The organism is Sinimarinibacterium flocculans (assembly GCF_003201205.1).
Lineage (GTDB): Bacteria > Pseudomonadota > Gammaproteobacteria > Nevskiales > Nevskiaceae > Solimonas > Solimonas flocculans.
The window spans coordinates 114,646-342,590 of sequence record NZ_QICN01000001.1; the positions used below are offsets into that span (position 1 = coordinate 114,646).

Below are 227,945 nucleotides of genomic sequence, written 5' to 3' on the forward strand. Positions count from 1 at the left end.
ACCCTGGGCATGGCCCTGCGGGCCTTGACCGCAGACGAGCGGCGCGAGGCCCAGGTGGTCAACGGCGGCCTGATGATCACCTCGGTGACCGACGGTCCGGCGGCGCGCGCCGGCATCCGCGCCGGCGACGTGCTGCTGCAGATCGGCGGCCAGCAGGTCGACAGTCTCGATCGTTTCGCCGAGGTGTCGGGACGGCTGACACCCGGGCAGACGGTGGCCGTCCTGGTTCAGCGTCGTGGCGCGCCGCTGTTCCTCGCGCTCGACGTGCCTGCACCGGTTCCGGGCTGAGCCGGATCGCGTGCGCCAGTTGTTGCTGCTCGGGCGGCCGGACTGCCACCTCTGCGAGGTGTTCGAGGCGGCGCTCCACGCCCACCCCGATGCCGGCCGGTACCGCATCGAACACGCCTGCGTGGATGACCGCGGCGAATGGCGGATGCGGTACGGACGGCGCATCCCGGTCCTGCTCGACGAGGCCGGCGAGGTGCTCGGCGAAGGGGTCTTCGACCCCGCGGTGCTGACCCCCGGGAACGGGGGCTGAACCGGTATACTGCGCGGGTTTTGTTCCAGCCCGGCCCCGCGACCCGCGCGTCCGGCGCACCGCCTTTCAGACAGCCCCCATCCGTGCGTCAGGATCACATCCGAAATTTCTGCATCATCGCGCATATCGATCACGGCAAATCGACGCTCGCGGATCGCTTCATCCAGCTCACCGGCGGTCTCGAGCAGCGCGAGATGACCCAGCAGGTGCTGGACAACAACCCGATCGAGCGCGAGCGCGGCATCACCATCAAGGCGCAGTCGGTGCAATTGCACTACCGGGCGCAGGATGGCGAGCTGTACCAGTTCAACCTGATCGACACGCCGGGGCACGTGGACTTCTCCTACGAGGTGTCGCGTTCGCTGGCGGCCTGCGAGGGTGCGCTGCTGGTCGTCGATGCCTCCCAGGGCGTCGAGGCGCAGTCGGTCGCCAACTGCTACACGGCGATCGAGCAGAATCTCGAAGTACTGACGGTGCTCAACAAGATCGACCTGCAGAACGCCGAGCCTGAACGCGTCTGCGACGAGATCGAGCAAATCATCGGCGTGCCGGCCGTCGACGCGCTGCGGGTGTCGGCGAAGACCGGCCTCAACGTGCCGGACGTGCTCGAGGCCGTGGTGCACAAGCTGCCGCCGCCCAAGGGCGATCCCGAAGCGCGCCTGCAGGCACTGATCATCGATTCCTGGTTCGACAACTACCTGGGCGTCGTCTCGCTCGTGCGCATCGTCAACGGCACGGGTCTGGCCAAGGGCGACAAGATCCGGGTGATGTCTACCGGCCGCGACCACGAGATCACGATGCTCGGCGTCAACGCGCCCAAGCGTCTGTTCAAGGATCGTCTCGAGTGCGGCGAGGTGGGTTTCATCGTCGCCGGCATCAAGGACATCTTCGGTGCGCCGGTCGGCGACACGCTGACACTGGCTGCGCGACCCTGCGAAGCGCCGCTCCCCGGTTTCCGTCAGGTCCAGCCGCGGGTCTTCGCCGGCATGTTTCCGGTCGACGCCGACGACTTCGAGGATTTCCGCGAATCGCTGCAGAAGCTGCGGCTCAACGACTCGGCCCTGCAGTTCGAGCCGGAAAGCTCGACCGCGCTCGGGTTCGGTTTTCGCATCGGCTTTCTCGGCATGCTGCACATGGACATCGTCCAGGAGCGGCTGGAGCGTGAATACAACCTCAACCTGATCACGACGGCCCCGTCGGTGGTCTACGAGGTCCTCAAGTCCGACGGCGAGATCATCAAGGTCGACAACCCGGCCGAGCTGCCCGAGCCGGGCTCGATCGACGAGGTGCGCGAGCCGATCATCGACGCGCGCATCCTGATGCCGCCCGACTACGTCGGGCCGGTCATGCAGCTGTGCATGGAAAAGCGTGGTGTCCAGAAGAACCTGCGCTACCTCGGGTCGCAGGTGCAGATGGAGATCGAGATGCCGCTCGCCGAAGTCGTGCTCGACTTCTTCGACCGCCTGAAGAGCGTTTCGCGCGGGTTCGCCTCGTTCGAGTACGAGTTCGTCCGTTTCCAGGCCGGCGACTTGGTCAAGCTCGACGTCCTGGTCAACGGCGACCGCGTGGACGCCCTGGCCACGATCGTGCACCGCGATGCCGCCTATCCGCGCGGGCGCGACCTGTGTGAGCGCATGCAGGACGTGATCCACCGGCAGATGTTCGATATCGCCATCCAGGCGGCGATCGGCTCGAAGATCATCGCCCGTACGACGGTCAAGGCCTTGCGCAAGGACGTGATCGCCAAGTGCTACGGTGGCGACGTCAGCCGCAAGCGCAAGCTGCTCGAGAAGCAGAAGGAAGGCAAGAAGCGCATGAAGGCCGTGGGCAATGTCGAGATTCCGCAGGAAGCCTTCCTGGCGGTGCTCGGCGTCGATCGCAAGAAGTAGGACTCGAAGGGACCGGCATGTCGGATTTTCACATCGATTTCGCAGTGATCCTCACGGCGCTGACGTTCGTGACCGGCGTCGTCTGGGCGATGGACCGGTGGTGGCTCGCGCCACGCCGCGAGCAGCGGGTCGGCGTCGTCAAGCCGGGCGCATTCGTCGACTTCTGCGTCTCGTTCTTCCCGGTGATCTTCGTCGTCCTGGTCGTGCGGTCGTTCGTCGTCGAACCTTTCCGCATTCCCTCCGGCTCGATGATCCCGACGCTGCTGGTCGGGGATTTCATCCTCGTCAACAAGTTCGCCTACGGCCTGCGTGATCCGGTGCTGCACACGAAGTTCACCGGCGGAAGCGAGCCGGAGCGGGGCGACATCGTGGTGTTCCGCTGGCCGGTCGATCCGAGCAAGGACTTCATCAAACGGGTGATCGGCCTACCCGGCGATCGCGTGGCCTATCGCGACAAGCGCCTCTTCGTGAACGGCGAGCCGGCGCCGATCGAAGCCGACGGTGTTTATACTGCGCCGGGCCTGCCGCCGCCCGGAGTGGTCTACCGCATGCGCGAGAATCTCACCGGTATCGAGCACCATGTGCTGGTCAATCCGGGCCGCCCGGCCGACGACTTCGAGATCGTCGTGCCGGAGGGCGAGTACTTCATGATGGGCGACAATCGAGACGGCTCCGACGACAGTCGGCGCTGGGGCACGGTTCCGGCCCGCAACCTCGTCGGCAAGGCCTTCTTCATCTGGATGTCGTGGAACGGTGCCGACACCCGGATCGATTTTTCCCGCATCGGCACCGTCATCAGATAGCCGCGTTACGCAAGGGGATGAGCATGCACATGCGAAGCCGTCAGAGGGGACTCGGTTGGTTCGGGCTGCTGTTCGTGCTGGGCGTGATTGCCTTCACGGCGATCGTCGTCGTCAAGTGCCTGCCGATCTACCTGAACCAGATGAAGATCGCCAGCTCGATCAACAAGGTCGCGTCCGACCCGAGCAACGGTCGCGCCGAGCTTCACGAGTTGCGCCGCGATCTTCAGCGCTTCTGGGACATCGAAGACATCAACTACCTTCAGCCACGCGACATCAAGGTCAAGCGCACCGCCAACGGCCGCTTCCTGAGCTACGAATACGAAGCGCGCGAGCGGCTGTTCTACAACATCTCGATCGTCATCGATTTTCAGGACGACGTGCAGCTCGCCAACGTACAGTCTTGACCGATCCGCTGGACCGACTGCAGCAGCGACTTGCCTACCGGTTTGCCGACGCGGCATTGCTGGAGCGCGCGCTGTCCCATCGCAGCATCGGCAGTCGCAACAACGAGCGACTCGAGTTTCTCGGCGACGCGCTGGTGAACTTCATCGTGGCCGAGGTGCTGCATGCGACCAAGCCGACGGCGGAGGAGGGCGCGTTGTCGCGCCTGCGTGCAAGCTTGGTGCGCGAAGAGTCGCTCGCACGTCTGGCGCGCGAGCTCGATCTGGGTGAGGTCCTGCGGCTCGGCGAGAGCGAGCTCAAGTCCGGCGGGTTCCGGCGCGATTCGATCCTCGCCGATGCCTTCGAGGCCGTGCTCGGCGCGATCCACCTCGATGGCGGCTTCGATGCCGCGCGTGCCGCTACGCTGCGCCTGTTCGCCCCCCTGCTCGAGCAACTCCCGGATGCCGAGTCGCTTAAGGACCCGAAGACGCGCCTGCAGGAGTGGTTGCAGGCGCGATCGCGACCGCTTCCGCGCTACGAAGTGCTCGCCGAGGAGGGACCCGCGCACGCGCGGCGCTTCTCGGTGAGTTGCAGCCTTGCCGATGACGACAGCAGTACCTTCGCGCAGGCCGGCAGCCGCCGTGTCGCCGAGCAGCAGGCCGCGGCGGCGATGCTGGAACGGATGGAGGCCCCGCCGGGCCATGCGTAGCGGCATCGTCACGGTTGCGGGGCGCCCCTGCACCGGCGCTTGCGCCTGTGCCCGTGATGGTCATGTCGACCTCTGCCGACGTTGGGGCGTCATCGCCCTCACCGAGCCTGCCAATGCGTAGCGGCATCGTCACGATCGCGGGGCGCCCCAACGTCGGCAAGTCGTCGCTGCTCAACGCGCTCGTCGGCCGCAAGGTGAGTATCGTCTCGCACAAGCCGCAGACGACTCGCCATCGCGTGCAGGGCGTGCTGCATGCCGGCGACGACCAGATCGTCTTCGTCGACACGCCGGGCCTGCACCTCCTGCAGAAGCGCGCGCTGAACCGCGTGATGAACGAGGCTGCCGCCGGCGCCCTGCACGATGTCGATCTTGTGCTGTTCGTCATCGAGGCGGGTCGCTGGACACCGGAGGATCAGGCGGTGTTCGACAGGCTGGTGTCGCGCAATGTCCCGGTCGCCCTGGTCGTCAACAAGGTCGACCGCATCAATGACCGCAGCGCGCTGCTGCCGGAGCTGCAGCGGCTGGCCGCGATGCGCGACTACCGCTTCATCGTGCCGGTGTCCGCATTCAAGCGCGACAACCTCGTGGCCTTGCGTGACGAGATCCTGAAGGCGCTGCCGGAGGGGCCGCCGCTGTATCCGCAGGGGCAGGTCGTCGCGCACGACGATGCGTTCACCGTTGCCGAGGTGATTCGCGAAAAGCTGATCCGCAGTCTCCACCAGGAGCTGCCCTACGCGCTCACCGTGGAGGTCGAGCACTACGAACGCGAGGCCGGACTCGATCGCATCAGCGCGATCGTCTGGGTCGAGCGGGAGGGGCAGAAGAAGATCGTGATCGGCGAGAACGGCGAGACGCTGAAGAAGGTCGGTACCGCGGCGCGGCGCGAGCTGGAGCGCAGCTTCGGCCGGCGGCTGTTTCTCAAGCTCTGGTGCAAGGTGCGCGAGAACTGGAGCGATGATCCGAAGGCATTGCGCCGTTTCGGCCTGTCCGGGGACGATTGATCCGCCTGCTGCGGGCCCGACATGAGCCGCCACAGTGTCGATCTCGAACCCGCCTTCATCCTGTCGCAGCGACCGTACCGCGACAGCAGCCGGCTGCTGGAGGTCCTGACGCTGCACCATGGGCGGATCGGACTGGTTGCACGCGGCGTGCGTGCGCGAAAGTCCCGCCTCGGCGCGGCCCTGCAGAGCTTTGCTCCGATGCTGCTGTCGTGGCGCGCGGCGGGCGAGCTGGGAACCTTGCGTGCCGCCGAGCCGCGCGGACCGGCGGTGCCGCTGTCCGGCGAGCGCATCTTCTACGGCTGGTATCTCAATGAACTGCTGCTGCGGCTGCTGCCGCGCGACGATCCGCATCCGGTGCTGTACGCGCTGTACGAAACGCTGTTGCCGCAGCTGACGGATGAGGACGTGCAGGCCCAGATCGCGCTGCGCCTGTTCGAGAAGCGCCTGCTGGCCGATCTGGGGTACGCCCTGAACCTGCCACTGTCGCTCGATCCCCGACGCCGCTACCGCTATGAGCCGGACAGTGGCCCGATCGCGGACGGTGACGGCATTTCCGGTGCGAGCCTGATCGCCTTGCGCGACGAGCGCTTCGATTCGATCGAGGTGCTGCGCGACGCGCGTCGGGTCCTGCGTACGGCGTTGCGTGCCCACCTCGGCGATCGCGAACTGACCTCGGCGCGCCTGCTGCGCGAGCTGCGCCGATCGCAGTGAGTGACATCGCGTCGCCCGCGCATCGGCTATCTTCGTCCTCTCAATGCACTGGGAAACCCTCCGGATGCCGTCTTCGCCCACCACCGCCATCCGCCTCGGCGTCAACGTCGACCATGTCGCCACCGTGCGCCAGGCCCGCGGGACCGACTACCCCGATCCGGTCGAGGCCGGGCTGATCGCGGCAGCGGCCGGCGCCGACAGCATCACCATCCATCTGCGCGAGGATCGTCGCCACATCCAGGAGCACGACGTGCGCCGACTCAAGGCGCGCTGCCCGGTGCCGATCAATCTGGAGATGGCGATCACCGAGGAGATGCTCGCCTTCGCCTGCCGCGTCAAGCCGCGCTTCGCCTGCCTCGTGCCCGAGCGGCGGCGGGAGCTGACGACCGAGGGTGGACTCGACGTCGCCGGCCAGCGTCGGGCGGTCGGCGCGGCGTGTGCGCGACTGGCCCGCGCCGGAATCGAGGTGGCCCTGTTCATCGATCCCGATCCGGCGCAGCTCGATGCGGCCATCGCCAGCGGCGCGCCGCATGTCGAGATTCACACCGGGCGCTACGCGGAGGTGCGCGGACGCCGTCAGCAATCGGAACTCGCACGCATTGCGCGCTTCGCCGAGAAGGCGCAACGGGCGGGGCTCGAGGTCCATGCCGGGCACGGCCTGAACCTGGACAACGTCGGCGCGATCACGCGGATCGAGCCGATCGTCGAGCTCAACATCGGACACAGCGTCGTCGCGCGCGCGCTGTTCATCGGTCTGCCCGCAGCGATCGCCGAGATGCGACGCGCCATGAACAGCGCCCGGCTGGGGCTCGAATGAGCGGCATCTACGGCATCGGCGTCGACATCCTGCGCATCGAGCGCGTGGAGAAGGCGCTGGCGCGTCACGGCGACCGCCTGCTGACCCGCATGTTGAGCGAGGCCGAGCTGGCGGAGGTCCGTCAGCGCACCCATACCGCCCGGGCGCTGGCGATGTGCTTCGCCGCAAAGGAGGCCTTCGTCAAGGCGCTGGGCACAGGGTTTTCCGGCATCAAGTGGAGTGATGCGGGTGTCGTGCGCGCCGCCAACGGGCGTCCGCGGATGATTTTCAGCGACACCATGCAGGCACGGCTCGAACGCGATGGCGTCGGCGGCGTCCACGTCTCGCTCAGCGACGACGGCGGCCTGGTCTGCGCCTACGTGGTCATCGAGTCACGCTGACCCGGCATCGCGGTTGCGTTGTCCGGTGCGACCCTGGCGCCCGGCGCTGCCGGGTGCCAGGCATCGGTCAGGACGTTCAGCCTGACGCCGGCACCTGCGGGATGCGCTCACGCACGAGGCGGCGCCGCTCTTCGGCCTCGGCCACTGCGCCGATCTCGTCGACCAGTGCGCGGGTCAGGTGCGGCGCGAAGATCTCGATGAAATCGTGCATGTAGCCGCGCAGGAACAGGCCGCGGCGGAAGCCGATGTGCGTCGTGCTGGCCTCGAACAGGTGGTCGACGGGCAGACGCACGAGGTCGCGATCGCTGCGTTCGTCCCAGGCCATGCCGGCGATGATGCCGATGCCCAATCCCAGGCGCACATAGGTCTTGATCACGTCGGCATCGACGGCGGTCAGCACGACATCCGGCTTGAGTCCGTGCGCCGCGAACGCCTGGTCGAGCTTCGAGCGGCCGGTGAAGCCGAAGGTGTAGGTGACGATCGGATACTTGGCGATATCGGTCAGCTCCAGTCGCTTGATCTGCGCCAGCGGATGATCCGGCTGCACCAGCACGCAGCGGTTCCAGCGGTAGCAGGGCAGCATCACCAGGCTGTCGAAGTGGTGCATCGCCTCGGTGGCGATGGCGAAGTCGGCCTGGCCGTCGGCGGCCAGCTTGGCGATCTGCGGCGGCGACCCCTGATGCAGATGCAGCGTCACCTTCGGGTAGCGCTTGCGGAAGGCATGGATCACCGGCGGCAGGGCGTAGCGTGCCTGGGTATGCGTCGTGGCGATCGACAGGTCGCCGCGATCGCTGTCGTGAAACTCCTCGGCGATGCGCTCGATGTTCTCGACTTCCCCCAGCAGGCGCCTCGTGTACTCCAGAATACGCTGGCCGGCCGGCGTGATCTCGGACAGGTGCTTGCCGCTGCGCACGAAGATGTCGACACCGAGCTCCTCCTCGAGCAGCCGGATCTGCTTGCTGACGCCGGGCTGGGACGTGAACAGGGCCTCGGCGGCAGCCGTGACGTTCAGGCCGCGTTGCGCGACCTCGTGGATATAGCGAAGTTGGCGAAGCTTCATGGCGTTATCAGTCCCTGGAGACCGGCGGTGCGGTGGCAGAATAGCGACTCCGTGGCGACGCCGCCGCATCGCGATCGACTCATGACCGAACCGGCCTGGCCCTACTACCCGGTCTTCCTCAAGCTGCGGGATCAGCGCGTGCTGCTGGTGGGCGGCGGCGAGGTGGCCGGGCGCAAGCTGCGGCTGCTGCTGCGTGCCGGAGCGCGCGTCGAGATCGTCGCCGCCGAACTGGCCGGCGACGTGGCCGAGGCCTGTGCGTCGGGCAGGGCCGTGCATCAGGCCCGGGCGTTTTCCGACGCTCAGCTTCACGGCTGCCGTCTGGTGATCGCCGCAACCGGCGATCGCGACCTCAATGCGCGCGTCGCCGCGGTGGCGGAGTCCGCGGGCGTTGCCGTGAACGTCGTCGACGACGTGGCGCTGAGCCGCTTCATCACGCCGGCCATCGTCGACCGTGCGCCAATGCTGGTCGCGATCTCGAGTGGCGGTGCCGCCCCGGTGCTGGCGCGGCGCCTGCGCGAGCGCATCGAGACCTGGCTGCCGGCGGCCTATGGCCGGCTCGCCGGGTTCATGCAGCGGCACCGCGAGGCGGTGCGCGATGCGACGGTGCAGGGCGAAGCGCGCGGCGTCTGGGAACGGTTCCTCGACAGCCCGGCCGCCGAGCGGGTGCTGGCCGGCGACGAGGCGGGCGCCGAGGCCGGCCTGCAGGCGGCACTGCAGGACCGGCCTGCGGTCGGCGAGGTCTGGCTGGTCGGCGCGGGGCCCGGCGATCCCGACCTGCTGACCTTCAAGGCACTGCGTCTGATGCAGCAGTGTGACGTCGTGCTGCACGACCGGCTCATCTCGCCACAGGTCCTGGACCTGGTACGGCGCGATGCGCGGCGTCTGTTCGTCGGCAAGGCACGCAGCCAGCACGCCGTGCCGCAGGAGCAGATCAACGCCGAACTGGTGCGGCTGGCGCAGCAGGGGCTGCGCGTGCTGCGGCTCAAGGGCGGCGATCCCTTCATCTTCGGTCGCGGCGGCGAGGAGATCGACACGCTGATGGCGCACGGCATTCCGTTCCAGGTGGTGCCGGGCATCACCGCGGCCAGCGGCTGCGCCGCGTATGCCGGAATTCCGCTGACCCATCGCGACCACGCCCAGTCCTGTGTCTTCGTCACCGGTCATGCGCGCAAGGACGGCACGCTGGATTTGCACTGGGACCAGCTGGCACGACGCGGGCAGACCGTCGTCGTCTACATGGGCTTGCACACGCTGCCGGCGTTGTGTGCCGAACTGATCGTGCACGGGCTGCCGCCGCAGTGGCCGGCGGCGATGGTCGAGGAGGGGACGTCGCCGTCGCAGCGGGTGGTCGTCGGCACCCTGGGCGATCTGCCGCAGCGCGTCGAGGCGGCCGGTCTCAAGGGAGCGAGCCTGCTCATCGTCGGCGAGGTCGTGCGCTTGCGCGAACACCTGGCCTGGAATGCCGGTGGTGTAAAGGACGCTTGACATGGCGAGTCGTCGCTCCTAGTCTGTTTGTCAAGTTTGCTTGACACGAGGCGGCGCATGTACGACCGACGTTACTGGCGCGAAAGCGGGATCTGGCTGCTGATCTACCTGGGCGTGGTCCTGTTGACCGCGGCCGTGATGCGCCGGCTGCCTGATGACAGCCTCTGGCGTCTGCCGGCGATGCTGCCGTTCTTCGCCGCCGCAGCCGCAGCGTTCTGGATCGAGTTGCGGCAGCTGCGCCGCTTCGATGAACTGCAGCGTGCCATCTACCTCGAAGCGTCGCTGGCCGCGCTGTGGCTCACGGGTGCCGCCATCATCAGCGTCTGGCTGCTCGAAGAGGTCGGGGGTCTCGGGCGGATCTCGCCGCTGTGGCTGCTCGGTGTGCTCGGCGCCGGCTTTGCGCTCGGCTACTTCAAGGCCCGGCGTCGCTACCGGTGAAGAACCGCGTTCGCGAGTGCCGCCAGCAGACCGGCTGGACGCAGCAGGATCTGGCCGAGCGCCTCGGCGTTTCCAGACAGACCGTCAACGCGATCGAGACCGGCAAGTACGATCCGAGTCTGCCGCTGGCCTTCGCGCTCGCCGCACTGTTCGATTGCCGCATCGAGGATCTATTCGACCCGTCCTGAGGCCCGCAGGCCCGGACAAATGCCAAGGAACACCATGACCGACATCCTCTTCGCTGCCCTGATCGTCGTTGCGATGCTGTGCATGCGTTTCACCGAGCTGTTCTTCGAGAAGGTCTGGCCGCTGATCGAGCTGGCCGTCCGGCAACGCCTGGAACGGCCGGAGCAGCGACCATGATGCGCTTGCTGGTCGCCGCGGCGCTGCTGTGGGCAATGCCGTTGCCCGCCGCCCGCGCGCAGGGGCCGCTGACGTTCGCCGACTGCGACCTGGTCGACGGTCACGGTGTTCCGCGCGTCGAGGCGCAGTGCGCCGACTTTGCCGTGCCGGAAAACCACGACGAGCCGCAGGGACGCCAGATCGAGCTGCGCGTGGTCCGCGTCGAAGCTCGTCAGGCACGTCGACACGACGATCCCGTGGTGCTGCTGGCGGGCGGGCCCGGCCAGTCGGCGGTGGATGCCTACGTGTCGATGCGCGCGGCCTTCGCACCGCTCAACCGCGATCGCGAAGTGTTGCTCGTCGACCAGCGCGGCACCGGATCGTCCAACCGGCTGGCCTGCGATCTCGCCGAATCCGAGCTGCAGCTGACGCCGGAGCCGGCCGAACTGCGGCGCATGGCGAATCGCTGCCTCGACGACCTTGCCGGGCGCGCCAATGTCCGGTACTACACGACGTCGGACTACATCCTCGATCTGGAACAGGTGCGCTCGGCACTGGGCATCGCGCAGCTCAACCTGATCGGCGGGTCCTACGGTACGCGCGTGGCGCTCGAGTACCTGCGCCGCCATCCACAGGCAATCCGCACGGTCGTCGTCGACGGTGTCGTGCCGCCGACGCTCGCGCTGACCCAGGATCATGCGCGCAACCTCGACGACGCGATCGAGCGCCTGTTCGCCACTTGTGCAGCGGATGCCGGCTGCCGTGAGCGCTACGGCCGCCCCGCGCAGTTGCTGCGACAGCTGCGCGAGCGCCTGGCACGCGCGCCGATGGCGACCGGGTATCCCGATCCGGTCGATTTCACCCTGCAGCAGGGCGAGCTGACGCGCGGAACGCTGGCCGGCATCGTGCGCCTTTTTTCCTACCAGCCCGAATCCGCGTCGCTGCTGCCGCTGTTGCTCGCCGAGGCGGGGCAGGGGCGGCCGCAGGCGCTGGTCGCACAGTTCGGCATGCTGCTGCGCACCCTCGGCGACAAGCTGGCGCATGGCATGGAGCTGACGGTGACCTGCACCGAGGATCTACCGTTCCTGGGGCCGCAGGCGGAGGATGACGGGACGCTGCTCGGCTCGATGCTGACCGAGGCCGTGATCGCGCAGTGCGACGTCTGGCCGCGCGGCCGCCTGCCGGAGGATTTCAAGCGGCCGCTGCGATCGGACAAGCCGGTGCTGATCCTCTCCGGCGAGTTCGACCCGGTGACGCCGCCGCGCTACGGCGACGAGATCGCGCAGACGCTCAGCAGCAGCCGGCGCATCGTCGCGCCCGGGCAGGGGCATATCGTCATGCCGCGCGGCTGCCTGCCGCGGCTCGTGTCCGAGTTCATCGACACTGCGGATGCCGCGGGTCTGGACCCCGGCTGTGTCGACAGCCTCGGCACGATGCCCTTCTTCCTCGACTACAACGGATTCGCACCATGATCGAGATCAGGGGTCTGCGCCGCGCCTTCGGTGCCGTGCAGGCCGTCGACGGCGTATCGTTCGCGGCTGCGGACGCCCGGATCACCGGCCTGCTCGGCCCGAACGGGGCCGGCAAGACCACCACGCTGCGCATGCTCTACACGCTGCTCAAGCCGGACGCCGGGAGCATCCGCATCGACGATGTCGATGCCCTGGCCGACCCGGTCGGTGCGCGCCAACGCCTCGGCGTGCTGCCGGATGCGCGGGGTCTGTACAAGCGCTTCACGGCGCGCGAGAACATCGAGTACTTCGGGCGACTGCAGGGACTCGATCGCGAAACACTGCGCCGGCGCGCGGATGCCTTGATCGAGCGCCTGGACATGCGCGACATCGAACATCGTCGTGCCGAGGGCTTCTCGCAGGGCCAGCGCGTCAAGACCGCGATCGCCCGCGCCCTGGTTCACGAGCCGCGCAACATCGTGCTCGATGAGCCCACGAACGGCCTCGATGTCATGGCGACGCGCAGCCTGCGGCACTACCTGCGCGCCCTGCGCGATGAAGGGCGCTGCGTCGTGCTGTCGAGTCACATCATGCAGGAGGTCGCCGCCCTGTGCGACCACATCGTCGTGATCGCGCATGGCCGTGTCGTCGCCAGCGGCTCCGCCGAAGAACTTTTACAGACTACGGGCGCAAGCTCGCTGGAGGATGCGTTCGTGACGGCCATCGGTTCGGGAGAGGGGTTGCTCGCATGACCATTTCGACGGGCAACGTCGCCGCATCGCGCCGCGCGTGGATCACGGTCTTCTCCAAGGAGGTGCGCGAGAATGCGCGCGACCGTCGCACGCTGGCCTCGGCACTGCTGTACGGGCCGCTGGTCGGTCCGGTGCTGTTCGCGGTGCTGATCAGCTTCATCATGGTCCAGCAGCGCGAGAAGCTCGAGAAACCGCTGGAACTGGCGATCGTCGGCGCCGAGCATGCGCCGAACCTCGTGCGCCATCTGGAGCGGCAGGGCGTCATCGTGCGGCCGGCGCCGGGCGACGCGGAAGCGGCCATTCGCGAGCAGCGCGAGGATGTCGTGCTGCGCATCGGCTCCCGCTACGCGGAGCACTGGCAGGCCGGCAAGCCGGCGCCGGTGGACCTGCTCTTCGACGCCAGCCGCACGCACACCGGCGCGACTGTCGAGCGTACGCGCGCGCTGCTGCAGCAGTACGCCAGCACCGTGGCGACGCTGCGCCTGCAGGTGCGCGGCATCGCACCGCAGATCGTCACCCCGGTCGCGGTCGTGGACCGGGACCTGTCCACGCCGCAGAGCCGCACCGGCATGATCATGGCGATGCTGCCGTACTTCCTGATCCTGTCGGCCTTCGTCGGCGGCATGTATCTCGCCATCGACACGACCTCGGGCGAGCGCGAGCGCCAGTCGCTCGAACCGCTGCTGATCACGCCCGTATCGCGTGCCCAGATCATGTTCGGCAAACTGCTGGCCACCAGTGCCTATGCCGCGGCGTCGCTGCTGATCTGCGTGCTGGCGTTCGTCGTCAGCCTGGGCATGATTCCGGCAGACGTCGCCGGTTTCAGTCTGCAGCTGCCGGCGGTGACTGCCGTCTCGATCATGCTGACGGTGCTGCCGATCGCCCTGCTCGCAGCCTCCACCCAGACGGTCGTCGCGGCAATGGCCAAGTCCTTCCGCGAAGCGCAGACCTACCTGCAGTTCCTGATCCTGCTGCCGGCCGTGCCCAGCCTCGTGCTGGTCGTCAACCCGATGAAACCGGCGCTGTGGATGTATCTGACACCGCTGTTCGGCCAGAGCGCGTTGATCGGGGAGCTCGTGCGCGGCGAGGAGGTCCCGGTCGCATACATCGCGGCGTGCAGTGCGACGACAGTCCTGCTCTCCGGACTGTTCGCTGCGCTGGCCGTACGCCTGTATCGCAGCGAGCGGCTGGCGGTGAGCGCCTGAGGAGTCTCAGGCGCTCTGCGCGCTGCTCGGCCGGTCGAGGTCGCGCGAGCGCAGGCGTTTGGCGACGGCGCGCTGGATGCCGGCGGTGTCGAGGCCGCACTGGGCCAGCAGCTCCTCGCGCGTGCCGTGCTCGATGAACTGGTCGGGCAGGCCGAGGTTGAGCACCGGCACGGTGTGATGCTGGGCGACCAGCACTTCGTTGACGGCGGAACCGGCGCCGCCGAGGCGGGCATTGTCTTCCAGCGTGACCAGCAGGTCGTTCTCGTTGGCGAGTTCGAGGATCAGCTCGGTGTCGAGCGGCTTGACGAAGCGCATGTCGGCGACGACCGCGTCGAAGATCTCGGCGGCTTCGAGCGCCGGTTGCACCATCGCGCCGAAGGCGAGAATCGCCACACGCGGGCGGCGGCGGCCGTGCGCCTCGCGCAGGATGCGGCCCTTGCCGACCGCGAGCGGGCGGGCTTCGGTATCGCAGGCGACGCCGCTGCCGTTGCCGCGCGGATAGCGGACGGCGCTGGGCTGTTGCAGCGTCAGGCCGGTTGCGAGCATGCGCCGGCATTCGTTCTCGTCCGACGGCGCCATCACGACCAGGTTCGGAATGCAGCGCAGGTAGGAGAAATCGTAGGCGCCGTGGTGGGTCGCACCGTCGGCGCCGACCAGACCGCCGCGGTCCAGGGCGAACAGCACCGGCAGGTTCTGTATGGCGACGTCGTGGATCAGCTGGTCGTAACCGCGCTGCAGGAAGGTCGAGTAGATCGCGCAGACCGGCTTGAGGCCTTCGCACGCCAGTCCCGCGGCGAGGGTGACGGCATGCTGCTCGGCGATGCCGACATCGAAGTAGCGTTCCGGGAAACGCTGGGCATAGTCGACCAGCCCCGAGCCTTCGCGCATCGCCGGCGTGATCGCCACCACCGCGGGGTCGGCGGCCGCGGCCTCGCACAGCCACTGGCCGAACACCTGGGTGTAGCTGGGGGCGCCCGCGGTCTTCTTCCGCGGGAAGGCGCCAGTGACAGGGTCGAACTGGGTGACGCCGTGGTACTTGATCGGGTCGAGCTCGGCCGGGTCGAAGCCCTTGCCCTTGACAGTGACCACGTGCAGCAGCTGCGGGCCGGAGGCATCCCTGAGCCGCTCCAGCGCGGCGCCGAGCGCGTCGAGGTCGTGACCGTCCACCGGGCCGTGGTAGCCGAAGCCCAGCGTTTCGAAGATCGCGCCGGGATTGTCCAGATGCGCTTCGTTGTGGTCCTCGGACGCCGGACGCTGCTTGTGCGGGGCGTCGATGCCGAGCCGGCGCAGCAGCCGCGCCGAATGATTGCGCAGCGCGCCGACGTTCTCGGAGATCGACATGTCGTTGTCGTTGTAGATCACGAGCATGTCGAGCTTCAGGTGTCCGGCGTGGTTCAGCGCCTCGAAGGCCATGCCCGCGGTCATGCCGCCGTCGCCGATGACGGCAACCACCCTGCGCTTCTCGTTCTTGACGCGCACGGCGGCGGCCATGCCGGCGGCTGCGGAGATCGACGTCGACGAATGACCGACGCCGAAGGTGTCGTACTCGCTTTCCGCGCGATGGCAGAACGGCGCGAGGCCGCCGAGCCGGCGGATCGTCTCCAGGCGTGCGCGGCGTCCGGTCAGCATCTTGTGCGGATAGGCCTGATGGCCCACGTCCCAGACGAGGCGGTCGTGCGGGGTGTCGAAGGCGCGGTGCAGGGCGATCGACAGTTCGACCGTGCCCAGGTTGGCGGCGAAGTGGCCGCCGATGCGCCCCAGCGTCTCGATCAGGTAGCGGCGCACTTCGAGCGCCAGCGCGGGCAGCTCGGTCGCCGGCAGCCGGCGCAGGTCTGCGGGCGCATTGACGCCGCCGAGCAGGGCATATCCGGGGATGTCAGTCATCGTCTGAAAAGTATGCGCCTTGCGCTGTTTTGGTGCGAACCGCGCGGCGATTATCGCCGATGACGGCTGGCTTGTTGCACTGCAGTAGAAACCGGGTCAGTGGGCGCGCTGGCGAATCGCCTCGGTGAAGGCGAGCAGGGCGTCGGCACGGGTACCGAGCAGGCCCAGCGCCTCGCGGGCCTGGGCAAACAGCTCCTCGGCCCGCTGGCGCGCCGCCCCGAGTCCGAGCAGGGCCGGATAGGTCGATTTGCCGCTCGCGTGATCCTTGCCCGCGGTCTTGCCCAGCGTGTCGGCGCTGCCCTCGACGTCGAGCACGTCGTCCTGGATCTGGAAGGCCAGGCCCACGCACTTGCCGTAGCGGTCGAGCGCCTGGGCCGCGTCCGCGGGGCAGTCGTCCGCGGCGGCGCAGGCCATCTGCATGCAGGCGCGGATCAGCGCGCCGGTCTTGTGGATGTGCAGGGCCTCGAGTTCGGCGAGCGTGAGCTGCCGGTGCTCCGATTCGAGATCGACCGCCTGGCCGCCGACCATGCCGCGCGAGCCGGCGGCATGGGCGAGGATCGCGACCATGCGCAGGCGCTGGCTGGCGCTCAGGCCGCCGGCCGCGTCGTCGGCCAGCGTCTGGAAGGCCAGGGTCTGCAGGGCGTCGCCGACCAGGATTGCCGTGGCCTCGTCGAAGGCAATGTGCGTGGTCGGCCGCCCGCGGCGCAGGGCGTCGTCGTCCATCGCCGGCAGATCGTCGTGGACCAGCGAATAGACATGGATCATCTCGACGGCGCAGGCCGCGGCGTCGAGGCGGTGCGCGTCGATGCCGAGGGCGCGACCGCTCAGATAGACCAGCAGCGGCCGCAGCCGCTTGCCGCCGTCGCTGGCATAGCGCATGGCTTCGTGCAGGCGCGCCGGATACTGCCCGGCCGCCGGCAGCCGCTGGGCGAGGGCCTTGGCAAGCCGCTCGCGGTAGCCGGCAATCAGCGCTGCGGCAGGGTCGGCGGGGTCGGGGCTCACGGCGCCTCGTCGCCGGGCGCGTCCGCTTCGAGGAGGTTGCGCACCGTGAGTTCGGCGCCGTCCAGCGCTCCGCGACACTGACGTGCGAGTTCGATGCCGCGCCGGAACAGCTGCAGCGACTCTTCGAGCTTCAGCTCGCCGCGCTCGAGATCCTGGACGATCCCCTCGAGTTCCTTCATCGCGTCTTCGAAGCGGCTCACCGGATCGGCGTCCGGCCCGACTGCGGCTTCGGCTTTCTTGGCCATGACCCCGTCCGGAGTGATGTGATGATTTGTCGAATATCGTAATATCTGCGCCTGAACAGTCACTAGCCTGCGGCGCGGCGTGCGGCAGTGTAGCCGGGTTGCCGCAGGGGCGGGCATCCGCTAGTGTCCGCGCGCCTTTTCACGTCCCGAACATGGCCAATTCGAACTACAGCGCAGAAGCGATCGAGGTGCTGCAGGGGCTCGAGCCCGTGCGCAAGCGCCCCGGCATGTACACCGACACCGCGCGGCCCAACCATCTCGCGCAGGAGGTCATCGACAACGCGGTCGACGAGGCCCTCGCGGGCTACTGCAAGAACCTCTCGGTGACCTTGCACGCCGACGGTTCGCTGGAAGTGTCCGACGACGGTCGCGGCATGCCGGTGGACCTGCATCCGGTGCACAAGGTCACCGGTGTCGAGCTGATCCTGACCAAGCTGCATTCGGGCGCCAAGTTCTCGAACAAGCAGTATCAGTTCTCCGGCGGCCTGCACGGCGTCGGCGTGTCCGTCGTCAACGCGCTGTCCACCCGGCTTGAGGTGCGCGTGTGCCGCGACGGCACCGAGTACCAGATCGGCTTCGCCGGCGGCGAAGTGGTCGACAAGCTCAAGCCGATCGGCAACGTCGCGAAGAACCGGCGCGGCACGACAGTGCACTTCTGGCCGGACGCGAAGTACTTCGATTCGCCGAAGTTCTCGCTGCCGCGGCTCAAGCAGGTGCTGCGCGCCAAGGCGGTGCTGTGTCCGAACCTCAAGGTCACGCTGACCGAGGCCGCGAGCGGCGAGGTCACGATCTGGCAGTACGAGAACGGCCTGCGCGATTACCTGCGCGATGCGCTCGGCGATGCCGAGACGCTGCCCGCCGAGCCCTTCATCGGCAACTTCAAGGGGACGCGCGAGGAGGCCGAGTGGGCGCTGGTGTGGCTCAACACCGAAGGGCAACGTGGTGAGCCGGTTGCCGAGAGCTACGTCAACCTGATCCCGACCGCGCAGGGCGGCACCCACGTCAACGGCCTGCGCACCGGCCTGACCGAGGCGATCCGCGAATTCTGCGAGTTCCGCAACCTGCTGCCGCGCGGTCTCAAGCTGGCGCCCGAGGATGTCTGGCAGGACTGCGCCTACGTGCTGTCGGTGAAGATGCAGGACCCGCAGTTCGCCGGTCAGACCAAGGAGCGCCTGTCGTCGCGCGAGTCGGCGACCTTCGTGTCCGGCGTGGTCCATGACTCGTTCAGCCTGTGGCTCAACCAGCATCCCGAGGCCGGCGAGCAGATCGCGCAGCTGGTCATCGCCAGCGCCAATGCGCGGCTCAAGCTGGCCAAGCAGGTCGTGCGCAAGAAGATCACGACCGGCCCGGCACTGCCGGGCAAGCTCGCCGACTGCGTGCAGAGCGACGTCTCACGCACCGAGCTGTTCCTCGTCGAAGGCGATTCCGCCGGCGGCAGCGCCAAGCAGGCGCGCGACCGCGAGTTCCAGGCAATCATGCCGCTGCGCGGCAAGATCCTGAATACCTGGGAGGCCGACGCCAACGAGGCGTTGGCGTCCGACGAGATCCACAACATCAGCGTCGCCATTGGCGTCGATCCGGGCAGTGCCGACATCTCCGGCCTGCGCTACGGCAAGATCTGCGTCCTCGCGGACGCCGATTCCGACGGCCTGCACATCGCCACGCTGCTGTGCGCGCTGTTCCTCAAGCACTACCGGCCACTGGTCGAGGCCGGGCACATCTACATCGCCATGCCGCCGCTGTTCCGCATCGACGCCGGCAAGCAGGTGTTCTACGCGCTGGATGAATCGGAGAAGCAGGGTGTGCTCGACCGCCTCGCCGCTGAAGGCAACAAGTCGAAGATCAGCGTGACCCGCTTCAAGGGTCTTGGCGAAATGAATCCGCTGCAATTGCGCGAAACGACGATGACGCCCGACACGCGGCGGCTGGTGCAGCTTGCTCTCGACGACACGCCTGCAGAGCAGGTCATGGACATGCTGCTCGCGAAGAAGCGCGCCTCCGACCGCAAGGACTGGCTGGAACGCGAAGGCAACCGCGCCGAGGTCTGAAGAAGATGACCGACATCACCGATACCGAACGCCTGCCGCTGCGCGTCTTCGCCGAGAAGGCCTACCTCGACTACTCGATGTACGTCGTGCTCGACCGCGCGCTGCCGAACATCGCCGACGGTCTCAAGCCGGTGCAGCGACGCATCGTCTACGCGATGTCCGAACTCGGCCTGTCGGCCGGGCAGAAGCACAAGAAGTCGGCGCGCACCGTCGGCGACGTCATCGGCAAGTTTCATCCGCACGGCGACTCGGCCTGCTACGAGGCCATGGTCACCATGGCGCAGCCGTTCAACTACCGCTATCCGCTGGTCGACGGTCAGGGCAACTGGGGCTCGCCGGACGATCCGAAGTCGTTCGCGGCGATGCGCTACACCGAGTCGCGGCTCACGCCGTACGCGGCGGCGCTGCTCGGCGAGCTGGAGCAGGGTACGGTCGACTGGACGCCGAATTTCGACGGCACGCTCGAAGAGCCCAAGCTGCTGCCGGCACGGCTGCCGAACATCCTGGTCAACGGCACGACCGGTATCGCCGTCGGCATGGCCACGGACATTCCACCGCACAACATCCGTGAACTGGTGCAGGCCTGCCTGCATTTGCTCAAGCATCCGAACGCGCACATCGAGAAGCTCTGCGAGTTCGTGCCGGCGCCGGACTTCCCGACGTCTTGCGAAATCGTCTCCGAGCCGCACGACCTGCTGAAGATCTACCAGACCGGCAACGGCCAGGTGCGCGCGCGGGCGCGCTGGGAGCGCGAGGACGACGGCGACATCGTCGTCACCCACCTGCCGTTCCAGGTGTCGCCCGCCAAGGTGCTGGAGCAGATCGCCGAGCAGATGCGCGCGAAGAAGCTGCCGCTGGTCGAGGATCTGCGCGACGAGTCCGACCACGAGAACCCGACGCGGCTGGTCATCGTGCCGCGCTCGAACCGTGTGGATGCCGAGCAGCTGATGGCGCACCTGTTCGCGACCACCGATCTGGAACGCAGCTACCGCGTCAACCTCAACATGATCGGCCTCGACGGCCGGCCGCGGGTCAAGAACCTCAAGGACATCCTCAGCGAGTGGCTGGAGTATCGCTTCGCGACGGTCACGCGCCGCCTCAACCATCGTCTCGGCAAGGTCAACGAGCGCCTGCATCTGCTCGAAGGCCTGCTGATCGCCTATCTGAACATCGACGAGGTGATCCGCATCATCCGCTACGAGGATGATCCCAAGGCGAGCCTGATCCGCACCTTCGCGCTGACCGAGATCCAGGCCGACTACATCCTCGACCTCAAGCTGCGTCACCTGCAGAAGATCGAGGAGATGAAGATCAAGGGCGAGCAGGAAGAGCTCGCCGCCGAGCGCATGCGCCTGGAGGAACTGCTCGGCGACGACGACAAGCTGCGCAAGCTGATCGGCGACGAGCTCAAGGAAGACGCCAAGAAGTACGGCGACGACCGGCGCTGCCCGGTCAACGCAAGGCCGCCGGCACAGGCGCTGGTGGCGGCGGACATCCTGCCGGCCGAGCCGGTCACGGTCGTGCTGTCCAAGGCCGGCTGGATCCGTGCCGGCAAGGGACATGAACTCGACCCCACCGCGCTCAGCTACAAGGCCGGCGACGAATACCAGTGCCATGTGCTGGGCAAGACTAGCCAGCTGCTGGTGCTCATCGACCACAACGGCCGCTGCTACACGCTCAACCCGCGCGAGCTGCCGAGCGCGCGCTCGCAGGGCGAGCCGGTCACCAAGTGGCTGGAGATCCAGGACGGCGGCCGTATCGTCGGCCTGATGATGGGCGAGGCGCACGACCGCTATGTGCTCGGCGGTGACGAGGGCTACGGCTTCGTCGCCCGGCTCGGCGACCTGGAAGCCAACAAGCGCGCCGGCAAGGCCGTGGTCAATGCCGGCAAGGGCAGCACCCTGCTGCCGGCGCGGGCCGGTGACCCGGCCAGCGACCGGCTGGCCATGGCCACCGCCGAAGGCCGCCTGCTGGTGTTCCCGCTGAGCGAGCTGCCGGAACTGGCCAAGGGCAAGGGCAACAAGCTCATCGCACTCAAGGGCGAGGACCGCATCCTCGCGGCGACGGTCGTGCCGCCGGCGGCGAGCCTGGAGCTGGTCTGCGGCAAGCGCACGCTCACGCTCAAGCCCTCGGACCTGGAGCACTACACCGGCTCGCGCGCCAGTCGCGGCAGCCACCTTCCGCGCGGCTTCCAGCGCGTGGACAGCATGAACGCCATCGCGCCGGGCAAGTCCGTATCCTGAACCCGTGTCATCCGCGTGCCGCGAACCCGGTGCTTGAATTCCGGGTCCAAGCCCGCAAGTAGGCATATCGTCATGCCCGCAACGGCGGGCGTGGCGAGGGTTTATCCACCAGCCAGAGTCATCCTCGCGCCATGAAACGCATCGCCCTGTTCCTGCTGACCAACATCGCGGTTCTCGTCGTGCTGTCGGTGGTCGCCAGCATCTTCGGCGTCGATCGTTTCCTGACCCAGGAAGGCCTCAACCTGCAGGCGCTGCTGATCTTCAGCGCGATCTTCGGCATGGGCGGCTCGTTCATCTCGCTGGCGATGTCCAAGTGGATGGCCAAGCGCGCCACCGGCGCCCAGGTCATCACCCAGCCGAAGAGCTCGGCCGAAATGTGGCTGCTGCAGACCGTGGAGCGCCAGGCGCGCGCCGCCGGCATCGGCATGCCCGAGGTCGCCGTCTACGACGCGCCGGAACCCAACGCGTTCGCGACGGGCATGAACAAGAACGCCGCACTGGTCGCCGTGTCCACCGGCCTGCTGCACAACATGAGCCAGGACGAGGTCGAGGCCGTGCTCGGCCATGAAGTCAGCCATGTGGCCAACGGCGACATGGTCACGCTGGCGCTGGTGCAGGGCGTGCTCAACACCTTCGTGATGTTCCTGTCGCGCGTTGCCGGCTACGTCATCGACCGCGCGGTATTCCGCACCGAGCGCGGCATCGGTCCGGGCTACTACATCACCGTGATCGTGCTGCAGATCGTCTTCGGCATCCTCGCGTCGATGGTCGTCGCCTGGTTCTCGCGGCAGCGCGAATTCCGCGCCGACGCCGGCGGCGCCCACCTCGCCGGAAAGCGCAAGATGATCGCGGCGCTGGAGCGCCTGAAGGCTGCACACGGACAGTCGACCCTGCCGGAGAACATGACCGCCTTCGGCATCAGCGGCGGCAAGTTCGCGCAGATGTTCTCCAGCCACCCGCCGCTGGACGTGCGCATCGCCGCGTTGCAGCAGTCGACCTGAGCCCTCTCACAACGAAAGAACCCCGCCTTAGAGCGGGGTTTTTCGTTGCGACATCCTGGTAGCGGAGTGTCCCCGACGAACCCGCTCGCTTTTCCGCCGGAGCACGGCAGATGAACATTTCGGCACATTTCCTGCGCAGGACGGGGACACTTTGACGAGCGCCTGCCCTCTACACTGGCCAGGTCAAAACAGCAGGAAGACCCATGTTCAATCACGTCATGTTGGGGAGTAACGATCTGGAGCGATCCAGACAGTTTTATGACCGAGTCCTCGCCATTCTTGGTTGCACCACTGGCCCATCGCTCAGCACCACCAATTCCGGGCACCACCGGCTGTTCTACCGGCACGAGGGTCAGACCCTGGGCATCAGCCAGCCGATCAACGACCAGCCCGCCACTGCCGGCAACGGCAGCACGGTGGCGTTCCGCTGCGACTCGCCCGAGCAAGTCCGTGCGTTCCACGACACTGCCATCGCGCACGGCGGCCACTCGATCGAGGACCCGCCGGGACCGCGTACCCTGGGGCCACACAGCTACTTTCTGGCGTATGTGCGCGATCCCGACGGGAACAAGTTGTGCGCCATCCATCGCTTGCCGAACGAGCCGACGGCTGAGTGATTGCGTATGAGGCAGGCGTATCGGTCGCTGGCGTCACGCGCCGAAGTGGGGGTGACCGCCAACGTCGTGCAGCACTGTACGTTGCGCTTCAGCGAAGTAGCGGTCGACAGCGCAGCCCTCATCCTGCTGAGAGAAGGCGTCAAGACCTTGAAGCTGGGCTCGCGCCAGTGGACTGCGCGCAGCGGTGATGTGCTGGTGGTTTCCGGCGGACAGACGCTCGACATTCGCAACCAGCTGTCTCCGCAGGGCCTGTACGAAGCCCGCTGGATCGTATGGGACCCGGCCCTGCTGGCGGAGATGCAGCCCGAGCCGCCCAGGCGACCGCTGTCCGGAGTGTTCCACATGCCGTCGGCAAGCCGCATCTTCACCGACGCCGTCGACCGGGCAGTCCGGGCCATCGAATGTCAGGCCGAGGTCTCCGCGGCACTCGCCAGGCACGCGCTCGCGGAACTGCTTCTGTGGCTGCACGAGAGCAACGTCACGCTGGCGTCCAGCCAGCCCCGTTCGATGGTCGCGCGGCTGCGGTTGATGGTGTCGCGCTCTCCTTCGTCCCCCTGGTCCCTCCCGCATGCGGCTGAGCAGCTCGCCGTCAGCCAGACCACGTTGCGCAGGCGCTTGAGCGCGGAGGGTGCGACGTTCGGCGACGTGCTTGCCGATGCCCGCATGTCTCATGCCATGATGATGCTGCAGTCCACGCAGCGCGCGATTTCGTCGATCGCCTCCGATGTCGGTTATGCGTCAGCCTCGCGCTTCTCAGTCCGGTTCCGTTCGCGATCTGGATTCGCACCGTCCGTGGTGCGCGGACATCAGCGTTAGCCGTGTGAACCCAAAGCGTTGTGCGGCGAGATTCTTCCGATGGGGCTCGTCGCCTGGGCTGGCGTCCGAACGGTGCGAGTCGTCGCGATGCAGGCGACCGCTGAAGCGCTCCGGCGGAGCAGTTGGCACAGGTTTCGAGAGAACGGAGGGGGGAAAGAGAGCCGAACTGGGCGGCATCACGACGCCGGGGCGCCACGGCGTGGCACATGCAGAACCGCGCCGGACCCCCTGCGTGGTGTCGCGGAGCCCGGAAATGAAAACGCCCAACCGGAGAGGGTTGGGCGTTGAATGGTGGTGACGGGCGGAATCGAACCGCCGACCTAGGGGTTATGAATCCCTCGCTCTAACCGTCTGAGCTACGTCACCGGGAAAGGGGCGCGAAGTTTAAGGAAATCCGCGGGTTTCGTGAAGGCTTGCGTGCCGGCCGCTCAGACGTTGAAGCGGAAGTGCATGACGTCGCCGTCCTGAACGACGTACTCCTTGCCCTCTAGCCGCCACTTGCCGGCCTCCTTGGCGCCCGCCTCGCCCTGGCCGGCAATGTAGTCGGCATAGGCGATGACTTCGGCGCGGATGAAGCCTTTCTCGAAGTCGGTGTGGATGACGCCGGCCGCCTGCGGGGCGGTGGCACCGACCTTCACCGTCCAGGCACGCACTTCCTGTTCGCCCGCGGTGAAGTAGGTCTGCAGGCCGAGCAGGCTGTAGGCGCCGCGGATCACGCGGTTGAGGCCGGGTTCCTCGAGTCCGAGATCGGTCAGGAACGCGGCCTTGTCGGCGTCGTCGAGCTGGGCAATCTCGGCCTCGATCGCCGCGCAAACGGTCACGACCTGGGCGTTCTCGGCTGCCGCGTAGTCCTGCACTGCCTTGAGGTAGTCGTTGCCCTGGGTCAGGCCGGCCTCGTCGACGTTGGCGATGTACAGCGCCGGCTTGGCGGTGATCAGGTGCAGCTCGCGCAGCTCCAGGCGCTCCTCGGCAGTCAGCTCGAGCGCGCGCACCGGCCGTCCGCCGTCCAGATGGGCCTGCACGCGCTTGAGCAGCTCATGCTTGGCAATCGCCTCCTTGTTACCGGTCTTGGCTGCGCGCGCGGCGCGCTCGGCGGCCTTGGCGACGGTGTCGAGATCGGCCAGCGCCAGCTCGGTGTTGATGATCTCGATGTCACGGATCGGATCTGTCGAGCCGGCGACGTGGATCACGTCCGGGTTGTCGAAGCAGCGCGTCACGTGGGCGATCGCGTCGGTTTCGCGGATGTGCGAGAGGAACTGGTTGCCCAGGCCCTCGCCCTTGCTGGCGCCCGCCACGAGGCCGGCAATGTCGACGAACTCCACCGTGGCCGGCAGCAGGCGCTGCGGCTTGGCGATGGCCGCCAGCGCATCGAGACGCGCGTCCGGCACCGGCACGACGCCGACGTTGGGGTCGATGGTGCAGAACGGATAGTTCTCGGCCGCGATCTGCGCCTTGGTCAGCGCGTTGAACAGGGTGGACTTGCCGACGTTCGGCAGGCCGACGATGCCGCATTGGATGCCCATGGTGTTCTCTTCAGACTGCCTTGCTGTGAAGCTGGTTGATGGCGCGTTCCCAGCCGCGCGACAGCCAGGTCTCGAGCGCGTCGAGCGACAGGTCGATACCGTCGACGATCGCGCTCTCGTCGTCGCGGCTGGGGCGCCCGAGCACGTAGTTCAGCACCAGGGTCTTGTCGCCCGGATGTCCGATGCCCACGCGCAGACGGCGGTAGTCCGGCCCGAGCGCCCGGTGCACGTCGCGCAGCCCGTTGTGCCCGCCGTGACCGCCGCCGAGCTTCAGGCGCACGGTCCCCGCCGGCAGGTCGAGCTCGTCGTGAACGATGAGCACGCGATCCGGCGTGAGCTTGTAGAACTGCGCGAGCGCCTGTACCGCCTGGCCGCTGCGGTTCATGAAGGTCGACGGCTTGAGCAGCAGCACGTCGCTGCCGCCCAGTTCGATGCGACCGAACTCGCCGTGGAACTTGGCCTCGCGCCGCATCGCCGCGCGTGCCCGGTCGGCGAGCCGGTCGATACACCAGAAACCGGCGTTGTGTCGCGTGCGCGCGTACTCGTCGCCGGGATTGCCGAGTCCGACGATTGCGTGCAGTTCAGTCGACGAGGCCATGTCGGTGATGCGAGCGGTCGTGCAAACGAAACGGCCCGCCCGGGCGCTGGGGCACGGACGGGCCGCGGGATCGCCGGGCGATCCTTACTTCTTCTCTTCCTTCTTCGCGTCGGCAGCGGCGCCCTCGGCCGGGGCGTCGGCGGCCGGCGCCTCTTCCTCGATCGCGGCACGCGGCAGGTGGATCGAGACGACCGACTGGTCGTTGTCGTGCTTGAGCTCGAGCAGGGTCACGCCCTGCGGCAGCGTCAGCTCGGACAGATGGATCGACTCGTTGACCTGCATGCTCGACAGATCGACCTCGATGTACTCCGGCAGATCCTTCGGCAGGCACTCGACCTCGACCTGGTTCAGGTGGTGCTCGACGATGCCGCCGCCGGTCTTCACGCCCGGGGCGACGGTCTCGCCCTTGAAGTGCAGCGGCACGTGCATGCGCAGCAGCTTGTCCGCCTGCACGCGCTGGAAGTCGGCGTGTGTGGCGTATCCGCTGACCGGATGGCGCTGCAGATCCTTGAGCACGACCTGCTGTTCGGTGCCGTCCAGCTTGAGGGTGAGCAGATGCGAGTAGAAGGCCTCGACCTTCAGATGCTTGGCCATCTCGTTGGCGGACAGGGACACGGACGTCGGCGTCTCGCCGCCGCCGTAGACGATGGCCGGGATCTTGCCCTCGCGACGCAGGCGGCGGCTCGCACCCTTGCCCTGGTCAGCGCGGCTCTCGGCGATGACGACAAAGTTTTCTTTCATCAGACACTCCAGAAATGGAAAACCACCGCCCGCGACCAGGCGATGGGGGCGCGGATTATACAGAAAAAGGCCGCCCGGTCCGCGCTTGTCCTGTTCGGGGCGCCCGGCCGCTCGTCGGAGAGGGGCTGCGCGCCTGCCGGGCAGGCGTATTCTCGGTGCTGCCGCCCCAAGCAGCGGCCTGATCCGACAGGAGGTCTCGCCATGACACGCGCGAAATTCCTCGCAGCACTTCTCGTCGCCGGCCTTGCCGCCGGTTGCGCCAGCCAGCCCGCTACCGTCGGCGCCTACGGCGATCCGTGGGTCGACCGGGACCGTGTGGCCGCTGTCGAACGCGAGGCCAGGCGCACCGGTGTCGAGGTGCGCTGGGTCAATCCGCCGACTCGACGGGACGCGCGCAGCTAAGGTCTGCAGGGGCTCAGTGCCCGGCGGCGTGCCCGCCGCCGAACAGGTCGAGCAGCCAGGCGCGGCCGCCGCGACGCAGCAGCGCCAGTGCGTAGAGCGCGACAAGCGCAACGAGGCTGGCCCATCGTGTCCAGCCGGCGGCGACCGGCTGCGCCGCGTCGACCTCGCCGGTGAGCAGCAGCGCGCCCAGCGCGAGGCTGGCCAGCACATAGGCCGCGCTGCGGTCGACGGCATCGACGAAGCCGGCGCGAAGGGCGCAGCCCAGGCGCTGCATGCCGCGGCCGGGATCGCGCCCGCGCCAGAAACCGCATCCGGCGATCACGCCCGCAAGCACATGGGCGCCGAGCAACAGCGGCGCCGCCATCAGCGCGAGTTCCAGGCTGGCGCGAACGAAGGGTGACACCGCCGGGTCGTCGCCGTGCGCGAAGGTCAGCAATGCCAGCACCGCCAGCGCGGCGAGGTTGCCGAGCCCCTCGAATGGCGCCACCGAATGATGGTGCGCCGTGTCCTCGTCCAGATGCGGCCGCCCGAAGATCACATGCAGGATCGAGCCCGCGATCAGCGCCTGGAACCACGCCCAGCCGTCCGTGCCCAGCAACGCCGCAACGGTCACGCCGAAGGTGTAGCCGACGACGGTGCCGATGCACATCGCCACCAGCGCCAGGGCGGGTAGCCAGGCGCCGAACACCGGGTACAGCAGCCACCAGACCACCAGGCCCACCGGTACGCTGTGGATGGCGATCGCCAGGCCCAGGGCGCCGTGGGTATGGATGTCCTCGGCGATCAGCGCGGCGCCGTCGCCCAGGCTGTGCAGGACCAGCCCGACGATGGCGAGTGCCAGCGCCGCCAGGTGCGCGCCGCGGCGGACGCGGCTCAGGCCGTGCTCGAGCAGCGTGGGCCCGATCAGGCCGGTGACCAGAAAGCCCAGGCTCCACCAGCCGCCGTCGGCAAAGGCCTCGGGCATCACGTCGAGCAGGACCAGGCCGCTGATGCTCACCAGCACGAAGCCGTCGAGGAACGACAGCAGTGCCAGGCGCCGGCGCGCAAGCAGGTACCACAGCGGTCCGGACGCGAGCGCTGCGAGGGTGGCGATGAGCAGGATGAGGTGCATGATCAGTCCGCCATTATTTCATGCCCGTCAGGCGCGGCAGCGAGGCGCCATACTGCGCGCCCGGCATCCAGACTCATGACGACAAGGGCGTCGCTCCAGGTTCATGAACAAGATCGTTTCGATAGTGGTGTTGCTCGTAGCCCTGTGCGCAGGCGGCGTGTGGATGTGGTCGCAGCGCAGCGGCTATGACTACGAGGCCGCCTTCGAGAACCTGCCGGCGGCCGACTCCGCGGCGGACTGGCCGCTCGCCGACTTCGCCGGCAAGCCGCGCGAGGAAGCCGAACGGGTGCTGGGGCGACCCCTGGGCTGCGAGGCCGCGCTGCACAGCCGGCGTTGCCGCTACGCGGCCGGCGTCGAGGTGGTCTACATCGACGACCACGCCGACTGGATCACGATCGGCTTTCCGTACGGACGCTATCCGCTCGATGCCCAGGCGCTGCAGCGGCTCGGCCTGCCGGTCCAGCCGCCCACCGAGGAGGACGCGCACAGTCTGGTCTGGCGCGAGCTGCCGGGTCTGCAACTGATTCGCCTCGTCGGCGACGAGAACGGCGCGCTCTATGCCCGCATCCAGGTGAGCCATGGCTAGGGTGCTCGCGCTGCTCGCCGGCCTGTTCGCCGTCGCCGCCCACGCTGCGGATCTGCGCGTCACCCGCATCACGCCCGCAGGCGACGACGTGCGCGGCGAGCGTCAGATCGTCATCGCCTTCGACCGGGCGATGGTGCCGCTGGGGCGCATGCAGCGGGGCTCCGACGAGGTGCCCGCGCGCGTGGCGCCCGATCCCGGCTGCCGCTGGCGCTGGCTCGATCCGCAGCTCCTGGCCTGCGACCTGCCCGATGACGGCCTGCAGCCGGCAACGGCCTATCGGGTCGACGTCGAGGCCGGAACGACGGCACTCGACGGCGTGGTGCTGCGCAAGGCCGTCGCACACGCGTTCGTCACCGAGCGGCCGCGGCTGCTGTATGCCGGCGTGGCGTCCTGGCGTGCGCCGACGCAGCCGGAACTGCAACTGCGCTTCAACCTGCCGGTGACGGCTGCATCGGTGGTGCAGGCGCTGCGTTTCGGTGGCGCGGTCGAGGTCGAACCGGACCTGTTCGACTCGACGACGCCGTTCTATACGCCGCAGGGCGAGGCGCGTGAACTGTGGCGGCTGTGGCCGCGCGAGCCCTTGCCGGCCGACCGCACGGTGAACCTGCAGGTCGGTGCCGGTCTGGTCTCCGCCCAGGGCACGCAGCCCGGTCAGGCGCAGGACAACACGACCGCGTTCCACACCTTTCCGGAACCGCGCTGGCTCGGCCTGGCCTGCCAGGTGGGCAAGGCCGAACGCCGCTTCGCACCGGGCGTTGCCGCGACCGGCTGCTCGCCGCTCGACGGCATCGAGCTGGTGTTCAGCGCGCCGGTGGCGGTCGCGGCGCTGCGCGAGCACCTGGCGATCGAACCGTCCCCGCCGCTGCCGCAGGACCCCGACTACGACCCCTGGGCCAATGCCGGCGATGCGCGCCCGGTTGCCTGGCGCCATGCTGCCGGTCAGGTCTACCGGGTGCGGCTGCCGTTCGCGTTCTCCGCCGAGAGCCGCTACCGCCTGCGTCTCGACGCCAACCTGACCGACCGCTTCGAGCGCCCTCTGGCGCGCGGCGGCGAGATCGAGCTCGCCACCGGTGCACGCCGGCCGGCGCTGGTGTTCGAGCATGACAACGCGGTGCTGGAGGCCGGTCTCGATACGGAGGTGCCGGCCATCGTGACCAATCTCGAGGCCATGGTGGCGCGATACACGCGTATCGACGCGCAGGGGCGCAGCGGCGATCTCGAGCACCGCGTCCCCGTCGAGCCGGTGCGCAACCTCGCGTTCGCAATGCCGCTCGATGTGCGCGGGATGGTCGGTCGCCACAGCGGCGCCATCCGCGGCGAGCTGCGAACGGAGCCGGACACCGGTCACCCGCGCCGCTTCTTCGCACAGCTCACGCCGTTCCAGGTTCACGTCAAGCTCGGTCACGCCAACAGCCTGGTCTGGGTGACGCGCCTGGACGACGGGCAGGCGGTGGCCGACGCGCAGGTGACGATCCTCGGTGGCGACGAGGTTCTGGCGCAGGGCACGACCGATGCACAGGGCATCGTGCTGCTCGCGGGCAGCGGGCGTCTCGACCCGCAGCTCGACCGCGCCTGGGAGAGCGGCGAGCAGGCGCTGGCGGTTCACGTGCGGCGCGGCGACGATTTCGCGCTGTTGCCGCTGGAACACGATTTCGCGGTCGACACCTGGCGCGCGTCGCGCGAGCAGGTCTCGGCCTGGCGCCGCGCGCGGTACGGCCATCTGCGCGTCTGGGGCACGACGGCGCAGGGTGTGTACCGGGCCGGGGAGACCATCCAGTACAAGGTCTACGTCCGCGACGATGCCGGTGCGCGACTGGCGGCGGCGCCGGAAGGCGAGTACCGGCTCGTCGTCTACGACCCGACCGGGACGGCGGTCCATGAACGCAGCGGGCAGACCCTCAGTGCCTTCGGCGCACTCGACGGCGAACTGGTGCTGGCGAAGTCGGCGCCCGTGGGCTGGTATCGCTTCGAGCTGCGCCGCGAGGACGACGAGCACGCGGTCTTCGAGGCCCTGCGGGTGCTGGTCGCCGATTTCGTGCCGGCGCCATTTCGCGTCAGCGCCGAGTTGCGCGCCCGGGCCGCAACGCCGGATCAGCCGGTCGAGGCGCATGTGCAGGCGCGCCTGCATGGCGGCGGGCCGTTCAGCGCGGCGCCGCTGCGCGCGCTCGCGCGCCTGGAGGCGGCGCCGTTTTCGTCCGCACACAAGGTGGCCCGCGGCTTCCACTTCGACAGCAGTGCGCCGGACGCGCGCGACGTGCTGCCGCTGCTCGACGAACGCGCACGCCTCGACGGCGAAGGCATGTGGACCACGACGCTGTCCGCTGCCGACGGGCCGGTGCGCTACGGGCGCCTGCTGCTCGAAGGCAGCGTCGAGGACGATCGCGGGCGCAGCATCGCCGCGCGCGCGTCGCTGCCGTATCACGGAAGGGATCGCTACATCGGCCTGCGCTACGACGGCTGGGTGCTGACGGCCGGAGAGCCGGCCGAGCTGCAGACCCTCGTCGTCGACGCCGACGGCGAGCCGCGCAGCGGAGCGCCAACCTACGTCAAGGTCGAACGCAAGCGCACGCACGGCGCCCGCGTGAAGGGCGCCGGCAACGCCTACATCACGCGCTACACGCACGAGTGGGAACGTATCGAGACCTGCCCCGGCCGTTCGACGGACCGCCCGGCGGTCTGCACCTTCACGCCGGATGCGGCGGGCGAGTATCGCGTCACCGCCATGGTGCGCGACTCGCGCGACCGCCTGCACGAAACCCGGCAATGGCTGTATGCGCAGGGCCGGGGGGCGGTGCTGTGGGAGGAACCGGCGGACTACAGCCTCGAACTCGACGCCGAGCGCGAGAGCTGGCGCGTCGGTGACACGGCGCGGTTCTTGGTGCACAACCCGTTTCCCGGCGCGACGGCCCTGATCACGGTCGAGCGCTACGGCGTCATCGACCGGCGCGTCGAGGTCCTGGAAACGGCAACGCCGGTGATCGAGATTCCGGTGACCCCGGAGTTCGTCCCCGGCGCCTATGTGTCGGTGATCGTGATGTCGCCGCGTGTCGACACGCCGCCGGCGCAGGGCGTCGACCTGGGCAAGCCGACGTTCCGCATGGGCTATGCGCCGCTGGCCGTCGACGAGCCATGGCGGCAGATCGACGTCGAGGTGAAGGCCGATCGCGAGCAGTACCGGCCGCGCGAGACCGTGACGCTGGTGCTGCAGGCGCGTCCGCGGCAGCCGACCGGCGAGCCGGTGGAGTTCGCCGTCGCGGTGCTCGACGAGGCAGTGTTCGACCTGATCCGCAGCGGCAGCGACTACTTCGATCCGCTCAAGGGGCTGACTGCGCTCGATCCGCTCGACCTGGCCAACTTCAGCCTGCTGACGCGCCTCGTCGGACGGCAGAAGTTCGAGAAGAAAGGGGCGAACCCCGGCGGCGATGGCGGCGCCGATCTGTCGCTGCGCTCGATCGAGCGCTTCGTCGCCTACTGGAATCCGTCGCTGCCGGCGGATGCCGATGGCGGCGCCCGTGTCTCGTTCGCGCTGCCGGACCAGCTCACCGGCTGGCGCGTGCTCGCGCTCGCGGTCACGCCGACCGACCGCATGGGCCTGGGGCAGCGCGTGGTGCCTGTCTCCAAGCCCACCGAACTGCGGCCGGCGATGCCCAACCAGCTGGCGGTCGGTGACCGCTTCGAGGCCGCGTTCACGGTGCTCAACCGTGCCGACGCGCAGCGGCGCATCGAGGTCGCCATCCGCGTCGATGGGGGCGCCCGTGGCGAGACGACACAGCGCGTGGCGCTGGCGCCGTTCGAGCGCGCCCGCGTCGCGTTGCCGCTCACGGTGGAATCGGACGCGCCGCTGCGCTTCGAGGCACAGGCCGGCGACGACGAGGACCACGACGCGCTCGTGCACGTCGTCCCGGTGCGACAACGGCGCATGACCGCCGCCGCCGCCGATCTCGCGGACCTGACCGTGGACGCGCCCTTGCAACGGACGCTGCAGGTGCCGGCGGACGTGCTCGACGCCAGCTTGCAGCTGCAGTGGTCACCGACGCTGCTGGGTTCGCTCGGCGGTGTCTTCGGGCAGATGCGCGACTATCCGTACACCTGCTGGGAGCAGAAGCTCAGCCGGGCGGTCATGGCCGCACACTTCTCGGCCTTGAGCACCCGTACGGATCTCGCGGCCGAGTGGCCCGAGGCGGCCGCACTGCCGAAACAGGTGCTCGACGAGGCGATCGGCTTCCAGGCACCGGGCGGCGGAATGGCGTACTTCGTCGCCACCGATGCCTACGCGAGCCCCTACCTGTCGGCGTTCACCGGCCTCGCCTTCGGCTGGCTGCAGGCGGCGGGACATGCGCCGCCGGCGGATGTCTGGGACCGGCTGGATGCCTACCTGCTGCGCCTGCTGCGCGAAGACCCGGCGGCCAGCGGCTACGACAGCCGGCCGGCACGGGCGCAGTTGCGCGCCGTCGTGCTCGCGGCGCTGGCGCCGCGCGGCAAGATCGACGCCGCCGAGATCGCGCGCCACGCCTCGCGTCTGCCGGAGATGGGTCTGTTCGGCGAAAGCCTGCTGCTCGTCGCCGCGCAACAGGTGGACGGTGCCGACGCGCCGGCCCGCGCGGCGCGCGAGCGCGTGCTGGCGCGTGCCAACGAGTCCGCCGGTCGGGTGTCGCTGCAGGACGGCGACGGTGATGCCTGGACGTGGTTGCTCGGATCGCCGCTGCGCTCGAACTGCGCGGCGCTGTCGGCCCTGGTCGGCGAGCAGACCCGCGACGGCTGGCAGGCCTTGCCGGTCAAGCTCGTGCGTCACATCGAACAGGCGCGCAGCGTGCGCACGCACTGGGCCAACACCCAGGAGAACCTGTTCTGCACGCGCGCGCTGATCGACTATGTGCAGGCCTACGAGACCGAACCGGCGGCGCTCGACGTTCGCGTGCAACTCGACGGGCAAACCATCGGCGAGGCCAGCGTGCAGGCGCGGTCCGGGGCCTCGCTCCGCCACGCGCTCGACGCGCCGGGTACGCACGATCTGCAGGTCACGGCGAGCGGCCAGGGACGGGCCTACCAGAGCACCGTGCTGCGCTACGCGGAGCCGGCCGACGCGCCGCCGGTCAGCGCCGGACTGACGCTGACACGGCATTACGCCGTGCAGCGCGACGGGCGCTGGCAGCCACTGGAGACGTCTGCCGGTGTGCCGCTGCGGCTGCAGCGCGGCGAGTTGCTGAAGGTCGAGCTGGACCTGCAGGTGCCGGCCTGGATGAGCTACGTCGTCGTCGACGATCCGGTTCCCGGCGGCATCGAGCCGCTGAACCCGGACCTCGCCACGACCGCGGGTCTCGATGTCGAGGCACTGGGTGCCGATGGCGCCTGGCCGTGGCCGTTCTACCACCGCGAGCTGCGCTTCGACGCCGTGCGCCACTACGCCGAAGCGCTGCCCCAGGGGCATCACCGGCTGGTCTGGGTCGGGCAGGCGGTCGCGGCCGGCGAGTTTGCCATCGACCGTCCGCATGCCGAGCAGATGTACGAGCCGGACGTCTACGCCAACGGCACCGCGGCGCGCCTGCTCGTGGAGAACGCCGGGCCGTGAAGGGGCGGGGCGCAAGCGTCAGTGCCGCGCAAGCGGGAATCCGGCGACGCCGGATGCCTGCCTTCCGCACCTGGATGCGCGCCTGCGCGGGCATGACGGCATCGGCGGTCGTCGTGCTCCTGACGGCGACCGTGCTCGCGCAGCGCGCGCTGCCGGAGCGTCTCGTGCCGCCGCAGGATGCGCGTCGTCCGCCGGTGCTCGATCGCCATGGCAGTCCGCTGCAACTCGTGCACGATGGCGGCTGGAACCTGGCGGAACAGGTGAACCTCGCCGACGTGCCGCCGCTGCTGGTGGCCGCCGTGATCGGTGCCGAGGATCGCCGCTTCGATACCCATGCCGGGATCGACTGGCGGGGGCGCGCAGCGGCGCTCTGGCAGAACCTGCGCGCCGGTCGCGTCGTGCGCGGTGCGAGCACGATCAGCGAACAGGTCGTACGCCTGCTGCATCCGCGCGAGCGCACGCTGTGGTCGCGCTGGATCGAGGGCTGGGAGGCGATGCGCCTGGAGCGCCGCTTCTCCAAGCCCGAGATTCTCGAGTTCTATCTGAACCAGGTGCCCTACGGCGCGAACCGCCGCGGCGTACGGCCGGCGGCGCAGTACTACTTTGGCCGCAGCCTCGAGACGCTGGCGCCGCGCGAGATGCTGGCGCTGGCGGTGCTGTTGCGCGCGCCGTCGCGACTGGCCCGCGATACCGAGGCGCTCGACGCCGGCATCGGGCGCCTGGCGCAGCACCTGCGGTCGCATCCGGCGCTGGCGGAGGGGGCGGGCTGGCAGCCGGCGCCGCTGCGTCTTGCACGTCAGTCGACACCACTGGCTGCCGCACACGTCGTCGACCACCTGCGGCAGATGGTGCCGGGCGGTGGCCCCGTGCACAGCAGCCTCGATGCCGCCCTGCAGGCGGATGCCGAGCGCTTCCTGCGCGAGCGCCTGCACGACCTGCAGCGCGAAGGCGCCCGCAACGGTGCCGCGCTCGTCGTCGACTTGGACGGCAACCGCATCCGCGCCTGGGCGGTCGTCGACGCGGCGCACCCGCAGACGGTCGGCATCGATGCCGTCCGCGTGCCGCGGCAGCCGGGTTCGACGCTCAAGCCGCTGCTGTACGCCACCGCGTTCGAGCGCGGCTGGAGTCCGGCGACGCGAATCGACGACGCGCCGCTGGCCGAGCGCGTGAACGGCGGACTGCACGCCTACCGCAACTACAGTCGCGTGCACTACGGTTCGGTCACCGTCGCCGAGGCGCTCGGAAACTCCCTCAACATCCCGGCGGTCAAGGCGCTGCAGTTCGTCGGCGCGGAACATTTCCTCGGTGTCCTGAGACGCCTGGGCATCACCGGTCTCGACCGCCATCCGCGCTTCTACGGCGACGGCCTCGCGCTCGGCAACGGCGAGGTGACGCTCTACGAACTGGTGCAGGCCTACACCGCGCTCGCCCGCGAAGGACGCTTCCGGCCGCTGACCCTGCTCGAGCAACCGCGCGCCGTCGTGCGCGACTCGGTGGTGTTTTCCGCTGCCGCGGCTCGCGCGACCAGCGCCGTGCTGTCCGACCCGGCAATGCGACTGCTCGAATTCGGCGACGGTGGCCTGCTGCGCTTTGCCGCGCGTACCGCGGTCAAGACCGGCACGTCCAGCGACTATCGCGATGCCTGGACGCTGGCCTACGACGGCCGTCATGTCGTCGGGGTGTGGATCGGCAACCTCTCGGGGCGGGAGACCGAGGGCGTGAGCGGTGCGCGCGGTCCGGCGCTGCTGGCGCGCAGTCTGCTGGCCCGCCTCGGCGAAACCGTTCCGGTTCGCGCGGAATCCCCCGGAGCGGGCGCATCGTCCGCCATCGACGTCCCCGCGGCGCCTGAACCCACGCAGCCGACGCTGCGGCAGCCGTACGACGGTCTTCAACTGGCGCTCGATCCGCGCATTCCCGATGAACTGGAGCGCTTCGACTTCGAACTGGCCTGGTCGGGGACTCCCACGCGCGTGCGCTGGTACGTCGACGGCGATCTGGTGGGCGAGGGCATCGAGCCGCGCTGGTCATGGCCGCTGCGGCGGGGGCAGCATCGCCTGCACGCCGTGGTCGAATCCGGGGAGACCGAGCCGCTGCAGACCGCGGCGGTCGGCTTCGTCGTTCACTGATCGCCGGAACGCTGGTCGCGCTGGGGTCGGGGCCAGCTCCGGAGAAGCAGATCGGTCGCCAAGAGAAAAATGGCGCTCCCACCGGGATTCGACGATTTCGCCGGAGCGAAATCGGACGTCCGTGAGGACGGCCCCGAGCATCCGCGAGGGGTGAGGCCCATGGAGGGGCCGAACAACCGCGAAGGTGCGCGCCGCGGTGAACGCGCAAAGAAATGGCGCTCCCACCGGGATTCGAACCCGGGTTTAAGCCTTGAGAGGGCTCCGTCCTAGGCCTCTAGACGATGGGAGCGCGGCGACCACGACCTTCGGCCGGTGCGGCCAAAGGGCGCGTATTATCTGTTGGGCGCCGCGGCGATTCAACCGGTTTTTTCGTGCGGCGAAAACGCCGTTGGCCGGCGCCGCAGAAGCGGCCTCAGTTGATTAGGGCGGGGTGCGCGGTCAATATGCGCGCCCAATGAACTGGCTCAAGACACTGTTTCCGCGCAAAAGAAGGTCCGAACGCATCGAAGTCCGACGCATTCCCCGAGCCGAGCACCCGATCTCGCGCAGCCAGTTCACCCAGGCCACCTTGCGGACCCTGTATGGACTCAAGGACGCGGGCTACCAGGCTTATGTCGTCGGCGGCGGTGTGCGCGATCTGCTCGCGGGGGAGACGCCCAAGGACTTCGACATCGCGACCGATGCGCATCCCGAGGACGTCAAGCGCATCTTCCGCTCCTGCCGCCTGATCGGCCGGCGTTTCGTCATCTGCCACGTGCGCTGGGGCGGCGAGGTGGTCGAAGTCACGACCTTCCGCGGGGTCATCACCGACGAACACGAGCGCGACGAGACCGGGCGCATCCTCGCCGACAACGAATACGGCACGCTGGAGACCGATGCGTTCCGGCGCGACTTCACCGTCAATGCGCTGTACTACGACATCCGCGATTACGCGATCGTCGACTTTGCCGGCGGACTGCACGACATGCAGGCACGCCTGATCCGGCTGATCGGCGACCCCGAGCTGCGCTATCGCGAGGACCCGGTGCGCATGCTGCGCGCGGTGCGCATCGCCAACAAGCTCAGCTTCGAGATCGAGAAGGACACCGCGGCGCCGATTCCGAAACTCGCCGGACTGCTGCGCGAGATTCCGCCGGCGCGGCTGTTCGACGAAGTGATCAAGCTGCTGCAGTCGCGCGAGGCCGTCGCCAATCTCGAGGGACTGCATCGCTACGGATTGCTCAAGCAGATCCTGCCGGTGACCGATTCGGCGATGGGCGATGCGCGCTACGGCGAGTTCCTGCGCCAGGCGCTGGTCAACACCGCCGAACGGCTGGCCAACGACCAGACCGTCAGCCCGGCGTTCCTCTACGCCGCGCTGCTGTGGCCCGGGGTCGTCCGCGAATACCAGCGCCTGCTGCAGGCCGAAGGGCAGCACCCCAACGACGCGATCTCGCAGGCCTCGGAGCGCGTATTGGCGCGCACGCTGTCGACGATCATGATCCCCAAGCGCTTCAGCCTGCCGATGCGGGAAATCTGGGCGCTGCAGCCGCGGCTCGAACAGACGCGCGGCGGGCGCGCGAAGCGGCTGTTGACGCATCCGCGGTTTCGCGCCGCCTACGACTTCCTGCTGCTGCGCGCCGCCTGCGGCGAAGTCCCGCAGGCGCTGGCGGACGGATGGACGCAGGCACAGACGGGTGAGTTGGCGGCCCCGGAACCGGACGACGCTGCCGACGGGGACGAGGGTGTGGCGCCCCCGGCGCGACGCAAACGCCGCCGCCGTGGCGGCCGACGCCGGCGTCCGGGCGCGCCCGCGCCGACACCGGCGCAATGACGCGGGCCTTCATCGGGCTCGGCGCGAATCTCGGTGATCCGCCTGCGCAGTTGCGCACGGCACTCGAGGCCATCGATCCGCTCGGGCGGATGCTCGCCGTCTCGCCGTTCTACCGCAGTGCGCCGATGGGGCCGACGGATCAGCCGGATTTCTGCAATGCCGTCTGCGCCCTCAAAACCGGACTCGCGGCGCCGGCACTGATGGACGCGCTGCTGGCGATCGAGCGCGGCATGGGCCGGCTGCGCACGGTCAAGTGGGGGCCGCGGCTGATCGATCTCGATCTGCTGCATGTCGACGGTGTGCACTGCGCCACCGAGACGCTGACGCTGCCGCATCCGGGCATCGGCCAGCGCAGCTTCGTGCTGGTGCCGTGGGCCGACATCGCCGCCGACACGACGGTACCGGGTGTCGGGCTGATCGACGAGGCGGCGCGGTCGGTCGATCGCACGGGTCTTCGACGCTGGGAGTCCGGTTGAACCGCCGGTCCGATGGGCTACACTGCGCCGTGCTCCGCGCCCCGCGTGCGGATCGTCCGGGTGCATGCCTTGGTGGGCCACCCTTCGTATCAATGCCCCGAATGCCGCGTGTATGTCTTGGTGGGCCACCGGCATTCCCCATCGGACGGCCTCCATTCCCGCATGGCCTCCGGGGAGCACTCAAGACATGGATAACACGAAGCCTGTGAGCATCGCGGAGCTGCGCGACATGCGTGCGCGTGGCGAAAAGATCGCCTGCCTGACCTGCTACGACGCCAGTTTCGCGCTGATCGAGGACCGCGCCGGCGTGGACCTCGTGCTGATCGGCGACTCGCTCGGCATGGTGCTGCACGGCGGTCGCACGACGACGCCGGTCACCGTCGATGACATCGTCTATCACAGCCGCTGCGTCGCGCCGCACCTGTCGCGCGCCTTCCTCGTCGCGGACCTGCCATTCCTGTCCTACGCGACGCTAGAGCGTGCGCTCGATGCCTCGCAGCGGGTGATGCAGGAGGGCGGCGCCAAGATGGTCAAGCTCGAAGGTGGCCGCGAACAGGCCAGCATCGTCGAGTACCTGTCGGTTCGCGGCGTGCCGGTGTGCGCCCATCTGGGCCTGCAGCCGCAGTTCGTGCACAAGATGGGTGCCTTCCGCATCCAGGGGCGCGACGAGGCGGCTGCCGAGGCGATGCTCCACGATGCGCGGGTGCTCGCCGAGGCGGGTGCCGATCTGCTGCTGCTCGAATGCATTCCCACCGAGCTGGGGGCGCGCATCGCCGCCGAGTCGCCGGTGCCGGTGATCGGCATCGGCGCCGGTCACCGGGTCGACGGCCAGATCCTGGTCCTGCACGACATCCTGCACGTCTCGCCCATGGTCACGCTCGGGCGCACGCCGCGGTTCGTGAAGAACTACATGACCTGTGCCGCGGAACAGGGCACGCCGGATATCGAGTCGGCGGTCCGTGCCTACGTCCGCGAAGTGAAGTCCGGGGCGTATCCGGCGCCGGAACACCGCTTCGACGTGCCGGCGCCGGCGGCCATCCGGAACGACAAGGCCGGCAGGACGGCCCGCCCGGCGCTGAAGCGGCCGGCGCCAGCCGGCGTGGTGCGGAAACGGCGCAAGTGATCACGCGTCACGCGATCACCGAGTTGCGCGCGCAGCTCGCTGTCTGGCGCGCGGCCGGCCAGCGCATCGCCCTGGTGCCGACGATGGGCAACCTGCACCGGGGCCATCTGCGGCTCGTGGAGCAGGCGCGGATGCAGGCCGACCGCGTCGTCGCGAGCATCTTCGTAAACCCGCTGCAGTTCGGACCCAACGAGGACTTCGAGCGCTACCCGCGGACACTGGCCGCGGATCAGGCCTCGCTGCAGGACGCCGGGGTCGACCTGCTCTTCGCGCCCTCGGTCGCCGAGATGTATCCCCATGGCCGCGAAACGCTGAGCAGCGTGCACGTGCCCGGCGTGTCCGAGGACCTCGACGGCGCCCACCGCCCCGGACACTTCGACGGCGTGGCGACGGTGGTCAGCATCCTGTTCAACATCGTGCAGCCGGATGTCGCGCTGTTCGGCGAGAAGGACTACCAGCAGCTCGCGGTGATCCGGCAGATGGTGCGAGACCTGCACCTGCCGATCGAGATCGTCGGCGTGCCCACGCAGCGTGATGTCGACGGTCTGGCGTTGTCGTCGCGCAACCAGTACCTGAGCCCCGAGGAGCGCACTCGCGCGCCGGCGCTGCACGCCGCCCTGAAGGCCGTGGCCGCAGCGCTCGACGAGGGCCGCCGCGACTTCGAACCGATCTCGGAAGAGCAGTGCAAGGTTCTGGCGAACAAGGGATTCGATGTGCAGTACCTGGCGATCCGCCGGCCCGATCTGGGGCTGCCGGATGCGACCACGCAGCGCTTCGTCGTGCTGGTGGCGGCGAAGCTCGGCCGGACCCGCCTGATCGACAACATCCAGGCCCCGTCGGGGCAAATATGACAGGCATTTGATGCACTGCGGGAATGCCGCTAGACTCCGGCCTCCGCGTGTGATCGAGATCACGCGAAACGGGCGTATGTCTTAGTGGGCCGCCCGCCGTAGCCAGACCCCCAGGCCGTCGCGTGTATGTCTTAGTGGGCCACCGACGACCCCAAGCTCCCGAAGAGGCATCGCCATGCAACTGCATATGCTCAAGTGCAAGCTGCACCGCGCCTGCGTGACCCACGCTGAACTCGACTACGACGGTTCCTGCGCCATCGACTCCAAGTTGCTGGAGCTCGCGGGCATCCTCGAATTCGAGCAGATCGACATCTACAACGTCACCAACGGCGAGCGGTTCACCACCTACGCCATCAAGGCCGAACCGGGCTCGGGCATCATCTCGGTGAACGGCGCTGCCGCCCACAAGGCCCGCGTCGGCGACCGCGTGATCATCTGCGCCTACGCGACGATGGACCAGGCCGCTGCACGCACGCTCAAGCCGCGTCTGGTCTACCTCGATGCCCAGAACCGCGTCGAACGCACCGCCAACACGATTCCGGTGCAGCTCGCGGTGTGATTGCGGTCCGCGCCTGGTTCCCCACACTCATCTATAGCGAGCGCCTGCAGGCACGCGGCCTGCGGGCGTTCAACGCGGAGCTGCTCGACGAGTGCCGGCGCATCCGTGATTTCGACGAGGCGGGGCGGGCGTGGTCGGCTCGCAGCTATCCGCTGGGCTATACGAGCTACGGCTCGCTCGACCGCCTGCAACGCTTCTCGTCGACCTTTGACGTCCTGCGCCAGCGCATCGACCCGCATGTGGCGTCCTATGCGCGGGCGCTGGACTGGGATCTGCGGGGCGGTCGTCTCGAGATGACGGACTGCTGGCTCAACATCATGCCGCAGGGTTGCAGCCACAGCTTTCACGTCCACCCGCACGCCGTGGTCAGCGGCACCTACTACGTCGACGTGCCACGGGGCAGCCCGGGCCTCAAGTTCGAGGATCCGCGGCTGACGAAGATGATGGCGGCGCCGGCGCGACGCGCGCGCGGACGGCCGGACCAGCGCGCGCACATCGAGTATCGCGCGCGTGCCGGCGACGTGATCCTGTTCGAAAGCTGGCTGCGCCACGAGGTGTCCGCCAATCCGGTCGGTGAGGAGCGCGTCAGCATCAGCTTCAACTACCACTGGCGCTGACCACCGGCATCCGGTTCAGTGAACAGTCGGGGACGGGGCTGCTAGGCTTCGGGGATCGCCTCGATACCCAGACGCATGAACGACCTGACTCGCAGCGGTTCCTGGCAGCAGGTGGCCGCGCAGGCCGCGCGCATGCAGCCGACGCATCTGCGCGAGCTGTTCGCCGACGACCCCGGACGCGCGCAGCGCTATACCGCGCAGGCCTGCGGCCTGCACCTGGACTACTCCAAGCAGCGCATCGACGATGCCGCACGCGCGGCGCTGCTCGCGCTCGCCGATGATCGCGGACTCGCCCAGTGGCGCGAGCGGTTGTTCGCCGGCGAGGCGGTCAACGCCACCGAGCATCGCGCCGCGCTGCACATGGCCCTGCGGGCCTCGCCCGACGATGCGCGCTTTGCAGCGGTGTCCGGCGAAGTCCATGCCGTTCGCCGGGCGATGCGTGCGTTCGCGCAGGCGGTTCGCGATGGCGAGCGGACAGGGGCGACGGGCGAGCGCATCACGGATGTCGTCAACATCGGCATCGGCGGATCGGACTTCGGGCCGCGCATGGTTTGTGCCGCGCTCGCGCCGCAGATCGACGGTCCCCGGCCGCACTTCGTCGCGAACGTCGACGGTGCCGAGCTGCACGCGCTGCTCGCGCGACTCGAGCCGGCGCGCACGCTGTTCATCGTCACCAGCAAGACCTTCACGACCCAGGAGACCCTGGCCAATGCACGGCGCGCCCGCGCGTGGCTGGTGGACGCTCTCGGCGAAGAGGCGGTGGCGCGCCACTTCGTTGCCGTCTCCACCAATGCCGAGGAGGTCGGGCGCTTCGGCATCGACAGCGACGCGATGTTCGGGTTCTGGGACTGGGTGGGCGGACGCTACTCTTTGTGGAGCGCGGTAGGCCTGTCGATCGTGCTCGCGCTCGGACCGGAGCGTTTCGATGCGCTGTGCGCCGGCGCCGCGGCGATGGACCGGCATTTCGTCGATGCGCCCGCCGAGCACAACCTGCCGGTGCTCATGGGATTGCTCGGCGTCTGGAACGTGAACTTCCTCGGCTGCGCCAGCCATGTGGTGGCGCCGTATGCGCAGCGGCTGTCGCTGTTCTGCGGCTGGCTGCAGCAACTGGAGATGGAGTCGAACGGCAAGCGCGTGGATCGCGACGGCCGCACGGTCGACTACGCCACGACACCGGCCCTCTGGGGCAGCGTGGGCACCAACGCCCAGCACGCCTACTTCCAGATGCTGCACCAGGGGCCGGCGGTGCACGCCATCGATTTCATCCTCGCGCAGTCGGCGGATCATCCGTTCGACGAGATGCAGCAGATGCTGGTGGCCAACTGCCTGGCGCAGTCCGCCGCGCTGATGGCGGGCAAGACCGCAGACGAGGTACGTGCCGAACTCGAGGCCGCAGGGTTGTCGGGCGCCGCCCTCAAGGCGGCGGTGCCGCACCGCGTATTCCCGGGAAACCGGCCGAGCAGCACCCTGCTGCTGCCGCGGCTGGACGCCCATCACCTGGGTGCGCTGCTCGCGCTCTACGAGCATCGCACCTTCGTGCAGGCGGTGATCTGGGGCATCAACCCCTTCGATCAGTGGGGCGTCGAGCTGGGCAAGCAGCTCGCGAAACGGATTCTCGATCCGGGCCAGCGGGCCGGGCTCGACGCATCGACGCGGGCGCTGTGGACACGAATCAACCCGCCGGACTGATGCGGCCGGCAGGGATGTCGGCCCGTCGCGCGATGGCGGGTACGATGCGGTGGCGGGACCTGGGTAAACACTGAAAGCAACCAGAAGCGAGGTGGATCATGGACGGATTTCGCGGTGTGATGGTGGTTGTCGTGGCTGTTGCGCTGGGCCTGTCGACGATTGCGGCGCCGGCGTCTGCGGCGATCGTCGGGACCGAGCAGATGCTGTCGCAGAACACCGCGCGGCAGGATGTCGATACCTTCCTGGCACGTGCCGAGGTGCAGGAGCAGCTGCAGGCCTGGGGCGTCGATGCCGCCGATGCGCAGCGGCGCGTGGCGACGCTGACACCGGACGAACTGCAGATGCTCAATGCGCAGATCGACGAGCTGCCGGCCGGGGCGGGCGCCCTCGAAGTGATCGGGGTGGTCTTTCTCGTGCTCCTGATTCTCGAGCTGGTCGGCGTGACCAACGTCTTCAGCGCGATCTGAACACGCGGCGGTCACGGGCCCGGCGGCTGTGGCTGCCGGGCCTTTTCGTATTGCTGCTCGGTGCCTGCGCCGGGCCGGAGACCCGGCACCTGCGCGAACAGACGCAGGCCGTGGAGCTGGCCGCGGTGCCGTTTCATCCGCAGGACGAATACCAGTGCGGCCCCGCGGCGCTGGCGACGCTGCTGGGCGCCGACGGACTCGCGGTATCGCCGGACGAACTGGTGCCGGAGATCTACGTGCCGGCGCGACAGGGCAGCCTGCAGGCGGAGATCGTCGCTGCGGTCCGGCGGCGCGGTCGTGTCCCCTACGTGCTGGCACCGCATATCGAGGCGGCGCTCACCGAGCTGCACGACGGCCGGCCGGTGCTGCTGCTGCAGAACCTGGGTACGCGTGCGTTGCCGGTCTGGCACTACGCCGTGATCGTCGGCTTCGATCCGCAGACGCAGACGTTCGTGCTGCGCTCGGGTCGGGAGCGGCGGCAGGAGCTGTCGGCCCGACGCCTGCTCGAAAGCTGGGACCGGGCGGGGCGCTGGATGCTGGTGACCGCGTCGCCCGGCGAGCCGCCGGCGAGCGCACAAGCCGGGCCGTGGCTGCGCGCCGCCTCCGCGTTCGAGTCGCTCGGAGCGTTCGAGCCGGCCGCTGCTGCGTACCGGGCGGCCACCCGACGCTGGCCCGACACGGCGATGGCCTGGACGGCGCTGGGCAATGTCCTTGCGCAGCAGGCCGACTGGCCGCAGGCCTACGACGCCTATGAACAGGCGCTCGCGAACGGAGACGACGGGCCGCTGCTCCGCAACAACCGCGCCTGGGTGCTTGCGCAGATGGGCTGCCGCGACGCCGCAATGGACGAGATCGATACCGGCCTGTCGGCAGCGACGCCAGCGCAGCGCGCCACGCTCGGCGACACCCGTGCGCAGATCCGGGCGCTTCAGTCGGACGCCGTCTGTTCCCGCTGACGTGCGAGGGCCCAGCCGACGTGTTCGCGCACGACCGGGTCTTCGTGATCGGCCTTCTGCGTCAGCGCCTCGATCACGGCGGCCGAGCGTGGTGCATTGCCCAGTGCGATCGCGATGTTGCGCAGCCAGCCGCCGTAGCCGGCGCGGCGCAAGGCCATGCCTTCGGTACGCTGCAGCCATTGCGCCTCGGTCCACGCGAACAGGTCGATCAGACGGGCGTCGTCGAGGCCGTGACGTGGTGCGAAGTCCGGCTCGGTGGTGAGCTGTGCGTGGCGGTTCCACGGACAGACGAGCTGGCAGTCGTCGCAGCCGAAGATGCGATTGCCGATCAGCGGTCGCAGCGCGACGGGAATCGGCCCCCGGTGCTCGATGGTGAGATAGGAGATGCAGCGCCGGGCGTCGAGCTGGTAGGGTGCAACGATGGCCTGTGTCGGACAGATGCGGATGCAGGCCATGCAGCGCCCGCAGCTGTCGGCGACGGGTGCGCTATCCGGGCGCGGTAGCGGCAGGTCGGTGTAGATCTCGCCGAGGAAGAACCACGAGCCGGCATCGCGGTGGAGCAGCAAGGTGTGCTTGCCGATCCAGCCGAGCCGCGCATCGCGCGCCAGCGCCTTTTCGAGCACCGGCGCACTGTCGGCGAACACGCGGTAGCCGTGGGTGCCGACCGCCTGTTCGATGCGCGCCGCGAGCCTGCGCAGCCGTGCGCGCATCAGCTTGTGATAGTCGCGACCGAGCGCGTAGCGTGAGACATAGGCGCGCTCCTTGTCCTCGAGCACCTGCAGGGCGTCCGCGGCGGCGGGACGGTACGGCATGCGGGCGCTGATCACACTGACGGTTCCCGGATGCAGCCGTGCCGGCGTGTGACGCATCTGCGGGTCTCGGGCCATCCACGCCATCTCTCCGTGATGCGATTGCGCGAGCCAGTCGCGCAAATGTCCGGCGTCCGCATCGATCTCGCAGCTCGAGATGCCGGCGTCGGAGAAGCCGAGCTCACGCGCCCACTGCGGGATCAGCGCCGGGATCTCGGCGAGCGACGGGACGGGCGGCGAAGCCGTGTTCATGCAGGTGGACGGGCGCGGGACGTTGGCGATCCACCAATATACTGTCGGCATGAACGAGCCGATGCGAGCCCTGTACGACGCCGAGCAGGTGCGCGAACTGGATCGCCGCGCGATAGCCGGCGGCATTGGCGGCTACGTGCTGATGCAGCGCGCCGCGCACGCCTGCTGGCAGGCGATGCAGGCGCAGCCGCAGCCGCGTCGCGTCACCGTGTTCTGCGGACCCGGCAACAACGGCGGTGACGGTTACGAGATCGCGCGTCTCGCGCGTGCCGCCGGCGCACAGGTGTCGGTGCACGCCCTGGGCGATCCGCGACCGGGCAGCGACGCGGCAACGGCCAAGCAGGCCTGGCTCGACGACGGCGGCAGAGTCGCTCCGGAAAACGGGGCGTCCACGGACGCGGACTGGATCGTCGATGCGCTGCTCGGTACCGGGCTCGGCCGCGCGCCGCAGGACGCCATGCAGGCGGCCATCGAATCGATCAACGCCGCACGCGAGCGCGGTGGGCGCGTACTCGCCGTCGACGTGCCGTCCGGGCTCGATGCGAGCAGCGGGTACGCGCCCGGCGCCTGCGTCCGCGCCGACGTCACCGTGAGCTTCATCGGCAGCAAGCTGGGTCTGTGGACGGGACGGGGGCCGGAGATGGCCGGTCAGCGGGTCTTCGACGCACTCGGCGTTCCCGAAGAGGTCTATGCCGGCGTCGCACCGCGGGCGCGGCTGCAGTCCGCGGATGCCTTGCGGCAGCTGGCGCGCCGCCCGCGCGACGCGCACAAGAACCTGTCGGGCCATGTCCTGATCGTCGGCGGCAACCTGGGCATGGGCGGCGCCGCGCTGCTCGCCGGGCGCGCGGCCCTGCGCAGCGGTGCCGGGCTCGTTTCCGTGGCCACGCGCCGGGAGCATGCGACGGCGTTGACGGCCGCGCAGCCGGAACTGATGGTGCATGGCATCGACCGGCCCGAGCAGCTCGATCCGCTGTTGGCGCGCGCGACCGTCACCGCACTCGGGCCGGGCCTCGGTCAGGACGAATGGGCCCGCGCGCTGTACGCCCGCACGATCGCGGACGACGGTGCGCTGGTCGTCGACGCCGATGCCCTGAACCTGCTGGCGCGGTTCCCGCGTGCTCGGCCGAACTGGATACTGACGCCGCACCCAGGCGAGGCCGGACGGCTGCTGCAGACGTCCTCGGCACAGGTGCAGGCCCAGCGGCTGCAGACGACGGCGCAGATCGCCGAGCGCTACGGTGGCGTCGCCGTGCTCAAGGGAGCCGGCAGCTGCGTCAGCGGCAGTCCGCCGCAGATCTGTCCGTACGGCAATGCCGGCATGGCCGTCGCCGGCATGGGCGATACGCTCACCGGCATCGTGGCGGCGCTGTGGGCACAGACCGGCGACCCCGCGCTGGCGGCGCAGCTCGGCGTCTTGGCGCACGCCTGCGCCGGCGACCGCGCGGCCCGCGACGGTGAGCGCGGCCTGCTGCCCGGCGATGTGATCGACGCCCTGCGCGCGACCCTCGACGCGAGATGAGCGACTCGTCCGCGACACCTGCGAATGCCGCCGCGCCAGCCATCCCGCTGGCGGACGCGTCGGCGACGGAAGCCGCTGGCGCAGCCTTGGCCGCTGCGCTGGCGTCGCGACCCGGTGCGGTGGTGTTCCTGCACGGCGACCTGGGAGCCGGCAAGACCACGCTGGCGCGCGGCTTTCTGCGGGCGCTCGGGGCCGACGGGCCGGTCCGCAGCCCGACGTATACGCTGATCGAGCCCTACACGCTGGGGGCGCGCACCGTCGTGCACATGGACCTCTACCGTCTGGCCGATCCGCAGGAGTGGTGGACGCTGGGGCTCGACAGCTACGCGCCCTCGCAGACCCTGTGGCTGGTCGAGTGGCCGGAGCGGGCGGCCGGCGTGCTGCCTGCGCCTTCGGTGGCGCTGCGGCTCGAGCGGGTCGGTGACGCACGCAGGCTCACGGTGCACGGCGACCCGGCCGTGGCGGCGGCATTGCGGTCCCGACTAGAGGTCCAGCTTTAAGAAAATGCTCTATCTCGATGTTTGATTGAGATATTCCCTCTTGCAAATGTCTGCGGGAAGGCGTACTTTCCGCCCAAATCGTGCTGGGCAGGGACATGCGCTGGGGTCTACTCGTCGTGGCGGTGGCGTTGAACTCGACGGCTTTTGCCGCCGAGTTGCGTGACCTGCGCGTCTGGGCCGGCCCCGAGTCGACGCGGGTCGTCTTCGATCTCGATGCGCCGGCGAAGCACGAGATGTTCACGTTGAGCGGACCCGAGCGCGTCGTCATCGACATCCAGGGGCTGGGCGCTGCGGCGCGGGCCCGCGTCGAAAGCACGGCCGGACAAGGTGTCGTCCAGCGCCTGCGCAGCGGTCCGCGCAAGAACGGCGTGCGTATCGTGCTCGATGTGAGCGACCGCGTGTTCGCGACCAGCTTCGCGTTGCCGCCGGACGCCGGCACCGGACACCGGCTCGTCGTCGATCTGGCGCATCCGGATGCGCCGCCTGCGGCAGCCGAGGTGGCGACTCCCGCGGTGGTCCAGGCGGCACCGGCCCCCGTTCCCGAGCCGCAGATCAGCCTGCGCAGCCGTCCGGTCGTGATCGCGATCGACGCCGGCCACGGCGGACAGGACCCCGGCGCCAAGGGGCGCAGCGGCCTGCTCGAGAAGAACGTGGCGCTGACGGTATCGCGCAAGCTGGCGAAGCTGATCAACGACACGCCGAACATGCGCGCGGTGCTGACCCGCGACGGCGACTACTTCCTCGGGCTGCGCGAGCGCGTCAACATCGCGCGCAAGCATCAGGCCGACCTGTTCGTCTCGGTGCACTGCAATGCCTTCACGCGCCGTGACATGCGCGGCTCCGCGGTCTATGTACTGTCGAACGGCGGGGCGACGAGCGAGCACGCGCGCTGGCTGGCGCAGAAGGAGAACGCGTCCGACCTGGTCGGCGGCGTCCACCTGCACGACAAGGACAACGAACTCGCCGCGGTGCTGATCGACCTGTCGCAGGGCGCGACGATGGAGGCCAGCTTCGACGTCGGCAGCCGCATCCTCGGCTCGCTGTCCAAGATCAATCGCCTGCAGAAGCGCGAGATCCAGCAGGCCGGTTTCGCGGTGCTCAAGGCGCCGGACATCCCGTCGGTGCTGGTCGAAACCGCATTCATCAGCAACGCCGAAGAAGAGAAGATGCTGGGCTCGGGCGCGTTCCAGGACAAGCTCGCGCGGCAGATCTTCGCCGGCGTGAAGGGTTATTTCGAGAGCTATCGGCCGCAGCAGCAGGTCGTCGAGGCGGAGCCCGAGCTGCAATACGTCAGTCGCAACAGCGCCGCGCAGGGCGAGTTGCACGAGACTTCGTTCACCCAAGGCGTCTCCCGCTAAAGGAGACTGACTGCCCGGGCGGTCGTGCTGCCGCCCGGGATTTTCTTTGTCCGTTTCCCGGGGCTGGCTTCGTCGGCGGCTCGCCCGCAGCAGCTACACTGGCGCGATGATTCGCGTCCTCCCCGATCAGCTCGTCAACCAGATTGCAGCCGGCGAAGTCGTCGAGCGTCCCGCCGCCGTCGTCAAGGAACTGATCGAGAACAGCCTCGATGCCGGCGCACGGCGCATCGATGTCGAACTCGAGCGCGGCGGCCTGGGACTGATCCGCATCCGCGACGACGGCGGCGGCATCGAGCCCTCGCAGATGGCGCTGGCCTTCGAGCGGCACGCGACCAGCAAGATCGCCAGCCTCGACGATCTGGAGCGCGTCGGCAGTCTCGGCTTTCGCGGCGAGGCGCTGCCCAGCATCCTGTCGGTGTCGCGTCTGCGCCTCACCTCGTGCCCGCCCGGCGGCGGGCACGCGTGGACGCTCGGCGGCGAGGGAGGACTCGCGGAGCGGCAGCCCGTGCCCGCGGCGCATCCGCCGGGGACCAGCGTCGAGGTGCGCGACCTGTTCTTCAACACGCCGGCGCGGCGCAAGTTCCTCAAGGCCGAGACGACCGAGTTCCGGCATGCGCAGACGGCGCTCGATCGCATCGCCTTGTCGCGCTTCGACGTCGGTTTCTCGCTGCGACACAACCAGCGCCGCGTGCGCGATCTGGCACCGGCCGACAGCGCTCCCGCGCGCCGCGCGCGGGTGGCGGCGATCTGCGGCGAGGAATTCGTCGCACAGGCGGTGGAAGTCGACGAGTCGCGCATGGGTATGCGCCTGCACGGCTGGGTCGGCCTGCCGAGCTTCGCGCGCAACCAGGCCGACCTGCAGTTCTTCTACGTCAACGGACGGCTGGTGCGCGACCGTCTGCCCGGGTTCGCGCTGCGTCGGGCGTTCGCCGACGTGATGCACTCGGCGCACCATCCGGCCTACGTGCTGTATCTCGAACTCGATCCGGCGGGCGTCGACGTCAACGTCCACCCGCAGAAGACCGAGGTGCGGTTCCGCGAGGGCGCGCGGGTGCACGACATGCTGTTCGGCGCCGTGCACCAGCTGCTGCGCGGCGTGCGGCCGCAGGCCGCCGAACAGCACCGCGTGACCCTGAAGCCGATGGCGGCCGCGGTATCTGCAGCGGCAATGCCTGCGCACCCGCAGGGCATGCCCAGCCTTGCCCTGGTGCCGGAACGGGCGCCGGCGGTCCTGGCCGAGGCGCCGGCGGCATACGGTGCATCCCCTCCGGCGCCGTCGGCGGCGCTGGACGAGCGCGCGGACGAGGCGCCACTGGGGCACGCGCTGGCGCAGCTGCACGGCATCTACATCCTGGCCCAGAACCGCCACGGCCTGGTCGTCGTCGATGCGCACGCGGCGCACGAACGGGTGCTTTACGAGCGCATGAAGCGGCAGCTCGACGGCGGCGGCGTGCCGGCGCAGGGCCTGTTGATGCCGCAGCAGGTCTCGCTGCACGAGGACGAGGCCGATGCGCTGGAGTCCCGGCGCGAGGAGCTGTACCGCTACGGCATCGAACTCGATCGCGCCGGGCCCACCAGCGTGCGGGTGCGCGCCGTGCCCCCGCTACTCGGGGGTGCGCAGGTCGAGACCCTGATCCGCGGGTTGGTGCGCGACGACGAATCCCGCGACAGTCGCAGCCATTTCGGCGAGGCCCTCGAAGCGCAGTACCGTGTGCTCGCCGACGTGGCCTGCAAGGCGGCGATCAAGGCGCATCGCCGCCTGACCTTGCCGGAGATGGAAGCCCTGTTGCGGGACATGGAGCGCACCGAACTGGCAGGGCAATGCAATCACGGCCGGCCGACCTGGGTGCAACTCGGCGTCGACGCGCTCGACCGGCTGTTCCTGCGCGGGCGCTGATATGCTGACCGGCCGCCGGCGAGTCCGGCGGGCGAGCGGGTCGAATAAGGGAGGATCGGGGTATGGACTCAGCCAGCGTGGCGGCCGCTCCGGCCGTCGAGCACCGCGTAGCGTTTCACGGATCGGGCGGTGAGTACTTCGGCATCTGGATCGTCAACCTCGTGCTGACGATCCTCACGCTCGGCATTTATTCGGCCTGGGCGAAGGTTCGCAGGCTCAAGTATTTCTACGGGCAGACCGAGCTGGCGGGTGCGCGTTTCGACTATCACGGCAATCCGCGGGCGATTCTCGTGGGGCGGCTGATCGGGCTGCTCCTGTTCGCCGCCTACACCGTCGCGACCGAACTGGTGTCATGGTGGACGCCGGTGGTGCTCGTGCTGCTCGCCGTCGTGCTGCCCTGGCTGCTGCGCAACGCGATCCGGTTCCAGCTGCACAACAGCAGCTACCGCGGTATCCGTTTCGCATTCGACGGTCGGCGCGCTCCCGCCTACGTTGTCTTCCTGCTGCATCCGCTGCTCATGCTGGTCACGTTCTATCTGACCGCGCCGTTGTTCCACCAGCGGGTCAAGCGCTATCAGCTTGGCAACGCGCGCTTCGGTGCGACCGCCGTGCAGTTCCATGCGGGCGTCGGACAGTTCTATCGCGCCTATGTCCCGGTGATGCTGCTGATGCTCGGCCTGTTCGTCATCGTGATCGGTACCATCGGCGCCGCCGTCAGCGGTGTGGAGCCGGGCGCCGAACCCGATCCGCGGGTCATCGGTGGAGCGGCGCTGACGAGCGTGCTGGTGATCTTCGGCGGCCTTCTGGTGATCGGTCCGATCTGGTTGGTGCGGACACAGAACCTCATCTGGAATCACACGAGTCTGGGCGAGCATCGCTTCGTCAGTACCCTGCGCGTGTGGCCGCTGCTGTGGATCCAGTTGAGCAATCTCGTCGGCATCATGCTCACGTTCGGACTGTTCATGCCGTGGGCTGCCGTGCGTATGGCGCGCTACCGGGCACAGAATGTGCGCCTGATCGCTGCGGGCGAGATCGACGCCTTCGTTGCCGGAACCGGTGCCGAGGTGACCGCGGCTGGCGAGGAGACGGCCGAGATCTTCGACTTCGACATCGGACTGTGACGCTGCAGGGCATTTACTACGACGGACAAAGCGCGCGGGCGCACGCGGTCGCCGTCGAGCTGTGCGACGGCCACTGGCAACTCCACGGACTCATCGAACGTCGCGAGCCTGTCGGCGAGGTGCAGATCAGCGAATGGCTCGGATCGGTGCCGCAACGGCTGCAGTTCCGGGACGGGGCCTATTGCGAAGTGGCGGATCACGCGGGCCTGGCTGCTGTGCTGTCGGCAGCCGGTCGTCGCGACCGCTCCATCGAATGGCTGCAGAACAGCCGGCGTGTGGCGATCGCCGCAGTCCTCTGCCTGATCGTCGCGGCGCTGTCAGCCTATCTCTGGGGGCTGCCGCTGGTGGCCAAGCTCGGTGCGCGGATGATGCCGCAGCGTGTCGTCGAGCAGGTCAGCTCGACGACGCTGCAGCTGCTCGACCGGCAGTTGCTCGCACCCAGCGAACTGCCGGCGGCGCGTCGCGGCCGGATCGAGGTGGCATTCGCGCGGTTGGCGGATGACGACGGCAGCCGCCTGCTGTTCCGGTCCAGCGCTCACATCGGTCCGAACGCCCTGACGCTGCCGGACGGCCGCATCGTGCTGCTCGACGAGCTGGCGGTGCTCGCGGAGGATGATGAGGAGGTTCTCGCGGTCCTGGCACACGAACTCGGACACGCCCACGGCCGGCACGGACTCGAGTTGCTGATCCGCGGCGCACTCCTGGGTTTCGTTTCCGCATGGTGGCTGGGAGACGCCAGCGCCCTGCTGGCGGCCGCGCCGGTGGTGCTGCTGCAGGCGCGCCACTCGCGCGAGCTGGAGCGCCAGGCAGACGCCTACGCCGTCGGACGGCTCGCCGCCGTCGGCGTGGCGCCCGCACGGCTGGCGGACGTGCTCGAGCGGATCGACGCGGTAGAGCGCGAGCGCAACGGCGGGCCACCAGCCGCGGCCTCGACCGGCTACCTCGACTCCCATCCGGCGACGAACGATCGCATCGAGCGTCTGCGCGCCGACGGCAGCCCGTGAGCATGGCCTTGCCGCCGGTGTTGTCGCTGATGGGCCCGACCGCGTCGGGCAAGACGCAATTGTCGCTGGAGCTGGCGTCGCGTCTGCCGGTGGAGATCGTCAGCGTCGATTCCGCACAGGTGTATCGCGGCATGGACATCGGCACGGCGAAGCCCTCGCCCGGGTTGCGGTCCGCAGTGCCGCATCACCTGATCGACATCCTGGATCCCTCGCAGCCCTATTCGGCGGCGCAGTTCGCGGCCGATGCCGCCGCGCTGATCGCGCAGATTCGCGCCCGCGGCCGCGTGCCGTTGCTGGTCGGCGGCACGATGCTGTACTTCCGCGCCCTTTTCGACGGTCTCAGCGAGCTGCCGCCGGCCGCCGCGGATCTGCGCGAGAAACTGGCGGCCGAGGCGCGCATTCACGGTTGGCCGGCGCTGCATGCCCGCCTGGCGGCGGGCGATCCGGACACCGCCGCGCGCCTGCACCCCAACGACCAGCAACGCATCCAGCGCGCGCTCGAAATCCTGGACGGCACCGGGATTCCGCCCAGCCGCTGGTATGCGCAGCCGCGGACCGGTGCCGTCGACGGTGCGAGCGTGCACGTTGCGCTCGTGCCGGACGATCGCGCACACCTGCACCGGCGCATCGATCAGCGCTTCGACCTGATGATGGATGCCGGTTTCCTCGACGAGGTGCGGCGCCTGCACGCGCGCGGCGATCTGCGCGCGGAACTGCCGGCGGTGCGTGCGGTCGGATACCGGCAACTATGGGCACATCTCGATGGCGCCTGTACGCTCGACGAGGCCATCGAGCGCGGCAAGGCCGCGACCCGTCAGTACGCCAAGCGACAACTCACCTGGTTACGCGGCGAAAGTCGCCTGTTGCGGTTCGATCCCGAGGCGTCCGGCGTCGTGGACCGCATCTTGCTTGCCATGAAAGTGGCGGCCACGGCTGCGTGATACACTCGAAGGCCCGTCAGTGGGCACGAAACGGCCTCGCCAAGGCCGACATTACAAACAGGGATACGTCCGATGTCCAAAGGTCACACACTACAAGAACCGTTTCTCAATGCGCTGCGCAAGGAGCGCATTCCCGTCTCGATCTACCTGGTCAACGGCATCAAGTTGCAGGGTCACATCGAGTCCTTCGATTCCTTCGTCGTCCTGTTGCGCAACAGCGTGAGCCAGATGGTCTACAAGCACGCGATCTCGACCGTCGTGCCGGCCCGTGCAGTGCGCCTCTATGATCCGTCCAGCGACAACGCTGACGGTGCCGACGGCGGAGAAGCCGCTGCGGGCTGAATGGGTTCGGACAACCGGCGGCGCAGCGGGGCGATGAGTCCCGCGTACGGCAGGGGCTGATGTTCGAACGCCCCAAGACCGGGCAGAAGGCGCTGCTGGTCCATCTCGATTTTCCCGGTACCGACTTCGAGTCGGACCGCGCCGAGTTCATCGAACTGGCCCGTTCGGCCGGTGCCGATGTGCTCGACGTCATCGGAGGCAGCCGCCGCCAGCCCGACCCCGGCCTGTTCGTCGGCAGCGGCAAGGCCGAGGAGATCGCCGCGGCCGCGGCGGCCTGTTGTGCCGAGCTGGTGATCTTCAACCACACGCTGAGTCCGAGCCAGGAGCGCAATCTCGAGCGCGCGCTCAAGGCGCGCGTCGTCGACCGCACCGGCCTGATCCTCGACATCTTCGCGACGCGGGCGCGTTCTCACGAGGGCAAGCTGCAGGTCGAACTGGCGCAGCTTCAGCACATGGCCACACGCCTGGTGCGCGGCTGGACCCATCTGGAGCGGCAGCGCGGCGGCATCGGCCTGCGCGGTCCGGGCGAAACGCAGCTCGAAACCGACCGGCGCCTGATCCGCGGCCGTATCGGCTCGCTCAAGCGCCAGCTCGAGGCGGTTCGTGGCCGGCGCGCGCGCTCGCGCGTGGCGCGCAGCCGTCGCCAGGTGCCGACGGTCTCGCTCGTCGGCTACACCAACGCCGGCAAGTCGACGCTGTTCAATGCGCTGACCGGCGACGGCGTCTTCGCATCGAGTCAGCTGTTCGCGACGCTCGATACCACGGTGCGACGCATGCCGCTGCAGTCCGGCGAGCCGGTCGTGGTCGCCGACACCGTCGGCTTCATCCGCGAGCTGCCGCACGATCTGGTGGCGGCGTTTCGCGCAACGCTGGAAGAAGCGCGCGACGCCGCGCTGCTGTTGCACGTGATCGATGCATCGGATGCCGAGCGCATGGACCGCATCGCCCAGGTGACGGCGGTGCTCGGCGAGATCGGTGCGGAACGTGCACCGACGCTCGAGGTCTTCAACAAGATCGACCTGAGGCCGGGCGAAACGGCTCGCGTCGATCGCGACGAGGAGGGCGTCGTACGGCGGGTCCATGTGTCCGCCCGCACCGGCGACGGTCTGGAGCTGCTGCGCGCGGCTGTGGCCGAGCGTCTGGCGCTGGCGCCGCAGGAGCGCGAACTCGTGCTGCCGGCCAGCGCCGCCCGGCTGCGCGCACAACTGTTCGCCCAGCGCGCCGTGCTGGAGGAAAGTACCGGCGACGACGGCAGCTACCATCTCAGGGTTTCGCTGCCGCCGGCGCAGTTGCAGCGACTGTGCCGAGACGCGGGGCTGGGCGAACTAGCCGGTGCCGCGGACGTCCCGGCTGTGGCGCGCTGAGGCGCCGCTGGCAAGCGGACTGGTAGAATCCTCTGAAGTCAGGCTTGTCGATGCATCGCGCGCAGCGCCGCGGCAGTCGCACGGCAGAGCCACCTCCCATTCATTCGGACTTTTCGGAGTAGCAAATGGCCTGGAACGAGCCGGGACCCGGTCGCGATCCGTGGAACCAGGGGCCCAAGCGCGGTGACGGTCCACCCGACCTCGACGAGATGCTCAAGCGTCTGAAGTCGCGGCTGGGCGGCGGTCGCGGAGGCAACGGCAGTAGCGGCGGCAAAGCGGGGACCCCCTTGCCCGGCGGCCTGATCGGTCTCGTGGTAGCGGCGTTGGCGCTGCTGTGGGCGGCGTCCGGCTTCTATGTCGTCGACGAGCAAGAGCAGGCGGTCGTGCTGCGCTTCGGCCAGCATGTCGCGACCACCGACGCCGGCCTGCACTGGCGCATGCCCTGGCCGATCGAGGCCGAGGAGATCGTCAACGTCACCGGCGTGCGCGCCACGCGTGACCGCGCGACGATGCTGACGCAGGACGAGAACATCGTCGATCTCGAGCTCACCGTGCAGTACCGCGTGTCGGACGTGAATGCCTTCGTGTTCAACGTCGCCGACCCCGACCTGACCATCCGCCAGGTCACGAAGTCCTCGGTACGCGAGGTGGTCGGTCAGTCGCGGATGGACTTCATCCTGACGGAAGGCCGCGAAGAGATCGCCGACCGCACCAAGCTGCTGCTGCAGGAGCGCATGGAGGAGTACGGGACCGGCCTGTTCGTCACCGAGGTCAACCTCCAGCAGGCGCAGCCGCCGGAGCCGGTGCAGGCCGCGTTTGCGGATGCGATCAAGGCGCGCGAGGACCAGCAGCGCCTGAAGAACGAGGCAGAGGCCTATGCCAACGACCGCCTGCCGCGCGCACGCGGTGCGGCGGCGCGCCAGGTCGAAGAGGCCAATGGCTATCGCGAGCAGGTTGTTGCCAAGGCGCAGGGCGACGCGTCACGTTTCACCCAGCTGCTGGCCGAGTACCGCGAGGCCCCCAAGGTTACGCGCGAGCGCCTGTATCTCGATGCGATGGGGGAGGTCTACGGCAACAACAACAAGATCCTCATCGACGTCGACAAGGGATCGCCGCTGTTGTACCTGCCGCTGGATCAGCTGATGCGTCGCGGCGGCAGCGGCGGCAGCAGTGCCGAAACCCTGGTTTCACCACAAACGATGCCGCGCAGCGGTTCGGGCTCGGAGCTCGACGGCTTGCGCTCGCGCGAAAGGGGTCGCTGATGAGAAACACCAGTCCCATCGTCATAGCCGTGGTTGCGATCGCGGTCCTGCTGCTCGTCTCGAATTCGGTGTTCATCGTCGACCAGCGCGAACGCGCGGTGCTGTTCCAGGTCGGCCAGCTCAAGGGCGCCGGCTACGAGCCCGGTCTGCACACGAAGCTTCCGTTCTTCCAGACCGTCCGCAAGTTCGACGCGCGCATCCTCACGCTCGACAACCAGACCGAGAACTTCCTGACGTCCGAGAAGAAGAACGTCGAGGTCGACTTCTTCGTCAAGTGGCGCATCGCCGATGCGGCGGTGTACTACCGTGCCACCGGCGGGCAGGAACTCGTGGCGCTCGATCGTCTGGCGGCGATCGTCAACCGCGGCCTGCGCGACGAGTTCGGTTCGCGCACGATCCAGCAGGCCGTTTCCGACGAGCGCGACGCGATCATGGAAGAGCTGGAGGCGAAGATCGAGCGCAACGTCGCCGACCTCGGCATCGAGATCATCGATGTGCGCCTGAAGGCGATCAACCTGCCGCAGTCGGTCAGCGAGTCGGTCTACGACCGCATGCGCGCCGAGCGCGCGCGCGTGGCGTCCGATCTGCGCGCACGCGGCGCCGAAGAGGCCGAGAAAATCCGCGCCGAGGCAGACCGTACGGCGCAGGTGACCATTGCCAACGCCTACAAGCAGGCCGAGGAGCTGCGCGGCGAAGGCGACGCCAAGGCGGCGGAGATCTATGCGCAGGCGTACAGCCAGGATGCGGAGTTCTACAACTTCTACCGCTCGCTCAACGTCTACCGCAGCAGCTTCTCGGACGGCCGCGACATACTCGTCCTGGAGCCGGATTCGCCGTTCTTCAAATACTTTCGCGGCAGCGCACCGTGAGCATCGACTGGGCCGAGCTGGTTCGTGCGCTCGGGCTGGTCATGGTGATCGAGGGTCTGATGCCGTTTGCAATGCCGTCACGCTGGCGGGCCATGCTGCTCACGATTGCGCAGTTCGACATTCGCGGTCTGCGCGTGATCGGCGGCTGCAGTATTGCTGTCGGACTGCTGGTGCTTCATCTGGTATAGCTCATGCTCGACGAACAATGGATGCTGCCCGAGGGGGTCGACGAGACGCTCCCGCCACTGGCGTGGCAGATGGAAGCCCTGCGCCGCAAGTTGCTCGATCACTATCGCAGGCGCGGCTACGAGCTGATCCTGCCGCCGCTGATCGAGCATCTCGACACCCTGCTGACCGGCACCGCGCAGGGTCTCGAGCGGCAGACGTTCAAGCTGACCGACCCGGCGAGCGGGCGCCTGCTCGGTCTGCGGGCGGACATGACGCCGCAGGCGGCGCGTATCGCGGCCCGTCGCTACGGTGACCGGCCGACGGTGCGCCTGTGCTATCTCGGCTCGGTGCTGCGCACCGAGCCCGACAATCTGGGCGGTCCGCGCTCGCCGCGACAGGTGGGCTGCGAGCTGTTCGGCGTGCCCGGTATCGCCGGCGATCTCGAGGTGCTCGAGCTGCTGCGCAGCACGCTGCGGCTGGCGGGCGTGCGGCGCCTGCACCTCGACCTTGGACACGTCGGCATCTATCGTGCGCTGACGGCCCGCGTCGGGCTCGATGCGGATGACGAGTCCGCACTCTTCGACATCCTGCAGCGCAAGTCGCATCCGGACCTGGCGGACTTCGCCCGCGCGCGCGGTCTGCGTCCGCGCCAGGCAGCGGCGATCTCGCAGCTGATGGATCTGAACGGCGACGTGTCCATTGTCGCCCGTGCCCGCGAGCTGCTGAAGGCCGGTGGCGAGGCCGTCGCCGAGGCCCTCGACCTGCTGCAGCGGGTCGTCGACGAGTTGCGGCGTGTCGCGCCCCGGCTCGACATCCACGTGGATCTCGCGGAGCTGCGCGGTTATCGCTATCACACCGGCATCGTCTTCGCGGCGTTCGTGCCGGGGCACGGTCGCGAGATCGCGCGCGGCGGCCGCTATGACGGTGTCGGCGCCGCGTTCGGCGCGGCGCGACCGGCAACCGGCTTCTCGGCCGACCTCAACGAGTTGCTGCGCCTGGGCGCGCCCGGCGCGGCATCGTCCCCGCGAACGCGCAAGCGCCGCTAGCTTCCGGCGCACGGGTACGCGGTTCTCAACTTCTGGAGTAGCGAGTCATGGGCAAGTCGGTCGTCATCATCGGCGCACAGTGGGGAGACGAGGGCAAGGGCAAGGTCGTCGACCTGCTCACCGATCGTGTGCAGGCCGTCGCCCGCTTCCAGGGCGGCCACAATGCCGGCCACACCCTGGTCATCAACGGGGTCAAGACCGCACTCAACCTGATCCCGTCCGGCATCATGCGGCCCGGTGTCGCCTGCCTGATCGGCAACGGCGTGGTGCTGTCGCTGCCGCACCTGATCGCGGAGATCGAGAAGGTCGAGGCGACCGGTGCGTCGGTGCGCGACCGCCTGCGCATCTCCGAGGCGGCGCCGCTGGTGCTGCCGGTCCACGCCCAGCTCGATCAGGCGCGTGAACACGCGCGTGGCGAGGCCAAGATCGGGACGACCGGCAAGGGCATCGGACCGGCGTACGAAGACAAGGTCGCGCGCCGTGCGGTACGCGTCGGCGACCTGTTCCATCGCGAACAGCTCGCGGCGAAGCTCGGCGAACTGCTTGCGTACCACAACTTCGTGCTGCAGAACTATTACCGCCAGGAGCCGGTGGACTTCCAGCGCACGCTGGACGATCTGCTGGGCTACGCCGAGATCGTCCGGCCGATGGTGGCGGACGTCACCGAGCTGCTGCGTCAGCATCTGCAGGGCGGCGACAACGTGCTGTTCGAGGGCGCCCAGGGCGCGTTGCTCGACGTGGACCACGGCACGTATCCCTATGTGACCTCCAGCAACACGACGGCCGGTGGCGCCGCGACCGGTACCGGTGTCGGCCCCCGAGAGCTCGGCTACGTGCTCGGCATCGTCAAGGCTTACGCGACGCGCGTCGGTTCCGGCCCGTTTCCGACGGAGCTGGACAACGACGTCGGTCAGCACATCCGCGACAAGGGCGCGGAGTACGGCACGGTGACGCGCCGTCCGCGGCGCTGCGGCTGGTTCGACGCCGTGGCCGCGCGGCGCTCGATCTTCAACAACAGCGTCAGCGGCCTGTGCGTCACCAAGCTCGACGTACTCGACGAGCTCGACGTCATCCGCATCTGCACCGGCTATCGCGTCGACGGGCAGCCGGTCGAGACGCCGCCGATCGGGGCCGAGGGATTCGCGCGCATCGAGGCGATCTACGAGGAGCTGCCAGGCTGGAAGTCGAACACCTACGGCGTCAAGCGCTTCGACGAGCTGCCGGAAAACGCAAGGCGCTACCTGCGTCGTCTCGAGGAGGTCGCCGGCGCGGAGATCGCGATCGTCTCGACCGGACCCGACCGCGAGCACACCATGGTGCTGCGCAATCCGTTCGATTGATCTGCCCGCAGGTCGATGGCTGCGGCTGCACTGGCATCGCGGCCTGCAAAGGCGGAAACTAAAAAAGGCCGACCGCAGGGTCAGCCTTTCATGCTTCGATTGGTGCCGAGAAGAGGACTCGAACCTCCACGGTGTTACCCGCCAGTACCTGAAACTGGTGCGTCTACCAATTCCGCCATCTCGGCTTGAGGGCGCGCATTGTGGCGACGCCCCTGACCTTTGTCAATGAAACCCAAGAACCCCAAAAAACCCAGCAAAAACACCGGCGCCGGCCCTTGGCAGGCGCGTGATCCAGCCTTCGCGGAGCAGTCGGCGCGCTACGCGGAGCCGATTCCCAGCCGCCAGCTGATCCTGCAGGCGCTGACCGCACACGACGGGCCGATGACGCTCGACGACCTGATCGGCGACTTCGGCCTGCGGCGGCTCGGCGAGCAGGAAGGCTTGGCCAAGCGCCTGCAGGCGATGGTGCGCGACGGCGAGCTGATGCAGAACCGCCGCGGCGCCTATGGGCCGGTGACGGAGATGCACCTGATCGCCGGTGTCGTGCAGGCGCACCGCGACGGCTTCGGTTTCCTGATTCCCGAGGCGGGCGGTGACGACGTCTTCCTGCCGCCGCGGCAGATGCGCGAACTGATGAACGGCGATCGCGTGCTGGTGCGCGTGGTCGGCAACGATTACAAGGGGCGACCGGAGGGTGTTGTTGCCGAAGTCATTGAACGGGTGACGCGCAGCGTCGTCGGCAGGCTTCACGTGGAGCAGGGCGTTTCCTACGTGATACCGGACAATCCGCGCGTGCAGCACGACCTGCTGATTCCGCAGGAGCATCTGCAGGGCGCGCGCCACGGGCAGATCGTCGTCGCCGAGATCATCACGCCACCCGGCCGCCGGACGCTGCCGGTCGGGCGCATCCAGGAGGCGCTCGGCGACTACATGGCGCCGGGTATGGAGATCGAGGCGGCGATCCGTGCGCACAGTCTGCCGCGGCACTGGCCGGAGGCGGTCGAACAGCAGCTTGCGGGTATCCCGGATGCGGTGCGGGCGCGGGACGTGGGCGACCGGGTCGACCTGCGCGACCTGCCGCTGGTGACGATCGACGGTGCCGACGCGCGCGACTTCGACGATGCGGTGTACTGCCGGCCCCATCGCAAGGGTGCCTTCACCCGCGGCGGGTGGACGCTGTGGGTTGCCATTGCCGACGTGTCGGCGTACGTGAAGCCGGATTCGCCGCTGGACAAGGAAGCCTTCCAGCGCGGCACCTCGGTCTACTTCCCGCAGCAGGTGATCCCGATGCTGCCGGAGAAGCTGTCGAACGGATTGTGTTCGCTCAACCCGGACGTCGATCGCCTGTGCATGGTGTGCGAGATGCGTGTGCTGCCGGACGGCACGATCGCGAAGTCGCGCTTCTACGAAGCCGTGATGCGCTCGCATGCGCGACTGCTGTACGAGGACGTCGCCGAGATGCTCGACGACCCTCAGGGCGAGCGTGCGCGTGCGCAGGCCTCGCTGCTGCCGCATCTGCAGGCACTGGATGCGGCCTTCGAGGCACTGCTGGCGGCGCGCAGCGAGCGCGGGGCCATCGACTTCGATTCGACCGAGACGCGCATCGTGTTCTCCGACGAGCGCAAGATCGACCGCATCGTCCCGGTGCGCCGCAACCGGGCGCATCGCCTGATCGAGGAATGCATGATCGCCGCCAACGTGCAGGCGGCGGCCTTCGTCGCCAAGCACAAGCTGCCCTGCCTCTACCGCGTCCACGAGTCTCCGGACCCGGTGAAGCTCAAGACCCTCCGTGAGTTCCTCGCGCTCAAGGGACTGCGGCTGGGTGGTGGCGACAAGCCGACGGCGCAGGACTACAGCACGACCATTGCCGCGCTCGAGGGGCGGGACGATGCCGCACTGGTGCAGACGGTGATGCTGCGCTCGATGATGCAGGCGCGCTACAGCCCTGACAACATCGGTCATTTCGGCCTGGCGCTGACGCACTACGCGCACTTCACTTCGCCGATCCGGCGCTACCCCGACCTGCTGCTGCATCGGGCGATCAAGCACGCGCTGGCGCGCGGCAAGGCGCGGGACTTCCTCTACGACGCGGAACGCATGCTGGCGCTGGGCACGCACTGCTCGATGACCGAGCGGCGTGCCGACGAAGCGACGCGCGAGGTCGTGACCTGGCTCAAGTGCGAGTACATGCGCGACCGCATCGGCGAGGTCTTCGACGGCTCCGTGGCCAGCGTCGCGCCGTTCGGCCTGTTCGTGGAACTTGCCGGGCTCTATGTCGACGGCCTGGTTCACGTCTCGTCGCTGCGCAACGACTACTACGAACACGATGCGGCCGCGCAGCGGCTCGTGGGCAGCCGCAGCAAGACGGTCTACGCGCTCGGTGACCGGGTCCGCGTGAAGGTCGTGCGCGTGAACCTGGATGAGCGCAAAATCGACCTAGAGCTGGTCGAGGTGATCCGGCATTCATCACGGATTAAGCCCTCGAACCCAGAATCCGCGAGAACAGCAAAATCACGAAAACGCCAGAGGAAACGCAGATGAAGACCCTGAACATCGCAGTATGCGCGCTGGTCGCGACGACGCTGGCCGGTTGCGCAGCGGACGATCCGAACCGGCGCGCCAAGACCGGTGCGGCGATCGGTGCGGTCGCCGGCGCGGTGCTCGGCAAGCAGGTGAGCGATGCACGCGGTGCGCCGATCGTGGGTGCAGTGGTCGGAGCGCTCGCCGGCGGCGCCGTCGGCAACTACATGGACAAGCAGAAGGCCGAGCTGGAACGCCAGCTCGCCGAGGAAGCGGCACGCAACGAGCTGCGCATCACGCAGATTTCCGGAGACGCGCTGAAGATCGGCATCGCCAGCGACGTCAGCTTCGATGTCGACAGTGCGCAGATCAAGCCGGATGCGTTGGCGACGTACAGCAAGATCGCCAACGTGCTCAAGTCGTACGACAAGACGGTGATCCACATCGTCGGTCACACCGACTCGACCGGCAGCGACCAGTACAACCAGGGGCTGTCGGAGCGGCGCGCGGCTTCGGTGGCCAGCTACATGGGCGGCCAGGGGCTGCCGGGTACCCGCGTGCGCCAGGAAGGGCGCGGCGAGAGCCAGCCGATCGCCAGCAACGACTCGGCGGACGGGCGCAAGCGCAACCGCCGCGTGGACATCGTGATCAAGCCGGTCATCGAGGGGCAGGAACAGCAGGCCTGGACGCCGCCGCCGTATCTCGGCGCCTGATCCCCACCGTCGTTTCATCGACGCCCCCGCATGATGCGGGGGCGTCGTGCTTTGGGCACACTGCCAGGACAGATCTCTTCGGGTGGCGACGTGGCAAGAACAACGCTGATCGGCGGCTTTCACGCCGTGCTTGCGGTGCTGGAGGATGCGCACGACAAGCCGTTCGAGATACTGCTGGCCGACAGTCGCGACGATGCGCGTGCGCGGCAGGTGCGCGCACTGGCGCAGACGCGTGACGTGCGCCTGCGTGTCGTCGCGCGCAGCGAACTGGACATCAAGGCCCCCGGCCTGCGCCACCAGGGCGTCCTCGCCTACGTTGCCGAGAAGGCCTTTGATGCCGAGGATCTGCTGTATCGCGCCGCGGAGCCGCATCACCTGCTGCTGGTGCTCGATGGGGTGCAGGACCCGCACAACCTCGGTGCCTGCCTGCGGACGGCCGAAGCCGCCGGCGTGACGGCCGTCGTGCTGCCCAAGGATCGCAGTACCGGGCTGACCGCGGTCGTCCGAAAGGCGGCGGCCGGCGCCGCGGAGCGCGTGCCGCTGGTGGCCGTGACCAACCTGGCCCGCACGCTGACGCGGCTCAAGGAGCTCGGATACTGGATCACCGGCCTGGACGGCGAGAGCAAGGACACGCTCTACGACGTCGACCTCACCGGTCCCACGGTGCTGGTCATGGGTGCCGAAGGGGAGGGCATGCGTCGTCTGACCCGCGAAGGCTGCGACCGGCTGGTCAGGATTCCGATGCAGGGCAAGATCGAGAGCCTGAACGTCTCGGTGGCTGCCGCGGTGTGCCTGTACGAAGCCGTCCGCCAGCGGCGGCCGACCGGCCGACGCGCCGGCGCGATTGCAACAAGTCGCTGATTCCCCTAATATCCGCGCCCCCGTGCCGACCCGGCGCGGTTGTCAGCCACTTGCTCCACGGCCGGCGCGCGCCGCGTCCGGGAGCCGCACGAAGGACCGCGTCGCAGCGGTGTCGTGCGTCCACAAGGAGATGCAATGCGACACTATGAAATCGTCGTCATGGTGCATCCGGACCAGAGTGAACAGGTTCCGGCCATGATCGAACGCTACAAGGGCATGGTCGAGGCCGGCGGCGGCAAGGTTCACCGCCTCGAGGACTGGGGCCGGCGTCAGCTCGCCTATCCGGTCGGCAAGGCGCACAAGGCGCACTACGTGCTCATGAACTTCGAGATGAACGCCGAGACGCTGGCCGAGCTCGAAGGGGCCTTCAAATTCAACGACGCCGTCATCCGCCGTCTGGTCGTCAAGAAGGACAAGGCGGTGACCGTGCAGTCGCCGCTGTTCAAGGCGCCGGAAGAAGAGCGCAAGGGCGGCAGCGAGTATCGCTCGCGCCGCAATGACGGCGACACCGACGGCGAGTCGGAGTCCGACAGCAAGCAGACCGGGGACGCCAACGCCTCGGAAGCAGGAGCCTGAGCCATGGCACAGTTTTTCCGCCGCAAGAAGTCGTGCAAGTTCAGCGCCGAGGGCGCACCCGAGATCGACTACAAGGATCTCAACGTGCTCAAGCAGTACGTCGGCGAGAACGGCAAGATCGTGCCGGCCCGCATCACGGGCACGCGCTCGCGCTACCAGCGTGAGCTGGCGCTGGCCATCAAGCGGGCGCGCTACCTGGCGCTGCTGCCGTACACCGACCGTCACGGCTGAGGGCTAGGAGCATGGACGTCATTCTGCTGGAAAAGATCAAGAAGCTCGGCGATCTGGGCGACACCGTGAAGGTCAAGTCCGGATTCGGGCGCAACTACCTGCTGCCGCAGGGCAAGGCGCTCCCCGCGACCGACGAGAACCGCAAGGTCTTCGAGACGCGCAAGGCCGAGCTGATGAAGAAGTCGCAGGACAGCCTCAACGCCGCGAAGATGCGCGCCGAGAAGCTGGCCGGCCTGACGGTGACGATCACCGCGCTGGCGAGCGAGGAAGGCAAGCTCTACGGGTCGATCGGCCCCGGCGAGATCGTCGATGCCGCGGCGGCGCAGGGCGTGGACCTGCATCGCAACGAGATCGACATGGTCACCGGACCGATTCGCGCGGTCGGCAGCTATGCGGTCGCCGTGCAGCTGCACTCCGAGGTCGAGTCGAGTCTGACCGTCATCGTCGAGGAACAGCGCGGCAAGGGCTGATACTTTGCCCCCGTGTTCCGGTTCAGCGGCCCGCCTTCGTGCGGGCCGCTGCATTTCAGGCGCCCCCGCGGCATGTGCGCGGGTATGATCCGAGGTTCATGAGCACTCCCGCCGCCAGACTGCAGGCCCAGCCGAAGCTGCCGCCGTACTCGATCGAGGCCGAGCAATCGGTGCTCGGCGGGCTGATGCTGGACAACCGGGCGTGGAACGAGCTCGGCGATCGCCTGTCCGCGGAGGACTTCTACCGGGAGGATCACCAGCTGATCTACCGGGCGATCTGCGAGCTGGTCGGCACCGCACGCCCCTGCGATTTCGTCACGCTCTCCGAGCATCTCAAGGCGCGCGGCCAGCTCGACGAGGCCGGCGGGCTGGCGTATCTGGGCAGCCTCGCCAACGACACGCCGAGCGCCGCCAATGTGCTCGCCTACGCCGACATCGTCCGCGAGCGGGCAGTGTTGCGCGGGCTGGTCGCCGCCGGTGGCGACATCGCGGAGCTGGGTTTTCGCGCCGACGGCCGCAGCTACGCCGAGCTGCTGGACATCGCCGAGCAGAAGGTCTTTGCGCTGCGCTCGCGCGCCGAGCATGCGCGTTCCAGTTACCACGCGATGCCCGAGCTGATGAAGCAGCTCGAGGAAAAGATCGAGTTTCTGCGGAGCAACCCCTCCGGTCTGGCCGGACTGTCGACGGGCTTCGTCGACCTGGATGCGAAGACCACCGGCCTGCACCCGGGCGATCTGGTGATCCTCGCGGGGCGTCCGTCGATGGGCAAGACCAGCTTCGCGCTGAACGTGGCGGAACATGTGGCGCTGTACGAGAAGAAGCCCGCGGCGGTGTTCAGCATGGAAATGCCGGCCGAGCAGCTCGCGTTGCGCATGCTGTCGTCGTTCGCGCGCATCCCCATGGGGCGGCTGCGCAGTGGTGACCTCGACGATCGCGACTGGGACCGGCTGGTGTCGCAGGGAGGTTTGATTCGCGAGGCGCCGCTGTACATCGACGAGACCGGCGCGCTGTCGCCGCTGGACCTGCGCGCACGCGCGCGCCGCATCAAGGCGCGTCACGGTCTGGGCCTGATCGTCGTCGACTACATCCAGCTGATGCAGGTGCCGGGAACCAAGGAAAACCGCACCAACGAGATCTCGGAGATCTCGCGCAGTCTCAAGGCACTGGCGAAGGAACTCGAGGTGCCGGTCATTGCACTGTCGCAGCTCAACCGCGGCGTCGAGCAGCGTGACAACAAGCGGCCGCGCATGGCCGACCTGCGCGAGTCCGGCGGCATCGAGCAGGACGCGGACCTGGTCGTGTTCATCTATCGCGACGAGGTCTACAACAGGGAATCCCCCGACGCCGGGACCGCGGAGATCATCATCGCCAAGCAGCGCAACGGGCCGCTCGGAACGGTCAAGACGGCGTTTCTCGGCGAGTTCACGCGTTTCGACAACCTCGCGCAAGGCTTCGACGACGGTTACGCATGATTCCGCGCGTCACCGCGAGCGTCGATCTGTCGGCGTTGACCCACAATCTGGGTGTCGTCCGTCGCATCGCTCCGCGGTCCAGGGTGATGGCGGCAGTCAAGGCCGATGCCTATGGCCACGGCGCGGTTCCCGTTTCGCGGGCGCTCGAGGCCGCCGGCGTCGATACGCTGGCCGTTGCCTGCCTGGAAGAGGCCATGGCCTTGCGTCAGGCGCGCATCCAGGCGCCGATTGCCTTGCTCGAGGGGGTGATGTCCGGCGAGGAGGCCGCGCAGGCCGTCTACGAGCGTCTGCAGATCGTCGTGCACGATCACTGGCAGATCGACCTGCTCGAACGGCTGCCGACCAGCGCCCGCCTGACGCTGTGGCTCAAGCTCGACAGCGGCATGCACCGGCTCGGGTTTCCGCTCACCGATGTGCCGCGGCTGCGGGACGTGCTGGCGCGTCATCCGGGGTGGACATTCGCCGGCTGGATGACGCATCTGGCCTGCGCCGACGAACCCGACAACGCCTTCACGCGCGAGCAGATCGCGCGCTTCGAGGCTGCCCTGTCCGGCGCGCCGGGGCCGCGGTCGATCGCGAACTCCGCCGGCCTGCTCGCCTGGCCGCAGGCGCGGGTCGACTGGGTGCGGCCCGGGCTGGCGCTCTACGGCTGTTCGCCGCTGCCGGAGATGCCGGCCCTCGGCCTGGGGCTGCGACCGGCGATGCGGCTGGAAAGCCGCCTGATCGCCGTCCGCGAGTACGCGGCAGGCGAGGGGGTCGGCTACGGTCTGCGCTACCGCTGCCCGGAGCGCATGCGCATCGGCGTGGTGTCCGTCGGCTACGCCGACGGGATGCACCGCGCGTTCCGCGACGGCACGCCGGTGCTGGTCCGCGGCCGCCGGGCCTATCTGGCCGGGCGCGTGTCGATGGACATGATCACCGTCGACCTGCGCGAGGTGGCCGATGCTGCCGTCGGCGACCCCGTCCTGTTGTGGGGTGAAGGACTGCCGGCCGAGCAGATCGCGACCTGGGCCGACACGCTGTCGTACGAGCTGTTCTGCGGTCTGACGCAGCGGGTGCGGTTTCGCTACCGGGGCGCACCCGCCTGAAACGAGAAAGGCCACGCCGGGCGTGGCCTTCGGATGCTCGCAGCGGCAATCCTCAGTTGACCGACGCCGAGGAGCGGCGGATCGCGTCGGACAGCGTGACCGCGCCGGTGCGATCGAGTTGCTCGCGGGTGATCACCTGACCGGGGGCACCCGTGCAGGGACGATCCTCCGAGGTCTTGAGACGGCTGCCCGTCTGCTGCAGGCAGCGGTTCGTTTCGGTCTCGTCCGGCTCGCTGGCCTGCGCATTCGTGGTGCCCTCGTCAGGCAGCGCTGCCGGCTCTGCGGCGTACAGGCCCGACGCGCCCAGCAGGGCGAGCCCGGCGGCGAGGGGGGTCAGTTTGTTCATGCGCATGCTCCGGCAGACGGTGGGTCGGCAGTACGCTGCTCGCCGTTACCTGTCCCTTGCCTGAACGACCGCCTCCCGGGCCTCAGGCCTCAAGCAGGAAGGTCATCCGCGTACCGACGAGTTCCACGGTGTCGTTGTGCTGGAGCTTGCGTGCCTGCGTGTCGATCGGCTGCCCATTGAGCAGCGGGCGCTGCGAGCCACTGTCGCCGCCGACGTGGACGATGTAGTAACCGTCCGCACGCCGGGTCACGGCGGCCACCTGAACGCCCGGCTTGCCGATCGTGGTGAGCGCCTTGGACAGCTCCAGTTCCTTGCCTGCGTTCGGACCCGAGGCGACCCGGAGCTTGCCGAGCATCGGCTTGGCGGAGGGGGGCGGCGTCGGGCGTGCCGCGGTCGCCGCCGGTGCGGCGGCCGGCGGCGCATCGGCGGCCTGGCTCACCTGTGCATCGAAGGCCGCGCCGAACTGGCCCGGCTTGAGGATCATGGTGCGCTCGAAGTCGTCGTCGACGCCCGCCTCGCCTTCGTAGCGCAGGGTGTTGCGCCCGATAGAGATGACGTCGCCGTGCGACAGGGGATGCTTCGCGATCGCCTTGCCGTTGACCTGGGTGCCGTTGGTCGAGTCCAGGTCCTCGAGAAAGGAGTCCTGGAGGATGGTGATGACCACGGCGTGATGCCCGGAAACCGCCTTGTCGGCGAGCGGGATGTCGTTGTCCGCATGCCGTCCAATGGTGATCCGCTCCTTGGTCAACTCGACCTCGGAGTTCTTGCCGCTGCTGTCGGTGACGATGAGCTTGCCCATTTTCAGAACCATTCCATCAGACGTTCATACCAGCGCCGGCCGCGTGCGAACGAACTGTCCACCCGTGCAAGCACAACCGAAACATTATCCTTGCCCCCAGCCGCGTTCGCGAGCGTCACCAGTTCCAATGCGGCGTGGTCAAGCGTAGCAGCGTGCCTGTCCAGTGTTAAGCCGATCTGGTTGTCGTCGACCATGTCGGTCAGGCCGTCGGAACACAGGAGGATGACGTCGCCGATCTCGGCGGTTTCCTCGATCAGGTCGACGCCGACGTCCGATTCGACACCGAGCGCGCGCGTCACGATGTTCTTGCGCACCAGCCGCGATGCGTCCTCGCGGCTGTAGTGGCCGCGGGCGATCAGCTCCTCGACCAGCGAGTGATCGCGGGTGATCTGTTCGAGCCTGCCGTTGCGGAAGCGGTACAGCCGCGAGTCGCCGACGTAGGCGATCGAGAGCCGGTCGTCGTGCAGCAGACAGGCCACGATCGTCGTGCCCATGCCGGCGCACTGCGGCTGGCTCTGCGCCACCGAGTGGATCGTCCGGTGCGCCTGCTCGACCGCCTCGCGCAGCGCCAGCGTCTCGACGCTGTGACCGCTGTCGGCATCGATCTCGCCATGGCGCAGCTCCGGCCACTGCCGGCGCATGAGGTCCAGCACGGTGGTCACCGAGATGCCGCTGGCGATCTCGCCGGCGTTGTAGCCGCCCATGCCGTCCGCCAGGACCAGCAAGCCGATGTCCGGGTCCTCGCCGACGGCGTCCTCGTTGTTGCTGCGCACCCGGCCGGTGTCGGTGGCCAGTGCCGTTGCAACCTTGCCCTTGAGTGCCATGCGACGCTCAGGCGCCCGCCGCCGCGCGCAGCTCGCGGGCGACATCGGCACCGCGTGCGTAGCGCGCATCGGCGCTCTTCTGCAGCAGGCGATCGACGATTGGAGCGACGGCCTCGGGAAGATCCGGGCGCAGCCCGTGGATCGGGGTGTGGGGTTCGGTGGCGATCTTCATCATCAGGTTCACCATCGAATTGGCCTGGAACGGCAGCGCGCCGGTGAGCAACTGGAACAGCGTCACGCCGAGCGAGAACAGGTCCGAACGGCCGTCGACGCGCTTGCCCGCGAGCTGCTCGGGCGACATGTAGCTGGGCGAGCCCAGGACCATGCCGGTCTTGGTCTTGTTGGAGTCGGTGAGCCGGGCGATGCCGAAGTCCATCAGCTTCACCGCGCGGCTGGACTCGACCAGCATCATGTTCGCCGGCTTGATGTCGCGATGGATCACGCCGCTGGCGTGGGCGTAGTCCAGGGCGTCGGCGGCATCGGCGATAAGCCGCAGAACATCGGGGACCGGCAGCAGCGCGTCGGCCTTGCAGTGCCGGGTGAGGTCGTGCCCCTTGATGAACTCCATGGCGATGTAGGCCAGGTCGTGCTCTTCGCCGGCGTCGAAGATCGACACGATGTTCGGATGGCTCAGGCGCCCGGCGGTTTCCGCCTCGCGGAAGAAGCGCTCCTTCACGCCGGCGAGTTCGTCTGGCTCGAACTCCTGCGACAGCGCCATCGTCTTGATGGCAACCTGGCGGCCGATCTTAGGGTCACGGCCGACGTAGACGATGCCCATTGCCCCCTTGCCGAGTTCCTTTTCGACCTGGTAGCGCCCGAGCATCGGCTTCTCGAGCTCTGCGGTCGCGTCGAGCACGAGCGTGCCGCCGGGGTGGGCCGATGCGGCGCTGCCGCCGAGGATCACGGTTTCCGACAGCTTCTTCGCCCGGCTCAGCTTCTGCTGCACGTCGCGGAACTCGCGATTGTGCTCGCCGATGTACTGATACACCGACTCGGCCTTATTGAACTGCCGCTTGCGCTCGAAGTCGAGCGCCAGGTTGTAGAGCAGATCCAGTGCCTTGTCGTCGACCGGTCGGACGCGACGGAACTTCTCGAAGGCCATGTCGAGTTGCCCCTGACCCTGGAAGGCGAGGCCGAGCATGCGGTTGGATTCGGCGCCCTCGACTTCGCTGCTGCGCTTGAGCCGTTCGGTGACGTTGAACTTCTTCACGGTCATGAACGCATGCCCCGCGATGAGGAACACGGCGGCCGTCGTCAGCTTGAACCACATCGCCTCCATCGCCATCAGGCCGATCTGTCCGCCGACCAGCATCAGCACGACGAGCGCGCTCAGCACGGCCGCGATCGTCGCCGGCAGGCGCGGCAGCAGCAGCGCGACGTACAGCGCCAGGGAAAGGAACACGCCGAGCTCGGCCCACGGCGCCCAGACGGGTCGGGTGAAGAAATCGCCCTGCAGCAGGCTCGACACGGCATGCGCGAGCGTGACCACGGGAGCCGTTGCCGCCGATACGGGCGTCGCGAAGGTGTCGCCGGTGCCGGCTGCCGTCGTGCCGATGAGGACGATGCGGTCGCGATAACGGTCGACCGGCAGTCGCCCGCTGAGCACGTCGTAGGCGGAGTCGACGGGAAACGCCGGCCGGCCGTCGACGTCACGGTAGAAGTGGGTGTACATGCGCAATGCCGGGCTCGTGCCGATGGCCTGCGGCCCCAGGTCCACGCCCTCTCCCAGCCGCACGGCGATGTCGTTGCCTTCCAGGTTCAGCGCGGTGGCGGCGATCATCAGTGACAGCGACGGATACAGCTCGTCGTAATGCTGCAGCACCAGCGGTTCGAAGCGCACCGCACCGTCCACGTCGGGCGTCACGTTGAGGTGCCCGATCGCGGCAGCCGCGGCGCCGATACCGGGAACCGGCACCTGGGCTTCGGTGGTCGGTAGCGGCGTCGCGCCGGCGGCACGTGCGCCCACGCGATCCTCGATGTTCGCGAGTGCATGGCGGCGAACGTAATCGGGCAGCGGCGCTTCCGGCCGGCCCTGCGGGCGGCCAATGGTGAACACCATCGGCAGGACCGCGCGCGCGTGAGCCTGCAGCGCGCTCGCCAGCGCGGCGTCGCCGGCCCCGGCGCTCGCAGCGGCCAGGTCGAGGCGGGTGCGCAGATCGCCGATGAGGCGTCCGTAGTCACGTGCCAACGCCGAGTCGGCGTAGGCGGCGGCGATGCCGCCGACGGCCGGGTCGCTGCTGGCGGCGTCCGCCAGCATCAGGCCGAAGGTCTCGATCTCGCCGGGGATCTGCCGGGTCAGCGCGGACTCGTCCAGCGTGGTGCGCAGCTCGGCGAGCGCATCGGCTCCGGCCCCCTGTTCCGGTTCCAGGTACAGCGCCGTGCTGCCGATGACGCGTGCGCCGCCGGCGTGCAGCTTCTCGATCAGCTCGCCCTGGCGCTGGCGCGGCCACGGCCAGCGACCGAGGTTGCGGATCGACTCGTCGTCGATGGCCACCACGGCGATCCGCTCCGACGGCGCCCGTTCGCGCGCACGCACGCCCAGATCGTAGGTGTAGCGTTCCAGCGATTCGAAGCCGCTGTCGAAGACCGCGAACGCCAGCACCGCGAAGAATGCGGAGAACAGCACGGCGGCGAACCAGTCGCGTCCCCAGACCTTTGCGCTCACTACGGCGTTCCCCCAAGGCATTGCGCTAACCTGATGGTACCTGTTTTGGGTGATGCCCCGACATGGAGCCTGCAGCGAGCGCCGATGGCAAAAAGCAAGATCGAATACGTCTGCCAGAGTTGCGGTGCGGCGAGCCCCAAGTGGTCGGGGCAGTGTGGCGACTGCGGCGCCTGGAACAGTCTGGTCGAGACCCAGGCGGCGCCGCGCGGCGCGCGCGCCGGCGGCATCAGCGGCACGGCGTCCGGACGCGTGCAGCGGTTGCGCGAGGTCAGCGCCGAGCAGACACCGCGCCTGGCGACCGGGCTGCCCGAAGTCGATCGGGTGTTCGGCGGCGGCGTCGTCCCCGGTGGCGTCTGCCTGCTGGGCGGCGATCCGGGCATCGGCAAGTCCACGCTGCTGCTGCAGGTCCTCTCGGCACTGCAGGACCGCAGCTCGACCCTCTACGTGACCGGCGAGGAGTCGCTCGCGCAGGTGCACCTGCGCGCGCAAAGGCTGGGGCTGCGCAATCTCGATGTGCCGGTGCTGGCCGAGACCTCGGTCGAGCAGATTCTGGCCCAGCTCGCGCAGCTCAAGCCGGCGTTCGTCGTCGTCGACTCGGTGCAGACGCTCTACACCGAGGCCCTGGAGCCGGCGCCCGGCTCGGTCTCGCAACTCCGCGAATCCGCGGCCCAGCTCGTGCGTCATGCCAAGGCGCACCAGACGGCGATCGTGCTCGTCGGGCATGTCACCAAGGATGGCGCCATTGCCGGTCCGCGCGTTCTCGAGCACATGGTGGACACCGTGCTGTACTTCGAGCACGACCCGGGTTCGCGCTACCGCATCGTGCGCGCGATCAAGAACCGCTTCGGCGCCGTGAACGAACTGGGCGTGTTCGCGATGACCGACGCCGGGCTCAAGGAAGTCAGCAATCCATCCGCGCTGTTCCTGTCGCGGCACGGTGATCCGGTGCCGGGCAGCGTCATCACGGTCGCGCGCCAGGGGAGCCGGCCGCTGCTGGTGGAAGTCCAGGCGCTGGTCGACCGCTCGCTCGCCGGTTCGCCGCGGCGCGTGACGCTCGGGCTCGAGAACAACCGGCTGAACATGCTGCTGGCCGTACTGCATCGACACGGCGGCATCGCGCTCTCGGATCAGGACGTCTACGCCAACGTCGTCGGTGGCATGCGCATCCACGAGACCGCCGCCGATTTGCCGCTGCTGATGGCGGCCTTGTCGAGTTTTCGCTCGCGTCCCTGGCCTGGCGATACGGTGGTCTTCGGTGAAGTGGGCCTCGCCGGGGAAGTGCGCCCCGTCGCCGGCGGTGAGGAGCGCCTGGCCGAGGCTGCCAAGCAAGGGTTCCGGCGGGCGATCGTTCCCGAGGGCAACCGCCCGCGGCGTGGGGCAAAGCTCGACCTGGAGATCGAAGCGGTCGGCAGGCTGTCGCAGGCACTCGAGCGCCTGTAGAGATGTAACGCTATGCGGCCTTGCGCGTTGCCGTCGGTGTTGGCGGCGGCCAGATGCGCGTGGACTTCACCGCGTTCGCACGCATCTCCGTGATCTCGAAGCCGTAGCCGGCGATCTCGGCCTTGACGCCTTCCTGCGGGAGGTGTTCGAGCTGTTCGAGCAGCAGTCCGTTGATGGTCTTGGGGCCGCTGGTGGGCAGCTTCCAGCCGAGGTTCTTGTTGAGGCTGCGGATCGTCACCGAGCCGGTGACGCGGTAGCTGCCATCGGCGTCGGCGTAGACGTTCTTGATGCGGGTCGCCGGGTCGGAGGTGAACTCGCCGATCACCTCCTCGAGGATGTCCTCGATGGTGACGAGGCCCTGGATGTCACCGTACTCGTCGACGACGAAACCGATGCGTCGCTTCTGGTTCTGGAAGTTGAGCAACTGCTGGTTGAGTGGCGTGCCTTCGGGAATGAAGTAGGGCTCGCGGGCGAGGGCCAGCAGGCTCTTCACGTCGAGCGCGTCCTCGGCCGCCAGGCGCACGACGCGACGCAGGTGCACCACGCCCTTGAGGTTGTCGATCGAACCGTCGAACAGCGGGATGCGCGTGTGCTGGCTGTTGGTGATGGCGTCGCGGATCGCCGACCAGGGTTCGGAGATGTCGATGCCGACGATCTCGTTGCGCGGCACCATGATGTCCTCGACGGTCGCGTTCTCGAGATCGAGGATCGACAGCAGCATCTTCTGGTGGCGATGCGGGATCATCGCGCCGGCCTCGGCGACGACCGTGCGCAGTTCCTCGGTGGACAGGCTGTGCTGGGCTGCCTCCTCGGGGGATACGCCGATGAGGCGCAGCAGCCCGTTACCGATCAGGGTGACGAGCCACACCAGCGGCCACAGCAGTCGCATCAGCGGCCACAGCACATAGGCCGCCGGGATCGCAAAACGTTCGGGGTGCAGGGCGGCGAGGGTCTTGGGCGTGACCTCACCGAAGATCAGCAGCAGCAGCGTCAGTGCGCCGGTGGCGATCGCGATGCCGCTCTCGCCGGGAAACAGGCGCAGGCCGATCACCGTGGCCAGTGCCGCGGCCAGCGTGTTGAAGAAGTTGTTGCCGAGCAGAATCGTGCCGATCAGCCGATCCGGCCGCTGCAGCATGCCCTGCGCCAGGCGTGCGCCGCGGTCACCCTTCTGCGCACGGGTCTTCAGGCGGTAACGATTCATCGTCATCAGCCCGGTCTCCGAACCGGAGAAGAAGGCTGAGCAGGCCAGCAGGGCAAAGAGCAATCCGAATAGAACGGATAAAGGAATATCGTCCAAGTGCGCGGCACGCGGTGACCGTATCGACCTCGCTAGTTAGCGAACGCAGCGCCCGCCTGTCAACCGGTCATGGATGAAGATTGTCCGCTAACTCCAGTGCGTGCCGAGAATTTGTTCGAGAATCAGCTTGCTGCCGAAGTACGCGAGAACCAGCATCGCGTAGCCGGTGAGGGTCCAGCGGATGGCCGTGCGGCCGCGCCAGCCATGGCGCTGCCGCCCCCACAGCAACACGGCGAAGATCAGCCAGGCGGTAACCGACAGCACGGTCTTGTGGGCAAGGTGCTGCGCCAGCCAGTCGCGGATGAACCACATGCCGGACAGCAGCGTCAGCGACAGCAGCAGAAAGCCGATGGCGATGAGCTGGAACAGCAGCCGTTCCATCGTCTGCAGCGGCGGCAGCGTCCGCGTCATGCGCGTCATGCGGTGGTCGTGCAGCAGCCGCTCCTGCAGGGCGAGTACTCCGGCATGGACCGCCGCGAGCGTCAGCAGGCCGGCGGACAGCAGAGACAGGACGATGTGGGTGCGAGCCTTCCAGTCGCCCACGGTCACGTCGCTGATCGGGGTCGGCAGCAGCGTCGCGAGCAGCATGGCCACGGCGGCAAACGGGTAGACCACGGTTCCGAGTGCGCGCAGGGGTTCGCGGAAGCACAGGGCCCACAGCAGCAGGGCCGACTGCCACGCGAACAGCGACAGGGCCTCGTTGATCCCGATCGTGATCGCGCCGCCGAGGAACACGTGCCCGCTCAGCGCCCAGGCATGCAGCGCCAGCGCAGGCAGTGGCAGCCAGCGCCCAGCCGCAGGAGAGGCCTGGCGGTAGTGCAGCCAGCCGGCCGTCAGATAGGCGGCCAGTGCGATGAGAACGAGGATCATGTCCGTGCAGCTTAGCACCGGCCAAGACGCGCTCGGGCGCGGGCTGCGGTCGGACCGGAACGCTGTGCTAGCATCGCCGGCGTCTCCCGGACGATCGAAGGCATGCGGATCAAGGTCCTCGGCTGTAGCGGTGGCGTCGGTCCCGGGCTGCGGACGACGAGCCTGCTGGTCGACGACGAGTTCCTGATCGACGCAGGCACCGGGGTAGGCGACCTGACGCTGACGCAGCAGCGCCGCATCCGCGGCGTATTCCTCACGCACTGCCATCTGGACCACGTCTGCGGCCTGGCGTTCATGGCCGACAACCTGTTCGACCTGATCGACCGGCCGATCGACGTGCATGCGACGGCGCAGACGCTGGGGCTGATCCGCGAGCACATCTTCAACTGGAAGATCTGGCCGGATTTCTCGGTCCTGCCCAACGAGAACCACCCGCTGCTGCGCTGGTGCGAGATCGGCGTCGGAGAAACCCTGGCCCTCGACGACGCGCGCGACCTGACCGTGTTCCCGGTGCTGCATACCGTGCCGGCCGTGGGTTGTGCGATCGCGGGGCGCCGCGGGACTTTCGCGTTCACCGGTGACACCTATGCCGACGACCACATGTGGAATGCGCTCAACGCGCTTCCGCGGCTCGACAAGCTGATGATCGAGATCGCGTTTCCGGACGAGCAGGCAGCGCTCGGGCACACGTCCAAGCATTTCACGCCGAGCCTGCTGGGCAGTGAGCTGAAGAAGCTGCGCCACCGGCCCAGGCTCTACCTGACGCATCACAAGCCCGGCTGCGAGGGCATGATCGAACGTCAGTGCCGTACGGCATTGCGCGGCTGGGACTACACCCACCTCAAGCGCGGCGACGTCATCGCCTTCGACTGAGCACCGGAACCGTTCGCTGACCCTACAATAGCGGCTGTTCAGACGGTACATCTCCCCGAGCCATGTTCGAAAACCTGACTTCGCGCCTGTCGCGCGTGCTCGACAGCATCCGTGGCCAGGGCCGCCTGACCGAAGAGCAGATCAACACCGCCGCGCGCGAGCTGCGCATGGCCCTGCTCGAAGCCGACGTGGCGCTGCCGGTCGTCAAGGACTTCGTGGAGCAGATCAAGTCGCGGGCGCTGGGCGTGGAGATCACGCAGTCGCTGACGCCGGGCCAGGAATTCCTGCGCGTGGTGCAGCAGGCCCTGACCGAGACGCTGGGCGGCAAGGCCGAGCCGCTGAACCTGCGGCAACAGCCGCCCGCGATCATCCTGATGGCCGGCCTGCAGGGCTCCGGCAAGACCACTACCACCGGCAAACTCGCGCGCCTGCTCAAGGAGCACGAGAAGAAGAAAGTGATGGTGGTGTCCTGCGACGTCTATCGCCCCGCGGCGATCGAGCAGCTGCGCATCGTCGCAGGGCAGGTGGGGGTGGACTGCTTCCCGTCCGCGGTCGGGCAGGACCCGGTCGCGATCGCGAGCGCCGCGCTGGCCGAGGCGAAGAAGCAGTACAGTGACGTGCTGATCGTCGATACCGCCGGCCGTACGACGGTCGACGAGGAGATGATGCGCGAGATCGCCGCGCTGCACGCCGCGATCACGCCGGTCGAGACCCTGTTCGTGGTCGACAGCATGACCGGCCAGGACGCGGCCAAGACCGCACGCGCGTTCGCCGACCGGCTGACACTGACCGGCGTCGTCCTCACCAAGGTCGACGGCGATGCCCGCGGCGGCGCGGCCCTGTCGGTCCGTCAGGTCACCGGCGCGCCGATCAAGTTCCTCGGCATCGGCGAGAAGTCCGACAAGCTCGAGGTCTTCCACCCGGACCGCATCGCCTCGCGCATTCTCGGACAGGGCGACGTCATGAGCCTGATCGAGGAGACCGTCCGCAAGGTCGATCAGGACAAGGCGCAGAAGCTCGCCGACAAGCTCAAGAAGACCAAGCGCTTCGACCTGGAAGATTTCCGCGAACAGATGCTACAGATGCAGAACATGGGCAGCATGGCGTCGCTGCTCGACAAGCTGCCGGGCGGTGCCCAGCTGCAGGCGCAGCTCAAGAATGTGGACGCCGATAAGCAGGTACGGCGCACCGTTGCGATCATCAACTCGATGACCCGCCATGAACGGCGCTTCCCGGACGTGATCAAGGCGTCGCGCAAGCGGCGCATCGCGGCCGGCAGCGGCGTCGAGGTGCAGGAGGTCAACCGCTTGTTGCGGCAGTTCGAGACCACCCGCGACATGATGAAGAAGGTGGCCAGCGGCGGGATGGCCAAGCTGATGCGCGCGATGGGCGGCCGCATGCCACCCGGCATGCTGCCGCGACGCTGATGCGCCGCCGCCCGGGGGCGTTCGCGGTCCGCCTGTTCGGCGCCTGCGCGCTGCTGGGCGCCGCGTGGGGGCCTGCGCCCGTGGCGGCCGGCAGTCTGCCGATGAGCATCGCCGCGCCGCGCGCAGAGGCCATCGGTGCCGGCGTCGAGGCGCCGGAGGCGGCCGGAATTCTCGTCAGCGGGAACCCGCCGGCCAGCGTGAGCCGGCTGCGCGGGCGTGTCCTCGTGGTGGAGTTCTGGGCGTCATGGTGCGGCCCGTGCATCGAGTCGATGCCGCGTCTCGATGCGCTGCGCAAGGAAATGCACGGCGCCGGCTATGCCGAGCGCTTCGAGGTCCTGGCCGTCGGACTCGACAAGCGGGTCGAGGACGCCGAGCGCTTTCTGCGCGTGCGGCCGGTGAGCTATCCGGTGGTCGTCGACACCATCGGCATCGCCTCGCGCAGCTACGGTGTCTGGCGCATGCCGGCCACGTTTCTCGTCGACGTCGACGGCACGATCAAGCAGATCTACCACGGCTACGGGCCGAGCTTCGGGGCCGATCTGAGAGGGCGGGTGATCGGGCTGTTGCGGGCGGATGCCCGGCGGCGCGCGCAACTCGCTCAAAGCACTGGAAATCCGTGACGAAATCGCTACAATACGCGGCCTTTTCGGCGGCCTTGGGGCCGTCCAGTCCTGGATAACGCAAAGATGGTAACGATTCGATTGGCCCGTGCCGGCGCGAAGAAGCGCCCGTTCTACCACGTGGTCGCCACGGAGAAGAGCAGCCCGCGTGACGGCCGCTTCATCGAGCGCCTCGGGCATTACAACCCGAACGCCCGCGGCGCCGAGCAGAAGCTGGTGCTCGACGTGGCCAAGGTCGAGGCTTGGCAGCAGAAGGGCGCGAAGCTGTCCGAGCGCGTCGCCTACCTGGTCAAGACGGCGCCCAAGGCCGCCTGATTCCGATGTCGGTGCGCCGGGTGACGCTGGGCCGCGTCGCCGGTGTCTACGGCGTCAAGGGCTGGTTGCGGATCGATTCGCAGACCCGCCCGGCGGCGAAGATTCTGAAGTACCCGGACTGGTGGGTGCGGCTCGAGGGCCGCAGTTTCCGGATCGAAGTGGTCGAGGGGCGGGCGCATGGCAATGGCGTCGTCGCGAAGATCACCGGAGAAGATGGCCAGGCCATCGATGACCGCGATCAGGCGGCGCGATGGATCGGTGCGACGATCGAGGTCGAGCGCGATGCGCTGCCGGTGCTGCCGAAGGGGCAGTATTACTGGATCGATCTGATCGGGCTGAACGTGGTGAATCCGGCCGGGGCGCATCTGGGCACCGTGCGGGAGATGACGAGCAACGGCAGCCAGGACATCCTGGTGGTCGTCGACGAGGCGGGCACGCAGCGGCTGATTCCGTTCGTGCTCAAGCACATCGTAAAGCGCGTGGAGATGGACGAAGCTCGCATCGTCTGCGCGTGGGAAACGGACTACTGACGATGTCGTTGAAGATCGACGTCGTCACGCTGTTCCCGGAGCTGGTGGAGCAGGTGGTGCGGCACGGCATGCCGCGCATCGCGGTGGAAGCGGGGCAACTCGCGCTGACCACGCGCGATCTGCGCGACTACAGCGAGAATCGCTGGCGCCGGGTCGACGACCGGCCCTACGGCGGCGGTCCGGGGATGGTGATCGAACCGCAGCCGCTGGCGGCGGCGGTGCAGGCGTCGAAGCAGGCCCTCACGGAGGGTACGGGTGCAGCGCAGGTGATCCTGCTGTCGCCCCAGGGTGAACGCTTCGACCAGCACTGGGCGCAGCGGTTGTCGCGGGAGCAGGGCCTGATCCTGCTCTGCGGGCGGTACGAAGGGCTCGACGAGCGTTTCGTGCGTGCGGAAGTGGATGTGGAGCTGTCGCTGGGCGACTTCGTGTTGTCGGGCGGCGAGCTGGCGGCGATGGCGGTGATCGATGCGATCGCGCGCCTGCTGCCCGGAGTGCTCGGTCATGCCGAGTCGGCGCAGAACGATTCGTTCTCGGCCGGCCTGCTGGACCACCCGCACTTCACGCGCCCGGAGGTCTGGCGTGGGGAGTCGGTGCCGGAGGTGCTGCTATCCGGCGACCATGCGCGCATCGCGCGATGGCGCCTCAAGCAGGCCCTGGGAGCGACATGGCTGAAGCGGCCCGATCTGCTGGACGGGGTCGCGATGAGTGACGAGGTACGGACGCTGCTGCGCGAGTTCATCTCCGAAGCGGCACTTTGAAGACGAGGTAAGGACGATGCGCGCGAACAAGATCATTGCCCAGATCGAGGCAGAGCAGATGACCAAGCAGGTCCCGGACTTCCGGGCCGGCGACACGGTCGAGGTGAAGGTGAAGGTGAAGGAAGGCGACCGCGAGCGCCTGCAGGCCTTCGAGGGCGTGGTCATCGCGCGGCGCAACCGCGGCATGCACTCGGCGTTCACCGTGCGCAAGGTGTCGCACGGCGAAGGTGTCGAGCGCGTGTTCCAGACCTACAGCCCGCAGGTGGCCGACATCTCGGTGAAGCGTCGCGGCGACGTGCGTCGCGCCAAGCTCTACTACCTGCGCAACCTGTCGGGCAAGAAGGCGCGCATCGCCGAAAAGCTCGACTGATCCGTCGGTCGCGGGCGCAGGCCCCGGCCGACCGCAGATCGGATCAAGGCGACCCCGCAGCCGCATGGCTGCGGGGTTTTTTCGTGTCCGGAAAACGAGTGCTTGCCGGGGATGACCTGTCGACACTAGAATCAAACATCTGTTTGAAACAAATGTTTGATCATGTCGGACGACACCCGTTCTCCCATCGACCCGGCGGCGACGCATGCGGCACTGCTTGCGGCGGGCGCCGAGCTGTTCGCCGAGCACGGCTACGCGGCGACGCGCGTGCGCGACATCGCCGCGCGGGCAGGCGCCAATCTGGCCGCCATCAGCTACCACTTCGGTGGCAAGCAGGAGCTGTACATGGCGGTGCTCGAACACGAGGCCGCGCGCATGATCGCCCAGCATCCCCTGAGCCAGCCCGATCACGCCGATGACCCGGTTGCGCAGCTGCGTGACGTCATCGGCGGATTGCTCGGTCGCGTGCTCGCCGACGACGAACGAGGCCTGATCCAGCGCCTGTTGCTGCGCGAGATGTTCAGTCCCAGCGAGGCGCTGCCGTTGCTGGTCGAGCGGGTGCAGAAGCCGCAGTTCGCGCTGGTCCTGTCTGCGGTGACCGCCGTCGCCGGGCCGCATGTGCCCCCCGACCGGCTGCGGCTGGCGGGTCTGAGCCTGGTTGCGCAGTGCCTGTTCTACCTGAGCGCGCGGCCGGTCGTGGAGCGGATCGTGCCGGACGTCGTGTCGGCCGGCGGCCGTACCCGGCTGGTCGAGCACCTGACCGACTACAACCTTGCCGCCCTCCAGGCGCTGCGCGCGGCCCATGCGGAGCCCGGCGATGCGTGAAGCCATCCTGCTGATGCTCGGACTGTGCCTGCTCGCCGGGTGCGGCGCGGATGGGCGTCAGACCTATGCCGGATACGTCGAGGCCGAGCCGCTGCGCCTGGCCCCGGGACGGTCCGGATATCTCGACAGCGTGTCGGTCGAGCGCGGCGATGAGGTCGACGCGGGTGCCGCGCTGTTCGCCGTCGACGCGGCGTCCGAGGAAGCCGCCTTGGCGGCGGCCGAAGCCCGACACGCGGCGGCGCAGGCGCGCAACGAGGACTTGCGCAAGGGCAGTCGCGACGAGGAACTCGCCGTGTACCGTGCGCAGCTCGACCAGGCGCGTGCGGCATCGGAGTTGTCCGCTGCGCAGTTGCAGCGCCAGCAGGCCCTGTACGCCCGCGATGCCGTCAGCCGCGAGGCCCTGGACCAGGCACAGAGCGCGGTCGCGCGCGACCGGGCGCGGGTGCGCGAACTGCAGGCGGCGATCGCATCGGCGGAGCTGGCCGCCCGCGACGATGCGCTGCGTGCGGCCGGGGACGAGGCGCGCGCCGCCGCAGCCGTGGTGCGCGAGGCACAGGCGCAGCTCGCGCAGAAGCAGGTGCAGGCGCCGGCGGGCGGGAGGATCGAGGACATCTACTTCCGGCCGGGCGAGTGGGTCGCCGCGGGTCAGCCGGTGCTCGCCTTGCTGCCACCGCAGAACCGGCATCTGCGCTTCTTCGTGCCGGAAACCGCGCTGGGCGGCTTGCAGCTCGGCCAGGCGATCCGCGCGCATTGCGACGGCTGCGCCGAACCGGTGGACGCGCGGATCCGCTTCATCGCCGCCAGCGCGGAATACACGCCGCCGGTGCTGTACTCGCGCGAGCAGCGCGCCCGGCTGGTGTACCGCGTGGAGGCGCAACCCTCTGCGGAGGCGTCGTTGTCATTGCGGCCCGGCCAGCCGGTCGACATCGAGTTGCTGCCGTGACCGAGGCGGTGATCGATGTGCAAGGACTGACGAAGACTTTCGGCACACGCAGGGTCGTCGACCGCCTGGCGCTGCGCGTCGGGCGCGGGGAAATCTTCGGCTTTCTCGGGCCCAACGGCAGTGGCAAGACCACGTCGATCCGCATGCTGTGCGGACTGCTGACACCCGACGAGGGCGAGGGGCGGTGTCTGGGCTACGATATCCGCACGCAATCGGCCTTGATCAAGCGCGAAGTCGGCTACATGACCCAGCGCTTCAGCTTCTACGAGGATTTGTCGATCCGTGAGAATCTCGAGTTCGTCGCCGAGGTTTACGAGCTGCGGAATGCGCGCGCGGCCGTGGACGCGGCGCTGAACGACCTGGGTTTGGCCGATCGCCAGCGTCAGCTCGCGGGGCAGCTCTCCGGCGGCTGGAAGCAGCGCATGGCGCTGGCTGCCTGTCTGCTGCACCGGCCGCAGCTGCTGCTGCTCGACGAGCCGACGGCCGGCGTCGACCCGCAGGCGCGGCGCGAGTTCTGGGCCGAGATCCACCGGCTGGCCGCCGACGGCATGACGGTCCTGGTGTCCACGCACTACATGGACGAGGCGGAACGCTGCCATCGCCTGGCCTACGTCGCCTACGGCACGCTGCTGGCGCAGGGCTCCCCGGCACAACTGGTGCGCGACTGCGGCCTGTCCACTTTCACCGTCGACGGCGAGAATCTGCATGCGCTCCAGGCCGAGCTGCTCCGCTTGCCGGCGGCCGAGCAGGTCGTGCCGTTCGGCACCAGCCTGCACGTCAGCGGCGCCGAGGAGGACGCCCTGGAACGTCAGCTCCAGCCGTACTTCGCCCGCAGCGAGCTGCGCTGGACGCGCGACCGACCCCGGCTCGAGGACGTGTTCATCCACCTGATGCGGGGGCGTTCGTGAACGCCCTGCGCGTGCTGTCGTGGCGGCGCCTGCTGGCCGTGGTGCGCAAGGAGTTCGTCCAGGTCATGCGCGACCGCCTGACCTTCGCGATGATGGTCGGCATCCCGGTCGTGCAGCTTGCGATCTTCGGCTTTGCCATCAACGCCGATCCCAAGCGCCTGCCGACCGCGGTCGTCGTCGAATCGCCGGGCGTCTACACCCGCAGCCTGATCAGTGCCGTCGAGGCCACCGGATACTTCCGCCTGGTCGAATCGCCGGATCCGCGCGATGCGGCGGCGCTGCTGGAGGGGGGCGAGGTGCAGTTCGTGATGGTCGTACCCGCCGATTTCGAGCGTCGGCTGGTGCGCGGCGAGCGACCGGCCGTGCTGCTCGAGGCCGATGCGACCGACCCTGCGGCGACGAGCAATGCGCTCGCCTCCCTGGAGCCCCTGGCCCGAAGCGCGCTGCGCTTCGATCTGGACGGCCCGCTCGCCGGTGGCAGCGGGCCACCGTTCGAGTGGCGCGTGCATCGTCGCTACAACCCGGAGGGCATCACCCAGTACAACATCGTGCCGGGCCTGATGGGCGTGATCCTGACGATGACGATGATCATCATGACCGCGCTCGGCATGACCCGCGAACTGGAGCGCGGCACGATGGAGAACCTGCTGTCGATGCCGGTGCGGCCGCTGGAGGTGATGATCGGCAAGATCCTGCCGTACGTGCTGGTCGGCTACGTGCAGGTGATCGTGATCCTGCTGGCGGCCCGTTTCGTCTTCGAAGTGCCGATGGAAGGCAGCCTGGCGTGGCTCGGGCTGTGCGTGCTGGTCTTCATCGTGGCCAACCTGACGGTCGGCATCACCTTCTCCAGTCTGGCCCGCAACCAGACACAGGCGATGCAGATGAGCTTCTTCTTCTTCCTGCCGTCGATCCTGCTGTCCGGTTTCATGTTTCCGTTCCGTGGCATGCCGGCATGGGCGCAGGTGGTCGGCGAGGTGCTGCCGCTGACGCATTTCCTGCGGCTGGTACGCGGCATCCTGCTCAAGGGCTACGGCGTCGCCGATTCCTGGCCGCATCTGTGGCCGCTGATGCTGTTCATCGTCGTGGTGATGGGGATCGGCCTGAAGCGCTTCCGCCGCACGCTGGACTGAGCGCCGGCCTCTTGAACCCGGCCCGATCGTCCCCAGCTTGCGGACGACATCACGGGAGATCGACAGACCATGTCCGACACTGCGCAGAAGAGCGAGAAACGGGAATTCCAGGCCGAGGTGCGGCAGCTGCTGCACCTGATGATCCACTCGCTGTACTCGAACCGCGAGATCTTCCTGCGCGAGCTGATCTCGAACGCCTCGGACGCCTGCGACAAGCTGCGCTTCCTGGCGATCGACAAGCCCGAGCTGCTCGGCGGCGACGAGCTGGCCATCGAGCTGATTCCCGATGCCGCCGCCGGCACGCTGACGATCAAGGACAACGGTGTCGGCATGTCGCGCGACGAGGTCATCGACAACCTCGGCACGATCGCGCGCTCGGGCACGAAGCGCTTCATGGAAGCGATGTCCGGCGACCAGAAGAAGGACGCGCAGCTCATCGGCCAGTTCGGCGTCGGGTTCTATTCGGCCTTCATCGTTGCCGACAAGGTCAGCGTGCTGACGCTGCGGGCCGGCGAGAGCGAGGCCGTGCGCTGGGAGTCGGACGGGCAGGGCGAGTTCACCATCGAACCCTCGTTCAAGACCGATCGCGGCACCGAGGTGATCCTGCATCTGCGCGAGGACGCGCGCGAGTTCATCGAGGACTACCGGCTGCGCGCCATCGTGCAGCGCTACTCCGACCACATCGGTCTGCCGATCCGCCTGCGCAAGGACAAGGCCGAACCCGAGACGCTCAATCAGGCGCGCGCGTTCTGGACGCGGCCGAAATCCGAACTCAAGGACGAGGACTACCAGCAGTTCTACCAGCACCTCTCGCACGATTTCGAGGCGCCGCTGGCCTGGGGTCATCACAAGGTCGAGGGCACGCTGGAGTACACCTCGCTGCTGTACATCCCGGCGCGGGCGCCGTTCGATCTGTGGGATCGCGAGCAGGCGCGCGGCGTGAAGCTCTACGTCAAGCGCGTCTTCATCATGGACAAGGCCGCCGAGCTGCTGCCGGCCTACCTGCGCTTCGTCCGTGGTCTGGTCGATACCGCGGACCTGCCGCTGAACGTCTCTCGCGAGATCCTGCAGGGCAACCGCACCGTCGACAAGATCCGCAATGCGCTGGTCAAGCGCGTGCTCGACCTGCTCGATGAACTCGCCGAGAAGCGGCCGGAGGACTACACGAAGTTCTGGGCGACCTTCGGCCCGGTGTTCAAGGAAGGCATCGTCGAGGATGCGGCCAACCGCGAACGCATCGCCAAGCTGTGCCGTTTCGCGTCGACCACGCAGGCCGAGCGTCAGGACGTGACGCTCGATGCCTACCTCGGCCGCATGCCCGAAGGGCAGTCGAAGATCTACTACCTGACTGCCGAGACGCTGGCGGCGGCGCGCAGCAGCCCGCACCTCGAGGGCTTCCGCGCGAAGAACTACGAGGTACTCTTGCTGGCCGACCGCATCGACGAATGGGTCGTCGCCCATCTGCACGAGTACCAGGGCAAGCCGCTGGAGTCGGTCGCGCGCGCTTCGAAGGATGTCGAGAGCCAGATCGAGACGCCGGAAAAGGCGCGCCTGGAGGGCGAGTACGCGGACGTGCTCAAGCGCGTGCAGGAAACGCTCGGCGAGCGCGTCGAGGCCGTGCGCCTGTCATCGCGGCTGACGGAGTCGCCGTCCTGCCTGGTTGCGTCCGAGCAGGGCATGTCGCGGCGGCTCGAGGAAATCCTCAAGCGTGCCGGCGAGAACGTGCCGGTTTCGCGGCCGATCCTCGAACTCAACGGCAGCCATCCGTTGGTCGACAAGCTCAAGACGGCGGAGGACGGCAGTTTCGGCGACCTCGCCGAGCTGCTCTTCGGCCAGGCCGTGCTTGCCGAGGGCGGTCAGCTGGATGACCCTGCCGGCTTCGTCAAGCGCCTCAACGCGCTGGTGCTGGGCAACCTCGGCGACAAGCCGCGCATCATCGTGTAGTGCGCATCCTGCGCAAGCCGGGGCCATCCATGGCCCCGACTGTCAAAACAAGACGACGACCTCACCGCAGCACGCGTACCGCGTCGACGTAGCGCTTCTTCCAGTGCGGCAGGTCCACGCTGGCGACGATGACCGCCCGCCCGTTGGCGGGCGCGTGCACGGCCTGGCCGTCGCCGAGGTAGATCGCGACATGGTCCACGGGCCGGCGGCTGAAGCGGTAGAACAGCAGGTCGCCGGGCTCGAGCTCGCGCAGCTTCACACGCTCCCCCGTGCGGTACTGCTCGACGGTCGTGCGCGGAAGGCGGACGCCCGCCACGGCGTATACGTACTGCACCAGCCCGCTGCAATCGAAGCCATCGGGCGTCGTGCCGCCGAAGCGGTAGGGGCGTCCCACCTGACCCAGCGCTTCGAGGACCACGAGATGCTGCACAGCCGGATCAGGCCGCAGTCCCGTGCCGCCTCCGCAGGCTGTGAGCAGGGCGAGCAGCAGCATCGCTGACGCGCCCAGGCGGCGCATGCGCACGGACGGCGCGCGCCGGCTTCTCGACCGGGTGGGGTTCGCAGGGAGGCTCGGTGTCATGTCCATCCGCGGGTCCTGAACGGAGCGCATTGTGCCGCGCCCCGTCGGCGGTACGTCTCCAAAGTGCAGCAGAGCTGTCGCATTTCCGTCATCAGATCGTCATTTGCCGCCTCTAGTCTGCCGCCGCGTGAAGGTTAGGGGCAGACCGCACCGCATGGCATCGCCTGCGGGTGAACCGGGGTGAACCGAGATGGGTACGGCAGTCGAGCGGGTGCGGTTTCTGGAATCCCGCAGCGACGGTGCTCCCCTTGAATGCCACCGGGCACCTCCCGCGTCCTTCGCCCCGCGGCGGTCCGACCGACCGCCATCGCATCCGGCATACGCGCCCGAGGCCGTGCCGAACCGAATGTCCGATTGAAAACACTGATGAGACGGCACCCTCGCTTTTCCCTGTTCCCCGCCGCCCTCGCCCTGGCGGCGTTGCTGCTCAGCCACGGCGCTGCGGCAGCCGAGCTCTACCTGAGCGTGTTCCTGCAGGCGAATCCCCTCAAGGGGGTCGATGTCGAACTCAACGATCGCTTCGTCGGTGTCACGGGTGCCCGTGGTGACGTGACCACGGAGCTCTATGCAGGCCGTCACGTCGTGCGCCTGGTCAAGAACGGCGCGCCGCTGACGGAGTATGCGTTCGCCGTGAAGGAGGGCGAGAACGCCGAGATCAGCATCGGCTTCACCGACTTCCAGAAGAAGCCCGATGTCGCGATCGACATCTATCAGCCGGGCACGGCGTCGGGCGCCACCGGCGAGCTGAGCGGCGTCATCGCCGATGCGGACGGCGCAGCGGTCGTCGGCGCCCAGGTTGCGGTAGAGCCGGGTGTTGCGCAGGCGACGACCGACGAGCGCGGTGTCTACTCGCTGACGGTGCCGCGTGGCGAGTACCGCCTCACCGTGACGCATCCCGACTACGAGGCCGTCAAGAGCGGCGCGATCCGCGTGATCGCGAATGTCGGTGTCGCGGCGAACATCAGTCTCACACCGAAGCAGGCCGAACCGGCCGAAGCCCCGGTTGCGGCGGTGCCCGCGCCCGGCGCGACGGTGGCGGCACCACCCAGCGGTGTCGAGGAAGTCGTGGCACTGGGCTCGTACAAGCCGCTCGAAAGCACCGTCGAGACGGAGCGGTTCTCGCTCGCGGTGACCGACGCGATCAGTATCGACGAACTGCTGCGCATCGGCGACAGCGACGTCGCCGCGACGCTGCGCCGCATCGTCGGTGTCTCCGTGACCGGCGGTCGCTACGCGGTGGTGCGCGGTCTCGACGGCCGCTACATCTCGGCCACGCTCAACGGCAACCTGATGCCGAGTACCGATCCGTTCCGTCGCGACGTGCAGCTCGACCTGTTCCCCAACGACATCCTCGGCGGCATCGAGATCCAGAAGACCTTCACCGCCGACATGCCCGGCGACACCACCGGCGGCATCATCAAGATCAAGACGCGCGATCTGCCGGAGAACTACGTCAACAGCCTCTCGGCGTCGCTCGGCTATGTCACCGGCACGACCGGCGAGGATCTGCTGACCTACGAAGGCAGTGGCTCCGACGGCCTGGGCATGGACGACGGCCTGCGCGATCTGCCGGGAGCGATCTACGCGGCGACCAACGGCGGCAGGGACTTCAGCGTCTGCCAGTTCGAGGGTCAGCAGAACTGCGTCGAACGCGCGCGCGCCGCGGAACTGGCCACGCTGCTGCCGAACATCTACAACGTCCGCCGCGAGAGCGCTGCCCCGGACTTCGGTCTCGGCTACACCCTGGGCAACGTCTTCGACCGTGATATCGGCACGGTCGGGATGTACGGCAGCGTGTCGTACGACACCGGTGCCAAGTCACGACAGGACGCGGTCATCAACATCCCCAACGTGCGCAACTCCAGCTACGCGCGCGACGAGTTCGAGACGACGCTCAACGGCTACTTCGTCGCCGGCATCGAGAGCGACGACGGCTGGGAAGTGCTGAGCAAGACCATGGTCCTGCGCTCGACCGAGGACACGACCGAGGTCGAGGTCGGCGTCGATCCCGCGAACGACCAGCTGTTCGAGGAATACCTGATCGAGTGGGTCGAGCGTCAGTTCCTGGCCCAGCAGTTCGAAGGTGAGTGGTTCCTGTTCGACGATCACGAGCTGAACTGGCGCGCCGGCCTGTCGCAGACCCGCCGCGACGCCCCGGACCGCAGGTCCTACGAGTACCAGGCATCGATCGTCGATGGCCAGGCCGGAACCCCCGCGGTCATCGTCAACACTGTCGAGCGCAGCTATGCCGAGCTCACGGAGGATGGCGTCGATCTGGGTGTGGACTACCTGATCCCGTTCGAGCTCAACGACAAGATCTTCCTCGACGTACAGGTCGGCGCCCTGTTCAACCGGCGCGAGCGTGAGTCCGAACTGGTGCGCATCGGTTTTCGCGGTGGCAACAACGTCGACCGCACGCAGGACCTCGAGTCGCTGCTGACGCCGGAGAACTTCGCCAACGGCACGTTCACGCTGGCGGCGACGTCGACGGACACCGATGCGTATGACGCCGAGCAGGAGAGCGTCGCCTACTATCTGAGCACGACGACGACGATCGCCGACGTACTGACGATCATCGCCGGCATCCGGCAGGACGAGTTCACGCAGAAGATCGAGTTTCCGAACGCCTCGGTGGACCCGGTCGAGATCGACTCGAACGAGGCGCTGCCCTCCCTCGGGCTGATCTACCAGCTCGGTGCGTCCTGGCAGCTGCGCGCCGGTTACGGCAAGACCGTGTCCCGCCCGAACATCACCGAGAATGCGCCGACCCGGTTCTTCGACGAGCGCGGCCGGCAGTTCATCGGCTGCACCGCGGCACAGGCACCGGCGTGTACGCCCTCGCTGATCGACAACTACGATCTGCGTGCCGAGTACTACTTCAACGACGATCGCGACAGCGTCTCGCTGGCCCTGTTCTGGAAGGACATCAGCGATCCGATCGAACGCGCCGTGCCGTTCATCTCCGGGCAGGCGCAGGACTCGCTGACCTTCCGCAACCAGGAATCGGCGATGATCGGCGGCATCGAGATCGACGCGAGCGTGACCGCGCTCGACATGGCCAACCATGCGCTGACGATCGCGGCCAACGTCGCCTTCATCGAGTCCGAGATCAACCTCGACGCGCAGGGCCGGCAGCTGGAACTCGATCCGAATCGCGAACTCCAGGGCCAGTCGCCGTTTCTTGCCAACCTGCAGTTCGCCTACGACCACTTCCCGAGTGCGCAGAAGGTCACGCTGCTGGCGAACTACTTCGACGATCGCATCGACATCGTCGCCGGCCGCCCGGATACGCCGATCTACGAGGTCGGTCGCGCGACGGTGAACCTGAACTACGAGAAGGAGTTCGCGAACAGTTCGAAGATCAGCTTCAAGGCCAAGAACCTGCTCGATGAAGAGATCCAGTACGAGCAGAACGGCCGGATCATCGAAAGCTATTCCGAAGGCACGGAGTTCTCGGTGGGCTACACCTACAAGTTCTGACGTGAAGTTTTTCCCGGGCCGGATGCGCGGCGCGGGATCGCGGCGGCTACCCGAACGGAGCGTGGCTCCCATGGACCCGACCGCGGAGGCGTGAAGCGAAGCGCGTTTTTGTCCCGGCAACCCGACTATGTGAGGATGCAATGAAACGAGAGAACCTACTCGGCTTGATCTGCAGCGCCAGCGTGCTGCTGGCCGCCTGCGGTGGTGGCGGTGGTGGCGGCGGCGGTGACCCGACGCCGACTCCGACGCCGACGGCAACCCCGCCGCCGACGGAGCCGGACTTCGTCAGCTGTGCCGGCAACACCTGCACGATCAGTGGCGACGTCGACGAGGACTACACGATGGTCGCGTCGCGCAGCTGGATCCTCGATGACGTCGTGCGCGTCGGTGCTGGCAACGTCAGTGCGACCACGCAGGCTGCCGTTGATGCGATCAAGGCCGCTGGCGTGACGCTGACGATCGAACCCGGCACGAACATCAAGGCGACCGACGATGCGAGCCTGCTGGTGACGCGTGGTTCGAAGATCAACGCAAACGGCACGGCGGCTGCACCGATCACCTTCAGCAGCCTCGACGACGGTTTCGATGGCGAGGGCGAGTGGGGTGGCGTCGTGATCCAGGGCTTTGCCCCGCAGTTCGGTCAGGGCAACTCCGGCGCCTGCTCAGAAGCCACCGGCTTCTGCAACGTGCAGGGCGAAGGCGGCGATTTCATCGGCGTGTACGGTGGTACCGATGCGGCAGACGACAGCGGTGTCTTTCGCTACGTGCGCATCGCCGAGGGCGGCCTGATTGCCGGTCCGAACAACGAGGTCAACGGTCTGACGCTGCAGGGCGTCGGTCACGGCACGACGATCGAGTACGTGCAGGTGCACGCCAACCTCGACGACGGTGTCGAGTGGTTCGGCGGTACGGTCAACGCCCGCTACCTCGTGCTGACCAGCAACGACGATGACGACCTCGACTATGACGAGGGCTATCAGGGCAACGTGCAGTATGTGATTGTCCGCAAGAACCCGACCAAGCTCGGACCTACGGGCTCGAACGATCCGCGCATGATCGAGGCCAACAGCAGCGATGCGGACTACACCCCGCAGACCAATGCGGTGCTCGCCAACATCACGGCGATCGGATCGCAGGTCTCCAAGGGCGAGCCGGGCTTCCGCCTGCGCGGTGCCGTACAGTCGACGATCTACAACACGGCGCTGGTCGACGTGACGCAGCAGTGCGTGCGTATCGACAATGCCGACACCGACGGTGACGGCACGACCGACGTCGACTCGGTGATCGGCCTGGTCAACGTGATCGGCGACTGCGACGCCGGCTTCTACCGCGGCAGCAACGTCGCCAACCCCGAGACCAACGTGCAGGACACGACGGTAACGCTCGACGACGCCTACGCGGTGACGCAGGCCGCGGCGCAGCTCGGTGCTCCGGCGAATATCGTTCCGGTCGCCAATGGTTCGTCGTTCACCTTCGACCAGACCGACTACATCGGTGCGGTCGAGCCGGGTACGGCAGCCAACGAGGCCTGGTGGGCAGGCTGGACGCTGCCCGGCACGCTGACGGAGGCGGATGAGGAAGAACCCGCGGCGGCCGACTTCGTGTCGTGCACGGCGACGGTCTGCACGATGACCGGCGACGTGACCGAGGACTACGTGATGGTGGCCTCTCGTCAGTGGATCATCGACGACGTCGTGCGCGTGGGTGCCGGCAACGTCAGCGCGACGACTCAGGCCCAGGTCGACGCGATCAAGGCTGCCGGCGTGACGCTGACGATCCGTCCGGGTGTCGACATCCGCGCCACCAACGACGCGAGCCTGCTCGTGACGCGTGGTTCCAAGCTGATCGCCGCCGGCACTGCCGCTGCACCGATCACCTTCAGCAGCCTCGACGACGGTTTCGACGGCGAGGGCGAGTGGGGCGGCGTCGTGATCCAGGGCTTCGCGCCGCAGTTCGGCCAGGGCAACACGGGCGCCTGCTCGTTGGCCACCGGTTTCTGCAACGTGCAGGGCGAGGGCGGCGACTTCATCGGCGTCTACGGCGGCGACGATCCGGCGGACAACAGCGGCATCATCCGCTACGTGCGCATCGCCGAAGGCGGTCTGATCGCAGGGCCGAACAACGAGGTCAACGGTCTGACGCTGCAGGGCGTCGGTCACGGCACCCAGCTCGAGTTCGTGCAGGTGCACGCCAACCTCGATGACGGTGTCGAGTGGTTCGGCGGCACGGTCAATGCCCGCTATCTGGTGCTGACCAGCAACGACGACGACGACCTCGACTACGACGAGGGTTACCAGGGCAACGTGCAGTACGTGATCATCCGCAAGAACCCGACGAAGGCCGATCCTTCCGGTTCGAACGATCCGCGCATGATCGAGGCCAACAGCAGCGATGCGGACTACACGCCGCAGACCAATGCGGCGCTGGCCAACATCACGGCGATCGGTGCGGAAGTGTCGGACGGCGAGCCGGGCTTCCGTCTGCGTGGTGCGGTGACGACGACGATCTACAACACCGCGCTGGCCAACGTCGCGCAGCAGTGCGTGCGTATCGACAATGCCGATACCGATGGCGACGGCACGGCCGACGTCAACTCGGTCATCGGCATGGTCAACGTGATCGGCGACTGCGATGCGGGCTTCTACCGCAACAACATCGTCGCGGATCCGGACACCAACACCGCCACTGGCACCGTCACGATTGACGCCGCCTATGCGGTGACGGAAGCCGCGGCGCAGCTGGGCGCGGCGCCGCAGATGTCGCCGGTCAATAACGGTTCGTCGTTCACCTTCGACCCGACCGACTACATCGGCGCTGTCGAGCCAGGCACGGCTGCCGGCCAGGCCTGGTGGGCCGGATGGACGCTTCCGGGCACGCTGTAAGCCCGAAGCGGGCCGGTTGTTGATTAGCCGGCATTGAGGGACATCGGGCGGCGACCGAAGGGTCGCCGCCCTTTTCCTTTGCTGTTCCTCTACGCGACGCCCCGGCCTCGTGTGCAGATGTCATGAAAACGACATCTGATCGTCACAATCTGGCCTTAGCCTGCCGCGCACACTCTCTACGGCGACCGCTCGGTCGGCTCGCGGACGTGACGCCCGTCGAAGCTCGCGTGGCCTGGCTGGCACGCCGGCGCTGTCGCAACCGGGGCTCCTCAGCCGTTCTCAAAACCTCAGGGAATTCATCATCAACATGGTCAGCAAGACTCCGATGAGGGCGCTGATGCTGGCGAGCCTCGTGCTCGCGTCGTCCGGTGCCTCCGCGCAACTCGACAATGCCATCGCCAAGGAGGCGACGCGCGTCGAGAAGGGGGCCCAGGCCCAGGACAAGGTCGACCAGATCTACGACCAGACACGGGACAGCGTCACCGAGTTCAAGAGCGTGACCAAGCAGGCCGACGGCCTGCGCGTCTACCTCCAGCAGCTGCAGAAGCAGTTGCAGAACCAGGCCACCGAGCTGGCCGAGATCGAGCGGTCGGTGCAGGACGTGACCGTCATCGAGCGGCAGATCGTGCCGCTGATGCTGCGCATGATTGACGGCCTCGAACAGTTCGTCGCGCTGGACCTTCCGTTCCTGCTCGAGGAGCGTCGCGAGCGGGTGTCCGGTCTGCGCGGCCTGCTCGAGCGCGCCGACGTGACCGTGGCCGAGAAGTTCCGGAACGTCATGGCGGCCTACACCACCGAGATCGAGTACGGGCGGACGATCGAGGCCTATCGCGGCACGCTGCCGGGAACCGATCGCGAGGTCGACTTCCTGCGCATCGGGCGTATCGCGATGTTCTACGAAAGCCTCGACGGCAAGGAGGTCGGTCGCTGGAACGCCGACGGCAAGGCCTTCGAGCAACTGTCCGGCGCCTATCGCGGCCAGATCGGGCAGGGCATCCGTATCGCCCGCGAACAGGCTGCGCCCGACCTGATCCGCCTCCCGATCCAGACCGCCGGAGCCGCGCAATGAGCCGCGTCATGACCCGTTTCAAATCGTTGTTTGCCGCAGCGGCCCTCACCGCGATCGTTGCGGCGCCCGCGACCGCGCAGAACGACGGTGCACGATCGGTCGACGACCTGCTGCGCCTGATCGAGCAGGGCGTCGCCAAGGATGCCGCCGAGCAGCGCCGGCGCATCCAGGAGTTCGAGGCGGACCGCGCGCAACAGACGCAGCGCCTGAGCGCCGCGCGTGCGGAACTGCGCGACTTGGAATCCCGCAGTGTCGCTGCCGAGCAGCAGTACCAGACCAACGAAACGAAGATCGCTGAAGAGACCGCGCGGCTCAATGAAAGACTGGGCGCGCTGCGCGAGCTGTTCGGCGTGCTGCAGCAGACGGCCGGCGACTTTCGCGGCGTGGTGCAGTCCTCGATCGTCAGTGCCCAGTATCCGGGGCGCGAGGACTTTCTCGGCGAGCTGATCAGGAAGGCCGGATCGGGCTCGCGCCTGCCGTCGATCGAGGAGCTCGAGAAGCTCTGGTTCGAAATGCAGCGGCAGGCGGTCGAATCCGGAAAGTCCGTCAAGTTCAGTGCCGAGGTCGTGGACCCCAACGGCGACAAGCGCCAGGCCGAAGTGATCCGCGTCGGCGAGTTCAACGCGGTGGCCGGTGGCGACTTCCTGTACTTCGACAGCGAGCGCGGCAACCTCGTCGAACTCGCGCGGCAGCCGGCCGGCCGCTACACCGGCGTGGCCGCGGACTACGCAAGTGCCGCCGAAGGGCAGGTGGAGGACTTCTGGATCGATCCGTCGCGCGGTTCGATTCTCGCGCTGCTGATCCAGTCGCCGAACCTGATGGAACGCGTCCATCAGGGCGGCATCGTCGGCTACGTCATCATCGCGCTGGGCGTGATCGGCGTGCTGCTGTTCCTGGAGCGCCTGATCTCGCTGTCGTCGATCGACGGCAAGGTGCGCCGCCAGATGAAGAGCACCGAGCCGCGTGACGACAATCCGCTCGGACGCGTGATGGCGACCTACCAGAAGTATCGCGGCACCGACCAGGAGACCCTGGAGCTGCGCCTGACCGAGTCGATTGCGCAGGAGACGCCCAGCCTGACGCGCTTCCTGCCGCTGCTGAAGATCATCTCGGTCGTCGCGCCGCTGCTCGGCCTGCTCGGCACGGTCACCGGCATGATCAATACCTTCCAGGCGATCACGTTGTTCGGTACCGGCGACCCCAAGCTGATGGCGGGCGGCATCTCGCAGGCGCTGGTCACGACCGTCCTGGGCCTGTGCGTGGCGATCCCGACCGTGTTGCTGCACACGATCGCGCAGGGACGTTCGAAGCGTATCGCCCAGGTCATCGAGGAGCGCGCCGTGGGCATCATGGCCGAGCACGCGGAGACCGAGGGCCATGTACGCACTGCTTGAGGCGTACGAACAGGTCCAGATCTTCCTCGAACGCGGGGGGCCGATCCTGTTGTGGATCGGTCTGCTGGTGTTCGTCATGTGGACGCTGATCATCGAGCGGCTGATGTACTACCGGATCGGCTTTCCGCGCCTGGCGCGGCAGATCATGGGGCGCTGGGAGGCGCGCCGCGAGCGCAAGTCCTGGGAAGCGCACCAGATCCGGCAGTCGATGGTCGCCGACGCCAAGATCAACCTGCAGTCGCAGTTGTCGCTGATTAAGGCGATGGTCGCGCTGTGCCCACTGCTCGGCCTGCTCGGCACCGTGACCGGCATGATGGAAGTGTTCGACGTCATGGCGATCGCCGGCACGGGGAGCGCCCGCAACATGGCCTCGGGCATCTCGAAGGCGACGATTCCGACCATGGCCGGCATGGTCGGGGCGCTCACCGGCGTGTTCTTCACGGCGATTCTCGATCGCCAGGCCAAGATGAAGAAGACGCACCTCGAAGACGAACTCACGTTCGACCACTAACGAATTCGCGAAGCCCCTACGCCCATGCGACAGATCTTCCCCAAGGCCGAAGAAGAGGAATCCAGCATCGACCTGACGCCGATGCTCGACGTCGTCTTCATCATGCTGATCTTCTTCATCGTCACCGCGACCTTCGTCAAGGAGTCCGGCATCGAGGTCAATCGCCCCGAAGCCAGCACCGCAACCAAGCAGGAGCGGGCGAACATCCTGGTCGCCATCGACCGCAACGGCGAGATCTGGATCAATCGCCGCCGGGTCGAGGTCGATGCCCTGCGGCCGAACATCGAGCGCCTGCACGCGGAGAATCCGCAGGGAACGGTCGTCATCCAGGCCGATCAGGAAGCGCAGACCAAGCAGCTCGTCGCGGTGATGGACGCGGCACGCGAAGCCGGCGTGTACGAGATCTCGATCGCCGCGGAGTCGCAGTGATCCATGCAGCGACAGACCGGGGTGTGACGTGACGGCTCTCGTGCAGCGCTTTCCCGTGGCGGCGCCGCTGGCGGCGCTGGTGACCTTCGCGATCTTCTTCGTGATGACCGTGCTGATCGCCACCGGCAAGTCGGCTTTCACCGAGGAAGTGCAGGGACGCGTCATCGATTTCGTCCGCGTCAAGCAGGATGAGGACGTCACGCGGAAGGAGCGCAAGCCGGACCGTCCGCCGCCGCCGGACCGCCCGCCGCCGCAGCCGGAAGTGCCGCAGCAGCAGATGACCGCGCAGGCGATCAAGCAGGATTTCTCGATCGGCGCCGTCAGCGCCGACGTGGACGTCGACGTCTCCGCCGGCATGGGCGCCGGCGCGTCCGACGGTGACTATCTGCCGATCGTGAAGGTGGCGCCCGTCTACCCGCAGCGGGCGCTGTCCCGAAAGATCGAAGGCTGGGTGCTGGTCGAGTTCACGGTGACCGAGACCGGCGCCGTCGCCGACGCGCGGGCGATCGAGGCCGAGCCACCCGGCATCTTCGAGGATGCGGCGGTCGAGGCCGCACTGAAATTCCGCTACAAGCCGCGGGTCATCGACGGCAAGCCGGTGGCTGTCAGCGGCGTGCAAAACCTGATCCGCTTCGAGATGGAGAAATGATCATGCGCAAGACGATCCTGATGCTGGGAATGCTCGCCGCCCTCTCGTCGCCTGCGGTAATGGCCGAGGAGGGCGAGTCTTCCTCCAGTCGCGGCGAGCGCAGCCTCGCGATGCGCGAGACCACCTTCAAGCAGCTCAACAAGGCACGCGAGCTGTCCGAGCAGGACAATCACGCGGAGGCCATCTCGGTGCTGACGCGCATCGCCGACGACCGTCGGGCGAACGGCTACGAGAAGGCACAGGCTTACTACATGCTGGCGTTCTGTCACTACCAGCAGGGCGACAACGCCAAGGCGATCGCGGCCTACGAGCAGGTGCTGACGCAGGACGGCGTGCCCGACAGCCTGCGCACCAGCACGCAGTACGCGATCGCCCAGATGTACATGGCCACCGAGAAATGGGGCAAGGCGGTCGCGGTGCTCGAAGACTGGTTCAAGGCGACCGACGAACCGGGCGCGAACGCCTATGTGCTTCTCGGTCAGGCCTACTTCCAGCTCAGGCAGTACGACAAGGCGCGCCGTCCGATCGAACGGGCGATCGTCAACGCGAAGAACAGCGGCGAGCAGGTCAAGGAGAACTGGCTGCTGCTGTTGCGTTCGATCTACTACGAGGCGGGCGACTTCCGCAACATGATGGTCACGCTCAAGGATCTCGCCGGGCTCTATCCGAAGCGAGAGTACTGGCTCCAGCTCGCGGCGGTATACGGCGAACTCGACGATCCGAAGCGCCAGCTCGCGGTGCTGCTCGCGGCCTACGACCAAGGCTATTTCGAGCGCGGACAGGACTACGTCAACCTCGCCCAGCTGCTACTCGGCAACGACGTGCCCTATCGCGCGGCGACGGTGCTGCAGGAAGGCATCGACAAGAAGCTCGTCGAATCCAGCGCGCAGTACCTGAACCTGCTTGCGGACGCCTACGTGCGTGCGAAGGACTACGCGGCCGCCATCGAAGTCCTGCGCCGTGCGGCCCAGACCACCGGCGACGGCGAATCGGAACTGCGGCTGGCACAGGCGCTGATGGAACAGAACCAGTGGGGCGAAGCCGCCGCCGCCGCACGCCGCGCGATCGAGAAGGGCGGGCTGCGCCGTCCCGACGTTGCGAACGTCGTGCTCGGGCTCGCGCTCTACGAGCAGAACCAGTTGCCGGCCGCGGCCGCCGCGTTCAGCAAGGCATCCGAGGACGAGCGTTCGCGCACCGTGGCCGAGCAGTGGAAGCAGTTCATTGCCCGCGAGCAGGAGCGGATTCGCGCGATCGCGGCCTTCGGCGCGGGGTGAGCGATCGCGTCTTTGCGAATGCCCGGTGGGCATTCGCAGCGATCGCGAACGCCCGGCCATGGATGGCCGGGCCGGGGGGCACTAAGCGGCGATCCGTCGCGCCATGGATGGCGAGCCTGCTGCGTCCCGAAGGAGCCTGCCGCGAACGCCCGGCCATGACTGGCCGGGCGAGGCGCTCATCGGCACGGGGTACCCGCTAGGGACTGAGGGACTGAGGGACGGCCGGCCCGACGCATTCACCGTGGTACAGGCACGCCCGACGCCCGCCTGCTCAGCCGGTCGGAGGCGCTGTCTCGATCATCGACGGGCGCTGCGCGAACTGCGCATGCCATTCGCCGAGCGCCACGCCGGTATGGCGCCACTCGACGTACGGCAGACGAAAGTCGAGGTAGCTCAAGGCAACGGCCGCGGTGATCTCCAGTACGCCGACCTCGTCCCGCGACAGCGCGCCGTTTTCCAGTTCCAGCAGCTCGATGGCGCGGCGGATCGCCAGTGCCTGGCGATCCAGGAACGGGATGTAGACGATGCTTTCCGGGCGCCTGCGTTCGTAGACCGTCGCGACCGCAGCGTCGATCACGCCCTCGGCGATGCGCTGCAGGCGCAGCGCCGCCCAGCGGCGACGGCCCCGTGGCAGGGGGGCGAGGCCGCCGTGGCGCGCCTGCAGGTACTCGAGAATCAGGTTCGAATCCGGCAAGGCCTCGCCGCGGTCCGTCACCAGCGTCGGAATCTTCGACATCGGGTTCGCAGCCAGCAGTTCCGGCGGCGGATCGAAGGGGTCGGTCATGACCAGCTCGACCGACTCGCCGATGCCCTGCTCCAGCAGCGCGACGCGTACCTTGCGCGAGTAGGGGGATGTCGGGCTGCAGTAGAGGCGCATGCGATGACTCGTGGGGGCGGGGGGGCTGGATGCGATATCGTAGCGGCCCTTTGATGTCGCGCGCCGAGGAGTTTTCCGCCGGTCATGAATGTCCTCGTCGTTGGCAAGGCCAAGACCGGCACGACGGTCATCTCCAAGGCCATCCATCAGGCGCTCCCCGGAGCCCGCTATCACCTCGAGCCGAAGGCGGCAAGCTATTTCGAGGAGCACGGCGGGGGAGGTGGGTCGGACATCGTCAAGATCATCTTCGAGCATTGGGGCGGCCGGCCCGCGGATCGTGACGCGCTCGTCGACAATCGCCTGGCGATGCGTTTCGACCGCAGGGTGTTCATCGTCCGCGACCCTCGCGATGAAGCGATCAGCCGCTTGCTCTACCTGGCATATCCATGGATGGCCAAGCACGGCGCAGGCCGCGATCAACGCCAGACCCTGCGCGAATGGATCGGCCTGTTGCAGTGCAAGGAGCGCGACCCGCAGTCGGTGGGCGGACTGGAGCTGTTCGCATGGGCGCGCGAGCGGCTGGGGACCGACGTGCTCGCCTCAACCGCGCAAAGCGCTGCGCGTTACGCGGCGTTTCTCGCCAGAGCCCCGGCGAGCAGCTTCCTCATCCGTTACGAGGACTTCGTCGAGGGCAGAATCGCGGCGCTGAACGAGTATCTCGGGCTGCAGCTGGAGCCACAGACGGTCCCGCTCGGTGATCTGGCCCGTACGCGGCGCTCCGCAACGAGCGGCAACTGGAAGTCGTTCTTCGCGGCATCCGAAATGTCGACGCTGCAGTCGCTGTTCGGTGAGGCGTGCGAGGCCCAAGGCTATGAGGACTGGGCGCCACAGTCGGTAGCGGCGCTCGACAGCCGGCATTTCTCCGGCTATGTCGCGCGCCTGGTCGAATCGGGCACGCCGACGCGCCTGCAGAGGCTCAGGGCCGTGCTGAGTGGTCTGCTGCAGCGGGTGCATGGATGGCCCGCGGGCTGAGGTGGCCGAAGGGCGACCCGTGCGCGGCCTGCGGTCGCCAGCCCGCGCTTGCGCGCCTCAGTTGCCGTCGAGCTTGTCCAGGTAGCGCTCGGCGTCGAGTGCGGCCTGGCAGCCGCTGCCGGCGGAGGTGATGGCCTGGCGGTAGACGTGGTCCATGACGTCGCCGGCGGCGAAGACGCCGGGGACGCTGGTCGCCGTGGCATCGCCGTTGCTGCCGGAGCGGACCTTGATGTAGCCGCCGTTCATGTCGAGCTGGCCGTCGAACAGGCCGGTGTTCGGCGTATGCCCGATGGCGATGAAGACGCCCTTGAGTGCGATCTTGCGGGTCTCGCCGCTGTTGACGTTGCGGATGCGCATGCCGGTGACGCCGCCGTCGTCGCCGAGCACCTCGTCGAGGGTCGAATCCCAGACGATCTCGACCTTGCCCTCGGCGGCCTTGCGGAACAGCTTGTCGTGCAGGATCTTCTCGCCCTTGAACTTGTCGCGGCGGTGCACGACCGTGACCTTGCTGGCGATGTTGGCCAGGTAGAGCGCTTCCTCGACCGCGGTATTGCCGCCGCCGATCACGGCCACTTCCTGGTTCTTGTAGAAGAAGCCGTCGCAGGTCGCGCAGGCCGAGACGCCTTTGCCGCGGAACGCCTGCTCGCTGTCCAGGCCGAGATACTTGGCACTGGCGCCGGTGGTGATGATCAGCGCATCGCAGGTGTAGCTGCCCTGGTCGCCGGTGAGCGTGAACGGGCGCTGCTTCAGGTCGACCGTGTGGATGTGGTCGTAGATCAGCTGCGTGTCGAAGCGCTCGGCATGCTTCTGCATGCGCGCCATCAGGTCGGGGCCGAGCAGGCCCTCGACGTCGCCCGGCCAGTTGTCGACCTCCGTGGTCGTCATCAGCTGTCCGCCGACCTCCAGGCCCGTGATGAGCGCGGGTTTCAGGTTCGCGCGCGCGGCGTAGACCGCAGCCGTGTAGCCGGCGGGGCCGGACCCGAGAATGATCAGACGGTGATGCAGGCTGCTCATGGCGACATTTCCGGTGGAGCCCGTGCGATCGCACGAGGGCGCTGCATGCTACGGACGACGCGGCGATAGGTCAAAGCAACTCGATTCATGCTGCCGATAGCGCGGCACAATGAAGCCCGAAGGACAGCGGACGTCACAAATCGGTCATCTATTGTTCATATGCTTGGCCTGTTTTCTAATGAGATCATGCTGATGCAGGGCAAGCTGATACTGGTGGTCGAGGACGAGGCACCGATTCGCGAACTGCTCCGTTTCGCGCTCGCGCGCGCCGAGTTCCGCGTCGTCGAGGCCGAATCCGCACAGGACGCGCGCCTGCGCATCGCCGACCAGCGTCCGGACCTGATCCTGATGGACTGGATGATGCCCGGCGTGTCCGGCATCGAGCTCACGCGCGAACTCAAGTCGCAGGCCACCACGCGAGACATCCCGGTGATCATGGTGACGGCGCGGGCCGAGGAAGAAGACGCCATCCGCGGGCTCAACGTCGGCTGCGACGACTACGTGTCGAAGCCGTTCTCGTATCCGGAACTGATCGCGCGCATCAACGCGGTGCTGCGGCGTGCCGTGCCCGGCGGGGAGGAGGAGCGCGTCGCAGTCAACGGCCTCGTGGTCGACGCCGCCAGCCAGCGTGTCACCGCCAAGGGCGAACCGGTGAAGCTCGGACCGACCGAATACCGCCTGCTGCACTTCTTCGTCAGCCACCCCGAGCGCGTCTATTCGCGTGAGCAGGTGCTCGATCGCGTATGGGGGCAGAACGTCTACGTCGAGGAGCGCACGGTGGACGTGCATATCCGACGATTGCGCAAGGCGCTCGAGCCTTTCGGCTACGATGCGATGATTCAGACCGTGCGTGGATCGGGTTATCGCTTCTCGGAAAAATACTGAGCCCGCCATGGCCGGCGCGTCGGACGTGCAGCAGACGAACGACAGCGCCGGCACGGCGTCCGGCGGTGATGCACCGCTGGCGAGCCAGGCGCGCCTGTGGCAGCGCGAGCTGCTGCGCCTGATCCTGCTGCTCCTGCTCGGCGGCCTGGCCGGTTGGCTGTTCGAGCATCCCGCCGCCGGCGTCGCGATTGCCGCGTTGTTCGTGCTGTTGCTGCAGGCACGCAACCTGATCCGCCTGCGCCTGTGGCTGCAGATGCCCAAGCGACTCGAACTGCCGGAGCCGGGTGGCTTGTGGGGCGAGGTGTTCGACGGCCTCATCGAACTGCAGCGCAAGAACCGCAAGAAGAAGAAGAAGCTCGCGGCGATGCTGTCCGAGTTCCAGGCCTCGACCGCAGCGCTGCCGGACGGCGCCGTGGTGCTGGGCGAGCGCGGCGAGATCGCGTGGTTCAACAGCGCCGCCCAGCGCCTGCTCGGCCTGCGCGTACCGCAGGACATCGGCATCCGCGTGCCGAACCTGATTCGCCACCCGGACTTCGCGCAGTACTTCGACGGCGGCGAGTTCGACCGCGAGGCCGAGCTGCCGTCGCCGATCAATCCGGCGAAGACGCTGTCGCTGCGGGTCGTGCCCTACGGCCGCAACCAGCGTCTGCTGATCGTCCGCGACGTGTCGGAGCGGCTGATGCTCGACGCCGCCCGGCGCGACTTCGTCGCCAACGCCTCCCACGAGTTGCGTACGCCGTTGACCGTGCTGCGCGGCTATCTGGACCTGATGGAGATGGAGTCCCAGGGCAACGGCGTGCTGGCGCCGTGGCACGCGCCGGTGGTCGAGATGCGCAGCCAGGCGATGCGCATGGAAAACCTGATCAACGACATGCTCAAGCTCGCGCGGCTGGAGTCTGGGCGCGCGCAGATGCGCGAGGAACGCCTCGATGCCCCGGCGATGATCCAGCGGGCGGTCGAGGATGCGCGGGCACTGTCGCGCGGCCAGCACCGTTTCGAGCTGGCGGTCGAGCCCGGACTGGGGCTGTCGGGCGGGGAAACCCAGCTGCAGAGCATCTTCGTCAACCTGATCAGCAACGCGGTGCGCTATACCCCGCCCGGCGGCGCCATCCGCGTGCGCTGGCAGCAGACCGCGGAGGGGGTGCGTTTCTCGGTGGCGGATACCGGCATCGGCATCGCCCAGAAGGACATTCCGCGCCTGACCGAGCGCTTCTACCGGGTGGACGTCGGGCGCTCGCAGGCCAGCGGCGGCACCGGGCTGGGCCTGTCCATCGTCAAGCACGCCCTGGAAGCCTTCGACGGCCGCCTCGAGATCGAGAGCGAGATCGGGGTCGGCAGCACCTTCACCGGCGTGTTTCCGCCGCACCGCCTGCTGCGACTGCCCGCGCCGGAACCGGCCGAAACCCCGCTACGACGCTGAGTTTCCCGGGACTTTTCGCCTGTCATCAAACCGTCACGAAAGTTTCATACTGTGCTCGGGTGTCGCGGCGACACTTCGCCGCCGAAACCACCCAGACCGAGGACGCACATGAAACGATTGATCGCTGCCCCCGTCGTCGCGGCGCTGATGCTGGCGCTGGCCGCTTGCGGCAAGAAGGACGAAGCGCCGACCGCGCCGGCCAGCACGACGAGCGCCGCGGCACCTGCCGCCGAGACCGCACCGGTGGCGAGTGCGCCGGCCGAGAAGACGGCGGACGAGGGTTCGACGACGGTCGACCCGGACCTGCCGGGCTATGAGCCCGTCTCCGGCGTCTCCGGGAACTTCTCCAGCGTGGGCTCGGATACGCTGAACAACCTGATGACGCTGTGGGCCGAGGCGTACCAGAAGTTCTATCCGAACGTGAACATCCAGATCCAGGGCGCGGGCTCGTCGACGGCGCCGCCGGCGCTGACCGAGGGCACCGCCAACTTCGGCCCGATGTCGCGGCCGATGAAGGATCAGGAGATCCAGGCGTTCGAACAGAAGTACGGCTACAAGCCGACCGCCGTCGGCGTCGCCATCGACGCCCTCGCGGTCTACGTCAACAAGGACAACCCGATCGAGGGCCTGTCGATTCCGCAGGTCGATGCCATCTTCTCGGCCACGCGCAAGTGCGGCGGCGCGCAGGATCTGACCCGCTGGGGCGACGTCGGCCTGACCGGCGACTGGGCGTCCAAGCCGTTCCAGATGTATGGCCGCAACTCGGTGTCCGGCACCTACGGCTACTTCAAGGAAAACGCGCTGTGCAAGGGTGATTTCAAGTCGACGGTCAACGAGCAGCCGGGTTCGGCCTCGGTGGTGCAGTCGATTTCGACCAGCCTCGCCGCGATCGGCTACTCCGGGCTCGGCTACAAGACCTCGGGCGTTCGCGCACTGCCGCTGTCGCGCGCCGACGGCGAGCCGTATGTCGAGGCCAGCGACGAGAACGCGGTCACCGGTGCCTATCCGCTGTCGCGCGTGCTGTTCGTCTACGTGAACAAGGCCCCGAACAAGCCGCTGTCGCCGATGGAAACCGAGTTCTTCCGCATGGTGCTGTCGCGCCAGGGCCAGGAAGTGGTGCAGAAGGACGGCTACACGCCGCTGCCGGAGAAGCTCGCGGCGCGTTTCCGCTCCGAGCTGGGCATCGAATAAGTCTTTCCCGGACCGGCGGTGCGGTGGCCCGCAGGGTGCCGCACCGCCATCACACCAAACCGATACGATAGGCCCGCACCGTTCTGGTGCGGGTGCAGGGGAGTGCGCATGAACAACAAACTTCATCGGATGAGCATCGTCGTCGCAGGTGCGGCACTGATCGGTCTCGTCGCGGTGCCGGCGCAGGCCGAAACCGTCGAGACCCGCGGTGGCATCCGCATCACCTCGGACGACGGCCGGTTCAAGGCCCAGCTCGGCGGCCGCATCCACCTGGACAGCAATGTCTGGGTCGACGACGACGAGTTCGGCGATCTGGAAACCGGTGTCTTCTTCCGCCGCGGTCGCATCACGCTCGAAGGCGAGGCCTACGGCTGGCGCTACAAGTTCGAGAACGACTTTGCCGGACAGAGCGGCGACAACGGTTCGGGCATTCGCGAGATGTGGATCGGCACGACCCTGGCCGGCGTCAAGCTGCGTCTCGGTCAGGCCAAGCCCTACCGCGGCATCGAGGAGCTGACCAGCTCCAACGACCTGCTGTTCATGGAGCGTCCTTTCGCCAGCGGCTCGGGCATCTACCGCCAGTACCAGACCGGCGTGTTCGCCGACGCCGCCGGCAGCAACTACGGCTGGGGCGCGGCGGTTTACAACCTGCGCAACGGTGCTGACAGCGACGACGACACCGACGGCGTCGGCGCGACCGTTCGCGGCTACTACCTGCCGATAATGGACGACGACGTACTGCTGCACGTCGGCGGCATCGCCAGCCTCGACAATCCGGCGAACGGCAAGACGGTGGGCGCCTCGGTGCGCTTCGCCGGCCGTCGCGGTCCGTCCCAGGGGCTCGGCAGCACCACAGAAGATCAGCAGAGCTTCGGCGTCGAACTGGCCGGCCGGGTCGGCTCGCTGTCGCTGCAGAGCGAGTACCACTTTGTCACACTCGCGCAACCTTCCGGAGACGATACTGACCTTTCGGCCAGCTACGTCCAGGTGTCATGGCTGCTCAACGGGGAGGTCAAGCCCTACGACGTCGGCAAGGGTGCGTTCAAGTCGCCGAAGCCGGCGGGTGGCCGGGGAGCCTGGGAGCTGAAGCTGCGCTACGACCTGATCGACGTCTCCGGCCGCGATCCGGAGATCGACGTGAGCCAGCTCGCCGCCGGTGCGAACTGGTACATCAATCCGAACGTGCGCTTCATGCTCGAGTACATCCAGGGCGAAAGCGACCTGAGCGATGGCACGGGAGTCGACGGCAGCCTGATCGCCGCCCGCGCGCAGCTCAGTTTCTGATCACACCCGGGCGCCGCCGCGGCGGCGCCCGGGCTTCAAGTCACCGCGATCCGCAGCCATGAGCGAATCCGACGCAGTTGCCGCCCCCGGGGTGGAGAGCATCATTGCCGGCAAGGCGCCGGGCATGCGGGCCCGTTATCTCAAGGACGCCGCGGCGCGGTGGATCGTTTGGCTCGGCGGGCTGGGCGTGATCGGTGCGCTGATGCTGATCTTCGTCTACCTGCTGTCCGAGGTGATGCCGCTGTTCGGCGGCGCCCACATTGATGCGCGCCAGAGCTTCGCCATGCCGGGGCCCGCAGCACAGACCCTGTACGTGGCTGCCGAGGAGCAGGGCGAGATCGGCCTGCGCGTCACCGATGGCGGCGAACTGGTGTTCTTCGATCTCTACGACGGCAGCGTGCGCGACCGACAGGCGCTGCCGGGCGGCGACGCAGGCGTGTCGGGCATCGCCGAGCTGTCGGCGGAGCGCGGCGAGCTCGCCGCGCATCTACGTGACGGCAGTGTCACGCTGTTCCGCCACCGCTATCGCGTGAGCTATCCCGGCGACCGGCGGCTGATCACGCCGGAAGTCGAGTTCCCGATGGGCGCCGAGCCGCTGGCGTTCATGGACGAGGCTGGGCGCGGCCTCGTGGCCCGTTCGGAGCGTGGCGCGCTGGTGCTCGCCGCGATCGACACGAACGGCGACGTGCAGATCAAGCGCTTCGACCGCCGCGAGAACTTTCTCGGTGAGGTCGAGGTGCAGGAGCGCGAGCGTCAGCGCTTCACGCCGGCGGTGAAGGCCGACATCCTCCTGCTGGAGCCGCTGCTGACCTGGCTCTACGTCGTCGAGCGCGAAGCCGGGCGCATCGCGATGTATCGCCTGTCGTCCGGTAATCCTGAGCTGGTCAATGTCTACGACGTCGGCGCGCGGGTCCGCGAAGCGCGTTATCTGGCCGGCGGCATCTCCATCGTCGTCGCGCAGGACGACGGACGGGTCTCGCAATGGTTCCCGGCGCGCGACGAAGGCGGCCAGTACTACCTGGCGCGGGTGCGCGAATTCCGGTTGCCCGACGGCAGCGCCAGGCCGACGGCGATCGGTCCCGAGTTGCGCCGCCGCACCTTCGCCGTCGGCGGCAGCGACGGCAGCGTCTCGCTGTTTCACGCCACCGCCGGCCGACGGATCGGCACCGAGCAGGTGCTCGACGGCGAGATTGCCCTGCTGGCGTTCAATCCGCGTGCGCAGTACCTGATGGCGATCGGCGCGGACGGCCAGATCCGCGGTTTCGACGTCGACAACGAACATCCGGAAGTCTCGTTCAAGGCGCTGTGGGGCCGCGTCTGGTACGAAAGCTACGACGAGCCGCGCCTGCTCTGGCAGTCGTCGGCCGCGACCTCCGACTTCGAACCCAAGTTCAGCATCACGCCGCTGTCGGTGGGCACGCTCAAGGGCGCGTTCTACGCGATGATTTTCGCGATTCCGCTGGCAATCCTCGGCGCGATCTTCACGGCTTACTTCATGTCGCCGGAGATGCGCCAGATCGTCAAGCCGACGGTCGAGATCATGGCGGCGCTGCCGTCGGTGATCCTCGGCTTCCTCGCCGGCCTGTGGCTGGCGCCGTTCGTCGAGACCAATCTGCCCGGCGTCTTCCTGACGCTGATCCTGCTGCCGCTGTCGGTGCCGATCTTCGGCTTCGCGTGGTCGAAGATGCCGCGTGCCCTGCGCTACCGCGTGCCGCCCGGCTGGGAGGCGGCGATGCTGGTGCCGGCAATCGCACTGGTGGTCTGGGTCTGCTTTGCCATCGCCAAGCCGATCGAGGCGGTCGTGTTCGGCGGCAACATGCAGGCGTGGATGGACCACACGCTGGGCATTGGCTATGACCAGCGCAATGCCCTGGTCGTCGGCGTCGCGATGGGCGTGGCCGTGATCCCCGTCATCTTCTCGATCGCCGAGGACGCCATCTTCACCGTACCCAAGCACCTCACGCTCGGTTCGCTGGCCCTGGGCGCCACCGCCTGGCAGACGCTGGTGCGCGTGGTGCTGCCGACGGCGAGCCCGGGCATGTTCTCGGCGGTGATGATCGGCATGGGCCGTGCCGTCGGCGAGACCATGATCGTGCTGATGGCCACCGGCAACACGCCGATCACCGATTTCAGCATGTTCTCCGGCATGCGCACGCTGGCCGCGAACGTCGCCGTCGAGATGCCCGAGTCCGAGGTCGGCAGCACCCACTTCCGGCTGCTGTTCCTGGCCGGCCTGGTGCTGTTCGTCTTCACCTTCCTGCTCAACACGCTGGCCGAGGTCGTGCGCCAGCGGCTGCGTGCGCGTTACAGCAACATCTAGGGCCGCTTCATGGAACAGACCCAGACCCCGCAGATGATCGCGCAGCAACTCGTCGCCGGCGACACGACGACGGTGCGCGCCTACGTCAAGTCGGGACAGCCGTGGATCTGGCTCACCGCGGCGGCGATCTCGGTGGCTTTCATCACCACCGTCGCCCTGCTCGGACTGACGGCGGCGCGCGGCCTGCCGCACTTCTGGCCGGCGGACCTGCTCCAGGCCCGCTACGAGCAGCCGGGGGCGGCGCCGGTGCCGATGCTTGCGGAGGTCCGTTCGAGCGAAGAGGTCACCGCCGCGCGCCTGCTCGATGCCGGCCTGCCGGTCGATCCGCAACGCGATCTGTACGAGCGGCTGCTGCTGAAGATCGGCAATCGCGACATCGGCGGCGTCGACTTCCGCTATGTCGTGTCGGACTGGCTGGTCGACCGGCAGACGCCGGCGGACGCGGTCGTCCTCGAACGCATCGAGTGGGGCAATTTTCACGGCTTTCTCGACGCGGTCGTCGTCGACGGCAACAGCGTCGCCGGCAGCGAGGCGTGGTCGGCCTACCAGCAGGCCCAGCGTCGCGTTGATGCGCTGCGTGGCGACATCCGTCGCATCGAGAAGAAGCAGATCGGTGCCATCAACTACGAACTCGAGCGCTTGCGCCTGCAGGCGCGGCGGCTGGAGATCGACGGCAAGACCCGCGAATCCCATCCGGAGGCCTTCGCGCCGCTGGATCGTCGTCGCGACGAGCAGGGCGCGAAGTACGAGGCGTTGCGGGCGGAGCTCAATGCGCTCAACCGCGACATCCGCCGCGATTCGGTGCGCGTGCGCACGGTGGACGGGCAGCAGCGCACGATCGCGCTGGCGCAGCTGGTCCATGGCTACCGGCCCAACCGCATGGGGGTGCTGGACAAGACCCTCCACTTCTTCGGCAAGGTCTGGGAGTTCGTTTCGGACGAACCCCGCGAGGCGAATACCGAGGGCGGCATCTTCCCGGCGATCTTCGGGACGGTGCTGATGGTCATGATCATGTCGATCGTGGTGACACCGTTCGGCATCCTCGCCGCGCTGTACCTGCGCGAGTACGCGCACCAGGGTGCGATGACGCGTGCGATCCGCATCGCCGTGAACAATCTCGCCGGCGTGCCGTCGATCGTGTTCGGCATGTTCGGCCTGGGCTTCTTCGTCTACTTCCTCGGCGGCGGCATCGACCGGCTGTTCTACCCGGAAGCGGCGCCGGCACCGGTATTCGGCACGCCGGGCATCCTCTGGGCCTCGCTGACGCTGGCGCTGCTGACGCTGCCGGTGGTGATCGTCGCGACGGAGGAGGGCCTGGCCCGCATCCCGCGTGCCACGCGCGAGGCCTCGCTCGCGCTCGGCGCGACCAAGGCCGAGACCCTGTGGCGGGTCGTGCTGCCGATGGCGTCACCGGCGATGATGACCGGGCTGATCCTGGCCATCGCGCGTGCCGCCGGCGAAGTCGCGCCGCTGATGCTGGTCGGCGTGGTCAAGCTGGCGCCGACACTGCCGATCGACGGCAACTTCCCGTTCATTCACTTCGAACGCAAGTTCATGCACCTGGGCTTCCACATCTACGATGTCGGCTTCCAGTCGCCCAACGTGGAGGCGGCGCGCCCGCTGGTGTATGCGACTTCGTTCCTGCTCGTGCTCGTCGTGGTGCTGCTCAACGTCAGCGCCATCATGATCCGCAACCGCCTGCGCGAGCGGTACAAGGCACTGGACCACTGACCCGGTCCGGCGCGAGACTTCAACTCATGGAGAATCCGAGCATGTCCGGCGTTCAATCCAAGACGGCACTGGCCCAGGGTCTCGACATCGACGCGCTGCGCCGCGAGCAGGCGGGCGCAGGCATCGACGCCGAGACGATCGCGATCGAGGTCGAGGGGCTGAACCTGTTCTACGGTTCGTCGCAGGCGCTGAAGGGCATCGGCCTGAGCATTCCGCAGCGCAAGGTCACGGCCTTCATCGGCCCGTCCGGTTGCGGCAAGTCGACGCTGCTGCGCTGCTTCAACCGCATGAACGACCTGATCGACGGCTGCCGCATCGAGGGCCAGATCCGCCTGCACGGCAAGAACATCTTCGACCGCGACGTCGACGTCGCGATGCTGCGCCGGCGCGTGGGCATGGTGTTCCAGAAGCCCAATCCGTTTCCGAAGTCGATCTACGAGAACGTGGCCTACGGGATGCGCCTGGCCGGCATGAACCGCAAGCGCGACCTCGACGACACGGTGGAGTGGGCGCTCAAGGGCGCCGCGCTGTGGGACGAGGTCAAGGACCGGCTCGAGGATTCGGCGCTGGGCCTGTCCGGCGGCCAGCAGCAGCGCCTGGTGATCGCCCGCGCCATCGCGATCCAGCCGGACGTGATCCTGCTCGACGAACCCTGCTCGGCGCTCGATCCGATCTCGACGCTCAAGGTCGAGGAGCTGATCAACGAGCTGAAGAACCGCTACACGATCGTGATCGTCACGCACAACATGCAGCAGGCGGCGCGTGTGTCCGACTACACGGCATTCATGTACATGGGCGACCTGGTCGAGTACGGCAATACCGACCAGCTCTTCACCAAGCCCAAGCAGAAGCAGACCGAGGATTACATCACCGGAAGATACGGGTGAGGCGGGGTTGTCCGGTTCGTCCGGTGGACGAACCGGCCGCCGAACGCCCGGCCAGGGAGCGTTTGCCCGGGCGAGTCGTGACTCGATGTCACGACGAGTTAAGCAAACGCGGACCGGGGCCGGTAGCCGTGCGCGGAGTCGCGCCATGGACGGCCAGAGCACAGATTGAAGGGCACAGTACATGAACACACCCGGCTACAAATCCCACATCTCCAGCCAGTTCAACGCCGAGCTGGAAGACGTGCGTCAGCGCGTGCTGGCCATGGGCGGGCTGGTGGAACAGCAGATCGTCGAGGCGACGCGGGCGCTGATGGATGCCGACGCCGATCTCGGCCAGCAGGTGGCCAAGAACGACTACAAGGTCAACGAGCTGGAAGTCTTCATCGACGAGGAGTGCGCGCGCATCCTCGCGCGGCGCCAGCCGACCGCCAGCGACCTGCGGCTGGTGTATGCGGTGATCAAGACCATCACCGATCTCGAGCGCATCGGCGACGAGGCCGAGAAGATCGCACGCATGGCCGTGGACCTGTCGGCCCAGGACCGGCTCAGCGTCGGCATGCTGGAAGTGCACCACCTGTCGCGCCATGTCGTGCAGATGGTGCACGACGCGCTCGACTCCTTCGCGCGCATGGACCCGGAAGCTGCGCTGGCGGCAGCGCGCGAGGACCAGGCGATCGACCGGGAGTACGAGTCGCTGATGCGCCAGTGCATCACCTTCATGATGGAGGATCCGCGCACGATCCGGCGGGTGATGGACATCATCTGGAGCGTACGTGCGCTCGAGCGCATCGGCGACCACGCCAAGAACATCGCCGAGTACGTGATCTACTACGTCAAGGGCAAGGACGTGCGCCACGTCTCCATCGAAGCGATGGAGCGCGAGGTCAAGGGCGGCTGAACGCCTGCGCCGGACGCCGCGTCACCGCGGCGTCACGTTGACGTCATCTGTGCTGCCTACATTCCCCGTTCTGTCACAAATCACACAGGGGAAGAACGGGCATGCGTATCAGGCAAGGTCTGGCCGTCGCGTTGGCGACGCTCACGTTGGGACTCGCGGCTTGCGACGGCGACGACGGTGCGACCGGCGCGCCCGGCCCGCAAGGACCCGAGGGTCCGGGCGGACCGCAGGGGCCCGGCGGCAGCGGTGAGGTCCTGCTCGATCTCTCCCTGATCGGACGCTACGCCTCCGGCGTCTTCGACGAGGGCGCGGCGGAGATCGTGGCCCACGACGCCTCGACGCAGCGCATGTTCGTGATCAACGCCGCGGCGGCGACGGTCGACGTGCTGAACATCGCCGACCCGAGCGAGCCCGTGCTGCTCGAGACCATCGACGCCAGCGCCGAGGGTGCCGGCGCCAACAGCGTCGCGGTCTTCGGCGGTGTCGCCGCTGTCGCGATCGAGGCCGATCCGAAGACCGATCCGGGCAAGGTCGTGTTCTACGACACCACCAGCCTGCAGAAACTCGGCGAGGCCACGGTCGGCGCACTGCCGGACATGCTCACGTTCACACCCGATGGCAGCGCCGTGCTGGTCGCCAACGAGGGCGAGCCCAACGAGGGGTACACCGTCGATCCGGTCGGTTCGGTCAGCGTCATCGACGTCAGCGATGGCTTCGCCGCGCCGACGGTCGCGACGGCCGATTTCACGGCCTTCAACGCCCAGGCGGCGGCGCTGCGCGCAGCGGGCGTGCGCATCTACGGTCCGGGCGCCACGGTGGCCCAGGACCTGGAGCCTGAGTACATCGGCATCGCCGCCGACGGGCAGTCGGCCTGGGTTGCGCTGCAGGAGGCCAATGCCATCGGCGTGCTCGACCTGAGCGATCTCTCGGCGCCGGTGTTCACCGACATCCTGCCGCTGGGCTACAAGGATCATCGCGTGCTCGGCAACGAGCTCGATGCCAGCGATCGCGACGGCCTGATCAACATCCGCAGCTGGCCGGTTCTGGGCATGTACCAGCCGGACGCGATCGCCAGCTACAGCTTCAACGGCAAGACCTACTACATCACCGCCAACGAGGGCGACGACCGCAACGACTTCATCCCCGACGAGGAGACGGTGCGGATCAAGGATCTGACGCTCGACGCCGAGGCCTTCCCGGATGCCGCGACGCTGCAGGCCGACGAGGCGATCGGCCGTCTGGCGGCCACGCGCTTCAACGGCGATACCGACGACGACGGCGACTTCGATGCGCTGTACGTCCTCGGCGGCCGCTCGTTCTCGATCTGGTCGGCCGATGCCACCCAGCTCTACGACAGCGGCGCCGACTTCGAGCGCATCACCGCGCAGCGCTATCCGGCGAACTTCAACGCCAGCAACGACGACAACGAGGCCGAGGACCGCAGCGACGCCAAGGGGCCGGAACCGGAAGGCCTGGCCGTCGGCACGATCGCCGGGCGCACGTTCGCGTTCATCGGCCTCGAGCGCATCGGCGGCATCATGGTCTACGACGTGACCAACCCGCAGAACGCGCGCTTCGTCCAGTACATCAACCCGCGCGACTTCAGCCGCACCCCGGGCGACGATCCGGACGCCGGCGATCTGGGGCCGGAGGGACTGGCCTTCATCGCCGCCGAGGACAGCCCGATCGACGTGCCGATGCTCGTCGTCGGCAACGAGGTCAGCGGCACCACGGCCTTCCTGCGCATCGACGTGATCGAGCTGGACTGATCCGGGGCGTCCGATCGTGACCAGGCCGCCGGGTCACCGGCGGCCTTTTTCGTGCCCCCGCGATCCGCGGACAGGGCCGATGGACTACACTGCGCGCCTTCATGGCACGCCGCAAACCCCGAACGCTCAGGATCGCGCTCGCATCCGCCCTGCTCGTTGCGCTGAGCCTCGGGCTGGTTGTGCTGAGCACCTATCTGCTCGGCCTCGACCGCGAGATTCGCGAGCGTTTCGCCGGCGCGCGCTGGGCGCTGCCGGCGCAGGTCTACGCGGCGCCGATGGAGCTGTACACGGGCCTGGACATCGCCCCCACCGAGCTGGTGCACGAGCTCAACCGTCTGGGCTACCGCGAAGACCCGCGGCTCAGCGGCCCCGGCAGCTTCCTGCCGTCGCGCACGCAGGTCGACATCCATCTGCGCGAGTTCGCGTTCTGGGACGGGCTGCAGCCGGCGCAGACCCTGGCCGTGCGCTTCGGTGGCGACAGCATCACCTCGATCGTGCGCGTGGCCGACGGGGCCCCGGTCGACATCTTCCGCCTCGATCCGATGCTGATCGGCAGCATCTTCCCGTCGCACGGCGAGGATCGCGTCCTCGTGCGCATCGACGAGGTGCCGCCGCTGCTGGTCAAGGGACTGATCGCGGTCGAGGACCGGCAGTTCTACGGGCACTTCGGCATCAGCCCGCGCTCGATCCTGCGGGCGATGGTGGCCAACCTGCGGGCGGGGCGCGTGGTTCAGGGCGGCAGCACGATCACGCAGCAGCTGGTCAAGAACTTCTTCCTGTCGAACCGGCAGACCTGGGCACGCAAGATCAACGAGGCCTTCATGGCGCTGCTGATCGAGCGCCACTACGACAAGGACCAGATTCTCGAGGCTTACCTCAACGAGGTGCACCTCGGGCAGGACGGCAGCCGGGCGGTGCACGGCTTCGGGCTCGGTGCGCGCTTCTACTTCAACAAGCCGCTGGAGGAACTGGAGCCCCAGGAAGTGGCGCTGCTCGTCGGGCTGATCAAGGGCACGTCCTACTACAACCCGCGCCGCAACGCCGAGCGGGCGCTGGCGCGGCGCGACCTCGTGCTCGGGGTGTTTTTCGAGGACGGCCTGATCGACGAGGCGGCCTACCAGCGCGCGCTCGCCGCGCCGCTCGGCGTCGATGGCGGCCGCATCGGTGGTGCCGAGCGCTACCCGGCCTTCGTCGAGCTGGTCAAGCGGCAGTTGCGCGGACAGTACGACGATGCCGATCTCACTGACGAAGGGCTGCGGATCTTCACGACGCTGAACCCGCGCGCGCAGGAAGTGCTCGAACGGCACATCGTCGAGTCTGTGGCCGAGATCGAGCGCTTGCGCAAGATGAAGCCGCAGACGCTGCAGGCCGCCGGCGTGATCACCAGTGCCGACGGCGGCGAGGTGATGGCGCTGGTCGGCGGTCGCGACGTGCGCTACGCCGGGTTCAACCGCGCGCTCGATTCGCAGCGTCCGATCGGGTCGCTGGTGAAGCCCTTCGTCTACCTGACGGCACTCGAGCGCCCGGGCGAGTTCAACCTGCATTCGATCCTGCCGGACGAACCCATCGAGCTGCGCCTGCCACACGGCGCGCTGTGGGCCCCGCGCAACTACGACAAGCAGTTTCACGGGCCGCAGCCGCTGTACCGGGCGCTGGCACAGTCCTACAACCTGCCGACGGTCTACACCGGGCTGCAGGTCGGCGCCGAGCAGGTATTGCGCACGATCCGGCGCGCCGGCTACGAGGGCGACGCGCAGGCGCTGCCGTCGCTGTTCCTGGGCGCCATCGGCATGTCGCCGCTGCAGGTCGCGGAGATCTACGGCACGCTCGCGGCCGGCGGCTTCCAGGCGCCGCCGTCGGCCATCCGCGAGGTCCAGACCAAGGACGGCGAGCCGCTGTCGCGCTACCCGATCGCCGTACGCCAGACCTTGCCGGACGGACCGGTCTATCTGGTCGGCTGGGGCCTGCAGCGCGTGGTCGCCGAGGGCACCGGTCGCGGGGTCTATGCCGCGTTGCCCGGCAGCGCCGTCGTGGCCGGCAAGACCGGCACCACCGACGACTATCGCGACAGCTGGTTCGCCGGCTTTTCCGCGGACCGGGTCGCCGTGGTCTGGGTCGGCCGTGACGACAACCAGCCGACCGGGCTGTCCGGTTCCAGCGGCGCGCTGCCGGTGTGGGCGCGCGTGATGCGCGATCTGCGCGTGCGCAACTTCGATCCGATTCCTCCGGCCAGCGTGGAAACGCTGCGGGTCGACCGGCTGACCGGTCAGCGCGCCGACGACGGTTGCGCGGAAACGATCGAGGTGCCGTTCATGGTCGGCTGGGGTCCACAGGAATGGGCACCCTGCGCCTACGGCGGCGAGCGCAGTCCGCTGCGCTGGCTGCGCGATATCTTTGAGCGCTGACGGTCTACACTGGCGTCCATGGACGTGATCGACGACGCGCGGGCAGGGCGGCGGGCGCTGCCGCCGATGATCGCCCTGGCGCTCCTGGCCAGCGCCTGCGGTGGTACCCAGGGGACGCACAAGGTGTGGTCCGAGCCGGAGCCGGCGATCGTCGGGCAGCCGGTCGACCCCGCAGTGGAGACGGCGCCCGCCCGGCCGCTGCCGCCCCGCGGGATCGACGATGCACCGGGGCAGCCGCAGCGCGCCGAGGACATCAGCGGCGCTGCGGTCACTGCGCTGATGCGCCAGGCCCGCAGCGCCCTCGACAGCGGCGAACCGCAGCACGCAGCCTCGGCGCTCGAACGCGCGCTGCGCATCGAGCCGCGCAACTACTTCGTCTGGTCGCTGCTGGGTCAGGCCTACCTCGCCCAGGACAACTACAGCCAGGCCGACAGCGTCGCCGCCAAATCCAATGCGCTGGCGCGCGGCAATGCCTATGTCGAGCTGAGCAACTGGCGCACGATCGCTGCCGCACGCGCCGCGCTCGGCGATGCCGCCGGCGCCGGCGCCGCCCAGGTGCGGCTGCGCGAGCTGGAGCAGTGGCTGCAGGACGGCAGCCGCTAGCCCGCATTTCTCACAGGGTCGCCTTCGATCCCGGTGCAACGGATTGACGGCGTGGAGAACTTCATAGTGGGCTCCTTGAACAAGCTGTTGGAAGGATCGAAGGCTGATCGGCGCTGGCCTGCCTGCGGTGCCATCGGCTTGGGCTTCACTCAACCGATGGAACGACCATCGGTTTCGTTCCAGCCCGGCGCCGCTGGCATCCTCGGCGTACGGCCATCGCTCGATCCCCCTGTGAGAAATGCGGGCTAACGGCGTGGACGCCGCTCACGCAGACCTCGCCATCGGCACCGAACTGCTGGGCGCGGACGGTCCACTCGCGCAGCGCATCGAAGGGTTCGCACCGCGCGCCGCCCAGCAGCGCATGGCCGACGCGGTGGCCGCCGCATTGCGCGACGCAGAGACCCTCGCCGTCGAGGCCGGTACCGGCACCGGCAAGACCTACGCCTATCTCGTGCCGGTACTGCTGTCCGGCATGCGCACGGTGATCTCCACCGGCACGCGCACGCTGCAGGACCAGCTGTTCCACCGCGACCTGCCGCGCGTTCGCGAGGCACTCGCCGCGCCGGTACGCGTCGCCCTGCTCAAGGGGCGCGGCAACTACCTGTGCCTGCACCGCATGAAGCGCGCGCGCGGCCTGCCGGCGATGCGCGCGCTGTTCGACCAGTTGCGCGCGGTCGAGGAATGGGCGCGGCGCACCGAGCGCGGCGAACTGTCGGAACTCGGCGAGTTCCGCGAGGACTCGCCGCTGACGCGGCAGATCACGTCCACCGCCGACAACTGCCTGGGCAGCCGCTGCGACGATTTCGACGACTGCTTCGTCGCCATCGCCCGGCGGCGGGCGCAGGCGGCCGATGTGGTCGTCGTCAACCACCACCTGCTGCTGTCGGACTTCACCCTCAAGGACCAAGGCTTCGGCCAGATCCTCTCCGGCAGTGACGCCGTCATTCTCGACGAGGCGCATCAGTTGCCGGAGCTGGCGGCGCAGTTCTTCGGGCGGCGCGTGTCGACGAGGCAGATCCAGGAACTGGCGCGGGACGCGCACGTGGAAGCACAGAACTGCGGCGACCTGCCGGAGCTTGCCGAGGCCGCGCAGCGGTTGTCCGCCGACGTGACCCGGCTCGAAGCCTGCTTCGTACCGGGCAGTGGCCGCCAGCTGCTCGCGCGCTTTCGCGCCGACGGCGTCGCCGAACTGCCGCTGGAGCAGCTCGGGCAGTCGCTGGACGAGCTGTATGCCCTGCTGCGACCGCTGGAAGAACGCAACGCCGAGATCGCCGGCGTGCTCGAGCGCACGCACGGTCTGCGCGAGCACTGGCAGCACATTCTCGAACTGCCGCCGGACGAGGACGATGCGCCGCGGGCAGAGGTGCGCTGGGTGGAGCCCCTGATGCGCGGCGGCAGCTTCCATGCGACACCGATCGAACTCGCCGAGGGGTTCCGGCGCATGCGCGAGACCTATCCCGGTGCCTGGGTGCTGACCTCGGCGACGCTGGCGGCGGGCGGCGACTTCTCGCACTTCGTGCGCACGCTCGGCATCGAGGACGCCCGCACCGAATGCCTCGACAGCCCGTTCGACTACGCGCAGCAGGCGCGCCTATATCTGCCGCGCGGGCTGCCGGAACCGAACCAGCCGGGCTACGCCGAGGCTGTGGCCGCGGCGGCGTTGCCGGTGATCGAGGCCTCCGGCGGCGGCGCCTTCGTCCTGTGCACCAGCCACCGTGCGCTGCGCGTGATCGCGCAGCAGTTGCGGGCGAGGCTGTCGCTGCGCGTACTGGTGCAGGGCGAGGACACGCGATCGGCGCTGCTCGACGACTTCACCGCCGACGGCAACGCCGTGCTCGTCGGCACCAGCAGCTTCTGGGAAGGTGTCGACGTGCGCGGCCAGGCACTGCGCCTCGTGATCATCGACCGTCTGCCGTTCGCGGCGCCGGGCGATCCGGTGCTCGATGCCAAGATCGCGGCGATCCGCAGTGCCGGCGGCAAGCCGTTCTTCGAGCTGCAGCTGCCGGAGGCGATCGTCACCCTGCGACAGGGCGTCGGCCGCCTGATCCGCGACAACGCCGATCACGGCCTGCTGATGCTCTGCGACCCGCGGCTGACGCAGAAGGCCTACGGTCGCCAGGTCCTCGCGGCGCTGCCGAGGATGCCGGTGCTGCGCGAACTCGAGGATGCCACGGCGTGGATGCGGCATCTCGCGGAGACCGTGTCATGAAACTGCTGGCGATCGATACGGCCACTGAAGCCTGTTCCGTCGCCCTGCTGGCCAATAGTCAGGTGCTGGCCGATCACGTGGTGGCCGGACGCTCGCATACCGAGCGGCTGATGCCGATGGTGCATGCGCTGATGGCACAGGCCGGGCTGGCGTTCGCGCAGCTCGACGGCTACGTCTGCGGTGTCGGCCCCGGCAGCTTCGCCGGCGTGCGCATCGGCGTCGGCTACGTCAAGGGCCTGGCGCTGGCGCACGATCGGCCGGTGATGCCGGTGTCGTCGCTCGCGGCGCTGGCGCTGCCGGCCTTGCGCGACGGCGCACAGCGCGTGCTCGCGGCGATCGACGCGCGGCTCGACGAGGTCTACTTCGGCGTCTTCTCCGCCGGAGACGACGGCCTGCCGCGGGCCCTGCAGCCAGAGATTGTCTGTGCGCCGCAAGCCGCGCCGAGGCTCGACGCCGGGCCCTGGCATGCGGTCGGCTCCGGCTGGGCGCGCTATGCCGAGGTCCTGCGCGGCGCAACCGGCGCATCGCTTGTGGAGCCCGACGGCGAGGCGCTGCCACGGGCCAGCGATGCGCTGGCGATCGCGTTGCCGCGGCTGCGCGCCGGCGAGGGGATCGCAGCGGACGCGCTGGCACCGGCCTACCTGCGCAACAAGGTGGCGCTGACGCTCGAAGAGCAGCGCGCGAGGCGCGGCTGAGGCGCCGCGGCTGGAGAAGCGCAGGGGATTCAGGCACACTCGTGCTCCGCCGCACGCCTTACGGGCGTCGCGCCACGTTTCGACGGTGGCCCGTGCCGGCCCTTCGCGACGGCAAGCCGTGAACCCCGCCAGGCCCGGAAGGGAGCAACGGTAGCGGCGACGCCGGGTGCCGGAGTCAGCTGGTACGGGCCGCCACCCTCATCGATGCCGGGTCACCCCGATGATCGAGCCTGTGACCGTCACGCTGGAAGGCCACGGCGTCCGCCTGGAGCCGCTCGCGCTTTCACACGAGGATGACCTGCGCGCTGCCGCGGCCGACGGCCAGCTGTGGACACTGTGGTACACCGGCGTGCCCGAGCCCGCACAGACGCGCAGCTACATCGAGGCGGCGCTGGAAGGCCAGGCGCAGGGCCACATGCTGCCGTGGGCCGTGCGCGATCTGGCGAGCGGCCGCGTCGTCGGTTCCACGCGCTATCACGACATCGTTGCCGCGATCGACCGGGTCGAGATCGGCTACACCTGGTACGCCGCCAGCCGTCAGCGCAGCCACGTCAATACCGCGTGCAAGCTGCTGCTGCTCGGGCACGCCTTCGATCGCCTGCGCTGCGCGGTCGTCGGCCTGCGCACCGACAACTTCAACTTCGCGTCGCAGCGGGCGATCGCCGCGCTCGGCGCGCAGCGCGACGGCGTGATGCGTCACCACGCCGCGCGCCGCGACGGCAGCGTGCGCGATACCGTGATGTTCAGCATCCTCGCGGTGGAATGGCGGGACGTGAAGCGGCATCTGGAACTGCGCCTGGCGCGGCACGCCGGCTGATCCGCCGGCGGTAGCCGGGCGGCGGTCAATCCGCGACAATCCGGGCTCCGTTTTCCCCAACGCCGCTCGCCATGAGCTATCTCGCGCTCGCCCGCAAATACCGCCCCCGACGCTTCGAGGACGTGGTCGGCCAGGACCACGTGGTCCGGGCGCTGTCGCACGCGCTGGCCGGCGACAAGCTGCACCCGGCGATCCTGCTCACCGGAACCCGCGGCGTCGGCAAGACCACGCTGGCGCGCATCGTCGCCAAGTGCCTGAACTGCGAGACCGGTGTCAGCGCCAGTCCCTGCGGCCGCTGCACGGCCTGCGGCGAGGTCGACCAGGGCCGCTTCGTCGATCTGCTGGAAATCGACGCGGCCAGCAACACCGGCGTCGACGATGTCCGTCAGCTGATCGAGAATGCGCAGTACTCCCCGGCGCGCGGTCGCTACAAGGTCTACCTGATCGACGAAGTCCACATGCTCTCGAAGAGCGCGTTCAACGCGCTGCTGAAGACGCTGGAGGAGCCGCCGCCGCATGTGAAGTTCATTCTCGCGACCACCGACCCGCAGAAGCTGCTGGTGACGGTGCTGTCGCGCTGCCTGCAGTTCAATCTCAAGCGCCTGCCGGTGTCGGTGATCCGCGAGCAACTCGGCAAGGTGCTGGATGCCGAGAGCGTCCCGTTCGAGCCGGGTGCGGTGGTCGAGATCGCGCGCGCGGCGGACGGTTCGATGCGGGACGGGCTCTCGCTGGTCGACCAGGCGATCGCCTTCTCGGGCGGTCAGCCGCTGACGCGCGGCGGCGTCGAGGACATGCTCGGGACCAGCGGCCGCGAGCGCCTGTTCGAGCTGTTGCGCGCCCTGGCGTCGGGCGAAGCGGCTGCGGTGGGCGATTGTCTGCAGGCGCTGGATGCGCAGGCGCCGGACTACGGTGCCTTGCTCGGCGACGTGGCAACCGCGCTGCAGCGCATCGCCGTGCTGCAGACCCTGCCCAGCGTGCGCAGCGAGGACGACGACGAGGCGTTGCTGGCGCTGGTCGCGCAGTTCACGCCGGAACATGTGCAGCTGCTCTACCAGATCGCGGTGCACGGCCGTCGCGACCTGCAGTGGGCGCCGGAGCCGCGGATCGGCTTCGAGATGAGCGTCCTGCGCATGTTGGCGTTCCAGCCGGAAAACCAGGTCGACGGCGGTGCCGCGCCGGCCCAGGGCGCGCCGCGGGCGCGCAGTGCCGGCACAGAGCCGGGTGCCGCGCCGGCGCGCGCCGACAGCGCAGCCGCCGCGTTGCCGTGGGAGCAACGCGTCGCCGCGCTGCCGCTGGACGGTTTCGTGCGCCAGCTCGCGCGGCATTGCGCGTGGGTGGGACAGGACGGGACGAACGTACGCCTGCGCGTGGACCCCAGGGCGCAGCACCTGCTGCTCGAGGAGCGCCGGGTCGCCCTGGAGGCAGCGCTGTCGGCACAGGCGGGCACACGGCTGAGCGTGCACATCGAGACGGCGCAGGAGGAAGCGCCCGCGACGCCGGCGCAACTGGCACAGCGGCGCGAACAGGCGCGGCAGCAGGCAGCGGAGGATGCGGTGCTCGCCGACCCCGTGGTCCGCGCCTTCCAGGAACAATTCGGGGCGCGCGTGAAGGCCGGTTCGGTCCGCGCGCTCGACAGTTGATGACCCACGACGATTTCGGAGAACGATGATGAAAGGCGCTCTCGGCCAGATCATGCGTCAGGCCCAGCAGATGCAGGACAACATGAAGCGCGTGCAGGAGGAGATCGCGCGCATGGAAGTCTCGGGCGAGGCCGGTGCCGGCCTGGTCAAGGTCACGCTGACCGGCAAGTACCAGTGTCGCAGCGTCGAGATCAGCCCCGACGCGCTCAAGGAAGACAAGGAGTTCGTCGAGGACCTGATCGCCGCGGCGATCAACGATGCGGCGCAGAAGGTCGAGGAAACGAGCAAATCCAAGCTCGGCGCGGTGACGGCGGGGATGCAGCTGCCGCTGCCGCCGGGTTTCGCGGGCTTGGGCTAGGCGCCTGCGCGGTTCCTGCCGCCCAGGCTCCTGGCGAATGTCCGGTGGACATTCGCCGAGCTCGCGAACGCCCGGCCATGGAGCGTTTGCCTGGGCGAGTCGTGACTCAATGTCACGACGAGTCACGCAAACGCCGGGCAGCGCGATCTGACGGGCACGCCGTTTCGCCATGGATGGCCGACGCGAAGTTTCTCAGTGGCGGCGCAACCGGATTCGCACCCCGCCCTAAGTCACCAGCGTCGGCGCACGCCGCCCGGTCAGCTCGCCGATGCGGCCCAGACGATCGGCGGCGGCAGCCAGCGGCGCCAACGCGTCGGCAGGGCGCCACGCCAGCGCGCTGGCGTCATGCTCGTAGCGTTCGAGGTACAGCCGCAGCGTCGCGCCCTGGGTGCCGGTGCCGGACAGGCGCATGATGATGCGTGCGTGATCGCCGCAGACGATGCGCAGGCCCTGGTTGCTGGCGATGCTGCCGTCGATGCGATCGTGATAGCTGAACTCGTCGGCGAGCGTCACGTCCCGGTCGCCGACCTGCTGTCCCGGCAGGTTCGCCAGCTCGCCGGCGAAGGCCTGCATCACTGCTTCCGCCGCCGGGCCGGGCAGGCCCTCGTAGTCGTGCCGCTGGTAGTAGTGGCGTCCGTAGCGTTGCCAGTGCGCGCGCGCGATCTCGGCGATGGGCTTGCCGGTGACGGCCAGTACGTTGAGCCATGCCAGAACGGCCCACAGGCCGTCCTTCTCCCGGGCGTGGTTGGAACTGGTGCCGAAGCTTTCCTCGCCGCAGATCGTTGCCTGGCCGGCGTCGAGCAGGTTGCAGAAGAACTTCCAGCCGGTGGGCGTCTCGAAAGCCGGCACCTTGAGGGCGCGGGCGACGTGATCGGCCGCGCGCGAGGTCGGCATCGAGCGTGCGATACCGGCGACGCCGTCACGGTAGCCCGGGAGTTGCGGCAGGTGCGCGGCCAGCATCGCCAGCGAGTCGCCGGGCGAGACGAAGATCTCGCGACCGAGAATCATGTTGCGGTCGCCGTCGCCGTCGCTGGCCGCAACCAGTTCCGGTGCGCCCGCACCGAAGGCGAGTTCGACCAGATGCTTGCCGTAGACGAGGTTGGGGTCGGGGTGACCGCCGCCGAAGTCCTCGAGCGGGGTCGCATTGAGCACGGACGCGGCCGGGGCGCCGAGCTGTTCGACGAGGATGCGTCGCGCATAGGGGCCGGTCACCGCGTGCATCGCGTCGAAGCGCAGGCCGTGACCCTGTCTGATCCAGTCGCGCATGCGATCGAAGTCGAACAGCGACTGCATCAGTTCGGCGTAGTCGTCGACGCCGTCGACGACGTCGATGCGCATGCTGCCGGTCTGCACGGTGGCACGCCGGTCGAGATCGACGTCGGCATCGTCGTCTATGCGGTAGTGCGTGATGCGCTTGCTGTGGGCGTGGATGCGCTCGGTCAGGCCTTCGCCGGCCTGGCCGCCGCCGGCGATGTTGAACTTGATGCCGAAATCGCCTTCGGGGCCGGCGGGATTGTGGCTCGCGGTGAGCAGGAAGCCGCCGGCGGCGCCGAGCTTGCGGATCAGGTGCGAGGCCGCCGGGGTCGACAGCAAACCGCCCTGGCCGACGACGACGCGCGCGACCCCGTTGGCGCTCGCCATCGCGATCGCGGTGCGGATCGCGTCGCGGTTGTGATAGCGGCCGTCGCCGCCGATCACCAGCGTGGCGCCCTTGAGTTCGGGCGCGCAGTCGAAGATCGACTGCAGGAAGTTTTCCAGGTAGTGCGGCTGCTGGAAGACCTCGACCTTCTTGCGCAGTCCGGCGGTGCCGGGCTTCTGGTCGAGGTAGGGCTTGGTGGGGATTTCGCGTGCGGCCATCGTCGCTCTCGTCGTTGTCGGGCCCGGCACTATCTTAACGATCCGGGGATGACGGGACCGTGCGCGGGATGCGATGGCGCGGCTTGATATAGTGCGACGCATGCAAGCGACCACGGAACTGTGCCCCTGCTGCGGAAAGCCGCGCCGCCTCGCGCACCTGATCGAGTTGTACGAACACAACTACCGGCTGATCCAGCGGCTGGTGCCGGAGTTCGACATCCCGTACGACGGTGCCGTGTCGCACAGCCAGAGCGACTGCCCCTTGCACCTGCAGATCGTCGACCGGGATCGCTACACGCTGACGGTGCACCTGACCTACGAGTTCACCGACGAGACCGGGGTGCGCCGGCAGCCGGACCTGTGGGTACGCCTGTACCGCGACGCCGGCGTGGCCGAGGCCCTGCGCTGCAGCTACCGGCCGCCGTGGCGCGTCGAGGACGACGCCGATCCGGCGGCGCACGCGTTTCTGTCCGAACAGTGGCGGCGCAATCTGCTGCTGAACAAGTGGCTCGAGTACCTGCTCGAGCACGGACACGGCTTCGGCCTGGCCGAGCGTCCGCGGCTCGCGGTCACTGCTTAGGTTTTCAGATCGGGTCGACGCGGATGTCCTCGCCGGCTCTCAGCGCCGCGAGTGTGCTGTCCGCCACGTCGCCCGGCCGGCGCATTGCCGGCCCCGCCGCCTCGACCAGGACATACGTCTGCCCCTCGTGCCGGATGTGGGCCTGACCGGGCAGCGGCCGGCCGGCAATGCCGAGCAGGTAGTGACCGGGCACGTGGATGCCCACGAGGCGTTCCTCGGTGAGATGCAGCAGGACGGCGGCGAGCAGCGCCGATTTGGTGTCGCAGTCACCATAGCCCTGCTCCAGCGCCCGAGCCGGCGGATAGAAGCCGACGATCCTGCGTCCGTTGTCCCAGTCCCCGGGTTCGCGATAGGGCAGGCCGGTCTGCACGAGCGCGATCGCGGCGTCGACGGCCCAGCGCGAGTCCCGTCCGCGTTCCGCGGCCAGACGGCGCAGGGCCTCGGCGAGCGGCTGCACGTGCGCGCGATTGCGATGCACGGCCAGCGGGACATCGACGAACAGGCGCGTCGGCTGACCGCTACGGCGCTTCATCCGCAGTCCGCGCTCGCCGTAGTAGCGCGCGACGTGCTGGTCGAGCGCCGCCTGGTTGCAGGCCTTGCTGCGGGTGCAGCGATCGACCAGCGCGTCGAGTTCCGTGCGGGCGATGCCAAAGCCCTGAGCGGCGTTCCGCGCCGCGCCGGCGGCCAGCGGAAAACCGATGTGCAGCGGATCGCCATCGAAGCTGGTGAAGCGCGCGGTGACGCGATACAGGCCGTCCCTTGCGAGGCTGCGCGAATAGCCGCTGCCGGCGGCGGGAATCGCGATGCTGCGCACCATCGCGGCATCCGGCTGCGATTCGTCGACGGAAGCCTGCGAGGCGCAGACCGGCCCGAGCATGGCGAGCACGACGACCAGCGACGTGCGGACGGAGGACAAGGGCTTGGACGACATGCGCGGCTCCCGGCAGTGAGACTGACTGCGGGGAGCGAGGCAATCCGTGTACGACGCGGCGCACGTCTCGTCGGGGAATGTCCGTCGGTTGCAATGATGCGGCGCAGCGATCGCGCCCCGACCGGCATGTCGGTCCTGGGCCGGCGCAGCTTGCCCGGCCGGCGGCGAACCGTTGCGATCTCAGTTGCTTGTGCGCGAGCGCGCGATCAGCGGGCGCCCGGCCGGTCGCCAACCGTCGCCCGACAGCGGCTGTCAGGGAATCCCGCTCGATAAAATGTCTAGGCGGTTGTGGGCGCCGGGCGAGCGGCAGGTGCCGCGCCGGTGCGGCGCCGGCCTCCGGCGCAGCGAAAACGACACTCGCCGTCGAATGGCGTCAGCAAGTGCCGCGAATCGTCAGATTGCCGTCGAAGCCGACGCGGCGCAGGCCATCCCCGGCCTCCAGCCATTCCATGCGCTGCGGGGTCCAGTCGGCGAGCACGATGCGCTCGACCTCGCGACCGCCGATCTGCAGCCGGTGCGTCGCCGGCCGGTGCGTGTGCCCGTGAATGATCCGGCGGCAGCCGCAGGCGCGGAACGCCTCGGCGATCGCCGATGGATGCACGTCCATGATCTCGACGGTCTTGCGATCCTTGTCGTCGTCGCTGCGTCGGCGCACGTCGCCGGCGATGCGTGCGCGCAGGGATGTCGGCAGCCGCAGGAACAGCGACTGCGCCAGCGGATTGCGCGAGAAGCGGCGCCAGCGCTGGTAGGCGCGATCGTCGCTGCACCACGCGTCGCCGTGCGACAGCAGGGTGGCCTCGCCATCGAGATCGACGCGTATCGGATCGGCGAGCAGTTCCACGCCGCTGGCGCGGGCGAAACCGGTGCCGACGAGAAAGTCGCGGTTGCCGTGCATGAAGCCGATGCGCACGCCGGCATCGGTCAGTGCGCGCAACGCACGGATCTCGTCGCGATAGAGTGCCAGGCCGGCATCGTCGCCGATCCAGTATTCGAACAGGTCGCCGAGGATGTAGACCTGCCGGGCCGTGCGCGCCGGACCGTCCAGGAAACGCAAAAAGCCCTCGCGCAACGGCGAGGGCTCTGCGGGCAGGTGCAGGTCCGACAGCAGCAGTGCAGTCATGCGCGCGGCACGACGTGCGACTACTCGCTCTTAGCGGGCTCCGCCGCCTCGATCACGCTGACCTTCTCGATCACGACCTGCTCCACCGGCACGTCGCGGCCGAATGGGCGGATCGCGCCGGTCGGGGCCTCGGCGATCTTGTCGACCACGTCCATGCCGTCGACGACCTTGCCGAACACCGCATAGCCCCAGCCGTCCTGCCCCGGGTAGTCGAGGAAGGCATTGTTGCCGTGGTTGATGAAGAACTGCGAGCTGGCGGAATGCGGGTCGCTGGTGCGCGCCATGGCGATCGTGCCGCGCTCGTTCTTCAGGCCGTTCTTGGCCTCGTTCTCGATCGGCGCGCGGGTCTTGCGCTGCGCGTAGCTGGCGTCGTAGCCGCCGCCCTGGATCATGAAGCCCTTGATCACGCGGTGGAACACCAAGCCGTCGTAGTGCTTGTCCTGCACGTACTGCACGAAGTTGGCCGTGCTCTTCGGCGCCTTGTCGGCGTCGAGTTCGAGCGTGATGTCGCCCACGGAGGTTTCCATGAGCACGCGGACGGGTTCAGCGGCAGCAGCAGTCATTGTCATTCCCAGAATCAGTGAGCCAAGCAGGGTTCTTGCGGCAGGCTTGAGGGTGGTTTTCATCTTCGTGGTGTCTCTCATGCAGCGAATGCGTGGGGCAGGGCCGCGTCGACATCGGCGAGCGCATCCTCGATCAGCTCCCAGCTGTCCGCGGCGTGCATGCCCTCGGACAGCGTGCGCCGGAACGCACGGCCGCCGGGCTGGCCACGATACAGGCCCAGGATGTGACGCGTGATGTGTTTGAGTGCGACCCCGCTGGCGAGTTCACGCTCGACGTAGCCGCGCAGGCGCTCGACCACCTCGTGGCGTGTCGGCACGGCATGGGCGTCGCCGAACAGCCGCTGGTCGACGTCGGCGAGCAGATACGGGTGATCGTAGACCTCGCGGCCGAGCATCACGCCGTCGACGGTTTCGAGGTGCTGCTCGCAGGCATCGAGCGTCTTGATGCCGCCGTTGATGACGACGGTGAGCTGCGGGTAGTCCTGCTTGAGGCGCTGGACCAGTTCGTAGGTCAGCGGCGGGATCTCGCGGTTCTCCTTGGGCGACAGGCCCTTGAGCCAGGCCTTGCGCGCATGGACGATGAACACCTCGCAACCGGCCTCGGCGACGGTCTCGACGAAGTGCCGCATGAAGGCGTAGTCCTCGGAGTCGTCCACGCCGATACGGTGCTTGACCGTGACCGGCAGCTTCGTTGCGCCGCGCATCGCGCGCACGCAGTCGGCGACCAGTTCCGGCTCGCGCATCAGGCAGGCCCCGAAACGGCCTTCCTGCACGCGGTCCGACGGACAGCCGCAGTTGAGGTTGATCTCGTCGTAGCCCTGGCGCTCGCCGAGTTCGCTGCAGTACGCCAGTTCGTCCGGGTCGGAGCCGCCGAGCTGCAGCGCGATCGGATGCTCGGCACCGTCGAACTTGAGCAGGCGCCTGCGCGGCCCGTGAATCAGCGCCGGCGTGCACACCATCTCGGTGTACAGCCGCGCGTGACGCGAAATCTGGCGCAGGAAGAACCGGCAGTGCCGGTCCGTCCAGTCCATCATCGGCGCCACGCAGAAGCGCCAGGGTGAAAGGTCGGCAGTCGGGATCATCGGCGGATTCTACACGTCGCTTCGACGCGGTCGGCGCATTGCGTCCTTTGTGCCGGGAACGGCCAGCCAAGTTCCGCGCTGGCAGTGGATGGCCCTTTTTGCAAAGATGCCGCGCCGGATTGCGGCGCGCTGCAGGTGGAGCACGAATGACCGATCGCCAGTACCACATCGTTGTTTTCGGAGCAACGAGCTTCGTCGGCGAGATCCTGACCCGCTATCTGCTCCAGAGACACGGGGTGGGCGGGGATCTGCAGTGGGCCATCGCCGGGCGCTCGGCGACCAAGCTCGGTGCCTTGAAGGCGGGGCTCGGCGCGGATGCCGAGGCGCTGCCGGTGCTGCTCGCCGATGCGGCGGACGATGCGCAACTGCGGCAGATGTGCGCGCAGGCGCGCGTCGTGGTCTCGACGGTCGGGCCCTACGCACTGTACGGCTCGCCGCTGGTTGCGGCCTGCGCGCAGACCGGAACCGATTACTGCGATCTCACCGGCGAGGTGCAGTGGATCCGCCGGATGATCCTGGCGCACGAGGACGAGGCGAAGGCCTCGGGCGCACGCATCGTGCATTGCTGCGGCTTCGACTCGATTCCGTCGGACCTGGGCGTGTACTTCCTCCAGCAGCAGGCGCGCGAGCGCTTCGGTGCGCCTTGCACGCGGGTGAAGCTGCGCATCAAGGCGATGCGCGGCGGCTTTTCGGGTGGCACCGCCGCGAGCCTGATGAACGTGCTCACGGAAGTGAAGCGCGACCCCTCCCTGCGCAAGGTGCTCGGCAATCCCTTCGCACTGTGCGTCGGTGACGATTCAGGTCGACCGCGCCAGCCGGAAGTGCGGCTCGCCGCCTACGACGAGGAGTTCGGCAGCTGGGCCGGACCGTTCGTGATGTCGGCGATCAACACGCGCGTCGTCCATCGTTCGAACCACCTGGCCGGGCACCCCTACGGGCGCGACTTCGTCTACGACGAGGCGATGATGACCGGTCGCGGCATCCGCGGGCGCCTGACGGCGGCCGGCATCGGCGCCGGACTCGGCGGCTTCGTCGCCGCCGCGGTCGTGCCGCCGACCCGCTGGCTGCTGGAGCGCTACGTGGTGCCCAAGCCGGGAGAGGGGCCGAGTCCGGCCGCGCAGGAGAGCGGCTTCTACGATTTTCGTTTCATCGGCACGACGGCGGACGGCCGCAGCCTGCGTACCAAGGTGACCGGCGACCGTGACCCGGGGTACGGCTCCACCGCCAAGATGCTCGGGGAGGCGGCGGTGTGCCTGGCGCAGGACCTCCCGCGTGAACGCAAGGCGGGAGGCTTCTGGACGCCGGCGACGGCCTTCGGCGGGCAACTGATCGATCGGCTGCAGGCGCACGCCGGCCTGCGATTCGAAGTCCTCGACTGATCGGCAACCCGGGAGCGAGCCATGGCGGGCAGCAGTCTGCTGGCGCTGATCGACGACATCGCCACGATCCTCGACGACGTGGCGGTGATGACCAAGCTGGCGACGAAGAAGACCGCCGGCGTGCTCGGCGACGACCTGGCCCTCAATGCCGAACAGGTGTCCGGTGTGCGGGCCGAGCGCGAGCTGCCCGTGGTGTGGGCGGTCGCGAAGGGGTCCGCGCTCAACAAGGCGATCCTGGTGCCGGCGGCGCTGGCGATCAGCCTGCTGATTCCCTGGGCGATCGTGCCGCTGCTGATGGCCGGCGGCCTGTTCCTGTGCTTCGAGGGCTTCGAGAAGCTGGCGCACCGCTACCTGCATGCGCCGGCCGAGGACGAGGCGGCACATGCCGAACGCCTGCGCGCGCTCGCCGATCCGGCCACGGACATGGCGGCGTTCGAGCGGCGCAAGGTCAAGGGCGCGATCCGCACCGACTTCATCCTCTCGGCCGAGATCATCGTCATCACGCTGGGCACGGTGGCGGGTGCCGGACTCGGCATGCAGGTGGCGGTGCTCTGCGGCATCGCCGTGATCATGACGATCGGCGTCTACGGTCTGGTCGCCGGCATCGTCAAGATCGACGACGCAGGGCTGAGCCTTGCCCGCCATCCGCAGGCGGCGATGCAGGCACTCGGCCGCGGGCTGCTGGCGCTGGCGCCGCGGCTCATGAAACTGCTTTCGGTCCTCGGCACGGCGGCGATGTTCACCGTCGGTGGCGGCATCCTCACGCACGGCGTGCCGCTGCTGCACCACGCGGTCACCGGCAGTGCCGAGGTGCTGGCGACGCTGCCCGCGGCCGGCCAGATTCTCGCGGCCGTGGTGCCGACGCTGCTCAATGCCCTGGCCGGCATCGTCGCCGGCGGGCTCGTGGTCGCCGCGGTGTTCGGCTTCAAGCGCCTGCGCGCACCGGCAGCGGCCTGAAGCGCGGGTCCGGTTTCAGGCGCTGCCGCCCGGCTCGGCCTGCGCGCGCAGGCTCTCCCACAGCAACGACTGCTTGGCGCTCGGATCGCTCGTCTCGAGCAGACGCTGCCGTGCCGCGAGCGGCAGGTCGAGCAGTTCCGCCAGCCGGTGGCTCAGCCAGATGCCGTCCTGCGGCCGTTGCGGGGCGGGGAACACGTCGGCGCCGAACTGTTCGACGATGCGTTCGTACAACTGGGTCAGGCCGCCGTAGTTCCCGTCGACCGGCGCGGGCTGCGCCGGCGGCAGCAGGGTCACGTGCGCGCGGATCAGGCCGTCGTGCTGCACATGGCGCTCGTCGATGCGGAACACGCGCTCGCCGCGGACCCGCAGGTTGAACAGGCCGGGCGTCGGCACGTCCCAGTCGACGATGCGCGCCGTGCACCCCACTGCATGCGGCACCGCCGGCTCGCCGGCCTCGCGGCCGTCGAGGATCAGGCAGACACCGAAGGTGCTGTCGCCGCCGATGCAGGCCTTGGTCATGTCGACGTAGCGCTGCTCGAAGATGCGCAGCGGCATCACGCCGTCGGGAAACAGCACCGTGCCCAGCGGGAAGATCGGGATGTCCTGAATCGTCTCCGTCGTCATCGGTCCACGAGCGCCTCGGGCAGTAGTAGCGGGTCGAGCCGGTTGCCGGCGACGCGCACCCAGGGTGCGTCCGGTTCTGCCGACACCTCGACCGGAATTCCGTAGACGCGCTCGATGCGGGCGGCGGTCAGCACTTCGCCGGGCACCCCCTGCGCGACGACCTCGCCGCAACACAGCAGGGTGGCACTGTCGGCGTACGCGAACACGAGATTGGGGTCATGTAGGACGGCGATCACGGCGACGCCCTGTGCGGCGAAGGCGCGGGCGATGCGCAGGCAATGGTGCTGGTGGGCGAGGTCGAGGCTGGCGGTCGGTTCGTCGAGCAGCAGCAGGCGCGTCCCCGAGGCCGGCGGGTCCCAGATCTGCGCCAGCACGCGCGCGAACTGGACGCGAGCCCGCTCGCCGCCGGACAGCGCCGTGTACGGTCGGCTGCGCAGGTGGTCGGTCGCGGTCAGGCGCAGGGCCGCATCGACGATGGCGCGTTCTCGCGCCGGGTGCGATGCCGAAGCCGGCAGGCGGCCCATCGCCACGACGTCCTCGACGGCGAAGGCGAAGCTCAGCTCGTGACGCTGCGGCAGCACGGCCCGCAGCGTGGCCAGCTGCGGCAGCGGCCAGTCCGTCAGCGGGCGGGCGTTGAACGCGATGGTGCCGGCCTGCACGCGACGATCGCCCGCGAGCAGGTTCAGCAACGTGGACTTGCCGGCGCCATTGGGACCGAGGATGGCATGCACCTCACCCGGGCCGACGCTCAGCGAGACGTCACGCAGCAGGTGCTGTGCGCCGAGGCGGTAACCGAGCCCGTCGGCGTGCAGCGTCATGACAGTTCCGCGCCGCCGCGGTAGCGCAGCAGCAGGGCCAGGAAGAAGGGGCCGCCGACGAGTGCCGTCAGAATGCCGACCGGCAGCTCCGCCGGCATGAACAGCGTGCGGGCCAGCGTATCGGCGACCAGCAGCAGCAGCGCACCGAGCAGACCGCTGAGCGGCAGCACGAGACGGTGATCCGGGCCGACCCACAGGCGGACCAGGTGCGGCACGATCAGGCCGACGAAGCCGATGATGCCGGCGAGGGCAACGGCGATCCCCGCCGCGACGACGATGGCCAGCGTCAGCCGGCGTTTCAGCGCCTCGACGTCCACGCCCAGGTGGCGCGCCTCGGCTTCACCGAGCAGCAGGGCATTGAGCGCGCGCGCCCGCAGACCGATCCAGGTCGCGGCGATCAGCAGCAGCGGGACACCGACGGCGAGATCGGCCAGTCCCGCGCGCGCCAGCGAGCCGAACATCCACAGCGTGACCGCGCGCAGGGCGAAGTCGTCGGCGACATAGGACAGCAGGCCGATGCCGGCACCGGCGACAGCATTGAGCGCGAGCCCCGCCAGCAGCATCGTCGCCACCTGGGTGCGGCCGCCGACCAGGGCCAGGCGCAGCACCGCCCAGGCCGCGATCGCGGCGCCGGCGAAGCTCGCCAGCGGCAGTCCCAGTGCGACCGGCACCAGGCCGGTTCCGAGCACCAGGTAGGCGGCGGCGGAGAGCGCGGCGCCCGAAGAGACGCCGACGAGGCCCGGCTCGGCGAGCGGATTGCGCAGCAGTGCCTGCATGCCGGCGCCGGCGATGCCCAGCGCCGCGCCGATCGCGAGTGCGAGGACGATGCGGGGCAGCCGAATCTGCCAGAGCACGGCGTGCTCATAGTCGGCGAGCGCCGTGGCATTGCCGATGGCGGCGAGCAGGCGCCCGGGGGCGATCGGGACCGGGCCGAGGCTCAGCGCGACGAGGCAGACGCAGGCCAGCGCGAGCACCAGGCCGGCGACACGGCGGGACAGGCCGCGGCCGGGTCGGGCACGGTGGAGCATGCTGGAAAACGTTTCTGCGGAAGCCATCGGGCCGCAGCGTAGCAAAGCGCGCCTCGCCGCTCTGGACGCGCAAAACAAAAAAAAGCGGCGGTGCCGGGAAGGCACCACCGCCGCGACCGTAGCGGGCGAGTCGGGGTTACTTGTTGAGAATCAGGCGATCGTTGCGGGTGCGCAGCAGCCGGTATTCCTCGCCACGATGTTCGATGACGATCTCGCGGCTCCCGCGCAGCAACTCGTCGCTGTTGACGCGGACGATGGCGGGGTTGCGCGGGGCGCGGGCGGCAGGGGTCTGGGCGGGCAGGCGAACGACGACGGTCATGGGACACTCCAGGCAGTGGATGCGATAACGAATAGTAATGATTATCATTTAAGTGTCAACAGGGTATCTGCCGGATGCTCGGATTCCGTCACGGCCGCCCGGAGCGGCGCTGCTATACTGCTGGGCTCGCGCGCGAAAGTGGCGGAATTGGTAGACGCACTGGATTTAGGTTCCAGCGCCTAGCGGCGTGAGAGTTCGAGTCTCTCCTTTCGCACCACCGGCCTGACGCGCAGCCCCGATAGCAGTCCAACAACCAGCCTCAAGAGCCTTCAAAGCAATATGGAAGTGAATGTCGAATCGCCGGGCGGCTTGCGCCGGCAGATGCGTGTGCGTGTGCCTGCGGACCGCGTGGCGAAGGCGGTCGACGACCGTCTCAAGCGCTACGCCAGCCGCGCCAAGCTCCCGGGCTTCCGCCCCGGCAAGGCGCCGCGCAAGGTGATCGAGCAGCAGTTCGGCGACTCGGCGCGCATGGACGCGATTTCCGACATCGTCCAGCAGACGTATCCCGAGGCCCTGAGCCAGGCCGGCGTCAATCCTGCCGGCCAGCCGAAGATCGACATCACTGCCGAGAAGGCCGGCGAGCCGCTCGAGTACGTGGCGCATTTCGAGGTGTACCCCGAAGTCCAGCTGCAGGCACTCGACCGCCTGGCCATCGACCGTCCCGTGGTCGAGGTGACCGATGCCGACGTCGACCGCCTGGTGGAGAACCTGCGCAAGGCGCGTCGCAGCTACGACGCCGTGGAGCGCGCCGCCGCCGCGGGCGACCGCGTGACCGTGGACTTTCTCGGCAAGGTGGACGGTGAGGCCTTCGCCGGTGGCGAGGGCAAGGACGTCCAGTTCGAGATCGGCGCCAGCCAGTTCCTGCCGGACCTCGAGAACGGGGTCGTCGGCCACTCCGCCGGCGAGACCTTCAGCGTCGACGTGAACTTCCCCGAGGACTACCGCGCCGAGAACCTGCGCGGCAAGACCGCACAGTTCGAAGTGTCGCTGAAGACGGTCGAGGCGGCGACGCTGCCGGCCATCGACGCAGAGTTCCTCAAGGCCCACAACGTCGACGAGGCCGCGGGCGAAGCCGGGCTGCGCGACAAGTGCCGCGCCGCGCTGGAGAAGGAGCGCGACAAGGGCGTGCAGAACCGGCTCAAGGCGCAGGCGCTCGACCAGCTGCTCGAAACCAATCCCATCGACGTTCCGGACGCGCTGGTGCAGCAGGAGATTCCGCGCCTGCGCCAGGAAGCCGCTGCGCGCATGAACATGCCGGCCGCTGACGCCGAGAAGCTCGAGCAGATGATGCCGGGCAACCTGTTCGAGCCGTCGGCGCGGCGCCGCGTGAGCCTGGGCCTGCTGGTCGGCGAGGTGATCAAGGCCAAGCAGATCAAGCTCGATCCGGAGCGGCTCGACAAGGCGCTCGACGGCATCGCCGCAGACTACGAGCAGCCCGAGCAGGTCAAGGCCTACTATCGCTCGCGCCAGGACCTGATGCAGGGCCTGAGCGCCATGGTGATGGAAGAGCAGGTCGTCGACGCGCTGCTGGCGGGCGTGCAGCCCAGGGAGCAGCCGATGACGCTCGACGAGCTGCTGAACCCGAAGGCGGCGGCAGCGCAGTCCTGAGCGTCTGCGACGGTCAGATGGTTTCCGAGTGCACAGGTCTTGCATAGACCCCGCAAGCCCCGATTGAGCTGAAGATGAACGACAACCCGATCCGATCCCTGCCTGCGCGGGCGCAACACCTGGTCCCGATGGTGGTCGAGCAGACCGCCCGTGGCGAGCGCGCCTTCGACATCTATTCGCGACTGCTCAAGGAGCGCGTGATCTTCATCGTCGGACCGATCGACGATTTCATGGCGAATCTGGTCGTCGCGCAGCTGCTGTTCCTCGAGTCCGAGAACCCGGACAAGGACATCCACCTGTACATCAACTCGCCGGGCGGTGTGATCACCTCGGGCCTGTCGATCTACGACACGATGCGCTTCATCAAGCCGGATGTCGGCACGATGTGCATCGGACAGGCGGCCAGCATGGGGGCGTTCCTGCTGTGTGCCGGCGCCAAGGGCAAGCGGTTCGCCCTGCCGAACGCGCGGGTGATGATCCACCAGCCGTCCGGCGGCGCCCAGGGACAGGCGACCGACATCGAGATCCAGGCCCGCGAGATCCTGTACCTGCGCGAGCAGCTCAACAAGATCATGTCGGAGCACACCGGCCAGCCGATCGAGCGCATTGCCCGCGACGTGGAGCGCGACTTCTTCATGAATGCCGAGCAGGCGAAGGAGTACGGGGTGATCGACCAGATCGTGACCCAACGGAGCGGTTCGGCGGCCTGAACGGTCGTCCGGGGCGTTGCCCCGAGTACGGGTTTTGCAGCCAAATGACACTGTGCTATACAGCTAGGGCCAGTCTCAGGCAGAGGTAGACAAGGTAGGACGATGACGAACGAGACGCGCAGCGGATCTCACAACGGCCGGGTGCTCTATTGCTCTTTCTGCGGCAAGAGCGAGCACGAAGTACGCAAGCTGATCGCCGGTCCGTCGGTGTACATCTGCGACGAGTGCGTCGATCTGTGCAACGACATCATCCGTGAAGAAGTTCACGCCAAGCCGCAGACCAAGGGGCTGCCCAAGCCGCAGGAAATCCGGGCGGTCCTGGACGAGTACGTGATCGGGCAGGACCAGGCCAAGAAGATTCTGTCGGTCGCGGTCTACAACCACTACAAGCGGTTGTCGCTGCGCGGTTCCGACGGTGTCGAGATCGCGAAGTCCAATATCCTGCTGATCGGCCCGACCGGCTCCGGCAAGACCCTGCTGGCCGAGACCCTGGCGCGCCTGCTCGACGTGCCGTTCGCCATTGCCGACGCGACCACGCTGACCGAGGCGGGCTACGTCGGCGAGGATGTCGAGAACATCATCGCGCGCCTGCTGCAGAAGTGCGACTACGACATCGACAAGGCGCAGCGCGGCATCGTCTACATCGACGAGATCGACAAGATCTCGCGCAAGTCCGAGAACCCGAGCATCACGCGGGACGTGTCGGGCGAGGGCGTGCAGCAGGCGCTGCTCAAGCTGATCGAGGGCACGATCGCCAGCGTGCCGCCGCAGGGCGGGCGCAAGCATCCGCAGCAGGAGTTCCTGCAGGTCAATACCGGCAGCATCCTGTTCATCTGCGGTGGCGCCTTCGCCGGTCTGGACAAGGTGATCCAGCAGCGCTCGGAGCGCACCGGCATCGGCTTTTCGGCCGAGGTGAAGTCGGACAAGGATTCGAAGCGCACCTCCGAGCTGCTGTCGCGCGTCGAACCGGACGACCTGATCCGCTTCGGCATGATTCCGGAGTTCATCGGGCGCCTGCCGGTGGCCGCGGTGCTTGAGGAACTCGACGAGCCGGCGCTGATGGCCATCCTCAAGGAGCCCAAGAACGCCCTGGTCAAGCAGTACGCCAAGCTGTTCAACATGGAAGGCGTGCAGCTCGAGTTCCGCGAGGAAGCGCTGCATGCGATCGCCACCAAGGCCAAGGAGCGCAAGACCGGCGCGCGCGGCCTGCGCACGATCATGGAGAACATCCTGCTCGACGTCATGTACGACCTGCCGTCGATGCAGAACGTCAGCAAGGTCGTCGTCGACGATGCCGTCGTGCGTGGAGAGGCCAAGCCGTTCATCGTCTACGAGAACGCCGAGGCCAAGCACGGTGCGAAGAGCACGGCCGCCTGAGACCGCACTGGTGTTCCGAGCAAGGCCCCGCTTCGCGGGGCTTTTGCTTTGGGGCGCGGTTTTCGTCGGTGGATGGGGACCGGCCGGTGCGGCGGAAAGCTGTCGAAACGCGGAGCTGGTCCGTGTCCACGACGGCGACACCGTGAGCCTGCGCTGCGATACGGGGCTGGTGAAGCTGCGCTTCGCCGACATCGACGCGCCGGAATACCGTCAGCCCGGCGGCCGGCAGGCGCGCGAGGCCCTGGTCGCATTGCTCGACGGCTGCCGCCTCGTCGTCGAGACACGGGCCACGGATCGCTACGGCCGTCGCATCGGCGACATCCTGGTCGGCGACGAGAAGGTCTCCCTGCGGCTGGTGTCGCAGGGCTGGGCCTGGTGCGGTCCGCGTTCGGCACGAACGTGCCGCTCGCGGCAGGATGCGGCGCGGGACGCCCGGCGCGGCCTGTGGCAGGACGCTGCGCCGGTGCCGCCCTGGCGCTGGCGCGAGCAGCATCCGTACCGGCCGTGAACGAGAACGCCCCCGGCCGCTGGCCGGGGGCGATGCCGGCCGCGGGGGCACCCGGGGGAGGGTAGCGGCAGGCGCGGCTACCTTAGTGGTTTGGCCTGCCGGCGCCTATTAGCCGAAAGGCTAATGTGCGCGGCGCCGGGCGGTCAGGTGCGTACGTCCGCCGACAGCAGCACGACCTCGGGTTCCTGCACGTGGTAACCCTGGATGAAGTTCACGCCCATCTGCCACAGACGCGCCATCACGTTGGCGTCCTCGACATGAGAGACGATGACCTTGATCTGCTTGTTCTTTGCCAGCTCCATCAGGCTCGTCATCTTGCGATGCGTCTCCTTGTCGTTGAAGTTGGTCGTGAACGACGGATGGAACTTGATGAACTGCATCGGGATGTGCTCGATCAGCTGCGCCGAGTTCGAGCCGGTGCCGAAATGCTCGATGGCGATCTGGGCGCCGACGTCGAGCAGTGCCTTGGTGATCAGGCGTGCCTTGCGGATGTGGTTCTGGACCACGGCCTCCTGCATCTCGAAGACGATCTCGCCGGGCCTGAGCGCCCGGGTCCGGAGCTGCTCGCCGACCCAGGCGGCAAAGCCCTCGGCGTCCTTGAGCGAATCCTGCGACAGCTTGACGAACAGGCTCGACACTTCCTGCGCGCTGTCGCGCTTGGCCTGGACCTTGAGCGCCCGGCTGGTGACCCAGCGGTCGATCGACGTCAGCAGACCGTGCTTCTCGGCGGCGCCGATGAACTCGGACGCATGCAGCTCCTTGCCGTTCTCGTCGATCACGCGCACGAGCACGTCGAAGTGCTGGCGGGTGTCGCCCTCGAGGCTGGCGATCGACTGGTAAGCGAGCTTGAGGCGATTGTCTTCAAGCGCCTTCTTGACCATCGCCGCCTTGCGCGCGTCGTCGCGTTCCTGCAGCGAGGTGCGGGCGTTCGGACCCAGGTTGGCGAACTGGTTGCCACCCTTGGCCGAGATCGCCCGGCTGTCCTGGACCAGCTCCGCGGTCACGGTCGCCGCCTGTTCGCTGCCCGAGAACGGGTAGGCGGCCACCGTCAGCGACAGATGCGCTTCGTGGCCGGCGGTGTTGAAGATCTGCTTGGCGGCGTCGCGGACCAGCGCCTCGCCGATCTCGACGATCTCGCCCGGCGTCGGGCGCGAGACCAGACAGGCAATCTCGTGCGTCGAGAAGCGGTAGAGCTGATCCTGCGGCTGCAGCCGCTCGCGCAGCCAGGCCTGGAACTGCTCGACGGCCTCGGCGGCATCGTGCAGGCCGAGACGCTGCTCCGTGCCGGCGAAGTCGTCGATCAGGCACAACAGCACGGCGCGCTGCTCCGACGGCTTGCCGGCACCGGCAATGGCCGCGGCCAGCGCCTCGAAGTAGGCGAGGCGATCGCTCGGCGCTACCGCGGCCTGCGCCGTCGTGGCCGGGGCCGCAGCGGGTTCCGAGCGGATCAGCATCTCGATCAGATGCTCGCCGTCGGCGCTGCCGAGCGTCAGGTGCGCGCCGATCGACACGCGGCGGCCGTCCTTGTGCAGCAGGCAGCACTCCAGCGGCCGGCCTTCGTTCTTGCCGCGCAGGAACAGCTTGAGATGTTCCTTGACCTTGGGCTGATGGTCGTCCGCGACCAGGTCCATCAGTGGCAACGCCGTCAGGTCGTCGGCACGCTCGTAGCCGAGCAGCTGCGCAAATGCCGGGTTGACCTCGGAGAGGATGCCTTCCTGGATATGCGCGATGGCGTCGTTGGTCCCGGCGATGAGCTGCTGGTGCCGCGACTCGAAATCCTCCAGCCGCTGGCGGGTGCTGCGCAGCTCGCGCAGCTGCGAATGCTTGGCGATCTCGCGCAGCACCACCAGCTCCAGGTGGCGCATGTGCCGCAGATCTTCGTTAGAGACGACGTCGCTGGCGCCGGCCGCCAGGGCCGCAACGGAGTCTTCGGCGGTGATCTGCGGACTGAGTACCAGCACTGGCAGGTCGGGCATCAGGCGCCGCTGCAGGTCGAGCACATCCTTGATCGGGGCTGCGGGGAGCGCGTCGACGCAGACCAGCACGTCGGGCGTGCCGCCGCGCAGCGCGTTCTCCACATCCTCGAGGTCGGTGACCCATGCGCAGCGTACCGGGTGCCCGGCGTTGCGCAGGTAGCTTTCGATGCGTTTGCCGACGCTTTCCGATTCGGCGACGACCAGCATGACGTGGCTCGGCGCGCTGCTGGCGGCCACGTCCTGCCGGGCGACCCGGGCGGCTTCAGCGGCGCACATGGCCCACCTGGATCGGTGCCTGCGGTGCGGTTCGCAACGGGATATCCGGCATGGTTTCGTTGTTGTCGATGCGGCACATCTCGCAGTTCCCTTGCTGGTCAGCCGACGCCGCCGCAACCGTCGTTTCCGGACGGATGGCGCGCCGCATCAACAACCGTCTGGGCCGTGGTTACCATGCGATAGGCGTCTTCGATGTCCTTCCTGGCTCCTCGCGGACCAGTCGTGGCACGAGGTACCCCGGCAGCCTTGCCAGCAGCGCTTCCATCAGTGCGCGTGCCGCAGCTTCCTCAACCTCGAAATGGGCCGTGCCCCGCACCCGGTCCAGCAGGTGGACATAGTACGGGAGGACGCCGCATTCGCACAGCCGTTCGCTGAGCGCGACCAGCGTCCCGGCATCGTCGTTGATGCGACGCAGCAGCACCGACTGGTTCAGCAGCGTGACACCCGCGTGTCGCAGCGGCTGCAGCGCCCGGGCCACGTCGTCGTCGAGCTCCCGGGGGTGGTTGGCGTGCAGGACCATGATCTTCTGCAGACGGCTGCGACCGAGCCAGCCGAGCAGGCGCTCGTCGATGCGTTCCGGCAGCACGATCGGCTGGCGCGTATGGATGCGCAGCCGGCGCAGGTGAGGGATTCCGTCGAGGGCATCGACCAGCTCGCCGAGCTTGTCGTCGGACAGCGACAGCGGGTCGCCTCCGGAGAGGATCACCTCGCGGATGCTGTCGTCGCCGGCGATCGTGTCCAGCGCCGCGCGCCAGTGGTCGCGCGCCGCCAGATGATCGGAATAGGGAAAATGCCGCCGGAAGCAGTAGCGGCAGTGGATGGCGCAGGCGCCGGTGGTCATCACCAGCACGCGCCCGTCGTACTTGTGCACGACGCCGCCGTCGCGGAGCCGCTGCAGGTCGCCCACGGCATCGAGGCCGAATCCGGCCACCTCGGCCGCCTCGGCCGATGCCGGCCACACCTGCAGGAACAGCGGGTCGAGCGGATCGCCCTTGCGCATGCGCGAGGCGTAGCCGCGCGGCACCCGCAGCGGGAAGTCACGGGCGAGCGCCGGGGCCAGCGCCGGCAGCGCGGGGTCCAGTTCGAGGAAATCGAGCAGTTCGGCCGGGCGCAAAAACGCCTCGCGCAACGCATGCTGCCAACAGGGGGCTTGCTGGCGGGTGGCCAGGGGCGACGGTATCATGGTTGACATCCTGTCACAGACGGGGCCATCCGTGGCCCCGTTTTTCAATACACGCACCGCAACTCAACATGGCCACTGTCAGCACCAACGAAATGAAGGCCGGGACCAAGGTCCTGATCGACGGCGATCCGTATTCGGTGATCGAGAACGAATACCGCAAGCCGGGCAAGGGCCAGGCGACCAACTCGCTGAAGATCCGCAATCTCAAGACCGGCCGCGTGCTCGAACGCACGCTCAAGTCCGGCGACACGCTGGAGGTTGCCGACGTCGAGGACGTGGAGATGCAGTATCTCTACAACGACGGCGAGTTCTGGACGTTCATGGATCCCAAGTCCTTCGAGCAGATCCAGGCCGGCGCCGCGCCGATGGCGGACGCGGCACAGTGGATCAAGGGCGAGGAGATCTGCCGCATCACGCTGTGGAACGGCGTGCCGCTGTACGTGGCGGCGCCAAACTCGGTGGAACTCACCATCACCGAGACGGACCCGGGCGTGCGCGGCGACACGGCTACCGGCGGTACCAAGCCGGCGAAGCTGGAGACCGGCGCGGTCGTCAAGGTGCCGTTGTTCGTCAACGAAGGCGAGAAGATCAAGATCGACACGCGCACCGGCGAGTACCTGAATCGCGTCGGCAAGTAATGCGATGACGGGCAGGTCGCAAGACTGGCGCCCGGCAGCCACACGACGAGTCCTGGAGGCGCGGGCGGAACTCTACGGTTCCATCCGCGCCTTCTTCGCTGCGCGCAGTGTCCTCGAGGTGGAGACGCCGATCCTGTCGCGGCACGCGACGGTGGACCGCCACATCGACAGCTTCGCGACCACCGACGGACGCTGGCTGCACACCTCGCCGGAGTTCGCGATGAAGCGCCTGCTGGCGGCCGGCAGCGGCCCGATCTGGCAGATCGCGAAAGTCTTCCGCGTCGACGAGCAGGGCCGGCATCACAACCCGGAATTCTCGATGCTCGAGTGGTATCGGCCGGGCCTGGATCATCACGCGCTGATGGACGAGGTCGCCGCGCTGCTCGCGCATTGCGGTGTCGCGTCGCGCTGCGAACGCACCAGCTATCGCGAGGCCTTCGTGCGCCATGCCGGCATCGATCCGTGGACCGACGAGGCGCCGCGGCTGCGCGCCGCACTGCGCGAGCGCGGCATCGCCGAGCCGCAGCGCCTGAGCAGCGACGAGCTGGCGGACCGCGACTTCTGGCTCGACCTGTGGATGTCGCTGGTGGTCGGTCCCGCGCTCGGCGGCGACGCCCCGGTATTCGTCCACGACTACCCCGCCTCGCAGGCGGCCCTGGCGCGCGTGCGGCCCGGCACTCCGCCGGTGGCCGAGCGTTTCGAGCTGTTCTGGCACGGCATCGAGCTGGCCAACGGCTTTCACGAGCTGACCGATGCCGGCGAGCAGCGGCGGCGCTTCGAGGACGACCAGGCCTGGCGCGCCGCGCTCGGGCGCACGGTACCGCCGTACGACCGGCCACTCGTGGAGGCGCTGCAGTCGGGCATGCCGGACTGCGCCGGCGTCGCGCTCGGTCTGGATCGCCTGCTGATGCTCACGCTCGGCCTGACGAGCATCGACCAGACGCTCGCGTTTCCCGCTGACCGGGCCTAGGAGCCTGGGCGGCAGAAACGCGCGCGGCTGCGGCGTCGCCATTTCGGCCATCTTCCGCGCTGCTTCTCGGCCAATAGTCCCTGCTATTGGCCTCGAATCAACGCGAAACCTGTCTCGAAATGGCTTTGCCTCGCCTGCGCGGCTCCTACCGCCCAGGCTCCTGGCGCGCGTTCAGGTGGCCCAGAGGTCCCAGGCGAAGCGCAGGATCAGCAGTCCGACCACCGCGACGAACAGTCGGCGCACGAACACACTGCCCTTGCGGATCGCCATGTGGGTGCCGGTGAGGCTGCCGGCGACGTTGAACGCGGCCATCGGCAGGGCGATGTCATAGCGCACGTGGCCGGCGCCGATGAAGAAGGCCAGCGCGGCGCCGTTGGTGACGACGTTGACCAGCTTGGCCGAGGCCGAGGCGGCGAGAAAGCTGAAGCCGAACAGGCCGACGAAGGCGATGACGAGGAAGCTGCCGGTGCCGGGGCCGAAGATGCCATCGTAGAACCCGATCACGGCGCCGGTGGCCAGCGCGGTCCACTGCGTGCGTCGTGGCGAGAGCTTCGGGGCGTGCAGCGCGCCGATGTCCTTCTTCGCCAGCGTGTAGGCGAGCACGGCGATCAGCAGCACGAGGATCAGCGGGCGGATCGCATCGGCCGGAATCGACGCGGCGGCGCTGGCGCCGAGAAAGCCGAACACCAGTGCGGTGGCGGTGGTCGGCAACGTCGCGCGCCATTCCACCGGTACGCGTCGGAGGTACTGGACGGCCGCCGTCAGCGTGCCCCAGATGCTCGCGAACTTGTTGGTGCCGAGCAGCGTTGCCGGCGGCACGCCCGGCAGCAGCACGAACAGCGCCGGGATCTGGATGAGGCCGCCGCCACCGACGACGGCATCGACGAAGCCCGCGAGAAACGCCAGGGCACAGAGCGCGGCCAGCAGTTCGAGGCCGATGTCCAAGCGGCGCGCGCAGCCGCCGCGCTACAGGATCCGGCCGACGCTCGCCGGCAGCTCGAAGCGCCGGCCGTCGAGCAGGCGGTTGAGCAGCCGCGTGATCCACTCGCGCGTCGTCGTCAGCTTGTTGATCTTGAGGAAGGTCTTGCCGCCGTCCTCGATGAGTTCATAGCGGTCGATGGTCACCGCGATCACCTCGCGCTCGCCGCGCATCATCACCTTGGCGACGATGCGGGCCGCACGCGTGTCGACATTGACCTCGCGGATCTCGCCGTAGTCGCCGTAGCGGTCGTTGGCCCAGGTCTTGATCGCAACCCCGAGCGCGCCGTCCTTCATGGCCTTGCCGATCCGTCCGATCACCATGTCTCGCTCCTCCTACAGAATGTCGGATGCGTACGCGGCCAGACGCGAGCGTTCGCCGCGCGCCAGCGTCACGTGTCCACCGTGCGGCCAGCCCTGGAACCGGTCGACGACGTAGGTCAGGCCGGAAGTGGTCTCGGTCAGGTACGGCGTGTCGATCTGCCCCAGGTTGCCCAGGCAGATCATCTTCGAACCCGGCCCCACGCGCGTGATCAGCGTCTTCATCTGCTTGGCCGTGAGGTTCTGCGCCTCGTCGATGATGATGAAGCGGTTGAGGAAGGTGCGGCCACGCATGAAGTTCAGCGAACGGATCTTGATGCGCTTGGCCAGCAGGTCGTTGGTCGCCGCGCGCTCCCAGTCGCCGGCGTTGCTGTTCTGCGTGAGCACCTCGAGGTTGTCCATCAGCGCGCCCATCCACGGCGTCATCTTCTCCTCTTCGGTTCCGGGCAGAAATCCGATGTCCTCGCCGACCGGCACGGTGACGCGCGTCATGATGATCTCGCGATAGCGCTGCTCGTCCATCGTCTGCGCGAGGCCGGCTGCCAGCGTCAGCAGGGTCTTGCCGGTGCCCGCGGTGCCGAGCACGGTGACGAAGTCGATCTCCGGGTCGAGCAGCAGGTTGAGCGCGAAGTTCTGCTCGCGGTTCTTGGCGTGGATGCCCCAGACGCTGCTCTTGCCCTGGCGGTAGTCGCGGATCACGCGCAGTTCCGCCGCGTTGCCGTCGATGCTGCTGACGACCAGCTCCAGACCGCCCTGGTCCTCGTCCGGGATGTAGAGGAACTGGTTGACGTGCCAGCCCTTCACCAGCGGGCCCTTGATGCGGTAGGCGGCGCGACCGCGGCTGTCCTGCCAGCTCTCCATCTTCTCGCCGTGCGTGGCCCAGAAGTTCGCCGGCAGTTCCTTGTAGCCGGTATAGAGCAGGTCGAGATCGTCGAGGACCTGGTCGTTGTGATAGTCCTCGGTATGCACGCCGATGACGGCGGCCTTGATGCGCAGGTTGATGTCCTTGCTGACCAGCGTGACCTTGCGGGTCGGGTGCCGGGTCTGCTGCTCGAGCGCGTTGACCAGGATGCTGTTGTCCGGCTTGTTGCCGGGAATCAGGCCGGGCAGCGAGGTGTCGGACGGCCGCGTCTGGAAGAACAGCCGGCCGCTGGCCGGCTTGCCGTTGTGTACGCGCGTGTGACCGTTGCCGGACGCCGTGCGGGTTGCCGGCAGCGGCAGGCCCTTCTCGATCTGGACGTGGTCGCGGCCATGCATCAGCTCGTCGAAGAAGCGGCTCACCTGGCGCGCGTTGCGCGCCACTTCGCTGGTGCCCTTCTTGGAGTTGTCCAGCTCCTCGAGAACGACCATCGGCACGTACAGGTCGTGCTCTTCGAAACGGAACAGGCTGGTGGGATCGTGCAGCAGAACGTTGGTGTCGAGAACGAAGATCTTGCGCTTGCTCATGAGTGCCGGACGAGGCCGCTCCCGCGCCGTGCCGGCGCAGGAATCAGGCAGAGGGGGAGGGCGCGCGTCGCAGGCCGGCATGACCGGGCCGGGAAACGGGAGGCGCGATGGCGTGGCGTCTTAATTGCAGTCTTGTGAATGATTGGCGACGGCGATGCGCCGTCACGCACCGCTGTACCGCAATCTAGCCCAACCGGGCCGGCATCGAAAAGGGATACTCGCGCGCGGTCGAATCGCGCTATGGTGAATGTCCTGCCGCGCTCCGCCTAAAGACCGGCAGCGGCATCGAGCACGGCCTGCGCGTGATTCTTCACCTTCACGCTGCGCCAGACCTGACGCAGCACGCCCTTCGCGTCGAACAGGAAGGTGCTGCGGTCCACGCCCATGTACTTGCGGCCGTACAGGGTCTTCTCGCGGATCACGTCGAAGGCGCGGCACGCGGCCTCGTCCGCGTCGGACAGCAGCGCGAACGGAAACTCGAACTTGGTCGCGAAGTTCTCGTGCGAACGCACGCTGTCGCGCGACACGCCGACGATCTCCACGCCGGCCTTGCGGAACTTCCCGTACAGGTCGCGGAAGTCCTGGCCTTCCTGCGTGCAGCCCGGCGTGTTGTCCTTGGGGTAGAAGTACACGACCAGCGCCTTGCCCTTGAAGGAACGCAGCGCGATGTCGCGGCCACCGGTGGCGGGCAGGGTGAGGTCGGGAATCTTGTCGCCGATGTCGAGGGCCATGCACGGATCTCCCTAAGTGCGGAGCCCCGGATACGTACGCCCCGCGATGCGCGGATGCAGCTTCAGGTGTTGCCGATCTCAGGTCTTGATGGGGTCGAGCATGCCGTCGGCGTTGAGATCGTCGCACAGGTCCATGAAGGACTCGCGCAGCGCCTGCGGATGCTGGTTCACCGGGACGTGCAGCACCATCTGCACGTTCGCCATCTCCGCGCCGGTGTAGGTCGACTGGTACTTCTGCGTCGAGATCTCGACGACGACGACGTCCTGATGCTGGAAGAACTCGAGGATGTTCACCAGCAGGTTGGAGTCCTGCGGCGCGACGACCTCGGCGGCGTAGGGGCGGAAGTCCGGATTCACCGAACGGGCCTCGCAGCGCTCGAAGCGGACCTGCAGCTCGAGCTTCTCGGCGATGCCGGGCAGCGCCGTCTCCAGCCGCCCGAGCGTGCTCCAGTTGCCGGACACCAGCAGGTTGGCCGTGAGGCGGTCGCCGATCTGGGCGATGCGGCAGTCCTCGACCTCGCCACCGCGTTCACGGATCGCCTTGAACAGCTCCAGCGGCACGTTGCCCTTGGGCTTGCCGATGGCGGAAACGGTGAGCAGGTTGTCGGTCTGGGACATGATGCCGCTGTGTCGCTTGGGCCGCGAAGTTTAATTCATTCGGCCCGCGCACGAGTCGCGGCCTCGCAGCGCCGCGGCGGCTGCCGGTATACTTGCCGCCCTTTTTTCCGGCCCCGCCGCCGACCACCAACGCCATGATCAAGGGCAGCATCGTCGCCATCGTCACGCCCATGCACGAAGATGGGGCGCTGGACTGGAAGCGGCTGGACGCATTGGTGGACTGGCATGTCGCCGAAGGGACCGACGCGATCGTGGCCGTCGGCACGACGGGCGAGTCGGCGACGCTGGACCTCGAAGAGCACATCGCCGTCATCCGGCGGGTCGTGGAACGCGCCGCCGGCCGCGTGCCGGTCATCGCCGGCACCGGCTCCAACGCCACCAGCGAAGCCATCGAGCAGACGCTGGCGGCCAAGACCGTCGGCGCCGACGCGGCGCTGCTGGTCACGCCCTACTACAACAAGCCGCCGCAGGAAGGCCTGTACCGGCACTTCCGCAAGATCGCCGAGTCGGTTGAGCTGCCGCAGATCCTCTACAACGTGCCCGGCCGCACCGGCTGCGACCTGCTGCCGGCCACCGTCGCGCGGCTGGCACAGCTGCCGAACATCGTCGGCATCAAGGAGGCCAGGGGCGAGCTGTCGCGCATCCGCGAGCTGCTGGATCTGGAACTGGGCGCGGATTTCGCGATCTACTCGGGGGACGACGCCACCGCCTGCGCGTCGATTCTCGCCGGCGGCCATGGCGACATCTCGGTGACGGCCAATGTCGCGCCGCGCAAGATGCACCAGATGTGCGCGGCGGCGCTCGCCGGCGACCGCGCGACGGCCGAGGCGCTCGACGCCGAACTGCAGGCACTGCACAAGGATCTGTTCGTGGAACCCAATCCGATTCCCGCCAAGTGGGCCCTCTGCCAGATGGGCATGATCGAAAACGGCCTGCGCCTGCCGCTGGTGCCGATGGACGAGGCGCATGCCCCGCGCGTACGCGCAGCGCTGCAGGCCGCCGGAGTGATGGCATGAGCCGGCGCCTGCTGACGATCTGCGCGGTGGCGATGCTGGCGGCCTGCGGCAGCAACCGCCACTGCATCGGCGAGTTCCCGTACCAGCGCGCCGCGACATTGGCTCCGCCGGCCGAGGTCGAGGGCCTGAGCACGCCGGAGTCGGTTGCCGCCCTGCGCATTCCGCCGGCGCCGGCCGAGTCCGTGCCCTACGCGCGCAACGTGCCGGACCCCGAGAATCCCGGCAGCACGCGCGTGCAATGCCTCGACGTGCCGCCGCCGATGACCGTCGTCCCCGAAACGGACCCGGCGCCAGCGGCCGCGGAATCCTGAGCCGGCACCGGTATAATGCGCAGCCTTCACGGAGAGATGTCCGAGTGGTTGAAGGAGCACGCCTGGAAAGCGTGTATACGGTGAATGCCGTATCGCGGGTTCGAATCCCGCTCTCTCCGCCACACAAATGAAAAAGGCCCCTTGAAAGGGGCTTTTTTCGTTTTCGCCCGATGGACCGGGCGAGGGGGCGAAGCCGCGGCAGCGGTCGACCCGCGAGGAAACCCCGCTCCCGTCGCCAAGGATGCTGCAAGGAAGCGGCTTTCAGGCGCTTGGGGCGCTGCAATGAGACCTTTCACACATTGCGGGCGCTTATACACACGGCCTGGCTTGCACTTGCGGGGGGATGAGGGTCGAATGGTCCGGGCCCGTGGCCTCGTTCCGGCTGCGGGGGGCGGCAGCGCAGGAGGGTGCGCGGCCGCAGCAGGCGGGCTGCCGCCATCACGCAAGGGGGAAGGGATGATGATTTCCGGTCCGATGTACGCCGTCGCGCGTCGCGGCAGCGCATGGTTTCTCGCGCTCGCCGTTGCGGCCTGTGGTGGTGGGGGCGGCAGTTCGCCGGCTCCGGCGCTGTCTCTGGATGACGCGGACGCCGTCAGCGAGGCCTTGCTGGAGAAGGTCACCGTCGGCGCGGTCTCGGCGCAGCTGCTGCCGGGCGATCCGCCTGCGGAGAGCGCCGATCCGGATCGGCCGGTGATCGTGTCGGAGGCGGCGCCGTTCGCGCAGCCCGGCCAGACGGTTTCGCTGGACCTGCAGCTCACGTCCAGCAGTGCCATCAACGGGATTTTCGCGAAGGTTCCGGGCGCCGAAAGCTTCTTCGAGGCGGTGTTCGAGGAACCGCTCGGCAAGGGCGCTTCCGGCAAGCTCGACATCGCGGTCATCTTCTCCGTGTCGATCCCGCTGGAGATCCGTCAGAGCGGCCAGCTGTGCTTCGACCTGTCCGCGCGCAACATCAACGGGCGCGTGTCGTCGCCGCTGCGCATCTGCATTCCGATCAACGTCCCCGGCGCCTCACCGCAGCCGAGCCCCACGGCGACCGCAACGCCGACCGCGAGTCCGCAGCCCACGTCGACGCCGACCGCTTCGCCCACCGCGACTCCGACGGCGACGCCCACGATGACTCCGGGGCCGAGCGCCACGCCGACGCCGACCGCCAGCGCCACCCCCACGCCGAGCCCCAGCCCGACGCCAACACCGTCGCCGGGTGTGACGACCGTGGCCTTCGCCGACGCGGCGCAGACGGCCGTGGAGTCCGCCGGCGTGGTCAACGTCGGCCTGACGGTCAATCCGGTGTCCAGCGAGGACATCAGCCTGCCGTTCACCGTATCGGGTACGGCAACGGCCGGCGATCGAACGGTGACGGCCAGCCCGCTGGTCATCCCGGCCGGGACCAGCAACGCGACGATCAGCGTGTCGCTGATCGACGACGATGGTGCCGAAGGCGACGAGACGGTCATCATCACGCTGTCGGCGCCGAGCGGTGGCGCGCAGCTCGGCTCGCCGAGCGTGCACACGCTGACCATCGACGACGACGAGGGCGATCCGGCGCCGCAGGGAACGATCTTCGTCATCGACGACACCTATCGCCTGATCCGCTTCAACGCCGGTTCGCCGGGAACGGCCACCTTCCTCGACATTCAGGGGATCGAGGCGACCCTTCCGGACAACTCGAGCCCGTTGATCCTGTCGATGGACTTCCGGCCGGCGACGAGCGAGCTGTATGTGTACACGAGCGACCGGCGCTTCTACCGGCTGGATACGGCGACCGCCACGGCCACGCTGATCGCGTCGACGCCGGTCACCGTGACCACCGACGAGCTGTTGGGTCTCGACTTCAATCCCTGCGCGGACGTGCTGCGCGCAATCGGCGCGGAGGGCGAGAACTATCGTCTGACGCCGTCGATTGCCCTGATCGCTCGCGACACCGATCTCGCCTACGCGGCGGGCGACCCCAACGAGTCCGCCGGCACCCCCGGGGTCAATGCGATCGGCTACGACGACTGCAGCCAGGGCGTGACGACGCTGTTCGGCATCGACACCACGTTCGACGCGCTGGTCCGCGTCGGCAGCGTCGACGGCACGCCGGTATCCCCGAACACGGGGCAGCTCAACACGGTCGGTGAGCTCAGCTTCAGCCTCGGCGGGGCGGGACAGGTGCCGCTCGACATCGACCGTCAGAACGGTGCGGCCTACACGACCGACCAGAGCGGCAGCCAGACCAGCCTGCTGCGGGTGAACCTGGCGACGGGCGCGTTGACCAATCTCGGCCAGATCGGCAACGGCAGCAGCGACGTGCGGGTGCAGGCGCTGGCGGTGCAGCCGTAGACGCTCCGGGTCGGCGGCCGCTCAGGCGGCCGCCGACCTCGCGGCCGGCGAGCGCGCGAGATACGCCAGCGCCTGCTCGGTCGAGGCCTCGTTGCGTGGGTCGTACCAGGGCGAGAGGTAAGGCAGCTCCGTCAGGAACAGCCACAGCGGATCGGGCAGGTGGCCGTTGCGGGCCACGCGCACCCACTCGCGCCACAGCCACGGCCGGAAGACGCTCGGCCGTTGCTTCGCGAAGCGCGGGTCCTGACACATCAGGTCCGCGGCACCGTCGGCCCAGATGCCGAAGACCGCGACGAAGGTGATCGCCGACAGGTAGTAGCGCGACAGGTAGCTGCCGCCGAGATGCGTGTACAGGTCGAAGGCGACGCTGCGGTGCTCGATCTCCTCGGCGCCATGCCAGCGGATCAGGTCGAGCAGCACCGGGTCGGCCCCGGCCTTGTCCCACTCGCGGTTGTTCAGCGCGTACTTGCCGAGCACGCAGGTCATGTGCTCGACCGCGGCGATGATGCCGAGCCGGAAGACCAGCCAGCGCCGCTGCAGCAGCCTGGGCAGCTTGCGACCGAACGGCTCGTCGCCCAGCGCCCGCTCGAACAGCCAGTCCATCACCGCGAGATTGCGGCGGGTGTCGATGCCGTGCGCGCGCAGGTACTCCGAGCAGGCGCCGGCGTGCGCGCGCGCGTGCATCGCTTCCTGCCGCACGAAGGCCTGCACGTCGGCGCGCAGCTTGTCGTCGGTGACGAAGGGCAGCGCCTGGTTGTAGAGCCGGCAGAACCAGAACTCGCCGGCCGGCAGGATCATGTTGATCTCGTTGATGAAGTGGCTCGCGAACGGCTGGCCGGGAATCCACTCCAGCGGCGTGTTCGCCCAGTCGAAGCGCACCTTGCGCGGGAGGATGTCGTGGGTGGTCGACGATGCCCGGCGGACGCCGGGAAACGGCAGGACTCGGGTCATTGCGGACTCCTGGCGCCGGCTATAGGTTGATGCGCGCGATGCGCCGCGCCGCGCCCGGCGCGAAGCGCGTGAGCCAGCGGATGGCATGCACCTCGGCGCCGACGCGGACCTCGGCGCGGTTGTGCTCGACCGCATCGACAATGGCGCGGGCGACCGCATCGGGTTTGAGATTGCGCAGCTCGTAGAGCCGGTTCGCGCGGCTGCGCTTCGCGGCCGCCTCGTCACCGTCGGCGCCGACCATCGACGCGGTGCTGACGATGTTCGTGTTGACCACGCCCGGGTAGATCGCGCTGACGCCGATATGTCGCTCGGCCAGTTCGGCGCGCAGGCATTCGGTCAGCATCTGCACGGCGGCCTTGGTCGTGTTGTAGGCCGGCGTCAGTCGCGTCGGGAAGAAGGCGAGCCCGGAAGACACGTTGACGATGTGGCCACGCGTGTCGGCGTCGATCATCTGCTGCGCGAACAGGCGGGAGCCGTGGATCACGCCCCAGAGATTCACGTCGAGGATCTTCTTCCAGTCGGCGGTGGAGGTATCGAGCACCGGGCCCGACATGCCGATGCCGGCATTGTTGACGATCACGTCCGCGGCGCCGTACTGCTCGCCGATCTCGGCGGCCAGGGCTTCCATCGCCCTGGCGTCACCGACATCGAGCGCGTAGGCGACGCTGTAGGTATCGAGCAGGCCCGCGAGTTCGGCGGTGCGTTCGGCGGCGGCGCGGTCGATGTCGACGGCGATGGTGTCTGCCCCGGATTCGGCGAAGGCGAGCACGGTCTCGCGACCGATGCCGGAGCCGGCACCGGTGACGACGACCAGCTTGCCGCTGTGCCTGCGCCGCGCGCCGCGGACGCGGGCCCGGCGCAGCGCCGGCGGTTCGTCACCGGTTTCGACGAAGTCGACGAAGCTGCCGATCCGCTCGGCGAGCAGCTGCGGATGACTCAGCGGCAGCCAGTGACCGGCATCCACCTCGCTGCGCCACAGCGCCGGCGCCCACTGCGGCAGGTCGTCGAGCAGTTGCGGTGTCACGAAGCGGTCGCGCAGCGGCACGATGAGTTGCACCGGGATCTCGGCACGCCGCTCGCCCGGTTCGAGCAGGCGGCTGCGCACGTTGGCGCGATACAGCTTGATGCCGTGGCGACCGTCCTCGCGTTGCGTCTCGCTGATGTGCGGGGCGACGCCATCCAGTTTCTCCAGCAGCGACGGCCACAACCTGTCGAGGCCCATTTCCCAGGCCTTCGGCGCTGCAAACGGCAGGTGGAACAGGCCGATGTACCAGGAGTGCAGCAATTGCGAGGCCACGCGCGAGAACTCGCGCGGCGTGCCGTTCCTGAGCCGCTGGCGGACCCAGTGGCCGGCGTGGTCGAGGCACGGTCCGGAGATGGTCGTGAACGAGGCGATGCGACCGCGCATCGTTTCCGTGGTCACCGCTTCCCAGGACTGGATCGATCCCCAGTCGTGGCCGACCAGATGCACCGGCCGGTCCGGGCTCACGGCATCGGCGACCGCGGCGGCATCGGCAACCAGGTGGTCGAGCGCGTAGTCGGCGACCGACTCGGGCGCCGTCGACTGGCCGGCGCCGCGCACGTCATAGGCCACGACGTGGTAGTGCTCGCAGAGCAGGGCAGCGGTGGCGTCCCAGACGCGGCTGCTGTCGGGGTAGCCGTGGACCAGCAGCAGGGTCGGGCGAGCGGACTCGCCCCACTCGTGCACCGCGAGCCGCACGCTTCCCGAAGCGACGAAGCGGGTCTTGCGCGCGCTCATGCTGCCGCCCTCTGCGTGGTGGCCGGCGGCGACCACAGTCCGCGCGCGATCCAGCGCCGCACATGCGGCACGTCGTCGTCGAGCCACCAGGCATCGTCGTCGGTGACGACGAGCAGTTCCTCGAACTTGGCACCGGTGCCGCGAAAGCCCAGGTGCGGCTCCACCGCCCACAGGCCCGGCGTCGGCGGGTGATCGGATGTCGCGCTGCTGTTCCACAGCGGCGACCAGCCTTCCCGTCGTCCGCGCAGGCCGCCGCGCGCCAGCCCGGCGAGGTTGCGCAGGCCGAAGCGTGCGAGCGACGGATGGCGGGCGCGACCGTCCTCGGCAAGGCGCTCGACGCGGTGCGCGAGCACCTCGAACGGATAGGCCTTGTGCCGCGGCTCGTAGCCGTGGCGACTGCACAGACGGTCCACCGCGCGACTGATCGCGGCCAGCGAGTCGCGTGCGCGCACGCGATCCAGGATCAGCGTCCGGTATTCGTGAAGATCGTCCATCAGCCGGTCGAGCACGCGGTTCTCGCCGATCACGCCGCAGTAGCCGATGTCCGCCGTGTAGCCGCCGACGGTCGGGGCGCAGTCGAGGATGTAGGGCATGTTCTCCTCGAGCACGCGTCCGCCCGGGTAGAACGCCGGGTTGAAGCCGCGCAGGTGACGGATGCCGGCGAAACCACGGAAGGCCGTGCGATCGCCGAACCAGGCGAAGGGCTCGTGGAAGCAGTCGTCGGCGCCCTCGTCCTGCAGGAACTCACGCATGCGCGCGGCGACCGCGCGCTCGGTCATGCCCGGGCGCAACTCCGCGCCGATGGTTTCGGCGCAGCGGTAGGCGAGGCGCTGCGCGCTGCGAAAGCCGTCGAGATCGTTCCCGTCCGGCACTCCCGTCGTCGATACGCTGGCCATGTCTTCTCCGGCTGGCGTGGCGGAATCATTGTGACATTGATCGATGTAATCGTGTCAATGTCGTTGCGACAGCGGGTGCCGGCGCTGCGGTCAGCGGGGTGCCTTGCTTACGCCGCCTCCGCCGCCGCAGCCGTGTCGTCGCGGCCGGCGACGAAGCGCATGCCGCTGTCCTCGAGCGTGCCGTAGCGGAGCGTGATCAGGTCCTTGATGTAGTTCTGGTGCAGCTTCCACGGCGCCTTCGAGCCCTGCTTGGGGAAGCTCTCGATCGCGCGCTGCACGTAACCGGACGAAAAATCGATCAGCGGTTCCTCGCCGACGCTCGGATCGTCGTTGTGCGGCACGGCGTAGCCGCCGCCGTTGCGGTCGAGACGCGCGATGATGCGGCAGACGTACTGGGAGGCGAGGTCCGCCTTGAGCGTCCACGAGGCGTTGGTGTAGCCGATGCAGTAGGCGAAGTTCGGCACACCGCTGAGCATCATGCCCTTGTAGCTCATCGTCCGCGCCAGATTGACGTCCTCGCCGTCGACGCGGATCTGCATGCCGCCGAAGGCCAGCAGCTGCAGCCCGGTGGCGGAGACGACGATGTCGGCGGCCAGCTCGCGCCCGGACTTCAGCCGGATGCCGTCCGGCGTGAAGCGCTCGACATGGTCGGTGACGATGTCGGCCTGCCCGCGGCGCACGGCCTTGAACAGGTCGGCGTCCGGAACGAAGCACAGACGCTGGTCCCAGGGGTTGTACCGCGGCCGGAAGTGTTCGTCGATCGGGTAGTCCGCCGGCAATTGCGCGGCAATGCCCTTGCGCAGCAGCTTCTTCGCGAAGCCGGGATAGCGCCGGCACACCGTGTAGAACGCCAAGCTCATCAGCACGTTCTTGCTGCGCGTCAGGGCATAGACGGCGCGTTCGGGCAGCACCTTGCGCAGGGCGCCGGCAATGCGGTCTTCGCCGGGCAGCGTCAGCACATAGGTGGGCGAGCGCTGCAGCATGGTGACGTGCGCCGCGGTCCCGGCCATCGCCGGCACCAGCGTCACCGCGGTCGCGCCGCTGCCGATGACGACGACGCGCTTGCCGGCGTAGTCGAGGTTCTCGGGCCAGTGCTGCGGATGGGTCAGTTGCCCGCCGAAGTCGCCGGCGCCGGGAAAGTCCGGCATGTAGCCGGCGTCGTAGCGGTAGTAACCGCTGCACATGTAGAGGAAGCGGCAGGTGTAGCGCCGCGTCTCGCGCGCTTCGCCGCACTCGGCCTCCACGGTCCAGCGCGCATCGTCGCCCGACCAGCTCGCGCGCACGACCTTGTGGCGGAAGCGGATGTGCCGGTCGACGTCGTGCTCGCGCGCGGTCTGGCGGACGTACTCGAGGATCGACGGACCGTCGGCGATCGACTTGGCGGCCGTCCACGGCTTGAACGAGTAGCCGAGCGTGAACATGTCCGAATCCGAGCGGATGCCGGGGTAGCGGAACAGGTCCCAGGTGCCGCCGATGGTGTCGCGCGCCTCGAGGATCGCCCAGGTCTTGCCCGGACAGTGCGTCTGCAGATGCACGCCGGCGCCGATGCCGGACAGGCCGGCCCCGACGACGAGTACGTCAAAGTGTTCAAGCGACATCAGCTACCCCGGATTGCGGTGCGAAGGATCAGCGTCCGAGTCTTGATGCGGGCGGCGTGGCCGGCAAGGGCTGCTGCGCCGCACCGCCGCGTCCTGCCGGTCACATGCCGTCGGCGAGGCTCCTGCAGGTTTCGCCGTACTCGCGGATCAGGCGTGCACACAGTTCGGTGGCCGGCGGCAGGTCGCGAATCTCGGTCGTGCCCTGGCCGGCGGACCAGATGTCCTTCCAGGCCTTGGAGGCACTGAGTTCCTCGCCGAGGTTGATCTCGGTCTTGGGCTTGAGGTTGTCGGGGTCGAGCCCGGCACCGACGATCGACGGTCGCAGGAAGTTCGCCGGGATGCCGCTGATGGCCGGCGTGTAGACGATGTCGGCGCTGCCGGCGTCGATCAGCATCTGCTTGTACGCCTCGGGCGCATTCGCCTCCTGCGTCGCGATGAAGCGCGTGCCCATGTAGGCGAAGTCCGCGCCCAGCGCGCGTGCCGCGGCGACGCCGCGACCCGAGGAGATGCAACCGGACAGCACGATGTAGCCGTCGAAGACGCTGCGGATCTCGGGCACGAGTGCGAACGGGTTGACCACGCCGGCATGCCCGCCGGCACCGGCCGATACCGGAATCAGGCCGTCGACGCCGGCCTTCGCCGCCTTCTCTGCGTGGCGCTGGTTGACGATGTCGTGGAACACGACGCCGCCGTAGCTGTGCACGGCGTCGACGACCTCGGCGACGGCGCCCAGCGAGGTGATCACCAGCGGCACCTTGTGGCGCACCACCTGCTCGAGATCGGCCTGCAGGCGCGGGTTGGTCCGGTGCACGATCAGGTTCACCCCGTACGGTGCGTCCTTGTCGGTCAGCGTCGCGTTGAGCGTTTCCAGCCACTCGACGAAGCCCGCCGTCGTGCGCTGGTTGAGCGCCGGAAACGTGCCGACGACGCCGCTCTGGCAGCAGGCAGCGACGAGTTTCGGGTTGGAGACGATGAACATCGGCGCGGCGATCGCGGGGATGCGAAGGCGGCCTTGCCAGCTCGCGGGCATGCGCATGGGAGCGTCCTGTGAGGAGGTGGATGAGTCGTCATTCCCGCCTTCGCGGGAATGACGTTTTCGATTTGAAGCGATATCGCTCTAGGCTGGACTCACTTCGGCGCCATGCGGATCGCGCCATCGAGGCGGATCGTCTCGCCGTTGAGCATCACGTTGTCGACGATGCTCGTGACCATCTGCGCGAACTCGTCGGGCTTGCCCAGGCGCGGCGGGAACGGCACCTGCACGCCGAGCGAGTCCTGCGCTTCCTTGGGCAGGCTTTCGAGCAGCGGCGTCAGGAACAGGCCCGGTGCGATCGTGACCACGCGGATGCCGAAGCGCGCGAACTCGCGCGCCAGCGGCAGCGTCATGCCGACGACGCCGGCTTTCGAGGCGGCGTAGGCGGGCTGGCCGATCTGGCCGTCATAGGCCGCGACCGAGGCGGTGTTGATGATCACGCCGCGCTCGCCGAGATCGTTGGGCTGCTGGCCCTGCATGGCCGCTGCAGCCACGCGGATCAGGTTGAAGCTGCCGACGAGATTCACCTTGATGATCTTCTCGAACTGCGCGAGCGGCAGCGGGCCATCCTTGCCGACCGCCTTCGCCGGCGTGCCGATGCCGGCGCAGTTGACGAGGATGTCGATGCGGCCGAAAGCCTCCTGCGCCGCCTGGACCACGGCGACCGCGTCGGTGTCGACGCCGACGTCGCAGCGCACGAAGCGCGCGGCGTCGCCGAGTTCCTTCGCAAGCGCTTCGCCGCGTTGCGCGTTCATGTCCGCAATGACGGCCTTGCCGCCCTGCGCGACGAGGCGCCGTACGGTCGCTTCGCCCAAACCCGAGGCGCCGCCGGTGACGATGCCGACATGATCCTTGATCTGCACGCTGTTTCTCCGTTTCAGAAAATCCGAGTAACCGATACGACAGGCGCCCGAAACATTGGCGCCAAGCGGATCGGCAGGCATTATACGGACCGACGTGGCGGCTCAAGGCCGTCACGGGGTAACGATCGTTACCGCATCGGGTCCGCGCGCAGTGTACGCAATGTGCGACCGCTGCGGTCCGCACTTTGGTATGGCAGGCGCGCCGGTGCAAGCCGCAGCGCCCTTGGAGACAGCAGATGCAGCGCAGACCGTTCGAACCGGAGATGGAGCAGTTCCGCGATGCGGCCCGCAAGTTTTTCCAGACCGAGATCCGGCCGCATTCGGAGCGATGGCGCGAGACCGGCATCGTCGATCGCGAGGCCTTCCTCAAGGCGGGCGAGGCCGGCCTGCTGTGCATCTGGGCGGACGAGCAGTATGGCGGGCTCGGGCTGAACGACTTCCGTTACGAGCAGATCCTGATCGAGGAGAACGCCTTCCACGGCGACTCCGGCTACTTCATCACGCTGCACAGCCGCTTGGTCGCGCCGTACTTCCAGCACTTCGGCAACGAGGAACAGAAGCAGCGCTTCCTGCCGTCGTTCATCAGCGGCGAGAAGATTCTCGCGATCGCGATGACCGAGCCGGACGCCGGCTCCGATCTCGCCGGCATGAAGGCGCGCGCGGTCGAGCACGACGATCACTGGGTGCTCAACGGCACCAAGACCTACATCTCCAACGGCATCAACGCGGACGTCGTCATCGTCGCGGCGAAGACGCACGCGGAGAACCCGCACGGCGTGACGCTGTTCATCGTTGAACGCGGCATGGAGGGCTTCGAGCGCGGTCGTCTGCTCAAGAAGATGGGCATGAAGTCGCAGGACACCGCTGAGCTGTTCTTCCGCGACGTCAAGGTGCCCAAGGCCAACGTGCTCGGCCAAGTGCACGCCGGCTTCTATCACCTGATGAAGGGCCTCGCTGAGGAGCGGCTGATCGGCGCCTGCGGCAACCTCGCCGCCACGCGCGTCGCGATGGAGGTGACGCGCGAGTTCGTGCGCAACCGCAAGGTGTTCGGCAAGCCGCTGAGCAAGATGCAGAACACGCGCTTCAAGCTCGCCGCGCTGGATGCCGAGATCGACATCGCCCAGGTCTACGTCGACCGCTGCGTGGAGCAGCACAACCTCGGCAAGCTCGATCCGGTCGACGCCGCCCGCGCCAAGCTCTACACCAGCGAACTGGCCGGCCGCATGGTCGACGAGGGCGTGCAGCAGCACGGCGGCGCCGGTTACATGGAGGAGTACGAGATCTGCCGCCTGTACCAGGACGAGCGCATCCACCGCATCCTCGCCGGCACCTCCGAGATCATGAAGGAAATCATCGCGCGTTCGACGCTGGACTGACCCATGAGCTACCAAGACATCCTCTACGGCGTCGAAGACGGCGTCGCCACCATCCGCTTCAACCGCCCGCAGGCGCTCAACGCGATGACGCTGCGCCTGCTCGAGGAGACGCGCGACGCTTTCGCGCGGTGCGCCGACGACCAGCAGGTGCGCGCCGTCGTGCTGACCGGCGAGGGGCGGGCGTTCTCGTCCGGCGCCGACCTGGTCGCAAACATGAGTGCGCCGCCGCTCGGCGCTGACGGCAGGCTCGATCTGGGCCTGCCGCTGGAGACGCACTACAACCCGCTGATCGCGCAGATGCGCAGCCTGCCCAAGCCGGTGATCGCCGCGGTCAACGGCGCGGCGGCCGGGGCCGCGGCCAATGTCGCGCTGCTGGCCGACCTGACGATCGCCGCGCGCAGCGCCTACTTCCTGCAGGCCTTCGTCAACATCGCGCTGATTCCGGACGCCGGCGGCACCTGGCTGCTGCCGCGCCTCGTCGGCCCGCAGCGGGCGATGCAGCTCGCGCTGCTGGGCGAGCGCCTGCCGGCCGAGACGGCGCAGCAATGGGGCCTGATCGCCGAGGTCGTCGACGACGAGGCGCTGGCCGCGCGGGCGACGGCCGTGGCGCGCAAGCTTGCCGACGGCCCGGCGCAGGCGATCGCGCGCATCAAGCAGTCAATCCACGCTGCGGCCGGCAACGATCTGGACACGCAGCTTGCGCTGGAGCGCGACCTGCAGCGCGACTGCGGCCGCCACCCGGACTTCATGGAAGGCGTGATGGCCTTCACGCAGAAGCGCAAGGCGAACTTCAAGGGAGGCTGACCGATGCCCGGCAACACGCTGCTCGCGGGTATCCGCCTGCTCGACCTCTCGCGCCTGCTGCCCGGGCCGTTCTGCTCGCTGTATCTCGCGCAGATGGGCGCGGAGGTCATCAAGATCGAGGAGCCGGACGGCGGCGACTACGCGCGCGGCATGGGCGAGCTGTTCGCGCAGGTCAACCGCGGCAAGAAATCGGTGACGCTGGATCTGCGCGATGCCGAGGATCGCGAGGCCTTCCTCGCGCTGGTCGACGACGCCGATGTCGTGCTCGAATCCTTCCGCCCCGGCGTCATGGACAAGCTCGGCTGCGGCTACGAGACGCTGCGCGCGCGCAACCCGAGGCTGGTTTACGCGGCGCTCACCGGCTACGGGCAGACCGGGCCGTATCGCGACTGGGCCGGGCACGACATGAACTACCTCGCGCTGGCCGGCGTGCTCGACCAGGTCGGCAGCGCCGGCGGGCCGCCCGCGCAGTCGAACCTGCAGATCGCCGACCTGGCCGGCGGAGCGCTGACCTGTGCGATGGGCATCCTCGCCGCCGTCATCGGTGCGCGCAGCAGCGGGCAGGGCACGATGGTCGATGTCTCGATGATGGACGGCGCGCTCGCGCTGATGCCCATCGCGCTCGCGGCGCTGCGCCAGGACGGCCGGCTGCCGCCGCGCGGCGCCGGCATGCTCACCGGCCTGCTGCCGAACTACCGCGTCTATCGTTGCCGCGATGGCCGGCATCTGGCCGTCGGCGCGCTGGAGCCCAAGTTCTTCCTGCGCCTGCTCGCCGTGCTCGGCGACCGGCTGCCCGCGCCCTTGAGGAAGTGGCTGCCGCGCGGCTCCGGCACGTCCGGGTCATCCGGCGGCAAGACGCCGGGCGGCAGCAAGGATCCGTTCGGCAGTCTCGGCCGGATGCGCGGCGATCCGCGACGCGCGCGCCTGGTGACGGCGCCGGTGCATCTCGCGCTGGCGGGACTGTTCATGACACGCACGCGCGACCAGTGGGCCGAGCTGCTGGCCGGTCAGGACTGCTGCGTGACGCCGGTGCTGAGCCTCGACGAGGTGCTCGACGACGCGCAGGTGCGCGCACGCGGCATGATCGAGGATGACGGCGGCAAGCCCGCGTTCGCGCTGCCGATCCGCTTCGACGCGGAGCTGCCGCGCAGCGCGCCGGCGCCGCGGCTCGGCGAACACACGGCGGACGTGCTCGGTCGCGCCGCGAACGACTAGCCGAAGAAATCCCAGTTCAGGCGCAGGCCGACGACCACCGGCGGCGCCAGCGTATCGGCGCGGCCGAAGTCGGTGTGGAACTGTGCGAGGCGGTAGCGCTCGTCGAGCAGGTTCTCGCCGAACACCGTCACGCGCAGGTTCCACGGCGCGTGCAGGTAGCTGACGCGCGCGTTGACGACGCGGTAGCTGCTCTCGAAGGAGTTCTCCGAGTTCTGCGCGAGGTAGAAGAAGCCGCCGTTGTAGTAGTAGTCGACGCCGACCTCGACGCTGCCGCTGCGCACATCCACGGTCTGGCTCAGCGACGCGGCGCCGCTGAACTCGGGCGTGCGCACGATGCGGTTGCCGCTGAAGTCGCGGCAGCGTGGGCCGGACGGATTGTCCGGATCGTCGCCGCAGTCGCTGCGGAACGACAGGCCGGTGTCCTCGTCGTAGCCGCTGCCGTTGCGGTAGTCGGTGTAGATCGCGTCCAGCCACGAACCGCCCAGGGTCAGCACCAGGCCCGGATTGCGCTGCGGCATCGGCAGCACCGTGGCGTCGAACTCCACGCCGCGGATGCGCGCCTCGCCGGCATTCTCGAAATTGATCGCGCCGCCGCTGGTCAGCGAGACGAAGCCGGTCTGCAGGTTCTCGATCTCGCTTTCGAACACGGCGACGTTCAGGCGCAGCGAACGGTCGAACAGGTCCGACTTGAAGCCGATCTCGTAGGAGGTGACCTCCTCCGGCTCGATGTAGTCGGGCGGCAGGTAGATGTTGATGATGTTGTAGGTCGCGCTCTTGAAGCCCTGCGAGAACGAGGCATACAGCATCAGGTTGCGGGTCGGCGTCACGTCGATGGCGACGCGCGGCGAGAAGTTGCTGACGGTGGACTCGCGCGGCGCGAACGAGACCAGCGAGCCGTCGATGCCTTCGAGCTCGACGTCCGAGCGGATCAGCGTGCGCGTCTCCTCCTGGTAGCGGCCGCCCGCGGTCAGGTTGAGCCAGTCGGTGAGATTGGCCGTGGCCTGGGCATAGCCCGAGTAGGACTCGGCGCCGATCAGGCCGATGAAGTTGAAGCGCAGCTGCGTCGGCAGCGGCGCGGCGCCGAGCAGCCCGCGCAGCGCGTCGGGCAGGCCGCCGAGCACGGGTTCGAGATTGAGCACGCTGCCGGCCAGCGACAGGTAGCCTGGGTTGTAGCCGCCCTCGCTGCGCAGGTAGTACAGGCCGGCGACCCACTGCAGCCAGTGGCTGGCAAAGCTGCCGTCGTTGGACGTGAACTGCAGCTCGCCGGTGCGGATCTGCTGGTAGTCGCTCTCGGCGCCGTAGGTCGCCGCGGGACGCTGCGAACCGTCGTAGTCGTAGACGTAGTCGTAGGCGTCGATGAAGTAGTGGCTGCCGAGCAGCTTCACGTCGAACCACGGCAGCGTCCACACCGCTTCGCCGTACCAGGCCTCGGTGTCGGTGGTCAGCGACGGCGTCGAATCCGCGGTGACGACGTACTCGCGCGTCTCCGCCGGGATCAGCAGCAACCGTCCGAGCAGGCTTGGCGCGGTATTCACCGAGGTCGTCGTAGAGGTGCCGCTGTAGCGCGCGAGCAGACCGGTCAGCGTGATGCGCAGATCGTCGGTCGGTGCGAAGGACAGGCGCAGGCGTCCGCCGCGGCCGATCTCCGGCGGCAGCTCGTCGGTGCCGCCGTTGTCCAGCGTGTAGTAGTTGTCCTCGCGGTGATAGAAGCCGGAGAAGCTCGCCGCCACCGTGTCGGCCAGCGGCACGCTGACGTGCGCGCGAGCCTTGAGGTCGTCGAAGCGGGCATAGCTGGCCTGCACCGAGGCTTCCGGCTCCGGGCCGGGCGCGCGCGTGAACAGGCTGATCGCGCCGCCGGTGGAATTGCGCCCGAACAGGGTGCCCTGCGGTCCGCGCAGCACCTCGATGCGCTCCAGCGCGCCGAAGGACTGCACCATGTTGTGCGCCGACGGAAAGTACACGCCGTCGAGATAGGTGGCGACGCTGGGCTCCGCTGACGGCACGAAGGCATCGGTGCCGACGCCGCGCAGGTAGATCAGGTTGTAGCCGGCCAGGTCGCTGAACTGCAGGCCCGGCACGGCCGTGCCCAGGTCCTTGACGCTGACGATGCCGCGCGCGTCGAGCTGGAAGTCGGTGAACGCCGAGATCGCGATCGGCACCTCCTGCAGCGACTGCTCGCGCTTCTGCGCGGTGACGATGATCGTCTCGATGGCACCGGGCGCCGGCGTCGCGGCCTGCTCGACCGGTGCGTCGTCGCGCAGGGTCTCGACGGCGATCACGTTCAGCTCGTCCGAATCGCCGGCGGACGGGGCATCCTGGGCGCTGGCGACCGTGGCGATGCCGAGCAGCACCGCGGCGGCGGGCAGTCGCCCGGACCGGGGATAACGGGTCGGAGTCGGCAGGAAATGCGAGCGGGCCATGACCGTTGCGTTCGGGGAATGGACGGGCGCGGAGGATACCGGCTGTCATGCCCTGTCCGGCATGACCGGCAGTGCTATCGATAGATCGATTCGCGCGGCGGTGGCAGCAGTCCGGCCATCGGGCCGGCCTTGCCTACCACTTCATCATCGGCAGCGGTCGCAGCGGTTCGCGCCCGAGCTGGCGCAGCGTGAGCTGCACCAGCCGCTTGTGGAATCCGGCATTCGGGAAGGTCCTGCGCACATCGGCGACGAAGGCGCGCGGCAAACCGAAGCGCACCAGGCCCAGCGACACGTCGACCAGGTCGGCCTTGCGGAAGGCCTCGACGAGATCGCCGCCGGCCTCCCGCCACGGACGGAAGCGATGATGCTGGTCGATGATCGCGTCGATTTCGTCGCCCCAGGAGGGTTCGCCGTGCTGCTGCAGCCATTCGCGGGCCAGTTCGGCGGACGGCCGCAGGTAGTCGATCGTGCCGTGCGTCCAGATGGCGATGTCGTGGAACACCGCGGCGATCACCAGCTTGCGCGCGGCGGTCTCGTCGGGCCGGGCCAGCGCGAAGCAGAAGTTCAGCATGCGCAGCAGGTGATTGCGGTAGGCCTCGTAGTCGGCGCCGATCGGTTCGCGCCACGCTTCGAGCATCGCGTCGAGCTGCGGGAATTCCGGGTGGACCTGCATGGCGGGCGTCCTGCGAACGGGCGGGCGGGGCAGGATCGCCGATCCCCGGGTGGCCGACACTACCCGCAGCGATCCGGCGCCATTCTTGCGTACCCCTTGGCCGGGGTCGATCCTGGCTCCAGACGATGCTGGAAACATGGCCATCTCACACACCGTCTCGCGCCTTTTTTGTGCATGGGCACTCGGCCTGTGCACGCTGCCGGTGGCGGCAGCCTCGCTGTCGGACCTGTTCGCCGCCGTGCCGCGCCCGCCCGCCGATGCCGCGACCGCGGTGACCTGGGTCGCGGACGGCGCGGTGATCCAGCCGGAGGTCGTGACGCTGCGCCAGGCCATCACCGCCGAGCGGGCGGCGGTTGCCGAACTCAATGGCGGCGCCGCACCGCAACCGGGGACGCCGGTGGCCGCGGCGCCGAACGATCCGCCGGAGGTGCAGCGCGCCGCGCGCGCGTATGCGGACTACCTGACCGCCAACGGCGGCGAACGCAGCCCGCAGGCGGCGCTGGCCAAGCGCAAGCGCTGGCTGCAGCGCGCGCTGGGGCAGCAGCAGATGGAGGTCAACCGGCGCATGCGCCCGTGCCCGGCGCCGTGCACGGACAGCGCGATCCTCGCCGAGAACCAGCAGCACCTGGAGGCGCGCATGCGCATCCTCGACACCGAGATCAGGACCTGGAACGCCCTGTTCGACGACTGGAAGAAAACGCGCGGCGCCTACGTGATTCCCGGCGACCTGAGCCTCGGCGTCGCGGCGCCGGCGGCGGCAACCGCCACGCCGCAGGGCCGTTCGACGCTGGCGAGCTACCGCGCGGCCATGCTCGACGAGGTGGAGATGCTGCTGTCGATCACCGAGCTGTCGGCACTGCGCGCCGCGGCGATCACCAGCGGCCTCGACGAGCGCACGCCGGACAGCATCAGCGGCGCGACGAAGAAGACCTCCGGGTCCTGATCCGTTTGGCGGGGCTGGCGCGGCCCTCCGCGTCGGCGCGCCCGGCGGCTCTTGAGGCCGCCGTGTCGAAATCCGGCGTGCCGGTTCGACCATCCAGTGAGCACGTTCCCGCCGGGGGCCCGCCGAGGGCCCCGCGGGGCCGTGTGCATCTACCCGCACTGGAGTCCCGCCATGCCTGCCGTCCTCTCCGGGATCGATGCCGAGACCGGTCCTGCCGTGGTGTCGCGCGGTGACTGGCTGCTCGCGCGCAAGGCGCTGCTGCAACAGGAAAAGGCGCTGACGCGGCTGCGCGACCGCGTCGACGCCGCGCGGCGCGCCATGCCCTGGGTCCGGCTGGAGCGGTCCTACCGGTTCGACGGCCCTGACGGGCCGGTCACGCTGGACGCGCTGTTCGACGGTCGCCGGCAGCTGCTGGTCCATCACCACATGTTCGCCCCGGGCTGGACGCAGGGCTGTGCCGCGTGCGCGGTCACGGCCGATCACCTCGACGTGGCCCGCCGGCATTTCGAGCGCCACGACCTGTCGTTCGTCGCCGTGTCACGCGCTTCGCCGGCGCAGATCGAGGCCTACCGCCGGCGCATGGGCTGGGGTTTTCGCTGGGTCTCCGCGGAGCACGGCGAGTTCAATGACGACTTCAACGTCTCGTTCGCGCCGCGCGACCTCGCCAGCGGCAAGGTCTACTACAACTACGCGGCCGTCGAAGCGCGAATCGAGGAACTGCCGGGCCTGAGCGTGTTCTATCGCAAGGGCCCGGGGGAGATCTTCCACACCTATTCGACCTATGCGCGCGGCATCGAGCTGCTGGACGGCGCCGCGCTGTGCCTGGACCTGACACCCGACGGCCGCGTCCGCACACGGCACGACGAGGCCTGCCGCAACGAAGGCCCGCCCGCCCGCCGGAGTGCCGCGGTGGCGGCAATCGTCAGGTAAGGGCCATCAAACCCCGTCAGAATCAGCGCCGTCCCCGAGACGGCAAGGAGCGCCTCATGAAGTACCTGTGTCTGGTGTACAGCGACGAACGCAAGCTCGAAGGCTGGGACGATGCCGAGTGCATGGCCTGCGGCCAGAGCTTCCGCGACAGCGGTCACCTGGTGGCGGCCGAGGCCTTGCAGTCCGTGCACACGGCGACGACCGTGCGCGTGCGCGACGGCAAGGTCTCGATCACCGACGGCCCGTTCGCCGAAACCAAGGAACAGCTCGCCGGCTTCTACCTGCTGGACGCGAAGAATCTCGACGAGGCGCTGCAGATGGCGGCGAAGATTCCGCCGGCCACGGTCGGCAGCATCGAGGTGCGACCGATCCGCGAGCTGATGCCGCGGTAGCGCGCATGTGGTCGCTGCGCTACTGCCCGCCGGCCGGCGGTGTCGAAATCCGCGGGCGCCGCTCGACTGAAGAACGGCGGCACGCGTTGCCGCGAACACCGGAGTGCGAAATGAAGTATCTCTGCCTGGCCTACGAGCAGGAGTCGAAGCTGGCGTCGATGTCGCGCGAGCAGTGGCAGTCGCTGCGCGAGGAGACGCTGGCCTATGTCGAACAGATGCAGCGCAGCGGACAGCTCATCACCACCTGGCCGCTGCAGACCGTGCGCAACGCCACCACCGTGCGCGTGCGCAACGGCCAGCTGTCGGCCACCGACGGACCGTTCGCCGAGACCAAGGAACAGCTCGGCGGCTTTTTCATGATCGAGGCACGCGACCTCAACGAGGCGATCCAGATCGCCGGGCGCTGGCCGTCGGCGCGCTTCGGCAGCATCGAGGTGCGACCGATCGCGGAGGGTTTGCCCGAGGAGGGACGCTATGAAACGAACTGAACGGCTGTTGCTTGCCCCGGCAGCGGCGCTGGGCATGGCGCTGGGCGCCGTGCCGGCCGCGGCGGCGCCGGTGGTCTATGAACTCGATCCGCTGCACACCTTTCCCAGCATCGAGTTCCCGCACATGGACATCTCGGTCTGGCGCGGCAAGTTCGATCGCACCAGCGGCACGGTCACGCTCGACCGCGAGGCGCGCAGCGGGCGGGTGGAAGTGCGGATCGACACCGCCAGCATCAACTTCGGCCTCGACATCATGGACGAGAAGGCGCGCGGCGAAGAATGGTTCGACGTCGCGCAGTATCCCGAGGCGACCTACGTCGGCGAGCTGCGCTTCGAAGGCGACAAGGCGGTTGCGGTCGACGGCGAGTTCACGTTCCGCGGCAAGACCCTGCCGCTGACCCTGACGCTCAACAGCTTCAAGTGCATCGAGCATCCCTTCTACAAGAAGGAGGTCTGCGGCGCCGATGCGCTGGGCGAACTCAACTGGGGCGTCTACGGCATGAAGTACAGCGAGTTCGGCCAGGGCGACGCCGGGCGGGTGACACTGCGCATCCAGGCGGAGGCGATGCCCAAGTCCGATTGACGGCGGAGTGTCGAACGGGCCGTGTCCGGTTCGACCAGAAGGTGGAAGCCTTCGCCATCCGCGAGGGCAGTCGATTCAAGGAGCCGAAACGATGTCCACGATGATCTTCGTCAACCTGCCCGTCGCCGACCTGAAGAAGTCCATGTCGTTCTTCGAGGCACTGGGCTGGCACTTCAATCCGCAATTCACCGACGACACGGCCGCCTGCCTGGTGATCAGCGACACCGTCCACGCGATGCTGCACACGCATGCCTCGTTCCGCCGCTTCACGCCCAAGGCGATCTGCGATGCGCACACGACCAGCGAGGTGCTGATCGCGCTGTCCTGCGACAGCCGTGCGCAGGTCGACGAGCGGGTCGGAAAGGCCATGGCCGCCGGCGCGAAGCCGTTCCGCGAGCCACAGGATCACGGTTTCATGTACGAGCGTGCGTTTCAGGATCTCGATGGACACATCTGGGAAATGATGTGGATGGACCCCGCGGCCGTGCAATGATCGCGGCTGCCTGACCCACACTGCGAGAGGAGAGGTCGGATGTCATACGTCGATGGTTTCGTACTGCCGGTGCCGAAGGACAAGCTCGGCGAATACCGCAAGATGGCGCGCCTGGGCGGCAAGGTCTGGCGCGAGCATGGCGCGCTGGCCTACGTCGAGTGCGTGGAGGACGACGTCAAGCCGGGCAAGCACACCTCGTTCCCGCAGAGCGTGAAGCTCAAGAAGGGCGAGGTCGTGGTCTTCGCCTGGGTGGTCTACAAGTCGCGCAAGGATCGCGACCGCGTGATGAAGAAGGTCATGAGCGATCCGCGTCTGCAGATGGACCCCAAGAAGATGCCCTTCGACGGCAAGCGCATGTTCTGGGGCGGCTTCAAGCCGATCGTCGAGATGTAGCCGGCGCGGGCAGGCGCGATGAAGGCACCGGCCGCCATCGATATCCGCCGCGTCGTCGATGCGGTCTACCGCGACGAGTCGCGGCGGGTACTGGCGACGCTGATCCGCCTGCTCGGCGATTTCGACCTGGCGGAGGAGGCGCTGCACGAGGCCTTTGCCGCCGCGGTCGAGCAGTGGCAGCGCGATGGCGTGCCGGACAGTCCCCGTGCCTGGCTGGTCTCGGCCGGTCGCTTCAAGGCGATCGACGTGATCCGCCGCCGCGCGCGTTTCGACGCCTCGCTGCACCTGGTCGCGGACGAGCTCTACGCCGAGGCCGACAACGACCGCGACGACGAGCATCTCGAGGACGACCGCCTGCGGCTGATGTTCACCTGCTGCCACCCGGCATTGCCGGCCGACGCCCAGGTGGCGCTGACGCTGCGCGAGGTCTGCGGACTGACGACCGAGGAGATCGCGCACGCCTTCCTCACCGCGCCGTCGACGCTGGCCCAGCGCATCGTGCGCGCCAAGAACAAGATCCGCGACGCCAGGATTCCGTACGAGGTGCCGGGCCGCGCCGAGCTGCCGCAGCGGCTCGAATCGGTGCTGCGGGTCGTCTACCTCGTGTTCAACGAAGGGTATTCGGCGTCGTCCGGCACGGAGCTGACGCGCCACGATCTTTCGGCCGAGGCCATCCGGCTCGGGCGCCTCTTGCTGGAGCTGCTGCCGGACCCGGAAGTCATGGGCCTGCTGGCGCTGATGCTGCTGCAGGAGTCGCGCCGTACGGCGCGCAGCACCGCCGGCGGCGACCTGATCCTGCTGGAGGACCAGGACCGCGGCCTGTGGAACCGCGAGCTGATCGCGCAGGGCAGTGCGCTGGTGGAGCGCGCGCTGTCGTCGCGGCGCTTCGGGCCGTACAGCCTGCAGGCGGCGATTGCCGCCGTACACGCCGACGCGAAGACCGCGGCCGAGACGGACTGGGCGGAGATCGTCGGGCTCTACGACGTGCTGCACCGGCTCGAACCGTCGCCGGTGGTCGAGCTCAACCGCGCGGTCGCCGTGGCGATGCGCGACGGTGCCGACGCCGGCCTGCGGCTGGTCGACGCGATCCTCGCGCGCGGCGAGCTGCGCGACTACCACTTCGCGCATGCCGCGCGCGCGGAGTTCTGCCGCCGGCTCGGTCGTCGCGCCGAGGCGCGCGAAGGCTACGAGCAGGCCCTGGCACTCGCACGCCAGGAGCCGGAACGACGCTTCCTGGAGCGGCGCCTCGACGCGCTGCGCGGCGCCTGAGGCTTGACTCCGGACCGGGGTCCGGAGTGCAGGCTGCGCGCCGGGTTCCTCCAGGAGCGGTGCATGAGCAAGGCAAGCGGACGTTTCCGTCGGTGGCGCGACTTCGTCCGCCACATCCGCCCGAGTGTCAGCGCGGAGCTGGCCGCGGCGGACGCGGCCGAGCAGGCCGGCGATCCGGCGCGGGCATACGCGCATCTGGAACGCGCGCACGTGCTCGGCCAGGGTTCGACGCGCGAACACGTGCGCGTGCACCTGCGCATGCTGCAGTGGGGCCTGCGCCACCGCGACCGCCGCGAGGTGCGCGGCCAGATGCTGCGCCTGGTCGGCGCCGCGACCAAGACGGCCGTCGGCCTGGTGCCCACCGGCAACACCGGCGGCAGCAACATCAGCCCGTTCCGCCGCCTGCCGGTGCCCGCGGACCTGCAGGCCATCATCGACGCGGCACGTTGACCTCGAAGGTCATCGCCGAGACGGGAGAGCGGCGCTAGGCTGTCCGGGTCCGTCCACCCGGAGACCGCCGATGCACGAGTTCGCCGAGCGCTTCGCCGAGGCCTGGGCGCGGCCGACGCCCGAGGGCCTCGTCGCCCTGCTGTGCGAGGACGTCGTGCTGCGACAGCCGCACCTGCCGGCGATCCGTGGGCGCGACGCCGCCCGGCACGAGCTGTCGCGACTGCTGCGCTGCCTGCCGGAACTGCACGGCGAGATCGACCGCGCCAGCGGCGACGATCAGACGGTGTTCATCGAGTGGCGCATGAAGCCGCTGCGCAATGCCAGAACCGCGATCCCCGCGGTGGACCGCTTCCTGCTGCGCGACGGCCTCGGCAGCGAGCGCACGGTCTACTTCGATCAACTGGCGATGCTGCGCAGCGTGTTGCGCCATGCCCGCCTCTGGCCGGGCTTCCTGCGCTACCGGCTCGGACGTTAGCCCGCATTTCTCACAGGGTCGCCTTCGATCCCCGCACCAGGGCCGGAACTCATTGAGGATTTCGTGATGCGCTCGCAAAACAAGCGGTCATCGGGATCGAAGGCTGATCGGCGCTGGCCTGCCTGCGGTGCCATCAGCTTGGGCTTCACTCAACCGATGGAACAACCATCGGTTTCGCTCCAGCCCGGCGCTGCTGGCATCCTCGGCCTACGGCCATCGCTCGATCACCCTGTGAGAAATGCGGGCTAACCGATCCCGATCAGGCGCAGGGCGGAGGTTGCCAGTGTCGGCTCCACCGCCAGCAGGCGGAACGCGATCACCTGCGCGATTCCGACGCAGAAGCCCAGCGCCGCGCCGGTGGCGATCAGCATCCACTCGTCCTCCTTGAAGGCCGGCCGCAGCATGCGTTCGAACTCCAGCGGCGGCAGCACTTCCAGACGGCCCGCCAGCGTGCTGCTGATGTCCATCGCGTCCTTGGCGTAACCGTCGACGGCGCGCACGGTCTGAGGCAGCCGCGAGACGATGCGGCTGACGGCGGTGTCCTTCATCGCCACGTAGCGCTTGGTGCCGACGGTCCACGCCACGAACGGACGGGCGATGCCGGACTGCTCGTCGATCGTGCGCTTGACGTGCTTGGCGATCATGCTGAACACGCGGTCGGCGTACGGGCCCTTGAGCACGGCCTCGATGATGTTCGACGGCGTGACGATCTCGTCGGCGATCAGGCGCGCGTAGTCGCGGGAGATTTCCTTCTGCCGCTTGAAGAACAGGCCCTGGATCGTGAACGGCCCGATACGGCGCGGCGTCTGCGGCCGGAAGATCATCTCCAGCGCCACGTAGTTGGTCGCCCAGCCCACCAGCAGGCCGAACAGCGGCAGTTGCCAGCTTGCCTTGTAGAAGGTCCAGCCGATCATCTGGAACACGCCGAACAGCAGGCCGAAGTACAGGCCGGAGCGGCCGATGAACTTGAACTCTTCCTTGCCGGTTTCCTGGAACACGGCATTGATCAGCGCGCGGTCGCGGATCAGCGTGGAGACGACCATCTCCTTGAGGTCGAAGACCATCTCCACGTCGTTGCGCAGCTCGCCCATGATCTGCGCCACCACCTGCGGCGTGTCGTCCTGGATGCGCCGGACGATGATGTTGCGCACGCGGATCGGCAGCGTCTCCCACAGCGTGGGCTCGTACTCGCGCATGATCTCGTCCATCAGATCGTCGACGAGGGCCAGCAGCGGCTTTTCGATCTCCGCCGCCACGCGCGCCGGCTCCAGGCGGTCGAAGATCTCGCGCTCGGTCACCAGCGTAGGCACCAGCGTCTCGCAGGCGATCGCCGCCATCTTGCCGGCCTTGCGCGGGATGATGCCCTGCCAGCCGAAGATCGGCGGCTTGCCGACGAAATCCAGCGGATAGAACATCATTTTGATGGCGATGACGTTGGTCACGTAACCCACCAGACCGCTGGTCACCGGGATGGACAGGTACAGCCAGAGGTTCGCCTTGAAGTCGGCGAGCGCCAACGTCAGAAAGTCCATGCTCATGAGTTCATCCACACCGGTCGGCGTCCGCGACCCGGCCTGCGCCGCAGACGCACCGGGCTAGTCGCGCGGCGCGCATGCGTCCCAGAACGCCCGGCCCAGGTCCGACAGTTGCAGCACCCGCCGCTGATAGTGCACCGTGCTCAGCGCGCCGGGCTTGGCCTGCTCCACGGCCTCGCGGACCGCGCCGTCCGCCTCCAGCATCTGGTACTTGATCTCCAGGCGGTCGTCCTCGGCGGCGGATTCGACCAGCCCCAGCGCCCGCAGGCGCGCGATGTAGGCGGGGGTCTGCCCCAGCAGCCGGACACCCGCCAGCTTGCCGAGGCCGCTGACGTTCGACACCAGGCGCTGCGTCGCCGGCCCCAGGCGCGGGCCGATGGCCACGTGCAGCAGCGGCACCGCAGCTTCTTTCGCCAGCGCCTTGAGAATCAGCAACTCGTCGGCGACGAGCTGGTCGAGCAGCAGATGGAACAAGGCGTCCGTCGCCTGTTCCGGCGTCTGCTCCTCGGCGCGCGCAAGCAGGCGCGCCGCGCGTTCCTGCAGGCCGGGCTGTCGGCCGGAGGCTCCGGCGCGGGCGGGGCCGCAGGCATCGTCCGGGTCCAGGTGATCGAGACGGTGCTTGAGCTCGCCGAGCACGCGCGTCTCCACGCGCTCCAGCTGCCGCTGCGCGAGCTGCGCACCCGGCAGCGTCTGCGCCACCTCCCTCACGCGCCGGAACAGGGCGCCGAAATCGTGGCTGGCGGCGTCGCGATGATCGTCTTGCATGGATTGGTTCGTTCCCCCGGGGCGGCCCCTGCCGGCCCGACCGCGCCGGGCAGACAAGAAGCCCGGCCGGGCAGCCGCGAGCGTACCATCAATCGATGGCGAGGTCGCTCAAAAACCCGCGGGCTGCCTGCCACACCATGCGCCGCTGTACACTGGCGCCCCGACACCGCGCCCGTAGCTCAATGGATAGAGCATCAGGCTTCGAACCTGAGGGTTGGGAGTTCGAGTCTCTCCGGGCGCGCCAGTTCTTCGAGTGTTTGCCCAGTAACGGATTCGCTACTCGCTGGCAACCATCAGCCGGTGACAAGGGAAAGGCAAGTATTAGGGGGGTAGCCGTTGCGTCGCTCGATTACAGCCATCTGCTGGCGAGTCGCCGCACGCAAATAGAGCCCGCACTAGGCGGGCTCTTAACCTTCAACTCCATGAAGAAAAACGTTTCTAACTAATTGATTACGCGGCTGTTCATGTCGACACTCCTAGCGAATCATGAAGCCTAGTGTACAGCAGCAAACACTCACTGCGAAACTGCCTTGGCAACCACCGTATCAAAGGCGCACTGTCCGTTCACCTCGAACCAGTCCTTCTTAATCGTCCATCTCACATACGCAGTCTGTCCCACCGCTACCTCCGCGCGTGTCGGCGTCTGCATACCATTGGGTTGCGACGGAACGAGATAGCCAAGATTCGGATCGATCAGTAGTATCAGTTCGAGGCGCACCCTGTGTCGATTGGCCCGCTGCATTACGGCATACGAGACTATGTCGGGTTCTCCGCGCACTAAAGTTCTTGTGCACTCGCCCTGTTTCGACCATCGAGCAATGAATTTTCGAGGCTCGTCACTATGACTAATCGGCGGCACAAAGGCATAGACGAAGCCTTTCGCAGAAGGTTCGTTCACCAGAGGAAATCTTGGTAAAGGGACCTCAGTGCTGCCTTGGATTTCGGCGATTGTCCAGTTCAAATCCGCCATGCTGATATTGATCGGCTCGTTGGACGATCTGAACTCTAACAGCGATCGCGAGCCCAGCCACGGCTGGCCTGTGGTCTTGAAAACGCGCTGCATCTCGTAGAGAACGTCGCCGTTCGCATCTATTCGTACCGTGTACCTGGTATCGTCTTCGAGCGTTTCCGGGCGCCTACTTTCGTCACAGTAGGCCTTCTCCAGCAATTCCGCGTTCTCTATCGTTCTCGTAACAACGACATGCGGCTTGGTATCGATCCCTTTGAGCAAGGGCACTTCTGAGCTGAACTCCATCCATTTCACTTGAGCGCCGGCGGCAACGCCCGCCTGCAAGAGCAGCCCCTTCTGCTCCGTGCTGAGATTGAAGTCCACCGCCGTGATGCCACTGGGGAAGTAGATCGGATTCTCGCAATACTTGTGCGGAACTGGTTGCGCTTTGTCGTGTGCGTCCAGCAAAGTGTCAACGAGCGCGCGAAGAAACTGCGGAAAATTGTTGACGTTGGTGTTGGGGGCGACTATTGGCATCAGACGAAAGCCGACTGTCGGATAGGGATCAGTTTCAAACATCCGCAATGGAAAGTTGCTGAGCATCCCACCGTCGACCATCAGCCCATTGACGTTTGCAGGATGGAAGAAGAACGGAATGCTGGCCGAAGCTACCACTGCCTCTACGATGCTCTTATCAGCCGAGTAAGTCTTGGAGAAAGGTCTCAGCTCTCTCCTTCCGATATCGGATGCCACGATCCTGAGATCCTTGACCGCTGTGATATCTCTAAACTTTGTGTTCTCGCCAATTTGCTGTATCAGCCACGCTTTGAGGCCATCTGCGACAAAGAACCCATAATCAGCGAGTAGGCTATTCATATGCCGCTTGATGGATCTGTTGTTTCGGCGCCAGAACCCTGCGACTGACAGCATGCCAAGATTGCCGCCAGAGGCCCTTCCGGCCAGCGCTGCAATCTCTTGCGCGATGGCTTTCAGTTCCTTCATCTTGTCCAGAGCCGTGGGGTCGAGCAGGGTTTCGAGATCCAACCCACGCATTCGCGACTCGAGGTCTGCCTTCGACATGCCGCAAGCGATTAGCGCGGCGGCAATCGCGCCCGCAGAGGCGCCCCCGACGACATTGACGCGGCAGCTATCGGGCATCTGCGAATAGGCACCGGCATAGCTCAATCCTTTGACGCCGCCGCCCTGAAAAACTAGGTTCACTAACCTTGCCATGGCGCCTCCCCGTGTCTCCGAAGTAGCAATCTACATTATTCCTTCCTGCTTCCAACAATAGCGCCAGTCGGGCGGGTGCCCATGCGTCAGAAGCGGTCAATCGCAACGGACGGATTCTGGGCACACTTGGTCAATCGGAAGTACCGCTTGGGGAACTATCAGTGACCATTGACGACAATTAGCGATCGGCCATCAGGCGTGTTGCACTGAACGAGGTGCGGAGCGTCAGCAGCTAGTGAATGATCCTGAACATCCGCTCCGCCTCACACCACATCTGCATCATGCGGCGGTGCTCGTCGCGCTGACGGGCGCCGACGAAGGCTTCTTCTGACCGGTACTTGGCGCATTGGTCGCGCATCTGTTGCCAAGCTTGGCGCCGGCAGCCGCGTTCGTCCACGGTGCCGTAGCCATAGGCATCGCATCGCCGTTCGGCGCTGCGGATCGCTGCGTTCTGGCTGGAGGTACGCGGTGCCGGCCTTTGGGTTGGGGCGGGGCGCATGTAGGGGCGCGGTGTCGGCTTCGGTGTCCAGCGCGGCGCTGGCGGCGGTTGTGAACGCGGCGCGGAGCGGCTGGGCGTTGCGGGTGGCTGGGTCAGGCGGGCACGCATGTTCGCGGCTTCGCGCTGCTGCGCGCTCAGGGCCTGCCGGAGTTGTTCGTTCTCGGACGCCAGCCTGGCGTTTTCGGCAGTGAGCGCGAGCCTGCGGTCGCGCTCCTTCACGGCCCAGGAGGCGACACCGACGAGGCTGGCGATGAGCACGGCCAGCAGCAGCATCGGCAACGGCCCGCCGGCGTTCGATGGCGCATTCCGGATGGGTCGCGGTCGTCTGGCGGCGTGCAGGTCCGGTGTCGGCACGACGGGTTCTCCCTTGGTTGTTCTGATACTGCTGTCCCGCTCGTCCATGCCGCAGTCCGGAAGCGCAGGGCGGTCGCAGTTCACGATGTGGAGAACCGGCGAGTCCGGGTGCGGGACGCGGCCGCCATAGGATGAACCAGTCGCGGGTCGTTGCGGAAGATGTTCGTAGTGGCGGGGCTCCCATGGCTGGGCGATCGTCGGAACGGCGACCGGTCGTCACGCTTGGTGGCGGGACGTCGGCGTATCCACTCTCTGACAGGTGTCGTGGCAAAAAGGTGAGTGACGGTAGCCGGATGTTCTGATCCGTGCCGAACGACGGCGCATGAAAGTGGATGCGGTTCAAACTTTGTCTTCGACGACGTGACCGGGTCGCGGGAATCCGGCGTATGATCGCGCCGCCGTCCTCCCCAATGGCGGGTTGCAGGGCGAGCGTTCAAGACCGGACGAGGTGTGGCGATGGGCGGAGTCGTGTCGTCGTTGGAATGCGTGTTGTCTTCCCTTTCTTCTTCGATGCGCAGCAGCAGAATGCTGGCGCTGGCGCCGGTCCTGCTGCTGGGCGCATGCGGTGGCGGCGGCGCGGAGCTGGGCGAGCCGATCGAGCCGCCAGAGGGTTGGGAAGCGGTCGGCGGCGTGACGCAGACGACCGCCAGCGAGGTCATGACGCGCGGCGCGCAAGGTCTTTACGTGGCGGCGGGGCGCGCGGTCTACCGCAGCGCGAACGGCGAGGACTGGACGGCCCTGGCGCCTCTGCCGGCGGACGTGGAAGCCGCCAGCCTGATCGAGATCGACGGCCAGCCTTGGGCGGGCGGCTACAACAATGCCGGGGTCTATCGGCTGCCGGCGGGCGCAACGGCTTGGCGCGAGGATGCCTCGGGACTGGCCGGCCTGGGCGCAAGAACGGTGCTGGGTCTGGCCGTGCGCGGACGGCAGTTGTTCGCAGCAACCGCGGGCTCCGGGCTGTACCGGCGCGAGCTGGACCAGGCGGCCGGCTGGGTGGCGGACCGGCAGGGGATTCCATCCAACCTGTCGTGGAACGTCGAGTCGGTGGCCGAACACCAGGGGCGTGTGATCGCCGGCGCCGGCGGCAACGGCAACCTCTACATCCGCACGGGCGACAGCTTGACCTGGCGCGAAGTGGCGTACGAGACCTTCAACGGCGAGGCGCTGTTCCTCTGGTCGTTCTTCGATGACGGTGACGCGCTGCTCGCCGCTGGCAATCGACGGCTGTATCGCAGCACCGATGCCGGCGAGACCTGGACGGTCGTCTTCGGCTATCCGCGCTACGTCAGCCGCGCGCGGTTCGCGGCGACGGATACGGCGATCTACGTGATGCTCACGACGAGCATCGACACGCGCATCCTGCGCTCGACCGATGGCGGCCTGAGCTGGAATCCCGCGGTGGAGAACCTGCAGGGTGTGCAGGGTTACGACATCGGCATCCTGCAGTCGACGCTGTTCCTCGCACACCAGAACGGTTTCTGGCGGACGACGCTGCAACCGTAAGCGCGAGGAAGCCCGGCGCCGATCCGTCTTCGGCGCCGGGCCAGGGTCAGCGTCTGCGTCAGTCCCTGCGTCGGGCGTCGCTCACGCCGCCAGTGGAATCCGCGGGGCGTGACGGTTCAGCCAGGTCTTGAAGTCCTGCACGCCGGGGTGCAGCTCGCGCGTCTCGGCCACGGAGCGCAGGGCGCGGAACATGCCGTTGAAGTCGTGCTTGTAGGCGAACATGTTGGCGAGGTCCGCCGCGCCGGGGAACGGTAGCGCGGCGTAGGCCTCATGCGGCATGTCGAGGTGGCGCACCGGCTCGCCGAGTACGCCGCTGAGCGCCATGGCCATCTGCGGGCCGCTCAGGTGCTCGCCGGCAATACCGACGTGCCGGCCGAACGCTTTCTCACCGAGCTTGAACAACGCCAGCGCGCAAACGCCGATGTCTTCGGCGGCGATGCCGGGCAGCGCGCGCGTACCCATCGGCAGCAGGAAGCCGAGCCGGCCGTCGCTGCCGCGCGTGGGCGCCATGCCGAAGTGGATGAGGTTGTCCCAGAAGAACGAGGTGTGCAGGTAGGTGGTGGGCAGGCGCGCGAACAGCGCGTCGGCCTCGCCCTTGGCGTCGAAGTGCGGCACCTTCCAGCGGTGTCCGAGCGTGGGGAAGCGGGGGCTGTCCGGCGGAATCAGCAGCCGCGTGTCCTCCAGCGTCGACCACACCACGTGCGAGATGCCGACCCTGCAGGCGGCGTCGGCAATGTTCGCCGCCTGCAGGATTTCGCGCTCCGGCGACTGGTGCGACCAGAAGTCGGTGACCGCGAACAGCGCGTCTGCGCCGGCGAGCGCCGTGCGCAGGCTCTCGACGTCATCCGCGTCGCCGGCGGCGATGTCCGCGCCCAGCGCGCGCAGGCTCTGCGCGGCGGGCGTGTCCGGTCGCCGGGTGATCGCGCGCACGCGAAAGGTCTGTGCCGGGTCGCGCAGGGCGGCGCGGACGAGGCCGCCGCCCTGTGCACCGGTTGCACCGAGTACCGCCAGAACCGGTTGCCTGCTCATGCGCGCGATCTCCACGGTCAGTTCGCGGCGTCGGTCGCGGCGGTCTTCGCCGCCGGCGGCAGCGGTTCCGGCACGCGGTTGCGGATCGGCGGGATCGACTGCAGGTAGGCGTGGATCGCGTCGAGGTCCGCGTCGGTCATGTTGTTGTAGACCGGGTAGGGCATCGGCGGCAGCAGCTCGCGGCCACGGCCGAGATGACGGCCGCTGCGGATCGTGTCGCGGAAGTTCTTCGCGGTCCACTTGCCCATTCCGGTTTCCGGATCGGGCGTCAGGTTCGCCGTGAAGCTCACGCCCCAGGGACCGGCCCAGGCGGTGTTCGTGGCGGAGACGACGGACAGCCACGGACCTTCCGGCAGCGACGGCACCGGCGGCATGGTCAGGTCCTGCGGGTGGCCGGACAGCGCGCGGCTCATGTCGGGGCCGGGGCCGTCCGGGCCCATGATCCACGGCGTGTGGCAGTCGTGGCAGCCAGTCGACTGCACGATGTAGCGACCGCGTTCGACCGGCGTTTCCGCCAGGGCGGCGTGAGCGCTCGTCAGCAGGCCGAGCGCGAGCAGCGTGCGCGACATGCGGGTGGGTGGGAACAGGCGGGTCATGGCATGCCTCCTTGGGCAGTGGGGGAAGATTCGTCGAGCCAGCGCTGGATCAGCGCGAGGCCCTCGGTGTCGACATGCGCGGTGCCGAGCGGCGGCATCTGCGCGCGTGGATCGCGGGTGGCCATGCGCTGCGCGAGCACCTGCAGTCGCGTGTCCGCGGCGAGGTTCTGCGGGCGGTAGCGGTCCGCCGGCGCCACCAGCGAGGCGAGCACGGCGTCGTTGTGCGCCGGGTCGGCGACGCGCTGCGCGAGCAGCAGCCCGGTGGGCACGCCGGCGTCCTGCGCGTTGTCGTGGCAGTGGCCGCAGTTGGCGTGCAGATAGCCCAGTGCCGCGCGCGTCACCGGCGTCGGCGCGTCGATGCGCGGCGCCTTGTCGGCGGGCAGGCCGGTCAGCCGGCCGCTGCGCATCAGCGCATCGAGGTCGGTCGCGACGGGATCGGGCGTCTCCGCGTGCGGTGCCAGCGGGTCGCGGTCGGCGGAGAGCTGCAGCGCCGAGAAGCCGAGCACCGGTACCGCGGCGCCTTCATGACAGACGCGGCAGTCGGCCTGCGACGGGATGCGGTAGTCGCCGTCCTGCGTCGCCACGCGCATGCCGCGCACGGGCGCCAGCTCGGCGTCGGTGCCGTCCTCGCGCCAGACGTAGCTGACGAAACGCCAGCTACCGTCCTCGATGCGGTCGATCATTCGGGTCTCGATCGCGCGGCCGACGGCGAACTGCTTCCAGAGGCGCGTGCCGATCGGGAACACCCAGGCATCCGGGTTGGAGGCGTCGATCGCCGTGCCCGCCGGCAGGCGGATCCAGCGCCGCTTGCTCGCACCGTCCGACCACAGCGGGTACTGCGGCGAGAAGGGGATCACGTCGGCGGCGACCTCGCGACGTGCGATGTCCGCATACAGCCCCGTCTCGCTGAGCAGGCCGGGCGCGTCGTGCAGGCCCGGCGCGGCGACGGCCGGCGCGCACGCGAGCATCAGCATCAGCGGCAGGGTGGGGGGGCGCAGCGCGAACACGGGTGCTCCGGGGCAGGACTGAGGGCACGCAGTCTGCGAAAGGCCCGGAGGGGGTGCTCGTAATTTTTCGCTACGCGAATCCTAAAAGCTTGCTAAGCGGCCATTCCCGGCCGCGGAACATTGATCAGCGTCACAGAACGACGCAGCGTGAGCACGAAGCGACCGCGACCGCAGCGCTCGATGGCGATGTCGCTGCTGCGTTCGGCGAGCCGCCGCGTGAGCAGGATCAGTCGCGCTTCGAGGTTGTCGGCGATGTCCGGCAGGCGCAGGCCGGCGTCGAGTCGCAGTTCGCGGTTGGTGAACTGCGTGCGGCCGGTTTCCTGGTGGTCGCCCAGCAGCTTCCACAGGATGGCGCCGGCCACGCCCTTGATGAGGTAGTCGTCGTCGAGGAACACGCTGTGATCCTCGGCGTAGTGGCGCACCGTCAGCGGCGTGGTGTCGGAGGGCTGCGCGACGACCGGCGGCTCGGCCTCGATGGCGGGCTCCTCGGCATCGCCGAGCAGCAACATCTGCGCGGCGATCTGCGCGGCGAAGGCGACCAGCGCATCCTCGTCGTCGTAGCCGAAGCGCGATTCGTCCGGGCTTTCCAGGTAGATCACGCCGAGCAGCCGCGGCCCGGCGACGATGGGTACGGCGAGCTGGCTGTGCGGATGCGGCAGGCCGGGAAACGGAATCTCGCGCTGCGCGAAGGCCAGCCCCGCTTCGCGCGCGGTTTCGCGCACGGCGCGGTGATAGCTGTACTCCTCGGTGAGGTGCGCGATGCGGATAGGCGTGCGCACCTCGGCGGCGACGCCGATCACGCCGTCGCCGATGGCGATCTCGGAGCCGATGCCGGATTCGGGATAGCCGCGGCTGGCGACGGTGTAGAGCAGGTTGTCGGCGGCGTCGTGCGCCAGGAACATCGCGTGGCGCAGGTCGAAGTCGCTGACCAGTGCCGTGAGGCTGGCGCTGAACAGGGCTTCCAGGTCGGCGCAGGCGGCGATGCGCGTGGTGGCGCTGCGCAGCGCGGCGAGCAGGTTGCGTCGCGGTGCGAGCAGCGGCAACGCCGCGCCGGGCACGGCCTCGATCGACAGCACGCGGTAGATGTCCGCGCCGCGCAGCTTGAAGACGCCGGCCATGCCGGTGTGCGAGGCGATGCCGGCGAGCTTGGCCTTCATGCGCTCGAAGATGCGGCCTTCGCATTCGGTGCGCAGGTACATCAGCGACAGGCGGTAGCAGGCGCCGCTGCGCGGATGCGTGACCTCCACGGTCGCGCGCGGGTTGAGCAGGATGTTCTCGCGGGTCTTGTTGAAGAACTGGAACGACAGCGCGACGTGGTGTTCGTCGACGTACTCGACCTGCGAGGTGTAGGTGACGTTGGGCGTGCCGTCCGGCGCGCAGGTGGCCATGGCGCTGGGCACGCTGCCTTCGAGGCAGTCGCGGATCGCGTCGACGCTCAGCGGTGCGGCGTTCACTGGAGCCCCCTGTGCCGGAACCCGTCGTCACGACTTTGCCGTGAGTCCGAGCGCGCTCCCGCACCTGTTCGCGCTGCGCGCAAAGCACTGTGTCGCGCGCTCATGCGAGGCGCTGTCCGGCATTGGGGCCGGGCGTCTGCGAGTAGATTTCCGTGGGGGTGAAGCGCACCGCCACGAGATCCTCGGGAGCGAAGAACAGCACCGTGCGAACGAAGGCTTCGGTGTAGCCGATGGGTTCGAGTTCGGCGAAGAAGCCGTCGACGAAGGCCTGCGCGAGCGCGATGTCCTGCGGGCCGGGCGCTTCGATCCTGGCGTCGCGTCCCTTGAGCTGGATCGTGCGGTGCGTGCTCGGCTGCGAGTGACAGGTGGTGATCCAGCCGCTGTCGGCGATGTCGCGCAGCACGGTCGCCGCCGGCGTGCGCCGCAGCAGCACGGTGAGGCTGCGACGATCCTCGGAGACACGGCAGGCCACGCCGCGCGACACCGAGGGCACTAGGCGCGCGTCGCGCGAAGCGGCGATGACCGAGACGCCGGGCACCAGAAACGCCGCATGTTCGGGCGCGATGAGGGCCGCCGGCGATGCCGACGCCGCCTTTGGCGCTGACTGCTTGGTGGACTTGCTGGCCTTCGAGTCACGGGCCATGGGTCAACCCCGAACCCATACCGGCACCGGCCGGCGCCGAATCATACCGCCGCGACCGCGTCTGCGGTGAGTCCGGCCGTCGCCGGCGCGCCGGCACCGTTACCATCGCGCCGGGGGAGTGACCTCCGTCGAGCGGAGAGCAGGCAGATGAAGATCGTGCTGATCACCGGCGCGGCCAGCGGTCTGGGATGGGCGCTGGCGCAGGCATTCTTCGCCCGCGGCGATGCCGTGGTGCTGACCGACGTCAACGCCGCGCTGCTTGCCGAGCGTGAAGGGGCGCTGGGCGACCCGGCGCGCGTGGCGGCACGGGCCGGCGATATCACCGACGCGGCGTTCCGGCTTGCGCTGGTCGAGCATGTTCGCGAGCGCTTCGGGCGGCTGGACACGCTGGTCAACAACGCCGGCATCACCCACCGCTCGCTGGTGACGGCGACCGACCCGGCGGTGTTCGACAAGGTCATGGCGGTGGACTGGCAGGCGCCGGTGCACCTCACCTGCGCCGCGCTGCCGCTGTTGACGGAGGCGCGTGGCTGCATCGTCAACGTCGGCTCGATGGCCGGCTGGATGCCGGTGCTCGGGCGCGCGGCCTACTGCGCCGCCAAGGGCGCGCTGACGCAGTTCTTCGAAGTCCTGCGATGCGAGGTGCAGGACCGCGGCATCCACGTGCTCAACGTCTATCCGTCGTTCCTGGACACGCCGATCGAGCACAACGCGCTCGGCGGCGACGGCCGACCGGCACAACACCGGCGTTCCATGGTCGGGCAGATGCGCAGCGCCGGGTGGATGGCCGGGCTGATCGTCGATGCCGAAGCACGTCGGCGACCGTGGCTGTTCCCCGACCGGCTGTCGTGGTTCGGCAGCGTGCTGTGGCGGCTGTGGCCGTCGCGTTACCTGGCGATCATGCGCCGGCGCTTCGCCGTCGAGCTGGCGCAGTAAGGCGGCTTGCGAACGCCCGGCTGCGAAGAATTATCGTTTGTGATCAGGCGGCTAGGCGGTCGGCAGGTCATTTCTCCTAGTGCTGGCCGGGGCGCCGAACGACTACCATTGCGTTTCATATCGGTTGCGGGGCTGTTGCAGCGACGCGCAGCCATAGCCGTCAAGGGGAGTGTGATGCAGAGCAAAGCGATGTTGTCGCGGGGGCCGGCCGGCTGGGTATCGGCGCTGGCCATGGTCCTGACGCTGGCCGCCTGCGGCGGCGGTTCGTCCTCGGATGCACCGGGCCCGGGGCCCGGTCCCGGACCCACTCCCGGTCCGGAGCCCGGCGAAGGGCGCACCTTCGTGATCGAGCCGAACGCGGACGCGACCACGGACATGATCGCGGCGATGATCCAGGCGCTGCCGGGCGACGTCATCGAGTTCGGCTGCGGCTACTTCGAACTGAGCTCCGCGCTGCAGCTCACCAACACCGAGGACGTCACCATCCGCGGCTGCGGTCGCGACGCCACGGTGCTGTCGTTCAAGACCAGCAACACGCCGGAGGGCATCCTCGCGGTCAACGTCCACGGACTGTGGATCGAGGACCTGACGGTGCTCGACACCGGCGGCAACGGCATCGAGCTGCGCGGCGTGGATCACGCGCGCCTGCAGCGCGTGCGCGCCATCTGGTCGTCCGGCGGCGGTCGCGAGAGCGCCACGCCGATCACGGCCGACAACGCCTTCGCCAACGACGCGGCGCTGCTCAACGTGGCCTGCACCGACCCGGCGACGCTCAACCCGGACGCGCCGGAGAACCAGCTCCCCGGACTGGACACGACCTCGCCGGACTACACGGTGAGCCCGAAGTCGGGCCGCTACGGCATCTACCCGGTGGCGTCGGAGAACATCCTCGTCGACGACGCCGAGTCGGTCGGTGCGTCGGATGCCGGCATCTATGTCGGCCAGACCAACAACGCCATCATCCGCAACAGCCGCGCCGCCTATAACGTCTTCGGCTTCGAGATCGAGAACGTGCGCGGCGGCGAGTACGCGAACAATCTGGCCGAATGCAACACGGGCGGCTTCCTGATCTACGATCTCGACGGCCTGCGCCAGTACGGCGACCGCTCGCGCATGTACGGCAACACCGCGCGCAACAACAACACCTACAACTTCACCTCGGGCGGCATCGTCGGCAGCGTGCCGCCGGGCAGCGGCATGATCACGCTGTCCTACGACCGCATCGAGATCTTCGACAACCTCTTCGAGAACAACAACACCGCCGGCATCATCCACGCCAGCTACGAGCTGTTCCCCGAAGGTGCGGGACGGCCGGTCGAGAAGCGCATCGACTGGTACACCGAAGGGCTGTACATCCACGGCAACCGCTTCGTGAACAACGGCAACGGCCTGCCGCGGCCGACGACGACCGACCTGGCCAACGGCGAGGTCGCGCGCGTGCTGCCGGCGCTGGTCGGCCTGAAGAACGCGGCCGCATGCCTCAACCCGCTGAACCTGACGACCTGCCTGTCGGCGGCCGCGGGCGGCGGGCTTGGGCTGCAGACGCTCGGCTACCGCGGTGCGCACATCATCTGGGACGGCCTGCTCGACAGCTACGACGCCGACTGCCCGTATCCGGTCGACGCCAACGGCAATCCCGTGCCGAAGGACGAGCGCGGCAAGCCGCTGCACACCAACGACCATCCGAATCCGTCCTGCCACTACAACGCCTACAAGTTCAACACCGCTGCGCCGGATGCGCCGCGCATCGTTCCCGACTGGTTCGCGTCGTGCATCGATGCCGACAACGACTTCAGCGACGACAGCCTGAAGTTCGCACGCTTCAACGGCACCAAGGGCTTGGAAGTGGTGATCGCGGCGGCGACGGCGGACCTCGCGTCTGGCGGCGAGGCGCTGGTGCAGATTCTCAGCGGCCTGGCGGCGACCGACCTGTTCAACTTCGCGTCGAGCTTCGACACCTCCGCGCACGAGTGCCCGACGGCCTACGGTCGCAACCTGCAGCCGTTGCCGGCCGTCGTGATCCCGCCGTTCGAGCGCAGCGGCAACTTCGACCCCGCGCCCAGCGAGGAAGAAGTGCGCGCCCTGTGCGAGGCGGCCGTGGCCGACGGTGCGGCGAACTTCGCCGCCGCGGCGGTGAACTGCCCGACGCTGGACCAGTACGCGCTGTTCGCCGATCCGGAGGACCCGACCAGCGCCCCGCGCGGCAACGGCGTGCCCTTCGTGCTCAACACCAAGCTGTTCTCGGATTACGCGGTGAAGTACCGCGTGGCCTACCTGCCGCCCGGCGCCAAGGCGACCTACCGCGACGGCATCACCGACGGCGTCAACGCGACGATCAGCTTCCCGGTCGGCACGATCATCGCCAAGACCTTTGCGTTCGCCGACGACGAGGCGGGCACCGAGGTGCCGGTCGAAACCCGCCTGCTGATCAAGCGTCGCAGCTCGCGCGGCCTCGAACGCTGGGACGGCGTGCCGTACATCTGGACCACCGAGAACGACGGTCGCCGCGTCGCCCGGCTGGCGATGGGCGGCGGCACGCGGGCCGTGTCGTGGCAGTACACCGACCTCGATTCCGGCGCCCTGCACTCGGGCAGCACCGCGGGCTACCAGATCCCGCATGCCAACCAGTGCCTGAGCTGCCACGCCAACGAGGACGCCGATACCGGCTCTGCGCCGATCGGTCCGCGCATCCGCAATCTCAACCGGCGCTACGCCTCCGAAACGCTGCGCAGCACCGGGCAGTCGATGCACGAGGTGAAGGGCCGCAACCAGATTGCCTACTGGTGCGAGAGCGGCCGGCTCGCCGGCTGCCCGTCCGACCTGGGCGTGGACCCGCAGACCGGGATCGCGACCAAGCTCGAAAGACTGCCGGTGTTCAACAAGCCGGGTGACGCGGGATACCCGGCCGGCAGTGGCGAGGACATCGAGGCACGCGCCCGCGCGTATCTCGAGGTGAACTGCCAGTACTGCCACAACCCGCGCGGTTTCGCGGGCAGCACCGGCCTGTACCTCGACGTGTTCCGTGCGGTGAACGAGAGCTACGGCATCTGCAAGCGGCCGACGGCGACGGGCCAGGAAGGCAACGGCGGCCGGACCTACGACATCCACCCGGGCAATGTCGGCGATTCCATCCTGCCGTTCCGCATCGGGCCGGATGCGACGACGCCGGCGGCGCGCATGCCGCCGATCGCCCGCAGCGTCTCCCACGCCGAAGGCCATGCGCTGATCGAGCAGTGGATCCGCGAGGTCGTCGTCAAGGACGAATCCCGCTACCCGGGTTCGACGAGCTGCACCGGCGACTGAGGCATCGCTGACGGGCGGGGGCGGGCGCGAGCCCGCCCCCGCTTCGTCGTTCAGGCGCGGAACGGGAAGTCGATCTCGGGCCGGCGGCCGCAGACGATGTCGGCGAGTGCACGCCCGGACCCGCAGGCATGCGTCCAGCCCAGCGTGCCGTGGCCCGTGTCCAGGTACAGGTTGGGGTAGGGCGTGCGACCGATGCAGGGCAGGTTCGACGGCGTCGACGGGCGCAGGCCGCACCAGTAGCGCGCCTGGCTGACATCGCCCGCGCCGGGGAACAGCGCCTCGGTACGGCGCAGCAGCAGTTCGCAGCGTGCCGGGTCGAGCTGCAGGTCGACGTTGCCGAGTTCGGCCATGCCGGCGATGCGCAGGCGCTCGCCCAGGCGCGAGAACACCAGGCGATGTTCGTCGTCGGTCAGCGAGACCTCGAAGGCGCGTGCCGGGTCACGCACCGGCATCGTCAGCGAATAGCCCTTCGCGGCCTGGATCGGCAGCCGCAGGTCGAGCGGTCGCGCCAGTGCCGCGCTGTGACTGCCGAGCGCGAGCACCCAGGCGTCGGCCTGCAGCGCCGGTGCGCCTGCCGCATCGTCGAGGCGCACGCCGCGGATCGATCCGTCGGCCGTCTCGAATCCGTGGATGTGCCGGTTCAGCAGGAAGCGCACGCCGCGCTCGCGGCAACGGGCCGCCAGTTGCTGCGTGAACGCATGGGCGTCGCCGGACTCGTCGTCGGCGGTGTAGGTGGCGCCGACGATGCGTGCGGCGCTGGCGCGCAGTGCCGGCTCGACGGCCAGAGCGGCCTCGGTGTCGAGCACCGTGCGCTCGCAGCCGAACTCGCGCATCAGCGAGGCGGCGCGCCGGGCGGCGCGAAACTCGTCGGCGTCGGTGTAGACGTGCAGGATGCCGCGCGTGCGCTGGTCGTACTGCAGTCCGAGGCCGGTGCGCAGCGCCTGCAGTTGCGCGCGGCTGTACAGGCCGAGCGTGACCAGGTGCCGCACGTTGTCGCGCACCCGTGCCGGCCGGCACTCGCCGACGAAGGCCAGCAGCCAGCGCCACAGCGCCGGGTCCGGCGTCGGCGACAGGCGCAGCGGGGAATCGCGATCGGCGAGCCACGACGGCAGCTTGCGCAGCGCACGCGGCGTCGCCCAGGGCTCGGCATGGCTGACGGAGATCTGCCCGCCGTTGGCGAAGCTGGTTTCGGCGGCAACCGCATCGTTGCGGTCGACGACCGTCACCTCGCAGCCCGCTTCGCGCAGATACCAGGCGGCCGTCACGCCGACGACGCCGGCGCCCAGCACCGCTACGTGCATCGGCGGCTCCGGCGTGCGCGGGGCAGGCTGTGGTCGGCGGCAGGCATGCGGCGCGCAGTGTAGCGGCGTCGCGTCGATAGCGGCGCCCTATTGCCGGGCTGCAAACAAATCATTTCACCTGCAGGCGGGCGCGGCGTAGCCTTGCGTCACCGATGCGGAATTGCCCCTCCCCGATCCGCATCGCAGCCGGGTTCCCCCGCACCCGGCGCTCCCCGGATGACGGGCGATTCGTCGCCCGTCATCCCCCTCACTCCGGTGCCTGCCCTCAGACGGGTTCCTGCGCGGCCTTCTTGCGGCGCTCCGCCTCGAGTTCGGCGCCGTGCTGGAGTACCGCACCGCGCAGCTGCATGAGGTTCTCGCGCAGCATGTCGGCGACCAGTTCATCGGTGCGCGGGTCGCGCAGCACCTCGAGCACGACACGGAAGCCCGCACGGGTCACCGACTGCACGATGTCGTCGTAGAACGGCAGCCGCGACAGGCGCCCCGCCTGCGGGTCCTCACGCAGCTTCTCGGCCAGCATCGCCTCGATCTCGCGCTCGTTCTCGAGCAGGGCACGGGCGATGTTCTGCGTGTAGTGCCCCTTGGACATCACCGCCGCCACTTCTCCGAGCACGCCGGCGGTGATCGGCGCCTTGATCGCGTCGACGATCGCGCTGCTGAAGCGGTTGACGAGGCGGTAGAAGAATTCGTCGCCGAACGCGCGGTCGGCGGCGCGGCCGAAGCGCGACAGCAGCACGAGGATGCGCAGGATGCGGAACAGGCGGAATCCGCGCAGCGCGGGTTCCGAGAGCGGGATCATGCCGATGATCTCGTACCAGTTGCGCCCGAGGTAACCCCAGGCCCAGCCGTTGCGGCGCCAGCGCCATGCGAACTCGACGGCGAAGATCGCGCAGATCGCGATGTCGGTGCGGATGATCCAGCGCGTGGTCTCGGCGGGTAGCTCCCAGAACGTCTCCCAGCACAGCAGCGCGATCGACAGGATCGCGAGCACCAGCATGATCCAGTCGAGCGCGCCGATGCGGCGCTGTTCGGTGGGCGGGACGATGGCACTCATGCCGGCGCGCCTGCCGGTTGGGGCCCACGCAGCCGCAGCAGGGTGGTCAGCAGCACCGGCAGGAAGCTCAGCGTCAGCAGGGTCGCGAACACCAGGCCGGAGAGCACGATCACGCCCAGGCCGCGATACAGCTCGGTGCCGGCGCCGGGAATGAGCACCAGCGGGCCGAGTCCGAAGACCGTGGTCACCGTGGTCATCAGGATCGGTCGCAGGCGCGAATCGAGGGCGTCCAGCACCGCCTGCTCGACCGATGCCGCGCCCGCGCGCAGGTTGTGACGCGCCTGGTCGACGATGAGGATCGGGTTGTTGACGACGGTGCCGAGCACGATCAGGAAGCCGAGCATCGTGATCATGTCGAACGGCTGGCGGATCGCCAGGTTCAACAGGGCCAGCCCGACGATGCCGCCGGCGATGCCCAGCGGCACGGTGGTCATGATCACCAGCGGATACCCCCAGTGCGTGAAGATCGCGACCAGCAGAAAGTAGCAAAGCAGCAGCGCGATGAGGAAGTTGCCGGCGAGCGCCTCGCGCGTCGCGTCGAGCTGGTCGCTGGCACCGGAGATGTCCATCAGCACGCCCTGCGGGATCGCGCCCTCGGCGATCAGGGCATCGACGACCTCGGTCTGCACGCGGCCGACGGCGGTTTCCAGCGCGATGCTGCGCGGCGGAATGACGTTGAGCGTCACCGTGCGCCGGCCGTTGACGCGGCGCAGCTCGTCGGTGTCGACGGTCTCGACCAGTTCGGCCACCGCCGACAGCGGCACCACGACGCCGGTGGGCGTGTGCAGTGGCAGGTCGGGCAGGTTGGCGAGCGTCTGCGCGAAGCCGGCGTCGCTGAACAGGTAGATGTCGACCTTGCTGTCGTCGACGAAGAACTCGTCGACGAAGGCGCCGTCGGACAACGCGGCGACGGTGAAGCCGAGCGCCGACGCATCCAGCCCGGTTTCGGCGACCCGCGCCCAGTCGGGACGGATCTCGATCAGCGGCTGTCCCAGCGACAGCGACGGCGGGTCCGAACCGATCTGCGGATCGCCGAGCACTTCGCGGGCCCGCGCATAGACCGCCTGGGCGGCGGTGAGGATCTCGGCCAGGTCTGCGCCCGAGATGTCGACGTTGACGCTGCGCGTGCCGCCGTCGTTGCTGGAGATGATCGAACCGCGCGCGGCGAAGGCGCGCATGCCCGGGTAGGTCTGGTAGCGGCGGGTCAGCGCGCGCATCAGGGCGTCGATGTCGGCAGGGTCGACGGTCTCGGCGATGATGCGCAGGTTCTGCGGCGCGACACGCATGTTCAGGTAGGCCAGCGGCGGCACGTCGGTCTCGCCGCGCGCGTAGGCGTCGCGATCGGCCTCGACGTGCGGCAGCAGTTCGTCCTGCAGCGCCTGGGCGATCGCCGTCATCTCGGTGAGGTTGTAGCCCGGCGGCGCGATCATGCTGGCGAAGGTCTTCGGTTCCTCGCCTTCGGGCAGGTACTCCGCCGGCGGCGTCAGCGCGATCAGCGCGGCCGCGGTGACGGCGACGATCGCGGCGAGGTAACCCCAGCGGCGCGACGGCGTGGCCACGAGCCAGCCGGCGATGGACAGCGTCAGCTTGCGGAAGCCGCGCGGGGCCTGCGTCGCGCCGACGCCGTTGCCGTCGCCGGCGAAGCCCATGCGCAGGCTCGCCGCCGGAATCAGCGTGATTGCGACCAGCATCGACGCGAGGATCGACGCCGAGATCGCGATGGCGACGTCGGAGTAGAGCTGGCCGGCCTCCTGCTCGATGAACAGCACCGGCATGAACACGATGACCGTGGTCAGCGTCGAGGCCAGAACCGCGGGCCATACACGGCGTACGGCCGCTGCCGCCGCCGCAAGACGGCTGGCGCCGCGGCTGCGTTCGCGCTCGATCGCTTCGAGCACGACGATGGTGTTGTCCAGCGTCATGCCGATGGCGAAGGCGACGCCGGCCATCGAGATCACGTTGATCGTGCGGCCGGCCAGCAGCAGGCCGAGGAAGGCGGCGATGGTGCAGATCGGGATGCCGATGGCGCCGACGCCGGTCGCCGCGGCCGAGCGCAGGAAAAGGAACATGACGCCGATCGCCAGCGTCGCGCCGATCGCCAGATTGCGGAAGACGTTGCTCACCGACTCCTCGACGTAGCGGACGTCGTCGCTGATCAGCGCCATCGTCATGCCGGCCGGACCCAGCACGGTCTCGTTGATCTCGTCGATGACCGGCAGCATGCCGCGCTTGATCGAGATCACGTTGGAGCCGTCGAGCCGGTTCACGGCGAGGCTGATCGCGTTCTCGCCGTCGACCATCGCGCGTTCGCGCAGCTCGAAGTGGTCGAGCCGCACCGTGGCCACGTCGCGCAGGCGGATCAGTGTGCCGTTGCGCGCGGCGACGACGAGGTTCTCGATGTCGGCCAGCGTCTCGAAGCGTCCGACGGTGCGCACGAGGTAGCGCCGCTTGCCGGCATCGAGGTCGCCGCCGGAGGCATCGCGGTTGCGTGCGCGGATGGTGTCGCGCAGTCCGGGCAGGGTCAGGCCGCGCTCGGCGAGCGCGCCGGGGTCGACCTCGATCTGCACCTGGCGCTCGGCACCGCCGCCGATGCGCACCTGCGACACGCCGGGGACGCGCTCCATGCGCACGCGCACGTTGTCGTCGACGAAGTCGCGCATCAGGTTCATGTCGAGGCCGAGCGGGTTGCCCGGCAGCGGCGTGACGCGGAAGTACATGAACGAGTTCTGCGAGAACGAACTCGCGGTCACGCGCGGCTCGTCGACGTTCTCCGGGTACGCCGGCACCTGCGACAGCGCGTTGTTGACGTCGAGCAGGGCCTGGGTGATGTCGATGCCGAAAGGGAACTCCAGTTCGACATCGGCGGCGCCGGTCGAGGCGTAGGAGACCAGGCGCTGGAGGCCGGGAATCGCGCGCAGGTAGGTTTCCTGCTCGATCAGGATCTCCTTCTCGACGTCCTGCGGTGTGGCGCCGGGCCAGCGGGTCTGGACCGAGATCGTGCGGACGTCGAGGTCCGGGATCATCTGCACCGGCACGCGCAGGACCGCGGCCAGTCCGAGCACGCAGACGACCAGGGTGGCGACGGCGAGCAGCGTGCCGCGCTGCAGGACGTTCTCGACCATCTCAGCCGCCCCGTTCCATCTGCAGCGGCTGGTTCTCGCGCAGACCCTCGTTGCCGCGCACGATCACCCGGGCAGTGTCGTCCAGGCCGCTGATGACGACGAGCTGCTCGCCGCGGGCGCCGCCGAGTTCGACGCGCCGCTCGCGCGCGAGCGACTGACCGTCGGCGTCCTCGGCAATCCAGACCGTGGTCGTGCCGTCGGGGTAGCGGCGGACCGCGTCGCGCGGCACCAGCAGCACCGGCGTCGGCGCGCCGACTTCGAAACGCACGCGGGCGGACATGCCCGGCGCGATCAGGCCCTCGTCGTTGTCCACCAGCACGCGGGCCAGGAAGGTGCGCGTCGACGGATCGGCCACCGGGACGCTGGCGCCGAGGCGCGCGTCGAAGCGGCGGTCGGGCAGGGCATCGAGGCGCACCTCGATGCGGGTCCGCTCGTCGAGACTGCCGAGCTGGCGCTGCGGCATCCGCACGTCGATGCGCAGCGGGTCGGTCGCGACCAGTTGCAGCACCGGCGTGCCGGTGGCCACCCACTCGCCCTCGTCGCTGAAGCGTCGCGTGACCACGCCGTCGAACGGGGCGACGACGCGGTGACGCGCCAGCAGCTCGGCCTGTTCGTCGCGCTCGGCCTGCAGACGCGCCAGCGCGGCCTGCGCCGCCGCGTACTCGGCCTCGCGGGTGAGGAACTGCGAGCGCGGAATGCTGCCGTCAGCCGACAGGCGCTCGCCTTCCTCGCGCAGCCGGCGACTCTCGTCGAGCAGCGCACGACCCTCGGCCAGTGCGGCATCGGCGCGGCGCAGCGCCAGTGCGGCGAGGCGGTCGTCGAACTCGATCAGCGTGTCGCCCTTGCTCACGCGGTCGCCGGCGTCCACGCGCACCCGCTGCACGAGGCCGCTGACGCGCGGCGACAGGTCGGCGTCGCGTTCGGCGGTGACACTGCCGGTGAGGTTGAGCGTTTCGGCAACGCTGCTGCGCTGCGGAGCCTCGACACGGACCAGCGCCGTGCCCTGCGCAGCCGCCAGGCCGGCGAACAGCAGGGCCGGCAGGCCCATCCATGGCAGATGTCTCATGAGTCGGATTTTCTTGGGCAATCGTGAATGGAGCGCCGGCCAGCGCCCGGAGTTCCCGCGGCCGGAACTTCAGTAACCGGCGGCCTGACCGTCCTTGCGCGACTCGGAGGCGCCGTAATAGACGAAACCGTCGCCGCTGCGTTCGCGCATGATGGCCTGATAACCGCCGTAGCCGCCGGGGTCGTAGCCGATGCGATGGCCGCGTTTCATCAGCTCGCGGACGGTTTCGGCGGCAAATCCGGACTCGAGCTGCAGCGTGCCGCCGTCGACCATCGTCGCTGCGCCGGTCGGTTCGCTCGATCCGGTGTGGTAGATGCGCGGGGCGTCGCCGGCCTCCTGCAGGTTCATGCCGAAGTCGACGAGGTTGAGCACGATCTGCACGTGGCCCTGCGGCTGCATGTCGCCGCCCATCACGCCGAAGCTGATCCACGGCTCGCCGTCGCGCGTCACGAAGGCCGGGATGATGGTCTGGAACGGGCGCTTGCCCGGTGCGTAGACGTTGGCGTGCCCGTCCTCGAGCGCGAACAGTTCGCCGCGGTCCTGCAGGATGAAACCGAGCCCCGGCGGGCTCATGCCGCTGCCCATGCCGCGGTAGTTCGACTGGATCAGTGACACCATCATGCCGTCGCGGTCGGCAGTGGTCAGGTAGATCGTGTCGCCGTCGCGCAGTGCCGGGTTGCCGGCGTCGACGCGCCGCGCCGCGCGGCCGGTGTCGAGCAGCTTGCGGCGTTCGTCGGCGTAGTCCTTCGAGATCAGCGCGGGCACCGGCAGCTCGGCGAACGCCGGGTCGGCGTACCACTTCGCGCGATCCTCGAAGGCGAGCTTCTTGGCCTCGGTGAACAGGTGCACGTGATCGACGCTGCCGAAGCCGGCCGCCTTCAGGTCATGGGCCTCGAGCAGGTTGAGCATCTGCAACGCGGCGATGCCTTGCGTGTTGGGCGGCAGTTCCCAGACCTCGACGTCGCGGTAGCGTGTCGAAACCGGTTCCACCCACTCGCTGCGGTGCGAGGACAGGTCCTCGACGCTCAGGTAGCCGCCCTGCGCCTGCACGTAGTCGGCGATGCGTGCGGCGATCTCGCCGGTGTAGAAGGCATCGCGACCGCCCCTGGCGATGCGCTCGAGCGTGAACGCGAGATGCGGGTTCTTCCAGATCTCGCCCTTGCGCGGCGCGCGGCTGTCGATCGTGAACTGCTCGACGAAGCCGGGGAAGGGCGACAGGCGCGGCACCGACAGGTCCCAGTAGTACGCGATCAGCTCGCTCACCGGGTGGCCTTCGCGTGCGTAGCGGATCGCCGGCGCGAGGTTGTCGCGCATCTTCAGCCGGCCGAAACGGCCGTGCAGCGCGAACCACGCGTCCACCGCGCCGGGAACGCTGACCGGCAGCGGGCCATGCGGCGGGATCGAATCGCGTTGCAGGCGGGCCAGTTCGGCGCGCAGCTGCTCCAGCGTCAGCGCGCGCGGCGAGCGGCCGCTGCCGTTGAGGCCGTGGAGCTTCTTCGTCTTCGGGTCCCAGACGATCGCGAACAGGTCGCCGCCGATGCCGTTGCCGGTGGGCTCCATCAGGCCCAGCGCCGCGTTGGCGGCGATGGCTGCGTCGACGGCGCTGCCGCCGGCCTTGAGGATGTCCAGCGCTACCTGGGTCGCCAGCGGGTGGCTGGTCGCCGCCATGCCGTGACGCGCGATCACCTCGGAGCGGGTCGCGAAGTCACGGCCGGTGACGCGGTCGGCGGCCGCGGCCGGCAGCGCGGCGAGCAGGGCGCCGGCGAGGCCGGCCAGCAGGCGGCAGGACGCGGATGCGCGCATGTGCGGTTTCCGTGTGACGGGAACCGCAGACTACCAGCCTGCGTCCAGACCGGGTTCCGGCGCGGGTCAGCTCAGGCGTCGTGCGGCGATCCAGCCACCGGCGAACATTGCCGGCACGAACACGATCGCGGTCCAGTGACCGAGGCCGAAGCCGACCAGCGCCGGTCCCGGGCAATAGCCTGCCCAGCCCCAGCCCAGTCCGAACAGTGCGGCGCCCACGATCAGGCGGCGATCCACCGGCGCGGTCGGCGGCGAAGCGAAGGTTTCCGCCAGCAGCGGTCGCCGGCGGCGCCGCAGCAGCGCGAAGCCGGGCACGGTGACGGCGAGGGCGCCGCCCATGACGAAGGCCAGTGACGGGTCCCAGCCGGCGCCGATGCGCAGAAAGCCGAGGACGCGCTGCGGATCGGCCATGCCGGAGATCAGCAGGCCGGCGCCGAACAGCAGGCCCGCCAGCACTGCAGGAAGTCGTTCGCGCATGTTCAGACTCCTGCCAGGCGCTGGATCGCGCTCGCCGTGAGCATGCCCAGGGCCATGAAGGTGATCGTCGCGGCGAGCGAGCGGCGCGACAGGCGCGCCAGGCCGCAGACGCCGTGGCCGCTGGTGCAGCCGTTGCCGACGCGCGTGCCGATACCGACCAGCAGACCGGCGCCGGCCATGCTCAGGCCCAGCGCCGTCGACACCGGTGGCGGCGTTGCCGCCAGGCCCGTACTCAGCGCTGCGACCCAGGCACCGCCGATCAGTCCGCCGAGAAACCACAGGCGCCAGGCACGATCGGTCGCGCCGGTCAGCAGGCCGAAGCCGATGCCGCTGATGCCGGCGATGCGCCCGGACAGCGCATACAGCAACAGCGCGGCGGTGCCGATCATCACCCCCCCCGCCAGGGACCATGCCCACTGTTCGGTCATGTCTGGTTCACCTCGTTTCCATTCTGCCTTGAAACTATACCGGGTAGGGTATACGATGCGGGCATTCCGATGCAATCGAGGCAGCGACCGATGGCCGAATGGCATGAACGCAAGCATCGCGTGCTCACGCGTCTCAAGCGCGCCGAGGGGCAGGTCCGCGCGGTCACCGCGATGGTCGAGCGCGAGGAGGACTGCGAGCGCATCGCCCAGCAGCTCGCGGCCGTGCGCAAGGCGCTGGACCGTGCCTTCTACGACATGATGGCGTGTGCGACGCAACGCGAACTCGAAGCGGCCGGCGCCGCGGACGTCAAGGTGGTGCGCCGGCTCGATCACATGAGCGACCTGCTCGCGCGCTATGGCTGATCTGGCCGTACTGGGCGCGATCGGCATCGTCATCGGCCTGGTGCTGGGACTGACCGGTGCCGGCGGCTCGATCCTGGCCGTGCCGCTGCTGATGGCGGGCATGGGCTGGAGCCTGGTGTCGGCGGCGCCGGTGGCCTTGATCGCGGTCTTCGCTTCCGCGTCGGTGGGTGCCTGGAGTGCCTGGCGACGGGACATCGTGCGCTACCGCGCCGCGCTGCTGATGGCGACGCTGGGACTGCTGCTGGCGCCGGCCGGACTCGCCGCGGCGCGGTGGCTGCCGGTATTGCCGCTGACGCTGGCGTTCGCTGTCATTCTGGCGGTGGTTGCGCTGCGCCTGTGGCGGCAGGCGCAACGAACGCCGGCGGATACGGCGGTCGTGCGCGCGGCGCTGCCGGCCGAGCAGCGCGCACAGGGCGAGCCGCTGTGCAAGCTCAGCCCGCACAGCGGCCGCCTGATCTGGACGCGGCCGTGCATGGCGGTGATGGCGCTGTGCGGCGCCGCAACGGGCGTGCTCTCGGGTCTGTTCGGCGTCGGCGGCGGCTTCGTCATCGTGCCGGCGCTGCGCGCCGTGACCGACCTGTCGATGGCCGCCGCGGTGGCGACGTCGCTGCTGGCGATCGCCTTGATCAGCGGCGGCACATTGGCGATCGCGGTGACGCAGGGGTTCGCCGCGCCGCTGCCGCTGGCCCTGCTGTTCGCCGGCGCAGCCATCGCCGGGATGATGCTCGGCCGCACGCTCGCGCCGCGGATCGGCGGTCCGCGACTGCAGCAGGGTTTCTCGTTGCTGATGTTGCTGGCCGCACTGGGGATCGCCGTCGACGCCTGGGGATCGATCTAATCCGAACCGGAGTCTCACATGCTCTTCCGACAACTCTACGACCACGAATCCAGCACCTACACCTACCTGCTCGCCGCACGGCGCGGCGGCGAGGCCCTGTTCATCGATCCGGTGCGCGAGCAGATGGATGCCTACCTGCGGCTGATCGAGCAGCTCGGCGTGAAGCTGGTGATCGCCGTCGACACGCACACGCATGCGGATCACGTGACCGCCCTGGGCAAGCTGCGCGAGGCGACCGGCTGCGCCAGCATGATGGGCGAGCGCACGAAAGCCGAGTGCGTTTCGGCGCAGTTCCGTGACGGCGAGACACTGAAGGTCGACGGCATCGGCCTGCGCGCGCTGTACACGCCCGGACACACCGACGAGTCGTTCAGCCTGGTCATGGACGACCGCGTGTTCACCGGCGACGTCCTGCTGATCGGCGGCACCGGCCGCACCGATTTCCAGAACGGCGATGCCTACGCCTCGTACGACTCGATCTTCAACAAGCTGCTGAAGCTGCCGGACGAGACCCTCGTGTACCCGGCGCACGACTACAAGGGCTGGATGGTTTCGACGATCGGCGACGAGCGGCGGCACAACCCGCGGCTGCAGGTGGATTCGGCCGAGGCCTATGCGGCGATCATGAACAACCTCAATCTGCCGAACCCGCGGCTGATGGATATTGCGGTGCCGGCGAACCTGCGCTGCGGAGTGGTCGACGCCGCGTCTGGGTGAAATCCCCCAAGCGTTTGTGGTCCAATACGCGGCGCGGGAGGAGAACGACAAACATAACCCGCCAACGCCAACCGGGGCGTATTCATGGACGCATTGCTGCTATCGCGCATCCAGTTCGGCTTCACCGTCGGCTTCCACATCCTCTTTCCGACGCTGACCATCGGCCTCGCCTGGTTCCTGGTGTTCTTCGAGGCGCGCTGGCGTCGCACGCAGCAGGCGCACTGGCTCGAGCTGTACCGTTTCTGGGTCAAGATCTTCGCGCTGACCTTCGGCATGGGTGTGGTCTCCGGCCTGGTGCTGTCGTACCAGTTCGGCACCAACTTCTCGCGGTTCTCGGAGCTGGCCGGGCCGGTGATGGGGCCGCTGCTCTCCGTCGAGGTGCTCACCGCCTTCTTCGTCGAGGCCGGCTTTCTCGGCGTGATGCTGTTCGGCTGGGACAAGGTCGGCCCGAGGCTGCACTTCCTGGCGACGCTGCTGGTCGCGATCGGTACTACCAATTCGGCGTTCTGGATCCTGTCGGCAAACAGCTTCATGCATACGCCGCAGGGCGCCGAGTTCGTCGACGGCGTGTTGATCCCGCAGGACTGGTGGGCGATCGTCTTCAACCCCTCGTTCCCCTACCGCCTGTCGCACATGCTGCTGGCGTCCGGACTGACGACGGCGCTGGTCATCGCCGGCGGCTCGGCCTGGTGCCTGTCGCGCGGCCTGTACTGCGAGGCCAGCCGCTCGGCCCTGAAGACGGCGATCGCGGTGCTCGCGCTGGCGGCGCCGGCACAGATCGTCGTCGGCGACTTTCACGGCCTCAACGTGCGCGAGCATCAGCCGATGAAGGTGGCGGCGATGGAAGGGCTGTGGGAGACCACGCGCGGCGCACCGCTGGTGGCCTTCGCGTGGCCTGATCAGGCGGCGCAGACCAACCGGTTCGCTGTGGAGATTCCCAAGCTCGCCAGCCTGATCCTCACGCATGAACTGGATGGCGAGGTCCTTGGCCTGAGCGAGGTTCCGCTCGCGCAGCAGCCGCCGGTGCTGCCGGTGTTCTTCGGCTTCCGCCTGATGGTCGGACTCGGATTCGTCTTCGTGCTGCTCGGCGCGTCCGGTGTCTGGACCTGGCTGCGCGGGCGGCTCGACGACGCCACGCGTCTGCAGCAGGCCTTCATGCTGGCCACGCCCCTGGGTTTCGTCGCGACGCTGGCCGGCTGGATCGTCGCCGAGACCGGCCGCCAGCCGTGGCTGGTCAACGGCATGATCCGCACCGCCGACGGCGTGTCGCCGATCCCCGCCGCGAGCGTCGCCGTTTCGCTGGCGCTGTTCGTGCTCGTCTACGGGCTGCTGTTCGCGGCGTATCTGTATTTCGTCTTCAAGCTGGTCCGCAAGGGGCCGGCACTGCCCGAGACCCACCTGGAGGCGATGCGCGGTGCGCGCCCGGGCGAGCTGCTGATCGACGAAGCCGAACCGCAGGGGGCGCGCTGATGGACCTCACGCTGATTCTCGCCGGCATCATCGTCTTCGGCGTCGGGGCCTACGTCATTCTCGACGGCTTCGATCTGGGTGTCGGCATCCTGTTCCCGCTGATCCCCGACGATGCTATGCGCGACACCGCGATCAACAGCATCGCACCGGTCTGGGACGGCAACGAGACCTGGCTGATCCTCGGCGGTGCGGTGCTGTTCGCGGCCTTCCCGGTGGTCTACGCGGTCGCGCTGTCGGCGTTCTACATCCCGATCATGCTGCTGCTGTTCGCGCTGATCTTCCGCGGCGTGGCCTTCGAGTTCCGCTTCAAGGCCACGCGCAGCAAGAACTGGTGGTCGCGCGCCTTCACCGGCGGCTCCACGCTCGCGGCATTCGCGCAGGGTCTGTTGCTCGGCGGCATCCTCGAAGGCGTGACCACCGGTCCGGGGCCGCAAGGGTCGGGTATCGCGCTCGAGTTCGCCGGCGCCAGTTTCGACTGGCTGACGCCGTTCTCGGTGATCACCGGCCTCGGCGTCGTCGGCGGCTACGCGCTGCTCGGGGCCACCTGGCTCAACATGAAGACCGAGGACGGACTGCGCGACTGGTCGCGCGCCGCGGCGCGCAAGGCGCTGTACGTGTCGCTGCTGGCGCTGGCCGTCGTGAGCCTGTACACGCCGCTGAAGTTCGACTACATCGCCGAACGCTGGTTTGCCGACATGCACTGGCTGAGCCTGTCGCCGGTGCCGCTGGCGACTGCGGTGGTCGCGTTCTCGTTGTACCGCGAGCTCAAGGCCGGATCGCACTATCCGCCGTTCTTCTACGCGATCGCGCTGTTCCTGTTCGGATACCTGGGCATCGGCATCAGCCTGTGGCCGCACATCCTGCCGCCGGCGCTGACCGTGCACAACGCGGCGGCGCCGGAGCAGAGCCAGGTCTTCGTGCTGGTGGCGCTGTCGATCACCTTGCCGATGGTGCTGATCTACACCGTCTACGCGTACTGGGTGTTCCGTGGAAAAGTCGAGGCCGGCGCCGGCTACACGCACTGAGCCGTCGAGCGGCTGGCGGCGGCTGGCGTGGTTCGTCGGCCTGTGGGCGGCCGGCGTCGCCGTCTTCGGCCTGGTGACCTACGGGCTGCGGGCACTCATCCCCTGACCGTTGTCGAACCCGTACGGGCGTCCATCGATTGCCGGAGGGCGTCGCTACAGGTTCGGCAGCCTGGCTACGGTTGCTTGTCGTCCAGCCGCGCCTTGATCGGGTTGACGACTTCCAGGCTGCGCACCGGCTCGGGCTTCTCCTCCGGCGGGCCGTAGATCGACAGCCGCACGAGACCGCGCCAGAAGCGTGACAGTCCGTCCGCCTCGTCGTCCTCGTCCTCGCATTCGCCGATGCAGGGCAGGCGTTCCCGGTGCACGCCGATGACGTCGAGCGGGTCGCGCTCGGCCTCGACGATGATCGGTTCCAGCTCGGTCTGCTCCGGCGCTTCCTGCGCCGGCTGCGCGTGCGCGCCGACCGTCAACAGCAGCCACAGACACGCGGAACAACGCAAACGGCGCATGAACGACTCCGGCGGGCGCGTGCTGTCCACGCTACGCGCCGGTCGCCGGCCCCGCAAGCGCCTTCAGGACGAGCAGCTCACGGCGATGTGCCGGGCATCCGGAGGCGGCACGGCGGCGTGCGCAGCCTGCGCCGGTTCTTCGTACGGCCGGCGCAGCGATGCCAGCAGGCGCTCGAGTTCGACCGTGCTGCCCTGCGCGCAGTCGTCGATCACGCGCTGGGCCAGGTGATTGCGCAGCACGACCAGCGGGTTGACCCGGTTCATGCGCGCCGCGCGTCCGGCATCGTCCTCGGACTGCGCGCGCAGCCGCGCGCGGTAGTCGGCGAGCCAGCCGCCCAGCGCGTCATGGTCGAGCACCTGGTCGCCCAGCGCCGCCGGGATCGCCGCATCGTCGGCGCGAACGGCGGCCAGACCGCGGAAACTCAAGGTGAAGTCGCTGCGGCCGCGGTGCAGCAGCGTCAGGAAGCGGTTCATCAGGTCCTCGTCGCCATCGTGCGCATCGAGCAGGCCGAACTTCGCGCGCCAGCGCCCCGTCATCGCGCGCGAATAGGTTTCCGGATAACGGTCGACGATCGACTGGCCGAGCTCCGCCGCCGCTTCCGGCGTCTCGCCGAGCAGCGGTACGCAGGCCTGCACCAGCCGCGAGCAGTTCCAGTGGCCGATGCGCGGCTGGTTGTCGTAGGCGTAGCGCCCGCCTTCGTCGGAATGGTTGCAGATGTGATGGCCGTCGAAGCCGTCGATGAAGCCGTAGGGTCCGAAGTCGAGCGTCACGCCGACGGCCGACATGTTGTCGGTGTTCATCACGCCGTGGCAGAAGCCCACGGCCTGCCAGGCGGCGATCAGCTCGGCGGTGAGGTCGGTGATCCGTTCGAGCCAGCGCAGGTGGCGGTCGGGCCTGCCGGACAGATCGGCGAAGTGTTCGTCGATGACGTGGTCGGCGAGCGGCGCCAGCCGCTCGAACTGTCCGCGCGAGTAGAACACCTCGAAGCTGCCGAAGCGCACATGGCTGGGCGCCACCCGGCAGATCACGGCGGCCGTCTCCATGGTCTCGCGCCGGACCGGATCGTCGGCGGCGATCAGGCACAGGGCGCGCGTCGTCGGGATGCCGAGATGATGCAGCGCCTCGCCGGCCAGATACTCGCGCACCGAGGAGCGCAGCACCGCGCGGCCGTCGGCGAAACGCGAGTAGGGCGTCTGGCCCGCGCCCTTGAGCTGCAGGTCCCAGGATGCGCCCCGAGCGTTGCGGACCTGGCCGAGCAGGATCGCGCGGCCGTCGCCGAGCTGTGGCACCCAGACGCCGAACTGGTGCCCGGCGTACAGCATCGCCAGCGGGTCGCCGCCGGGCAGCGGCGCGTTGCCGGCGAACACCTGGGTGAACGACGGCTCGCCCACGGCGGCGGGATCGAGGTCGAGCAGGGCGGCGACCTCGGCATTGGCGTGCAGCAGGCGCGGATTCGTCAGCGGTGTCGGTGTCACGCGCGAGAAGTAGGCCTCGCCCAGGCGCGCAAAGCGGTTGTCGAGCCGCAGGGCGTCGAGACGGCGGAGCGGGGAGGCAATGCGGTCTGGGGTTTCGGACATGAAGCCTTCGGTTCGGGACGAGGCGGGGGGAACTGTGGCTACACTGGGCCGCATGTGCGACACACAGGTCCTGATCGCGGACGGCGCCGTCTGGTTCGCCAAGAACTCGGACCGCGAGCCGTCCGAACCGCAATCCGTCGTGCGCCACGCCGCCGTCAGCGGCGACACCGCCGCGCGACTCCGGGTCTCGCACATCGAGATCGACCAGGTGCCGCAGCGCCACGCCGTCATCCTCTCACAGCCGGCGTGGTGCTGGGGCGCGGAGATGGGCCTCAACGCCGCCGGTGTCGCGATCGGCAACGAGGCCATCTTCTCGAAGTGCGCGACGATGGAGCCGGGCCTGCTCGGCATGGACCTCGTGCGGCTGGGTCTCGAGCGCGCCGCGACGGCGGCGCAGGCCGTGGACGTCATGACCGCGCTGCTGGCACGCCACGGGCAGGGCGGGCCGGCCGGCTACAAGGATCGCGGCTTTCACTACGACAACAGCTTCATCGTCGCGGATACGCGCGAGGCCTGGGTGCTCGAAACCGCCGGGCGCGAATGGGCGGCGCGGCGCGTCGACGGCCGCGGTGCGATCTCCAATGCCCTGACGATCCGTCGCGACTACGACCGCGCTTCCGACGCGGTCGCGTCGACGGGGATCGACTTCGCCCGCACCTACGACACGCGGCTCATGCCGCTGTTCGCACGCTCGCAGGCGCGCCGCGATGCCGGCTTGCGCGGGCTCGACCGGTCCGGTCTGCCGGCGTTCTCGCGCATGGCCGCGCAACTGCGTTCGCACGCCAGGAACAACGAGGCGCCGGTCGACGGCAGCAATGCCGATATCTGCATGCACGCCGCCGGCTTCATCCGGCGCCACCAGACCACCGGCTCGATGATCGCGCGGCTCGCGCCCGACGGGGCGGATGCGCTGTTCACCGGAACGTCCGCACCGTGCCTGTCGATCTTCCGCCCGGTTCGGTTCGACGGCGACTGGAGCGTGCTGACGTCGGAAGCCGAGCGCGTCGAAGCGCCGCTGTGGCGCCGCCACGAGTGGCTGCATCGCTGGGCCCTGGCCGATGCCGGGCTGCGCGAGCGCCTGCGCAGCACGCGCGAGGTGATCGAGCCGCAGATCTTCGCGCTCGTGACCCTGGGCGACGCGGACGGCGCCCAGCGCGCGGATCGTCTCGCGGCCTCGTGGCACAAGGTCCTGTGGGAATCGCTCGCGAGCCTCGAGCCGCCGAAGCTGAGCCGCCACTGGCGGCACCTGGCTGAACAAGACGGTATCGGTCCCGGGCTGTCCATATGAGCCTGTCTCGAAGGCGAGTCTGTCGTCTGGTATTCGAGGCAGGATGGCAGGATCGTCTGGGAAGTCGCCTTCGCGTGCAGGCTAGTGAAATCCCTCCAGGGCGCCCGCCAGGATTTCGCACTGGCGATCGAAGAACCGGCGCGACACGCCGGCCTTGGGGGCCACGGCGTCAAAGCCATGGAACGCGCCGGGAACCACGTCCAGCGTGCACGACACGCCTGCGGACTGCAGGCGCCGGGCGTACTCCACGCCCTCGTCATGCAGCGGGTCCAGCGTGCCGACACCGATCCAGGCGGGCGGCAGACCCGACAGGTCGGTCCGTCTGGCCGGCACCGCGCGCGCCGGATCGGCGTTGCGCAGGTAGGCATCCCAGCCCAGGCGGTTGGTGCGCTCGGTCCACATCCGGTGCAACGGGTTGGTGATGCCGGGACGATCGGGCGAGCGATCGTCGATCATCGGGTAGACCAGGAGCTGGAACAGTGGCGCGATCCGCCCGCGTTCGCGCGCCAGCAGCGCGAGCGCTGCGGCCAGTCCGCCGCCGGCGCTGGCGCCGGCAACGACGATCCGTTCCGCGTCGATCCCGTCGAGCCGGCCCAGCCATTCCAGCGCGGCGTAACAGTCCTCGAGTGCCGCGGGGTACGGATGCTGCGGCGCGAGGCGGTATTCCACCGCGGCAACGGGAATGCCCAGGCGCTCGGCGAACCGGCTGCACGAGGCATCGTCCTGTGTCGCGGAGCCCATCACATAGCCGCCGCCATGAATCCACAACATTGCGGCACCGCATCCGCGCGGTGCGGATGGCCGGTGAATGCGCGCGCCGACGCCGCCCGGAATGGCGACGAGCGACACGCCGGGCCTGCGCCGGCGGGACATGCGCCGCGACAGCCATTGCATCAACGGCAGCGTGCTGCGCGTGAAGGCATTGCGTGGCAGGAAGCGGGCAATGCGGCGAAGATCGGGGTGGTAGTCCTGCTGCATGGCGTCGAAGCGGACGGTTCAGTTGTGCGGTGGCGAGAGGTCCGACGTGAGGTGCGCTGCGGCAGCGCTGCCGGCGAGCCTCGCCGCGTGCGCCGCGCTCATGCGGGCGTCACGCGGATCGTCAGGTGTTCGTGCCGTCTCACCTGGAGGCTCTTCACCCACGCGGGCGGTCGCGACGCGTCGAGTGCGATATCGCGGGTGCGCGCCAGCAGCGCGCGGAGCACGATCGCGCCTTCGAGGCGTGCCAGCGGGGCGCCGACGCAGGTGTGGATGCCGCGCCCGAAGGTCATGTGCTTGCGCGGACGGTCGAGGTCGATCTCGTCGGCCCGGTCGAATACCTCGGGGTCGCGATTGCCCGCGCTCCAGAACATCAGCACGGTTGCACGTCGCGGGATGTCGACGTCGCCCAGACGGGTGTCCTTCGGGACCGAGCGCAGGTGATAGCGGAACGGCGACTCGAGCCGCAGCACCTCCTCCAGGAACGCGGGGATGCGTTCGGGTTGTGCGCGCAGCATGGCCTGCAGCTCCGGGTCCTCGGCCAGACGGCGCACCGCATTGCCCAGCAGGCTCGTCGTCGATTCGCCGCCGGCCGCGAGCAGGATGTGCAGGATCGCGCGGCCTTCCATCGTGCGCAGCGTGCCGTCGTCGACGCTGCGCCGGATCGCCGAGAGGATGTCGCTTCCGTCGCGGGAGGCTGCCCGCAGCTGGCCGCCGATCCAGCGCTGGATCATCGCGGAACGCACCAGGCAGAACAGGAGCTGGAACAGGTTCATCGTGCCGTCGACCACGGCGGTCGAATCGAAGGCCGCCCGCAGCAACCTGTCGATGTCGCTGCCCTTGAAACCCACCAGTCGGCTGACGACCGTCATCGGCAGCGGATTGGCGACGAGGTGCATGAAATCGCCCGACCGGGCTGCGAGCAACCGCCCGATGCAGGCATCGGTCACCTGCTCGATGTCCGGAGCCATCGCGGACATCTTGCGGGCGACCAGTTCGGGAAAGACGGCGTTCCGATGGAGCGCATGCGCCGGCGGATCGGCTGTCGCCAGCGCCTGGACCGGGAGGCTGTCGCGCGTCAGGCGCGCCGGGGTTCCGTTCCAGCTGCGATAGAGCACGCCGGTGAGATGGGAAGAGAAATCCTCGACGCGGCGGGCGGCTTCCTCGAGCAGGGCGTGGCGCGTCACGACGACGATCTTCGTACCCGGCACCTGCCATACCGGGGCGGTCTGACGCAGCTCCCGATAGAACGGGTACGGGTCGTCCAGGGTTTGCGGATCGATCAGTCGTCGTGCGGATGCGGAATCGCGCATGGTGTCTCCGGACGGCGGAAGCCGGGGCAGGATCGTAACTGGCATATATGCTAGTAACGACGTCGGCGTACTGTCAATGGTGACAGTTACATCGGATGGCGGGGCCGTGTGCGGACATTTGGCGTGCGCTCATGAGGCATCATCCGGCCCACACATTGGCGGGAGTGTCCTGTATGGCGGAGACGCGGCGGCCGGCCGAGGAAAGCCGGTCCATGCTCATCGAGGCGGCGGTCGAGATCATCAGGACCGAGGGTTACGCCGCGCTGTCGGCCCGCCGACTCGCCGAGAAGGTCGGGCTGAAACGGCAGATCGTCCATTACTACTTCCGCACGATCGACGAACTGCTGCTGGCCACGGTGCGTCACTACGGCGATCGCGGACTTGCCGTCCTGTCCGAGACGATGCGCGACGATCCGCTGCGCGCGATCTGGGAGGTGCAGGCGGATGCGAGCGCGACGACGTTTGCATTCATGGCCATGGCCACGCACCGCCCCGCGGTGAAGAAGGAGGTGCTGCGGTACATGGACAAGTTCCGCAGGCTGCAGACCACGGCGATCACCGACTACTACGCATCGCGCGGCGTCCGGACGTCGGTTCCACCGGTGGCCATGGCCATCATTCTGCAGAGCGTCTCCCAGGCGCTCTCGGCCGAGGCGTCACTCGGTTGCACGCGCGGGCACGCGGAAACCCGGGCGCTGGTCGGCAAGCTGCTCGACGCCCTGGCGGCGGGCGCAAGCCCCGGCGCGCTCGTGAAGGAGTGACTGGCCTGCGGCCGGGGAACCCCGCGGACTCAGCCGCGTCGCCCGGCGATCACACCGCCGTCGCAGAGGATGTCGGTCCCGGTCAGATAGCCCGCCTTGCTGCTCGCACAGAAGGCGAGCACCTCGGCGATCTCCGCGGGCGTGCCGAAGCGCTTGAGCGCGGCGGTGCGCAGCATCTCGGCCGAACCGCTCTTTTCCTCCAGCCGCCCCATCTCGGTGTCGAAGCTGCCGGGCGACACCGACAGCACGCGGGCGCCCTTCTCGCCGAAGCGTGCCGCACTGTGCCGGCTCAGCCAGATCACGAAATGCTTGCTGATGCCGTAGGCCATGCCGCGGCGATAGAGCGCCTTGGGCATCAGGTTCGCGCGCCGCACGGCGCGACGCAGGAAGGTGTCGGCGTCGCTCAGCGCGAGCGGGTAGGCGCGGGTCGGACACAGCAGCGACGGCATCATGTGCGCCGCCATCGACGCGACGTTGACCAGCGCGAAGCCTTCGCGCGCATGGCCGAGGCAGGCCTCCACGATGTTCACCGTGCCCAGCGCGTTGACCTTCATGATCGTCTCCGGCTCCGCCATCTGCGGGCTCAGGCCGGCGGTGTGGACGACGGAGGCGAGGGTGCCCGACTGCGCGGCGCGCTGCACCAGGGCGTCCACGGCGCTGCGATCGGTGATGTCGCAGACCGACGCGTCGCAGTCGATGCCCTGCGCGCGCAGCTCGGCAAGCGCGGCGTCCAGCCGCTCTTGGCGCACGTCGCAGATCAGCACGCGATGGTCGCGCCCCAGGACGCGTGCCGTCGCCAGGCCCATGCCGCCGGCGCCGCCGGTGATGACGGTGACGTTCTTCATCGTTCGAAAGCGCATGCCGTGATGTCCGCCGGCAGGCTATCGAAGCGACTGCCGGTCCGCCGGTTTGTGCGCGCCGGACTGCGCCGGCAATCAATCGTGGCTGCCGGTCCGGCCTATCCGGCCGCGTGCAGGCCCCAGGCGTGCAGTCCGAGCAGCAGCGTCATCAGCAGCACCAGAAGCGCGTCGGCGAAGCGCCGAAGTGTTGCCGGAGCGTGCCGCAGTTCCATGAACTCCCAGACGATCACCCGCACCTTGATCGCGGCGATCAGCAGCACCGACACGGTGATCGCCACGCTCGGCGAGAACGCCTCGCCACCGTCGCGCGTGCCCAGCCACCACGACAGCAGGGTCACGCCGGTGAGCAGGGCGAACACCAGTCTCAAGCGCGCGTCCGTCGATGCACTCACGGTGAGCCCGCATTTCCCACAGGGTCGCCTTCGATCCCGCTGTATCTGGAGGTATTCGTTGATTCGTTCACGGCGTGAGTCCCGAGCAGGGTGTGTGATGGATCGAAGGCTGATCGGCGCTGACCTGTCTGCGGTGTCATCGACTTGGGCTTCACTCAACCGATGGGACAACCATCGGCTTCGCTCCAGCCCGGCGCCGCTGACATCCTCGACATACGGTCATCGCTCGATCCCCCTGTGAGAAATGCGGGCTACCTCATCACATAGAGCAGGGCGAAGATGATCACCCAGAGAAAATCGACCATGTGCCAGTAGATGCCGCAGGCCTCGATGGCGGGCATCGACCGCCGTGCAGGGCTGTGCATCTGGTGGATCGCCACCGCGAGAAAGCCGAAGCCCATCAGCACGTGGACGACGTGGATGCCGGTGAGAAAGTAGTAGAAGGTGAAGAAGCCGTTGGTTGTCAGCGTGTAGCCGTCGCCGATCTTGGACGACCACTCGACGAGCTTGGACGCGATGAACAGGCCGCCGAAGGCCATCGTCGCCCACACCTGTCGCTGGGCGGCAGCGTGGCGGCCTTCGCGCGCGGCCTGCACGGCGCCGGCCATCAGCCACGAGCTGACCAGCAGGATCACCGTGTTGGCGGCGCCGAAGTGCTGGCTGAGCTGCTGCTGGGATTCCAGATAGAGCGCGGGCTCCCAGACGCGGTGGAGCATGTAGGCGACGAAGTAGCTGCTGAAGATCACGACTTCGATCGCGACGAAGATCCAGATGTCGATGCGACCGGGGATGGCGTTGCTTGGGAGCGAACCGCTTGCCTTCGCCTCTCCCGCTTGCGGGAGAGGCTGCCGCGAGGCGGCTGGAGAGGGCGCGGCGTCAGCCGCGTGCAGCAGCGTACCGGCTTCGGCGTCGCTGCGCGCCGCCGCCCTCTCCCCGGCCCACTCCCGCAAGCGGGAGAGGGGGACGTCATTCGAAGTCACGTGCATCGTTTTCACGAAGGGCGGATCAGAAGCGCAGCGACGCCGTCGTGGCGAGCTGCGGGGTTTCGGGCAGCGGACCCTCGCGCAGATCGTCGCGGACGGTCATGCGCCGCAGCAGCGCGATGAACACGGCCGTGTAGACCGCGAACACCAGCGTGTCGATCCAGAAGGTGATGACGCCATTCCACGCGAACGGGCCGGCCTTGAAGATCCATGCCGGCGCGACGACAACCTCGGTCAGCAGGTTGCAGATGTTCAGATAGCCGAACCACAGCGGGAACACGCGGTTCTTGTCGAGCAGGATCGCGACCATCCACACGGCGGTGCCGACGAGGAACAGGCCCATCGTGCCGACGAAGGTCATGAACGCGGCGTCGTAGAGCCAGCTGATGATCTGCGGATCGCGGTCTGGTCGCAGCGCGCCCGCACACAGCAGCAGGGCGGCGAGCAGCATGCCGGGGAAGGCACTGACCGAGTAGATCGCGATGTAGCTGTAGGCGAACACCGGACTGACCGACATGCGCCGCATCGAGTAGCCGATCAGCGCATTGCAGGCCGGCGCCATGAACGAGATCAGGAAGATGATGCCGAAGCCCCAGACCAGGCCGTCATGCGTGTCGGCGAACCACTGCGCGACGCGCTCGGGTTCCCACCACGGCTTGGGCGGCGGCATCACGCGCGTCATCAGCACGAAGACGATGCCGAAGATCTGGTAGAAGACGACCATCGTCCACCACGCGAGCCACAGCTCCAGCTTGGGGTTCTGGCGCCACTGCTCGCGCAGGCGCGCGGCGAGGCCACCGTCGCGCGGCGCGCGGCTCATGCCGCGGCCTCCATGGCGGAGCGCTCGCGCAGCACGTTGCGGCCAAGCACGAGCGTCATCACCACCAGCCACAGCCCGATCGCGGCGTTGCGCAGCCAGAAGCTGAGCGCGCCGTCCCAGGCCAGCGGCCCTTCGAGCGTCGTCACCGAGAAGGCGGCGGGCGCGATGGCGACGGCGACGGCAAGATTGAAGTGCGCGACCCAGCGCGGGAACACCGGCTGCGGCTGGCGGTCGAGGAAGATCGCGAGCGCAAGGAACACGCACTGGCCGATGAGGAAGCACACCGGGCTGGTGAACGTGATCCAGGCGAGGTCGTGGAACAGCAGGGTCAGTTGCGGATCGCGCTCCGGGCGGAAGGCCGCGAGCAGCCAGAACAGGTCGGCGACGAAGAACAGCACCGGCCCGGCGGTCGCGCAGCCCAGGTAGCAGTAGGCGAGAATCGGCGTGCGATGCGCCATGCGGCGGATCTGCATGACGAGCAGTGTCAGCAGCACGATGACGCCGATGCCGAACCAGTTGAACACGATCAGGCTGTAGCGGATCAGCGGCTGGTTGGCCGGATCGCGATAGAACGCCGCGACCTCGTCAGCGCTCATCGTCGGCGGCAGCGGCGGGAAGAAGCCGGGGAAGAACAGGAACACCAGCACCCAGCTCAGGATGAGCGCCGGCAGGGACCAGAACAGGGCGCGTTCGCCGTCGAGACTACGCATGTCGGTGTGTCGTTCCATCGGATCGCTCGCTCATTCCCAGTCGTAGCTGAGGTTCAGCCCGACGATGCGCGGCTCGGACCACATCGAAGCCTTGAAGTACGTCAGGTTCCACTGGTTGCTGTTGGAGATGCGCCAGACGCGGTTCTGCAGGTTGGTGCCGAACAGCTGCATGCTCAGCCGCGATCCCATGATCCGGCTCCAGGTGAGGCTGGCGTTGAGCAGGCCGAACGACGGCAGCCACGCACCGGGCTCCGCGTCCGGAGGCGGGGAGGCGCTGTACTGCGTGTCGGTCCAGGTGTAGGTCAGCGCGGCCTCGAGATATCCGCGGGACGGGTCGATCGGCAGGAAGGAGCGGCCGGAGACGCTGAACTGGTGCTCCGGTGTGGTCTGGAAGGGGCTGCAGGTGAAGTCGACCACGTTCCCGGACTCGATCTCCTCGCCGGTGCAGTCGAGCTGCGGCGTGGCGCCGGTGTAGTCCAGCTTGAAGTCCCGGTACTCGGCGCGGGTATAGCCGTAGGTGCCGGTCAGTGAGGTGCCCTGCCAGGGTTCGATCGTCAGGTCGAGTTCGAGACCGGAGACCCAGGCCGAACCGACGTTGAAGATCGACTGCCCCAGCTCCGGCACCGGATTGACCGAGTTGGGCGGCACGTAGGCGTCGATGCCGGCCTTCTGCAGGTCGGTGTAGTCGGTGTAGTAGAGGGCGGTGTTCAGACGCACCGGCACGCCGAGGACGTCGAAGTCGGATTTCTGGCCCACCTCGTAGTTGAGGACGAACTCGGGCGCGTAGGTGTAGCGCTCGGGCACGACGGAGATCGGTGCGATGCCGCCGGTCTTGTAGCCGCGGCTGACCTTGCCGTAGAGCAGCGTGTGGCTGGCGTCGGTGTCGAGCTTGTAGTCGAGCCCCGCGGTCCAGGTCCACTCGGCACTGGACACTTCCGCCTGGAAGCTCTTGTCCACCAGCGGAAGCAGCCCCAGCGCGAGCTGGGTGATCGAGGCGTTCCCCGAGGTCCTGTCGCGCGTGTGGCGCGCGCCGAGGGTCAGACTCAGCCCCGACAGCGAAGCGAACACATCGCCGAGGTCGTAGGTGCCCTGGGCGAAGCCGGCGAGAGAGCGCTTCTGCTGGTCGTACCGTTGATCGACGTCGACGAACAGCAGCGACTTGGCGACGATCCGGCCGATCGCTTCGGTGTCCTCGTAGAAGCCGCCGACGATGTACGAGAGCGCACCGCCCATCGCGCTTCCCTGGAACTGCAACTCCTCGGTGAACGTGCGGATATCCGCCTCGTACATGTCGTCCGGGTTGATGAACTCGTTGATCTCGGCGCGCGAGCCGTCGAGGTCCCAGCGGTAGGAATGCCTCATCGTCGAGAAGCTGGCGATGTTGACCACGGACAGCGAGTCGCCGAGCGAGATCCGCAACTTGTCGACCACCGCACCGGTCTTGAGGATGTCGTTGGGGTCGCCGCTGATCTGCACGCTGCGGATTCCGCGCGCCGCCTGCTCGTCGGCGATGTCCTGACCGCAGTTGGTCGACGGTCCGAAGAAGTTCAGCGCCAGGCAGCCGAGATTGGCCGTCTGGGCGAGGTCGATGCCCGGGATGATCTGGGTGAGATTGCCGATGCCGATCGCACCGGGGATGGCGCGATTCAGACCTTCGCGGTTGATCTCCTCGAACACCATCGCGGTGCCGTTATCATGGCTGTCGGCGTAGTACGCCAGCAGATAGTTCTCGACGAGATCGGAAGGTTGCCAGAGCAGGCCCAGCCGGCCCATCCAGTAGTCCTTGCTGTCGTAATCCTTGCCGGTGACCACGTCCCGGGTGAAGCCGTCGCGCTGATAGACCTGGCTGCCGACCCGCGCGAGCAGGCGTTCGCTGATCAGCGGTGCGTTGAGTACCGCTTCGTAGCTTCGGCCGTTGAGGTTGCCGGCGCCGTCCAGCGCCACCATGCCGCCACGCAGGGCGCCGGACCATCCTTCCTCGGGCCTGCGCGGTTCGAGCAGCAGCGCGCCGCCGGTGGTGTTGCGGCCGAACAGGGTGCCTTGCGAGCCCTTGAGGATCTGGACGTTGGACAGGTCGAAAAACTTGCCCGGGCCGCCCTGGTAGTTGGCGACGGGGTCGGAGGGCAGGGGCACCTCGCCCATGTAGATCACCACGCCGGGACTCGAGCCGAAGGTCGCACCCTGGCCGCGGATCGTCGGTGTCTCGGTGTTGCGCATCTGGCTGTTGCTGTTGACCACCAGCGACGGCACGCGTCCCTGCAGGTCCTGCGCGCTGTTGATCTGTTCGCGCCGCAGGTCGTCGGCGGACATGGCGGAGATCGCCACCGGGACGTCCTGGATGTTTTCCTCTGCGCGCCGCGCGGTGACGACGATTTCCTCGATCTGCCGGCGCGCGGGCGCGGCTTCCAGCGTGTCGGGCGCAATCTCCGCCTCGGCGACCGGCACGACCGGATAGTCCGTCGATGGCGGCGTCGACGGTCGGGCCAGGGCGTCGGTCAGCAGCGCGTCGAGTCCGTCGTCTTCGGGAGCGGCGGCATCCTGCGCCGGCGCCGTCCCGTGCGCGCCGAGCAGCAGGGCGAGCAGCCCCGCGATGTAGCGCCCCGTACCGGCGCGAGCCCTGCCTGTCCTCATGCGCTTCCCCTGCACCGTCCCGCACCGTGGCCGCGGCCCGGTGTCTCGTCGGCGAGGAAATTAGGAGCCCGCGCGCACCACCGTCTAGGCTGCGGCGAGGACAGCGCGTTCGTTTTCGGTCATGCGGCGCTAGCGGCCCAGGGGCGATGCAGGGAGTGGCGGTACTGTCCCGGACTGATGCCGGTGACACGCCGGAACGCCGCGCAGAAGTTGGAGGTGCTGGCAAAGCCGAGCCGGCTGGCGATCTCGGCGATGTTCTCGTCCGTGCCGAGCAGGCGCTTGGCGTGCAGCGCCTGTCGCTCGGCCACATAGCGACCCACCGAGCAGCCGCGCACGGTGCGAAAGGCGCGGGCGAGCTGGCGCACCGACAGGTCGCAGAGCGCGGCCAGCTCGCTCAGGGACGGCGCCTCGCGGACCTCGAACAGGCGCTCCTCGATGCGCCGCAGCTGCCAGGGCGCGAGGCCGGCGCTGGTCGGTCGTTCGCGCAGCGCATGGCCGTAGCGCAGCAGGTCGATCGTCAGCTGGGTCGCGACGGACTCGACGAGCGTGCGGCTCGCGAATCCGGGGTGACGCAGTTCGTCGGCCAGACGCATCAGCAGGTAACGGACGTGGCTGTCGCGGATATCCAGCGACAGCAGCAGGTGCTGCTCGAGAAACGGCGGCACGCGGTCGAACAGCGCCAGCGTCGGCGCCAGCGGCAGGTGGCACAGCACCGAGGTCAGCGGCTGGTCCTCGTCGCTGCGGACGTGAACGTCGATGGTGGGTGGCAGCGCAAAGACGTCGCCGATGTTCTCGAAGCGATCCGATGACCAGAAGTCGCTGAAGCAGGCACGCGCGCTGCGATGGCGGGTGCCCAGACAGAGTTCGACGCGGATGCTGTCTTCCAGGTGCATCCGGCTCTCGGGCGGTTCGCCGAAGCGATAGCGCACGAGCTGGACGCAGGCATTCGCCGTATCGATCTGCGCATCGATGTCCATGGCGGCGCTCGCGCGCCGGATCGTCGTCATCGTGGCCATCCCGGTCAGGTGGACGTGCTCGGAAACGATTATGCGCCGTGCGTCGCCGACGCCGTGTTCGTTTCGGGTGTTGCAAATATAAAACGATACTTGCACATTGACAACAGCCGGGTGGTCCGGTCAAATGCCGGCCATCCCGCGCCCCGCCTCGTGCGAGTGGCCGCGCCCGGACAAGGACACGCATGACCCCGCTGACCGACTACACGAGCTACGCCGACGCCCAGCGCCACTACTCGATGGAGGCGGTCTGGGCGCTGTTTGACGGGGACAGGCAGTCGTTCAACATCGCCCACGAGTGCGTGGATCGTCATGCCACCGATCCGCAGCGCATCGCCGCGCGCGTGGCGCATGCCGACGGTCGCGACGAGATCATCCGCTTCGCCGAGCTGTCGGCCTGGTCGAGCCGTTTCGCCCACTGGCTGGTCGCGCAGGGCGTGAAGCCGGGCGACCGCGTGGCCTTCATGCTCGATCCGTCGCTGGCGTTCTACACGGCGATGTTCGGCGCGATGAAGATGGGCGCGATCAGCGTGCCGCTGTTCACGCTGTTCGGGCCGGAGGGCCTGCAACTGCGCGTGGCGGACTGCAATCCGGTCATTCTCGTGACCAACACCGAGAAGGCCGAGATGGCCAAGGGCTCGGCGGATACGCGCGTGGTGGTGGCCGACGACGCGCTGTTCGATGCGCTCAAGGCGTATCCGGACACGTTCGAGACGAACACCAAGGCCGACGACCTGGCCGCCTTCCAGTACACCTCGGGCACCACGCGCGAGCTGCCGGCGGCGGTCAAGCACACGCATCGCGCGATCGTCGTGTTGGCGCTCGCCGCGCTGTACGGCACCGGCGTGCGCCCGGGCGACGACTTCTTCTGCCCGTCGTCGCCGGCCTGGGGGCACGGCATGTGGCATGGCACGCTGGCGCCGCTGTCGCTGGGCGTGACCACCGGCACCATGGCCGGCAAGTTCTCGGCGCTGCGCCTGTTGCAGGCGCTGCAGGACTATGGCATCACCAACCTGTCGGCCGCGGCGACGCACTACCGCATGATGAAGGCGACCGGCGAGGCCGAGCGCTTCACGTTCCGTATCCAGAAGCTGTCGTACACCGGCGAGCCGATCGACCCGGCGACGCTGGAGTACACCGAGAAGCTCTTCGGCCAATCGGTCTGCAGCATGTACGGCACGACCGAGATCGGCGTGGTGCTGGTGAACTATCCGGGCGCGCCCGACTTCACGGTCAAGCCGGGCTCGCTCGGCAAGGCGATTCCGGGCCAGACCGTCGAGGTCCATGACGCCAGCGGCAAGCCCTGCGCACCGCGCCAGGTCGGCGAACTCAAGCTGCTGCGCCGCGGCGAGTGGGTACCGACCAAGGATCTCGGCTGGGTCGACGAGGACGGTCACTTCTACCACGGTGGCCGCGCCGACGACGTGATCATCTCCGCCGGCTGGACGATGAGCGCCGTCGAGATCGAGAACGTGCTGCTCAAGCACCCGGACGTGCGCGAGGCCGCCGTCATCGGCGTCAAGGATCAGCTGCGCGGCCAGGTCGTGAAGGCCTTCGTCGTCAGCCCGCGGCCGGCCAACGATGCCTTCGTCAAGGAGCTGCAGGACTTCACCCGCGAGCGCCTGAGCCAGCACGAATACCCGCGCGTGATCGCGCTGGTCGACGAACTTCCCAAGACCCCGGCCGGCAAGGTCAATCGCAAGGTCCTGCGCGACCGCGAAGCCGCTGCAGCCTGACACCCCCGAAACCCACAGATTTCACAGGAGACGCACATGGCAGACGACGCCGGCATGTTCCCCAAGATCACCGAGAAGGGCCTCGAAGAGCTGCGCAAGCGCATCGGCGTCGCCATCACCGACACGGTCGAGCCGTGGAACTACGAGGCGACCCGCGACGCGATCCGTCACTACGCCCACGGCATCGGCGACGACAACCCGCTGTGGTGCGATCCGGACTATGCCGAGAAGTCGCGCTTCGGCACCATCACCGCGCTGCCGAGCTTCCTGTTCACGACCAGCCGCATCGTCTCCGGCTATGTCGGCGGCCTGTCCGGCGTGCATGCGATGTGGGCCGGCGCCAACTGGCAGTGGCACCAGCCGGTGCTGCGCAACGACACGATCCACACCGAAGCCAAGCTCAAGGACCTGATCGAGCACCAGACCCGCTTCGCCGGCCGCTCGTTCCAGCAGATCTACAACGTCAGGTTCTACAACCAGAAGGGTGACTTCGTCGCCGAAGCGGACTCGTGGTGCTTCCGCACCGACCGCGACGTGGCGCGCGAGCAGGGCACCAAGTACACCGAGGTCAAGGCCCGCGCGCCGCACAAGTACACGGACGAGGAGCTGAACAAGGTCTGGGAGCTGTACGCCAAGGAAGAAGTGCGCGGCGCCAACACCCGCTACTGGAAGGACGTGAACGTCGGCGACAAGCTGCCGACGATGGTCAAGGGGCCGATGACGGTCACCGGTTTCATCTGCTATGCGCAGGGCTGGGGCGGCCTGTACATCCGCGCCAACAAGCTCGCCTGGCAGCAGCATCACAAGCACCCGGGCCTGGGCATCAAGAACCGCTTCGGCATTCCGGACTGCCCGGAGCGCGTGCACTGGGAAGAGGAGTTTGCGCACAAGGTCGGTACGCCGGGCGCCTACGACTACGGCCCGGAGCGTTGCTCGTGGCTGACGCATCATCTGACCAACTGGCAGGGCGACGCCGGCTTCCTGCGCAGCAGCCACTGCCAGATCCGTCGCCACAATCCGGAAGGCGACATCGTCACCATCGACGGTGAAGTCGTGCGCAAGTTCGAGGAGGGCGGCCGCAAGCTGGTCGAGATCAAGCAGATCGCGACGACGCAGACCGGCGAGACCTCGGCCTTCGGTGGCGGCGTCGTCGAGCTGCCCTGATGCCCTGCGTTCGTCGGTGATCGATTGCCGACGACCGTAGTCAATATTGCCTTCAAGAGCAGTCGTTTTTTGCGTGGGTTGTTGTCCTACAGTCAGGGCGTAGAGGCCTGTCTACGCTGCGATTTCGATGCCCGGTAACTCGCCGTGAGACGAGAGGCACTGCCTGACCGGTTGCATCGTCGTCCCACCTGAAATGGGCGCCGGCGGCGGTCGTGGACCGTCGCCGGCCGGCCGAGGAGCAACGACCCGAATGAAGACGATGGCAAGGGCGGCCACGCTGGCCGCCGCAGTGCACGCCGTGTTTCCGCTGGCCGCCGTGGCCCAGGGCACAGACGAGCTGGATTTTCTGCTCGAGGATGCGGCGCCTGCGCAATCCGCACCGTCTCCCACGCCGGCCCCGACACCGGCGCCGGCTGGACCGGACGCAGCGGACGCCAGCGCGGCGCCGTCCGCGCCGACGTCATCCGATCCTGCGCCGCAGACGGCCGATGCCGAGCCGCCGCTGGACGTCATCCCGCTGCCGCGCGACGAGCCCGAGCCGGTGGCCGCGGCGCCGCGAGCACGTGCGATCGAGGAGATCATCGTCACCGCCCAGCGTCGCGAAGAAAGCGCGCAGGACGTGCCGATCTCGATCACGGTCTTCGACGGCAAGCAGCTGGGCAACGCCAACATCACCAATTCCGCCGATCTGGCGCTGTACACGCCGTCGCTGTCGGCGAACACGCGCTTCGGCGCCGACAACGCGACGTTCTCGATCCGCGGCTTCACTCAGGAGCTGCGCACGACGGCGTCGGTGGCCACGTACATGGCGGAGGTCGTCGCCCCGCGCGGCCAGAGCTCGCAGACCTCGGGCGACGGCGCCGGTCCGGGCGCGATGTTCGATCTCGCCAACGTCCAGGTCCTGAAAGGACCGCAGGGCACGCTGTTCGGGCGCAACACCACGGGTGGCGCGGTGCTGCTTGTGCCGAACCGTCCGACCGACGAGTTCAGCGGCTATCTGGAATTGTCGGGCGGCGAGTGGAGCGCGCAGCGCGCGCAGGGCGTGGTCAACGTGCCGTTTTCCGAGGGTTTCCGCACGCGCCTGGCGGTGGACCTGAACCAGCGCGACGGCCACCTGGACAACATCACCGGGATCGGCACGGACGCGATGGGCAGCGTCGACTACCTGTCGGCGCGCTTCAGCACGGTCTGGGATATCGGCGACAACGCCGAGAACTACACGATCCTGTCGTACATCGACTCCGAGAGCACCGGCTACAGCTCGCAACTGTATGCCTGCAACGGCAACTATCTTCAGGGCGGGTTCTTCCTGGTGTTCGCCGGTGCACTGCACGTGCCGGCCTGCCAGGACCAGCTCCGGCGTCAGGCCGCGGCCGGGCAGGACGATTTCTACGACGTCGTCAGCACGATCGCCTCGCCGATGACGGACATCGAGGAAAAGCGCCTGATCAACACGCTGACCTGGCATCTGAGCGAGACGGTGACGCTCAAGAACATCCTCGCCTACGCACACCTGCACACCGAGAACGGTTCGGACATCTTCGGCACGCAGTTCCGCTACGCCACGCCGCTGCTCGCACTGCCGGCGGCGCTGCAGCCGGTGCTCGGCCTGCTGGGTCTGGGCGGCGGCGGACTGCCGCTGGACCCGAATCCCAACCGCGAGTTCAAGACCGGCGTCTCGGTGCCCAATCCGGACATCCCGGTGACCAGCCAGGAAACCTACGTCGCGGAACTGCAGTTGCAGGGCGAGGCCGGGGACGGCAGGTTCATCTGGCAGGGCGGCCTGTACTACGAGAACAGCGTTCCGGACGGCTTCTCCGGCAATAACTCCGCCGGCCTGGTGTCCTGCGAGCTGTCGACGCTCGAAGGCGATCCGTCCGGCTTCAACTGCTACGACCCGCTCGGCGGCGCCGTCGGCGGCGTGCTGGTGCAGGAGTACAAGACCGAGTATCTGAACCAGGCGGTCTATGCCCAGGGCACCTGGAACATCTCCGACCAGTTCAGCACGACGCTGGGCCTGCGCTACACCTGGGACGAGTCCGAGGGCTACGGCATCAAGACGTCCTATCGCTGGCTGCTGGCGGTGCCGCTGGGATCGGCGCAGGAGATCACCACGCCACGCGTGAAGAGCGAGGCCCCGACCGGCGTCATCGAGTTCGACTACAAGCCCTTCGACGGCATGATGGCCTACGCCAAGTACATCCGCGGCTATCGTCAGGGCAACGTGATCCTTGCGGCCGACCCCGGCGCGGATACCTTCGAGCCGGAGAAGGTGGACACCTACGAGATCGGCCTGAAGACGCTGTTCGGCGGCCCGGTGCCCGGCCAGCTCAATCTGGCCGCGTTTTACAACGACTTCACCGACCAGCAGTTGCAGCTGGGCTACATCTCGCGCTCGGCGCTCCAGACCACGACGATCGTCAACGCCGGCAAGTCGCGGATCGCCGGCATCGAAGGCGACGTCGCCTTCAGCCTGACCGAAAACCTGACCCTGGCGCTGGCGTTCTCGCTGCTCGAAACCGAGCTGCTGGAACAGGAAGACCAGACGGCACGGGTCAGCGAGGCCGGCGGTGCGATCGCCGGCTTCTCGGTGACGCCGATCGCCGACGTCGGCGACGAACTGCCGTACGCACCGGATCAGACCTACATCGTCTCGCTGAACTGGCGGCTGCCGGTGAGCGTGAACCTGGGCGAGATGGATCTGGGCCTGACCTATTCGGCGATCGGTGAGCAGCGTTCGGCCGCAACCAGCTCGGGGCCATTCGGCATGCTGGATGCGTTCCAGACCCTGAACGTGAACTTCGGCTGGGGACGCATCTTCGGCAGTGCGATGGATCTGGTCGTCTTCGGCACCAACGTGCTCGACGAGGAATACGTGACCTACACCAGCGGCACCTACAACCTGCTCGGCTTCGAGTCGCGCATGCTCGGCACGCCGCGCATGGTCGGCGCGCGGCTGCGTTACAACTTCGGCAACGCCGACTGATCCCGGCGACGCGGCGCCCCGCGGGTGCCGGAAGGCTGCTGTTCTGCAGCACGGCGAGGGCCGGACGGGCCGCTGGGGCGGGTCGTCCGGCCGCCAGTTTGACGTACGCCGTAAGAAGAGTTGCCTTGCGCTGTATCCACCATTGTGCGCCGGTTCGGACACTGCGTAGGCTGATCCCTACCGCGTGAGACCGCGGCCGTTGTTCATATCAATCGGGGATGGGGGCCGGCCGGGACGACCTGCCGCCGGTACAGCACGAGGAGATGCGCGTGAAGAAGAAGATCGTGATGGCCGCTGCATTGGCGGCCACGGCCTCTATGGTCGCACCAGCGACGGCAGTAGCGCAGGACGACGAACTGGACTTTCTGCTCGAGGATGCGGCGCCGCGGTCCTCGTCGCCGCGGCCGAGCCCGACGCCGACACCGGCCGCCGAGCCGCAGGCCGCCGCTCAGGGCGAGCAGGGCGGGGCGGAACGGGCGCAGCCGGCGCCGCAGTCCACCGCGACCCCGCAGCCCTCGCAGGCCGCGGAAGCCGAGCCGCCGCTCGACGTCATTCCGCTGCCGCGCGAGGACGGGCCGCCGATCGAGACGCAGCCGGCGCCGCGTGGCCGGGCCATCGAGGAGATCGTCGTCACCGCGCAGCGTCGCGAAGAAAGCCTGCAGGACGTCGCCATCTCGATGACGGTCTTCGACCAGGAACAGCTCAGCGACGCCAACATCACCAATTCCGCCGATCTGGCCATCTACACGCCGGGTCTGACCTCCAACGCACGCTTCGGTAACGAGAACGCCACGTTCACGATCCGCGGCTTCACGCAGGACCTGCGCACCACGGCGTCGGTCGCCACGTACTTCGCCGAAGTCGTCGCCCCGCGCGGCCAGAGTTCGCAGAGTTCCGGCGACGGTGCCGGCCCCGGCACGCTGTTCGATCTGCAGAACGTGCAGGTCCTCAAGGGGCCGCAGGGCACGCTGTTCGGACGCAACACCACGGGTGGCGCAATCCTGCTGGTCCCGCAGCGGCCCAAGGACGAGTTCGAAGGCTATGTCGAGGCCACCGGCGGCAACTTCGAGCAGCGCCAGATCCAGGCCGTGGTCAACGTACCGTTGAGCGAGTCCCTACGCATCCGCCTCGGCGTCGAGGACAAGCAGCGCGAGGGCCATCTCAACAATGTCACCGGCATCGGCGCCGACAAGCTCGGCGACGTCAACTACACGGCAGTGCGCGCCAGCCTGCTGTGGGATCTCTCCGACAACATCGAGAACTACACGATCCTGCAGTACGTGGACTCCGACTCCAACGGCTACACGACGCGCCTGTTCGCCTGCAACAACCTGATCGGCACGGACGGCATCTCCGAGCCCAGCCCCTTTGCGCTGGTCACGGCGCCGCAGTGCCAGCGGCAGCTCGATGCGCAGGAGGCCTCGGGCCGGAACGGCTACTACGACCTCGCCAGCACAGTGCGGACGCCGATCACGCTGATCGAGGAAAAGCGCTTCATCAACACGCTCACCTGGCACCTGAGCGACGACGTGGCGCTGAAGAACATTCTCGCCTACACGCACCTGCTGACGAAGAACGGCTCGAACATCTTTGGCACCTACTTCCAGGACCCGACCGATCCTTCGCGCGAGTTCTCGGCGGGCGCCTCGGTGGTGAACCCGAAGATTCCGGTCACCAACCAGGAAAGCTACATCGCGGAAGTCCAGCTCCAGGGCAGCTCGTTCAGCGACCGCATGATCTGGCAGACCGGCCTGTACTACGAGACCAGCAAGCCGGACGGTCCGTCCGGCAACATCGCGGCCAGCTTCCTGTACTGCGATCTCGGCAGCCTCGAGAGCGGCGATCCCTCGACGTACAACTGCAACGACCCGTTCGCCGGACAGCTGGGCGGCGTGCTGGTCCAGGAGTTCGAGACCGAGTACCTGAACCAGGCGGTGTATGCGCAGGCCACCTGGGACTTCAACGACTACTTCAACATGACCGCGGGCCTGCGCTACACCTGGGACGAAACCGAGGGTTACGGCGTGAAGCGGCGCTACGCCTATCTGCTGACCGTGCAGCAGGCGCCGGTTGTGACCGTGTCGACCCCCCGGACCGAGAGCGACGCGCCCACCGGCATGATCGAGTTCCAGTACAAGCCCTTCCTCGGCACGATGACCTACGTGAAGTACACGCGGGGCTATCGTCAGGGCAGCGTGAACCTCGCGGCGGACGCGGGCGTCGATACGCACGAGCCCGAGAAGGTCGACACCTACGAGATCGGTGCCAAGACGCAGTTCGGCGGTCCGGTGCCGGGACGCTTCAACATCTCCGCGTTCTACAACGACTTCACCGACATGCAGCTGCAGTTCGGCTACATCTCGCGCGCCGGCGGCCCGACGACCTCGATCGCCAACGCCGGCAAGGCCGAGATCAAGGGCTTCGAGGCCGATGCCTTCCTGCAGCCCTTCGAGAGCCTGACGGCGATCCTGTCGTACTCGTATCTGGACACCGAGCTGCTCGAACAGGACCAGGAAGCGCAGTGCGACCGAATCCGCAACGTCGGCCTGATCGAAGGGTTCACCTGCACGCCGATTGCCGCGGTGGGCGACAACCTGCCGTTTGCCCCGCGTCACTCGGCGGTCGGCTCGCTGATCTGGACGCTGCCGTTTCCTGCGAGCCTGGGCACGATCAACATTGGCACGACCTACGTCTACACCGGCGACATGCGCGTCGCGGCCTCCTCCGAGTCGCCGTTCGCCGTGCTCCCCAGCTTCGAGCTGTGGAATCTCAACCTGAACTGGAGCGACATCTTCACGCTGCCGCTCGACCTGGACGTCTACGCGACGAACATCACCGACAAACAGTACATGACCTACGTTGGCGGCACGTACAACGTCATCGGCATCGAGTCCCGCGCAATGGGCCAGCCGCGCATGATCGGCGCCCGACTGAAGTACCGCTTCGGCGCCCAGGGCGGCTGATCTATAAGGGGTAAGGGAGCGAAAGCCGGTGGCCGAACGCGGTCACCGGCTTCTTCGCTTTCCGGCGGGCGAGCGGACGGCATCCGTCGCCAGCCGGCACGTGTCTCAATCCAGGTAGGCGATACCGGTCTGTTTCACCGACACGGTCCACAGGCGCTGCGCCGCGTCGGCATCCTGGGCCAGGCGGCTGCGTCGGGCCGGGGCGGGGTGGCCCTTCATGCCGAAGACGCGGTCCGGTCCGTAGTAGTCGTCGTTGCCGACGCCCGGCATCGTCGCGGCGTACAGCGTCGACAACGCGCCGACCTCGGCGGTGTTGATGAACCAGCGCAGCGCGATCGGTCGCATCACGGCCATGCGCATCGCCGCGAACGTGCCGGGTTCGGCTTTCTGGATGTTGGTGTCGGCGCCGCCCGGATGTCCGCCGGCGGACACCTGCGTCGCGCCGCGCGCCGCCAGCCGTCGGCCGAGTTCCTTCATGAACAGCAAGTTGGCCAGCTTGCTCGCGCAGTAGGCATCGAAGGGCTTGTACGTCCGCCGCGCGTAGTGCAGGTCGGCGAGATCGAGCGGCTTGGCGCGCCAGTGGCCCATGCTGCCCACGGTGATGATCCGCGAGGCCGGCGTCGCCAGCAGCGGTTCGATCAGCAGGCCGGTGAGGGCGAAATGGCCGAGATGGTTGGTCCCCATCTGGCTTTCGAAGCCATCCACCGTGGTCGCGAACGGCACCCCCATGATGCCGGCGTTGTTGATCAGCAGGTCCAGCCGCTCGTGCCGGCCACGGAACTCGTCGGCAAAGTCGCGCACTGATGCGAGGTTGGAAAGATCGAGTTTCATCAGCGCCACGTCGGCCTGCGGCACCCGGGAGCGGATGTCCTCGATGGCGGCAGCGGCGCGGTCCGGGCTGCGGCAGGCCATGATCACCTTAGCCCCGGCGGCGGCGAGCGCCATCGAGGTCTGCAGGCCGATGCCACTGTTGGCACCGGTGACAATGGCGGTTCTGCCGGCCTGTGACGGCATCTTCGCGGTCGTCCAGTTCTCGTTCGCGTTCATCTGCGGCTCACGTTCGTTCAGGCTACTATACAACAGCACTGTTGATTAATAAGGATGACTGAGATGGCTTTCATGTCCCGGGTCTGCGCCGTCCTGCTTCTGGGCCTGAGCGCGGTGGTCGGTGCGCAGGGCGAGTGGCGCGAGGAGAAGCAGCAGGACGGCATCCGCATCGAGTCGCGTGCCGTCGAAGGTTGGGAGATTCGCGAGATGCGCGGCACGGCGATGTTCGACGGTCATCTGGACAGCCTCGTCGCCGTGATCACCGACCCGGCCGCCGCACCCCGGCTCAACGAGCTGGTCGAGTCGTCGAAGGTCGTGCAGCGCGACAGTGCCACGCGTTACCAGGTCTATACGCTGACGAAGATGCCGTGGCCGCTGAAGGACCGCGATGTGCTGATGCAGCGGCAGATCGAGCGCGATGCGCAGACCGGTGCCGTGACCATTGCCGATCAGGCGGCGAGCGGTACGGTGCCCGAGAAGGACGGGCTGGTGCGTATCGTGCGCGCCAGCAATCGCTGGACCTTCACGCCGACGGCCGACGGCAAGGTGCGCATCGAGTTCGTGATGTTGTCCGATCCGGCGGGTCCGATCCCGTCGTCGCTGATCAACTCGATGTCGGTCAGCACCCCGCTCAAGACGATTGCCCAGCTCATCGCGCTGGCAAGGCAATCCCCCTATGCCGAGGCCGAGTCGTTGTTCGCCGCCGAGACCGCCGCGGCGGCGGAGTAGGGCGCGGCCTCGACTGCGCCGCCCGGCGTGCGCTCCGGCCCGAACGGCCGGAGCCACAACACCAGCGCCGGCAGCAGGAACAGGTCGGCCACCAGCGCGGCCACCATCGTCGCGGCGAGCAGTGCGCCGAAGCTGGTCAGCACCGCCATCGAGGAAATCAGGTAGCTGGAGAAGGCTGCGGTGAGGATCACGGTGGTGACCGTGATCGCCGGGCCGACGCCGCGCAGGGCGCGGGCGACGGCCGTGCGGTAGTCGCCGCTGGCCGCGAACTCGCTGCGCAGTCGCGCGAGCATGTGGATGGTGTCGTCGACGGCGATGCCGATCGCGATCGTTGCCAGCAGCAGGCGCAGGTAGTCCAGCGACCACGCCAGCCAGCCCATCATGCCCAGCGTCAGGGCGATCGGAAACAGGTTCGGGATCATGCCGATCAGGCCGACCTTGACCGAGCCGAAGGCCAGCATCATGACCAGCGTGATCAGACCGAAGACCACGGCATAGCCCTCGATCTGGGTCCTGGTGATGTAGTCGGCCATACGCACCCACAGCAGGCCGATGCCGCTGACCTCGATGCGGGCGTGCTGCGGCGGATGCTGTGCGAGATGGGCATCCATCGCCGCCATGAAGCGGCGCACCTCGCTGGCCGCGACCAGCTGGAGCCGCACCTGCAGCGCGGTGCTGGAGCGGTCGAGGTTGAGCACGTCCTCCATTTCCTTGCCGCCGGACATCTCGTAGACCAGCAGCAGCTGCGCGAGCACCTGCGGATCGTCCGGGATGCGGTAGTAGGCGGGGTCGTCGCCGTGGAAGGCCTGGTTCAGTTCCTTGACGATGTCGACGATCGACAGGCTGTCTTGCACGACGGTCTCGCGGTCTGCCGCGGCCTGCAGAGCCTCGATTTCCTTGAGCAGGTCGGGGTTCTTGATGCCGTCCGCGGTATCGGTCTCGAACAGGTAGATCACGCTGAGCAGGCCGCCCATCAGCGCGTTGATCTGTTCGGTGTGCCGACGCCACTCCTGCGACGGCTTGAACTCGTGCAGGAAGTTGAAGTCCACCTGCAGCCGCGCCAGCCCGGCGCCGGCCCCGAGCAGCACGACCAGGAAGCCGGCGAGCAGCGCACGCGGATGACGCAGGTTGATGGCGACGGTCCATTCGATGAAGCGCTGCAGCCAGCCGCTGTTGGCGGGGCCGACGGCGGCCGGCTGTGGCTTCGCGCGGGCGGCAAAGCCGATCAGCAGCGTCAGCGACAGCACGAAGGCACAGATGACGCCGAAGGCCGAGTACAGCGCCAGCTCGCTGACGGCGCGCAAGTCGGACACCGTCATGCCGAGAAAGCCGATCGCCGTCGTCACGGCCGCCAGCAGGCAGGGCGTGCCGACGCGGCTGACCGCGACGCGCACCGCCGCTGGCGCATCCAGCCTCTCTGCGCGCGCGTCCTGCCAGGCATGCAGCACGTGCACGCACTGGGCGACGCCCACGGCGCACAGCAGCGACGGGATCATCAGGAAGAACAGGTTCACCTTCCAGCCGACCAGCCCCATCAGGCCGAGCGTCAGCGTGATCGACAGCAGCACGACGCCCAGCGGCGCCAGCAAACCGAGCAGCCGGGTGCGGAACAGCAGCAGGCCGGCGAGGCTGACCAGCAGCATCGACACGACCGTCAGCAGCCCGATCTCGCCGCCGAGGATCTCGTTGTAGGCGGCGTTCATCGGCACGTCGCCGGAGATCAGGTACTCGATGCCGGCGTACCGGAACTCGGGGCGTTCGAGAATCTCGCGGACGACGCGGTTGGGCACCTGCGGATAGAGATTGGCGATGCCGTCGCCGCCGTCCGGATCGTGGCGCAGGCGGTCCACCGGATCGGTGCTGGTGCGCGTCATCTCGATGACGATGGCGG

Annotated in this window: 208 protein-coding genes, 6 tRNA genes and 1 other RNA gene (2 of these 215 only partly in view); 140 read left to right on the forward strand and 75 right to left on the reverse strand. The window is 68.3% G+C overall.

What is annotated here, in order from left to right; translation table 11 throughout:
• The 10 genes from C8D93_RS00475 to acpS all read left to right on the forward strand — a co-directional run.
• Positions 1-288, forward strand: partial view of a DegQ family serine endoprotease gene (locus C8D93_RS00475; protein WP_110263213.1) — the 3' portion only. The gene continues 1,176 nt to the left of window position 1, outside the view; 288 of the gene's 1,464 nt are visible here — the last part of the coding sequence; the start codon falls outside the window, past its left edge; the stop codon is at positions 286-288.
• Between the two features lie 10 nt (positions 289-298).
• Positions 299-538, forward strand: a complete 240-nt coding sequence (locus C8D93_RS00480; RefSeq protein ID WP_170123832.1) for a glutaredoxin family protein — start codon at positions 299-301, stop codon at positions 536-538.
• A gap of 83 nt (positions 539-621) precedes the next feature.
• On the forward strand, positions 622-2,427 hold the full coding sequence (gene lepA / locus C8D93_RS00485; protein ID WP_110263215.1) for a translation elongation factor 4: 1,806 nt from the start codon (positions 622-624) through the stop codon (positions 2,425-2,427).
• Positions 2,428-2,444: 17 nt separating this feature from the next.
• Entirely contained in the window at positions 2,445-3,230 is a 786-nt protein-coding gene (gene lepB / locus C8D93_RS00490) for a signal peptidase I (protein WP_110263216.1), read from the forward strand.
• A gap of 23 nt (positions 3,231-3,253) precedes the next feature.
• Positions 3,254-3,634, forward strand: a complete 381-nt coding sequence (locus C8D93_RS00495) for a DUF4845 domain-containing protein (protein ID WP_245903770.1) — start codon at positions 3,254-3,256, stop codon at positions 3,632-3,634.
• The gene (gene rnc / locus C8D93_RS00500) at positions 3,631-4,320 is read left to right on the forward strand and encodes a ribonuclease III (RefSeq protein WP_110263217.1); all 690 of its coding nucleotides are present in this window, start codon (positions 3,631-3,633) and stop codon (positions 4,318-4,320) included. The genes C8D93_RS00495 and rnc overlap by 4 nt, the downstream gene beginning before the upstream one ends.
• A 113-nt stretch (positions 4,321-4,433) precedes the next feature.
• Complete coding sequence (gene era / locus C8D93_RS00505; protein WP_110263218.1) at positions 4,434-5,321, forward strand: GTPase Era; 888 nt, start codon at positions 4,434-4,436, stop codon at positions 5,319-5,321.
• 21 nt (positions 5,322-5,342) lie between these two features.
• A complete protein-coding gene (gene recO, locus C8D93_RS00510; protein WP_110263219.1) occupies positions 5,343-6,032 on the forward strand; it encodes a DNA repair protein RecO in 690 nt (229 codons plus the stop codon).
• 64 nt (positions 6,033-6,096) lie between these two features.
• The gene (gene pdxJ, locus C8D93_RS00515) at positions 6,097-6,849 is read left to right on the forward strand and encodes a pyridoxine 5'-phosphate synthase (RefSeq protein WP_110263220.1); all 753 of its coding nucleotides are present in this window, start codon (positions 6,097-6,099) and stop codon (positions 6,847-6,849) included.
• The gene (acpS, locus tag C8D93_RS00520) at positions 6,846-7,229 is read left to right on the forward strand and encodes a holo-ACP synthase (protein ID WP_110263221.1); all 384 of its coding nucleotides are present in this window, start codon (positions 6,846-6,848) and stop codon (positions 7,227-7,229) included. Before pdxJ ends, acpS begins: the two co-directional genes overlap by 4 nt.
• 76 nt (positions 7,230-7,305) lie before the next feature.
• Here acpS and cysB read toward each other — a convergent pair whose 3' ends face one another.
• Entirely contained in the window at positions 7,306-8,289 is a 984-nt protein-coding gene (cysB, locus tag C8D93_RS00525; protein ID WP_110263222.1) for an HTH-type transcriptional regulator CysB, read from the reverse strand.
• Positions 8,290-8,370: 81 nt separating this feature from the next.
• On the opposite strand from cysB, the gene cysG reads away from it, so the two are divergent.
• The 7 genes from cysG to C8D93_RS00555 are packed head-to-tail and all read left to right on the forward strand — an operon-like array spanning position 8,371 to position 13,962.
• Positions 8,371-9,774 carry a siroheme synthase CysG gene (cysG, locus tag C8D93_RS00530; protein ID WP_110263798.1) on the forward strand — a complete coding sequence of 468 codons (1,404 nt, stop codon included), beginning with the start codon at positions 8,371-8,373 and terminating at the stop codon, positions 9,772-9,774.
• A 57-nt stretch (positions 9,775-9,831) separates the two neighbouring features.
• The gene (locus C8D93_RS00535; RefSeq protein ID WP_110263223.1) at positions 9,832-10,212 is read left to right on the forward strand and encodes a hypothetical protein; all 381 of its coding nucleotides are present in this window, start codon (positions 9,832-9,834) and stop codon (positions 10,210-10,212) included.
• Complete coding sequence (locus C8D93_RS00540; protein WP_110263224.1) at positions 10,209-10,400, forward strand: type II toxin-antitoxin system RelB family anti-toxin; 192 nt, start codon at positions 10,209-10,211, stop codon at positions 10,398-10,400. The genes C8D93_RS00535 and C8D93_RS00540 overlap by 4 nt, the downstream gene beginning before the upstream one ends.
• A 34-nt stretch (positions 10,401-10,434) precedes the next feature.
• Positions 10,435-10,575, forward strand: coding sequence for a hypothetical protein (locus C8D93_RS20545; RefSeq protein WP_170123833.1), 141 nt, complete (start codon positions 10,435-10,437; stop codon positions 10,573-10,575).
• Positions 10,572-12,026: an alpha/beta hydrolase gene (locus C8D93_RS00545; protein WP_110263225.1), complete on the forward strand. Its 1,455-nt coding sequence runs from the start codon at positions 10,572-10,574 to the stop codon at positions 12,024-12,026. Before C8D93_RS20545 ends, C8D93_RS00545 begins: the two co-directional genes overlap by 4 nt.
• Positions 12,023-12,757 carry an ABC transporter ATP-binding protein gene (locus C8D93_RS00550; protein ID WP_110263226.1) on the forward strand — a complete coding sequence of 245 codons (735 nt, stop codon included), beginning with the start codon at positions 12,023-12,025 and terminating at the stop codon, positions 12,755-12,757. The genes C8D93_RS00545 and C8D93_RS00550 overlap by 4 nt, the downstream gene beginning before the upstream one ends.
• On the forward strand, positions 12,754-13,962 hold the full coding sequence (locus tag C8D93_RS00555; protein WP_110263227.1) for an ABC transporter permease: 1,209 nt from the start codon (positions 12,754-12,756) through the stop codon (positions 13,960-13,962). The genes C8D93_RS00550 and C8D93_RS00555 overlap by 4 nt, the downstream gene beginning before the upstream one ends.
• Positions 13,963-13,968: 6 nt before the next feature.
• Here C8D93_RS00555 and dxs read toward each other — a convergent pair whose 3' ends face one another.
• From dxs to xseB, 3 genes are all read right to left on the reverse strand, one after another.
• Positions 13,969-15,846: a 1-deoxy-D-xylulose-5-phosphate synthase gene (gene dxs / locus C8D93_RS00560; RefSeq protein WP_110263228.1), complete on the reverse strand. Its 1,878-nt coding sequence runs from the start codon at positions 15,844-15,846 to the stop codon at positions 13,969-13,971.
• 96 nt (positions 15,847-15,942) lie between these two features.
• On the reverse strand, positions 15,943-16,848 hold the full coding sequence (locus tag C8D93_RS00565; RefSeq protein WP_211307130.1) for a polyprenyl synthetase family protein: 906 nt from the start codon (positions 16,846-16,848) through the stop codon (positions 15,943-15,945).
• Positions 16,845-17,093 (reverse strand): exodeoxyribonuclease VII small subunit, encoded by a 249-nt coding sequence (xseB, locus tag C8D93_RS00570; protein ID WP_110263229.1) that lies wholly within the window; start codon positions 17,091-17,093, stop codon positions 16,845-16,847. The genes C8D93_RS00565 and xseB overlap by 4 nt, the downstream gene beginning before the upstream one ends.
• A 152-nt stretch (positions 17,094-17,245) precedes the next feature.
• On the opposite strand from xseB, the gene parE reads away from it, so the two are divergent.
• The 5 genes from parE (at position 17,246) to C8D93_RS00595 (ending at position 23,818) form a co-directional block, all read left to right on the forward strand.
• Entirely contained in the window at positions 17,246-19,141 is a 1,896-nt protein-coding gene (gene parE, locus C8D93_RS00575) for a DNA topoisomerase IV subunit B (protein WP_110263230.1), read from the forward strand.
• Between the two features lie 5 nt (positions 19,142-19,146).
• The gene (gene parC, locus C8D93_RS00580) at positions 19,147-21,384 is read left to right on the forward strand and encodes a DNA topoisomerase IV subunit A (protein WP_110263231.1); all 2,238 of its coding nucleotides are present in this window, start codon (positions 19,147-19,149) and stop codon (positions 21,382-21,384) included.
• Between the two features lie 131 nt (positions 21,385-21,515).
• Complete coding sequence (gene htpX / locus C8D93_RS00585) at positions 21,516-22,385, forward strand: protease HtpX (RefSeq protein WP_110263232.1); 870 nt, start codon at positions 21,516-21,518, stop codon at positions 22,383-22,385.
• Between the two features lie 203 nt (positions 22,386-22,588).
• A complete protein-coding gene (locus C8D93_RS00590) occupies positions 22,589-23,002 on the forward strand; it encodes a VOC family protein (RefSeq protein WP_110263233.1) in 414 nt (137 codons plus the stop codon).
• Between the two features lie 51 nt (positions 23,003-23,053).
• Positions 23,054-23,818, forward strand: coding sequence for a helix-turn-helix transcriptional regulator (locus tag C8D93_RS00595; RefSeq protein WP_170123834.1), 765 nt, complete (start codon positions 23,054-23,056; stop codon positions 23,816-23,818).
• Between the two features lie 289 nt (positions 23,819-24,107).
• Here the strand turns inward: C8D93_RS00595 and C8D93_RS00600 are convergent.
• The 4 genes from C8D93_RS00600 to C8D93_RS00615 all read right to left on the reverse strand — a co-directional run bounded on the left by C8D93_RS00600 (position 24,108) and on the right by C8D93_RS00615 (position 26,680).
• A tRNA-Met gene (locus C8D93_RS00600) sits at positions 24,108-24,184 on the reverse strand.
• Positions 24,185-24,246: 62 nt separating this feature from the next.
• Positions 24,247-25,341, reverse strand: a complete 1,095-nt coding sequence (gene ychF, locus C8D93_RS00605; protein ID WP_110263235.1) for a redox-regulated ATPase YchF — start codon at positions 25,339-25,341, stop codon at positions 24,247-24,249.
• 10 nt (positions 25,342-25,351) lie between these two features.
• On the reverse strand, positions 25,352-25,939 hold the full coding sequence (gene pth, locus C8D93_RS00610; RefSeq protein WP_110263236.1) for an aminoacyl-tRNA hydrolase: 588 nt from the start codon (positions 25,937-25,939) through the stop codon (positions 25,352-25,354).
• Between the two features lie 84 nt (positions 25,940-26,023).
• Positions 26,024-26,680: a 50S ribosomal protein L25/general stress protein Ctc gene (locus C8D93_RS00615; RefSeq protein ID WP_110263237.1), complete on the reverse strand. Its 657-nt coding sequence runs from the start codon at positions 26,678-26,680 to the stop codon at positions 26,024-26,026.
• A gap of 201 nt (positions 26,681-26,881) precedes the next feature.
• Between C8D93_RS00615 and C8D93_RS00620 the strand changes: the two genes are divergently transcribed.
• The gene (locus C8D93_RS00620; protein ID WP_110263238.1) at positions 26,882-27,082 is read left to right on the forward strand and encodes a hypothetical protein; all 201 of its coding nucleotides are present in this window, start codon (positions 26,882-26,884) and stop codon (positions 27,080-27,082) included.
• 13 nt (positions 27,083-27,095) lie between these two features.
• On the opposite strand, the gene C8D93_RS00625 is transcribed toward C8D93_RS00620, so the two are convergent.
• Entirely contained in the window at positions 27,096-28,193 is a 1,098-nt protein-coding gene (locus tag C8D93_RS00625) for a ZIP family metal transporter (RefSeq protein ID WP_110263239.1), read from the reverse strand.
• 103 nt (positions 28,194-28,296) lie between these two features.
• Between C8D93_RS00625 and C8D93_RS00630 the strand changes: the two genes are divergently transcribed.
• Genes C8D93_RS00630 through C8D93_RS00640 form a run of 3 tightly spaced genes read left to right on the forward strand, consistent with a single transcriptional unit; the run spans position 28,297 to position 36,474 of the window.
• Positions 28,297-28,779, forward strand: coding sequence for a hypothetical protein (locus C8D93_RS00630; protein ID WP_110263240.1), 483 nt, complete (start codon positions 28,297-28,299; stop codon positions 28,777-28,779).
• Positions 28,772-34,348 (forward strand): alpha-2-macroglobulin family protein, encoded by a 5,577-nt coding sequence (locus tag C8D93_RS00635; RefSeq protein WP_110263241.1) that lies wholly within the window; start codon positions 28,772-28,774, stop codon positions 34,346-34,348. Before C8D93_RS00630 ends, C8D93_RS00635 begins: the two co-directional genes overlap by 8 nt.
• 53 nt (positions 34,349-34,401) lie before the next feature.
• Positions 34,402-36,474, forward strand: a complete 2,073-nt coding sequence (locus C8D93_RS00640; RefSeq protein ID WP_110263242.1) for a transglycosylase domain-containing protein — start codon at positions 34,402-34,404, stop codon at positions 36,472-36,474.
• A gap of 213 nt (positions 36,475-36,687) precedes the next feature.
• Here C8D93_RS00640 and C8D93_RS00645 read toward each other — a convergent pair.
• Positions 36,688-36,763 (reverse strand) — tRNA-Glu (locus tag C8D93_RS00645).
• 165 nt (positions 36,764-36,928) lie between these two features.
• On the opposite strand from C8D93_RS00645, the gene pcnB reads away from it, so the two are divergent.
• The 9 genes from pcnB to C8D93_RS00685 all read left to right on the forward strand — a co-directional run bounded on the left by pcnB (position 36,929) and on the right by C8D93_RS00685 (position 45,025).
• Entirely contained in the window at positions 36,929-38,287 is a 1,359-nt protein-coding gene (pcnB, locus tag C8D93_RS00650; RefSeq protein ID WP_110263243.1) for a polynucleotide adenylyltransferase PcnB, read from the forward strand.
• Positions 38,284-38,763: a 2-amino-4-hydroxy-6-hydroxymethyldihydropteridine diphosphokinase gene (folK, locus tag C8D93_RS00655; RefSeq protein ID WP_110263244.1), complete on the forward strand. Its 480-nt coding sequence runs from the start codon at positions 38,284-38,286 to the stop codon at positions 38,761-38,763. Before pcnB ends, folK begins: the two co-directional genes overlap by 4 nt.
• A 187-nt stretch (positions 38,764-38,950) precedes the next feature.
• Entirely contained in the window at positions 38,951-39,886 is a 936-nt protein-coding gene (panB, locus tag C8D93_RS00660) for a 3-methyl-2-oxobutanoate hydroxymethyltransferase (protein WP_110263245.1), read from the forward strand.
• Positions 39,883-40,737 (forward strand): pantoate--beta-alanine ligase, encoded by an 855-nt coding sequence (gene panC, locus C8D93_RS00665; protein WP_110263246.1) that lies wholly within the window; start codon positions 39,883-39,885, stop codon positions 40,735-40,737. Before panB ends, panC begins: the two co-directional genes overlap by 4 nt.
• Before the next feature lie 175 nt (positions 40,738-40,912).
• Positions 40,913-41,296 carry an aspartate 1-decarboxylase gene (gene panD / locus C8D93_RS00670; RefSeq protein ID WP_110263247.1) on the forward strand — a complete coding sequence of 128 codons (384 nt, stop codon included), beginning with the start codon at positions 40,913-40,915 and terminating at the stop codon, positions 41,294-41,296.
• Positions 41,293-41,913 carry a TIGR02466 family protein gene (locus C8D93_RS00675; protein ID WP_110263248.1) on the forward strand — a complete coding sequence of 207 codons (621 nt, stop codon included), beginning with the start codon at positions 41,293-41,295 and terminating at the stop codon, positions 41,911-41,913. The genes panD and C8D93_RS00675 overlap by 4 nt, the downstream gene beginning before the upstream one ends.
• A 75-nt stretch (positions 41,914-41,988) precedes the next feature.
• On the forward strand, positions 41,989-43,602 hold the full coding sequence (gene pgi, locus C8D93_RS00680) for a glucose-6-phosphate isomerase (RefSeq protein WP_110263249.1): 1,614 nt from the start codon (positions 41,989-41,991) through the stop codon (positions 43,600-43,602).
• Between the two features lie 98 nt (positions 43,603-43,700).
• Entirely contained in the window at positions 43,701-44,069 is a 369-nt protein-coding gene (locus tag C8D93_RS20325; RefSeq protein ID WP_146216472.1) for a PA2779 family protein, read from the forward strand.
• Between the two features lie 50 nt (positions 44,070-44,119).
• Complete coding sequence (locus C8D93_RS00685) at positions 44,120-45,025, forward strand: PA2778 family cysteine peptidase (protein WP_146216473.1); 906 nt, start codon at positions 44,120-44,122, stop codon at positions 45,023-45,025.
• Here the strand turns inward: C8D93_RS00685 and queG are convergent.
• Positions 44,998-46,086 (reverse strand): tRNA epoxyqueuosine(34) reductase QueG, encoded by a 1,089-nt coding sequence (queG, locus tag C8D93_RS00690; RefSeq protein WP_110263251.1) that lies wholly within the window; start codon positions 46,084-46,086, stop codon positions 44,998-45,000. The two genes, C8D93_RS00685 and queG, sit on opposite strands and share 28 nt — an antisense overlap.
• 49 nt (positions 46,087-46,135) lie before the next feature.
• Between queG and C8D93_RS00695 the strand changes: the two genes are divergently transcribed.
• From C8D93_RS00695 to C8D93_RS00760, 14 genes are all read left to right on the forward strand, one after another.
• Positions 46,136-47,605: an NAD(P)H-hydrate dehydratase gene (locus C8D93_RS00695; protein ID WP_110263252.1), complete on the forward strand. Its 1,470-nt coding sequence runs from the start codon at positions 46,136-46,138 to the stop codon at positions 47,603-47,605.
• Positions 47,602-48,105: a tRNA (adenosine(37)-N6)-threonylcarbamoyltransferase complex ATPase subunit type 1 TsaE gene (tsaE, locus tag C8D93_RS00700; RefSeq protein WP_110263253.1), complete on the forward strand. Its 504-nt coding sequence runs from the start codon at positions 47,602-47,604 to the stop codon at positions 48,103-48,105. Before C8D93_RS00695 ends, tsaE begins: the two co-directional genes overlap by 4 nt.
• A gap of 95 nt (positions 48,106-48,200) precedes the next feature.
• Positions 48,201-49,463, forward strand: coding sequence for an N-acetylmuramoyl-L-alanine amidase (locus C8D93_RS00705; protein ID WP_110263254.1), 1,263 nt, complete (start codon positions 48,201-48,203; stop codon positions 49,461-49,463).
• A 106-nt stretch (positions 49,464-49,569) separates the two neighbouring features.
• Entirely contained in the window at positions 49,570-51,360 is a 1,791-nt protein-coding gene (gene mutL / locus C8D93_RS00710; protein WP_110263255.1) for a DNA mismatch repair endonuclease MutL, read from the forward strand.
• 62 nt (positions 51,361-51,422) lie between these two features.
• Complete coding sequence (locus C8D93_RS00715) at positions 51,423-52,481, forward strand: YjgN family protein (protein ID WP_110263256.1); 1,059 nt, start codon at positions 51,423-51,425, stop codon at positions 52,479-52,481.
• Positions 52,478-53,485 carry a M48 family metallopeptidase gene (locus tag C8D93_RS00720; RefSeq protein ID WP_110263257.1) on the forward strand — a complete coding sequence of 336 codons (1,008 nt, stop codon included), beginning with the start codon at positions 52,478-52,480 and terminating at the stop codon, positions 53,483-53,485. The genes C8D93_RS00715 and C8D93_RS00720 overlap by 4 nt, the downstream gene beginning before the upstream one ends.
• 2 nt (positions 53,486-53,487) lie before the next feature.
• On the forward strand, positions 53,488-54,426 hold the full coding sequence (miaA, locus tag C8D93_RS00725; protein ID WP_211307131.1) for a tRNA (adenosine(37)-N6)-dimethylallyltransferase MiaA: 939 nt from the start codon (positions 53,488-53,490) through the stop codon (positions 54,424-54,426).
• A 72-nt stretch (positions 54,427-54,498) separates the two neighbouring features.
• Entirely contained in the window at positions 54,499-54,768 is a 270-nt protein-coding gene (gene hfq, locus C8D93_RS00730; RefSeq protein ID WP_110263259.1) for an RNA chaperone Hfq, read from the forward strand.
• 56 nt (positions 54,769-54,824) lie between these two features.
• Positions 54,825-56,132 (forward strand): ribosome rescue GTPase HflX, encoded by a 1,308-nt coding sequence (hflX, locus tag C8D93_RS00735; RefSeq protein ID WP_110263260.1) that lies wholly within the window; start codon positions 54,825-54,827, stop codon positions 56,130-56,132.
• Positions 56,133-56,257: 125 nt separating this feature from the next.
• On the forward strand, positions 56,258-57,394 hold the full coding sequence (hflK, locus tag C8D93_RS00740; RefSeq protein WP_110263261.1) for an FtsH protease activity modulator HflK: 1,137 nt from the start codon (positions 56,258-56,260) through the stop codon (positions 57,392-57,394).
• A complete protein-coding gene (gene hflC / locus C8D93_RS00745; protein WP_110263262.1) occupies positions 57,394-58,263 on the forward strand; it encodes a protease modulator HflC in 870 nt (289 codons plus the stop codon). Before hflK ends, hflC begins: the two co-directional genes overlap by 1 nt.
• Positions 58,260-58,451, forward strand: a complete 192-nt coding sequence (locus C8D93_RS00750; RefSeq protein ID WP_110263263.1) for a DUF2065 domain-containing protein — start codon at positions 58,260-58,262, stop codon at positions 58,449-58,451. Before hflC ends, C8D93_RS00750 begins: the two co-directional genes overlap by 4 nt.
• A gap of 3 nt (positions 58,452-58,454) precedes the next feature.
• Complete coding sequence (locus C8D93_RS00755; RefSeq protein ID WP_110263264.1) at positions 58,455-59,477, forward strand: ATP phosphoribosyltransferase regulatory subunit; 1,023 nt, start codon at positions 58,455-58,457, stop codon at positions 59,475-59,477.
• A gap of 47 nt (positions 59,478-59,524) precedes the next feature.
• Entirely contained in the window at positions 59,525-60,817 is a 1,293-nt protein-coding gene (locus tag C8D93_RS00760) for an adenylosuccinate synthase (RefSeq protein ID WP_110263265.1), read from the forward strand.
• A gap of 100 nt (positions 60,818-60,917) precedes the next feature.
• On the opposite strand, the gene C8D93_RS00765 is transcribed toward C8D93_RS00760, so the two are convergent.
• A tRNA-Leu gene (locus C8D93_RS00765) sits at positions 60,918-61,002 on the reverse strand.
• A gap of 40 nt (positions 61,003-61,042) precedes the next feature.
• On the opposite strand from C8D93_RS00765, the gene rnr reads away from it, so the two are divergent.
• From rnr to alr, 8 genes are all read left to right on the forward strand, one after another.
• Positions 61,043-63,358, forward strand: coding sequence for a ribonuclease R (gene rnr, locus C8D93_RS00770; RefSeq protein WP_170123835.1), 2,316 nt, complete (start codon positions 61,043-61,045; stop codon positions 63,356-63,358).
• Positions 63,355-64,050 carry a YiaD family glycine zipper/OmpA-like lipoprotein gene (locus C8D93_RS00775; protein ID WP_110263266.1) on the forward strand — a complete coding sequence of 232 codons (696 nt, stop codon included), beginning with the start codon at positions 63,355-63,357 and terminating at the stop codon, positions 64,048-64,050. Before rnr ends, C8D93_RS00775 begins: the two co-directional genes overlap by 4 nt.
• A gap of 90 nt (positions 64,051-64,140) precedes the next feature.
• On the forward strand, positions 64,141-64,911 hold the full coding sequence (rlmB, locus tag C8D93_RS00780) for a 23S rRNA (guanosine(2251)-2'-O)-methyltransferase RlmB (protein ID WP_211307132.1): 771 nt from the start codon (positions 64,141-64,143) through the stop codon (positions 64,909-64,911).
• A gap of 135 nt (positions 64,912-65,046) precedes the next feature.
• Positions 65,047-65,487 (forward strand): 30S ribosomal protein S6, encoded by a 441-nt coding sequence (gene rpsF, locus C8D93_RS00785; RefSeq protein WP_110263267.1) that lies wholly within the window; start codon positions 65,047-65,049, stop codon positions 65,485-65,487.
• A gap of 3 nt (positions 65,488-65,490) precedes the next feature.
• Positions 65,491-65,718 (forward strand): 30S ribosomal protein S18, encoded by a 228-nt coding sequence (gene rpsR / locus C8D93_RS00790; RefSeq protein ID WP_110263268.1) that lies wholly within the window; start codon positions 65,491-65,493, stop codon positions 65,716-65,718.
• An 11-nt stretch (positions 65,719-65,729) separates the two neighbouring features.
• Complete coding sequence (gene rplI, locus C8D93_RS00795; protein WP_110263269.1) at positions 65,730-66,188, forward strand: 50S ribosomal protein L9; 459 nt, start codon at positions 65,730-65,732, stop codon at positions 66,186-66,188.
• 119 nt (positions 66,189-66,307) lie between these two features.
• Positions 66,308-67,660: a replicative DNA helicase gene (gene dnaB, locus C8D93_RS00800; protein WP_110263802.1), complete on the forward strand. Its 1,353-nt coding sequence runs from the start codon at positions 66,308-66,310 to the stop codon at positions 67,658-67,660.
• On the forward strand, positions 67,657-68,748 hold the full coding sequence (alr, locus tag C8D93_RS00805; protein WP_110263270.1) for an alanine racemase: 1,092 nt from the start codon (positions 67,657-67,659) through the stop codon (positions 68,746-68,748). The genes dnaB and alr overlap by 4 nt, the downstream gene beginning before the upstream one ends.
• A gap of 52 nt (positions 68,749-68,800) precedes the next feature.
• Here the strand turns inward: alr and C8D93_RS00810 are convergent, their stop codons facing one another.
• The 4 genes from C8D93_RS00810 to C8D93_RS00825 all read right to left on the reverse strand — a co-directional run bounded on the left by C8D93_RS00810 (position 68,801) and on the right by C8D93_RS00825 (position 73,382).
• Positions 68,801-69,094, reverse strand: a complete 294-nt coding sequence (locus C8D93_RS00810; protein ID WP_146216474.1) for a hypothetical protein — start codon at positions 69,092-69,094, stop codon at positions 68,801-68,803.
• An 82-nt stretch (positions 69,095-69,176) separates the two neighbouring features.
• Positions 69,177-69,893 carry an FHA domain-containing protein gene (locus tag C8D93_RS00815; protein ID WP_110263272.1) on the reverse strand — a complete coding sequence of 239 codons (717 nt, stop codon included), beginning with the start codon at positions 69,891-69,893 and terminating at the stop codon, positions 69,177-69,179.
• A 2-nt stretch (positions 69,894-69,895) separates the two neighbouring features.
• The gene (locus tag C8D93_RS00820) at positions 69,896-70,717 is read right to left on the reverse strand and encodes a Stp1/IreP family PP2C-type Ser/Thr phosphatase (RefSeq protein ID WP_110263803.1); all 822 of its coding nucleotides are present in this window, start codon (positions 70,715-70,717) and stop codon (positions 69,896-69,898) included.
• Positions 70,718-70,724: 7 nt separating this feature from the next.
• Positions 70,725-73,382: a CHASE2 domain-containing serine/threonine-protein kinase gene (locus C8D93_RS00825; protein WP_245903773.1), complete on the reverse strand. Its 2,658-nt coding sequence runs from the start codon at positions 73,380-73,382 to the stop codon at positions 70,725-70,727.
• An 84-nt stretch (positions 73,383-73,466) separates the two neighbouring features.
• On the opposite strand from C8D93_RS00825, the gene radA reads away from it, so the two are divergent.
• Entirely contained in the window at positions 73,467-74,822 is a 1,356-nt protein-coding gene (gene radA / locus C8D93_RS00830) for a DNA repair protein RadA (protein ID WP_110263274.1), read from the forward strand.
• Between the two features lie 10 nt (positions 74,823-74,832).
• Here radA and C8D93_RS00835 read toward each other — a convergent pair whose 3' ends face one another.
• Together C8D93_RS00835 and C8D93_RS00840 are read right to left on the reverse strand one after the other, a co-directional pair.
• The gene (locus C8D93_RS00835; RefSeq protein ID WP_110263275.1) at positions 74,833-76,119 is read right to left on the reverse strand and encodes an HlyC/CorC family transporter; all 1,287 of its coding nucleotides are present in this window, start codon (positions 76,117-76,119) and stop codon (positions 74,833-74,835) included.
• Between the two features lie 87 nt (positions 76,120-76,206).
• On the reverse strand, positions 76,207-76,989 hold the full coding sequence (locus tag C8D93_RS00840; RefSeq protein WP_110263276.1) for a cytochrome C assembly family protein: 783 nt from the start codon (positions 76,987-76,989) through the stop codon (positions 76,207-76,209).
• Between the two features lie 102 nt (positions 76,990-77,091).
• Here C8D93_RS00840 and C8D93_RS00845 point away from each other — a divergent pair, with 102 nt between their 5' ends.
• From C8D93_RS00845 to htpG, 12 genes are all read left to right on the forward strand, one after another.
• Complete coding sequence (locus C8D93_RS00845) at positions 77,092-77,862, forward strand: MBL fold metallo-hydrolase (RefSeq protein WP_110263277.1); 771 nt, start codon at positions 77,092-77,094, stop codon at positions 77,860-77,862.
• A gap of 62 nt (positions 77,863-77,924) precedes the next feature.
• A complete protein-coding gene (gene ffh, locus C8D93_RS00850; RefSeq protein WP_110263278.1) occupies positions 77,925-79,289 on the forward strand; it encodes a signal recognition particle protein in 1,365 nt (454 codons plus the stop codon).
• Positions 79,289-79,909 carry a TlpA family protein disulfide reductase gene (locus C8D93_RS00855; RefSeq protein ID WP_245903775.1) on the forward strand — a complete coding sequence of 207 codons (621 nt, stop codon included), beginning with the start codon at positions 79,289-79,291 and terminating at the stop codon, positions 79,907-79,909. The genes ffh and C8D93_RS00855 overlap by 1 nt, the downstream gene beginning before the upstream one ends.
• A gap of 66 nt (positions 79,910-79,975) precedes the next feature.
• On the forward strand, positions 79,976-80,224 hold the full coding sequence (gene rpsP, locus C8D93_RS00860) for a 30S ribosomal protein S16 (protein WP_110263279.1): 249 nt from the start codon (positions 79,976-79,978) through the stop codon (positions 80,222-80,224).
• A gap of 5 nt (positions 80,225-80,229) precedes the next feature.
• Complete coding sequence (gene rimM, locus C8D93_RS00865) at positions 80,230-80,754, forward strand: ribosome maturation factor RimM (RefSeq protein ID WP_110263280.1); 525 nt, start codon at positions 80,230-80,232, stop codon at positions 80,752-80,754.
• Positions 80,755-80,762: 8 nt separating this feature from the next.
• Complete coding sequence (trmD, locus tag C8D93_RS00870) at positions 80,763-81,512, forward strand: tRNA (guanosine(37)-N1)-methyltransferase TrmD (protein ID WP_110263805.1); 750 nt, start codon at positions 80,763-80,765, stop codon at positions 81,510-81,512.
• Positions 81,513-81,528: 16 nt separating this feature from the next.
• A complete protein-coding gene (gene rplS, locus C8D93_RS00875) occupies positions 81,529-81,882 on the forward strand; it encodes a 50S ribosomal protein L19 (protein ID WP_110263281.1) in 354 nt (117 codons plus the stop codon).
• Positions 81,883-82,044: 162 nt separating this feature from the next.
• On the forward strand, positions 82,045-82,707 hold the full coding sequence (locus C8D93_RS00880) for a CerR family C-terminal domain-containing protein (protein WP_110263282.1): 663 nt from the start codon (positions 82,045-82,047) through the stop codon (positions 82,705-82,707).
• Positions 82,700-83,650, forward strand: a complete 951-nt coding sequence (locus C8D93_RS00885) for an HlyD family secretion protein (RefSeq protein WP_170123836.1) — start codon at positions 82,700-82,702, stop codon at positions 83,648-83,650. The genes C8D93_RS00880 and C8D93_RS00885 overlap by 8 nt, the downstream gene beginning before the upstream one ends.
• Complete coding sequence (locus C8D93_RS00890; protein ID WP_110263284.1) at positions 83,647-84,558, forward strand: ABC transporter ATP-binding protein; 912 nt, start codon at positions 83,647-83,649, stop codon at positions 84,556-84,558. The genes C8D93_RS00885 and C8D93_RS00890 overlap by 4 nt, the downstream gene beginning before the upstream one ends.
• Positions 84,559-84,563: 5 nt before the next feature.
• Positions 84,564-85,688: an ABC transporter permease gene (locus C8D93_RS00895; RefSeq protein WP_110263806.1), complete on the forward strand. Its 1,125-nt coding sequence runs from the start codon at positions 84,564-84,566 to the stop codon at positions 85,686-85,688.
• Between the two features lie 69 nt (positions 85,689-85,757).
• Positions 85,758-87,632 carry a molecular chaperone HtpG gene (gene htpG, locus C8D93_RS00900; protein WP_110263285.1) on the forward strand — a complete coding sequence of 625 codons (1,875 nt, stop codon included), beginning with the start codon at positions 85,758-85,760 and terminating at the stop codon, positions 87,630-87,632.
• A 61-nt stretch (positions 87,633-87,693) separates the two neighbouring features.
• Here htpG and C8D93_RS00905 read toward each other — a convergent pair whose 3' ends face one another.
• Positions 87,694-88,149, reverse strand: a complete 456-nt coding sequence (locus C8D93_RS00905; protein WP_110263286.1) for a C40 family peptidase — start codon at positions 88,147-88,149, stop codon at positions 87,694-87,696.
• Between the two features lie 429 nt (positions 88,150-88,578).
• Here C8D93_RS00905 and C8D93_RS00910 point away from each other — a divergent pair, with 429 nt between their 5' ends.
• The 8 genes from C8D93_RS00910 (at position 88,579) to C8D93_RS00945 (ending at position 99,900) form a co-directional block, all read left to right on the forward strand.
• Positions 88,579-91,692 (forward strand): TonB-dependent receptor, encoded by a 3,114-nt coding sequence (locus tag C8D93_RS00910; RefSeq protein WP_170123837.1) that lies wholly within the window; start codon positions 88,579-88,581, stop codon positions 91,690-91,692.
• A gap of 140 nt (positions 91,693-91,832) precedes the next feature.
• Complete coding sequence (locus tag C8D93_RS00915; protein WP_110263288.1) at positions 91,833-94,574, forward strand: beta-helix domain-containing protein; 2,742 nt, start codon at positions 91,833-91,835, stop codon at positions 94,572-94,574.
• Between the two features lie 307 nt (positions 94,575-94,881).
• A complete protein-coding gene (locus C8D93_RS00920; protein WP_211307135.1) occupies positions 94,882-95,643 on the forward strand; it encodes a DUF3450 domain-containing protein in 762 nt (253 codons plus the stop codon).
• 8 nt (positions 95,644-95,651) lie between these two features.
• Complete coding sequence (locus C8D93_RS00925) at positions 95,652-97,037, forward strand: MotA/TolQ/ExbB proton channel family protein (RefSeq protein ID WP_110263807.1); 1,386 nt, start codon at positions 95,652-95,654, stop codon at positions 97,035-97,037.
• A complete protein-coding gene (locus C8D93_RS00930; RefSeq protein ID WP_110263290.1) occupies positions 97,021-97,548 on the forward strand; it encodes a MotA/TolQ/ExbB proton channel family protein in 528 nt (175 codons plus the stop codon). The genes C8D93_RS00925 and C8D93_RS00930 overlap by 17 nt, the downstream gene beginning before the upstream one ends.
• Before the next feature lie 24 nt (positions 97,549-97,572).
• Positions 97,573-97,977 (forward strand): ExbD/TolR family protein, encoded by a 405-nt coding sequence (locus tag C8D93_RS00935; RefSeq protein ID WP_110263291.1) that lies wholly within the window; start codon positions 97,573-97,575, stop codon positions 97,975-97,977.
• Between the two features lie 40 nt (positions 97,978-98,017).
• A complete protein-coding gene (locus C8D93_RS00940) occupies positions 98,018-98,626 on the forward strand; it encodes an energy transducer TonB (RefSeq protein WP_110263292.1) in 609 nt (202 codons plus the stop codon).
• 2 nt (positions 98,627-98,628) lie between these two features.
• Entirely contained in the window at positions 98,629-99,900 is a 1,272-nt protein-coding gene (locus C8D93_RS00945; protein ID WP_170123838.1) for a tetratricopeptide repeat protein, read from the forward strand.
• 271 nt (positions 99,901-100,171) lie between these two features.
• Here C8D93_RS00945 and C8D93_RS00950 read toward each other — a convergent pair whose 3' ends face one another.
• On the reverse strand, positions 100,172-100,777 hold the full coding sequence (locus C8D93_RS00950; protein WP_110263294.1) for a glutathione S-transferase family protein: 606 nt from the start codon (positions 100,775-100,777) through the stop codon (positions 100,172-100,174).
• A gap of 84 nt (positions 100,778-100,861) precedes the next feature.
• Here C8D93_RS00950 and C8D93_RS00955 point away from each other — a divergent pair, with 84 nt between their 5' ends.
• A complete protein-coding gene (locus tag C8D93_RS00955) occupies positions 100,862-101,749 on the forward strand; it encodes a sulfotransferase family protein (RefSeq protein WP_110263295.1) in 888 nt (295 codons plus the stop codon).
• 57 nt (positions 101,750-101,806) lie between these two features.
• Here C8D93_RS00955 and trxB read toward each other — a convergent pair whose 3' ends face one another.
• Positions 101,807-102,763 (reverse strand): thioredoxin-disulfide reductase, encoded by a 957-nt coding sequence (gene trxB / locus C8D93_RS00960; RefSeq protein WP_110263296.1) that lies wholly within the window; start codon positions 102,761-102,763, stop codon positions 101,807-101,809.
• A gap of 192 nt (positions 102,764-102,955) precedes the next feature.
• On the opposite strand from trxB, the gene phoB reads away from it, so the two are divergent.
• The 17 genes from phoB to C8D93_RS01045 all read left to right on the forward strand — a co-directional run bounded on the left by phoB (position 102,956) and on the right by C8D93_RS01045 (position 123,875).
• A complete protein-coding gene (gene phoB, locus C8D93_RS00965; RefSeq protein WP_170123839.1) occupies positions 102,956-103,648 on the forward strand; it encodes a phosphate regulon transcriptional regulator PhoB in 693 nt (230 codons plus the stop codon).
• A 7-nt stretch (positions 103,649-103,655) separates the two neighbouring features.
• Positions 103,656-105,068 carry a phosphate regulon sensor histidine kinase PhoR gene (gene phoR / locus C8D93_RS00970; RefSeq protein ID WP_110263298.1) on the forward strand — a complete coding sequence of 471 codons (1,413 nt, stop codon included), beginning with the start codon at positions 103,656-103,658 and terminating at the stop codon, positions 105,066-105,068.
• A 108-nt stretch (positions 105,069-105,176) separates the two neighbouring features.
• Positions 105,177-106,259, forward strand: a complete 1,083-nt coding sequence (locus tag C8D93_RS00975; RefSeq protein ID WP_281269261.1) for a PstS family phosphate ABC transporter substrate-binding protein — start codon at positions 105,177-105,179, stop codon at positions 106,257-106,259.
• A gap of 108 nt (positions 106,260-106,367) precedes the next feature.
• Positions 106,368-107,543 carry an OprO/OprP family phosphate-selective porin gene (locus C8D93_RS00980; protein ID WP_110263299.1) on the forward strand — a complete coding sequence of 392 codons (1,176 nt, stop codon included), beginning with the start codon at positions 106,368-106,370 and terminating at the stop codon, positions 107,541-107,543.
• A 58-nt stretch (positions 107,544-107,601) separates the two neighbouring features.
• A complete protein-coding gene (locus C8D93_RS00985; protein ID WP_110263300.1) occupies positions 107,602-109,863 on the forward strand; it encodes an ABC transporter permease subunit in 2,262 nt (753 codons plus the stop codon).
• Positions 109,864-109,896: 33 nt separating this feature from the next.
• The gene (gene pstA / locus C8D93_RS00990) at positions 109,897-111,594 is read left to right on the forward strand and encodes a phosphate ABC transporter permease PstA (protein ID WP_110263809.1); all 1,698 of its coding nucleotides are present in this window, start codon (positions 109,897-109,899) and stop codon (positions 111,592-111,594) included.
• A gap of 41 nt (positions 111,595-111,635) precedes the next feature.
• On the forward strand, positions 111,636-112,481 hold the full coding sequence (pstB, locus tag C8D93_RS00995) for a phosphate ABC transporter ATP-binding protein PstB (protein WP_245903778.1): 846 nt from the start codon (positions 111,636-111,638) through the stop codon (positions 112,479-112,481).
• Between the two features lie 181 nt (positions 112,482-112,662).
• Positions 112,663-113,379 (forward strand): phosphate signaling complex protein PhoU, encoded by a 717-nt coding sequence (phoU, locus tag C8D93_RS01000; RefSeq protein ID WP_110263302.1) that lies wholly within the window; start codon positions 112,663-112,665, stop codon positions 113,377-113,379.
• 101 nt (positions 113,380-113,480) lie between these two features.
• Positions 113,481-115,148, forward strand: a complete 1,668-nt coding sequence (locus C8D93_RS01005; RefSeq protein WP_110263303.1) for a choice-of-anchor I family protein — start codon at positions 113,481-113,483, stop codon at positions 115,146-115,148.
• Between the two features lie 101 nt (positions 115,149-115,249).
• Positions 115,250-117,553 (forward strand): penicillin-binding protein 1B, encoded by a 2,304-nt coding sequence (gene mrcB, locus C8D93_RS01010; protein ID WP_110263304.1) that lies wholly within the window; start codon positions 115,250-115,252, stop codon positions 117,551-117,553.
• A gap of 18 nt (positions 117,554-117,571) precedes the next feature.
• Positions 117,572-118,156, forward strand: coding sequence for a tetratricopeptide repeat protein (locus C8D93_RS01015; protein WP_110263305.1), 585 nt, complete (start codon positions 117,572-117,574; stop codon positions 118,154-118,156).
• Between the two features lie 253 nt (positions 118,157-118,409).
• A complete protein-coding gene (yoaA, locus tag C8D93_RS01020) occupies positions 118,410-120,365 on the forward strand; it encodes a DNA repair helicase YoaA (RefSeq protein WP_245903779.1) in 1,956 nt (651 codons plus the stop codon).
• Complete coding sequence (gene tsaB / locus C8D93_RS01025; protein ID WP_110263307.1) at positions 120,362-121,060, forward strand: tRNA (adenosine(37)-N6)-threonylcarbamoyltransferase complex dimerization subunit type 1 TsaB; 699 nt, start codon at positions 120,362-120,364, stop codon at positions 121,058-121,060. The genes yoaA and tsaB overlap by 4 nt, the downstream gene beginning before the upstream one ends.
• Before the next feature lie 92 nt (positions 121,061-121,152).
• Positions 121,153-121,249: signal recognition particle sRNA small type (gene ffs / locus C8D93_RS01030), an RNA gene on the forward strand.
• Positions 121,250-121,280: 31 nt separating this feature from the next.
• Positions 121,281-121,877, forward strand: a complete 597-nt coding sequence (locus C8D93_RS01035; RefSeq protein WP_110263308.1) for a GNAT family N-acetyltransferase — start codon at positions 121,281-121,283, stop codon at positions 121,875-121,877.
• Between the two features lie 71 nt (positions 121,878-121,948).
• Positions 121,949-123,517, forward strand: a complete 1,569-nt coding sequence (gene dnaX / locus C8D93_RS01040) for a DNA polymerase III subunit gamma/tau (protein ID WP_110263309.1) — start codon at positions 121,949-121,951, stop codon at positions 123,515-123,517.
• A 25-nt stretch (positions 123,518-123,542) separates the two neighbouring features.
• Positions 123,543-123,875, forward strand: a complete 333-nt coding sequence (locus C8D93_RS01045; RefSeq protein ID WP_110263310.1) for a YbaB/EbfC family nucleoid-associated protein — start codon at positions 123,543-123,545, stop codon at positions 123,873-123,875.
• A gap of 225 nt (positions 123,876-124,100) precedes the next feature.
• Here the strand turns inward: C8D93_RS01045 and C8D93_RS01050 are convergent, their stop codons facing one another.
• Complete coding sequence (locus C8D93_RS01050) at positions 124,101-125,732, reverse strand: alpha-D-glucose phosphate-specific phosphoglucomutase (protein WP_110263311.1); 1,632 nt, start codon at positions 125,730-125,732, stop codon at positions 124,101-124,103.
• Positions 125,733-125,832: 100 nt separating this feature from the next.
• On the opposite strand from C8D93_RS01050, the gene C8D93_RS01055 reads away from it, so the two are divergent.
• Complete coding sequence (locus C8D93_RS01055; RefSeq protein ID WP_245903781.1) at positions 125,833-126,312, forward strand: DUF1249 domain-containing protein; 480 nt, start codon at positions 125,833-125,835, stop codon at positions 126,310-126,312.
• A 4-nt stretch (positions 126,313-126,316) separates the two neighbouring features.
• On the opposite strand, the gene C8D93_RS01060 is transcribed toward C8D93_RS01055, so the two are convergent.
• The 4 genes from C8D93_RS01060 to dusA form a co-directional block, all read right to left on the reverse strand.
• Positions 126,317-127,243: a hypothetical protein gene (locus tag C8D93_RS01060; protein ID WP_110263312.1), complete on the reverse strand. Its 927-nt coding sequence runs from the start codon at positions 127,241-127,243 to the stop codon at positions 126,317-126,319.
• A 373-nt stretch (positions 127,244-127,616) separates the two neighbouring features.
• On the reverse strand, positions 127,617-128,363 hold the full coding sequence (locus C8D93_RS01065; RefSeq protein WP_110263313.1) for a UDP-2,3-diacylglucosamine diphosphatase: 747 nt from the start codon (positions 128,361-128,363) through the stop codon (positions 127,617-127,619).
• Between the two features lie 20 nt (positions 128,364-128,383).
• Positions 128,384-128,890 (reverse strand): peptidylprolyl isomerase, encoded by a 507-nt coding sequence (locus C8D93_RS01070; RefSeq protein WP_245903782.1) that lies wholly within the window; start codon positions 128,888-128,890, stop codon positions 128,384-128,386.
• A gap of 113 nt (positions 128,891-129,003) precedes the next feature.
• Entirely contained in the window at positions 129,004-130,008 is a 1,005-nt protein-coding gene (dusA, locus tag C8D93_RS01075) for a tRNA dihydrouridine(20/20a) synthase DusA (protein ID WP_110263315.1), read from the reverse strand.
• Between the two features lie 146 nt (positions 130,009-130,154).
• Between dusA and C8D93_RS01080 the strand changes: the two genes are divergently transcribed.
• Both C8D93_RS01080 and C8D93_RS01085 read left to right on the forward strand, forming a co-directional pair.
• Entirely contained in the window at positions 130,155-131,387 is a 1,233-nt protein-coding gene (locus C8D93_RS01080) for a saccharopine dehydrogenase family protein (protein ID WP_110263316.1), read from the forward strand.
• A 21-nt stretch (positions 131,388-131,408) separates the two neighbouring features.
• Complete coding sequence (locus C8D93_RS01085) at positions 131,409-132,344, forward strand: DUF808 domain-containing protein (RefSeq protein ID WP_110263317.1); 936 nt, start codon at positions 131,409-131,411, stop codon at positions 132,342-132,344.
• A gap of 15 nt (positions 132,345-132,359) precedes the next feature.
• Here C8D93_RS01085 and C8D93_RS01090 read toward each other — a convergent pair whose 3' ends face one another.
• From C8D93_RS01090 to hemP, 4 genes are all read right to left on the reverse strand, one after another.
• Positions 132,360-132,968, reverse strand: a complete 609-nt coding sequence (locus C8D93_RS01090) for an LON peptidase substrate-binding domain-containing protein (protein WP_110263318.1) — start codon at positions 132,966-132,968, stop codon at positions 132,360-132,362.
• Positions 132,965-133,786, reverse strand: coding sequence for a heme ABC transporter ATP-binding protein (locus C8D93_RS01095; protein WP_110263319.1), 822 nt, complete (start codon positions 133,784-133,786; stop codon positions 132,965-132,967). The genes C8D93_RS01090 and C8D93_RS01095 overlap by 4 nt, the downstream gene beginning before the upstream one ends.
• Positions 133,783-134,841: a FecCD family ABC transporter permease gene (locus C8D93_RS01100; protein WP_110263320.1), complete on the reverse strand. Its 1,059-nt coding sequence runs from the start codon at positions 134,839-134,841 to the stop codon at positions 133,783-133,785. The genes C8D93_RS01095 and C8D93_RS01100 overlap by 4 nt, the downstream gene beginning before the upstream one ends.
• Positions 134,842-134,950: 109 nt before the next feature.
• Positions 134,951-135,133 (reverse strand): hemin uptake protein HemP, encoded by a 183-nt coding sequence (gene hemP / locus C8D93_RS01105; RefSeq protein ID WP_110263321.1) that lies wholly within the window; start codon positions 135,131-135,133, stop codon positions 134,951-134,953.
• A gap of 132 nt (positions 135,134-135,265) precedes the next feature.
• Here hemP and C8D93_RS01110 point away from each other — a divergent pair.
• The 5 genes from C8D93_RS01110 (at position 135,266) to C8D93_RS20550 (ending at position 139,336) form a co-directional block, all read left to right on the forward strand.
• Positions 135,266-135,350: transfer RNA gene (locus tag C8D93_RS01110), tRNA-Leu, on the forward strand.
• Between the two features lie 62 nt (positions 135,351-135,412).
• Positions 135,413-136,741, forward strand: a complete 1,329-nt coding sequence (gene tig, locus C8D93_RS01115) for a trigger factor (RefSeq protein WP_110263322.1) — start codon at positions 135,413-135,415, stop codon at positions 136,739-136,741.
• Between the two features lie 74 nt (positions 136,742-136,815).
• Positions 136,816-137,451, forward strand: coding sequence for an ATP-dependent Clp endopeptidase proteolytic subunit ClpP (gene clpP, locus C8D93_RS01120; protein WP_110263323.1), 636 nt, complete (start codon positions 136,816-136,818; stop codon positions 137,449-137,451).
• 102 nt (positions 137,452-137,553) lie between these two features.
• Positions 137,554-138,828: an ATP-dependent Clp protease ATP-binding subunit ClpX gene (clpX, locus tag C8D93_RS01125; RefSeq protein ID WP_110263324.1), complete on the forward strand. Its 1,275-nt coding sequence runs from the start codon at positions 137,554-137,556 to the stop codon at positions 138,826-138,828.
• A 142-nt stretch (positions 138,829-138,970) separates the two neighbouring features.
• Positions 138,971-139,336, forward strand: a complete 366-nt coding sequence (locus C8D93_RS20550; RefSeq protein WP_170123840.1) for a thermonuclease family protein — start codon at positions 138,971-138,973, stop codon at positions 139,334-139,336.
• A gap of 143 nt (positions 139,337-139,479) precedes the next feature.
• Here the strand turns inward: C8D93_RS20550 and C8D93_RS01135 are convergent, their stop codons facing one another.
• From C8D93_RS01135 to epmB, 3 genes are read right to left on the reverse strand one after another with little or no spacing between them, the layout of a single operon-like run.
• Positions 139,480-141,588 (reverse strand): EAL domain-containing response regulator, encoded by a 2,109-nt coding sequence (locus C8D93_RS01135; RefSeq protein WP_110263326.1) that lies wholly within the window; start codon positions 141,586-141,588, stop codon positions 139,480-139,482.
• Positions 141,575-141,736 (reverse strand): hypothetical protein, encoded by a 162-nt coding sequence (locus C8D93_RS20555; protein WP_170123841.1) that lies wholly within the window; start codon positions 141,734-141,736, stop codon positions 141,575-141,577. Before C8D93_RS20555 ends, C8D93_RS01135 begins: the two co-directional genes overlap by 14 nt.
• Positions 141,737-141,757: 21 nt before the next feature.
• Positions 141,758-142,780, reverse strand: a complete 1,023-nt coding sequence (gene epmB, locus C8D93_RS01140; RefSeq protein WP_110263327.1) for an EF-P beta-lysylation protein EpmB — start codon at positions 142,778-142,780, stop codon at positions 141,758-141,760.
• Positions 142,781-142,839: 59 nt separating this feature from the next.
• Here epmB and efp point away from each other — a divergent pair, with 59 nt between their 5' ends.
• On the forward strand, positions 142,840-143,409 hold the full coding sequence (efp, locus tag C8D93_RS01145; protein ID WP_110263328.1) for an elongation factor P: 570 nt from the start codon (positions 142,840-142,842) through the stop codon (positions 143,407-143,409).
• Positions 143,410-143,413: 4 nt separating this feature from the next.
• A complete protein-coding gene (gene epmA / locus C8D93_RS01150; protein ID WP_110263329.1) occupies positions 143,414-144,379 on the forward strand; it encodes an EF-P lysine aminoacylase EpmA in 966 nt (321 codons plus the stop codon).
• 171 nt (positions 144,380-144,550) lie between these two features.
• Here epmA and C8D93_RS01155 read toward each other — a convergent pair whose 3' ends face one another.
• From C8D93_RS01155 to C8D93_RS01175, 5 genes are all read right to left on the reverse strand, one after another.
• A complete protein-coding gene (locus tag C8D93_RS01155) occupies positions 144,551-145,324 on the reverse strand; it encodes a sulfite exporter TauE/SafE family protein (RefSeq protein ID WP_110263330.1) in 774 nt (257 codons plus the stop codon).
• A 21-nt stretch (positions 145,325-145,345) separates the two neighbouring features.
• The gene (locus tag C8D93_RS01160) at positions 145,346-145,681 is read right to left on the reverse strand and encodes a hypothetical protein (protein WP_110263331.1); all 336 of its coding nucleotides are present in this window, start codon (positions 145,679-145,681) and stop codon (positions 145,346-145,348) included.
• 12 nt (positions 145,682-145,693) lie between these two features.
• Positions 145,694-147,124 (reverse strand): PhoH family protein, encoded by a 1,431-nt coding sequence (locus C8D93_RS01165; protein WP_110263332.1) that lies wholly within the window; start codon positions 147,122-147,124, stop codon positions 145,694-145,696.
• Positions 147,125-147,390: 266 nt separating this feature from the next.
• Entirely contained in the window at positions 147,391-147,855 is a 465-nt protein-coding gene (locus tag C8D93_RS01170) for a peroxiredoxin (RefSeq protein WP_110263333.1), read from the reverse strand.
• Between the two features lie 78 nt (positions 147,856-147,933).
• Positions 147,934-148,473: a glycine cleavage system transcriptional repressor gene (locus C8D93_RS01175; protein ID WP_110263334.1), complete on the reverse strand. Its 540-nt coding sequence runs from the start codon at positions 148,471-148,473 to the stop codon at positions 147,934-147,936.
• A 134-nt stretch (positions 148,474-148,607) separates the two neighbouring features.
• Between C8D93_RS01175 and dapA the strand changes: the two genes are divergently transcribed.
• The 4 genes from dapA to C8D93_RS01195 all read left to right on the forward strand — a co-directional run bounded on the left by dapA (position 148,608) and on the right by C8D93_RS01195 (position 152,122).
• A complete protein-coding gene (gene dapA / locus C8D93_RS01180) occupies positions 148,608-149,489 on the forward strand; it encodes a 4-hydroxy-tetrahydrodipicolinate synthase (RefSeq protein WP_110263335.1) in 882 nt (293 codons plus the stop codon).
• On the forward strand, positions 149,486-149,800 hold the full coding sequence (locus C8D93_RS01185; protein ID WP_110263336.1) for a hypothetical protein: 315 nt from the start codon (positions 149,486-149,488) through the stop codon (positions 149,798-149,800). Before dapA ends, C8D93_RS01185 begins: the two co-directional genes overlap by 4 nt.
• A 30-nt stretch (positions 149,801-149,830) precedes the next feature.
• Positions 149,831-149,922 (forward strand) — tRNA-Ser (locus tag C8D93_RS01190).
• A 337-nt stretch (positions 149,923-150,259) separates the two neighbouring features.
• Positions 150,260-152,122, forward strand: coding sequence for a DUF4394 domain-containing protein (locus tag C8D93_RS01195; RefSeq protein ID WP_211307139.1), 1,863 nt, complete (start codon positions 150,260-150,262; stop codon positions 152,120-152,122).
• A 21-nt stretch (positions 152,123-152,143) separates the two neighbouring features.
• Here C8D93_RS01195 and C8D93_RS01200 read toward each other — a convergent pair whose 3' ends face one another.
• The 6 genes from C8D93_RS01200 to C8D93_RS01225 form a co-directional block, all read right to left on the reverse strand.
• The gene (locus C8D93_RS01200; protein ID WP_110263338.1) at positions 152,144-153,073 is read right to left on the reverse strand and encodes a metal-dependent hydrolase; all 930 of its coding nucleotides are present in this window, start codon (positions 153,071-153,073) and stop codon (positions 152,144-152,146) included.
• Between the two features lie 19 nt (positions 153,074-153,092).
• Positions 153,093-154,832: an SDR family oxidoreductase gene (locus C8D93_RS01205; protein WP_110263811.1), complete on the reverse strand. Its 1,740-nt coding sequence runs from the start codon at positions 154,830-154,832 to the stop codon at positions 153,093-153,095.
• Entirely contained in the window at positions 154,829-155,728 is a 900-nt protein-coding gene (locus C8D93_RS01210) for a M24 family metallopeptidase (protein WP_110263339.1), read from the reverse strand. Before C8D93_RS01210 ends, C8D93_RS01205 begins: the two co-directional genes overlap by 4 nt.
• A gap of 107 nt (positions 155,729-155,835) precedes the next feature.
• Positions 155,836-157,326 (reverse strand): flavin-containing monooxygenase, encoded by a 1,491-nt coding sequence (locus C8D93_RS01215; protein ID WP_110263340.1) that lies wholly within the window; start codon positions 157,324-157,326, stop codon positions 155,836-155,838.
• Positions 157,327-157,426: 100 nt separating this feature from the next.
• A complete protein-coding gene (locus C8D93_RS01220; RefSeq protein WP_110263341.1) occupies positions 157,427-158,362 on the reverse strand; it encodes an NAD(P)H-dependent flavin oxidoreductase in 936 nt (311 codons plus the stop codon).
• A 92-nt stretch (positions 158,363-158,454) separates the two neighbouring features.
• Entirely contained in the window at positions 158,455-159,222 is a 768-nt protein-coding gene (locus C8D93_RS01225) for a 3-hydroxyacyl-CoA dehydrogenase (RefSeq protein WP_110263342.1), read from the reverse strand.
• Positions 159,223-159,458: 236 nt separating this feature from the next.
• Between C8D93_RS01225 and C8D93_RS01230 the strand changes: the two genes are divergently transcribed.
• From C8D93_RS01230 to C8D93_RS01240, 3 genes are read left to right on the forward strand one after another with little or no spacing between them, the layout of a single operon-like run.
• Positions 159,459-160,598 (forward strand): acyl-CoA dehydrogenase family protein, encoded by a 1,140-nt coding sequence (locus tag C8D93_RS01230; protein ID WP_110263343.1) that lies wholly within the window; start codon positions 159,459-159,461, stop codon positions 160,596-160,598.
• A gap of 3 nt (positions 160,599-160,601) precedes the next feature.
• Positions 160,602-161,402 carry an enoyl-CoA hydratase-related protein gene (locus C8D93_RS01235; protein ID WP_110263344.1) on the forward strand — a complete coding sequence of 267 codons (801 nt, stop codon included), beginning with the start codon at positions 160,602-160,604 and terminating at the stop codon, positions 161,400-161,402.
• Positions 161,403-161,405: 3 nt separating this feature from the next.
• On the forward strand, positions 161,406-162,617 hold the full coding sequence (locus C8D93_RS01240; RefSeq protein WP_110263345.1) for a CaiB/BaiF CoA transferase family protein: 1,212 nt from the start codon (positions 161,406-161,408) through the stop codon (positions 162,615-162,617).
• On the opposite strand, the gene C8D93_RS01245 is transcribed toward C8D93_RS01240, so the two are convergent.
• On the reverse strand, positions 162,614-165,037 hold the full coding sequence (locus C8D93_RS01245; protein ID WP_110263346.1) for a TonB-dependent receptor: 2,424 nt from the start codon (positions 165,035-165,037) through the stop codon (positions 162,614-162,616). The genes C8D93_RS01240 and C8D93_RS01245 overlap by 4 nt on opposite strands.
• A 133-nt stretch (positions 165,038-165,170) precedes the next feature.
• The gene (locus C8D93_RS01250) at positions 165,171-165,710 is read right to left on the reverse strand and encodes an HD domain-containing protein (protein ID WP_110263347.1); all 540 of its coding nucleotides are present in this window, start codon (positions 165,708-165,710) and stop codon (positions 165,171-165,173) included.
• A 136-nt stretch (positions 165,711-165,846) separates the two neighbouring features.
• On the opposite strand from C8D93_RS01250, the gene C8D93_RS01255 reads away from it, so the two are divergent.
• The 10 genes from C8D93_RS01255 to C8D93_RS01300 all read left to right on the forward strand — a co-directional run bounded on the left by C8D93_RS01255 (position 165,847) and on the right by C8D93_RS01300 (position 172,126).
• A complete protein-coding gene (locus tag C8D93_RS01255; protein WP_110263348.1) occupies positions 165,847-166,653 on the forward strand; it encodes a hypothetical protein in 807 nt (268 codons plus the stop codon).
• Positions 166,654-166,824: 171 nt separating this feature from the next.
• Positions 166,825-167,583, forward strand: coding sequence for a DUF899 domain-containing protein (locus C8D93_RS01260; RefSeq protein ID WP_110263349.1), 759 nt, complete (start codon positions 166,825-166,827; stop codon positions 167,581-167,583).
• 56 nt (positions 167,584-167,639) lie between these two features.
• Positions 167,640-167,975 carry a YciI family protein gene (locus tag C8D93_RS01265; protein WP_110263350.1) on the forward strand — a complete coding sequence of 112 codons (336 nt, stop codon included), beginning with the start codon at positions 167,640-167,642 and terminating at the stop codon, positions 167,973-167,975.
• 110 nt (positions 167,976-168,085) lie between these two features.
• Entirely contained in the window at positions 168,086-168,463 is a 378-nt protein-coding gene (locus C8D93_RS01270) for a YciI family protein (protein ID WP_110263351.1), read from the forward strand.
• Positions 168,450-169,046: a YceI family protein gene (locus C8D93_RS01275; protein WP_110263352.1), complete on the forward strand. Its 597-nt coding sequence runs from the start codon at positions 168,450-168,452 to the stop codon at positions 169,044-169,046. Before C8D93_RS01270 ends, C8D93_RS01275 begins: the two co-directional genes overlap by 14 nt.
• 91 nt (positions 169,047-169,137) lie before the next feature.
• Positions 169,138-169,539, forward strand: coding sequence for a VOC family protein (locus C8D93_RS01280; RefSeq protein ID WP_110263353.1), 402 nt, complete (start codon positions 169,138-169,140; stop codon positions 169,537-169,539).
• A gap of 39 nt (positions 169,540-169,578) precedes the next feature.
• Positions 169,579-169,932: a DUF1428 domain-containing protein gene (locus C8D93_RS01285; protein ID WP_110263354.1), complete on the forward strand. Its 354-nt coding sequence runs from the start codon at positions 169,579-169,581 to the stop codon at positions 169,930-169,932.
• A gap of 18 nt (positions 169,933-169,950) precedes the next feature.
• The gene (locus C8D93_RS01290) at positions 169,951-171,201 is read left to right on the forward strand and encodes an RNA polymerase sigma factor (RefSeq protein ID WP_110263355.1); all 1,251 of its coding nucleotides are present in this window, start codon (positions 169,951-169,953) and stop codon (positions 171,199-171,201) included.
• A 63-nt stretch (positions 171,202-171,264) separates the two neighbouring features.
• A complete protein-coding gene (locus tag C8D93_RS01295) occupies positions 171,265-171,651 on the forward strand; it encodes a DUF3703 domain-containing protein (RefSeq protein ID WP_110263356.1) in 387 nt (128 codons plus the stop codon).
• A gap of 70 nt (positions 171,652-171,721) precedes the next feature.
• Positions 171,722-172,126 carry a nuclear transport factor 2 family protein gene (locus C8D93_RS01300; RefSeq protein ID WP_110263357.1) on the forward strand — a complete coding sequence of 135 codons (405 nt, stop codon included), beginning with the start codon at positions 171,722-171,724 and terminating at the stop codon, positions 172,124-172,126.
• Between the two features lie 245 nt (positions 172,127-172,371).
• Here the strand turns inward: C8D93_RS01300 and C8D93_RS01305 are convergent, their stop codons facing one another.
• Positions 172,372-173,664, reverse strand: coding sequence for a DUF445 domain-containing protein (locus C8D93_RS01305; RefSeq protein ID WP_211307140.1), 1,293 nt, complete (start codon positions 173,662-173,664; stop codon positions 172,372-172,374).
• Between the two features lie 57 nt (positions 173,665-173,721).
• A complete protein-coding gene (locus C8D93_RS01310; protein ID WP_110263358.1) occupies positions 173,722-174,426 on the reverse strand; it encodes an Abi-alpha family protein in 705 nt (234 codons plus the stop codon).
• 168 nt (positions 174,427-174,594) lie between these two features.
• Here C8D93_RS01310 and C8D93_RS01315 point away from each other — a divergent pair.
• Positions 174,595-174,670 (forward strand) — tRNA-Arg (locus C8D93_RS01315).
• Positions 174,671-174,940: 270 nt separating this feature from the next.
• On the opposite strand, the gene C8D93_RS01320 is transcribed toward C8D93_RS01315, so the two are convergent.
• Together C8D93_RS01320 and C8D93_RS01325 are read right to left on the reverse strand one after the other, a co-directional pair.
• The gene (locus C8D93_RS01320) at positions 174,941-176,608 is read right to left on the reverse strand and encodes a patatin-like phospholipase family protein (protein WP_110263359.1); all 1,668 of its coding nucleotides are present in this window, start codon (positions 176,606-176,608) and stop codon (positions 174,941-174,943) included.
• A 232-nt stretch (positions 176,609-176,840) separates the two neighbouring features.
• Positions 176,841-177,509, reverse strand: coding sequence for a hypothetical protein (locus C8D93_RS01325; RefSeq protein WP_146216475.1), 669 nt, complete (start codon positions 177,507-177,509; stop codon positions 176,841-176,843).
• Positions 177,510-177,971: 462 nt separating this feature from the next.
• Between C8D93_RS01325 and C8D93_RS01330 the strand changes: the two genes are divergently transcribed.
• The gene (locus C8D93_RS01330) at positions 177,972-178,964 is read left to right on the forward strand and encodes a sialidase family protein (protein ID WP_146216476.1); all 993 of its coding nucleotides are present in this window, start codon (positions 177,972-177,974) and stop codon (positions 178,962-178,964) included.
• Positions 178,965-179,045: 81 nt separating this feature from the next.
• Here C8D93_RS01330 and C8D93_RS01335 read toward each other — a convergent pair whose 3' ends face one another.
• From C8D93_RS01335 to C8D93_RS01355, 5 genes are all read right to left on the reverse strand, one after another.
• Entirely contained in the window at positions 179,046-179,993 is a 948-nt protein-coding gene (locus tag C8D93_RS01335; protein WP_110263362.1) for an NmrA/HSCARG family protein, read from the reverse strand.
• Between the two features lie 17 nt (positions 179,994-180,010).
• Positions 180,011-180,589, reverse strand: a complete 579-nt coding sequence (locus C8D93_RS01340) for a cytochrome c family protein (protein WP_146216477.1) — start codon at positions 180,587-180,589, stop codon at positions 180,011-180,013.
• The gene (locus C8D93_RS01345; RefSeq protein ID WP_110263364.1) at positions 180,586-181,596 is read right to left on the reverse strand and encodes a hypothetical protein; all 1,011 of its coding nucleotides are present in this window, start codon (positions 181,594-181,596) and stop codon (positions 180,586-180,588) included. Before C8D93_RS01345 ends, C8D93_RS01340 begins: the two co-directional genes overlap by 4 nt.
• 92 nt (positions 181,597-181,688) lie before the next feature.
• Positions 181,689-183,050, reverse strand: coding sequence for a GAF domain-containing protein (locus C8D93_RS01350; protein ID WP_170123842.1), 1,362 nt, complete (start codon positions 183,048-183,050; stop codon positions 181,689-181,691).
• A gap of 100 nt (positions 183,051-183,150) precedes the next feature.
• Complete coding sequence (locus C8D93_RS01355; RefSeq protein WP_110263365.1) at positions 183,151-183,693, reverse strand: hypothetical protein; 543 nt, start codon at positions 183,691-183,693, stop codon at positions 183,151-183,153.
• 147 nt (positions 183,694-183,840) lie between these two features.
• Here C8D93_RS01355 and C8D93_RS01360 point away from each other — a divergent pair, with 147 nt between their 5' ends.
• Positions 183,841-184,629 carry an SDR family NAD(P)-dependent oxidoreductase gene (locus C8D93_RS01360; RefSeq protein ID WP_110263366.1) on the forward strand — a complete coding sequence of 263 codons (789 nt, stop codon included), beginning with the start codon at positions 183,841-183,843 and terminating at the stop codon, positions 184,627-184,629.
• A 174-nt stretch (positions 184,630-184,803) separates the two neighbouring features.
• A complete protein-coding gene (locus C8D93_RS01365) occupies positions 184,804-187,932 on the forward strand; it encodes a parallel beta-helix domain-containing protein (protein WP_245903783.1) in 3,129 nt (1,042 codons plus the stop codon).
• Positions 187,933-187,982: 50 nt separating this feature from the next.
• On the opposite strand, the gene C8D93_RS01370 is transcribed toward C8D93_RS01365, so the two are convergent.
• The 7 genes from C8D93_RS01370 to C8D93_RS01400 all read right to left on the reverse strand — a co-directional run bounded on the left by C8D93_RS01370 (position 187,983) and on the right by C8D93_RS01400 (position 197,183).
• Positions 187,983-189,233, reverse strand: coding sequence for a D-amino acid dehydrogenase (locus C8D93_RS01370; protein WP_110263367.1), 1,251 nt, complete (start codon positions 189,231-189,233; stop codon positions 187,983-187,985).
• A 265-nt stretch (positions 189,234-189,498) separates the two neighbouring features.
• Positions 189,499-190,287, reverse strand: a complete 789-nt coding sequence (locus tag C8D93_RS01375) for an ion transporter (protein WP_110263368.1) — start codon at positions 190,285-190,287, stop codon at positions 189,499-189,501.
• Complete coding sequence (locus C8D93_RS01380) at positions 190,284-193,409, reverse strand: efflux RND transporter permease subunit (RefSeq protein WP_110263369.1); 3,126 nt, start codon at positions 193,407-193,409, stop codon at positions 190,284-190,286. The genes C8D93_RS01375 and C8D93_RS01380 overlap by 4 nt, the downstream gene beginning before the upstream one ends.
• Before the next feature lies 1 nt (position 193,410).
• Positions 193,411-194,475 carry an efflux RND transporter periplasmic adaptor subunit gene (locus C8D93_RS01385; protein WP_110263370.1) on the reverse strand — a complete coding sequence of 355 codons (1,065 nt, stop codon included), beginning with the start codon at positions 194,473-194,475 and terminating at the stop codon, positions 193,411-193,413.
• Between the two features lie 69 nt (positions 194,476-194,544).
• A complete protein-coding gene (ggt, locus tag C8D93_RS01390) occupies positions 194,545-196,278 on the reverse strand; it encodes a gamma-glutamyltransferase (protein ID WP_110263371.1) in 1,734 nt (577 codons plus the stop codon).
• Between the two features lie 66 nt (positions 196,279-196,344).
• On the reverse strand, positions 196,345-196,755 hold the full coding sequence (locus tag C8D93_RS01395) for a DUF6691 family protein (RefSeq protein WP_110263372.1): 411 nt from the start codon (positions 196,753-196,755) through the stop codon (positions 196,345-196,347).
• A 2-nt stretch (positions 196,756-196,757) separates the two neighbouring features.
• Positions 196,758-197,183, reverse strand: coding sequence for a YeeE/YedE family protein (locus C8D93_RS01400; RefSeq protein ID WP_110263373.1), 426 nt, complete (start codon positions 197,181-197,183; stop codon positions 196,758-196,760).
• Positions 197,184-197,273: 90 nt separating this feature from the next.
• Between C8D93_RS01400 and C8D93_RS01405 the strand changes: the two genes are divergently transcribed.
• The 6 genes from C8D93_RS01405 to C8D93_RS21280 all read left to right on the forward strand — a co-directional run bounded on the left by C8D93_RS01405 (position 197,274) and on the right by C8D93_RS21280 (position 201,702).
• On the forward strand, positions 197,274-197,546 hold the full coding sequence (locus tag C8D93_RS01405; protein WP_170123843.1) for a metal-sensing transcriptional repressor: 273 nt from the start codon (positions 197,274-197,276) through the stop codon (positions 197,544-197,546).
• Positions 197,539-198,384: a sulfite exporter TauE/SafE family protein gene (locus C8D93_RS01410; RefSeq protein WP_110263375.1), complete on the forward strand. Its 846-nt coding sequence runs from the start codon at positions 197,539-197,541 to the stop codon at positions 198,382-198,384. The genes C8D93_RS01405 and C8D93_RS01410 overlap by 8 nt, the downstream gene beginning before the upstream one ends.
• An 18-nt stretch (positions 198,385-198,402) precedes the next feature.
• Complete coding sequence (locus tag C8D93_RS01415) at positions 198,403-199,101, forward strand: MBL fold metallo-hydrolase (protein WP_110263376.1); 699 nt, start codon at positions 198,403-198,405, stop codon at positions 199,099-199,101.
• Positions 199,102-199,185: 84 nt separating this feature from the next.
• The gene (locus C8D93_RS01420) at positions 199,186-200,571 is read left to right on the forward strand and encodes a cytochrome ubiquinol oxidase subunit I (RefSeq protein ID WP_110263377.1); all 1,386 of its coding nucleotides are present in this window, start codon (positions 199,186-199,188) and stop codon (positions 200,569-200,571) included.
• Positions 200,571-201,596, forward strand: a complete 1,026-nt coding sequence (gene cydB, locus C8D93_RS01425) for a cytochrome d ubiquinol oxidase subunit II (protein ID WP_110263378.1) — start codon at positions 200,571-200,573, stop codon at positions 201,594-201,596. Before C8D93_RS01420 ends, cydB begins: the two co-directional genes overlap by 1 nt.
• Positions 201,559-201,702, forward strand: a complete 144-nt coding sequence (locus C8D93_RS21280; protein ID WP_110263379.1) for a DUF2474 family protein — start codon at positions 201,559-201,561, stop codon at positions 201,700-201,702. The genes cydB and C8D93_RS21280 overlap by 38 nt, the downstream gene beginning before the upstream one ends.
• A gap of 67 nt (positions 201,703-201,769) precedes the next feature.
• Here C8D93_RS21280 and C8D93_RS01435 read toward each other — a convergent pair whose 3' ends face one another.
• Both C8D93_RS01435 and C8D93_RS01440 read right to left on the reverse strand, forming a co-directional pair.
• Complete coding sequence (locus tag C8D93_RS01435) at positions 201,770-202,105, reverse strand: hypothetical protein (protein WP_146216478.1); 336 nt, start codon at positions 202,103-202,105, stop codon at positions 201,770-201,772.
• Positions 202,106-202,168: 63 nt separating this feature from the next.
• Complete coding sequence (locus tag C8D93_RS01440; protein WP_110263381.1) at positions 202,169-203,683, reverse strand: protein adenylyltransferase SelO; 1,515 nt, start codon at positions 203,681-203,683, stop codon at positions 202,169-202,171.
• A 52-nt stretch (positions 203,684-203,735) separates the two neighbouring features.
• Between C8D93_RS01440 and C8D93_RS01445 the strand changes: the two genes are divergently transcribed.
• Positions 203,736-204,971 carry a C69 family dipeptidase gene (locus C8D93_RS01445; RefSeq protein WP_211307141.1) on the forward strand — a complete coding sequence of 412 codons (1,236 nt, stop codon included), beginning with the start codon at positions 203,736-203,738 and terminating at the stop codon, positions 204,969-204,971.
• Between the two features lie 81 nt (positions 204,972-205,052).
• Here C8D93_RS01445 and C8D93_RS01450 read toward each other — a convergent pair whose 3' ends face one another.
• Both C8D93_RS01450 and C8D93_RS01455 read right to left on the reverse strand, forming a co-directional pair.
• Positions 205,053-205,949, reverse strand: a complete 897-nt coding sequence (locus C8D93_RS01450) for an alpha/beta hydrolase (RefSeq protein ID WP_110263382.1) — start codon at positions 205,947-205,949, stop codon at positions 205,053-205,055.
• Between the two features lie 98 nt (positions 205,950-206,047).
• The gene (locus tag C8D93_RS01455) at positions 206,048-207,259 is read right to left on the reverse strand and encodes a cytochrome P450 (RefSeq protein ID WP_110263383.1); all 1,212 of its coding nucleotides are present in this window, start codon (positions 207,257-207,259) and stop codon (positions 206,048-206,050) included.
• Positions 207,260-207,471: 212 nt separating this feature from the next.
• Between C8D93_RS01455 and C8D93_RS01460 the strand changes: the two genes are divergently transcribed.
• A complete protein-coding gene (locus C8D93_RS01460; RefSeq protein ID WP_170123845.1) occupies positions 207,472-208,020 on the forward strand; it encodes a TetR/AcrR family transcriptional regulator in 549 nt (182 codons plus the stop codon).
• Positions 208,021-208,049: 29 nt separating this feature from the next.
• Here C8D93_RS01460 and C8D93_RS01465 read toward each other — a convergent pair whose 3' ends face one another.
• The 7 genes from C8D93_RS01465 to C8D93_RS01495 all read right to left on the reverse strand — a co-directional run bounded on the left by C8D93_RS01465 (position 208,050) and on the right by C8D93_RS01495 (position 215,423).
• Positions 208,050-208,865: an SDR family oxidoreductase gene (locus tag C8D93_RS01465; protein WP_110263385.1), complete on the reverse strand. Its 816-nt coding sequence runs from the start codon at positions 208,863-208,865 to the stop codon at positions 208,050-208,052.
• 113 nt (positions 208,866-208,978) lie between these two features.
• Positions 208,979-209,272, reverse strand: a complete 294-nt coding sequence (locus C8D93_RS20560; protein WP_170123846.1) for a cytochrome C oxidase subunit IV family protein — start codon at positions 209,270-209,272, stop codon at positions 208,979-208,981.
• Positions 209,273-209,523: 251 nt separating this feature from the next.
• A complete protein-coding gene (locus C8D93_RS01475; protein WP_110263387.1) occupies positions 209,524-210,258 on the reverse strand; it encodes a cytochrome c oxidase subunit 3 family protein in 735 nt (244 codons plus the stop codon).
• A 19-nt stretch (positions 210,259-210,277) separates the two neighbouring features.
• On the reverse strand, positions 210,278-211,075 hold the full coding sequence (locus C8D93_RS01480) for a hypothetical protein (RefSeq protein ID WP_110263388.1): 798 nt from the start codon (positions 211,073-211,075) through the stop codon (positions 210,278-210,280).
• The gene (locus C8D93_RS01485; RefSeq protein WP_211307143.1) at positions 211,072-211,803 is read right to left on the reverse strand and encodes a hypothetical protein; all 732 of its coding nucleotides are present in this window, start codon (positions 211,801-211,803) and stop codon (positions 211,072-211,074) included. Before C8D93_RS01485 ends, C8D93_RS01480 begins: the two co-directional genes overlap by 4 nt.
• Before the next feature lie 12 nt (positions 211,804-211,815).
• Positions 211,816-214,416 carry a TonB-dependent receptor gene (locus C8D93_RS01490; protein ID WP_110263389.1) on the reverse strand — a complete coding sequence of 867 codons (2,601 nt, stop codon included), beginning with the start codon at positions 214,414-214,416 and terminating at the stop codon, positions 211,816-211,818.
• A 119-nt stretch (positions 214,417-214,535) separates the two neighbouring features.
• Positions 214,536-215,423 carry a helix-turn-helix transcriptional regulator gene (locus tag C8D93_RS01495; protein WP_170123848.1) on the reverse strand — a complete coding sequence of 296 codons (888 nt, stop codon included), beginning with the start codon at positions 215,421-215,423 and terminating at the stop codon, positions 214,536-214,538.
• A gap of 191 nt (positions 215,424-215,614) precedes the next feature.
• Here C8D93_RS01495 and C8D93_RS01500 point away from each other — a divergent pair, with 191 nt between their 5' ends.
• The 4 genes from C8D93_RS01500 to C8D93_RS01515 all read left to right on the forward strand — a co-directional run bounded on the left by C8D93_RS01500 (position 215,615) and on the right by C8D93_RS01515 (position 224,278).
• Positions 215,615-217,165 carry an acetate--CoA ligase gene (locus C8D93_RS01500; RefSeq protein ID WP_110263391.1) on the forward strand — a complete coding sequence of 517 codons (1,551 nt, stop codon included), beginning with the start codon at positions 215,615-215,617 and terminating at the stop codon, positions 217,163-217,165.
• Positions 217,166-217,201: 36 nt separating this feature from the next.
• Positions 217,202-218,329, forward strand: coding sequence for an FAS1-like dehydratase domain-containing protein (locus C8D93_RS01505; RefSeq protein WP_110263392.1), 1,128 nt, complete (start codon positions 217,202-217,204; stop codon positions 218,327-218,329).
• A 250-nt stretch (positions 218,330-218,579) separates the two neighbouring features.
• Positions 218,580-221,315 carry a TonB-dependent receptor gene (locus C8D93_RS01510; protein ID WP_110263393.1) on the forward strand — a complete coding sequence of 912 codons (2,736 nt, stop codon included), beginning with the start codon at positions 218,580-218,582 and terminating at the stop codon, positions 221,313-221,315.
• Between the two features lie 269 nt (positions 221,316-221,584).
• Positions 221,585-224,278: a TonB-dependent receptor gene (locus C8D93_RS01515; RefSeq protein WP_146216479.1), complete on the forward strand. Its 2,694-nt coding sequence runs from the start codon at positions 221,585-221,587 to the stop codon at positions 224,276-224,278.
• A gap of 105 nt (positions 224,279-224,383) precedes the next feature.
• Here C8D93_RS01515 and C8D93_RS01520 read toward each other — a convergent pair whose 3' ends face one another.
• The gene (locus tag C8D93_RS01520) at positions 224,384-225,325 is read right to left on the reverse strand and encodes an oxidoreductase (RefSeq protein WP_110263395.1); all 942 of its coding nucleotides are present in this window, start codon (positions 225,323-225,325) and stop codon (positions 224,384-224,386) included.
• Between the two features lie 63 nt (positions 225,326-225,388).
• Between C8D93_RS01520 and C8D93_RS01525 the strand changes: the two genes are divergently transcribed.
• Positions 225,389-226,054 carry an START domain-containing protein gene (locus C8D93_RS01525; protein ID WP_170123849.1) on the forward strand — a complete coding sequence of 222 codons (666 nt, stop codon included), beginning with the start codon at positions 225,389-225,391 and terminating at the stop codon, positions 226,052-226,054.
• Here the strand turns inward: C8D93_RS01525 and C8D93_RS01530 are convergent.
• On the reverse strand, positions 226,000-227,945 hold the 3' portion of the coding sequence (locus C8D93_RS01530; RefSeq protein WP_110263397.1) for an efflux RND transporter permease subunit. The gene runs 541 nt beyond the window's last position; the window shows 1,946 of its 2,487 coding nt (coding positions 542-2,487); the start codon falls outside the window, past its right edge — the gene reads right to left on this strand; its stop codon occupies positions 226,000-226,002. The genes C8D93_RS01525 and C8D93_RS01530 overlap by 55 nt on opposite strands.

Bases quoted from the DNA above. Each gene is read 5' to 3' on its own strand.
- lepB (WP_110263216.1), top strand. From the start codon at position 2,445: ATGTCGGATTTTCACATCGATTTCGCAGTGATCCTCACGGCGCTGACG.
- C8D93_RS00495 (WP_245903770.1), top strand. From the start codon at position 3,254: ATGCACATGCGAAGCCGTCAGAGGGGACTCGGTTGGTTCGGGCTGCTG.
- era (WP_110263218.1), top strand. From the start codon at position 4,434: ATGCGTAGCGGCATCGTCACGATCGCGGGGCGCCCCAACGTCGGCAAG.
- recO (WP_110263219.1), top strand. From the start codon at position 5,343: ATGAGCCGCCACAGTGTCGATCTCGAACCCGCCTTCATCCTGTCGCAG.
- pdxJ (WP_110263220.1), top strand. From the start codon at position 6,097: ATGCCGTCTTCGCCCACCACCGCCATCCGCCTCGGCGTCAACGTCGAC.
- acpS (WP_110263221.1), top strand. From the start codon at position 6,846: ATGAGCGGCATCTACGGCATCGGCGTCGACATCCTGCGCATCGAGCGC.
- cysB (WP_110263222.1), bottom strand. From the start codon at position 8,289: ATGAAGCTTCGCCAACTTCGCTATATCCACGAGGTCGCGCAACGCGGC.
- cysG (WP_110263798.1), top strand. From the start codon at position 8,371: ATGACCGAACCGGCCTGGCCCTACTACCCGGTCTTCCTCAAGCTGCGG.
- C8D93_RS00535 (WP_110263223.1), top strand. From the start codon at position 9,832: ATGTACGACCGACGTTACTGGCGCGAAAGCGGGATCTGGCTGCTGATC.
- C8D93_RS20545 (WP_170123833.1), top strand. From the start codon at position 10,435: ATGACCGACATCCTCTTCGCTGCCCTGATCGTCGTTGCGATGCTGTGC.
- C8D93_RS00545 (WP_110263225.1), top strand. From the start codon at position 10,572: ATGATGCGCTTGCTGGTCGCCGCGGCGCTGCTGTGGGCAATGCCGTTG.
- C8D93_RS00550 (WP_110263226.1), top strand. From the start codon at position 12,023: ATGATCGAGATCAGGGGTCTGCGCCGCGCCTTCGGTGCCGTGCAGGCC.
- C8D93_RS00555 (WP_110263227.1), top strand. From the start codon at position 12,754: ATGACCATTTCGACGGGCAACGTCGCCGCATCGCGCCGCGCGTGGATC.
- dxs (WP_110263228.1), bottom strand. From the start codon at position 15,846: ATGACTGACATCCCCGGATATGCCCTGCTCGGCGGCGTCAATGCGCCC.
- xseB (WP_110263229.1), bottom strand. From the start codon at position 17,093: ATGGCCAAGAAAGCCGAAGCCGCAGTCGGGCCGGACGCCGATCCGGTG.
- parE (WP_110263230.1), top strand. From the start codon at position 17,246: ATGGCCAATTCGAACTACAGCGCAGAAGCGATCGAGGTGCTGCAGGGG.
- parC (WP_110263231.1), top strand. From the start codon at position 19,147: ATGACCGACATCACCGATACCGAACGCCTGCCGCTGCGCGTCTTCGCC.
- htpX (WP_110263232.1), top strand. From the start codon at position 21,516: ATGAAACGCATCGCCCTGTTCCTGCTGACCAACATCGCGGTTCTCGTC.
- C8D93_RS00590 (WP_110263233.1), top strand. From the start codon at position 22,589: ATGTTCAATCACGTCATGTTGGGGAGTAACGATCTGGAGCGATCCAGA.
- ychF (WP_110263235.1), bottom strand. From the start codon at position 25,341: ATGGGCATCCAATGCGGCATCGTCGGCCTGCCGAACGTCGGCAAGTCC.
- pth (WP_110263236.1), bottom strand. From the start codon at position 25,939: ATGGCCTCGTCGACTGAACTGCACGCAATCGTCGGACTCGGCAATCCC.
- C8D93_RS00615 (WP_110263237.1), bottom strand. From the start codon at position 26,680: ATGAAAGAAAACTTTGTCGTCATCGCCGAGAGCCGCGCTGACCAGGGC.
- C8D93_RS00620 (WP_110263238.1), top strand. From the start codon at position 26,882: ATGACACGCGCGAAATTCCTCGCAGCACTTCTCGTCGCCGGCCTTGCC.
- C8D93_RS00625 (WP_110263239.1), bottom strand. From the start codon at position 28,193: ATGCACCTCATCCTGCTCATCGCCACCCTCGCAGCGCTCGCGTCCGGA.
- C8D93_RS00630 (WP_110263240.1), top strand. From the start codon at position 28,297: ATGAACAAGATCGTTTCGATAGTGGTGTTGCTCGTAGCCCTGTGCGCA.
- C8D93_RS00635 (WP_110263241.1), top strand. From the start codon at position 28,772: ATGGCTAGGGTGCTCGCGCTGCTCGCCGGCCTGTTCGCCGTCGCCGCC.
- C8D93_RS00640 (WP_110263242.1), top strand. From the start codon at position 34,402: ATGCCTGCCTTCCGCACCTGGATGCGCGCCTGCGCGGGCATGACGGCA.
- pcnB (WP_110263243.1), top strand. From the start codon at position 36,929: ATGAACTGGCTCAAGACACTGTTTCCGCGCAAAAGAAGGTCCGAACGC.
- folK (WP_110263244.1), top strand. From the start codon at position 38,284: ATGACGCGGGCCTTCATCGGGCTCGGCGCGAATCTCGGTGATCCGCCT.
- panB (WP_110263245.1), top strand. From the start codon at position 38,951: ATGGATAACACGAAGCCTGTGAGCATCGCGGAGCTGCGCGACATGCGT.
- panD (WP_110263247.1), top strand. From the start codon at position 40,913: ATGCAACTGCATATGCTCAAGTGCAAGCTGCACCGCGCCTGCGTGACC.
- pgi (WP_110263249.1), top strand. From the start codon at position 41,989: ATGAACGACCTGACTCGCAGCGGTTCCTGGCAGCAGGTGGCCGCGCAG.
- C8D93_RS20325 (WP_146216472.1), top strand. From the start codon at position 43,701: ATGGACGGATTTCGCGGTGTGATGGTGGTTGTCGTGGCTGTTGCGCTG.
- queG (WP_110263251.1), bottom strand. From the start codon at position 46,086: ATGAACACGGCTTCGCCGCCCGTCCCGTCGCTCGCCGAGATCCCGGCG.
- C8D93_RS00695 (WP_110263252.1), top strand. From the start codon at position 46,136: ATGAACGAGCCGATGCGAGCCCTGTACGACGCCGAGCAGGTGCGCGAA.
- tsaE (WP_110263253.1), top strand. From the start codon at position 47,602: ATGAGCGACTCGTCCGCGACACCTGCGAATGCCGCCGCGCCAGCCATC.
- C8D93_RS00705 (WP_110263254.1), top strand. From the start codon at position 48,201: ATGCGCTGGGGTCTACTCGTCGTGGCGGTGGCGTTGAACTCGACGGCT.
- mutL (WP_110263255.1), top strand. From the start codon at position 49,570: ATGATTCGCGTCCTCCCCGATCAGCTCGTCAACCAGATTGCAGCCGGC.
- C8D93_RS00715 (WP_110263256.1), top strand. From the start codon at position 51,423: ATGGACTCAGCCAGCGTGGCGGCCGCTCCGGCCGTCGAGCACCGCGTA.
- miaA (WP_211307131.1), top strand. From the start codon at position 53,488: ATGGCCTTGCCGCCGGTGTTGTCGCTGATGGGCCCGACCGCGTCGGGC.
- hfq (WP_110263259.1), top strand. From the start codon at position 54,499: ATGTCCAAAGGTCACACACTACAAGAACCGTTTCTCAATGCGCTGCGC.
- hflK (WP_110263261.1), top strand. From the start codon at position 56,258: ATGGCCTGGAACGAGCCGGGACCCGGTCGCGATCCGTGGAACCAGGGG.
- hflC (WP_110263262.1), top strand. From the start codon at position 57,394: ATGAGAAACACCAGTCCCATCGTCATAGCCGTGGTTGCGATCGCGGTC.
- C8D93_RS00755 (WP_110263264.1), top strand. From the start codon at position 58,455: ATGCTCGACGAACAATGGATGCTGCCCGAGGGGGTCGACGAGACGCTC.
- C8D93_RS00760 (WP_110263265.1), top strand. From the start codon at position 59,525: ATGGGCAAGTCGGTCGTCATCATCGGCGCACAGTGGGGAGACGAGGGC.
- rnr (WP_170123835.1), top strand. From the start codon at position 61,043: ATGAAACCCAAGAACCCCAAAAAACCCAGCAAAAACACCGGCGCCGGC.
- C8D93_RS00775 (WP_110263266.1), top strand. From the start codon at position 63,355: ATGAAGACCCTGAACATCGCAGTATGCGCGCTGGTCGCGACGACGCTG.
- rpsF (WP_110263267.1), top strand. From the start codon at position 65,047: ATGCGACACTATGAAATCGTCGTCATGGTGCATCCGGACCAGAGTGAA.
- rpsR (WP_110263268.1), top strand. From the start codon at position 65,491: ATGGCACAGTTTTTCCGCCGCAAGAAGTCGTGCAAGTTCAGCGCCGAG.
- rplI (WP_110263269.1), top strand. From the start codon at position 65,730: ATGGACGTCATTCTGCTGGAAAAGATCAAGAAGCTCGGCGATCTGGGC.
- alr (WP_110263270.1), top strand. From the start codon at position 67,657: ATGATTCCGCGCGTCACCGCGAGCGTCGATCTGTCGGCGTTGACCCAC.
- C8D93_RS00810 (WP_146216474.1), bottom strand. From the start codon at position 69,094: ATGAACAAACTGACCCCCCTCGCCGCCGGGCTCGCCCTGCTGGGCGCG.
- C8D93_RS00815 (WP_110263272.1), bottom strand. From the start codon at position 69,893: ATGGGCAAGCTCATCGTCACCGACAGCAGCGGCAAGAACTCCGAGGTC.
- C8D93_RS00820 (WP_110263803.1), bottom strand. From the start codon at position 70,717: ATGGCACTCAAGGGCAAGGTTGCAACGGCACTGGCCACCGACACCGGC.
- radA (WP_110263274.1), top strand. From the start codon at position 73,467: ATGGCAAAAAGCAAGATCGAATACGTCTGCCAGAGTTGCGGTGCGGCG.
- C8D93_RS00840 (WP_110263276.1), bottom strand. From the start codon at position 76,989: ATGATCCTCGTTCTCATCGCACTGGCCGCCTATCTGACGGCCGGCTGG.
- C8D93_RS00845 (WP_110263277.1), top strand. From the start codon at position 77,092: ATGCGGATCAAGGTCCTCGGCTGTAGCGGTGGCGTCGGTCCCGGGCTG.
- ffh (WP_110263278.1), top strand. From the start codon at position 77,925: ATGTTCGAAAACCTGACTTCGCGCCTGTCGCGCGTGCTCGACAGCATC.
- C8D93_RS00855 (WP_245903775.1), top strand. From the start codon at position 79,289: ATGCGCCGCCGCCCGGGGGCGTTCGCGGTCCGCCTGTTCGGCGCCTGC.
- rpsP (WP_110263279.1), top strand. From the start codon at position 79,976: ATGGTAACGATTCGATTGGCCCGTGCCGGCGCGAAGAAGCGCCCGTTC.
- rimM (WP_110263280.1), top strand. From the start codon at position 80,230: ATGTCGGTGCGCCGGGTGACGCTGGGCCGCGTCGCCGGTGTCTACGGC.
- rplS (WP_110263281.1), top strand. From the start codon at position 81,529: ATGCGCGCGAACAAGATCATTGCCCAGATCGAGGCAGAGCAGATGACC.
- C8D93_RS00880 (WP_110263282.1), top strand. From the start codon at position 82,045: ATGTCGGACGACACCCGTTCTCCCATCGACCCGGCGGCGACGCATGCG.
- C8D93_RS00885 (WP_170123836.1), top strand. From the start codon at position 82,700: ATGCGTGAAGCCATCCTGCTGATGCTCGGACTGTGCCTGCTCGCCGGG.
- htpG (WP_110263285.1), top strand. From the start codon at position 85,758: ATGTCCGACACTGCGCAGAAGAGCGAGAAACGGGAATTCCAGGCCGAG.
- C8D93_RS00905 (WP_110263286.1), bottom strand. From the start codon at position 88,149: ATGCGCCGCCTGGGCGCGTCAGCGATGCTGCTGCTCGCCCTGCTCACA.
- C8D93_RS00910 (WP_170123837.1), top strand. From the start codon at position 88,579: ATGAGACGGCACCCTCGCTTTTCCCTGTTCCCCGCCGCCCTCGCCCTG.
- C8D93_RS00915 (WP_110263288.1), top strand. From the start codon at position 91,833: ATGAAACGAGAGAACCTACTCGGCTTGATCTGCAGCGCCAGCGTGCTG.
- C8D93_RS00920 (WP_211307135.1), top strand. From the start codon at position 94,882: ATGGTCAGCAAGACTCCGATGAGGGCGCTGATGCTGGCGAGCCTCGTG.
- C8D93_RS00925 (WP_110263807.1), top strand. From the start codon at position 95,652: ATGACCCGTTTCAAATCGTTGTTTGCCGCAGCGGCCCTCACCGCGATC.
- C8D93_RS00930 (WP_110263290.1), top strand. From the start codon at position 97,021: ATGTACGCACTGCTTGAGGCGTACGAACAGGTCCAGATCTTCCTCGAA.
- C8D93_RS00935 (WP_110263291.1), top strand. From the start codon at position 97,573: ATGCGACAGATCTTCCCCAAGGCCGAAGAAGAGGAATCCAGCATCGAC.
- C8D93_RS00945 (WP_170123838.1), top strand. From the start codon at position 98,629: ATGCGCAAGACGATCCTGATGCTGGGAATGCTCGCCGCCCTCTCGTCG.
- C8D93_RS00950 (WP_110263294.1), bottom strand. From the start codon at position 100,777: ATGCGCCTCTACTGCAGCCCGACATCCCCCTACTCGCGCAAGGTACGC.
- C8D93_RS00955 (WP_110263295.1), top strand. From the start codon at position 100,862: ATGAATGTCCTCGTCGTTGGCAAGGCCAAGACCGGCACGACGGTCATC.
- trxB (WP_110263296.1), bottom strand. From the start codon at position 102,763: ATGAGCAGCCTGCATCACCGTCTGATCATTCTCGGGTCCGGCCCCGCC.
- phoB (WP_170123839.1), top strand. From the start codon at position 102,956: ATGCAGGGCAAGCTGATACTGGTGGTCGAGGACGAGGCACCGATTCGC.
- phoR (WP_110263298.1), top strand. From the start codon at position 103,656: ATGGCCGGCGCGTCGGACGTGCAGCAGACGAACGACAGCGCCGGCACG.
- C8D93_RS00975 (WP_281269261.1), top strand. From the start codon at position 105,177: ATGAAACGATTGATCGCTGCCCCCGTCGTCGCGGCGCTGATGCTGGCG.
- C8D93_RS00980 (WP_110263299.1), top strand. From the start codon at position 106,368: ATGAACAACAAACTTCATCGGATGAGCATCGTCGTCGCAGGTGCGGCA.
- C8D93_RS00985 (WP_110263300.1), top strand. From the start codon at position 107,602: ATGAGCGAATCCGACGCAGTTGCCGCCCCCGGGGTGGAGAGCATCATT.
- pstA (WP_110263809.1), top strand. From the start codon at position 109,897: ATGATCGCGCAGCAACTCGTCGCCGGCGACACGACGACGGTGCGCGCC.
- pstB (WP_245903778.1), top strand. From the start codon at position 111,636: ATGTCCGGCGTTCAATCCAAGACGGCACTGGCCCAGGGTCTCGACATC.
- phoU (WP_110263302.1), top strand. From the start codon at position 112,663: ATGAACACACCCGGCTACAAATCCCACATCTCCAGCCAGTTCAACGCC.
- C8D93_RS01005 (WP_110263303.1), top strand. From the start codon at position 113,481: ATGCGTATCAGGCAAGGTCTGGCCGTCGCGTTGGCGACGCTCACGTTG.
- mrcB (WP_110263304.1), top strand. From the start codon at position 115,250: ATGGCACGCCGCAAACCCCGAACGCTCAGGATCGCGCTCGCATCCGCC.
- C8D93_RS01015 (WP_110263305.1), top strand. From the start codon at position 117,572: ATGGACGTGATCGACGACGCGCGGGCAGGGCGGCGGGCGCTGCCGCCG.
- tsaB (WP_110263307.1), top strand. From the start codon at position 120,362: ATGAAACTGCTGGCGATCGATACGGCCACTGAAGCCTGTTCCGTCGCC.
- C8D93_RS01035 (WP_110263308.1), top strand. From the start codon at position 121,281: ATGATCGAGCCTGTGACCGTCACGCTGGAAGGCCACGGCGTCCGCCTG.
- dnaX (WP_110263309.1), top strand. From the start codon at position 121,949: ATGAGCTATCTCGCGCTCGCCCGCAAATACCGCCCCCGACGCTTCGAG.
- C8D93_RS01045 (WP_110263310.1), top strand. From the start codon at position 123,543: ATGATGAAAGGCGCTCTCGGCCAGATCATGCGTCAGGCCCAGCAGATG.
- C8D93_RS01050 (WP_110263311.1), bottom strand. From the start codon at position 125,732: ATGGCCGCACGCGAAATCCCCACCAAGCCCTACCTCGACCAGAAGCCC.
- C8D93_RS01055 (WP_245903781.1), top strand. From the start codon at position 125,833: ATGCAAGCGACCACGGAACTGTGCCCCTGCTGCGGAAAGCCGCGCCGC.
- C8D93_RS01060 (WP_110263312.1), bottom strand. From the start codon at position 127,243: ATGTCGTCCAAGCCCTTGTCCTCCGTCCGCACGTCGCTGGTCGTCGTG.
- C8D93_RS01065 (WP_110263313.1), bottom strand. From the start codon at position 128,363: ATGACTGCACTGCTGCTGTCGGACCTGCACCTGCCCGCAGAGCCCTCG.
- C8D93_RS01070 (WP_245903782.1), bottom strand. From the start codon at position 128,890: ATGGAAACCTCCGTGGGCGACATCACGCTCGAACTCGACGCCGACAAG.
- dusA (WP_110263315.1), bottom strand. From the start codon at position 130,008: ATGATCCCGACTGCCGACCTTTCACCCTGGCGCTTCTGCGTGGCGCCG.
- C8D93_RS01080 (WP_110263316.1), top strand. From the start codon at position 130,155: ATGACCGATCGCCAGTACCACATCGTTGTTTTCGGAGCAACGAGCTTC.
- C8D93_RS01085 (WP_110263317.1), top strand. From the start codon at position 131,409: ATGGCGGGCAGCAGTCTGCTGGCGCTGATCGACGACATCGCCACGATC.
- C8D93_RS01090 (WP_110263318.1), bottom strand. From the start codon at position 132,968: ATGACGACGGAGACGATTCAGGACATCCCGATCTTCCCGCTGGGCACG.
- C8D93_RS01095 (WP_110263319.1), bottom strand. From the start codon at position 133,786: ATGACGCTGCACGCCGACGGGCTCGGTTACCGCCTCGGCGCACAGCAC.
- C8D93_RS01100 (WP_110263320.1), bottom strand. From the start codon at position 134,841: ATGGCTTCCGCAGAAACGTTTTCCAGCATGCTCCACCGTGCCCGACCC.
- hemP (WP_110263321.1), bottom strand. From the start codon at position 135,133: ATGACCGTCGTCGTTCGCCTGCCCGCCCAGACCCCTGCCGCCCGCGCC.
- tig (WP_110263322.1), top strand. From the start codon at position 135,413: ATGGAAGTGAATGTCGAATCGCCGGGCGGCTTGCGCCGGCAGATGCGT.
- clpP (WP_110263323.1), top strand. From the start codon at position 136,816: ATGAACGACAACCCGATCCGATCCCTGCCTGCGCGGGCGCAACACCTG.
- clpX (WP_110263324.1), top strand. From the start codon at position 137,554: ATGACGAACGAGACGCGCAGCGGATCTCACAACGGCCGGGTGCTCTAT.
- C8D93_RS01135 (WP_110263326.1), bottom strand. From the start codon at position 141,588: ATGTGCGCCGCTGAAGCCGCCCGGGTCGCCCGGCAGGACGTGGCCGCC.
- C8D93_RS20555 (WP_170123841.1), bottom strand. From the start codon at position 141,736: ATGCGGCGCGCCATCCGTCCGGAAACGACGGTTGCGGCGGCGTCGGCT.
- epmB (WP_110263327.1), bottom strand. From the start codon at position 142,780: ATGTCAACCATGATACCGTCGCCCCTGGCCACCCGCCAGCAAGCCCCC.
- efp (WP_110263328.1), top strand. From the start codon at position 142,840: ATGGCCACTGTCAGCACCAACGAAATGAAGGCCGGGACCAAGGTCCTG.
- epmA (WP_110263329.1), top strand. From the start codon at position 143,414: ATGACGGGCAGGTCGCAAGACTGGCGCCCGGCAGCCACACGACGAGTC.
- C8D93_RS01160 (WP_110263331.1), bottom strand. From the start codon at position 145,681: ATGGTGATCGGACGGATCGGCAAGGCCATGAAGGACGGCGCGCTCGGG.
- C8D93_RS01165 (WP_110263332.1), bottom strand. From the start codon at position 147,124: ATGAGCAAGCGCAAGATCTTCGTTCTCGACACCAACGTTCTGCTGCAC.
- C8D93_RS01170 (WP_110263333.1), bottom strand. From the start codon at position 147,855: ATGGCCCTCGACATCGGCGACAAGATTCCCGACCTCACCCTGCCCGCC.
- C8D93_RS01175 (WP_110263334.1), bottom strand. From the start codon at position 148,473: ATGTCCCAGACCGACAACCTGCTCACCGTTTCCGCCATCGGCAAGCCC.
- dapA (WP_110263335.1), top strand. From the start codon at position 148,608: ATGATCAAGGGCAGCATCGTCGCCATCGTCACGCCCATGCACGAAGAT.
- C8D93_RS01185 (WP_110263336.1), top strand. From the start codon at position 149,486: ATGAGCCGGCGCCTGCTGACGATCTGCGCGGTGGCGATGCTGGCGGCC.
- C8D93_RS01195 (WP_211307139.1), top strand. From the start codon at position 150,260: ATGATTTCCGGTCCGATGTACGCCGTCGCGCGTCGCGGCAGCGCATGG.
- C8D93_RS01200 (WP_110263338.1), bottom strand. From the start codon at position 153,073: ATGACCCGAGTCCTGCCGTTTCCCGGCGTCCGCCGGGCATCGTCGACC.
- C8D93_RS01205 (WP_110263811.1), bottom strand. From the start codon at position 154,832: ATGAGCGCGCGCAAGACCCGCTTCGTCGCTTCGGGAAGCGTGCGGCTC.
- C8D93_RS01210 (WP_110263339.1), bottom strand. From the start codon at position 155,728: ATGGCCAGCGTATCGACGACGGGAGTGCCGGACGGGAACGATCTCGAC.
- C8D93_RS01215 (WP_110263340.1), bottom strand. From the start codon at position 157,326: ATGTCGCTTGAACACTTTGACGTACTCGTCGTCGGGGCCGGCCTGTCC.
- C8D93_RS01220 (WP_110263341.1), bottom strand. From the start codon at position 158,362: ATGCGCATGCCCGCGAGCTGGCAAGGCCGCCTTCGCATCCCCGCGATC.
- C8D93_RS01230 (WP_110263343.1), top strand. From the start codon at position 159,459: ATGCAGCGCAGACCGTTCGAACCGGAGATGGAGCAGTTCCGCGATGCG.
- C8D93_RS01235 (WP_110263344.1), top strand. From the start codon at position 160,602: ATGAGCTACCAAGACATCCTCTACGGCGTCGAAGACGGCGTCGCCACC.
- C8D93_RS01240 (WP_110263345.1), top strand. From the start codon at position 161,406: ATGCCCGGCAACACGCTGCTCGCGGGTATCCGCCTGCTCGACCTCTCG.
- C8D93_RS01245 (WP_110263346.1), bottom strand. From the start codon at position 165,037: ATGGCCCGCTCGCATTTCCTGCCGACTCCGACCCGTTATCCCCGGTCC.
- C8D93_RS01250 (WP_110263347.1), bottom strand. From the start codon at position 165,710: ATGCAGGTCCACCCGGAATTCCCGCAGCTCGACGCGATGCTCGAAGCG.
- C8D93_RS01255 (WP_110263348.1), top strand. From the start codon at position 165,847: ATGGCCATCTCACACACCGTCTCGCGCCTTTTTTGTGCATGGGCACTC.
- C8D93_RS01260 (WP_110263349.1), top strand. From the start codon at position 166,825: ATGCCTGCCGTCCTCTCCGGGATCGATGCCGAGACCGGTCCTGCCGTG.
- C8D93_RS01265 (WP_110263350.1), top strand. From the start codon at position 167,640: ATGAAGTACCTGTGTCTGGTGTACAGCGACGAACGCAAGCTCGAAGGC.
- C8D93_RS01270 (WP_110263351.1), top strand. From the start codon at position 168,086: ATGAAGTATCTCTGCCTGGCCTACGAGCAGGAGTCGAAGCTGGCGTCG.
- C8D93_RS01275 (WP_110263352.1), top strand. From the start codon at position 168,450: ATGAAACGAACTGAACGGCTGTTGCTTGCCCCGGCAGCGGCGCTGGGC.
- C8D93_RS01280 (WP_110263353.1), top strand. From the start codon at position 169,138: ATGTCCACGATGATCTTCGTCAACCTGCCCGTCGCCGACCTGAAGAAG.
- C8D93_RS01285 (WP_110263354.1), top strand. From the start codon at position 169,579: ATGTCATACGTCGATGGTTTCGTACTGCCGGTGCCGAAGGACAAGCTC.
- C8D93_RS01290 (WP_110263355.1), top strand. From the start codon at position 169,951: ATGAAGGCACCGGCCGCCATCGATATCCGCCGCGTCGTCGATGCGGTC.
- C8D93_RS01295 (WP_110263356.1), top strand. From the start codon at position 171,265: ATGAGCAAGGCAAGCGGACGTTTCCGTCGGTGGCGCGACTTCGTCCGC.
- C8D93_RS01300 (WP_110263357.1), top strand. From the start codon at position 171,722: ATGCACGAGTTCGCCGAGCGCTTCGCCGAGGCCTGGGCGCGGCCGACG.
- C8D93_RS01305 (WP_211307140.1), bottom strand. From the start codon at position 173,664: ATGAGCATGGACTTTCTGACGTTGGCGCTCGCCGACTTCAAGGCGAAC.
- C8D93_RS01310 (WP_110263358.1), bottom strand. From the start codon at position 174,426: ATGCAAGACGATCATCGCGACGCCGCCAGCCACGATTTCGGCGCCCTG.
- C8D93_RS01320 (WP_110263359.1), bottom strand. From the start codon at position 176,608: ATGGCAAGGTTAGTGAACCTAGTTTTTCAGGGCGGCGGCGTCAAAGGA.
- C8D93_RS01325 (WP_146216475.1), bottom strand. From the start codon at position 177,509: ATGGACGAGCGGGACAGCAGTATCAGAACAACCAAGGGAGAACCCGTC.
- C8D93_RS01330 (WP_146216476.1), top strand. From the start codon at position 177,972: ATGCGCAGCAGCAGAATGCTGGCGCTGGCGCCGGTCCTGCTGCTGGGC.
- C8D93_RS01335 (WP_110263362.1), bottom strand. From the start codon at position 179,993: ATGAGCAGGCAACCGGTTCTGGCGGTACTCGGTGCAACCGGTGCACAG.
- C8D93_RS01340 (WP_146216477.1), bottom strand. From the start codon at position 180,589: ATGACCCGCCTGTTCCCACCCACCCGCATGTCGCGCACGCTGCTCGCG.
- C8D93_RS01355 (WP_110263365.1), bottom strand. From the start codon at position 183,693: ATGGCCCGTGACTCGAAGGCCAGCAAGTCCACCAAGCAGTCAGCGCCA.
- C8D93_RS01360 (WP_110263366.1), top strand. From the start codon at position 183,841: ATGAAGATCGTGCTGATCACCGGCGCGGCCAGCGGTCTGGGATGGGCG.
- C8D93_RS01365 (WP_245903783.1), top strand. From the start codon at position 184,804: ATGCAGAGCAAAGCGATGTTGTCGCGGGGGCCGGCCGGCTGGGTATCG.
- C8D93_RS01370 (WP_110263367.1), bottom strand. From the start codon at position 189,233: ATGCACGTAGCGGTGCTGGGCGCCGGCGTCGTCGGCGTGACGGCCGCC.
- C8D93_RS01375 (WP_110263368.1), bottom strand. From the start codon at position 190,287: ATGAGTGCCATCGTCCCGCCCACCGAACAGCGCCGCATCGGCGCGCTC.
- C8D93_RS01380 (WP_110263369.1), bottom strand. From the start codon at position 193,409: ATGGTCGAGAACGTCCTGCAGCGCGGCACGCTGCTCGCCGTCGCCACC.
- C8D93_RS01385 (WP_110263370.1), bottom strand. From the start codon at position 194,475: ATGAGACATCTGCCATGGATGGGCCTGCCGGCCCTGCTGTTCGCCGGC.
- ggt (WP_110263371.1), bottom strand. From the start codon at position 196,278: ATGCGCGCATCCGCGTCCTGCCGCCTGCTGGCCGGCCTCGCCGGCGCC.
- C8D93_RS01395 (WP_110263372.1), bottom strand. From the start codon at position 196,755: ATGCGCGAACGACTTCCTGCAGTGCTGGCGGGCCTGCTGTTCGGCGCC.
- C8D93_RS01400 (WP_110263373.1), bottom strand. From the start codon at position 197,183: ATGACCGAACAGTGGGCATGGTCCCTGGCGGGGGGGGTGATGATCGGC.
- C8D93_RS01405 (WP_170123843.1), top strand. From the start codon at position 197,274: ATGGCCGAATGGCATGAACGCAAGCATCGCGTGCTCACGCGTCTCAAG.
- C8D93_RS01410 (WP_110263375.1), top strand. From the start codon at position 197,539: ATGGCTGATCTGGCCGTACTGGGCGCGATCGGCATCGTCATCGGCCTG.
- C8D93_RS01415 (WP_110263376.1), top strand. From the start codon at position 198,403: ATGCTCTTCCGACAACTCTACGACCACGAATCCAGCACCTACACCTAC.
- C8D93_RS01420 (WP_110263377.1), top strand. From the start codon at position 199,186: ATGGACGCATTGCTGCTATCGCGCATCCAGTTCGGCTTCACCGTCGGC.
- cydB (WP_110263378.1), top strand. From the start codon at position 200,571: ATGGACCTCACGCTGATTCTCGCCGGCATCATCGTCTTCGGCGTCGGG.
- C8D93_RS01435 (WP_146216478.1), bottom strand. From the start codon at position 202,105: ATGCGCCGTTTGCGTTGTTCCGCGTGTCTGTGGCTGCTGTTGACGGTC.
- C8D93_RS01440 (WP_110263381.1), bottom strand. From the start codon at position 203,683: ATGTCCGAAACCCCAGACCGCATTGCCTCCCCGCTCCGCCGTCTCGAC.
- C8D93_RS01445 (WP_211307141.1), top strand. From the start codon at position 203,736: ATGTGCGACACACAGGTCCTGATCGCGGACGGCGCCGTCTGGTTCGCC.
- C8D93_RS01450 (WP_110263382.1), bottom strand. From the start codon at position 205,949: ATGCAGCAGGACTACCACCCCGATCTTCGCCGCATTGCCCGCTTCCTG.
- C8D93_RS01455 (WP_110263383.1), bottom strand. From the start codon at position 207,259: ATGCGCGATTCCGCATCCGCACGACGACTGATCGATCCGCAAACCCTG.
- C8D93_RS01460 (WP_170123845.1), top strand. From the start codon at position 207,472: ATGCTCATCGAGGCGGCGGTCGAGATCATCAGGACCGAGGGTTACGCC.
- C8D93_RS01465 (WP_110263385.1), bottom strand. From the start codon at position 208,865: ATGAAGAACGTCACCGTCATCACCGGCGGCGCCGGCGGCATGGGCCTG.
- C8D93_RS01475 (WP_110263387.1), bottom strand. From the start codon at position 210,258: ATGCACGTGACTTCGAATGACGTCCCCCTCTCCCGCTTGCGGGAGTGG.
- C8D93_RS01480 (WP_110263388.1), bottom strand. From the start codon at position 211,075: ATGAGCCGCGCGCCGCGCGACGGTGGCCTCGCCGCGCGCCTGCGCGAG.
- C8D93_RS01485 (WP_211307143.1), bottom strand. From the start codon at position 211,803: ATGGAACGACACACCGACATGCGTAGTCTCGACGGCGAACGCGCCCTG.
- C8D93_RS01490 (WP_110263389.1), bottom strand. From the start codon at position 214,416: ATGAGGACAGGCAGGGCTCGCGCCGGTACGGGGCGCTACATCGCGGGG.
- C8D93_RS01495 (WP_170123848.1), bottom strand. From the start codon at position 215,423: ATGACGACGATCCGGCGCGCGAGCGCCGCCATGGACATCGATGCGCAG.
- C8D93_RS01500 (WP_110263391.1), top strand. From the start codon at position 215,615: ATGACCCCGCTGACCGACTACACGAGCTACGCCGACGCCCAGCGCCAC.
- C8D93_RS01505 (WP_110263392.1), top strand. From the start codon at position 217,202: ATGGCAGACGACGCCGGCATGTTCCCCAAGATCACCGAGAAGGGCCTC.
- C8D93_RS01510 (WP_110263393.1), top strand. From the start codon at position 218,580: ATGAAGACGATGGCAAGGGCGGCCACGCTGGCCGCCGCAGTGCACGCC.
- C8D93_RS01520 (WP_110263395.1), bottom strand. From the start codon at position 225,325: ATGAACGCGAACGAGAACTGGACGACCGCGAAGATGCCGTCACAGGCC.
- C8D93_RS01525 (WP_170123849.1), top strand. From the start codon at position 225,389: ATGGCTTTCATGTCCCGGGTCTGCGCCGTCCTGCTTCTGGGCCTGAGC.